Source organism: Candidatus Stoquefichus sp. SB1 (genome assembly GCF_001244545.1).
Taxonomy (GTDB): Bacteria; Bacillota_I; Bacilli_A; order Erysipelotrichales; family Coprobacillaceae; genus Stoquefichus.
The window spans coordinates 749,728-980,413 of the sequence record NZ_LN852696.1; the positions used below are offsets into that span (position 1 = coordinate 749,728).

Below are 230,686 nucleotides of genomic sequence, written 5' to 3' on the forward strand. Positions count from 1 at the left end.
GATAGAAGAAATCAGAGACATATGCAATGAATACAATGTTCCTCTTATTGAGGATGCAGCAGAATCATTAGGAACAACAGTCAATGGGAAGTATACAGGTACATTTGGAGATTATGGAATTATTTCCTTCAATGGAAATAAGATCATTACATCATCAGGTGGAGGTATGCTTCTTTTTAATACAGAGGATGGCAGTGAGAAAGCAGAAAAGGTATTGTTCTGGTCAACACAGGCAAGAGAGAAAGCCAGACATTATGAACATAAGGAGATAGGCTATAACTATCGCATGAGCAATATTGTCGCAGGAATAGGCAGAGGACAGCTGAAAGTACTGGATAAACGTATAGGCAAGAAAAGAGAAATCTATGAATACTATCAGAAGGAACTGTCAGAACTACAAGGTTTAACCCTGATGCCAAGAGATTTATATCAGTCCTATTGTAACTGCTGGCTGACAACAATCCAGCTGGATGAGAGAAGTCCAGTCAGGCCTTTAGATATCATGATAGCGTTAGAGGAGAATGATATAGAATCAAGACCGGTATGGAAGCCAATGCATATGCAGCCAGTTTTTAGTGAATGTGATTATATTGATGACAGTCAGACATCACAGTCACTGTTTGAAAAAGGAGTATGTCTGCCAAGTGATACAAAGATGAATGAAGAAGACCTGCAGAGAATCTGCAAGATTATAAAGGGAATGTGGAAGTGATGTATCGAAAGTATATCAAGAGGATCCTTGATTTCATATTATCATTAGCAGCAATCATCATACTGATTCCAGTACTACTGATAGTTGCCATTCTGGTCAGAACAAAACTGGGGACACCTGTTATCTTTAAGCAAGAAAGGCCAGGGCTGAATGAAAGGATATTTACATTATATAAGTTCAGGACAATGACAGATGAAAGAGATGAGGAAGGAAATCTACTTCCAGATGAAATACGTCTAACAAAGTTTGGGAAGCTGCTGAGATCAACAAGTCTAGATGAGCTGCCTGAACTTTTTAATATACTTAAAGGTGATATGTCAATAGTAGGACCTAGACCTTTACTGGTTAGATATCTACCCTTATACAACGAACATCAGAAACATCGCCATGATGTGAGACCAGGCTTTACAGGCTATGCACAGGTCAATGGCAGAAACAGTATTACATGGGAGGATAAGTTTGATCTGGATGTAGAGTATACACAAAGAGTATCACTGCTGATGGATATAGTAATCATCCTGAGAACGATAAAGGTCGTTCTATTGAGAGAAGGGATTTCCAGTGAGACATCATCAACCATGGAAGAATTCAGAGGGACATACTATGAAGGATAGAATCATGATTATAGGAGCAGGTGGCCATGGCAAGGTAGTTGCAGATATAGCCAAACAGAATGGATATAAAGAAATACTATTTCTGGATGATGATATTTCCAGAAAGACAAATGGGAGATATCAGGTAGTAGGAACAGGCAATGATATTGACAGATATAAAGAGAAATATGATTTTTTTGTTGCAGTAGGCGACAATGACACCAGAGAGAAAATAACAGTGAAGCTATCAGAAATGAACATTGAACAGCCAATCCTTATACATCCATCAGCAACGGTAGATGAAACAGTGAAGATAGGAGAAGGAGTGGTTATCATGGCAAATGCAGTCATCAATGCAGATTCAAAGATAGGCAGAGGATGCATTATTAATACTTCAGCTACTGTTGATCATGACTGCATTATTGATGATTATGTTCATATAAGTCCAGGAGCGCATATTGCAGGAGGCGTTCAAATTGGTAAAAAGGCATGGATAGGAGTAGGCAGTACAATTATCAATAATGTGAGTATCTGTGAAAAATGCATAGTAGGTGCAGGAAGTGTAGTGATAAAGGATATAGCAGAATATGGAACGTATGTAGGTTCACCAATAAGGAAGGTCATAAGATGAAGAAAATGTTAATGATAGCATCTGTTCCATCCATGATTGGCCAGTTCAACATGAATAACATTCAGATATTAATGAATTTAGGATTTGAAGTAGAAGTGGCATGTGACTGGGGTGACAGAAGTGTATGGACAGATGAAAAGGTAAATGATTTAAAGGAAAAACTGAATGCTTTAGATGTAATATATCATCAGATAGATTATTCAAGGTCACCATTCAGTATAGGCTGCCATATAAAATCCTATAAACAAACATTAAAACTGCTGAGAGAAAACAGTTATGAATTTGTTCATTGTCATACACCCATAGCAAGTGTAATAGCAAGACTAGCATGTAAAAAGACAAATACAAAAAGCATATATACAGCACATGGCTTTCATTTTTACAAAGGGGCACCAATAAAGAACTGGGTAATCTTTTATCCAATAGAGAAATGGCTATCAAAATATACAGATGTTTTAATAACAATTAACAAAGAGGATTACAATCGAGCAAAAGAAAAATTTAAGATGAAACAATTAGAATATGTACCAGGAGTGGGAATAGATATTTCAAAGTTTCAAATAAAAAATTTCAATAGAGATGAATATAGAAGTAGATTGGGGCTAAAATCTGATGATTTTGTAATATTATCTGTAGGAGAACTTAATAAAAATAAAAATCATGAAATAGTCATTAATGCAATAGCAAAACTAGGATATTCAAATATTAAATATTTAATAGCAGGACAAGGAGATTTAGATCGATATCTGATAGAATTGGCAAATCATTTGGGTATAGGAGATAAAGTAAATATATTAGGTTTTCGAAAAGATATACCAGAACTTTTAAACAGCAGTGATTTGTATATATTACCATCATTAAGAGAGGGATTAAATGTGTCATTATTGGAAGCAATGGCTTCTGGGTTACCTTGCATTGGGAGTAAGATAAGAGGAAATGTTGATTTAAAAAATCTATATTTATTTAAAGTGAATGATGAAGAGGATTTAGTGTCAAAAATCAATAGTGTCTATCAGAGAAGAAAAAGAATATCTAATAACAGTGAACTTGAAAAATTTTCTGATAAAACCATAAATAATCAATTATCTAGAATATATGAAAAGTTAATTATTAAATAACTATTAAGGATAATTGAAAATAATTAATAAAGAGAAAAGTGAACAATGACTGTAAGAGCCAAGATAACATAATGTATAAAATGGATTTTAGAAGTAAAGGGTTTAGTGATGTAGAGAATATGGTTTATAAAATATCTGTTTGAATTAGGATATCAGATATTTTTATTGATTAGTTAATGAAAAATTGAAGATGAATTATTTGATAGAACGTTATAGAGAAAGAATACAGAAGAGGTGATAAGATGAATATAGCATTAATTTTTGCGGGTGGAACTGGTAAGAGAATGCATACGAAAGGGAAACCAAAACAGTTTTTAGAATTAAATGGAAAACCTATTTTAATTCATACAGTTGAAATATTTGAAACACATGATCAAATTGATTGGATCTATATAGTATGCATTAGTGAGTGGATAGAATATTTAAGTGAATTGATAAAAAGATATCAATTAAAAAAGGTAAAACTTATTATTCCTGGTGGAACTACAGGACAAGAGTCAATAAGAAAAGGTATATATGCAATAAAAGATAATGAGAATATAGATTTAAAAGAAATAACAGTATTAATTCATGACGGTGTAAGACCTTTGATAGATCATGAAACAATCACAAAGAATATAGAGTCTGTTGAGAAATATGGGAGTGCAATTACTGTTGCTCCTGCAAATGAAACTATTATAGAAACAAATGAATTAAATTATATTGAAAATGTTTTAGATAGAGATATTTGTCGAGTTGCTAGAGCACCTCAGAGCTTTAAATTTAATGATATTTATGAGGTTCATAAAAAAGCTTTGCAAGAAGGTAAAGATACAATGATTGATTCAGCAATGTTAATGAAATACTATGGATTTAATTTACATTGTATTAATGGACCTATAGAGAATATAAAAATAACCACACCTTCTGATTTTTATATTTTCAGAGCAATACTTGAATCACGTGAAAATTCTCAAATATGGGGGTTATAATAATGAATTTAAATGAAAAAATTCTATATAATGATTTTGATACAATTACAATCAATTCTCATTTGAATCTAGAATGCTTAGATAATTCATCAATATTAATTACAGGTGCAACAGGATTGATAGGTTCATTGCTTGTCAAATATTTACTTTATTATAATTACAAAAATGATAAAAACATAAAAATAATTACTTTAGTAAGAGATATAAAAAAAGCAACAGAAATGTTTGAGAGATATCTCAATAATAAATGTTTAACCATCTTACAGAATGATATCCAAAATACTATAAGCTATAATAAGAAAATAGATTATATAATACATTGTGCAAGCATTACTGATTCAAAAACTATGTATAAATACCCAAAAAAAACGTGGTTGACATCGTTTATAGGCACAAAAAATGTACTTGATTTCGCTGTTTCAAAAAAAGTGAAGTCATTTATTTATATATCATCTATGGAGATGTATGGTCAAATTAGTTCTAGCAGTAAAGTGAAAGAAAATGAAATTGGATATATAGATATATTATCTCCTAGAAGTAGTTATTCTGAAGGTAAAAGAGCTTGCGAAAGTCTTAATATTGCATATATGATCGAAGATAATCTGCCGGTTAAAATTATAAGATTATCTCAAGTGTTTGGGGCAGGTGTAAGTTATAATGACACTAGAATTTATTCTCAATTTGCGAAAAGTATTATAAATCATAAAAATATTGTGCTAAATACTAGTGGCGAGACTGTTGGAAACTATTGTTATACTGTTGATGCAATATTAGGAGTTTTATTTGTGCTTCTTTATGGAGAAAATGGTGAAGCATATAATGTTTGTAATGAAGAAAATTCTATGTTAATTAAAGATATGGCAAGTTTAGTTGTAGAAAATTTTGGTTCTGGAAAGTTAGAAGTCGAAATTCATAATGATAACGAACAGAAAATATATGCACCAATAAATAAGATGTATTTAAGTAGTAAAAAATTGGAGTCTTTAGGATGGTTTCCATCTACAAATTTAAATACTATGTATTTAAGATTGTTTCAATATTGGGGGTATAAATAAAAAATGAATATAAGTATATTTATTTTATTACTAGGAAGGAATAGAGTTTAAATGAATAGTTTAAATTTAAGAGAAATTTATAGTAATCTTTCTGTAAAAGAACTATCTGATAAAGAGAAAAAAGAAATAAAAGAAATTTTGCTTCAAATGTTAGAAGATATAGTCAAATTATGTGAGGATAATAATATTAACTACACTTTAGGTGGAGGAACAGCATTAGGATGTATACGTCATCATGGCTTCATTCCATGGGATGATGATATAGATATAAATGTATATAGAATGGACTATTTGAAACTTCTAAAATTAATAGATGAAACGTTTAGTGATAAATATGAAATTAATGCTCCTAATTATAGTTTGCATCCCAAAAATAGATTTGCTAAAATTTATAGAAAACACACTACTTATATACAAATTAATGACATAAATAACTTAAATCCTAATGGTGTTTTTATAGATATTTTCCCAATAGAGCATGTTCCTAATAATAAGCTTTTATATTTATTACATGGTATTTTAAGTACTTTACTAATGTTTATTGCAAGTTCTGTTTATGGACGTAAATATGAAGTGCAAGACATACGTTTGGTGATCAAGAAAAATAATAAATATTTATATTATTTTCGAAATATTATAGGAGTAGTTTTTTCATTTTTACAACCTGAAAAGTGGTTTTGTATAGTTGATAAAGTAAATAGTTTAATAAAAAAAAGTGATTATTTGAGTTCACCAACAGGAAGAAAACACTATTTTGGTGAAAAAATACTTTATAGCAATTATTTTCCTGCAGTAGATGGGAAATTCGAAAATCTAAAAGTTAAATTACCTAATAATTATGATGTTTATTTAAAAAATTTGTTTGGAGATTATCTAACTATACCTAAAAAAGAAGATAGAGAAAGGCATTTTATCGTTAATTATCAAAATCAAATCAATTTTAAGGAGAACTCTAATGATGGAAAGTAAGATAGCATTTTTTACATTTGAGAGTAGTGTTGTTCCTGGTGTCTCGAAATCATTAATAAATATAATTGATCATCTATCTATTGACTATAAACCGATTGTTATTTTACATAAAAGTGGTGATATTGAAACTGAATTACTAAAACGGAATATTACATATTATATTGTGAAGTCATACACATACACAAAGAAAATAAATGAAAATAAATTTCTTTCTATTTGTAAATATATTTATAAACGAATTTATAATTTTTTTCAATTTAATAAAGTAAAAAAAATCATGAATATTGAAGAAATAAAAATAATTCATCTTAATAAAATTACATGTTCGTTTGGAGCAGAAGTGTCAATAAAATGTAAAATACCTTTCATCACACATATCAGAGAATTTCTAGAAGAGGATCAAAGTAGAGAATTTATAAATAAAAAATACTGTTATAATCTAGTTAAACATTCATATAAGATATTAGCTATTTCAAATTCAATCAAGAATAAATACGAAAGAATTTTAAATACGCCTATTGAAGTAATTTACAATGGAGTAGATGTAAATAATTATATTATTCATAATCATGAACTTTTTAAAAAAAATAAAATAAAAATGCTTATTGTAGGAAGAATCACATCTGAAAAGGGACAATTAGATGCTTTGAAAATCGTAAAGAAAATACTTGAATTAAACTTTCCTGTTAGTTTATGTATTGTTGGAGAAGTACAAGATATATCATATTATAATTCATTATTATATTTTATTGATAAACATGCCTTAAATGATAGTGTGAATATTTTACATCATACAAATAATATAAAAGAAATATATAATACAAATGATATATGTATTGTATGTTCAAAAAAAGAAGCATTTGGTCGAATTGTTATTGAAGCAATGTTAGCTGGTATGGTTATTGTTGCACATAATCAAGGAGCTATGAAAGAGTTAATTAATATTAATGAGAATGGATATCTATACAATAATATTGATGAAGCAACTGAAATTATTAAATATATATATCAAAATAATTCAATTCATAAGCATATGGGAAAAGTTAATGTAAATTATGCAGCACAAAATTTTTCCATCGAAAATACAGTTAATAAAATTGAAAATGTATATTCGCAATTATTGGGTGAAATATAATGGAAAAGTTATTTATTAATTTATTGGAAACAATAGTATTCGATTTTATACTAATTATTCTTTTTTATTATCTAAATAAATTTGTTTTAAAAATCAATCAAAAAAAATTTTTAATTGGATATTACATTTTTATAATAATCATTATATTTCTTACAAGTATCAGATTGAATGTTGGTTCTGATTTTCAAAATTATGTTAATATATCTAATTTTGTTAGATCTTATTTTAATGATAATAAAGAAATTATTTTGTATTATAATATTCAGTTTGGATTTCCTATTTTAAGCAAATTTATGTTTTTTATTTCTGAAAATATGTACTCTTTTTTATGGATAGTATCCATAATTATTTATTGTTTTGAATTTAAGTATATACAAAAGCATTTTAAATCAAGTAATGAAAGATTTATCGCTTATATATCATTTGTGGTATTTGGATTTTTTTCAATATCATTAAATATTTTAAAACAAGCTATGGCAATGTCAATTATGTTATTTGCATATGATGCATTAATTGAGAAAAAATATTCCAAGTTTTTAATTATTACTTGTATAGCTACAATTTTTCATATTTCTGCTTTAGTAGGAGCAGTTTTGTACTTAGTATCTTTAAAAATCAAATTTAATAAAAAGAATCTATATTGTTCTGTTTTAATAGGAATAATATTAAATTTTTCTTATAGATTTCTTATACCTATTATTGTTAACAATATTTCAATTTTAAGTAGATATACTAAATATATGAATGATTTAGAAAATCTTGAGAGAGTATGGAGGCCTTTATCAGTACTTTCTTATGTAGTATTGTTTTTTTTATTGCTTAGATTAATTATGAATGATAAAAAAACTTGCATAAGTAATTATCAAGTTTTATCTTTGTTAATGCTAGGGATACCTATAAGTATAATGTCTATAGATAATTGGGTAATTAATAGAATTGCTTTATATGCTTATCAATTTATTATTATAATATTTCCTATATATGTTAAAAACAACTTTAATAAAAAGAAATTGTTATTAGTAGGAACCGTCTTATTTATATGGTATTGTCAATTTAATATTATTGGAGGCAACAATAATACTCACTCATATGACACATATATAACAAATGAAAAAAATAATTAACTGGAGGAAGTATTAATGAAAATAGCAGTCGCAGGAACAGGTTATGTAGGATTAAGTATCGCTACATTATTGGCACAGCATCATGATGTTGTTGCTTTAGATATTATCAGGGAAAAGGTGGATATGATCAATAATCATATCTCACCTATTCAGGATAAAGAAATTGAAGATTATTTAAAAAATAAAGATTTAACACTAAAAGCAACTCTTGATAAAGATGTTGCTTTTAAAAATGCAAAGTTTATTGTCATCAGTACACCTACTAACTATGATGAATCAAAGAACTACTTTGATACTTCTAGTGTAGAGGAAACCATTGAATCTGTATTAGAGATTAATCCAGAGGCTATCATGATTATCAAGTCAACTATACCTGTTGGATTTACGAAACAGATGAAAGAGAAGTATGGAATAGAGAATCTGATCTTCTCACCTGAATTCCTAAGAGAAGGAAAGGCATTATATGATAATCTCTATCCTTCAAGAATTGTTGTGGGAGAAAAGTCAGAAAGAGCAAGAGAGTTTGCTAATCTACTGGCAGAAGGAGCCATCAAGAAGGATATACCAGTACTGTTTACAGACAGTACAGAAGCAGAAGCAATCAAGCTGTTTGCCAATACATATCTGGCATTAAGAGTCTCATACTTCAATGAACTTGATACCTATGCAGAGATGAAAGGCCTAAATACAAAAGATATCATAGAAGGAGTATGTCTTGATCCAAGAATAGGAAGTCATTACAACAATCCATCATTTGGATATGGAGGATACTGTCTGCCAAAGGATACAAAGCAATTAAAGGCAAACTATCAGGATGTACCAGAGAACCTCATCAGTGCAATAGTGGAAAGCAACAGAACAAGAAAAGATCACATAGCACAGGAAATCATTGATAGAGGGCCTAAGGTAGTAGGAATCTATAGACTGACAATGAAGAGTGGGTCGGATAACTTTAGGGCGAGTGCAATACAGGGCATCATGAAGAGAATCAAGGCAAAGGGAATAGAGGTTGTTGTATATGAGCCAACACTAAAGGAAGAAGAATTCTATAAGAGCAGAGTAATTAAAGATTTAGAGGAATTCAAGAAGATAAGCGATGTGATAGTTGTTAACCGAGTGACAGAAGAGATAAGAGATGTAGAAGATAAAATCTATACAAGGGATTTATTTAAGAGAGATTAAAAAAGTAATAAAATCAATCTATCAGTAAAGACTTGAGATATTTTCAGGGAAGAGAAGGAGGTGATGTGCTATCAGTAGTGTAAAGAAGAATTTTATTTATAATGCAATGTATAATGTCTTGGCTCTCATTATCCCACTGATTACAACTCCCTACATCTCAAGGGTCATGGGTGCAGAGAATATAGGAATATACTCATATGCCTATTCTATTGCTTCCTATTTTGGTCTGTTTATACTTCTGGGGCTGAAAAACTATGGGAATAGAACAATTGCAGGGGTTAGGGATGATAGACAGAAGCTATCTCAGACATTCTGCAGTATATATGCAATGCAGCTGATCATGGGAGTTATTGTGATTCTCATATATACTGCATATATCATTCTGTTTGCTCAGAATAGAATAATGGCACTTGTACTCATGATTTATCTTGTTTCTGTAATGCTGGATATCAACTGGTTCTACTTTGGGCTGGAAGAGTTTAAGCTGACAGTGACAAGAAATACAGTTATCAAGATTGCCAATACAATCTTATTATTTGTCTTTGTCAGATCGGCTGATGATATCTATATCTATGCACTGCTGCTGGTTATGGGTATGATAGTCAGTCAGGTCATCCTGTGGGGACTGCTGAAGAGATACATATTCTTCATAAGACCAAGTCTATCTGACATAGTGAAGCATATTAAACCCAATCTTGTCTTGTTTATACCAGTTATCGCCATCAGCATCTATAATACAATGGATAAGATCATGCTTGGAATGATGAGCAGCATGACAGAGGTAGGATATTATGAAAGCTCGTTTAAATTAACAACCATACCAGTGATGGCAGTAACCTCACTTGGAACGGTCATGCTTCCAAGGATGAGCAATCTGATAGCCAATGGGAATCATGCAGAGGCTAAAAGATATATACAGAAGTCACTGATTGTCTCTCTGTTTCTATCAGCCCCTATGGCGCTGGGATTAAGTGCAGTTGTCAATGAATTTGTACCTGTATTCTATGGACAGGGGTATGAAGCCTGCAAAGCAATTATTCCAGTGCTGGTTATGTCATCCATATTTGTTGCATGGGCTAATGTGATTAGAACACAGTACCTGATTCCAAATAAGCAGGATAGGATATATATTATATCAGTATTTTTGGGAGCTATTGTCAATGTAGTTATTAATTATCTGTTGATACCTAGATATCAGGCATTCGGGGCAGGAATAGGAACATTGGCTGCAGAAATGACAGTCTGTCTGTATCAGACATTCATGGTAAGAAAGAGTATAAAGGTAACAAAATATTTCATACAGTCTCTGTCGTTTGTTGTATTTGCAGCTGTCATGTATTTCATACTGATGTTGATACCAGATATGTATAGCCCTTTAATGATGCTATGTGCAAAAGTAGTCATTGGAGGAGTTGTGTATATGTCATTATCCTACATATACTACAAAGCAATTCTGATAAGAGTTTTTAAATGATAGAATCTATTCTAAAACTTTTATTATCCATTAATGGATAATAAATATAAGAATTATCAAAAATGATACTCAAGTACCTTTCGAGGTACTTTTTCTTCATGTTTGACAATTGCTTTATGCAATTATATAATAAAGTTGTAAAATGTTTCCATTATAAAAAGAAATTCCTCCTTTTTTTGCGTATATATATAATAGGAGGGTAAATAATGGAAGCAGATAAATTAGCACTTGATTATAAGGAAGACCTGTTTTTTAAGTACTACTGTGGCAGTGAGCATCTGGATGCCTTTAGATTCAGAAAGTTCCTGATAGAGAATATCACTCATCTGGATATGACGGATGCAAGAATCAGCAATACCGAACTGACAACTCTGTCCAAGACTGACAAGAGAATCATCATGGATACCTTAATCACAAAGGATGGCTATCAGGTAGATATGGAGATGCAGAATACAATATTGAATTCCTTTCTCAGCAAAAGGTTTCAGTACTATGCATGTAAGAGCATTGTGATACAGCTGGCAGATGGAGAAAAAGACTATGGTAAGCTTAAGGAGTTCTATCTGATTATCTTTATCAATGAAGATAATGTTCATCTCATCAATCATGGAACCCTGAGATATGAGGATGGAAAGCAGATGAGAGACTGTGTGATACATATCTACTATGTGAATCTCAAAGCGATAAACAAAATAGCAGGACAAAGGAAACTAAGCGAGTTTGAGGCAGTGATCTATCTTATGGCAAACAATACAGTAGAAAACATTGAATATGAAGAAAAGGAAGGGATGGTCCAATATATGGAAAGAAGCTATGAAATGTTTAAAGCAGATGGAGCGTTAATTAGAGAGTTGCTGGAGGAAAGAGAAAAAGAGTTCTTTCATGCGATGGAACTTAATGAAACAAGACAAGAAGGTGAAGAAAAAGGGAAAAGATATGGCATGGTTAATTTATTAAGTCGAATGATCATGAAGAAATATCATAAAGATGCAACAGATTATCTAAAGCAATGTAATGAAGATGAATTAGAAAGAATAAGTGATTTAATGAATGATAATGTACCTTATGAAAAATTGGTTGAACAGTATATAAAAGAATAAAGTGAAAGACTATAGACTTCAAAAAAGCATAATGAAGTGTATAGTCTTTTTTGATTTAAAGTACTAAATCTAACCTTTTTTGCATATGTTAAGTTGTATAGTTATAGGAGGAAGAGATAGTGAATAATAATGCTAAGATTGTTATGAAAGTGATTATAGTGATCGTGATATTGTTGAATCTTCCTTTTCAAAAGGTTTATAGCGAGAATATTGAAAATGTTGTCTCATCACTTACAACAACGGATGTTAAGAAACAGTCTAATGGAAAATCAATTTATATCTATAACACACATCAAGGAGAAAAATATGCAACAAATTCAGTTAAAGAAGGGAGTCGATATTTAATGCAATTATTACAAAATAGAGGATATCAAGTTGATTATGAAACAACTGATTTTGAACTATATAAAACAAAAAATCATATTAATTATGCTTATTCTTATACTGTTTCTAAAAAATATTTAAACAATGCCTTAAAGGAACATGGAAATTATGATCTTGTTATTGATTTTCATCGTGATTCAGTCAAAAAATCTTTAACAACCATTACCGTAGACAATAAAGATTATGCGAAATTAATGTTTGTTGTGGGAAAAGGAAGCGATAATTATCCATCTGTCAATAAATGCTGTGAAAAAATGTCAAGTATGCTTAATGAGAAAATACCTAAAATATCACGAGGTGTCATGTTAAAACAAAGTCATTATAATCAAGGTGTCACAAAAAATATGGTCTTGATTGAAGTTGGAGCCAATGAAAACACATATGAAGAGATTCAAAATTCTTTAAATATATTAGCTTTAGTTATAGATGAGTATTTAAGTGCATGAAACAATTTATGACAGATTTATGTTTGGTCTTATTAGTCATATGTGTTTTAGCTTTATTTTTTGATGATAACAAAGTATCACAAACAATGTTTCAAAGATCAATTGATAATTTTGAAGAAACATTATCATCAGGAGAAGTTGCCCAAAATCAATATGTCACAATTCAGGATTCATCAGATAATCAAGTATCTTCTTTATTAAAAACAATCAGCCAAGGATGTATTCATATTATTGAATTCATAGCAACTATTTTTTCTAATTTTGTAAGTTTGATTCTAACTGATATTTTTTATTTATAAAATGTTAATGAGAATTCACATACATTAACATTTTTTTGCTTATCAGTGAAAACATACTATAAAAATAAAAAAATTCATATATTGTTTTTCATTATAATGGTAATACTCATGAAATAGGCGGAATCAATGAAAAGACTTGTCATCAATCTTGTTTTAACGTAAAATGAGGAAGAAGATAAGAAGAAAGTGAGTGGTATAAATGAGTCAAGAAAGAATTGTTTTTATGGGAACAGCTTCTTTTTCATTAGCAGTTTTAAAAATGTTATTGAAAGAAAAATATAATGTTGTAGGTGTTGTTACACAACCTGATCGTTATGTTGGAAGAAAAAAAGTTTTAACGATGCCAGATGTCAAGATAGAAGCATTAAAATATGATATTCCCATTATTCAGCCTCATAAAATTAAAGAAGATTATCAAGCGGTTTTAGATTTAAAACCTGATTTGATTATTACAGCGGCCTATGGTCAAATCATTCCTCAAATCATTTTAGATGCACCAAAACTTGGCTGTATCAACGTTCATGCGTCATTATTACCATTATATCGAGGGGGAGCTCCTGTTCATCAATGTATTATTGATGGACAAGAAAAGACGGGTGTGACAATTATGTATATGGTCAAAAAAATGGATGCAGGGCATATTATTAGCCAAAAGGAAACAGCTATTTTAGATGATGATACAGTTGGTATTTTATATGATCGTTTAAGTGAGGTTGGAGCTTTACTGTTAAAAGAAACATTACCATCTATAATAGAAGGAACAAATAAAAGTTATCCTCAAGATGAAAGTCTGGTGACATATGCTCCTACCTTATCAAGAGAGGATGAACGGATTGATTGGAATTTAACTGCTAAACAAATTTATAATAAAGTCAGAGGCACAAATCCCTGGCCAGGTAGTTATACGACATATCTTGGAAAAGTTGTTAAAGTTTGGGCAGGAAAAATTCATCAATGTGACAATGCAATCAAACATCATGCTCATCAGGATAATGGAACAATTGTTAAAGTTTTTAAAGATGCTATTGGGGTCAAGGTTGATGATGGTGTTTATCTGATTACTGAATTCCAATTAGAAGGAAAAAAGAAAATGGCTGTCAAAGATTATTTAAATGGTCATAATATTTTTGAAGTGAATACAAAGTTTGAATAAGATAGTTATTTTCACATGACTATCTTTTCTTTTCATTGTATAATAAGAGTTACGAGGAGTGATAAAAATGCGAATGGTTGATTTGATTCAAAAAACAAGAGATGGCATAGAATTAACTGATGAAGAAATTCATTTTATCATTGATGGCTATGTGAAAGAAGACATTCCCGATTATCAAATGAGTGCATGGATGATGGCTATCTGTTTTCAGGGATTAAGTAAGAAAGAAACAGCAACTCTTACAAAAGAAATGATGCATAGTGGTGATGTCATTGATTTGAGTGCCATTCAAGGTATTAAAGTAGATAAACATAGTACTGGTGGTGTTGGCGATAAAACATCATTAGTGTTAGGACCAATTGTCGCAGCTTGTGGTGTTCCAGTTGCCAAAATGAGTGGGCGAGGATTAGGGCATACGGGAGGAACTTTAGATAAATTAGAGTCCATTCCTGGGCTGCATATCATGATAGATGAAGATGATTTTGTCAAACAAGTGAATGACTGTCATTTGGCGATTATTGGGCAAAGTGCTCATTTAGATCCAGCAGATAAAAAAATGTATGCATTACGTGATGTTACAGCAACGGTTTCTTGTATTCCTTTAATAGCATCTTCCATTATGTCTAAGAAGCTAGCAGCTGGCAGTGATGCAATATTATTAGATGTCAAATATGGTGATGGGGCCTTTATGAAAACGATTGAAGATGCAAAAATTTTAGCCCGTACCATGATTGAAATTGGCGATTCATTAGGTAAAGATACACGTGCAACGATATCTAATATGTCTCAACCTTTAGGAAATGCGATTGGTAATAGTTTAGAGGTAAGAGAAGCCATTGATACCTTAAATGGGCATGGGCCACATGATTTACTAGAACTCTGTTTACAAGCTGGTAGTCATATGCTGATTCAAGCGAAAAAAACTGATTCTTTAATCACGGCTAGAAAAATGTTAGAAGATACAATTCATAGTAAATCAGCTTTACGAGCATTATGTGCCATGGTGAAAGCTCAAGGTGGTGATGATGAATATATTCGTCATCCTGAAATGTTCGAAAAAGCCAAAGAAGTGATTGCTGTTCGTAGTATTAAAGAAGGCTATGTCAAAGAATTAGAAGCTATGGCTTTAGGACTTGTCAGCATGAAACTAGGTGGAGGACGCCAAACAACAGAAGATGAAATTGATCATAGTGTAGGTCTCATTCTTAATAAGAAAATTGGTGATTATGTTAAAAAAGATGAAGTATTGGTTTATGTTCATACCAACACAGGATTATCTTCTGCTTTAAAAGATGAGATATTAAATGCTTATCATTTGACTGATGAATTTGTCGCAAAACCAGAATTAATTGATGAAATCTTATCATAGGAGTCATTGTCTTTAAGACAGTGACTTTTATTTTCATTTTCTGTCGTTTTTCTTTTCATTATTGATAAGATTTTGTATAATAATTCAAGGTGGTGAATTATATGGGGAAGTTTTTATTTTATGATATTGATGGGACATTAATGGGAAAATCAAAACAAATCACTGAAAAAACAAAATGGGCCATTGAACAAGCGCAAAGAAATGGTCATAAAGCTTTTTTATGCACTGGAAGAGCACCAACATCTATTTCAGATGATTTAAAAGAAATTCCTTTTGATGGTATTGTTTGTAGTGCTGGTGGTTTTGTAATTGTGAATAATGAATTTATTTTCGAAAATTTTATGAATCAATATGTTTTATCAGAAGTCATGACATTATTTATTAATAATCATATTCTTTTTACTTTAGAATCAAAGGATGCATTATATCAAACACCAGGTGTTAATGAATTTTTTATGCAAAGACAACAATTAGATTTTAAAAACAATTTAGAGTTAGCTAGATTTTTTGAAATCAGACGTGCTAATGAAAACAGAAAACCAATTAAAGACTTTAATATTTTAAAAACAGGAATTACAAAAGTATGTTTTATTGCACCTGCAAAACAAGACTTTCAACGCTGTGTTCCTTTTTTAGAAGAATTCTTCAATATTGTCATATTTTCAAAAGCAGAAGATGATTTTATCAATGGTGAAATTATTTTAAAACATTGTACAAAAGCAGATGGCATTATTAAAGTTGTCAATCATTTCCATGGACAAATGAAAGATACGATTGGATTTGGTGATAGTATGAATGATTATCAAATGTTAGAAGAAGTCAATATTGGTGTGGTTTATGAAAATGCACCACAACATTTAAAAGATTTAGGTCAATATTATTTTACTGATCCTGATCAGGATGGAATTTATAAAGTCATGAAAGAAATGCAACTTATTAGCGATTGAAAATAATTTTTCAATCGTTTTTTATTTTCTATTCATATTTTGAAAAAGCTTTTTCAAATTCTTTAAACGCCCTTTCTTACTCATAAATACATGTTAAGATAGTCATGAAAGGAAGGTTTATATGAAAATATTACTTGTATGTAACGCTGGAATGTCAACCAGTATGCTTGTTTCACGTATGCAAAAAGCAGCTGAGAAAGAAAAATTGGAAGTTGAAATTAATGCAGTTCCTATTATGCAGGCTGAAAATATGTTGTCAGAATGGGATATTGTGATGCTTGGACCTCAAGTCCGACATCAGTTAAGCTATTTACAAAAGAAAGCCGATCATCAGACACCAATCTGTGTGATTGATATGCGTGATTATGGAATGATGAATGGTGAAAAAGTTTTAGCTGCTGCGTTAAAGGCCATTGGATAATCCAATGACCTTTTAATCAATATAGTTTTTTAATCGGTAAGATAGGAATTTATCATAATCACGATTAAAATAACACGCATATATACAATCTAATAAATATTGCAAAGAAGCTCTTGAAGAAAATGAAGCAATTTTCTCCTCTGAATCTTCATAAGAACAAAAATATAAATGATAATCAGCATATTGAGAGAGTTGATTTTCATGAGTTGAAGAAATGAGAATAACTTTTGCAGGAGTGGATTTTAAATCATACATGACATCCATTAGCCAAGGAGAACGATTGGCATAAGAAATAATCAATGCGACATCTCCTTGTTGACATGATGTAGCAGCCCAATGCTGATAGTATGACTGATTGTATAATTCAACACGTTGACCAATTTCCATCATATTTTGCTGAAAACTTTCAGCCATAAAGATGTTACCAACAGTGGGAAAAAGTAAAATATGTTGTGCCTGATAAAGCAGCTGAACAACTTTTAAAAATACATCTAAATCAATTAAATTAAAAGTCGATGTAAGTGTTTGTTCATAAAGTGATAACATCTGACTCATGATTTGATGATGTGTTGCATCTTTTTGAAAAGGATAATTATAATCTGTTTCTCTTTTTTCCTTTAAAAAAGCTTCATGTTGACTGGAAATAAACATTTTGAGTTGAGCTAATCCTGATAATTCAAGTTTTTCAATCACACGATATATGGTTGAAACAGAGACAAAACTTTTTTTAGCAAGTTGTTTAACATTACAGTCCATAACTTCTTGAGGATAATTGATGATGAAATTCACAAAAGTTTGTTCAGTTTCTGTAAAATCTGTAATTTGATTCATTTTTGTATATATATTCATAATGACACATCCTTACTTTTTCATTATAACAATCTTTTTCACTTTCTGATATAGAAAAAAATATCTTAATGAGAAAAATATCCATATGATGTTAAAAAGAAAGTTATAATAAATATAAATAAGGGAGGAAGATTATGAAGTATCGTTTAATTGCATGTGATTTAGATGAAACACTGTTAAATAGTGATCATCATGTTTGTCAAAGAAATGTTGAATTGATTCAAAAAGCTAAACAGCAAGGAGTAAAGTTTGTACCTGCAACAGGTAGATTATATCATTCTGTACAATCTACTTTAAAAGAGTTAGGTTTATATGACTTAGAAAATGAATATGTTTTATCAGCTAATGGTGCTGTTTTAACTGAAAATAAAAATAATCGTATTTTACAGTTTAAAGGTTTAACTTTTGATAAAACAAAAGAGATTTTTGAATTTGGTAAAAATAAAGATGTATGTATTGCTATTTATACATTACAGAATATTTATGTTTATCATTTAAATGAAAATGAAAAACAAAGAATGATGAATCAGGGAATTGATTATCAACTCATTGATGATCAGTCATTTGAAGATATTCAAAATGATGATATTGTAAAAGTTCTTTTTGAAACATTGGATATGGCTTATTTACAATCATTAGAACCAATGATGAAAGATATTATTGAAGGTGAAGTTGCTTTGAGTTATTCATCAGGAAGATATATGGAATTAAATCTATTAGGTGTTGATAAAGGACAGGGGTTAAGAGATTTGGCTCAATTATTAGATATTCCCCTTGTTCAAACGATAGCTGTAGGGGATAATTATAATGATCAGGATATGTTAGAAGCAGCAGGATTATCTGTAGCTGCTGGTAATGCTGTAGATGAAATAAAGAAAATTTGTGATTATACAACACAAGCTGATTGTAATAGTGGAGTTGTGGCTGAATTGATTGAAAAATTTATTTTATCTAAGGAATGAGTGTTGTAAAAAGAATTTTTGATTGATTTATGGTATGATAAGAATAGAAATGATGGAATGGGAGGAAATGAGTATGGATATTGTTTTATCAAGAATCTTAAAGTATTTAAATGGCTGTTTAGATAATGATCATATGTATAAGGTTGGATTATTTGTTGTTCATCATTATGTTGAAATGGAAGATTACTCATTAGATAAAATGTTACAGGTGGGTCATTTTACAAAAGCAGAAGTTTTAGATTTTTGTCAGCACTTAGGTTTTTCAACATATGAAGAATTTCAAGATGAATTGATAGCTGATTATATGTTACGTGTTTCTCAAATTCGTGCTCGTATGCTTGGGATTTCATCAGAACAACTCTTAGAACAGTTGGATTCGTCTTATTCAAAAGAAGAATTAGTGAAAGAACTGGAACAGATTTGTGAGTTGATTTTTAAGAATAAACGTGTCATTCTTATTGGTGCATTATATCCAATGAGTATAGCTGTTGAATTTCAGACAGATTTTATTACTTTTGGAAAAGAAGTTATTCAATATCATCATTTTATTGATGATTTCCAATTTCAAAAAGATGATGTTGTCATTTTTGTCAGTGCGACAGGAAGAACCTTACATGATTATTTAAAAGAAAGTGCTAATCAAAATATATCTGATGCACAAATTGTTTTAATGACACAAAATATTAAATATAAGAAAAAGAATGATTTAGGTGCAAATTATGTTATTCAGGTTCCTGGACGTTTTGATGGTATTCAATTTAATTATCAGATTATGATGATGTTTGATATTTTAAGAATTCGTTATTATCAGAAATATTATATTTAAAGACTTTAATGATTTCATTGAAGTCTTTTTTCTTGTATAATGAAGATAGGGGTGAAAGATATGAATATAGCGCTGATTGCTCATGATCAAAAAAAGGCTGAAATGATTGAATTTGTAAAAACATATGAAGATGTTTTGAAAAATCATCATTTGTATACGACTGGTACAACTGGTTTAAGAATTATGGAAAATACAAATTTAAAAGTTCAACGTTTTTTATCTGGTCCTTATGGTGGTGATCAACAAATAGGTGCTTATGTAGCAGAAGGCAAAATCGATTGGGTCATTTTCTTTAGAGATCCTTTAACAGCACAACCACATGAGCCAGATGTTAGTGCGCTTATGAGACTTTGTGATGTCCATCAAGTTCCACTCGCTTCTAATCAGGCTGCTGCTCAGTTAATGATGAAAGGTCTTATGAAATGATTTGTCCATATTGTCATCAAACGATGCAAATAGGATTTATACAAAGTGAAAAAGATTTGGTTTGGACACCACAAGGAGAAGTCGCAAATGTGTTTGTGAATAGGTTTAAAAAATATCAGATCCCACTGGTAAGAAGACATTTACTGAAAATGAGTCGTCTAAAAGTCTATCGATGTCAGAAATGTCAAATAGAAATAATTGATGAAAATGATTTAAAATGAGGAGGAAATCAATATGGAATATGAAATTATAGGAACACCACTTCCAGCTGTCGTGTGTTATTTAAAAAAAGGAGAGGTCATGTTAAGTGATAGTGGGGCAATGGCCTGGATGGATCCTTGTATGGAAATGGGAACAACAAGTAATGGAGGTATTGGAAAAGCATTTGGCAGAATGTTTTCTGGCGAAACGATGTTTTTAAATACTTACAGTGCCAAAGCAGATGGTAAAATTGCTTTTGCATCATCATTCCCAGGTGAAATTAGAAAATATGATATTGCACCAGGAAAAGAAATCGTTATCCAAAAATCATCTTTTTTGGCAAGTGAGCCAACTGTTGAAAGAAGTATTTTCTTTAATAAAAAAGCAATGACAGGTATTTTTGGTGGCGAAGGATTTATTATGAATAAATTATCTGGACAAGGTACAGTTTTTGTTGAAATTGATGGATCAACAGTGGAATATGACCTAGCACCAGGGCAACAGATTGTTGTTGATACAGGATATGTTGCAGTGATGGATGCAACATGTACAATGACAACACAATCAGTTCCAGGACTCAAGAATAAAATGTTTGGTGGCGAAGGTTTCTTTAATACAGTTGTGACTGGACCAGGACGTGTCGTTTTACAGACAATGCCAATTTCAGCCATTGCTGGAAGCTTAGCTCAGTTCTTCCCATCAGGTAAATAAGTCATACATATGTATGGCTTTTTCTGACTCATAAAGGAGGTTTGTTTGATGATTATTAATGCAAGTGCAAGAACAGATATTCCAGCCTATTATAGTGAGTGGTTTATGCATCGTTTAAAAGATGGGTATGTCTATGTCAGAAACCCTTATTATCCCACTCAAATCACTAAGTATTTATTAAATTCCGAAGTTGTTGATAGTATCATATTTTGTAGTAAAAATCCTCGTCCTATTTTATCCAAATTACAAGAATTAAAACCATATCACCCTTATTTTTTTGTGACTATAACACCTTATGGAAAAGAAATTGAACCACAGGTTCCACCTTATCAAGAAGTCATCAAAGATATTTGTCAAATATCTAAACAATTAGGAAGTCATTGTGTTTGTTTTCGATATGATCCCATTTTTCTCAATCAATATTATACAATTGAAAAACATATTGAAATCTTTGATGAAATGACAACCCAATTACAAGGATATGTGCATGATTGTGTAATCAGTTTTATTGATTTATATGCCAAAACAAAGAAAAATTTTCCAGGGATACAAGAAGTCACAATAGAAGATCAAAAAAGATTAGCAGCTGCCTTTGCAAAAATTGCCACTGATAAAGGAATTCATATCAAAACTTGTGCTGAAAGTTTTGATTTAAGTGAATATGGAATAACCCATGAAGGGTGTATCAATAGACAACTTTTAAAAGAAGTCACTGGATGTACGATGAAGGAATTGAAATCTCAGCCTTTAAGAAAAGAATGTCATTGTTATCCAAGTCGTGATATTGGTGAATATAATACTTGTATGCATGGTTGTTTATATTGTTATGCAAATGAAAATAAAAAGCAAGTGATTGAAAATTATCAGCGCCATGATCCCTTATCACCACTTTTAATTGGTCATGTTCATGATGATGACATCATCAAAGTCGCAAAACAAGAAAGTTATATAGAAAGGCAGTTATCATTAGATATATGAAAAAACAATGTGAAATACAGAGATTAAATGATGCTATTGAAGTTGATAAAGGAGATGGAACACATGTCTACTATCATATTTTTCCTGAGTATGAAATCCACCTTAATGAGATAATGCCTCATACGCTTCAGCAATGGCATTATCATTCTCAAATAGAAGAAGTGATTTTAGTTAATGAGGGACAATTAACATGTTATGAAGATAATCAGGGAGTCAAGAAACATATACTTTTCAAAGGAGATGTCATTTGTGTTCATCAATCTATCCATACTTTTGCAAATGAAACAGATCAGGTTGTTCAAATGACAGTTTTGAGATGTGTACCACAAGGCAAAGATCAAAGACAAATTATGAAAAATGATAAGACGCCTGTTACCAATAATAATCAAGATAAGAAAGGAATTAAAGAATGAAAGATTTAGAAAATATTTGTTTATCAGTTGAACATGATTTTGAAGGAAAATATCAGTCAGTTGCACCGGAAATTGTTCAAACATCATCATTTCAATTTCAAAACTTTGCACACTATGTGCAGGTGAATACTGCTCATGAGTTTGCTTATACTTATACAAGAGGAGACAATCCAACGCTTGAAATATTAGAAAAGAAAATAGCTCAATTAGAAGGGGCAGAGTGTGGAAGAAGTTTTGCCTCAGGAATGGGAGCCATTTCTGGAACGATTTTAAGTTTAGTTCAAAAAGGTGATCATATTATTATTGTCAACACGGTCTATGGCTCAAGTGTAAAACTCATTCAACAACTTCAAAAGTTTGGTGTGGAAAGCACCAAAATAGATGTGCAAGATACAAAAGAGATCTTTACATATATCAAACCTGAGACAAAGATGATTTACTTTGAAAGTCCTTCTTCACAAAGATTTGAAATGTTGGATTTAGAATTGATAGCTAATGTTGCTAAAGAAAAAAATATCTATACAGTGATAGATAACACATGGGCAACACCGTTATTACAAAATCCATTAAAACATGGCATTGATGTTGTTATTCATTCTTGTTCAAAATATATTGGTGGTCATAGTGATATTGTTGGAGGAATCGTTTTATGCCGCCAGGAGATTATGCAATATATAGATGATTTTGCACATATTTTATTAGGGGCAACGATGTCTCCTATGAATGCATGGCTAGCTATTCGAGGATTAAGAACTTTACCAGTTCGTTTGAAAGCACAAGAAAAGTCAGTATTAGAAGTCATTGATTTTTTAAAACAAGATATAAGAATAGAAAGAATTTTTCATCCTACTTGTAATGGTGAAAAGCAACAAGCTCTAGCAAACCGTTATTTAAAAGGATATGGCAGCTTGTTAGGGGTTGTTTTAAAAGATGCTTCTCCTGATGTCATTGAAAGATTTGTAGATGCTTTACATCATTTTACATTAGCTTATAGCTGGGGTGGTTTTGAAAGTTTGATTTTACCTGTCTTTAAAGGAAATAATCAGGCAGAATTGAAACAACGTGGTTTGGCTATGGGGCAATTAAGAATGTATATTGGTCTTGAAGAAACTGAGATTCTCATTGATGATTTAAAACAAGCATTGGATTATGCTTACAATAAAGATTAAATTATTCATAATTTTTTCATGATATTGTGACAATAATGAATAGAGTAACCATTCAATTGATATCCAATTGTATCTATTTCTAAATCCCTTAAAATGAAAGTATATTCAAAAAGGGAGGAAAGAATATGGATGTTTTTGCTGATAAGCTTGGACGTGTTGGAGCTTGGTGTGGCCAAAATAAATATTTGACTGCTATCAAAAATGCGTTCCAAAATTTTATGCCTGCAACAATTGCAGGTGCGATTGGTGTTCTTTGGACAAATGTTCTAGTGAACGATAATGTTGTCGAAGGAAATGCTCAAGGTTTAGGCGGAATATTTAGTCCTATTATGGCACTAGAACCAATCAATACTGTATTTTCTGCAATTCAATTTTGTACAATTTCTTGCATATCAATCGGGATTGTTATGTTAGTTGCTCAAGAAATTGGTGAAGCAAATGGGGAAAGTGGACCATTTCCATCAGTTTTAGGATTTATGGCATGGGCGGTGGTTACACCAACAACTTATGTAGCAACTGAGTTAGTTAGTGGTTTAAGTGATGCTGCTGGTCAATCTTTAACAATTGGAAATATTGTTGAGAATGCTGGAGGAAAACTAGCAGACGTGGGAACATTTTCAGGATTTAGCGCTGATTATATTGGAGCAACCGGTTTATTTACAGCCTTGATCATTGGAATTGGTGCACTTGAGATTTATGGACTTTTTAGAAAAATGGATGCTTTAAAAATCAAAATGCCTGATCAAGTTCCACCAGGAGTTGCCCGTGCTTTTGAAATTTTAATTCCAACATTTTTAACATTGCTGTGTGTTGGTATAATAGGATGGGCTGTTCAGCTAATTACAGGACAATATCTTAATGATATCATTAAAACTGCAATACAAGAGCCACTTATTAATATTGTTGGTGAAAATGTTATTGGTATATGTTTAATGTATACAATTGCTCAATTATTTTGGTTGGTTGGTATTCATGGTCAAAATATGATTTCAGCTGTTAAAGAATCTATTTTTAGACCAATGTTAATTGCTAATACTTTAGCATTCTCATCTGGTCAAAAAATCCCTCATATGTTTACATTAACTTCTTTACAGATGTTTGGTGAATTTGGGGGTTCAGGATGTACGATTGGTTTAATTGTGGCTATCTTCATTTTTAGTAAGCGAGAAGATAATCGTGCTATAGCAACATTATCCATCGTTCCAGGATTATTTAATATCAATGAAACAGTTGTTTTTGGTATTCCAATGGTCTTAAATCCAATATTAGGAATTCCATTCTTGTTAGTACCAGCAGTGGGATTAGCAGTAGGGTGGTTCTTAACATCAATTGGATTTTGTCCAAGGGTTGTTTTGGAAGTTCCATGGACAATGCCACCATTGTTATTAGGTTTCTTAGCTACTGGTGGAAATATTATGGGAGCAGTTTCTCAGCTTATTGTGATTGCTGTTGCAATCGTTATTTATATTCCATTTTTGTTGGCATATGAAAAATATCAAAATAAACAAATGAATATGGCAGAATAAACTTATATAAATAGAAAATCCATTATCAATTATTATGATAATGGATTTTTAAATAGACTATATTATATATAAATTAGTGTGGTTAGGATTGTCTTTTAGATATTATAAGTGAATATATGAAATTAACAAGATATTCAGCAGCGAATATAGAGCACATAACATCAATATTTTGATAATCTAAATTTCCAAAAAAGAGGTTTTCTTGACATAATTGAATAAGCTCTGTTTCAGTTTTAGCAGTAATAGAAATTGTATAAATTCCTTTTTCCTTTAATATTTTAGCAATGTTTAACATTGTTTCATTAGACCCAGTTAAAGAAAAAAGTACAGAAACATTTGATTGATAATTATTCATATTTTGAATATAGTAATAATTTAAACCATTTTGATAAGAACAATTTGAACAACAGCCTGTAGATTGTAATTTAAAAGCCATTTGTTCAGCTACATTTCCTGAGATACCAATACCATAAATATCGATTGAAGATGCACTCATTAAGCGATTACTTATTCTTATCATGGTATTTTGATCAATAAGTAAATTTGTTTCAATAAGTATTTTTTCATACAATTGAATAACTGTATTTTTTGTATCTTCATAAGAAGCAAATTTTTGAAAAGGCAATCCATTTAAAATATCTTCAGCTCTCCTATATTCTTTTTTCTCAATTGCAAGCTTGGTCATAAATTCACGATAGTTATTTAAACCTAGTTTTTTATACAAACGAATAACAGTTGATTGTGAAGAATAACTTTTATTTCCAAGTTCAGTACTTGTTAAATTCTCTATATTGTTTTTTTTATCAAGTATATATTCAACAATCTGTTTTTCAGAATCTGTTAAATATATGTTTCTAAGTTGTTCAATAATCATTTCTTATTTCCTCCTTAATTAAATAATATAATGATACATTAACAATGATTTCCATATTTTTATGAATAAACTATTCAATCATATCTATCCGACTTGTGATTGAAAGAATTTTTCATTAAAATATAATTGTCAATAGAGGACTTAAGCGAATCTCTTAAGATATTTTTGACCAAATAACTTTGTTGACAAAGAGAATGGGCATATATAATATGTCTATTTTCTTTTCGTTATTATAACATCATTTTTTATAAGCGTTATAACGACAAGGTGTATTGAGAAGATTTTTTCAATATTTTTAGTTAATTTATTCTTTTATTGAATGAATTATTTCATATGAAGATATTCAATTGATAAAACTATTAAGCTAGTAAAAGCATATGGTCATAAAGTAGGGTCTATAAATGTAATAAAAGAAGTAAAGCAGAAATCTATGATTATTTATGAAATATTGGGCAGAGGTAATGTTTGGTAAGAATGACAACTATGTTGAAGATCATGATTAAGATGTTATGCATCAGTTGATTATGAAAGAACAGTGCCGTCATGTTGCTGATTGGTTAAAAGAAGAACATTTAGAATTTTATCTAGAAAGTATTGATGGATTATTTGCAAGTGTAAACTTTGTAAGGGAAGCAGCACCTGTTTTAGAAATGATATTTGATGAGGCGTTGTATTGTGAAGATGTAAATGAGGTTAGTTTCATATAGAAGATATCAAAATCATCTTGAATCTATTAAAGCAATCTTGGATTTAAAGACAAGAACTTGGGGGGGAGTACGAGCAGTGGAGAATTATATTACTGATGATGTGAATAAAAATGGTTTACATACTATTTTGATTTGTTTTAAACTTATTTCATAATAAATTTGATTGTAAATATGTGACAATGATTTGTTGCTTTTTTACATTTTTTTTCATTTGTCACATATAATGACTTGAGGTGTTTCCATGATAAAAAAAATATTCATATGTTTAAGTGTTATGTTTCTTTGTTTAACAATTCCTCGTGTCCATGCTGAAGAATTAAAATTGGCACCCAATGCGGCTGCTTCCGTTTTGATGGAAGCATCAACAAAACAAGTCCTTAATTCATCACACGAAAATGATAAGCTGTTTCCTGCATCAACAACCAAAATTATGACAATGATTCTGTTATTTGAAGCAATTAATAAAGGGACTTTAAAATGGGATGATGTTTTAACATGTAGTGCTTATGCTGCTAGTATGGGTGGTAGTCAAGTTTATCTTGAAGAAGGCGAAAAGATGAGTGTTTCAGATCTTTTTAAGGCTATCAGCATTGCTTCAGGAAATGATGCCTGTGTTATGGTTGGAGAAAGAATTGCTGGATCAAATGATGGCTTTGTAAAGATGATGAATGAGAAAGCAAAAGAATTAAATTTAGTAAGTACACATTTTATGAATGCAACAGGATTGCATGATGATAATCATTATACTTGTGCCATTGACTTAGCTATTATGGCTGCCTATTTAATTCAAATTGGTGGTGAAAGATTATTTCAGACAACGTCATTATATGATAGCTATATTCGTGAAAATTCTGCCCAGAAATTTTGGTTAGTTAATACGAATAAATTATTAAAATCATATGAAGGAGCCGATGGATTAAAAACAGGTTACACAAAAGAAGCAGGTTATTGCATTGTTTCTACAGCCAAAAGAAATGGCTTAAGGCTTATTGCAGTTGTCCTTAAAGAAAGTGATCCAAAAGTACGTAATCAAGAAGTGTCTCAACTTTTAGATTATGGTTTCTCGCTCTATGAAAATGTCATTCTCTTTAAAAAAGATGATGTAATAGAAAAAGTCAAGATTGAAAATGCCAAAGTTAAAACAGTTGATGTGATTTGTAAGGAAGATGTTGTTTATGTCAAAGATAAGAGTTCGACAGATGAAGTGACTTATGAAATCAACTATACAGATTTACTACCACCAATTAAAAAAGGTGAAACGATTGGGCATATTTTATTAATGAAGAGCGATGTCAATATTGGTTCATTTGAAGTCACAATCAATCAAGATATTGAGGCATTAACATTGCCAGAGAAAATGTATAATTATTTGAAAGCCTTTATTTAAAACAGGAGAAAAAAATCTCCTGTTTTTTGCAGAATTTTTCTAGTTTTGTTGAATAAATTCTAGTTTTAGCGAATCGATTAACTTTTATTTTGAATTGGTATATGATAGGCACGAAGGAGGAAAGTACAATGGAAAACAGTATGGAAATTGAAGTTGTTAATCATTTAATTATTGTTCATTTTCAGGGTGAAATTGATTGTGTTATGGCCCCGATATATCGTCAGCAATTGAGTGATTTATTAGAAGAAACAAAAGAAGATGTTGTATTTGATTTTCAAAAAACATCTTTTATAGATAGTTCTGGTATTGGTTTGGTATTAGGACGTTATAATCAATTGAAATTTGACCATAGAACACTTATTTTAACTGGTTTAAATCAAGTCGCATATCGTTTATTTGAATTAACTGGGTTATTTCAGATTATGCCTTATTATGAATCGATAGATAATCTAAAGGAGGGTAGTCTATGAATCAGATGGAAATCAGTTTTAGTGCAACTTTGGATAATGAGAATTTTGCCAGAACAGCAGTTGGTGCTTTTTTAACACCACTGAATCCAACAATTGATGAAATTATAGAATTTAAGACCATTGTCTCTGAGGGTGTGAGTAATGCGATTATTCATGGTTATGATAATAGTCCTGAATGTCATGTTGTGATGAAAATGACAATTGAAGATCGGAATATTCAACTTATTATTCAAGATTATGGAAAAGGTATTGAAAATTTAGATCAGGTGAAAACACCTTTTTATACAACTGCAAAAGACTTAGAACATGCAGGGATGGGCATAACAATCATAGAAACACTAGCAGATTCATTAGAAATAGAAAGTGTTATCAATATAGGAACAAAACTAATCATCAAAAAAAGACTCAAAGATAATGGCAAGCTCTAAAACTTTAGATCTTCTTAAAAAAGTACGTTCAGGGGATGAACTTGCAAAAGAAGAAGTTGTTAAAGATAATCTTGGATTGGTATGGTCAATCGTTCATCGATTCAAGAATAGCTATTATGATAAAGAAGATTTATTTCAAATTGGATGTATTGGACTGATGAAAGCCATCAATCATTTTGATCCTTCATATAATGTTCAGTTTTCAACTTATGCAGTTCCGATTATTATGGGAGAAATCAAACGATATTTCCGTGATGATGGAACCATTAAAGTCTCACGTTCTTTAAAAGAACTCAATATTAAGGTGACAAAAGCCAAAGAAGTCTTACAGAATCAAAATAATGAAGAACCAACAGTAGAAGAAGTGGCAAAATATTTGGATGTTGATGTCCATGATGTTGTTGAAGCTATTGATTCCTCATATTATCCAACATCATTAAATGAACCTATTTATGAAAAAGATGGTTCCACCATCAGTGTTGAAGATCGTTTAATTGATAAAAGTGATGATATGTGGTTTGAAAAAATTGCTTTAGAAATGGAAATGGAAAAACTTGATGAAAAAGAAAAGATGATTATTTATATGCGTTATCAATTAGATTATAATCAGGAAGCTATAGCCAAACGCTTAGGAATATCACAGGTCCAAGTTTCACGTTTAGAAAAGAAAATTGTCACAAAATTGAGAACACGCTTAAAAGATGGAGAATAATGTGCTATAATAACGTAGGGTGTTGAAAATGGATAAAGAAGAAGTGAAGAAATCTTTACTTGAATATATAAAGGTGATTATTATTACGGTGGTTTTAACTTTGGGTGTTTTGTATTTTATACAAATATCTAGAGTTATTGGATCGTCAATGGAGCCAACTTATCATAATGGGAATATTATATTGGTTGATAAGTTCTTTTATAAACGTGGAGTACCAGAATATAATGATATTGTTGTGATTAAATATCATGTGAGTGCTGGTGAAGATCAGATTATTAAAAGAGTTATGGGATTGCCAGGCGATCATCTTGAAATGAAGAATAATCAGCTTTATCGTAATGGAGAGTTATTAGAAGAAGAATATATTAATGAAACAATGACTGGAAATGAAGATTTTTCTTATGATATACCAGAAGGAAAAATCTTTGTTATGGGAGATAACCGTAATAACAGTATTGATTCTAGGATGATTGGATATATTGATTTTGATGATCAGGTTGTTGGTCGTGTGTTTTTTAAGGTCTTTTGATAAGACCTTTTTATTTTGGAGGGTAAAATGAGAAAAAAAATAAGATATGATCGATTAATGATTGTAGGGCTTGTTTGTATTTTGGTGATATCTATTTTTATTTATATGTTAACGCAAAGAAAACAGGAACATGTTTATAGTGGAAATATTGAAACATATATAGGAACATATCGTCAAAATGATAAAGTTTATACATTTGATTTAAAAGCTTTTATAGAAAATGATCAATATTATATTTCTTTAAATGATATGTATAATATGATGATTATTTTAGATGAGAAATCAAAAGTCTTTATTAATCAAAATAAGCATGTTTTGACTTATCAATTGAGTCAAATTGATTATCATTTTGACTATGGTCATGATAAGATTGTATACAATAATGATTGTATTGACTTAAATAAGAAAAATGACCACATTTATATTTATCATAAAAATGTCTATATTTCTGTATATTATATAGAAAAATTACTATTGAATAATGAAAAAAAGATAAAATTTGAAAATAAAAACGCTATCATTGCATAAATTTTGTATTTTTAGTAGTCAAGGACAAATTTTTTTGATAGAATGTATGATAATCAAAAGAGATATACAGAGTATATCTAAAGAAAGGGTGGAATTATGGCGTATAAATTTAATATGACAAGAGGAAATGCAATCTTAAATTTCTCTGAAGAGTTTTGTCAAAGTCGTTGTCAATTGATTGAAAGTGAATCTTTTGCAAAGGTTTTAGAAAAATATATAAAAAACATTAAAAGAAAAGATACAACTATTTATGTTTATCTTCATAGTATTCAAGAAGATGATGTTGATTTATTAGATAACTTGAGAGGAATTTTCAAATTATTGTTAGTTATGTCTGTTGATGAAATTTGTGTGATTCGTCCAGAAGTTAAACCTTATTTTAAAGATAGAGATATGTTTATTGCTTTGGTTGAAGATATTTATTTATTCTGGAGACGTCTTCAAAGATATGCAGTTGTTTTCAATGAAACAAAGAGAGCTGGATATCAAAATGTTCAATTCGCAGATGCTCAAAATGAATTTGAAGAATTGGTTTTAGAAGTTTATCGTACAATTGAAGGAGCACTTGGTAAAAAAGATAAAGTTATGCGTCAAATTACAGCTGGGGTCAATGCTGGTTTAACTGTGACACATATGCGACCATTTTTACCATATGAGTATCGTAATTTAGATGAAATTCCTTTCATTGAATCAGTGGTTATTCATCCACCATTTATTGCTTATTCAAAACGTAATAAACGTGATGGTGTTTTCCCTGAAATGAAAACAAATCCAATTGAAGATAAGAAATTTGATGCAGACTCATGGTTCTGTTATCCTGCCAAAGTAGGAGATTTATTATGCTTTATTTATTTCAATGTTAAATTTATGGCACAAGGGGTTACACTTTGTAACTTGTTTGATTTAGCAGATGAATCAGAATATAGAAATAGAAAACCAGATTTAGTTTATGTCTATGGATATGAAGATGGTAAAGAAAATCAATCATTCTATCAAGATGAAGCTAACGATATGATTGTTGCTTTATTATCAGCAAATGATAATTTTGATTATTTTGGATATATGAAGAAAATGGTTTTAACTTTACACAATGTACAAAAGATTAATCATCGTGAATTACCAATTCATGGTGCAATGGTTAAAATGACACTTCATAATGGTGAAACAAAGAATATTGTTGTTATGGGGGATAGTGGCGCTGGTAAGAGTGAAACAATTGAACAGATTAAAGTCATCGGAGCTGCTTATGTTACTGATTTGAAGACAATTTATGATGATATGGGTGTCTTGTCATTAGGTGAAAAAGGAAAAGTGAAAACATCTGGAACTGAAATTGGTGCCTTTGTACGTTTGGATGACTTAGATGCTGGATATAGTTTTAAAGAATTAGATAGATCAGTCTTTATGAATCCAGATAAAGTGAATGCACGTATTGTTATTCCGATTACAGATTATAAAGATGTTGTTGCAAAACATGATATTGATATGTTCTTATATGCAAACAATTATGATGAAGGTGGAGAATCTTTAAGTTTCTTTGAAACACCTGAAGAAGCTTTAGAGGTCTTTAGAGCTGGAGCACGTATGGCAAAAGGAACAACAACTGAAATGGGAATTGTTGAAAGTTATTTTGCAAATCCATTTGGTCCTGTTCAAAGAAAAGAACAAACAGAACCAATCTTACAAGATTACTTTAAGAGAATGTTTAAACAAGGTGTGAAAGTTGGACAATTACGTACAAGACTTGGAATTAAAGGTAATGAACATAAAGGTCCAAAAGAAGCTGCTGAAGCAATCTTAAAATATGTGACAGGTGAAGAAGAATTAAAAGAATTACCTGCAGAAGAATAATCAAAAAGCTGTTGATATAGTGTCAACAGCTTTTTTAAAGGAATAAAATAATTATTTGAATAATAACAATGATTGTTATGATAATAAATTCTTGAAAATAATGATATTTCATAAATAAAAATAAACCATAACAAAACATTGGTAAACTGAGATAACAGGTTGGATAGATAATGCCAGTCCACCAGGGGAAACTTCCAAAGGTAGTCGCTATACTGATGCATTCAATGATCATGAAACTCATCATTAATAAAAATAAGGAATAGAAGATGATTCTATGTTTTTTCATTTATCATTACCTATAATTTCTGAGAAATATCCTTTCATCTTTATTATTGATGATTTTATGATATTTGTCCATAACATTATCAATATATAAGGAAAAAAGGTTCATTCGAACCTTTAATAAATTCCTTGAGAAATCATAGCTGCGACAACTTTTTCAAATCCAGCAATGTTTGCTCCTTTAATTAAATCATAACCTAAACCGTATTTTTGAGCAGCTGCTACAGAAGATTCATGAATATTAATCATAATTTGATGTAATTTTTCATCAACTTCTTCACTTGTCCAACTATAACGCATTGAGTTTTGAGCCATTTCTAAAGCTGAAACAGCAACCCCACCAGCATTAGCTGCTTTAGCAGGTCCTAATGTTCCACCATTTCCTAGGAAATAAGCAATAGCTTCAGGTGTTGTAGGCATATTGGCACCTTCAATAATATATTTCACACCATTTTCAACAAGTTGTTTTGCTTCTGCTAAACCAATTTCATTTTGTGTAGCACATGGGAAAGCCATATCTACTTTTAATCCCCAAGGCTTTTCACCTGGATGGAATTCACAGCCAAATTTTTCTGCATAATCTTTTAATTTTACATCATTGCTACTTCTGATTTGAACCAAGAAATCAATTTTTTCATCAGTTGTAATTCCTTCAGGATCATAAATATATCCATCTCTTCCAGAAATAGAAACAACCTTTGCTCCATATTCTCTTGCTTTTAAACAAACACCCCAAGCAACATTTCCATAACCTGAACATGCAATTGTTTTACCTTCATAAGTATCATTGAAATGTTTTAAAACTTCTTTACCATAATAAACTGCTCCAAATCCAGTTGCTTCTGGTCTAATTAAAGAACCACCATATGGTAAAGGTTTTCCTGTTAAGACACCATTTTCAAAAGCGCCTCTAATTCTTTTATACTGTCCATACATATATCCAATTTCTCTAGCACCAGTTCCAATATCCCCAGCTGGTACATCCACATCTGGTCCAATATGACGATATAATTCAGTCATAAATGATTGACAGAAACGCATAATTTCAGCATCTGATTTTCCTTGTGGATCAAAATCTGAACCACCTTTACCACCACCAATAGGTAAAGTTGTTAATGAATTTTTAAAAATCTGTTCAAATCCTAAGAACTTAATAATCCCTAAATTTACAGATGGATGTAATCTTAAACCACCCTTATAAGGTCCAATAGCACTTGAGAATTGCACACGATATCCTCTATTGACATGGACTTTCCCTTGATCATCTTGCCAAGGAACTTTAAACATTAAAGTTCTTTCTGGTTCAACCAATCTTTCTAAGATGGCCATATCTTCATACTCTGGATGAGCATTAATGACAGGTTCTAAACTTTCTAAGACTTCTTCTACAGCCTGAATAAACTCTGGTTGATCAGCATTTTTTGTTTTCACATCTTCCAATACTCTTTCAACATATTTCATAGTTTGAATCCTCCTTGCACATATTATATACAAAAATAAATAAAAAACAAACATTTTAATAAAATTTTCTTATTTTTTTCAAAAAAGCATAAAAATAAATCAAAAATTAATGAATATCCTGTATTATAATTGTTTTTTGATTGTCAAAAGTATGATAGAATGTGTATGGTGATAAAAAAATGAGTAAAAAATTTAAAGAATATAGAATGTTTATTGTCTGTTTGGTTATTTTTATAGCATTTGTAGGATTTGCGATTATGTGTGCTTTCCGAGGTCAAATGATGCAAATGATTGGTGCTTTGATGTTATCTTTGATTGCTTTGTTTTTATTATTAGCGAGATATAAAATGGCTTTGTTCGATGATGTGATGATGATTTATGAATGGAAAGTTGTGGCTATGTTGCCAACAATGATAGAATATCAAAATATCCAATCTATTGAAAAGAAATCTAAACATCATCTCATCATTCATCATACCCATACAAGTCATGTTTATGTTTTTGATAGTGATTTATTTATTGAAACATACAATCAATTAAAAGGAAAACAATAATATGAATTTAATTCTGATGATGTTGTTAGATTATATGAATAATCCACACATATCGATTGTTGACTATACTATAGCAAAGTATATTGTACATCATTATACGCTTATTTTTGATATATCAATTAATGAGTTGGCTGATTTGTTGGAAGTCTCTATTTCACAAATCAGTCGTTTTGTGCGTCATATTGGTTTTTCATCTTTTCAAGAATTTAAAGAAGCGACGAGATATCATGGTGAAAACCAGAGACATTCTATGATTCAAAAAGGCAAAAAACTTGATATGGATATTTATCAAAAATATATTCAAGAAGAAACGCAATATTTCTTCACTTATTTTGATAAATCATCATTGAATAATTTAGTTAAGGATTTTCATAAGTTTGATAAAATTGCATTGTTTGGAATTCTCAATAGTGGCAACGCAGCTAGAGAACTTCAATATAATCTAGCTTTTAGTGGTCAATTATGCATATCTATTACAGAGTTTCAAGCCCAACTTTCTTTTATCAAAAATGCTGATTCACAAACTTTGATTGTCATCTATTCATTATCTGGCGAATATGTCCTGGATAATGACTATTCACGATATTATCATACAATCCAAACTTTAAAGAGTAGTCAGTCTAAGATATATGTCATCACGAATCAATTAAAGGTCAAGTCTTTATCATATATTGATGACATCATTTATTTACCTGTTAAATATCATTTATATCAATATACATTACAATATTTTAATGATTGTTTGTTATTGGAATATCAAAAAAGCATAGTTTCCTAAAAATGGAAATATAATAAATGTTATTTATTTTATAATAAAATATGAATAAGGAGTTGATACATAATGAAAATGCATGATGAATGTTTGCCTTGTTTAGTGAATCAAGTGATTAAAGTGTCTAAAATGTGTCATGTTACACAAAAGGAAGAGTTGTATCATAAAGTATTTGATTATTTAAGTCATTTAGATTTTTCTTTAACGAATCCTGAAATTATAGGTATGACATTTCAATTAATAAAAGAACATATCAAAAATGATGATCCTTATTATGATTTAAGACATTATTATAATCAGCTTTTTTTAGGTCAATTGGATGATTTTCGTCAATTGATTCATCAGACAGATGATCCTTTTTTGCAAGCTGTCAAATATGCAATTGTTGGTAATATCATTGATTTTAATCCTATGCATACACATGATAAGGAAGATGTGATGAAATATTTTGAGAATATTGATCAATTAACTTTAGCGATTCATCATGTTCATGAATTATCTCAAGATATTCAAGAAGCAAAGACAATGCTTTATTTAGGAGACAATTGTGGAGAAATATGTTTGGATCATTTATTGATTGAAATGATTCATCAGATGAATCCTTACTTAAAAATATATTTTGCAACAAGAGGGGCTGCAGTTGTGAATGATTCTATTGAAGAGGATGCTTATTTCGTAGGAATGGATGCCTATGCTCAAATTATAAGCAATGGGGATGATTCGTTAGGAACTATTTTAGGGAGAACGAGCCAGGAATTTAATGAGATATATTCTCAAGCTGATCTTGTAATAGCAAAAGGACAGGCTAATTATGAAAGTTTAAGTGAAGAGATTTTTAAAAACATTTACTTTTTGTTGATGGTAAAGTGTGATGTGATTGCGCAAGACATTGGAGTTGCTATAAAATCAATGGTTTGTTTAAGTCAAAAGAAGAGGAATTATTGAGAAAAGAGAGTGATTTTGATAAACTTCTTTAATGAATTGATGGAAAAGAGTAAGATTGAAGGAACTTTTTACAAAAAGTTCTTTTTTTATTGTTTGATTTGTGCTAAAATGGTAAAAAATGAGGTGGTATTTATGAAAAAAACAATTTTAAACGTACAATTTCATCACCATCATTGGAACACGTAGGGTTATATCTCAGCATAGATACAACCCATTTTGCATATGTTGAATTTGGGTGTATCTAATGACTTAGGGATGAAACAGACGAGTCATTGAGACTCGTCATTTTTTTATAAGAAAGGGGAAGAGATATGGAAGAGTTTAAGTATTTAATACCAGAGGAAAGTATTGATGCGATTATGAGTAATGTGAGCTCATTGAGAGAAATTGAAGGACATTTAAGAGAGGTTTTTAATAAACATGATTATTTAGAAGTATTAATGCCTTCTTTTGAATATGTTGATTTATATAATGATATGGATATTGGCATTGAAGAGGATAAAATGTTTCAATTTATTAACTATGCTGGTAAACGTGTCGCTTTACGTGCTGATTTTACAGTTCCGCTTGCTAGACTTTATAGTAGTCAAAATGAGGCTGGTGAAAAGCGATATGCTTATTTTGGAAAGGTTTATCGAAAAGAAAAAAGACATAAAGGCAGAAGTAGTGAATTTTTTCAGGCTGGTATAGAATTATTAGGGAAACCAGGATTTGAAGGTGATTTAGAATGTTTAAGTATTATTCAGCAGACTTTACAATATTTAAAGTTAAAAGAGATTAAGATTGAAATGAGTTCGGCTAAATTCTATAAAAGAATATGCGAACTGGTAGATGATCATTCATTTGTTGATATTCTTAAAAAAAGAGATATTTCAGCAATGCAAGCATTAATCAAAAGAAAAAATATTCAAAGCCCTCTTAAAGAATTATTGATTCAGTTACCAGGATGTTTTGGGGATATTACTGTTTTAAAGCAAATGATTGATATGATTCAAGATCAACAACTAAAAGATGCTTTAATTGAATTAAAAGATTTATATGAAAAATTAGATTCACAAAGCCAGGCATGTTTTAGCTTTGATTTGGCTATGACACCAAGCATGAAATATTATACAGGTATTATGATAAAAGGCTATTCACCATATTCAGCTGAAACCATTATTAATGGTGGAAGATACGATCAATTAATGAATCACTTCCATAAAAATGTTCCTGCAATTGGTTTTAGTTATGATTTGAGTCATATATTAAAAGCCCTTGAAAAGGAGGAAGAAGCCAATGCTTAAGATTGCAATTACAAAAGGCCGTATTGAAAAACAAGTTTGTCAATTACTGCAAAAGAATGGTTTTGATATGGATCCAATTATTCATAAAGATCGAGAATTATTAATTGAAACAAGTGATGGTCTTTCAATGATTTTTGCAAAAGCAAATGATGTTTTAACATTTTTAGAACATGGTATTGTGGATGTTGGATTTGTTGGAAAAGATACTTTAGATGACAGTGATTTTCATGATTATTATGATATGCTAGATTTACAGATAGGGAAATGTTATTTTGCGGTTGCTGCTTATCCTGAATATAAAACCAAAGAATTTAAACGTAGAAAACGTATTGCTTCAAAATATACAAGCGTTGCCAAAGCCTATTTTAGTTCTAAACAAGAAGATGTTGAAATTATTAAATTAGAAGGTTCGGTAGAATTAGGACCAGTTGTAGGATTGAGCGATGCGATTGTTGATATTGTTGAAACAGGTTCAACACTTAAAGCGAATGGATTAGAAGTGATTGAAAAGATAAGTGATATTTCAACCAAAATGATTGTCAATAAAGTGAGTTTGAAATTTAAAAAAGATGAAATATTTAAATTAATGGATGGATTGAAAGGGGAAGAGTAAAATGTTAAAAAGATTAGATTTTAAGGGAAATTATGAAGAGATAGCAACGAAATTCTCAACACGTAAGGCTGATATTTCTAAACAGGTTAATGATGCTGTGAATGATATTATTGATGATGTTAAGAAAAATGGTGATAAGGCTTTAATGAAATATTGTCGTAAGTTTGATGGTTTTATGATTGAAGATCCTAAGGAATTGATTGTTTCAAAACAGGAAATATTAGAAGGTGTTTCTAGTGTTGGTAAAGATTTTATTCATATTCTAGAACGTACAAAACAACAAATTACTGAATTTCATAAAAATCAAATTGATAAATCATGGTCAATCTATAAAGAAAATGGGGTTATGATGGGACAAATTGTCAGAGGTTTAGAGAATGTTGCTTTATATGTTCCAGGGGGAACAGCAACTTATCCTTCAACTGTTATGATGAATGCCATCCCAGCTCAACTTGCTGGTGTTAAAAATCTGATAATTATTACACCTGTTAAAAAAGATGGAAAAGTAAACCCAACGATTTTAGCGGCTGCATATGTGTGTGGGATTGAAAAAATATATAAAGTTGGTGGTGCACAAGGAGTTGCAGCAGTAGCGATTGGAACCAATACGATTCCAAAAGTTGATAAGATTGTTGGACCAGGAAATATTTATGTTGCAACAGCAAAAAAGAATTGTTATGGAATGGTTGATATTGATATGGTTGCCGGACCTAGTGAAATCTTGATTATTGCAGATCAAAATGCAAATCCAAAATATATTGCTGCTGATTTGATGAGTCAGGCAGAACATGATAAATTAGCGAGTGCTATTTTGGTTACAACATCACAGTCATTAGTTAAAGCCGTTGATGAAGAGCTAAAAAGACAGATGAGTTATTTAAGTAGAACTGAAATTATTCAAGAATCACTGGAAAATTATGGTGGTGCTATTGTGGTTGAAAATCTTCAAGAAGCTTTTGATGTATCTAATTATCTGGCACCAGAACATTTAGAAATCTTAGTTGAAAATCCTTTAAATACTTTACCACTTATTCATAATGCTGGTTCAATATTTTTAGGAGAATATACACCAGAACCATTAGGTGATTACATGTCAGGAACAAACCATGTTTTACCAACTGGTGGAACTGCTAAATTTTATAGTGCTTTAGGTGTTTATGATTTTGTTAAATATTCATCTTATAGTTATTATCCAAAACAAGTGTTATCAACATTCCAGGAAGATGTTATTCAATTTGCTAAATTAGAAGGTTTAGATGCTCATGCAAATAGTGTTGCTGTAAGGTTTGAGGAGGATTAATATGCGTATTTCTACAATTGAAAGAAAGACTCATGAAACAAAAATAACAATGACTCTTAATCTTGATGGTTCAGGAATTGCTCATATTGATACAGGGGTTGGATTTCTTGATCATATGTTGGAATTGTTAGCATTTCATAGCCAATTTGATTTAGATGTTCAATGCATTGGAGATTTAAAAGTAGATAGTCATCATACTGTCGAAGATTTAGGAATTGTTTTAGGACAATGTCTTTTAGAAGCGTTAGGTGATAAAAAAGGAATTACACGTTATGGTCAAATGAGTATTCCAATGGATGAAACATTAGTCACCACTACATTAGATTTGAGTGGACGTCCTTATTTAGTTTATCAGGCTGAACTTAAAACTCAGCTTTTAGGAAATTATGAGACTGAAATGACCAAAGAATTTTTTAAAGCTGTCAGTGATCATGCTTTAATGACACTACATATTCAGGAATTATATGGTGAAAATACACACCATATTATTGAAGCTATGTTTAAAAGCTTTGCTAGAGCATTAAAACAAGCAGTAACAATTGATGAAAAGAATAAAAATCTTGTTGTTTCATCTAAAGGAGTTTTATAAATGAAAGGGGTGTATGATCTTGGTTGTCATTATTGATTATAATGTTGGGAATTTAAAAAGTGTTCAAAATGCTTTTTTAAGAATAGGGGTAGAGACAATTGTTAGTCGTGATCATGATGTGATTCGTCAGGCTCAAGGGATTGTTTTGCCAGGTGTTGGGACTTTTCCAGTGGCAATGGAAAATCTTGAAAAATATCAATTAATTGATATTCTTCAGGAAAGAAAAGATGCAGGGATTCCGATTTTAGGAATTTGTTTAGGAATGCAGATTCTTTTTGAAAAAGGATTGGAAATTAAAGAAACCAAAGGTCTGGGATTTTTACAGGGTGAAGTGAAGAAAATGGAAGTTGATGAAAAGATTCCACATATGGGATGGAATGAATTATGTTTTTGTCAGCAACATCCTTTATTAAAATATATTCATGAAAAAGATTATGTTTATTTTGTTCATTCTTTTATGGCTTTTCCTGCTGATGATGAACTTATTGCTTATTGTGATTATGGTGGTCAAAAAGTAACCGCAATTGTTGCTAAGAATAATGTCATGGGTTGTCAGTTTCATCCTGAAAAAAGTGGTGAAGTCGGAAAACACATTTTATTGGCATTTAAGGAGATGATATCATGATACTTATACCTGCAATTGATTTAAAAGATGGTGAAGCTGTTCGTTTATATAAAGGTGATTATCAACAAAAAAGTGTGTATTCTTCTCATCCTGAGGAGATTGCTCTTGCCTTTGAAAAGATGGGAGCAGATTATTTACATGTTGTTGATTTAGATGGGGCAAAAGATGGCATGACTTCTAATTTAAAAACAATTCAAAAGATTCGACAAGTTCTCTCTATTCCAATGGAATTAGGTGGCGGTATTAGAGATATGGCAACTGTTGATTTATATTTAAATGAGATAGGAATTGACCGTGTTATTTTAGGAACAGCTGCTATTGAAAATCCAACTTTTTTAAAAACAGCACTGCAAAAATATGGCCCACAAAGAATTGTTGTTGGCGTTGATGTTAAAGATGGTTTTGTTGCAACATCAGGCTGGCTTGTGAATACTCAGACACATTATCTTGATTTCTTAAAAGAATTAGAAAAAATTGGTGTAGAATATATTGTTTGTACAGATATTTCTAAAGACGGGACACTGTCAGGTCCATCATTTGATTTATATGAAGATATTCATCAGAAAAGTTCTATTCAATTTGTGGTATCTGGTGGAATTAAAGATGCACAGGATATTTACAAAGTGAATCAAAAGGGGTATTATGGGTGTATCGTTGGAAAAGCCTATTATGAAGGAAAAATTGATCTGAAAGAGGTGATAACATGCTTGCAAAAAGAATCATTCCCTGTTTAGATATTAAAGATGGAAAAGTTGTGAAAGGTGTCAATTTTGTTGGTTTAAAAGACGTTGGTGATCCGATTGAAATTGCTAAGCGATATGATGAGCAATGTGCTGATGAAGTGGTTTTTTTGGATATTACTGCGACTTATGAACAACGTGATATTATCAAAGATTTAATTCAAAGAGGTGCAAGTGAACTTTCCATTCCTTTAACTGTTGGTGGTGGGATTCGTACACTCGATGATTTTCGAATGATTTTATCAAGTGGTGCGGATAAAGTATCAGTGAATTCAGCTGCAATTAAAAATCCTCAATTAATTAAAGATGCTTCAGATGAATTTGGTGTTCAGTGTGTTGTGGTGGCTGTAGATGCGAAAAAACGTGATGATCAAAGCGGTTACGATGTTTATATTGCTGGTGGTCGTGAAAATACAGGGTTAGATTTAATTCAATGGGTCAAGCAATGTGAAGCACTAGGGGCTGGAGAAATTTTATTGACATCGATGGATCGTGATGGTACGCGTGATGGTTTTGATATTGAGATGTTAAAAGCTGTCATTGATGCTGTCTCTATTCCTGTTATTGCTAGTGGTGGTTGTGGTGGCATTGAAGATATTGTGGAAGTTTTTAAAGAAACTTCTTGTGATGGTGCTTTAGCTGCCTCATTATTCCACTATGGTGAAGCAACGATTGATCAAGTGAAAGAAGAATGTGCAAAACATTCAATACCTGTAAGGAGAAATTTATGAGACCAGATTTTGAAAAAGGAAATGGTTTAGTCCCTGCAATTGTTCAGGACTATCAAACCAAACAAGTTTTAATGCTTGCTTATGTTAATGAGGAAGCTTATGAAAAAATGTTAGCAACAAAAGAAACATATTATTATTCTCGCTCACGTGATGAACTATGGCATAAAGGCGAAACGTCAGGACATTTTCAATATATTAAAGGTATGTATTTAGATTGTGATGAGGATACTTTACTCATCTATGTTGAACAAGTTGGTGCGGCTTGTCATACTGGCACATACTCATGTTTTTTTAATGAAGTTTTACCTTATCGTTTTTCTCAAAATATTTTTCATGATTTATATGATGTGATTGCTGATCGAGCAGTTCATCCTATTGAAAAATCATATACAAATTATTTATTAGATCAGGGTGTTGATAAAATTTGTAAAAAAGTTGGAGAAGAAGCGAGTGAAACGATTATTGCTGCTAAAAATCATGATAAAGAAGAATTAATAGGAGAAATCGGTGATTTATTTTATCATACTTTTGTATTGATGTATCAACAGGGAATAACTGTTGAAGATGTTGAAAATAAATTAGCCCAAAGGCATCAAATTTCAGGAAATAAGAAAGATTTTCACACTCGAGGTGAATATTAATGAAAAATATTGTCAGTAAATATGTGTTAACATTATTTGGTTTATTGGTTGTCTGTACAATCATTCATTTTTTAGCAATCGCACCCACATTAGAAACATTTATATTAGATGATGTTTGTAGTGGGATTTTGCAGATGTTTTCACTATTTATTGCTGAACCAGTGATTTGTGTTATTATTATTGTAGGAATGATTAATCATCAGGAAAAACAATACTATGATTCAATTTCGTAGAGCTTCCTTAGATGATCTTGAACTTTTGGTTGGATTACGCTTGCATGATTTACAAATGTTTTCAAATCAGCCTATCCAACCTCAAATCATTCAAAATATTCGTCAATTTTATCAAGAAAAGCTATCACAGCATAGCTGTGAAACAATATTAGGATATGATCAAGAATATCTTATTGCATCTGCTTCGCTTTACCAATATCAGGTTTTACCATCTCATCAAAATCCAACTGGTTATGTTGGACAATTGACAAATGTCTGGGTGCATGATGACTATCGTCATCAAGGACTAGCTACACAGATGATCGACTATTTTATAAGTCATTATAAGGGTAAAGTAGGGATGATTTGTTTAAATGCTTCTCATGATGGTATGCAATTGTATCAAAAACTTGGCTTTATAAAGAAAGAGAATTATTTTGTGATGCATTTAGAATAATTATCTTTTTTCTCGTTTATACTAAGAATACCTAAGGAGGTAGAAAATAGGTATGAAATTAGAAGAAAGTCAAACAAAAGAGAATTTAATGCGTGCATTTGCGGGTGAATCACAAGCACGTAATCGTTACACATTTGCTTCTGGAGAGGCTATCAAACAAGGGTATCATATGATTGGCGATGTGTTCTTATTTACAGCCAATCAAGAAAAAGAACATGCTGAAATTTTTTATAAACATCTTGAACCTATGGCTGGAGAAACAATTTTTATTGATGGTGGATATCCAATTGATATTTCTAAAGATATCAAAACTTTATTAGATTATGCCAAACATAATGAATATGAAGAATATGGAGATGTTTATCAGCATTTTGCTGAAGTTGCAAAACAGGAAGGATTTTTAAAGATTGCACAGGATTTTAAGAATATTGCTGAAATTGAAAAAACACATGGTGATCGTTTTGGTCAATTAAGTCAATGGATTGAACAAAATGAACTTTATCATTCTTCTTCAAAGATTCAATGGATGTGTTTAAATTGTGGTTTTATCTTTGAAGGTACACAAGTTCCTGAAAAATGTCCTGTTTGTGATCATGATCAAGGATATTTTATTCGCTTAAATTATGCTCCATTTACAAAATAAAATGCCAAAAAGGCATTTTTTATTTTATCATATGATTTTCAACATAATAATGATAAAATAAATACATAGGAGTGATAAATGATGAATATATTTGCATTATTAAAAATAACAAAAGATTTCACTCATAGTGAAAAAGCCGTTGCTCAATTTATACTAGAACATCCCCAGGAATTTTTAAATATGAATACTAAACAAATAAGTGATGAATGTTTTGTTTCCACATCAAGTATTTATCGTTTATGTGATAAACTTAATCTTTCTGGATTGTCTGAACTCAAAGTTAAGATATCTGGATCTATCGATAATTATTTTAAAGATAACAATGACTTTGATTTTAATTTCCCGATTCGGCAAAATCAGACACATTTTGAAATCATTCATAAATTAAAAGAAGATTATGAGCAAACTGTTTTATCAACTTCTGAATTATTTCAATTAGATCAACTCAAACATACAGTTCATGCTATGAAAAAAGCCAAAGTCATTGATGTATATACATCAGCTGGTAATATTCCATTTGCTTTAAATTTTCAGTTTCAGATGTTAGAAATTGGTATTCGAGTTCATGTTCCTATTGATGAGTATCAACAACAGTTAACGGCTGCATCAAGTGATGAAACCCATTTTGCAATTATGATTTCCTTTGAAGGAAGAGGATTATTAGCACATACAATCCCTCTGCTTTTAAATCGAAATCAAACACCTATTTTATTAATCTCTTCACCAGATTATCCATTAGATGATTTATCATTTCAATATCATTTGTATATGTCTCATCATGAAGATCATTATCATAAGATTTCTTCTTATTCAACAAGACTCTCTTTATTATATATTTTAGATGTATTATATACCTGTTATTTTGAATTAGATTATGAAGAGAATCTGTCAAAAAAACTTCATTATTATCATCATATGACAAGTCATCAGTAAATTGGGAAAAAATTATTTTTTTTCATAAAAATAATAGAGAAATTTGAGAAAAAATAACATAATAAAATAGATATATTGAGATGTTATTGGGTTTTTATATAATTATTAAAAAGAGGAGGAAAAGTATGGATATTAAAGCAATTATGTGTGATGTGGATGGAACTTTGTTGACAAGTCAACAAGTTGTTTCACCAATGACAGTGGAAATGATTAAGGCGGCTAGAGAAAAAGGAATTTTATTTGGTTTATCAACTGGTAGAGATGTGAATAGTGTACGCACTTTATTAAAGACATGGGGTATTGATGGTTTGGTTGATTCAATTGTTGGAACTGGTGGTGCAGAAATTTATGATTATGTATTAAATGTTGAAAAATCAAGTTATCCACTAGATGGTGAATTAATCAAAGATATAATTAAGCATTATGAAGATATGGATGTGAATTTTGCAATTCCTTATGATGGTATCTTATTTTCACCTAAGGATGATCGTTATATTCAAACTCTTGCAAGAGATGATAAAGTTCCTTATGAAGTTGTAGACTTTAATGAATTTTTAAAAGAACCAAGACCAAAGTTAATTATTATTTGTGATCCTGAGTATATGGATAAAGTGGTTGAAAGAAGTCAAACATTTTCAAATGATCGTTTTAAATCATCTTCATTAAAAACAGCCAGTATTTTATATGAATATATGGATCCACGTGTGACAAAAACACATGGATTGGAAGAAGTTATGAAAATGCATGGATTGTCAATGGAACAGTTATGTACATTTGGTGATGCTGATAATGATTATGATATGACAATGAATGCTGGTGTTGGTGTTGTGATGGCCAATGGTAGTGATAAGACAAAGAGTGTCGCAGATTTTATTACTGATGATAATGATCATGATGGCATTGGAAAATTTATTCAAGAACATATTTTATAAAGTAAAAAAGTTTTGGCTTAGACCAAAACTTTCTTTTTCTATATAAACAAATCTGTTGATAAATAACGATCGCCACCATCAGGAAGAATGACAACAATGTTTTTATCTTTATTTTCATCTTTATAGGCTAACACTTTCCCAATATGCAGTGCGGCACCAGAAGAAATACCAACCAAAATTCCTTCCCTTTTTGCAAGTTCACGAGCCGCTTCAAAAGCATCATCAGTCGTAATTGTCATGATTTCATCATAGATATCCTGATCTAAAATTTCAGGAATGAAGTTGGCACCAATTCCCTGAATTTGATGTGGTCCCGCTTTTCCTTGTGTGATAACAGGTGAATCAGCAGGTTCAACAGCGACAACTTTCATATGAGGATGTTTGGACTTTAAGTATTGACCAATCCCACTAATCGTTCCACCCGTTCCAATTCCAGCAACCAAAATATCAATTTGACCATCCATCTGTTCATCTATTTCTGGACCGGTTGATAAATAGTGCGCTTTAGGATTACTTGGATTGACAAACTGGCCTGGAATAAAACTATTTGGGATATCTTTGGCTAATGCTTCTGCTTTGGCAATAGCTCCACTCATTCCTTCATTTCCTGGTGTTAAGATAAGTTGTGCACCAAAGGCAGTCATTAATTTTTTACGTTCTTCACTCATTGTTTCAGGCATAACAATAATGACTTGAAAACCTAAAGTCGCACCAACAGCACAAAGACCAATTCCAGTATTCCCGCTTGTAGGTTCAATAATTGTAGCTCCTGGTTTCAATTGTCCACAATTCATGGCGTCTAAGATCATTTGTTTAGCTACACGATCTTTAATACTGCCAGCTGGATTATAATATTCTAATTTTGCAAAAAGATGAGCTTTTAAATGATTTTGCTCTTCTATATGATGTAATTGCATGATTGGTGTATGACCAACTAAATCATTAAAACTATGATATATATTCATATTGATTCCTCCGTTTTGTTATGTTTATTATAGTTTTGAATCTTAGAAAAATCAAAGAATTTGATAATATCTTTTCACAACTGTTAAAAAATGATAAAATAGGGAAAAATGGAGGAGAAGTATGAGAAAAATTGATTATCATATGCATACATGTTTTTCAGCAGATAGCAATGCCAATCCACGCGAACACATTTTAATGGCAATAGAAAAAGGCTTGGATGAAATATGTTTTACAGATCATAAAGATTTTCAGTATCCAGGTTGTCCTTTTGATTTAGATGCTGATGCTTATTTTTATACATTAAGACAATTACAAAAAGAATTTGAAGATCAAATCAAAATAAAAATTGGTTTAGAAATGGGTTTAGATGTTGAATTTATTGAAGACATTAATAGTTTTGTCAATCGTCATGACTATGATTATGTGATTGGATCGATTCATGTCATTCATCAAAGTGAGTTTTATGATCCTGCTTTGTTTTTTAAAGGAAAAAGCAAAGCAGAAGCTCATCGTGAATTTTTTATGAATACTTTAAAATGTGTACAGACATTTGACTGTTTTAATTGTTTAGGACACTTGGATTATATTTGTCGCTATGGTCCTTATGATGATAAACATGTTGAGCATGCTCTTTATCAGGATATTATTGATGATATTTTAAAAACGCTTATTCAAAAAGATAAGGGTATTGAAGTGAATACTTCTGGTTATAGGGATTTAAAAACATGTGGTTTTCCTAATTTTGATATTGTACAAAGATATTATGATTTAGGTGGACGTGTAATAACTGTTGGGACAGATTCTCATACAAGTGATCGGGTAGGAGAACATGTTGAAGAGGTTTTAAAAGAGTACCAGCGAATTGGTTTTGAAGATGTTTCGACTTTCACAAAAAGGGTTAGAGATTAACAATGTTCTATGATATAATAGAAACATGTGATAAGGAGGGACAAAGATGATTTGTTATCAAAAAGAAGATATAACAGATTTAAAAAATTATGAAGGGCAGTATTGTATGCCTAATGCCTTGTTTGATACAATGCAATATAAATTAGTGCGATTAGAAGTGAAATGGGCATATGTGGCATGCTTAAATGTGATGTTAAAGAGTCCATCATTTGATAAAGAGGGGAAAGCCTTTATTAAAGATGATAATCCACAGATTATAACAATATTGAAAGATTTAGCACATAAGAAAGTTGACCAGGAAAAAATTGATGGTTATTTAGAAGAATTAGAAAATAATGGTTTAGTGGAAAAAAATGGTCGAGATGTTTATTTAAAAAAGATATGTAATGTTTTCTAGAATAGAGATTTCTCTATTCTTTTTGAAAGGAGTTTTTTATGTTTGGATTCATAGTGAAAAAGTTTATAAAAGATTATCAGGATACACATTTATCTCAAGTCAGAGAAAAATATGGTATTGTTTGTAGTATTTTATCCATTATTTGTAATGGATTTATGGTTGTTTTTAAATTAATGTTTGGTTTCTTAACAAAATCAGTTGCTATTCAAGCAGATGGATTTAATAACTTATCTGATATGGGAAGTAATCTTGCAACATTATTTGGTTTTAAAATGGCTGGAAAGCATCCTGATTCAGATCATCCCTATGGACATGGACGTTATGAATATATAACAGGATTGGTGATTGCATTTTTAATTTTATTAGTTGCAGTTTCAGCATTGAAAGAATCTGTTATGAAAGTTTTTCAACCTGAAAAACTTAATTTTCAGATAACTGCAGTTGTTGTTTTGATTGTCTCTATTCTTATGAAATTATGGATGTCAGCATTTAATAGAAAAGCTGGTGAATTAATTCAATCAACTTCACTTAAAGCAGCTGCTCAAGATAGCTTAAATGATGTTATCACAACATTAGCAACACTTATTTCACTATGTTTAAGTTTGATTACGGATTTACCAATTGATGGTATCATTGGAACGATTGTTTCTTTGTTTGTATTGAAGTCTGGTGTAGATATTTTTAGGGACACTGTTGATCCATTATTAGGACAGGCTCCTGATAAAGAATTGGTTAATCAGATTTATGAGTTCGTCAAAGGATTTGATAAAGTGATAGGAATTCATGATTTTATGATGCATGATTATGGTCCTGGTAGAAAATATATGACTTTTCATGCTGAAGTAGATAGTCGTGAAAATATTATGGAAATTCATGATCAGATTGATTTAATTGAAAGAGAACTGTTAGATAAGTTTAACATTTTAACAACAATCCATATGGATCCAATTGATATGAATGATGAATTAACACAAGCTTTAAGAAAACAAGTTAAAGAGATTGTTCATCATATGAATGAACAATATAGTATTCATGATTTTAGAATTGTGAGTGGTCCTACTCATACGAATTTGATTTTTGATGTCTTAATTCCGGCTTCAGATGATATCGCACATCGTGAATTAAAGTCTCGTATTGAAAAAGAAGTTCAGAAATTAAATTCATCTTATTTTTGTGTTATTCAAATTGATCACTCTTTTATTTAAAAAAAGTGAAAAAATGTTTGACAATTCTTTATATAAAGGATAATATATTATCAACAACAGTGAAGAGAAGAGTAATTTATGGATTCCTTTTTAGAGAGTTCTTGGTTGGTGAAAAAGAACAAGGTTAAATAAATGAAGATGGTCTTGGAGTTTCATTAGTGAAGTTATTTAGCTAATGGCGGTCGTACCCGTTATAGTACTAGAGTATGTTGGTACTTGAAGAGGTTGTTATAGTGATATAACAATGAATAAAGGTGGTAACACGGGTGATGACTCGTCCTTTTGATAGGACGAGTTTTTATATTATATGGAGGATATAGGTATGATTGAATTAAAAAATATAACAAAGATATTTCATACTCAAAAAGGTGATATTGAAGCTTGCCGTAATGTGAATTTAACAATTCATGATGGGGAAATCTTTGGTGTCATTGGTTATAGTGGTGCTGGGAAGTCAACATTGGTCAGAATCATTAATCAGTTGGAAAAACAAACAAGTGGAGATGTTTTGATTGATGGAGAGAGTATTTCTCAGTTAAGTGCTGATAAGCTTCGTCAAAAGCGTACAAAGATTGGGATGATTTTCCAGCATTTTAACCTTTTATGGTCAAGAACAGTCCAAAAGAATATTGAATTACCATTAGAGATTGCTGGTCTATCTAAAGAACAAAGACAAAGTAAAGCAGAAGAATTGATTAAACTTGTTGGATTGCAGGGGAGAGAGAATGCATATCCAAGTGAATTATCTGGTGGACAAAAACAACGTGTAGGGATTGCCAGAGCACTAGCTAATGATCCAACAATTCTTTTATGTGATGAAGCAACCAGTGCGCTTGATCCTGATACAACAGAACAAATTTTGGAATTGTTAATTCAAATTAATAAACAATTAGGAATTACGATTGTGATGATTACTCACCAGATGGAAGTTGTTCAAAAAATCTGTCATAGAATTGCTGTAATGAGTGATGGTGAAGTCGTTGAGGAAGCAAGTGTTAAAGATATATTTGAACATCCTCATCATGAAATCACAAAACGTTTTGTAAGAGATTTATCAAGTAAAATTGATGATGATAAATTAAATGATAATTTAAAACAAATATATCCTGATGGAATTTTATTAAGATTAACTTTTGATGAAGACATTTCAAGACTTCCAATTGTTTCAAAAGTCATTAAAGAAACAGATTTAGATTTAAGTATTGTTTCAGGAAACTTAACAAATACAATAGATAGTTCATTTGGTGTCTTAATTGTTAATGTTCTAGGTGGACATAAGCAGGATTATGAAAATATTATTCAGAAATTTAAAGATTATCAAGTGATTGTGGAGGTGATCTAGATGAGTGAATTTTTAGGACAAATTGATTGGGATGCTATGATTCTTTCCATTCAGGAAACATTGTTTATGACTTTCTTCTCATTATTGATTGCAGTTGTGTTAGGATTTGGCTTAGGCATTATTCTTTATGTTACTAAAGATGATGGATTGTATCCTAATAAGGTGATCAATCGTATCTTAGATTTTATTGTGAATTTACTAAGAGCTGTTCCATTCATCATCTTAATATTTATCTTATTACCAGTTACAACATTTTTAGTCGGAACGATGTTAGGAGCAAAAGCAGCATTACCTGCTCTCATCATATCCAGTGCTCCTTTCTACGCACGAATGTGTATGATTGCATTAAGTGAAGTAGATAAGGGTACAATTGAAGCAAGTAAAGCAATGGGAGCAAGCAATTTACAGATTATTACTAAAATTCTTATTCCTGAATCAAAACCTGCTTTAATATCAAGTATAACAGTGATGGGCATTTCGCTTGTTGGCTATACTGCAATGGCGGGATGTATTGGTGCTGGAGGACTTGGAAACTTGGCTTACATGTATGGATTTGTAAGACAAAATATGGCAGTTATGTATACTGCAACATTCTTTGTACTCATTATTGTATTTGTGATACAAGGAATTGGCGACTATGTTGTCAAGAAAATTGATAAGCGATGAAAGGGGAAAACAAAATGAAAAAATTATTAAAAATCGCATGTGCATTATTATTAACAGTGGGAATTGTAGGATGTGGAAGTCAAAGTGGAACAAGTAATGAGAAAATATTAACAGTCTCAGCAACTTTAGATCCACATGCAAAAATCTTAGAACAGGTCAAACCTATCCTAAAAGACAAGTATGATATTGATTTAGAAGTGAAAGTTTTGGATGATTATTATATCTTTAATAAAGCATTAAATAGTGGAGAAGTAGACGCTAACTATTTCCAGCATAGACCTTTCTTTAATGAAGATGTAGATAAGAATAACTATGACATTGTTGAAGCAGGAGCTATTCATATTGAACCATTTGGTTTCTATTCAAAAACAATTAAATCTAAAGATGATATTAAAGATGGAGCAGAAGTGATTATTTCTAACTCAGTAGCAGATCATGGTAGAATTTTAGCTATCTTAGCAGATGCTGGATTAATTACAATTAAAGATGGTGTCAAAGTATTGAATGCAACTGTTAAAGATATTGCAACAAATCCTAAAAATTTAAAATTTACTGAAATTAAACCTGAATTATTAGCCACTTCTTTTAAAAATGGTGAAGGTGATTTAGTCGCAATCAATGGAAATTATGCATTACAAGCTGAATTGAATCCTACAAAAGATGCTGTGATTCTTGAATCAGTTGATGCTGATAATCCATATGTTAATATTGTGGCTTGTCAAAAAGGACATGAAAATGATGAAAAGATCAAAGCCCTAGTTGAAGTTTTAAAATCAGATGAAATCAAATCATTTATTGAAAAAACTTATCAAGGTTCAGTTATTGTTGTTGATTAATATAATCATTTGATAAATATGATTCTCTTTAAGGGAATCATATTTTTATTATCTTCAAGTTAAGATTATTTTAAAAATGAGAGAGTTTTGGTTTGAGAATAAGCCTGAATAAGGTATAATAAGCAAAGAGGTGATTTTGTGTGAGATTATGTTTTAATAATTTTTTATTCGCTTTTTCATTTGCTTTAGATTGTGTCGAAAAAGATTATTTTCATACAGCGAGTTTTCATGGAAAAAGAGTAGCATATCTTTCCATGTTATTGGGTGAATATTTTCAATTAGATAAAAATCAAATGAATGATTTAATAGGTTGTGCTATTCTTCATGATAATGGATTAACAGAAAATTATAAATATACTGATAGTGTTACAGAAAATGAATTTTTAAAAATTCATTGTGTTGCTGGTGAAGAAAACATATCTTATATTCCTTTTTTCAAAAATGCACAAAATATAATTAAATATCACCATGAAATGGCAAATGGTGAAGGACCTTTTGGTTTAATGACTTCACAAATACCATTAGGATCACAAATCATTCATGTTACAGATTATGTAGATGTTAATTATCATCTACATAATATGAGTGAAGATGAATTCAATAATATGTGTGATGATCTTAAAAAGTTAAAAAACATTCATTTTGATGAAAAAATAATTGATGCATTTTTACAAACAATCACATATCCATATATTCAACAATGTCAAAATGATTTAAATCAATTACTAAATTATAATATTCACAATATTTATCATGATTTTACCCAATCAGAAATGTTAGCCATATGCCGTTTATTTGCTCGTATTATTGATAATAAATCACCCCATACAAAATCTCATTCAATAGGTGTAGCAACAAAAGCTGCACAAATGTCCCTTTATTATGGTTATGATGAAGATTTAATGCTGGAAATGTTTTTTGCTGGAGCAATGCATGATGTTGGAAAATTGGTTATTGATCGGGATGTGTTAGAAAAACCAGCGAAGTTAACAGATCAAGAATACACTTATATGCAAACCCATGCATATTATACGTATAAAATTTTAAATGATATGGATTTAGGTGATATTGTTCATTGGTCATCTTATCATCATGAGAAACTTGATGGAAGTGGTTATCCCTTTGGAAAGGTTGCTGATGAATTAGATTTCAATGATCGATTAATGGCATGTTGTGATATTTATCAGGCTCTAACAGAAAATCGACCATATAAAGAAGCTCTATCGCATGAAAAGACAATTGAAATTATGCGAAATATGGTGAAAATGAATAAGATTGATGGTCGTATAGTAGAAGATATGAATAAGGTTTTTAAAGATTTGAAATAATGATGTTAAGTGGATGAGGGTGAGTAGAAAATGAATTTTACGATACAGATGATAGGTGTTATTGAAATCATATTTATAAACATGTATATATTTCATAAAAATGTGAAGCGTCGCTATTCATTGTTCTTGACACTCTTTGTGATTTTAATATATACAGTCATATTGATAGGAATTGGTGTTAACTTGATTCAAGGATTAGGAATGTATGGAAACGGTAATGGTTTATTTACCCTTTTAGGATTCTTTTATTTATTACCTTTTCATTTTTTATACGAAGGGCAAACAATGAGACATTTTGTAGTGATATGTTCTGCCTGGATTTATACTTTAATTGTATTTTCTATTTCTATGCAGTGTTTACATTTTGATTTTTCTATCAATCCATACTTAACAGTTGTTATTTGTGAGACGCTTTTATTTCTATGTACATATCATTATGTGGATAAGTTTATTACTCATATTTATATTTATTTACTGGATAGTGTTGAAGAAAAGGTTCAAAAATATTTAGAACAAGCAAGCTTGTCATGGTTTTTGTTAGCATTTTTAATTAATTTACATTTTGTATTTGATGATAATATCTTTTTAAAAATAGCAACTATGATTGTTATTTCATTGACGGTGATTGCTCATTTTCAATTGATTTTTGATATCTTGCAAAAACGAAGTGAAATAGGTTCTTTACAAAAACAAGTTGCAAAAGATGCCTTAACTCAACTTGGAAGCCGAATAGAATTTCATAGAAGAATAGATCAGTTGATTGCACAAAAAAAGCCATTCTATCTGATTTATCTTGATTTAAATAATTTTAAAGGAATTAATGATCAATTTGGACATTTAGTTGGAGATGAATATCTTATTGTATTTGCTAGAAAATTGCAATCTATTGCAAATCAGAATCATGTTTTTCGTATTTCTGGTGATGAATTTATTATTTTGGATACAGACTATCATATTGAGCATATTCTAGAAAAACTTTGTCAAATTGATTTTGTTTTGTCATCACCTTCTGTTTCTTTTAGAGGAGTTAGCTATGGTTGGGTAGAATACCCTCAGGATGCTAAGAAGGCTGATGAACTTATACATATTGCTGATCAAAGAATGTATGTAATGAAAGCAAAAGGCGGGAAATAATTCCCGTTTTTTAATAACTTTGTATAAAATTTATTAATGATTTTGTATTCTATTTTAGAAAGGTTTATAATATGATAAAAGGTGGGAGATGATGAAATGAAAGTTTTATTAGTGAATGGAAGTACGCATCAATTTGGATGTACGTATACAGCTTTAAAAGAAGTAGCGAAAGCATTGGAAGCAAATGCAATAGAAACAGAGATTTATTGGATAGGAAATCAATCATATAGTGATTGTATAGCTTGTGGAAAATGCCGAGAAACAGGTGAGTGTGTTTTTCATGATGGTGTCAATATTTTAGTTGATAAAGCAAAACAAAGTGACGGTTTTATTTTTGGAACACCTGTTTATTATGCACATCCTAGTGGTAGAATTTTAGATGTTTTGAATCGTGCCTTTTATTCTGGCAGTAAGCATTTTGCTCATAAACCAGCGGCTGCAATTGCAAGTGCAAGACGTGCTGGTACAATTGCTTCAATTGATGTTCTTAATAAATATATGACAATTAATCAAATGCCAATTGTTTCATCAACTTATTGGAATGAAGTTCATGGAAATAATCCTGAAGAAGTCTTAAAAGATGAAGAAGGAATGCAAACAATGTATAATTTAGGAAATAATATGGCATGGTTACTTAAGTGTATAGAATTAGGAAAACAAAATGGAATAGCAGTTCCTGTTAATGAAAAAAAACATACAAATTTTATTCGTTAGAAAAGTTATCTTGAGGGATAACTTTTTTTCACTTGATTTTCATTTTCTTATGCTAAAATAAGATAAACAGATGCCAATTACAAATAATGAGGAAGGAAGAAAGCTATGAAAAGAATACTTGTGGTAGAAGATGATGAATTCATTCAAACATCTTTAAAAGATGCATTAGAAATGAAAAATTATGAAATTGTTCAAGCACACTGTGCTAAAGAAGCTTTGACATTATTGAATGAAAGTATTGATTTAATTATTTTAGATATTCAACTCCCTGATAATAATGGAATTGTGCTTTGTCAGCAAATTAGACAAACATATTCTTTGCCAATATTATTTTTAACTTGTCAAAATAATGAAGATACAATTGTTGAAGCTTTGAATGCTGGTGGAGATGATTATGTCTGTAAGCCTTTTGGAATCAAGGAACTGTATGCGAGAATTGAATCACTCTTTAGACGTGTTCCTATCCATTGTGATGTCATATATACAGCTGATTTAAAAATCAATACGCAGACATACAAAGTTTATAAAAATAATCAAGAAATGGATTTAAGTATTGTTACTTATCAAATCTTACTCTGTCTTGTTCAAAATCAAGGTATTGTTATAACTCGTCAACATTTACTTGAATTAATTGAACAACTCACTATGCATTTTGTTGAAGATAATACGCTTTCTGTACATATGAAAAGATTACGAACTAAATTGGGAACTTATCAGGGACAACCTTATATTGAAACACTAAGGGGAGTAGGCTATCGATGGATTCAATAAAAAAAACACATGTGATTCTTTTGAAAATATATATGATTCTTTATTTTCTTGCATTCATTGAAATTCTTCTTTATTTACTACAAAAGAATATGGTTTATTTGTATTGTGAATTCATCATTTTATTAGGGTTAGGAATAAGTGGTTATATCCTTAAATATGATAATCAAAAAAAACTCAAGTATTTGATTCATTGTAGTGATGCCATACTTGAACAAAAGCCAATTCAAATCATAGATGGTGAAGGTGATCTAAGTTTGCTTTCACATAAGCTTTATTTACTTCATAAACGCTATTATACATTCATTGATACAATGGAAAAAGAACAGTTAAAATTAAAAGATTATATTGAAGATATATCACATCAGTTAAAAACACCCATAACTTCAATGCGTATTAATGAGGAACTATTGTTAGAAACAATGGAAAATAATCAACAAAAAGCAAAAGTACAGTTGATTTATCAACAAACACTTAAAATGAATCAGCTTGTTAATGATTTATTAACATTAGCATTATTAGATTCCAATAGTATTCAATTCAAATTTCAGCCAGAAAAAATAATCTATTTAATTGAAGACGTTGAAGAAAATCTTGCGTATTTAATGGGGAAACAAGATGTTCAATTTCATCTTTTATGTCATGATGAAACACTCATGTGTGATCATCATTGGTTTGTAGAAGCTTTAGAAAATATATTGAAAAATTGTATTGAGAAAAAGTCACATAATTGTATTGATATCCTTGTGGAGGAATATGAAACAATAATTCACATTATTATTCAAGATCATGGTGAGGGTTTTGATGAAGAAGAAATTGAACATCTTTTTGAACGTTTTTATCGTGGACCAAAAACATCTACGACAGGGGTTGGAATTGGTTTATCACTCGCTAAGGAGATTATTGAGAAACATCATGGAATGATTAAAGCTTATAATCAAGATGGGGCAGTTTTTGAAATAAGCATTCCTAAACTTTTGGCAAAGAAAAAAATATAAGTCACTTATTTTTAAGATAATGAGAGTATGATCAAGATGAGGAGGGATATTTATGAATAAAGTATTATATCGGCTTGCTTATCAAAATATTAAAAAATATAAGAAGCATTTTATAATGATGTGTGTGCTCATCTTAGTAATGACATTATTCTATGATTCTTTTATGATAGTGCAAAAGTCAACATTTGATGTTAATCGAAAATATAATGTTCAGCAATATGGTCATTGGTATATTCAAGGTATTATTGAAAATCCTGTTGCTTTTGATAATATTGCCTATCAATATGTACAAGAGGAAGAACGTTTTCTTTATGGTTATCTCTATGACCAAGGAGAAACAAACGATGGATTAAGCGTAGGCTTTGTTGATGAAGATTTTTGCGATCTTTGTGCTAATCAGATCATTCAAGGACAGTTACCTAGACAAGCTGAGCAAATTGCTATATCACAAACTGTTTTTGAAGAAGCGGGATATACACTCCATCAAAAAATCACTTTAGAATTACCAATGAGTGATTTGAGTGAATTTGAAATTGTTGGGGTGGTTCATAATTCGCAAGAAGGCTATTTTCCTGATATTTATACAGGAATTGATAATCAGTATCAAAAAATCAAGATTTTTAGTGATCGACCATTGCTTGTTGAAAATGGGATAGAAGGATATAGTGGAACATCACTACAAATGGATGAAAATAATAAAGACTCATTGAATCGTTATGGATATAATCATCTGCCTATTACAGCACAATATCAACGACAACAATTCAATTTAGCTATTTTATTAGAAGCTGGTTTTATCATTATTTTTGTTTTAGTCGCTTTAACTTCTATCTCATTAAAGAAAAGAATCCATGAGTTAGCATTGTTAAGAGGAATTGGGATGACCTCCCGACAATTGATCATTATGAATTTTTATGAATATTTGTTTTGCACATTTTTAGCTGCTGGTTTAGGTGCAATATGTTCGATTGGTGTTTCTTATATGATCATGCGAATCATAGAAATACAAAAAAATATTTTTATATGGAAATTTGATATTTTTGATTTATTTATCAATACATCAATTGTTTTTATTTTTGTTTTAATGGCTTTATTATTACCAATTTATCATTCTTCAAAACAAGCTTTAAGTGGGACTTTTGAAGGACAACAATTTCAATATATTCAAGTTCGTTATCGTCAATTACGCTATCAAAATAAATGGCGACTCGCTTGGCGTGAGTTAAAAGTTAATAAGAAAATATTTATCTTTTTGGTTATTATTTTATCTTGGCACTGTTCACTTTTATTGATGAATGAAGTGATAGTTGCTCATAATGAATGTCCGGATTTAGGAAATAATGAAAAGCATATACAATTTGATAATGGATATTTATCCATTATAGTGAACAGTCAAAAGGAACTACAGATGATTGAAGATTTTGCCTTTGATAAAACAATAACTGTTCAAGAAACATCACAAATCAGTGCCCAATATCAATCAATGGAAGGATATTTATCAACCGTTGTTACGGCTTCATTAGACTCATTTAAGATGTTAGACGTTTTAGGAAATTTACCTGCCCATGAAGATGAAGTTTTGATAAGTGAAGGGATGTTTTTTAGTAAAATTATGGGTGAAGATTCAACAGAAATGCATGATCTTCACTTAGGTGATGAACTTATCATAGAAGGTAAAAAGGTTAAAATCGTTGGTGTTATTAAATCGTTAGATGTAAAGAATATTAATGAACATGATTGGCAATTAAATGCATTTTCTAACTATAGGTCTGTTTACGTTTTACCATCTTTATATCATCAATTGAATATTCTAGAAGAAATCAAAACAGTGAATATTTTTTATGATTCTTTAAAGCATAGGGATGAAATAAAAGAACAAGTTTATAAAAAGTCTGTTTTGTTATATGAACAGATGAGTGATGCAGGTGAAATTATTGTTTATAAGGTTTATGGTAATGGCAGTGAGGAAATCTATTTCAATACTTATATTTTGATATTGTCTTTTTCAGCTTGTACTTTATTATGTTATGTTTTTAATAAATATGAAATAGAAAATAGCAGAAATGATTATAGTCTATATCAGTTAATTGGGATGAGTCGAAAAGATATTTTAAAAAAGCAATTATGTAAAGGATGTTATGTCTTTTTAATGATTGAATTGATAAATGTATTTATGGTATGTGTGGAATGTCTTTATTTGAATTATTGGTATTTTCCAGTGAAGCCATTTATTATATTGAGTTGTATTGTTTTGATTATTTGTTTTATTGTCTATGGATTACCATTGCGTTTTGTCTTGACGAATCAGCCATTAGATGGTCTACATCAGACAGAATAGGAGGATATAATGTTATTAGAAGGAAAAAATTTAAGAAAAACTTATGGATTTGATGATAATCGTGTAGATGCAATTAAAAATTTATCTATTGAGATTGAAGAAGGTTCATTTGTTGCTGTAGTGGGTAGAAGTGGCAGTGGCAAGAGCACTTTGTTACATGTTTTAGCTGGTTTAGTCAAACCCAATGCGGGAGAAGTCTTTTTAGAAGGACAATCTCTTTATGAATTGAATGATGACACTTTAACAAGATTAAGAAGGCGTAGAATGGGTTTTGTTTTTCAGTTCTTTAATTTAATTTCGACTCAAAATGTTATTGAAAATATTGTTTTACCTATCCATTTAGATAATGGAGAGATAGATCAGGATTATCTTGATGAACTCATTCAATTATTAGGTTTAAGTGAAAAGAAATATGCCTTTATTCATGAACTTTCTGGGGGCCAGCAACAAAGAGTGGCAATTGCACGAGCCTTAGCAAGTAAACCGGCTATTATTTTTGCAGATGAGCCAACTGGTAATCTTGATGCGAAAAGTTCAAAAGAAGTGGTTGAACTTTTAAAGTTAGCTCAAAGGAAATATCATGAAACAGTGATTATGGTTACACATGACGAACTTGTTGCAAGTGTAGCTGATCGCATTATTACACTTGAAGATGGACAAATTATACATGATACAGCTCAAATGTAAAAACAGTTTCACTTATCCTAAGAGAACATAAAATAAGATGAATCAAAGGAATAAAAATGGTAAAATAGTGTCATCCTAAATTAAAGGAGACAGATAATGGAATGGAATGAGAAATTACAATTAATTATTGATTATGTAGAAAATCATTTACAAAGAGATGAAGAACCAATAGATATTCAAGAAATTGTTAAAATTGCAGAGTGTTCTTATACTTTCTTTCAAAAAGTGTTTTCATATATGAATGGGATCAGTTTTGCTGATTATATTCGTTATCGTAAATTGACTTTAGCAGGTTATGATATGAAGAGTACACGTCTAAAAGTTGTTGATATCAGTTATAAATATGGCTATGAATCACCAACATCATTTACGAAAGCATTTCAGAATTTTCATGGTATTTCACCTAAAAAAGCACGAATGACAGATACTCAATTAAGAGTTTATCCTAAAATGCAACTGATAAGCAAACAACAGTATACATGGAAAATTGAAAAAAAGTTAACGATGCGTCTCATTGGAAAAAGCATGAAAATGTCATGTCTCAATAATGCTCATCATCAAACTGTCCTGGCATTTTGGAATCAATGTCAAATGGATGGAACATATGCACAATTGATTGCTTTAGATTCAGGAATCCCACGTGGACTTTTTGGAATGTTTGGTGAATATGACAGTTCTAAAAATGAAATTGAATATTCTATTATGGTTATATCTGATGATCATCTTCCTGAGGGATTTAAAGAAATCATCATTCCAGAATCATTATGGGCTATTTTTGATTGCCATGGAACAATTCCTCAGGCAATTCGAAATGGTTGGCAATATCTTCAGGAGGAGTGGCTTGTCCAATACCCATTCCAGCATGCCAACCATCCAGAATTAGAATGGTATAGTGCAGGTAATGTTTATGATGAGAATTATTTAAGTCAAATATGGATACCAATTATGGAGGAGGAATAAAAAATGGTTCATTTGGTTTATTGTGATAATGCGGGTAAAAAAGGTGAAAAAGTTCTTGATAAGATTTTAAAAGGAGAAAAAACAATGATTGTAAGAGGGGCCGCTGGTCGAAAAATCCCACATAGTCGTGTGAATGTTGGAGAAACATTGTATTTTATGGAAAAGGGAACGGCTTTGATTCATGTTATGGCAACAGTGAAAAATGTATTTAACTATGTCAAATTATCAGATGAAGAGATTACAAAGGTTTTACAGGAAAATCAACCTAAATTAAATCTCACTGAAAAACAACAACAACGTTGGCATAAAAAATGCTTATGTTTAGTTGAATTTGAAAATGTTCAGGAAATAGAGGCACTTGCTTTTGATCATCAAGGAAATATGGATGATTGGCTGATTATTGATAAAATTGAGGATGTTGTTGTAGGGACAAGTATTCCTTATAATTATGAAAAATCGAGATTTTAATAATATAAAAAACGAAGGGCAACCTTCGTTTTAAAATAACTAATTTTCATAAAAAATAATTCCAAAACCAGCAGGACCACTATGTGTTGTAATAACACCACCTGCTTGAACAAGATAAATATTTTGAAATCCCATCTCCTCAATTATTGCTTTATTATTTTGTAAAATATCTTCATCTATTCCATATGAATATAAAAGAATAATATCATCTAAGTCATAGTCATAAGGTAACAAGAAATCATCAATCATACGTTGATAAATTCTCTTCATATTTCTCCCGCGATATTTTTGAGTTGCAACAAGTTTTCCATCAATAATTTCAATCAAAGGTTTTAAGCCTAAAACATTAGCTCCAAGATAAGCAGCATTAGAAACACGCCCACCTGCTTTTAAAAAATCTAACTGATGTGGTAAAAAACACATATGTGTTCTTTCAATTACTTTATATGTATATGCTTTTAAATCATCTAATTCCACTTGAGGATGCATTTGAATATATTGAGCAACCTTTAATATAATCATTGATTGCCCACCAGAAACAAATTTTGTATCAATATGACATACATAATCTAATCCTTCACTCGCAATATGTGCATTTTGAAAAGTGGCTGTTGTAACAGCAGAATAACATAAATGCAAAATAAGAGATTGTGGATACTTTTGATGGATTTTTTGATATGCTTCCATATATTCACCAACATTCGTTGCACTTGTGGTAGGAATTTTTTTGGTTTGATGATAATAGTCGATAATTTGTGAAACAGAAAAAGTTCCATCATCATAATTATGACCATCAAACATCACATGCATAGGTACAATCACAATATCATATTTCTGAACTAACTCTTGTGGTAAATCGGAACCTGATTCTGCTAAAATAACAATTTTTTTATATTTATTTTTCATTTATATTCCTCACTTTCATTGGCTATATTGTATCAAAAAGCATATAAGAAAAATGTCAATTGTTTAATAAAACAACCAGAAAAATATTTTGATTGTGGTATAATGAAAACTAAGGAGTTGATTATATGTTGTTGAAACAAATGCAATACTTTGTGACTGTAGTGAATTGTCATAGTTTTACAGAAGCGGCTGAAGAATGTTATATCTCTCAGTCAGCTATTTCACAGCAATTGAAATCATTAGAAAATGAATTAGGTGTGACGCTCATGAAAAGAGAAGGGAGACAGTTTGAATTAACACCAGCAGGAGAATACTTTTATCGACATAGTCGAGAATTGTTAGATGAGATTGAAAAACTAAAAAAAGAAACAATACGGCTTGGTGAAGATCAGGAGTTAACTTTGAAGATTGGCTATTTACGATGTTATGGAGCAGAAGAACTTCAACATGCTGTTGCTAATTTTACAGCACTTTATCCTGAAGTTTCATTATCTATTATCAACGGAACACATGAAGAGCTCTATTATTTATTAAAAGAAAAACAGGTGGATGTGATTATTAGTGATCAAAGAAGAGCTTTTAATCATGATTATTATAATTATGAGTTAATTTATAGTGACTGTTATATTGAAATATCTTCCCAAAATGAATTGAGTCAAAAAGAATATGTCACATTAGATGATTTAAAAAGAATCACTTGTATTCTTGTTGCTACAAAAGAACAGCAGTTATCTGAACAAGAATATTATCAGGGAACATTGGGGTTTGCAAATCAATTTTTATTTAGTGAGAACCTCGAACAGGCACGTTTAATGGTTATTGGGAAAAGAGGCTTTTTACCAATAGAAGCAGTGGGAACTTTATCATCACCTTCACAAGGTATTACACGTATTCCTTTATATCATAATGGGAAACCCCAACAACGTAAATATTGTGCTTTTTGGAAAAAAGATAGAACGAACTATTATATTGAAGAATTCGTTGAGTTATTTAGGCAATTATTACATAAAGAAGATAAATGAAATATTTTTAACAATTGTATATCTGACACATTATAATAGAAAAAGACAATATTGAATTGTCTTTTTCTATTGAATAGATTCATTTTTAACTTTTTCCATTAAAATAATTGGTTGACAATAAAATATTGAAAAACATTTAATACACCAGCTAGAACCATTACTAAAATAGGATTCATTTTCCACTTCATTAATAAAAGCATACAAATACCAAAAATAACAACCATTTGGATCTTCATCGTATCAATGCTAATTCCTAGTCCACCAAACACAGCAGAAATAATAATAGTCAAACCAGCAGTTGCAATAAGTGAAACAACAGCGGGACGAAGAGTACTCAAAACCACTTGTAACGATTTCATATTACGATATTTTAAGTAAAGCCAGGCAATGATGGTAACGATGATACAAGCTGGTAAAATACATCCTAATGTCGCAACGATCGCACCAGGTATACCAGCAATTTTAATCCCAACAAAGGTTGCTGAATTGACAGCAATTGGACCAGGAGTCATTTGAGAAATAGTAATCAAATCAGTAAATTCTGATAAACTTAACCATTGATGTAAATCAACGACCTGATTTTGAATTAATGGCATAGCGGCATAGCCACCACCAAAACTAAAAGCACCAATCTGTAAAAAACTTAAAAATAATTGTAAATAGATCATGCCTTTTCTCCTCCTTTTTGAATAAATGTTTTCATCAATCCAAGTCCTATACAAACCAATATGACATAGACAACATTGACATTAAAGAAATATGTGACAATAAAAGATACCGCCATAATAAGGAGTGAAAAAGGATTTTTATCTTTGACAATCCCTGAACCCATTTCAAAAACAACAGAGGCAATAACAGCACCGACACCTGCTTGCATACCTTCTAACATTAAAGCCACAAATAAATTGGTACGAAATGCATTATAACAAACAGAAATTATTGAAATAATAACAAATGGTGGAATAATGGTTGCAATCACAGAAACCAAGACACCTAACAAACCAGCTAATTTATATCCAACCACAATAGCACCATTAACAGCAATTGCTCCTGGGGCTGATTGAGCTATCGCAATTAAATCCAACATTTCATCTTCATCAATCCAATGATACTCACTGACAAACTTTTTACGCATCAATGTGACAATGACATATCCTCCACCAAAAGTAAAAGCACTTAAATACAAAGTTGAAAGAAAAAGTTTTCTTAATTTATGTTTTTCTATATTCATATCCCTACCTCCATAAACACATCATACATTGTCTTGAAAAATAAGTAAAATACTATTATTATATAATATATATAATAATTTTATTATGTATTGAAAGGAGTCCATTTATGACATTACGCCATCTTGAAATTTTTATCAAAGTTTATGAATTTCAAAGTATTACAAAAGCGGCCCAAGAGTTACATATTGCTCAGCCATCTATTAGTTTAGCGATTAAAGAACTAGAAAAATATTATTCTGTTTCTTTCTTTGATCGGATGAATAGAAAAATTTTTCCAACAGCTGCAGCTAAGCGTTTTTATGAATATGCAGTTCATATTATTTCTCTATATGCTGAAATGGAAAAAGGTATGAAACATTGGGAAGCAGAAGGAATGATAAGAATAGGGAGCAGTATGACCATTGGTCATTATGTATTACCACATATTGTTCAATTATTAAAAGAAAAATACCCGAATCTTAATATTAAAATGTTCGTATATAATTCTGAAACATTAGAAAAACTGATTATTGAAAATAAAATTGATTTTGCACTTGTTGAAACCCATTTACAAAATGATAACATTATTCAAATCCCTTTTATGTCTGATCATCTTTCTACGATTGTTGGACTTCATCATCCCTTATTATCACAAAAGGAAATCCAACTTAGTGATTTACATGATTATCCTTTTTTAATGAGAGAACAAGGCAGTTCGGTTTATAATCTGGTGAATAGTATTTTTATTGCACATCAGCAATCCATTGACTTTGCGATGGAAAGCAGCAGTACTCAGGCTATTGTGAAAAGTGTTGAAGCCCATTTAGGGATTTCTACTTTGCCATATCTATTAGTCAAAGATGCAATTGAAGAAAATAGAGTTCAGGAAATCTTTGTTCCTGAACTGAACATGAAAAGATCATATCATATTATTTACCATAAAAATAAATATCTTTCTTCTTTATCAAAAGATTTCTTTGAGATATGTCAAAATTATGGAAAAGAACATGAAATAATAAAATAGTAAGCCAATTGCAGATACAAAAAAGATAAGTTATAATAATAAAAAGTATTGAAAAGAAGGTGATGAAATGTTGATTCATGAAAGATTAAACCAGCGAGAACATTTTACAGATATAGAATGTTGTATTGCTGATTATGTTTTAAAGCAGGAAGAAAATTTAGAGAAACAGAGTGCTCGCTCTATTGCTAATGTGCTCTATGTATCACCATCTACAGTCGTTAGATTTTTTCAAAAATTAGGCTTTCAGGGATTCAATGATTTTAAAAATGAATATTTAAAAGAAGTAGATTATCTGTCATCTCATTTTCAAGAATTAAATCCTAATACACCTTTTCATTATCATGATAAAAATATTGTTGTTGCTCATAAGATGGGGCAATTATATCATGAAATTATAGATGATACACTATCATTAATCCATCATGATGATTTACAAAAAGCGATTGATTTGATTCATCAGGCAAAAACAGTTTATATCTGTTCTGCTGGTGTTCAAAATGAAATTGCCTATACTTTTAAAGATAAATTATTAAAGATTGGAAAAGATGTTGTCATTGAAGATAAGTTAGATGAAGCATTTTATCGCGCAACATATTGTCATCAAACAGATATATTCCTCATCATTTCTTATTCTGGAGAAACTCAAAATATTTTGAAGATTGCCCATAAATTAAAGAAAAGAAATATTCAATTCTTAGCGATAACGACATATGGTGGGAATACTTTGTCACAATTAACTGAGTATGTTTTATATGTTTCCACAAGAGAAAAGTTAGTCAATAATATAGGAAATTTTAGTATGAATCTCTCAACATTGCTGTTATTAGATATTTTGTATATGAATGTATTTAATACTAACTTTGAGAAACATTTTGAAAGCAAAGTCAGAGTATCTCATGAATATGAAAAGGACAGACACTCAAAAAATCCTATACTTCAGGATTAAGCAACACTGTTGCATCCTATTTTATAAAATGAATACGAAATTAACAACGTTGTATCATAATACTTCCAAAAACTTGGAAGTTTTTTTCTATCTTTTATAATGATGTTAGAAATAAAGGAGGAATGAAGAATGGGGTTTCCTAATGATTTTTTATGGGGTGGCGCGACTGCAGCCAATCAATGTGAAGGTGCCTACAATGTGGATGGAAAAGGATTAAGCACTGCAGATGTTATGACACTTGGCTCACATACTCAAAAACGAAAGCGAACTCAAGATATTGATAGTCAGTATTATTATCCAAGTCATCAGGCAATTGATCATTATCATCATTATAAAGAAGATATTGCATTATTTGCTCAAATGGGATTTAAAGTTTATCGGTTATCAATCAACTGGACAAGAATTTTTCCCAATGGGGATGAAGAAATGCCAAATGAGAAAGGGTTAGAATTTTATGATAGAATTTTTGATGAATTAGAAAAATATCATATTGAACCATTAGTTACAATTTCTCATTTTGAAACACCTTTAGGTTTACAGAAATATGGTTCATGGATGCATCGAAAAGTTGTTGATTTCTATGTGCGATATGCCAAAGTTTTATTAGAGAGATATCAGGGGCGTGTGAAATACTGGTTAACGTTTAATGAAATCAACTGCATGTCAACAATGCCATGGATAGCAGCTGGAATTGTATCAGAAGATGAACAAAGCAAAATGACAGCGGCTTATCATCAATTTCTTGCGAGTGCAAAAGTAGTTTTGTTAGCGCATCAGATTGATCTTCATAACCAGGTAGGAATGATGTATTGCGGGCATTTTGCTTATCCCAATAGTCCTAATCCTGATGATATGATATCAACAATGAACTTTATGCATGATATGTTATTTTATTGTGATGTCCAGTGTCGAGGATATTATCCCAATTATAAATTGAAACAATTAAAAAGAGAAGGAATTGTTTTGCCTATTCAAAAAGGTGATTTAGATATTCTTAAAAATGGAACAGTTGATTTCTTATCATATAGTTATTACTTTACACATGTCACTGGTGAAAAAACAAAAGGTATCTACAAAGGTTTAAATGGAATTGATACAGGCTATCAAAATCCTTATTTGCCAGTCAGTGAATGGGGGTGGACAATTGATCCACAAGGTTTAAGATATTCATTAAATTTATTATATGATCGTTATCAATTGCCATTAATGATTGTAGAGAATGGTTTAGGGGCAGTTGATGTATTGGAAGATGGAAAAATTCATGATCAATATCGTATTGATTATTTACAACAGCATTTGATTGAATTGGAAAAAGCTCTAACAATTGATGGTATTCCAGTAATGGGTTATACAATGTGGGGACCAATTGATATTGTTGCAGCTTCAACAGGTGAAATGAAGAAAAGATATGGTTTTATTTATGTTGATATTGATGATAATGGTCAGGGAAGTTTGAAAAGATATAAGAAAGATTCATTTTATTGGTACCAAAAAGTGATTCAAACCAATGGAAAGAGTTTAAAGGAGGAATAGAAAATGTATAAATATATTGCAATGGATAGTGAATATTGTAGTATGGGGAGATGGATTTCAGCTATTGTTGGTGATGCTATGAATATGAAATTATATGAGGGTAAAGACTTAATTGATTTATGCACTGAAGAATGGATGAGTGAAGATTATTTAAATGAATTTGATGAAAGACTATCAACGATGACATTAGCCCAGGTAAAGAAAAGTCCTAAGATGCAAAGAGTACATCAGGCATTAACAAAAGCTATATACAAAGCGATTGAAAAAGGTCCTTGTATTATTCATGAAAGAGCCGCTGGAGAAATTTTAAAAGAGCAAGATGATTGTTTAAAAGTTCTGTTATATAATACAAGTTTAGAACATAAAATTCCGCGTGCGATTGCTGATAAAACTTATGATCTTGAAGAGTTATCACATGATGAGATCATTGCATTTATCAAGTCAAGAGATCATATGCGAAAGGTTTATCGCGATGCTGTTGCAGTGACTTCATGGGGTGAAAAAACATCTTATGATTTATGTCTTGATAGCGATATGTTAGGGCGAGAAAAATGTGCAGAAATCTTGATTGAAGCTTGTCAGGATATTTCATTAGATATGAAACAATGTGCACAGATTATTAAGGATTCTTTCACTTGGACTGTTTAAAAAGGATTTATATCCTTTTTTTTGTAAAGAAAAATATATCTATTGATTCCATGGATATAAATAAATAGGATTATATAAAATTTATATCTTTTATGACAATACTTATGATATGATATATATATACTCAAAAAAATGTGGAGATATAAAGTTTTGAAAATATAAAAAGGTAACTATGAATTGAGAGGAATGTGCCAACAATATGGAAAATATCAGGATAATAGAAGAAAATGAACAGCTTTTTCAAAATATGGGTATTGGTGTAAGTAAGCATTATTTGGATGATTCATTAACATTGATTTGGGGAAATGAGGCATTTTATCATTTGCTAGGTTATTCTAAGGAAGAGGATGCTTTTCCTTTTACAGATTTATGCCAGTATTATCATAATTATTTCAAAGCATTTGAATTTATTAAAAAACAAATATTTGATGCTTATCAAAAAAATCAGCAATCACTTGAATGTGATGTACTCATTCCAACTTATGATGAAAAAACAATTTATGTGAGAATGACCATAACAATTCAGTATTACCAAGGAAATAAAACAGTTCTTTATATAATGTATACTGATATTAATCATCTGATGTTGAAAATAGAAGAACGTACAAATAATTTTGAATGGATGATGTCAGAATATACAGGAAATGTTTATATTAGTGATATTGATACTTATGAGTTATTATATGTGAATCAAAAAGCATGTGATACATTACAATGTGTACAATCTCAAATATTGGGAAGTAAATGTTATGAAACAATTCAAGGGAGAACATCACCTTGTCCATTTTGTACAAATGATTATTTAAAGGCGAATGAGACTTATGAATGGGAATTTTACAATCCAAATTTACAGCGTACTTTTTTAATTAAAGATAAAAAAGTAGAGTGGGAAGGACATAATGCAAGAATTGAACTATCTTATGATATGTACAGTGCTGAATATAAATTAGCTAAAAAAGATCAGGAAAGAGAAGCTATTTTAAAAACAATACCTGCTGGAATGGTGAGGGTTGATGCTAGTGATTGTATAACAGCAATTTGGTATAATGGCATTTTTCTAGATATGATTGGTTATACAAAAGAACAGTTTCATCAGGAACTTCATAATCAATGTTTGTATTTGCATCCAGATGATTCAAAACGTGCCCAAAAATTAATCAAAACTCTTAAAAAAACAGGTGAAAATGTTGTATTTGAAGCAAAAGCATATACACGTTTAAAGGAGGAAAGAATTTGGACAATAACGTTATGTTATATTAGTGGAGAGGATAGCTGGGATGGTATTGATTCGTTCTATAGTATTGGCTTAGATATAACAGATGAACGTAGACAAATAGAAAAACTAAAACATAAAGCAGAAAAAGATGCTTTAACAGGTGTTTATAATCGTCAGGCTATGGAAGAGTTTGTAGATGATTATTTTAGTCAAGAAGATAATGATATGTGTGCTTTGTTTATGATTGATGTTGATAATTTTAAACAGATTAATGATAGTTATGGACATATGGCAGGAGATGTTGTCTTGACTGAAATAGCGGTTGCTATGAAGAAATTAATGCGTGAATCTGATATGGTGGGGAGAATAGGTGGAGATGAGTTTGTTATCTTTATGAAAGACATTTCATCGCCTGTAGATGCCCAAAAGAAAGCACAAAGTTTTTTAGATGTTTTACATCAACTGGTAAATGATCAAAAAGGATTACATGATGTTACATGTAGTATAGGGATTTCTATTTCTCCACAAGATGGTGATAGCTTTGAAAAACTGTATGCGTGTGCTGATAAGGCTTTATATCAAGCAAAAATGCTGGGTAAAAATAAGTATATGGTTTATGATGCACAAGTGTTATCTGATAATCAAGAAAAATTTGCATATAGCTTAGAGTCAACTATTGATTCTGAACAGAAATATGCTGAAGGTATAGATAATTTACCACGTTATATTTTTAGAACTCTTTATCAAATGGAAAATACAAGTCAGGCTATTCAAATGATCTTAGAAATTGTTGGAAAACAATTTGATATCAGCCGTATTTATATTTTTGAAAATCATCATAATCGTAATTATGAATGGTGTAATGATCATATATCTTCTCAAATTTCTCAGTTACAGAAGGTATATGAAGAAAAGCAATCACAATATCAAGCATTATTTCAAAAGGATTATATATTTTATTGTGAAGATATTGATGCATTACCATTGGAATTTAAAGAGTTGTTTATAGAAAGAAATATTCATTCTACACTCCAGTGTGCTTTTAAAAATAATAATATTTTTGATGGTTTTATTGGATTTGATGAATGTAGTGGAAAAAGAATATGGACATCAGATGAAGTGAATACACTAACAATTGTTTCACAAATTTTAGCTATTTTCTTTGAAAATAAGAAATTAGTAGAGCTGTCTCAACAATAAAGAAATTTATTAAAAAGCGTCATGATATTCTTAGGTATTGGACGCTTTTTATTATGAAAACATTTCTTGGTAAGGATAAGAGTTTTCTTTTGTTTTCAAGAAATAATTGATATAATTATTAAAATAAGGTGATTTAATTTTGTAGTAGAAAGGATGGTTAACAATGATTGAAAGTAAAGAAGAAGTGATTTGTTTTGCAACTTATATTATGCATACTTTTTTTATGGATAATAATATTGAACCATTAATTAATGCAATGAGTGACGATATTATATGGCTGGGTTCTGGCAGATCTCAAATTGCAACTGGTAAGGCAAATGTAGCTCGCTTTTTTATTGAAGGGAAAGATGATTTGTCGCCATGTCTTTTTACTGATGAAAATTATGATGTTATTATATTAAATGATTATGATGCTATTTGTCAGGGATATGCTTATATGGATACATATCCAGATAATGAAGTTAGAATTCATGAGTTCCAGCGTGTAACTTTTGTTTTTCATAAAGGAGAGGATGGATTTAAAATTAAGCATCTTCATCATTCCATTGCTTATGAAGGAATGGAAGATGAAAAACTTTTTCCTATTCAATATGGAAAACAACGTTTTCAGGAATTACAAAATGAATTAAAAGAGAGAGATAATCAAATTGAATTAATGCTATCTCAACTTCCTGGAGGAACAACGATATGTTATATAGATGATCAATTGACAACCAAATGGATTTCTCAAACAGAATGTGAAATGTTAGGGTTCCAAAATCAAAAGGATTTTATGGATTATTGTCATGGAGATACCTCACAATTGATTTATCAGGAAGATATTCCTAAGATAAAAAAAGCAGTTGAAGATTGTATTCATCATAATAGAAATTTAATGGTTGAATATCGGTTAAGAAGAAAGGATCATCGATTGATATGGGTGTTGAATATTGGAAAAATATTTAAAAATCAATTTGGAAAAGATGAAATTTATTGTTTTATAAGTGATATTACAGAACGAAAAGAAAAAGAATTACTTTATGAAAAAGCAAATCGTGATATTGAACGACAAGCTGAGTTTATGTTAGAGTTGTTTAATACATTACCATGTGGAATTATTCAATTTTCTGTTGATTGTCAACATCGCCTTTTAATGTCTAATCGACAAGCATGGGAGATCTATGGATATAATGAAGAGGATTTTCACCTTCAAATTAAAAGTCCTCTACAGTTTGTTTTAGAAACAGATAAAACACATATTATTGATATTTTAGATAATCTTCAATTAAATGGAGATTTAGTGGCATATGAAAGAAAAACATTTAAAAAAAATGGAGAAGAATTATGGATATCTGTTTTGATGAAACGTCTGATAAATATGGATGGACAAGATGTTATTCAGGCCATTTATACAGATATTACTGAGAAAAAGAAATTACAGTTAGAGATTGAAAAAGATCAACGTGTTGAAACGGAATCTTTACGTGCTGCTATAGATATTGCTTATCCTTTAATTTATAATGTTGATTTAACGCTTAATTCTGCCACTTTATTACGTAATCAAATAGGAGAACAACGACTTGATAATGAAGAATATGATGAAATCTATAATCATTTTTTAATGAGAGTACATCAGGATTTTAAAGCAGAATTTATGCAAAATTTCCAAAGAGATAATTTACTCCAATTTTTTCAAAGTGGTGAAAGAGAAGTCTATATGGAGTTACTACAAATGAATGAACAGCATGAATATCATTGGCAATCTGCTCATATTATTCATGTTGATGATCCTTTTGAAGAATCTCAATTGGCTATTTTGTTAGTTAAAAATTTAGATGATCAAAAAAGTGAACAATTAAGACAGGAACAATTATTAAGAGATGCCTTAACAAGAGCCAATGCAGCAAATGAAGCAAAAAGTCATTTCCTATCATCTATGAGTCATGATATTCGAACACCAATGAATGCAATTATAGGCATGGCAACAATTGCAAGAATGAAGAGTGATGATAAAGAAAGTGTCCAACATTGTTTAGAAAAAATTGATACATCTAGTCGTTATTTATTAGCGTTAATTAATGATATTTTAGATATGTCTAAAATAGAACAAGGGAAAATGAGTCTTCATATGGAAAGATTTTATTTAATGGATATGATTCAAGAACTTAATTCTATTATTGTCCCACAAGCAACTAGTAAACAAATTCATTATGAATTTCATTTAATGGAACCCATTGCTGATGAATATATTGGTGATGTCTTACATCTTCGTCAGATACTTATGAATTTGATGAGTAATGCATTAAAATTCACATCAGCATATGGACATATTGTTGTTAATGTAACAGATGATTATCATAGTTGTGAATATGCTTATTTGAAATTCTCGATTAAAGATGATGGAATAGGAATTTCTTCAGAATTTATGAAGAAACTCTTTGATCCTTTTGAACAGGAAAAAAATGATACTGCTCGTAATAAAACTGGGAGTGGATTAGGATTATCAATTGTTTATAATTTAGTTCAGTTAATGAATGGTCATATTGAAGTAAAGAGTGAAAAGGGAAAAGGGGCAGAGTTTATTGTGACATTACCTTTTCAGATGGTATCTGTAGATTATCAGCAAGAAGAAAAAAGAAAACAACAGGAATTGCTTAAAGATTTAAATGTTTTAATTGTGGATGATGATGAGATTGTTGGTGAACAGACAAGTCTTATTTTACAAGAGATAGGTGCTACTTGTTTATGGGTTGATTCTGGCATGAAAGCGATTGAAGCTGTGATGGTACATTTACAAAAAAATGAGTTATTTGATGTTGCTATGATAGATTGGAAAATGCCAGAAATGGATGGTTTAGAAACAACAAGAAGAATACGTCAATTAGTTGGACCTGATACAATGATTATTATTATTTCAGCTTATGATTGGAGTAGTATAGAAAAAGAAGCAATTGAGGCAGGAGCGAATGCTTTTATAACCAAACCATTGTTTACTTCTAATATTTATGAAACATTAGGAAATGTTTATTCACATTTTGAGAAGAATGAACATATTGAAACTGAATATCATCTGAAAGGACAGAAGATTTTATTGGTTGAAGATAATGAATTAAATATGGAAATTGCAAAAGAATTGCTGGAAATGCAGGGAATGATTGTAGATGTGGCTAAAAATGGTCAAGAAGCAGTTGAAATGGTTCAACAACATGAACCTTATGAATATTATACTATTTTGATGGATATTCGTATGCCTATTATGGATGGATTAGAGGCAACATATCGAATTCGTTCATTGCCAGATGAGCGAAAAGATATTGCAATTATTGCAATGAGTGCTAATGCTTTTGAAGAAGATAAAAGATTAGCAAGAGAAGTTGGAATGAATGGTTATTTGGTAAAACCAGTACGGGTTGAAGAACTATATCAGATATTATCTCAATTACAAAAAGAAGATAACAAATAAGTCTTAGCAATTATGCTAAGACTTATTGATGAGATAAGCTCTTTTGTGAATAATCATATAGATGAAAGTAAGAGCTAATGCTGTTATTATCCAACTGATAGGATAAATCATTAATAAATGATTATAAGAAGCAATGGAAGGATAAATCGTATAGATATAAATAATTCTCGTTCCACATATTCCAAGAACACAAACAAGGGCAGGAATACTCGAATAACCAATACCTCTTAAGAATCCAGAAAGCAATTCTATAACCATATTAATAATTTGGAAAGAGAGAACAATATACATTCTTGTATAAGCCAGTTTAGCAATTTCAAGATCAGATGTAAAAAAGCCAATACAAACAACATGTAGAATAATAAAAATAAAACTTACAGCAAGTGTTGATAAACTACTTAATAATAATGTCCATTTTGTGATTTTTTGACATCGCTCATACTGATGAGCAGCATAGTTTTGTCCAATAAAAGTCACTGCGGCTTGACTAAAAGCACTAATCACAAAATAAGTAAAGTATTCATAATTAAGCGCTGCTGCACTTGCTGCTACAGCAGCTGAGCCTAAATCATTTAAAGCAATTTGAATAATGACATTGGAAATAGAAAATACTGTCGACTGTAATCCTGCAGGAACACCAATTTTTGCAATTTTAATAAGGATATCTTTATGTATATGCAATGATTTGAAATCAACTTTTAAAGCATCAGTTTCATGCATTAAAAAGTAAACTAACATCAATGAACTTATCACATTAGAGATAACAGTTGCTATAGCAACTCCTTCAACACTCATATGACAAACAATCACAAAAAAGAGATTTAAAATAATATTAATTGTTCCAGAAACAAGTAATGATAATAATGGTCTTTTGGTATCCCCTTTGCTACGTAATATAGCCGAAGTAAAATTATATAACATAATAAAAGGCATACCAGCAAAATAGATTTGCAGATAGAGTGTTGCTAAATCAATAATATCTTCAGGTGTTGACATAATCTCTAAAATGGGACGTGCAAATAATACACCAACAACCAGCAAGACTACCCCACTTATAAAAGATAATAATAGTGATGTATGAACAGCCTGACTTGTTCTTTTATCGTCTTTTTGTCCAATAAATGAAGCCACAACAACATTGGTTCCAATTGACAAACCAACAAATAAATTGACTAATAAATTAATGACTGAACCATTTGCACCAACAGCTGCCAAAGCCTCTCCACCAGCAAAATTCCCAACCACAGCCACATCAGCAGCATTAAATAACTGTTGCAAAATACTACTTGCAGCTAAAGGTAGTGCAAACAGCAATAATTTATTAACGATTGATCCATTCAACATATCAATGGATTTTTTATTTTCCATAATGATTTCCCCCCTCATCTCTTTTATTATAATTATTTTTACTATCAGTTGATTTCTTTTTCTTTTTTTGAAAAATAAAAACCACTAAATGTGGTTTTCTAGATAAGAAATGACATCTTCTAATGAAGTATAAATATGTTCCACTTTTTGGATGTATTTCTCATGTGGATATTTCATATCAGGAATGCAGATAACTGGAATTTGAGCATCATAAGCAGCTTGGATCCCTGCTTCACTATCTTCAAGTACAAGTGCATTACAGGTTTGAACATCAAGTTTTTCACAGGCTTTTAAAAAGATATCAGGAAAGGGTTTGCCATTTTTGACCTCATTTCCACAAACAATATCATCAAAATATTTCATAATATTGTGACTATTTAGAATTTGATCAGCTCGCTCACGAATACTTGAAGTCGCAACAATAGTTTGAATATGATGATCTTGAAGATATTGAAGTAATGGCAGTAATCCCTTTTTTAATTGAACACCATCCTTTTTCATATATTTTTCTTCTAATGATTTAAAAAGCTGAATTTTTTCTTCCACTTGAAAATCAAGTTGATAATGTTCTTTAATAAATTGAATAGAAGTATGCAAGGGTCTGCCCGGATAACTTTGAATATATTCATCAAGTGTAAAGGGAAAATGATAACTTTCTATGATATCTTTATAACATTGAAATGATATCACTTCTGTATCAACCATTAATCCATCCATATCAAATATAACTGCTTTTAACACGCTTTATCTCTCCTTTTTCATTCATCTATCTCTTATATTACACAATCCCTAAAGATTAATAAAGAAAATTCAAAGATTTCTATTAACTTTCATATGAGATAGAAGAAGGCTATCTTTAGTGCTGTTTTAAAATATTCATCGTGCTATAATAAAATATGAGGTGAATACCAATGGCAAATTACTATCACGAAAATGTAAAATTAGAAAACCAGATTCCAGCTATGATTGCAAGTTTAGATGGGTCTTTTATTGAAAACTATTTTCCCTATGATGTCTTTATTCCATCACATTGGCATCGTAGTTTAGAAATCTCTTTATTAGAAAATGCTGAAGTTGTTTTACAGATTGGTGAAAAAGAATATGTTATTGATAATGATTTTACATGTGTCAATAGTGGTGTTGTTCATTCTTTACGTGCACAAACAATTAGAGAAAATCCCCATTGTTTAATTGTTTTGATTTCCTATGATTTTATGAAACAATATTATCCAGATATTGATCATACCTCTTTTGATCTCTCGTTAAAAAAAGACCATAGTGATTTAAAAAATCTTTATCATCGTTTAGAAGAATTGTATTTAAACCAGGATAAGTATACTTATTTAGATATCACAGCATGCTTATTTGAAATATTTGCTTTATTGTTAAGAGAATATAAGGTAGAAAAGCAATATAGAAGAACCAAATCTTCAAAGAATCAAGAACAAATTAAAGAAATATTAACTTACTTACATGAGCATTATCAAGAACCTTTATCTTTAAGTGATATGGCGGATTCATTTTATATGAGCAAAGAATATTTTTCTAGACAGTTCCATCATTATGTTGGAAAGACATTTAGAGATTATTTATCTTCGTATCGACTGTATAAAGCATATGATGATATTATCAATAGTGATATGTCAATTCAAGATATTGCAAGACTTCATGGTTTTTTAAATGTCAAATCTTTTATTAAGTTATTTAGTGAGACTTATCATTTCACACCACTTCAATATCGTAAGAAAATGTCAAGAAATTGACATTTTTTTGTCAATTAAAAACAACTTTATGAAAGCGTTTTTATATATAATAGATGCAGGAGGAATGATTATGAGTAAAAAATATAGTGATGAATTGTTGAATCAAATTCAACAAAAACAAAAGGAAGTCTGTATCAATGGAGTTCATGTTTTAATGAAGCCTATTCCTGATTGTGATGAAGAAGGGATGATGGATCCACGTTTATATCATGATAATAAGAAAATGGCAACAATGATGAGGTTTATGCCAAAGAGTCTTATGAAGATGAATACTTCACCAAAATCAATTGAACGTTTAAGAGGCATGTTTAATGGGGTAAAAAGTGAACCAATAGCATCCGATCAAATAGAAGTCTTGCCACAAACAATCAAGGGATTAGATGATAATGACATTCCAATTCAAATTTATTTACCAATTGAACGTAGAGAAAATATGCCAGTTCTTTATTATATTCATGGTGGTGGTTTCTTTGCTGGACATATGGGTGTTGTTGATCAACTTGTTAAAATGATTGTAGAGAAATTTAATATTGTAGCTGTGTCTATTGATTATCGTTTGGCACCAGAAAATCCTTATCCCAAAGGACATGAGGATTGTTATGAAGGATTGAAATGGGTGTATCAGCATATTGAAGATTATGGTGGAGATATTCATCATATATTTGTTGCTGGAGATAGTGCAGGTGGAAATTTAACACAATATTGTACAACACGTGATAAAGAAGATGAAAGTCATATGGTTAAAGGTCAATTATTGTTATATCCAACTGTGAATATGGCAGGGATTGATGATGAGGATTCACATTGGAGTTTAGAGCGTTATCAAATTCATCCCAAACATCGTAAGGTGATTGAAGCCTCTTTATCAATGATGGGAGGAGATAATGGAATGAGCAGTATGTTAGGTGATATTTTGGGTACAGAAGATATCACAAATCATTATTTAACGCCTTATCTTATGGATTTAAGAAATTTACCACCAACTTTTTTAACTGTTGGAGAACATGATTTCCTTTATATAGAGTGTATGGCTTATGCTAAAAAATTAGTTGAAGCAGGTGTGGAAACAAAGACTGTTGTTTATAAAGGAATGGGACATGCTTATGGCGATAATATTGGTGTTTATCCACAAAGTGAAGATTGTGCCCTAGAAATGGGAAAATTCATTATTGAACATAGTAAATAGGAGAGAGATATGAAAAAATTAGTGTTTGATGTTGGTGCAAGTGCTATTAAATATGCTTTGATGGATAATGATGCCCATATTTATGAGAAAGGTAAAGAAGTGACTCCTCATGATCATTTTGAACATTTTCTAACTATTTTACAGACGATTTATGAGAAATATCAAAATGAAATAGATGGAATGGCTTTGAGTTTACCTGGCACAATTGATTCAGAGCTTGGGCAAATTTATGCACCTGGTGGATTGTTATATAATGAAAATATCAATCTAGTCAATGAAATGCATCGTTTTACTCAATTGCCAATTGCGATTGAAAATGATGGGAAAAGTGCAGCTTTAGCAGAAGTCTGGAAAGGACATTTGAAAGATTGTCAAAATGGTATTGTGATTGTTGTGGGAAGTGGATTAGGTGGTGGAATTATTAAGGATTGTCAGCTATGGAAAGGAGAGCATCTTTTTGCAGGTGAATTTTCCTATATTTATCAGGGTGAAGGTACTTCTTTTATGGAAAATGCCTGGGCTGTTAAAGGCAGTACAACAGCTTTGATTATGGATGTTGCACGGCGAAAAAACTTAGAGATGAGTCAATTAGATGGTTATCGTATTTTTGGGTTAATTGAACAATTAGATCAAGATGCTTGCGCTGCTTTACAAACTTTAGCGCAGAACTTGGCTACTGGAATTTATAATTTACAATGTATTTTAGATCCACAGAAGATATTGATTGGTGGTGGCATTAGTCAACAACCCATTTTAATTGAAAAGATTCAAGAAGAATTAAATAAGATTTATGAAAATATTCCTTTTGATATTCCTCATGCTTATATTGAAAATTGTTGTTATTATAATGACTCTAATTTAATTGGGGCTTTATATCGTTTTTTAATGATGTATCCATCAGAATGATTTTATTGAAATAAGGAGTTAAAGATGAAAATATTTGAAAAAAGAAATTGTCTTTTGATTGGTGGCTTGTTATGTATTTTGATGGTTATAGGTTCATTCTTTGATTTTCAAATTTCTACGCAGTTATTCAGTATAGATAGTTTATTTGGAATGTTATTGGCAAGTTATGGACAATTGCCTGCTATGTTATGTGTGAGTGTTGCTGGGATGTTACTTATCAAGATTTCTAAAGGTCAAAAGAAAATTGTTGTTATTTTGAGTTATCTATTTGGGATCTTGTTCAATATTTTTGCAATTATGGGGATTACAATGGATCCAATGTTATATATTCCTCATATGTCTATTGTTTTAAGTGTCATGATTGCAGTGATTATTGTTGGTGTTATTGATTTTATCATGTGGAAATTAACCCAAAATGCCAATCGAGAGCAAGTAAAAAAAGTTATTATTTTATTTCTTGGTGTTATGTTTTTAGAAATCATTATTATCAATGTTATTAAAATTCCATGGGGACGACCTAGAATGCGTATGATTACAGCACAAAATCAAGTCTTTCAACCATGGTGGGTGATTGGTAGTAGTATGAAAGATCATTTAATGAGTTTAGGAATTGCTGCTGAAGAATTTAAATCATTTCCTTCAGGACATAGTGCAAATGCTGCTTGTGCAATGATGTTAGGAGTCCTGCCTGTTATTTGTCAAAAACTAAAGGGAAAAGAAAACTTATTATCTTTTATTGGAATCATGTTGACTTTAACAGTTGCTTTTTCAAGAATTATTATGGGTGCACATTTTTTAACAGATGTTACTGTTGGGATGAGTGTTACATTTCTTATTGAAGTCATATTTGTCCACTTATTGTGGAAAAGAAAAGATATAAAATAATTTTGATGACCAAATGAAAACACATTTATGTTTATATTTGGTCATTTGTTTTTAATAATTTCACTTAAAAATTTTTCTATTATGATAAGTATATGCTTATCAGTACTTAAAATATAGATGATTAGGGAAAAAATAATTCTAATGATGAACAATTAATATTTAATGTGATTTAGCAAATAGAAGAAGATATTCTCCTTAATAATATATGTTAACTTTTTGAGTACATATATTATTTATGATGAGTAAAGATATAATCAATTTGCATCATGACTTTTGTTTGATGTTTCTATTTGGGAATGTTAAAATAAAACTGAAATAAACATCATATTATGAATGAATATCATCAGAAAAGGGGAATAGAAATGAGCGAAGATAATAGAGTATTTGATTTTAAAACATGGATACAACAACAGCAAACAAATGATTATCAAATTGTTTTGGAAGATGATCATCTGATTAAACTGATAACTGACTGTGCAGAGGCATCTATTTTATTTATAGAAATAGATAACAATACAATTGTAGAATTTCAGATTATTTCTCAAAAAGATCACGCTACCAAATTTTATCTTCATTTTGAACTCAATGATGAAGAACATGCAAAACAACTCTATAATGAAATGGTAGAAACATTAGTTGGTCTTAAAGATCAAAAGACATTACGTGTATTATTATCATGTTCTGCTGGTTTAACAACATCTATGTTTGCAGAAAACTTAAATTCAACAGCAGAAATGTTAGGTTTAGATTATCAATTTAATGCTGTTTCTTATTTAAGTATTTATGAAGAAGCAGAAAATTATGATATGATCTTAATTGCTCCACAAATTGGTTATATGTTAAAACGATTACAAGAAAGTTTACCAGATAAACCTATCTTACAAATTCCAACAGCAGTTTTTGCTGCCTATGATGCTTTATCAGCATTAAAATTTATACAAAATGAATTAGAAAAATTTCATCAAGATCAAGAACCAAAAGAAAAGAAATGTGTTCATTGTGTTCAATATGAAAAACGTATTTTATCAATTGTTATTTTAACAAATAAAGAACAAACCCGTATTTATTATCAATTACAAGATAAATGTGAGATTATCGATAGTCATGTTATTATTAAACCTTCAATGAATATTTATGATCTTTATGATGTTATTGATACAGTATTATTAAAACATTCTTTTATTGATATGATTGGTATTGCGACACCAGGTATTGTTGAAGACTATAAACAATTAAAGAGTCCAGTTCACGGTGAAACAATTGATATCAAAAAGGACTTTGAAGATAAATATCATATTGATGTTTTTGTTTATAATAATGCCAATGCTGCTGTTGTTGGTTTTTCATTAGAACATCCAGAATATCAAAATATTATTTTCCATTCTCAGCCTTTTGGTTTTGGTGTGGGTGGACAAGGAATTATGGTGAATGGAAAAGTAGTAAGAGGAAAGAATGGTATTGCAGGGGAATTGAAATATTTTATTAGACGCATGCAGTTATCTGATGATGTTTCTAAATTAATCTGGACACAACATGGGGCATTAGAAATTGTAACCAAATCATTATTGCCAACAATTTCTATTATTGGACCAGAAGCTGTGGCTATCAGTGCACCTATGACTCCTGATATGCAAGAAGTTAGAAACACTTTAGGTTCTTTTATACCCGAAGAATTTATGCCAGATTTTTATTATATTAAAGAAGCCAGTGATTATATGTTAAATGGTATTACTGAGTTATGTGTGAGATATATTAAAAAGGGAAATCAATAATTGTTGATGAAAATAAATAAAGGAGAAATTGTATTAAGCAATTTCTCCTTTACAATTTATGGGGTGGCAATCACCCTAAATAATTTTAGACCCTAAAAAATATATACCTCAACTTATTGTGGATTAACAAACTTATAAATTAAAATTAACAGTATATGACTTATTATTAGCAATACCTGTAGTTGTTATTACACGACCTTTGGCTAATACACTATATGTTTTATTAGAATTCATGAATTTACCTGAATAACTACTCATTTCGAAAAACATTATACTATTGATTTTAGATACAGTTGCTGTTGGTTTATAACTTGTATCAAAAGTAGAGCCACTGTATTTATAATTTAAAGTCATTTTATTATTCCCATTAAAAAATGCTACTGTCTTAGAACCGTATGAAGATCGAGTGAAATTATCTAATTTAATTTCATAGGTATCTTTTATAGTGTACTTTAATTCATTTATTAAGTTTTGGCCAAAAACATCAATATCTTGAGATGTAATAAAATGGATATATTTATCATAATCTGATTCAAAATTAACTTTAATTTCACTAGTATAAAATTCATTACTACTTAAAATATAATAATTTGACCCGTATGTATCATTTATTTCCTTGATTTTATTTAAATAAGGATCAAGTGAATTTTCAAAATTTTTTGAAAATGCTGATACTGAATTTGTATTCAATAAAATTGATATAAATAAACTTGCTATAATAAAAACTTTTTTCATTTTTCTTCCTTCTCCTGATTTACTAAACTGTTTAATAATTTTACATAATTTAAAAATTCTCTTTTTCCTTTTTCCGTTAAAATGTAGGTGGTCTGTGGTTTATTATTAACAAATTCTTTTTTAGTAATTATAAACTCCTCGGCTAGTAATTTTTTAGTGTGAGTCGCCATATTCCCATCACTACAATTACATATTTCTTTTAATTCGTTGTAGGTAAGTTCTGAAACATATAAACTAGATAACATCTGAACTCTGATAATTGATTCGAAAACTTTAGAAGAATCAATAATTTTATCTTTCATATAATTCTTGACGGTTTCTCCTTAAAAGAACGATAGTAATAAAAAGGGTCAGGAGTTCAACTATTTTATATGTCTGTAAAAAATTTAAAATAGTAAAAAGATTGGTATAAAAAATATTTATTTCAGTTAAATTAAAATAAATAGATAAAAAATAAAATGAACAACTACAATATATTGCATATATAAAGGCTAAAATGATGAGTTTTTTTTGTTTGAAATAATAATAAAAATATAATAGAGAAATAATATTAATGATACATGATATTGGTAAAGACTGATAAAAAGAAATCATGACTTCTGCATTTAAAAATGAAGTGATACTTGCTAAACAATTATCCAAACATAAAAAGACTGGAAAAATTAACCATATTTTCAAAAATTTTCGTTCTTTTAAAGATATATTGGATTTTAAAATACAAAGTAATAGTATTGTGGGAATGGCTATACAAAGAATAATACGATATAAATTATAAATTGTATAAAACGAAGAATAATTATATAACTCTAAATTCATATTTATTTTATCAATACAAAAGAAAGATAAAATACTAAATGTATATAGTAATAACCAATATTTTAATATCTTATAAATTCCTAAAAATGGCTGATATGAATCTTTAATGTATTTCGTATCATTGATTGTCTGTTCAATGATATTAAGCATATCTTTGTGTTTATCCATATATTAATATTTCTCCTTTTTTTTAAAAAGTACTTTTTATGATTATATTATAATATAAAAGATAAAATTTTTCTATAAAATATTTAATTTAATAAAAAAACCTTAAGCATATGATGTTTTGCTCTTTTTAAATATATCATGTGTTATTTGCATGGCAGTTTTTTAGACTAATCATTATGAAAAAGTCTTCAATGATAAGATATATTTAGCATGATGGCTAAATATCAAATCAAAGGAGGTAATCTAATGAAAGAGATAAATAGTTTGTAACACATTGTATAGATTTAAATATCATATTGAAATCGTTCCAAGTACAGAAGATTAATTATATCATATATAATAGATTAAAAAAGGATATCGTTTAAATCTTGGTGATGTTAATTGATAAAAAACCAGATGTCAAACAGATAAAAGGACATGTATGTTCGAACCATATTCATATGTTACTGGAAATACCACCCAAATATGTAGTTTCAGAATTTATGGGGCAGTTGAAATCAAAGTCAACATTGACGATATTTGATTGATATGTAAATTTGAAGCATAAGTTTGGAAATAGACATTTTAGGATGAAAAAGGTTTGTAGACATCATAGGTAAAAACGATAAGATTATAGAGGAATATATCCAGAATCAATTGCAGGAAGACTGGTTATATGATTAAATGAGTACGAAGGAGTTTATAGATCTGCTTATGGGTAAGCCGGTAAAAGAAGGCGAAAAGAAAAAGCCTTCTAAGGGCTATCTGGTAAAGGAGTTGCGGCTGTTAGGCTTTATAAGTGAAGATTTCTGTTAATAAATCGGTATGCGCTAATCTTATAGAGAGGGATATGAATGTGAATTGAACATTACATATATCTAACTAGTGTCTATTTAATCAAGAGTCACTACCAAGTGTCATGAAGTACAAACTGTTGACAGAAATGTTATATGCGGTGGAAAAGTGTAATAAATCTTACATGCCTATAAGTAGAAACTTGATGGGAGTAAATGATAGATAAGGGCATCAGCCCTTTTTCTTTAAATGATTTTTTTTAAAAAATTAATATAATTTTCTAATTGATTTTTACCATAATCAGTAATTTCATAAGTTGTTCTAGGATTATTGTTTATAAATTCTTTTGTTTGTGTAATATATTGTCCATGTATTAAAATTTTTATATGTCCGGCTAATTTACCATCTGAACAGTTACATAATTCTTTTAGTGAAGAATATGTCAAATTTGATACATATAACGATGATAATATTTGAATGCGAGTTTTTGATTCAAATATCTTGGGTATATCATTAAAGTTTTTGAACATATCTACGATCCAAATACATCAACAACAAAAGAAATAATATATAAATAGTATAATGATTAAAGAAGTAAATGATATTTGAGAATATAATGATAAAGTTTATTTCATTAAATCCTTGATTATACATATATATAGTTAATATTAAATTAGAAAGAATAAGAGCAGCAATAAAAATTCCTATTGTTATATATATTTTTTTATATGGTCTTTTTATTATGAAATATTTAAAATCATCTATATAAGGTTCTATTTTTTTTATTGTGTTTTTATAATACATTTACATCACTCCCTTTTCAATTCTAACATTATTTTAGGGATGGTCAACATAAATAAAGAAAAATTATATAAAAAGTACTTTACAAAATAAAGTTCTTTTTATATAATGAGCGTAGAGATAGAGTTGAAATTATAATAATTAAAACTAAATAATAGTTTTGTAAAATATGGAAAGTATTCACAATTGTTAGAATATGTTTTATTGATTTTAAAGTGATTAAATTTTTTAATAGTATTTATTAAATATTAGATAACAAAATGTTATAGCATTTGTTAAATAAAGATAGTAGAGAAAGGGGGACAGACAAAAAATATTGTTTTTAATATCAAAGAAAGGGTATCTATGGTACAGAAAGGGAAGAAAAAATGAGAAAAAAATTAGTAATTAAGATTGTATTATCATGTGCTATGTTAGTGATTATGTGTCCTATTACGTTAGTTCATGCAGCAGATGAAATTAATGGAGATTTGACATACGATGAAGGTGCAGAGATTTATAAGCCTACTGATGAAGAAATAAGAGAAGATGAGAGAAGACAAAATGAAGTAAAATTAAAAGAAATGCTTAGAGCTGCTCCTGATGGAGAAAAAAGAACAATGGATGTACCTGTGTTTCAACAAAAAAATAATTATTATTGTGGCCCAGCAACTGTTAAACAAGTCCTTCATTATCGAAACAAAAGTTCTAAAACTCAGGAGTATTATGCTGGAGAATTAGGAACTACTCAAAGTGGGACGGATATGACTAAAATTAAAGCACTTCTTAATAGATTACAAAACGCACCTTATATTTATGCCAATATTGGAACATCGTCTGAATGGCTTACTAAAATTAAATATAGTTGCTCAACAACGATTCCGGCAGTATTGGATATAAATACCAATAGTGTAAGTGCTTTTCCGTATAGAAGTTCAGGACATTTTGTAAATATAAGTGGGTTAAACACGTTAGATGGTCATTGTAAAGTACGAATTACTGATCCATATGGTCCAGGATTAGGAAACAGATGGTATTATTCTAGTGATTTGTATAAAGCAAATTATAATCATTCTAGAAAAGCAATAATTTACTAACAATATGAAAAAAGTACTAATTGTAATATTAATGTTTGTTATATTAGGGGTAGTTTATACTACTCCTAATACTATAAATAATCAAAATGATATATTCACATTTGAAAGTCAACCAACAAATTTGAATATATCTAAAATAGATATAGATAATAATTTAATACCATCTAATTCTTTTATAATTGGGTTTGATAATGCTTGTGTATATTTTGGTAATTTGGATAAAGAATTTAAAATTCTATCATATGATTTAGGTAATAAAAAAATAAAGTCAACCATATATACTAATTCCAAACAGTTAACAGTATCATATGCTTTGCATAAAGATGATATGTTTTATATATGTGAAACATATTTTAAAGATGATGTCATTTTTTTTGAATTAAAAAAAATTGATAAATATGGAAATGAATTAATTTTAATGAGTAAAAATGTAAATAAGATGCCATATATAAATGCTAATGATAAATATATTTTTGTAAATTATTCAACATCAGAGAATAATCAAATTAATACTTATTTGGAAACTATTGATTTTGATACATTTGATAATCAAATAATTGATAAACGTGAATGTAAATATAATATTAATAATAATTTATATGAGGGTGAGATGATTATGTATTGTGGTGGTGTTGAGGATATAATATATTATCAAATTATTTCACTACAGAATGAGAAATTAGAAACTGAGGGTAATGCAATAATTAATTGTTATTCAATTGAAAAAAATAAAGTAACTAATTCTATTCCTGTTTCAAAAAAGGTTCAATTTGTATCTGGAAATGAAACTCACATGATGGTTTCTGAATATGTTTATGATTCAGCAAATGAGCAAACTGGAAAAATATATTCAATGATTGAAAATAAATGTATTCAAGATATTCCGGATGTTTCCCCAGGATTTGATATTCGTGATTATAGAAAAATGGTTAATGGGAAGATTGTGGCATATAATGGAATTAACTATTATGTTTATAATGTGGAGAAAGCAAAATATTATTATGTGAATTATAATAAATTATCTGAATATAATTATAGTGCATTAAAGTTTTTTAAAAACAGTATAGGGTATATTGAGACATTTGAAAATAAGATAACATTTTATAAAATTGATGTTTAGATTAGTGAAATAATTCATGTATAAATACTCTGTTGAAATACAAGGAGGGAAACTATGAAAAAAATAATTATGTTATTGTGTGCGATGTTTGTTTTAGTTGGATGTAATAAGGAAAAAGAAAAAGATAACGATGTGATAGATACACAAACAAGTCCGACAGATGTTCAACCAAATCCAACAGATAAAGACTCTGACACAAATGAAGTTATTGAAATACCGAGTGTAGCATCTATAGCAAAGAAATTAAATATGTCTAAAAAAGATATGAATATTATTGAACAAAAGAAAGATCATTTGTTATTTTGTTTTTTTAGTGATGATTTTTCATCTTCATCTATTATTGGTAATCATGTAAAAGAGTTAGAAAAAGATGGATATCAAATGACATTATATGATGGAACAATATCGTCTACTTTTGTTTTAAAAAAGGGAAATCAAACAATTTCAATCACATACATCAGTGCATTAGATGAATGGAAAGAAGTACATAAAGATGAAATGAATGTAAATGCAATTAATGATAATGAGAATTGTGTTTATGAAATTGTTAATCAATAGAGATCTGATTAAAAAATAAAGTCATAAATTAAACTTTATTTAAATCAAAATATTATTTTCCATTCTCAGCCTTTTGGTTTTGGTGTGGGTGGACAAGGAATTATGGTTAATGGGAAAGTAGTAAGAGGAAAGAATGGTATTGCAGGGGAATTGAAATATTTTATTAGACGCATGCAGTTATCTGATGATGTTTCTAAATTAATCTGGACACAACATGGGGCATTAGAAATTGTAACCAAATCATTATTGCTAACAATTTCTATTATTGGACCAGAAGCTGTGGCTATCAGTGCACCTATGACTCCTGATATGCAAGAAGTTAGAAACACTTTAGGTTCTTTTATACCCGAAGAATTTATGCCAGAATTTTATTATATTAAAGAAGCTAGTGACTATATGTTAAATGGTATTACTGAGTTATGTGTGAGATATATTAAAAAGGGAGATCAATAATTGTTGATGAAGATGAAAAGATGATTAAATAAAGTATTATTTAAAGGCATCAACTGATATTAATTTTAGTGTAATATATAATAATTGGGAGAGTTTTCTAATCTTGTTGTATCATAATTAATCACAATATTAAGAGTGAAATCATATTATTCCAGTTATGTGTAGAGTGTTAATTACAACGATTTTGAATGCAACTCTGTTTATTGTTAGGTAAAATAGATAATTTTTCATTAGAATAACTAAAGAAAAGGATGAAATATTGAAAAATAATTTCATCCTTTTAAGTATTTATTTCATAACAATCTTTATATCGTTTGTTGTCCATAATTTTTTTGTCCTGATATAAATCGCTTCCATAGGTTGAAAAAGAAATTATGAATCTTAGATATCATTGATTTGCGAAATAGTTATTGTTATAATTGTAATATATTCATATCATAAAAATATGTATCATCATTAGTATTTTTTAGGATGGATTATCGTTTCACTGTGATAGAAAAAGGTGAATTTTATGATGTTGAAAGAGTGCTATATGCTGATGGAAGCAGATTATGATGATGTCATTGCTTAAGTAATGATAATAGAATCAAGATATTTTTAAAAATGACATTGTATGATAAAAACTTTCCTAAACTTTGTATCACTATGGAACACAGAGATTATGGAGAGGTTTTTATTACTGTGCATACCTTAAAAAGAATGGTTGTAAATATGTTATATAGTAGCAGTGCCTCTAGTCAAACATTGGCATTATTGGAATAAAAGCGCACTGAATATCAGTTTTTTGCAGTCATGTCGAAAGAAATTCAATTTGAGTATGTTTATCGTTTTGTTATATTAGCAATTTCAGAATCACGAATTTGAAGAATTATTCCACCATGCACAACATGCATTAGCTTATGCCAAATAGCATGGTAAAAAATATTATTTTTAAAAAGAATTTATGCATGATATGTTGAATTAAACATCGGTATAAGGGAGAATGGAAATGAAAAAGAAAAAACGAATTGGGTGTATTTGGTGTATGGTGCTACTGCTTGCGGTCTTTTCTATTTCCTTAGATGGATGTAGCAGGAAGAAGGAAAAAACCAAGGTTACATTATTATATTCTACGGAATTTAAACAATTTAAGCAATTGGTTGAAGAAACCTATGATGATATTGAACTTGTATATGAACGTACACCTTATTTAAGTGAGCAATTTAGAAAATTAGCAAAAGGTGTAGGACCAGATATTGTGATCTCTAGTCAACCAAATTTTGAAAATATGCAAACTTATTTGCTCGATCTCAGCGATACCTTGGCTAGTAGTCAATATGATAGTACTGTTACTTCAAAATTGATGGTAGATGGAAAAAATTATATGCTGCCACTACCAGGAACTTATTATAGTTATATTATTAATGAAACATTATTTAGGAAAGCAGGTCTTGCCTTTCCTACATCATTAAAAGAATTAGAAACTGCCTTAACTACACTAAAAGAAATGGGCTTAGGTGTAGGGGAGGATGGCATTAACTTTAGTATGGAAAGCGATTATAATACAAGTCTAGGGATGTTTTTTGTAGGTGCCATGGTCCCTGATTTCCTTGGGACGGTTGAGGGCGTGAAGTGGCTTGCAGCACTAGAAAGAAAAGAAAGTACCTTTACAGGAACGTTTGAAAAAGCATTTACCTTCTCTAATTCCTTGATGTCTGCCAAAGTATTGGAACCAGATGCGATTGCTTTAAAACGAAATAGTATCTTAATTCCAGAAAGAATGGGTTCAGGAAATTTAGCCGCAGCGTTTGGAAGTTCAAATTTAATGATGCAGATTGTCGAAGAAAATGAAGCAAATGTTGAAGCAGGGAAAGCAGAGGCATATGAATATCGAATGCTACCTTTGTTATCTGATGAAGGAAATCATCCTTGGGTCATGTATTCTCCTATTGGATATGTTGGTATCAATGCTGCAATCTCTGATGAGAAAAAAGAAGCAAGTAAAAAGGTGATTGAACTTTTATCAACCGAAAAGGGGCAAAAAGCAATCATGAGTGACTTAAAAAGTGAGTATTCTTATTTGAAAAATGATGAGAATAATAAAGATAATATGCCTAAAGGAATTGCTGAATATATCGAAGAGGGATATGTATATAATGTACAATTTCCTGATAGTCTCATTGAATATTTGGGAATGCAGGCAAGAAAGGTTTTTGAAAAAGCTAGCAGTGTAACGGAAATTTTGCAAGCAGTGGATAAGTACTATTTATATGGTTCTAAAGATGCAGAGTATGATTTATCAAACGTAGGTTTTCTTGATAATGACTTATTGTTAGAAAATTATAATGTTAGAAAAGGTGAAACCAAACTTGGAAATTTCATCACGAACAGTATCAAATTAGCGTCTCATGCAGATATTGCAGTTGCCAATGGGGGTGCTATTCGCTCAAGTTTGTACCAAGGGGATGTCTATGGAGAAGATTTACGTGCGGTGTGCCCTTTTGATGATCAAATTGTCGTGCTGAAAGTCACAGGTGAAGATATCTGGAAGATGCTAGAAAATAGTTTAACCACTTATACGGATGAATTCCCAGGAGGAAGATTTTTACAAGTATCTGGTATTCATTATACATTTGATAGTTCTAAACCAGTTGGAAGTCGTCTGCAGTCTGTGGTATTGCATGATGGAACAGCGATTCAACGCAATCAGTTCTATACAGTGGCCGTGACTGATTATATGGCAGGAAAACAGGGCTATGCTGAAAGCAATGGTGATGGATATGTGATGTTGAATTATTATGATGAAGCAACTAAAAAAGGAAATGTACAACTTGTGGAAGAAACGCACATGACGTTTCAAGATGCAATGAAAATATATTTTGAGTATAATAAGGATCAGACGATTCATGTGGAATTAGATAACAGGATTGTGGATAATGCTCATAAATAGTTGGTTGGTATGAGGAGGAATAAGGAATATGAAGGGTAGGAAATTTTTACAATCAAAAAGAAATAGAAGGATATTCCTTTTTCTTTTCTTTGCAATTTTGCTGTTGTTAGGAATATCTGCTTTTTACTCTTACCAAAAAGAAGCGAAGCGGACAGTATCTAAAATCAGTCAAGTTTATTTACAAGAAATGTCAGAACAAATGAATAATCATTTTAAAACGAATTTGGATAGTTTATATGCGCAGATTGAAACGATCGGAAATTCTGTTTCCGCTTCAGAATTAGAAAGTGAAGAACATTTGCTTGCTTTTTTAAATCGTGTCAAAGAAGATAATCAATTTTCACATGTAGCGCTGATAAGTGAACAAGGGATTGCTTATTCTTCCGATGGTATCTTTCCAGCAATTTCAAAGATTTCTGGACTTCATCAATTATTGGAAGGTAATGAGAAACTTTTATCAGTAAACGAAACTATCTGGGGAAATGATATGATGTTATTGGGTGCAACCATTGATGATAAAGTGTTTTTTAATGATCACTTTATTGCAGTTATAGCCGGTATTGATACATCAATTATTGGTGAAAAGCTTGCATTAAATAAAGCTGGGACTTCCTCATATTCTAATATTATCGCACTTGATGGCACTTTTATCATTCGCAATTCTAATACGGATGTGATGTTACAGGGAACTAATCTATATTCTATTTTAGAACATCAATCTGTTTTTGATGAAGGATATTCATTAGAAAATCTTAAACAGAACATTCAAGATGGAAAGGAAGATATGATATCTTTACGGTTGTATAATCATCATGAGTATTTATATTATGCTCCGATAGCTGGAACAAATTGGTATATGTGTACAAGTATGGCATATACAACTGTAAATTCACAAGTCTCAGCATTGAGCAACTTTCTATTGATTGTAGCAACTGGAATTTTTATTTTGATTTTATTGGTAATTGGAACTTTCTTTTTCTTACATCAGCAAAGTGAAAAACGCTATCGTGAACAAATTATCAAAGAGAAAGAAGAAGCAGAAAAAGCAAATCAGGCAAAAAGTAATTTCCTATCTTCTATGTCACATGAGATACGGACACCATTAAATGGCATTATTGGAATGACGGAAGTTGGAAAACATTACATTAACCAACCTAGCCGTATGAAAAATTGCATGGATAAAATATCCTTATCTTCTAAGCATCTTCTTACTTTAATCAATGATATTTTAGATATGTCTAAGATTGAAAGTGGAAAAATTGAATTACATAATGAAGCATTTGATTTCGGTACATTATTGAAATCGTTAACGACTGTATTCTACTCTCAGGCAAAAGAAAAAGGTATCCGCTTTGAAGTTCTACTTGATGGAATTATTGATAGTTTTCTTATCAGTGATGCACTTCGTTTAAATCAGATTCTTACGAATATGATTTCTAACGCACTCAAATTTACGCCAGAAAATGGAGTTGTAGAATTGCGTGTAGAAAGAATGCAGCATCATGCAGCGAAGGAAGATGAAGTTTGGTATCATTTTGTAGTGAAAGATACTGGATGTGGCATAGCAGAAGAGAATCTACAGCGTATCTTTGAACCTTTTACACAAGAAGATAGTGGAGTTGCCCGACGTTATGGAGGTACAGGGTTAGGATTACCAATCAGTAAACGATTTGTAGAATTGATGGGCGGAAGAATCTATGTAGAAAGCAAGGTCAATGTTGGAAGTAGTTTCCATGTAGAACTTCCTGTTATCTTGCCAAAGGAACAGCCAATAGAAAAACTATGCATGGAAAATAAGGAAAAAGTACTGATTCTAAATCAAGTTGATGAAATCAGAATGCAGTTAGCCTTGTTATTGGAGCATGAGGGATTCTTAGTTGAAATAGCACAATCTATGGATATTGCTCTAGACTTGCTGAAACAGGCAGCGGTCAATCAAGAAGACTTTACTATGTGTCTCATACGATGGGATTTTGGCACAGATATGCGCCATATTGTACAACAAATTAAAGAAGTAGCTAAACCATCCATTCGTATCGTTGTAACAGGTTTTGATAAGGATGAGTTGGAAGAGGTACGTCAACAAATGGCAGGAAATGATGTATTGTGTCATCCTGTCTTCCATAAAGATTTGCAAGATCTAATGTCACGTCTTTATCATGTAGCATTAGATGTGAAAGAAGTTCCTACAAAAAAAGCACTCGCTGGTAAACATGTTCTCATTGTCGAAGATAATAAGTTGAATCTTGAAATTGCTGTTGAACTCTTATCTATGGATGATGCTTGTGTAGATACTGCTAGTGATGGGGAAGAGGCTGTGAAAAAATTTGCAGAATCGAGTGAAGGCTACTATGATTTGATTCTTATGGATGTTCAAATGCCAGTTATGGATGGATATCGAGCTACCCAAATGATTCGTCATCTAGCACGACCCGATGCAGAAAGCATATTGATTATAGCAATGACAGCCAATGCATTCCAAGAAGATATTAATCGTTGCCTCGCATGTGGTATGAATGGGCATATTGGCAAACCATTTATTGTCGAAGATATTTATCAATGTTATGAAAAAACGCGGAAAGAAGCCGCTGCTTCTTATAATCTGCATCATGAGGAAAATGATGAGCCTCATGAACTATGAAATGAGTAATAGACATGAATCAAAATTTTATATTTAATTTACAAAGGATAGGTATCTAGGTCATTTAAAATAACTTAGAATTTAATGAATTTCATCTATTAAATAAAGTGTGATTTTATAAAACAAAAGTAGATAGATCAATCTTTGATACAGAAGATATTGATTGTCTACTTTTTTGTTGATAAAGAAATTGCAAATTTTAATTAATGATTTAGCCAACCAAGTTTGAATAAAAAGATTGTCTCTTATGAAGAAAATCTCAAGAATCTTGGATATGATGATTCTGATAAACCTAGTAGTATCAGTATCCATCCAAAAGATTTTGTGAGTAAACAAAATGTAAGTAATGCTTTAGATCAATATAACGAAAACATGAAAAAATGGATGAGGATAAAGTGATCTCATATACAGACTATATGGGGATTTAATGTCATCTGTTACAGATATTATTAATGTTATGAGTTATATCTTGATTGCTTTTGTTACAATATCATTAGTTGTTTCTTCTATTATGATTGGTGTCATTACTTATATTAGTGTATTGGAACGTAAAAAGGAAATTGCTCTCTTTCCTTATAGTCTTTTTTTCATATTTAATTATTTATATATTTTTATAAAGCATTAATTTTATATCTAAATAAATTTATCAAGTCAGTCAATGACTATAAGAGAATATTTGGCTATTATATGTCATATATTATGTCATTCAATAGCATACTCATGTAATCAATATAATGATAAAATATATTAAAACAGGATATGAAAATAATTATATTAGTTAAATGAGACGATTTTATCTTGGTTTGTTTAAAAAATGACTAGTTGAGATGATAATGCTTATTTATAACTAACATTATTCATTATTTAAAAGAAAGGAAATCTAGTTATGAAATCTAATGATTTTTTAGTGTTATCTAAAAGGAATATTTTCCATTCATATATGCAATGTCATGCAGAAAGTGATTCTAAATATATTCCTAATTATCCGCCAACTGTTATTGTCAATTTTTATGATGAAGGAATTATGATAAAGGATTATTGCACAAAGAAAATACTTGATAAAATTTTGTATGAAGATGTTTTAGCAATTGATTTATCATTATGCTCTAGATTGATGACTATAAAGTTTGTACCAACAAAGATGTATGATGTTGAATACATTATTAAAAAGAAAACAGGAGAAAATCTTCATTTTGAAGGTAAGAATGCTTTAATATGGAAAAATATATTTAAAATATTAAATAAAAATCATGTAATCATAAACGATGAACTTGGTTTACAAAGTATTATTAATAATTTACAAAATTCAGAAGAGTTTTATGAAATTTGTAAAGAAAGAATGGCATCTTGGAAAGAAAAATATAGTATTTCTGATCCGAAAGTTGGAGATTTGATTTAAAAGTAATTATATATTGTTTAAATGTTGATTGTTCATTCATATATAGAATATAAAATATAGTAGACGTAATATTTTTAAATGAAAGCCTGTATTAAGATAAAAATACTTCTAAGTGTATTCAATTATCAGAATTATCGAAAAGGGAATTAAAATCAAACAATAATAAGGTTCTATCTTTGTAAAAAAAATTAATTCTTGACAACTCAATAATACTTAGTTTATAATGTTTGTGTAAAGTGAGTTGTTACTTTAATTAGGCAAGGACACTAACACAGTTATACAATAGTTTATGGATTGTTACTCCTCAAGGCATGACCATTATATTTGATATGGTGTCCTTGAGGTTTTTTTATGGAAAAGGGGAGATGATATGAAAGCTATAAAAAAACTTAATAATAATGCTGTTGTTTGTGTTGATGGGAAAGGCAGAGAACTTATTGCAATTGGTAAAGGTATTGGGTTTGGTGAGATTCCTAGAGAAATTTCTATTGATAACATTGAAAGAACATTCTATGATATGAAGTATTCAGAACAAAATATTTTGAAAGATTTACCAGTAGATGTTGTTATCTTTACAGCTGATTTAATGGATATAGTTAAAAGTGAACTATCCTATGAATTAAATCCAAATGCTGCTTTGGTCATGGCTGATCATATAGCATTTGCTATTGATCGAGCTACTCAAAATATATCAGTGAAAATGCCATTATTATATGACGTTCAGCAAATGTATCCACTTGAATATAAGATAGGAAAATACATTTTAAGAAAAATTGAAAAACAATTTCACGTATCTTTACCTAAAGATGAAATTGCTGGTATTGCATTAAATTTAATCAATTCAGGATTAAACAATAAAGAGGTTATAGATAAGAGTAGACTCCAAGAATATGAAAATATGCTATATGAAGTTACAGAAATAGTTGAGCATACACAGAAAATGATTATTGATAAAGATAGTTTTGATTATTCTAGATATGCAACACATTTATTATATCTGTTTCAAAGAGTTCAATCTCACAAGACTATAAACAGTGCAAATTATGAAGTATATGAAGATATCGTTAAGAAATTCCCTTCCATTGAATCATGTGTGTCAAAAATTTGTCAGCACATAGAAGGAAAATGGAACGTAGAACTATCCAAAGATGAAAAATTGTATTTAATGTTACATATTAATCGAATATGTACGAAAAAGGATTGTAACCTGAAAGACAGGGCATAACCTCCAAAAAGACACAGTATAAACTGTATTTTGGGGGTTTTTGTTTAGTCAAGGTGATTATGCATTGAATATTGAGTAGACAAGGAGGAGAAGAAATGAAAGATATTCAAAAATCATTAGAAGAGATCATACAGTATGTTGGTGGTATAGGAAATATTGCTAATGTCACTCATTGTATGACAAGACTTCGTTTAGTGTTAAAGGATGAAAGTTTAGAAGAGAAAGAGAAATTAGAAGAGGTAGAGGGTGTTATTAAGGTTGTTCATGCTGGTGGTCAAGTTCAGATTGTTATTGGTCAACAAGTAGGTAAAGTCTATGATGAATTATGTAAGCTAGGTGGTTTTGAAAAAAGTCATTTGATTGATGAAGAAGAACAAGAGGAGAAGAAAAAAGAAAAATTAACAATTAAATCTGTTGCGAATAATATTATGGGTACTTTAAGTGGATGTATTATTCCAACATTACCAATTATGATTGTAGCTGGTATTTTTAAGATGTTAGTTATTTTATTTGGTCCGACACAATTAGGGTGGCTAGCAGAGGGCAGTGACTTAATTGTCTTATTTGAAATGGTCGGAAATGCTGGTTATTATTTCTTGCCTTTCTATGCAGCGTATAGTTCAGCTGTAAAGTTTAAAGTGAGTCCAATGATGGCATTGTTATTTTCAGGAATTATGTTAAGCCCTAATATGATAGGGATTGTAGAAGCGCAAAAAGCATTTACTGTTTTTGGTATTCCAATGCATTTAACAAGTTATATACAAGCAGTTATTCCTATTATTATTATTGTTTGGATTATGTCATATGTAGAAAGATTTTTAAAGAAACATATTCCTGATATGCTAAGAACTGTGGGTATTCCAGTTTTAACGATCACTATTATGCTTCCAATTGGTTTATGTATCTTAGGACCAGCATGTTATATTGTAATGAGTTGGATTGCTGATGGATTATTATGGGTAACTGCACATTTTGGATTATTAGCTGCGATTATTGTTGCACCATTATGGCCATTTGTTATTTTGTTTGGTATGCATGTTCCAATTTTAACAGCCTTACTTCCAGCACAAATGGAAATTGGATATGATATGATTGTGTATCCAGCGATGATAGTAGGAACGTTTACATATATGGGATTATTCTTAGCATATGCACTACGTGCAAAAGGTGTAAAGAAAAAGAGTTTAGGATGGAGTTGTTTTACAACAATGACATTAGCTAATATATCTGAACCTGGATTATATGGTATTGTTTTATCAGATCGCAAAGCATTGCTTTATTCTATGATTGGAAATATGTGTGGAGCATTAACTTGTTACTTATTGAGTGCTAAAGTCTATATCTTTGCTGGAGTAGGTTTCCCATTTTTAAATCCATTGCGTTTTGGAGAAGATATTGTCCAAGGAACAATTGGATGTATAGTTGGATTGGTAGTGACTTTTGCAATTGGAATTATTTTTGGATTCCAAGGTGAAGAAAAGTTGCAATTTGGTAAAAAGAAATTAAAAATCGGTAAAAAAGAAGTGAATATATAACTCATTTTTGATAGAAAGGAGAACTCAAAAATGACGTTTTCTAAAAGTTTTTTATGGGGTGGAGCACTTGCTGCTAATCAATGTGAAGGTGGATGGAATGAAGGTGGTCGAGGGCTAGCCAACTGTGATGTTCTACCTTATGGAAAAAATAGAACAGATATTATTAAAGGAAAAATGATACGAACTCAACCCATACAGGATGAATATTATCCAGCACAAAATGCAATAGACTTTTATCACCACTATAGAGAAGATATAGCTTTACTTGGGGAAATGGGATTTAAAACATTGAGAATATCTATTGCATGGAGTCGTATTTTTCCACACGGAGATGAGGATCAGCCTAATGAAGATGGCTTACAATTCTATGAAGATGTATTCAAAGAATGTCAAAAGTATGGAATAGAGCCGTTAGTCACTATTACGCATTATGATATACCTATGCATTTAGTAACTGAATATGGTGGATGGAAAAATCGACAGTTAATTGATTTTTATAAAAAGTTAGTGAGAGTTTTATTTGAACGTTATAAGGGTATGGTAAAGTATTGGTTAACGTTTAATGAAATTAATATTATGGTGAGTGCATGTTTTATGGCAGCTGGTTTAACTTTTGATGATGATGAAGATCAGTATACAAGTATTTATAATGCTGTACACCATGTCCTTGTTGCAAGTGCATGGGCAGTGAAGATAGGTCATGAAATTGATAATGAAAATCAAATCGGATGCATGTTGAATGCTGGATTATTTTATCCAGCAACATGTCATCCTTTAGATGTTCAGGCAGCCCAACAAGAAAATAGACAGCATTATATGTTCACTGATGTTCAAGTGAGGGGAGAATATCCTCAATATATTAAAAAGGATTTTGAAAGAAATAATTATACAATTCCATTCTGTGATGATGATGAAGAAATTTTAAAAGCAAATCTAGTTGACTATATATCATTTTCATATTATTCAACAAGAGTTGCAAAAGCCAATAGTGAAGGAGAATTTGATTCGAATTTATTAAAATCAGCACCAAATCCTTATTTAAAAGTTGAACCATGGGGTAGGTTTATAGATCCATTGGGTCTGAGAATAACAATGAATGAGATATATGATCGTTATCAAAAACCACTATTTGTAGCAGAAAATGGACTAGGTGCTCCTGATATCCCTGATCAATATGGTCATATCAATGATGATTATCGAATTGAATATTTAAGAGAACATATTAAGGCAATGAAAGATGCAATAGAGATAGATGGATTACCAGTTATGGGATATACTTGCTGGGCACCTATCGATCTCGTTTCTGTAGCTACTGGACAAATGTCGAAAAGATATGGATTCATATATGTTGATTTAGATGATAATGGAAATGGAACACTAAAGCGCAGTAAGAAGAAATCATTTGAATGGTATCAAAAAGTTATTGCTTCTAATGGGGAAAATTTTGGAGATTAATCTTATTACATATTCTATTGAGTTGTTTTATCAACTCACCTCCCTTTGAATAGAGATTAATTTCCATTAGCTCCTATTAAATTTAATTCTGAAAGGAATACTGTTATGAAACTATTAATACAGGCAGATGATTATGGAATAACAAGAGCAGTATCAAGCGGTATTATTTTTGGAATTCATCATGGTCTTATCCGTAATACTGGCATATTTACAAATATGGACTGGACAGAAGAATGTTTAGATATGATTAAACCATATCTTGAGCAAATAGATTTAGGGATTGATCTGAATATTTCTACAGGAAGACCTATTTTACCAACATATCAAATACCAACATTAGTGAATCAAGATGGAATATTTTTAACAAGTTGGGAAAGTCGAAAACAAGATGAATTTTGTCAGGATAGAAATCATGCTTCTATGGATGAAGTTTATCAGGAATTCGAAGCTCAAATTCAAAGATTTATTGAGCTTGTAGGGAAAAAACCAGACTATATTCATGGGCATGCTTACACAACTGAAAAGATTTGTCAAGTTCAGAGGTCATTAAGTCAAAAATATGGAATTCCATATACATCAGATATTTGGGATAAACTATTTGGTTTTGATATATCTGGATATAGAATACCTTGGTATATAAAACCAGCAACATTAGAAAATCAAATCAATTCTTCTTTATCCCATTATCTTCTTAGTCACAAAAATGAACTTTTACAAAAAGAATATTGTCTAGTTGTTGGTCATATGGGATATGTTGATGATGAATTGCTAAAATTATCCAGTTATCATTTATATAGAATAAAAGATTTAGAAGGTATTACTAATTTAGAAGTAATGAATTGGGTGGAAGAAAGTCATATTTCACTTATTCGTTATAGCGAGATTTGTAATCATGAGAAAGGAAGATAAAATTGATTAATTTTATAAAAAGAAATTCAGAACAAGTCGTTGCACCAGTGAGTGGTAAATGTATATCTATCACTCAAGTGAATGACGAAGTTTTTTCATCAAAGGCTATGGGCGATGGATTTGCAATTATACCTAATAATTGTACAGTTGTTTCACCTGTTAATGGAGAGGTTGTACTTATTGCAGAAACTAAACATGCGTTTGGATTGAAAACGAAAAAAGGTGTTGAAGTATTGGTGCATATTGGCTTGGATACGGTTCAGTTAGAAGGAAAAGGATTTACTGTTCATGTCAAACAAGGAGATAAAGTTAAAGCGGGTGAGACAGTTATTAGTTTTGATAGAACATATGTGGAGAATTCCTCAATTGATATGACAACTATGACTGTCTTTACTTCTGGACTAACTGAAGAAGTTTGTTTAGAGTGTTATGAAAAACAAGTCGATCAAGGTGATATTCTTATCCCTAAAATATAAATATATAAATAAATTTTAAAGATAATATATGGAGGTATGAAAATGACTGAACTAGGTGTATTGGCTTATCCTGATTTAAGTCCAATGAATAAAATTAAGGAATACTTACAACTCGCATCAAAGTATGGATTTACGAGAGTATCTTCTAGTATGCTTTCAGTAGAAGGAACAAATGAGGAGATCATTTCATATTTTAAAGAATTTAATCACATTGCACATGAATTTGGAATGAAGGTTTCTTTAGATGTGAATACAAATTTTTTAAAAAGAATGAATCAATCCTATGATGATATTTCTTTATTCCATGAAATTGATTGTGATATTATTCGTTTAGATGGCTCTTATGGAGCAGAAAATGACTATATAATGATTCAAAATCCTTATGGCATAAAAATTGAAATGAATGCGACTTCATCAAAGGTTGCTAAAGAAATTGCATATTTTTATGAGAAAGGAGTATCTCAAGAACAAATTTTATTAGGGCATAATGCTTATCCTCAGCGATATACAGGTTTGAAGTGGAAAGATTTTTTAGAAAAAAACCATCAGTTAAAATCTTATGGTTATAAGATTGCAGCTATTGTAAGTTCAAATGCCCCAAATACTCATGGAATTTGGAATGCTGAGGATGGACTCCCAACAGTTGAAAGACTACGTGACTTACCAATTGATTTACAAACAAGAATTATTTTGGCTACTGGTGAAGTTGATGATATTTTGATTGGAAATGCATATGCTACAGAAGCAGAATTAAAAGCTATTTCTGAAATTGTGAAACCTGCTAAGGCTTTTGAAGATTCTCCTATCTATGCTGAAATTAAAGCATATGGACCAATTTTACCAAAATTTGGTCCATGTAAGAGATTAAAAGTGATTCTTGAAAAAGATATCACAAAAATTGAAAAAGAAAATCTTATGGATTTTGTTCCTCAATTAGATAATGGCGATTCTTCTGAATGGATATGGCGTTCAAGAAGTGGGCGATTAATAAACAAGAATAGACCAATTCCTCCTAGAAAATATGGTAAAGAATATTTCCCAGTTGGAAGTGTTGTGGTTGTCAATGATGTTAATAAGCATTATTCTGGTGAAATTCAAATTGTAAAAATTCCAATTAAGAATGATGGAAAAAGAAATTTAATTGCAAGATTGGCACCAAATGAGGAACAGTTGCTTGAATTAATAAATAACGAGGATTTAGTAGAATTTATTGAATATTATGAATATTAGAAGAAGGTGAAATCGTTATGTTCATAAAAAGTAAAAGAGTTTATGTTGGTGATCGATTTATTCCATGTATCATTGAGATTGAAAAAGATAAAATTATGAATATTTCTGCATATAGCGATTGCAAAGTGGATAGGGATTATGGTGATCAACGTATAGTTCCAGGTTTTATTGATATTCACACACATGGTGCATATGGGTTCGATACTAACAATGCAGATGAGAACGGATTGAAGAACTGGCAAAAACGTTTAACTGAAGAAGGGGTAACATCTTTTTTACCAACAACTGTAACAGCATCAAAAGATAAATTATTAAAAGCATTAAAAAATGTAGCAAATGTTAAAAAAGAAAATTATTCAGGAGCTCATATTGTTGGAATTCATTTGGAAGGGCCATATATTGATAAAAAGTATCATGGAGCTCAACCCATCAATGCAGTGGTTAAACCAACAATAGAAGAATTTCAAGAATATCAGGATGCAGCCAATGGGTTGATTAAAATTATCACTTTAGCTGTAGAACATGATCCAAATTATATGTTGACAAAATATTGTTCAGATAACCATGTTGCTGTTTCAATAGGTCATAGTTCAGCAACACTTGAGCAGGTGACTTTTGCAGTTGCTAATGGAGCAAAGTCTATTACACATACTTTTAATGGTATGAGTCCATTTAATCATCGTGATAATGGTGTTGTTGGTGCTGCCTTACGTTGTGATTCATTATATAGCGAGATTATTTGTGATTGTAATCATGTCACTTCAGAGGCAATAAACTTGTTTTTTCGTTCTAAAGGCAAAGAAAAAGCTATTATGATCACGGACTCTTTGATGTGTAAAGGATATAAACCAGGTGAAGTATTTCATTTTTCTGATCTTGAAGTTAAAATTCATTCTGATGGTAGTGCTCATCTGGTTAAAGAGGGGAATTTTGCTGGAAGTACATTAAAAATGAATGTGGGATTAAAAAATCTGGTAGAAAAAGCACTTATTCCATTTGATGTTGCACTTCAATCATGTACATTGAATCCTGCAAAATTACTCAAAATAGATGATAGGGTTGGTAGTTTAGTGGTAGGCTATGATGCTGATATTGTTGTATTAGGAGATGATTATTCAATAATTGAAACATACTGTAAAGGGATTCCTCAATTAGGAACTCAGTGACTATATTATGAGAAAAATAGAAATTATAGAGCAAATCAAAAATCATCACTATCATGAGTGGTTGGGTAAAGAGATAAACGAGGAAACCACTCGTGATCAAATTCTGTTTGGAGATATAGATGAAGAATGTACAGGTATCATAACAGCCATATATGCAAGTGTAGATGTGATTAAACATGCTATTGAAAAAAATGTCAATCTCATTATTGTTCATGAGTCTTTATTTTGGAATCACGGAGACCATACAGATTGGTTATTGGGAAATAAAACATATCAGATTAAGAAAAAGATGATGGAATATAATCATATTACTGTTTGGCGTAATCATGATTATCTTCATGCAGGAATTGACTATAAAGGAAGACGTGTGGATGGAATATTTTATGGTTTACTAGAACTGCTGGGCTGGGAGAATTATGTTCATGGGAATATTGGATTTCCACTTATCATCAATATTCCCAAAATAAAAACAAAAGATCTTATCAACGAGATGATGTACAAACTTAACTTAAATGGAATAAAATGCTTTGGAAATATTAATGGTTATACTGAAAAAATTTATCTTCCTATGCATATAACTGGCAATGATAATGATAAAATTGCAGTTGTTGATCAAGAAAATATTGATACAATTATATCTATGGAGTGTATTGATTATACATTAGGTATCTATATTAAAGATACAGCTATGCTAAATATTAATAAATGCATTTTAGCAATTGGACATTTTAATTTAGAGGAACCTGGTATGAAATGGTATGCTGAAAAATATCTACCAACTATCTTGCCTGCAACATTACCAATTCATTTTAAACAAGTTGGTGATATGTATCAATTTGTTATTAAAGATTGAATTTGATAGTTCATTTATTTTCATGTAGTCATTAGTTTTTTAATATAAATGTTGAAAATATTCATATGTTTAAACATGATATGAATTCTTAACGCATGATAAGTATAGAGGAAGATTTGGAAAGTTATGATAATATTAAATATGAAACATATATCTCATGAAACAAGACATATATTTATTAGCCAAGTTAAAAAGCGCCAAATAAATGATTATATTTTAAAAATAATTATTGGATATGAAATTAGAGATGTGACAGAGCGAATATATACCCATAGAACTATAGAAGAATTAAGAAAAGAAATGATCAAAATCAAGTTTTAGATTTTGATTTTTTATATGAATTTTCTGATTTATGTAATTGCAAAAAAATTTTCAAACAATCTATGGGCTTTTCATAAAATAAAAGACACTTGTTAACGTTATCTAAGTGCCATAAACTTTCATGAGGATATTAAAATTTTTATTAATTATAATTTTTGTATAGTAAACAATATGTTTAGCCTAGCCCTTTTGATTACTATTCTAATAATTTCATTGAGTTTTAACTTAAATCATTAAGAAATATAAACAATAAAAAGGTAAATTCATTTTACCCTATTAGAAAAATATCTATAAAATCAATAACTTTCAAATAACTTATATATTAGTTTGAAATTTTTTGGTAAACAGTACTGTAAAGAATTCAATTTTGTTATAAAAGAAATACTTGAATAAATTGAAGGATAATATAAATAGGATATTTAATAAATTGCACATCTGATGTGCAATTTATTGTTTGTAACTCATAGATATTTTATATATGATATAGACGTAATAGATAGCGCTATTTATAACGAAAAGAGAGGAGAGAAGAAAATTGAATTCTTCATTTATTAATAAAATTCAGAATATTTTAGAAGGAAGTTTGGGTAAAGTTGCATCTAAGTTATCAACTGAAAAACATATTAATTCTTTAAAAAGTGGTATGATGTTTACACTCCCATTTACATTATTAGGTGGATTTGTAATGATATTGATGTTTTTACCAATTCCATCTGGGATTGAACCAACAAACTGGTTTTATAGTTTGTTATTGAATATTCAATCTTGGGGTTCTAGTTCACTTGTGTTAAAGACTTTATACAATTTATCCTTAGGACTTATATCAGTTTATACAGTCATTGGAATTTCATATTCGTTATCAGAAGAGTATAAACTCAAATCAAGTTATACTTGTTTAACTTCATTATTTGTATTTTTAGCAATTGCAGTAGAAGTAGGAAAAAATGAAAGTGGATTAAATTCTATTTCAATTAATTATTTAGATGCTAGTGGTATGTTTGAAGCAATTATTGTTGCGATGCTTACAGTAGAAGTGAGTCGATTATTAAAAAAATATAATGTAACGATTAGATTGCCAGAATCAGTACCACCTATGGTCAGTGCACCATTTGAATTATTAATTCCTTTAATTATCAATGTATTGCTTGTTGTTGGAGGAAATGAATTGTTAAAAATTGGTCTAGGGTATGGCTTTGTTGATTTGCTAACAAATATATTAGCTCCATTTCTATCAGCAAGCGAATCTTTACCAGCGGTTGTATTGATTAATGTACTCGTAATGACATTTTGGTTGTTTGGTATTCATGGAGCAGCTTTAATGGCAGCAATTATTGGACCGTTACAAACAGCAAATCTTACAGCGAATGCTGCTGCAGTAGCTTCAGGAGCAGCTATGACCCATGTTTTTGCTGGTTCTTTTAAGTCAATTTTTGCAACACAAATTATGTATAATGCTTTACTTATTGCTGTCTTATTATTTGCTAAAAGTCCAAGATTACGTTCACTATGTAAATTCTCTTTTATACCCAATCTATTTAATATTAATGAACCATTAATATTTGGATTACCAATTGTTATGAACGTTATTTTAGTTGTACCAATTTTATTAACAACAATATTAAATACAATTGTTTCATATTTAATGATGAGTTTTGATATTGTTGGAAAGATCTATATCTATTTCTTGCCAACTTTTCCTGCACCAATTAATGCATTTCTATCAACAATGGATTGGAAAGCTCCAGTTATGTGGTTTATATTATTTGCAGTAAATTTACTTATTTTCTATCCATTTATTAAATTATTTGATAAACAAGTCATTGAAGAAGACAAAATTGCTCTTGAAGGAGAAAATGATTAATGAATACAAAGTATGTGTTTCCTGAAGGATTTCTTTGGGGTGGAGCATTGGCTGCAAACCAATGTGAAGGTGCATATAGAGAAGATGGTAAGGGGTTATCTGTTGCTGATTTTCTCGAATTAGGAACAGTAAGCAGTAGGGTAAAAGACTTTAAATTAACACTTAAAGATGGTGTTTATTATCCTAGACATGAAGCAATTGATTTTTATCACCATTATAAGGAAGATATAAAATTATTTGGTGAAATGGGTTTTAAATGTTTGAGAATATCAATTGCCTGGACAAGAATATTTCCAAATGGGGATGATGAAGAACCTAATAAAAAAGGTATTGAATTTTATAAGAATGTTTTAACTGAAATGAAAAAATATAAAATAGAGCCTATATTAACGATTTCACATTTTGAGATGCCAAGTGCTTTAGTTGAAAACTATGGTGGATGGGAAAATTATGAACTAATTCATTTGTTTGAAAATTATACTAGAGTTTTATTTACTGAATTTTCAGATGTAAAGTACTGGATAGTATTTAATGAGATAAATTGTGCAGTTAATGATATTCATGGAGATTGGCCAATATGTATTCATACAGGACTAAAGATGGATATAGGTGATAATAGATTTGAAAAAATTTATCAGGCTATTCATCATCAATTTGTTGCCACTGCAAAAACTGTTCAATTATGTCATAAAATGTTAAAAGGAGCTCAAATAGGAGCAATGGTTGCGCATATTCCATCTTATCCAAGAACATGTGATCCGGAGGATATTTATAACAATTTTTGGCGAGAAAGATATAAAGAGTTATTCTTTTTAGATGTTCCTGCAACTGGCAAATATCCTTATTATTTTCATAAATATATGCAACAAAATAATGCAATCATTGATATGAAAGAAGACGATTTACGCTTAATAAGTGAGAATAAAATAGATTTTATTGCTTTTAGTTATTATATGTCAATAGCATTTTCGAGTTATCCTGAGAAGTATCAAGAGGGATCAGGAAATATTTTTAGTGGAGTTAAAAATCCTTATTTAAAAGCTAGTGATTGGGGCTGGGAAATTGATCCATTAGGGCTTAGATATTCATTAAATTATCTTTATGATAGATATCATTTGCCATTATTTATAGTCGAAAATGGATTTGGTGCTGATGACGATGCATTACAAGAAGAAATTGATGATCAATATAGGATTGACTATTTTAATTCTCATTTTAAGGAAGCATATAAAGCTATAGAAGAAGATGGGGTTGATTTAATAGGTTTTTGTACTTGGGGACCAATAGACATTATTTCAGCTGGAAGTGGTGAAATGAAAAAAAGGTATGGATTTATCTATGTTGATAAAGATAATAATGGTCAAGGAACTTTGCAAAGAAGAAAAAAGAAAAGTTTTTATTGGTATAAAGATGTTATTGCATCAAATGGAGGAACTTTGCAATGATAGGCCAATCAGATAATTTTAACTGTGGAGAAGATAAAGGACAGTATATACTATTTAAAAATAAAAATGGACAAAATATTGGTATTTCAAAATTGAATATAGATGGAATTATTTATAAAGATGGACTCTTTTTTAAAGATCATGATCATACTGGAATATTGAATCTTTATAAAGATTGGAGACTAGATCCAGATATAAGAGCCAATGATTTGGCAAATAAACTATCAATAGAAGAAATAGCTGGATTAATGTTATATTCTTCACATCAAACGGTAACAAAGAAGAGTAGTAAGTATGAAAAACTATTTGGTGAAAACACATATAATGGAAAAAAGTTCCAAGAATCAAATTGTGAAATATGGCATTTAACAGATCAGCAAAAAAAGTTTTTAGAAAAGGATCATGTCAGACATATTCTATTATCGTCAGTTGATAGCGCAAAAGAAGCAGCACTTTGGGCTAATGAAATTCAATCTTTTTGTGAGATGAATGGATTAGGAATACCTGTTAATATAAGTTCTGATCCAAGACATGGAATAAGTTCAGATGCGGAGTATAATTTGGGCGCAGGAAGTGATATATCAAAATGGCCTGAAAACTTAGGATTAGCTGCAACTTTTGATCCATCAGTAACAAGAGCGTTTGCTGAAATTTGTGCGAAAGAGTATAGATGCTTGGGAATCACCACAGCTTTATCACCACAGATTGATTTAGCGACTGATCCAAGATGGCGAAGATTTATTGGAACTTTTGGTGAAAACACAAAATTAAGTACTGATATGGCAGAAGCATACTGCGATGCACTTCAATCCACTTATAGTGAAACACATGAGGATCTTGGATGGGGGAGTGAAAGTGTCAATGCAATGGTGAAACACTGGCCAGGTGGAGGGAGTGGTGAAGGTGGAAGAGATGCACATTATTGTTATGGAAAATATGCTGTCTATCCAGGAAATAATTTTTCTGAACACTTAAAACCTTTCGTAAATGGTGCTTTTAAACTTAGTGGTAAAACAAGACAAGCATCTTCCGTCATGCCTTATTATACAATCTCATATAATCAGGATTTAAAAGAAAATGTTGGAAATGGATATTCTCAATATATTGTTTCAGATTTGTTAAGAGATAAATACCATTATAATGGAGTTGTTTGTACTGATTGGTTAATAACGGCCAATCATGGTCCAAATATAGAAACATTTTCTGGAAAATGCTGGGGGTTAGAGGAAAAATCAGTAGCATTTAGACATTTTAAAGCATTGGAAGCAGGTGTTGATCAATTTGGTGGAAATAATGATATTGTACCAGTATTAGAAGCCTATAAAATGTTAGTGACAAAATATGGTCAAGATAAGGCAGATGAGCGAATGCGAATATCTGCTAAACGATTATTAACGAATATGTTTCAAACTGGATTGTTTGATAATCCATATGTAGATATTGATAAGACAGTTTTAACTGTAGGATGTAGCGAATATACACAAAAAGGTTATATAACTCAAGTAAAATCAGTTGTTATGTTAAAGAATAATAATATTTTACCTATAGAAAAAAGAGTCAAGGTTTATATTCCTAGTAGAAAAGTAGAAGTGTCAACAGATTGGTTTGGAAATATCCTCCCAGAAATATCTAAACCATGTCTGAATCTAAATATAGCTCAAAAATATTATGAAGTTGTTGATAATGCTGAAGATGCTGATTTTGCAATCGTATCAATTATGAGTCCTGTAAGTGAAGGTTATGATAAGCAAAAAGGGTATATTCCAATTACATTACAATATCGTCCATATACTGCAAGTTATGCTAGAAAGACTAGTATTGCAAAAGGAGAGCCATTAGAGAAGAACTGTGATCGAAATTATTTTGGTAAATCAAATCATGCTTTTAATGAATCAGATTTAGATATGGTTTTAAAAACAAAAAAATTAATGAAAAATAAACCAGTTATTGTATCTATCATGATGAAAAAACCATGTGTTGTTAGTGAATTTGAAAAACACGCTGATGCTATACTTGTTCATTTTGGTGTACAGGATCAAGTCATACTTGAAATTATAAAAGGAATTTATGAACCAAGTGGATTATTACCATTTCAAATGCCAAAGGATATGAAAACAGTTGAAGAACAATATGAAGATGTTTCAGGTGATATGGACTGCTATACTGATGAAAATAATCATCAATACGATTTTGCATATGGTATGGATTTTAGTGGGATTATTGATGATCAACGTGTTCATAGATATAAAAAGTAGAATTGTTTATCATTCTACTTTTTCTTGCTTTACAAAATTATATTCAGGTATAATAAAAGTATAGTAAAGAAGGTGAGTTTATGATTAGAAGACAACGCGAAATACTATTTTATTTAATGAAAAGAAATGATTCAGTCATCGGAAGTCAAATAGCTAAAGAATTTCATGTGAGTTTAAGAACGGTTAGAAATGATATTAAGAAAATTAATGAAGAAATACTAAGCTTAGGTATTAAAGTCAATTCTTCAAAAACTTATGGCTATTATTTATCAGACAATGAGAAACAAATTTTATATGAAAATAAAAGGTATTTTGAAATTGCTTCACATAATACAACACTTAATTTACCAGAAACATCACAAGAAAGAGCAATGTATATATTATTAAAATTATGCACTCAAAAAACATTGAATTTAATGGATATAGAAGATGAATTATTTATTACAACAACAACAGTAAATCAAGACGTAAAAAAATTGTTATATATCATCAATAAAAAGTTTCCAAAACTTAAAATTATTTTTGTAAAATCCAATATTTTAATGTTAGACGGAACTGAAGAATCTAAAAGAGATTTAATTAGTGGTATTTTTTCACAGACAAAGGATGATATATTATTAATGAAATATATGAATTATATTTTTGATTCAGATTTCAATAAGATTTTTAATATGGTATATGTACTTATTTGTTCACTTGATGTAGGTAGAGAAGATAAATTTACTGGAAATGGATTAAAATCTTTTACATTTGATATTGTTATTAGTTATTTTCGTAATAAAAATGATAAGTTTAAGATTGAAAAAATAGACAATGACATATCTCAATATATTTTTAATATACATAATCAATTACAAAAATTGGATATAAACTTAAGTCAGAGTGATCTTCATTTCTTGCAAAAAAGATATCATACAAAAACTTTTCTTTTAAAAGATAGTTATTATATACAGAATCAAAAATGGATTGATAGTATATTATCTCAATTTAACACTCATTTAAAAAATCACTTCAATATGAGTTTAGATAAAAAATTTCAGAATGAAGAGATGAAATTATTATTAGAATGTATTATTTTGAGAATTGAAAATGGATATTATTATGATGAATATTTCAAAAATGAACTCTTTGAACATGATACATTAGCATTCATATTATCTTATATGTTAGGAAATGTAATACATTCAGTTTTAGGATATAAAATTGACAAAAATAATCTATATCTTATAGCCAGTTCTCTTTCGGGTTATTTAAGAAAAAACTTTCATATTATTGAAGCTTATCTGGTTTGTAATCAAGATAAAGGGTATTGTGTAAATCTGATTGATATGTTAAAACGAATTTCAGCTGATAAAATTTATATTAAAGGTGTAATAAATAGTATGGATTATTTTTTTAATAAAAATATGTATGAGAATGAAATGATGATTATTAATAGTAATGATTTTCAATTTTATGAGAAAAATAATATAAGAATAGAAAAAATACCTGTGACATATGCGGATGTAGTAAAGATTGAAGAAGTATATTTTAAAAGTATTCTCAAAAATGTAATAATAAATATTGATAAATATAGTGATATAAAAGCAAACACATTTGATGAGTTATTAACTTTGCTAGAAACTCAATATCACCTCAAAAATAATGAATTAAATAGAAGTATTGAATTAGGAATATACAAAGCAAGGGATGAAAAAATGATTATCCCATATATTGATTATGAATTGGTAAATATTGAAATAAAAGAAATTAAAGTTAATATGAAATTCAATAATTTTCATATTGAACATATCATCATTATAAGAATTGGGGAAATTGACTTTAAGGAATTTTATGCATTATTGTATTATTATATGAGTTGATTTTTTATAATGTAAGAATTGAATTTTAAAATCATATTTGTAATTATTTACAAGTTTCTTCAATCGAAACTGAAACCAAGAATTATCAAAATAATAATGAAAAAAACGAATTCAAAAAACAATGAATTTATCAATGTAAATTAGATTTTGAAGTGAAATTTTAAAAGTTATATTTTATTTAAATGTGTGCAATAAGTATGTAATTCATCACCTCTGAGGACTTCTTACAAGTTCTTAAATATTTATAGGACAATAATAGCCGTATCAAAACAGTTACAATGAATTGTTGTTATAAATCAATTCCATTTTTTTACTAAACATTGATCATACTTCTTCTTCGGAATGCATTCGACCTTGTTCATAATCTTTTTCTGCTTCTTCTAATTTTTCTTCAATATTCTGTGAATGAGTAAAACATTTTGTGTCTTTTCGTTTTAATTCATTGGACAATTTCATTAATGTCACACTCCTAATAAATAATTTATTATTATTTAAATAAATATGGAATAGTTGTTTACTATTCCATAAAATATTTTAAATTAATTTGTTTTCATAATCTTCTAATTGATGAAATACACGTAAGATATTGATTATATTTTTCGTTTGATCAATTTCATAACATAATAAATATCCCATAAATAGTGCACAACAGATTTCACGTTTATTCCTAATCAGTCTAACCCTTTGAATAAAAGGGGAGTCCGATAATATAGCAATCTCTGCTTCAATAGAATCAAGGAAATGATTATTAATTTGAGGATTGAAATAAGTTTGATTATAATAACTTAAGATATTATTGGTATCATTTATGGCTCTATCAGCAAAATTAACATGAAATTTAATTGTCACGATAAGCATACCTATTACGTAATTGTTCTAAAACAGTCGCAACATCAGTTACCTTACCGTTATCAACATCTTTTAATCTTTCATCTATTTTTTCTTCAATAGATTTTGGGCTTATTGATATGTTTTATAGGTTTCATAATATCAGCTACTTTATTATTTATAGTATATCAAATTTATAAATTAATACTATTAGTTTTCATAATAATTATTTAATGTTGATGAGGCTGAATTGAAAAAATATAGTATTTTCGATTTGGTTGAACTTGTAGAAAATAAATATATCAGGTATGATATATCTATATGATTGGAGTGTGAAAGTGTGAAATATGCAGTTTTACCTATTGAAAGGTTTGAATTAGATTATGCATTAAAAATTGGTGATTTTTATTTTATTCCATCAGAATTAAAAAGTGAGAGTGGGGAAGTTGAATATGATAAAAGTATGAGTGATGAGGATCGAATAAAAGAAAAAGAGGTATTATTACTAGCTTGGGAACTTTATAAATCATGGGATGATCAAGGAGTAACTTGTTGCTTTTTTCCATATGAAGATCCATTGATTGAATTAGATAATAGAAATGCTAACGATAATAGTTTTATTATCAAAAAAATGATTAGAGAAGCAAGAGATTTTTTAAATGTTTTTATTTTATCAATATGTCATTTTGAAAATAAAATGGAATTGCCTACTTATCCAGGAATATTTATGCAAACTCAATTAGCTGCTTATGTAGATACTGAAAAAAAAGAGGCTATTTTTTTGAGTGGAAATATTGAATATATTTCATATGAAGGTTTAGGAATGTATGCTGAAATAAATAATATTAATCTTGATTTTGTAGAAATTTATAATAGTAAAAGAAATGATGAGGTGATAAATACAATCAAAAAATGTTTATATTTATTACAACAAAGTTTATACGAGTTTGATTTGACAACTGCATTTAATACTTTAATTAGGGCTTGTGAAATTATTGCGAATCCTCAAGAGTATATTAAACTTAAAGATGTTAGAAAATTTATTCAGTTTTTTTTACTATTAGATAGATATGATGTGGAAAATGAAAAAGGAAAGTTTAAAACATCGTATATGCAAGATTGTGATAATTTAATAGAGATTTTTCAAAGTTTAAGAACTGCAACTATTCATACAAGCAAAAATTTAGATGAATTTTATAATGAATCTAGAGATGTGAATCATTTTTTAAATTCTTTATACTTTAAGATTATCACTGTGTGTAGGACAATATTTGAAACTAAAATTACTAATTATAGCGATTTGCATGAATATAAAAAAAATATTATGTTGAGTGTAGGATTATAAAATTTATAGATAGATATATTATACTTTTTAAATTATGTATTCATTAGTAAATACCATAGATAAGAGAATAAATTCTATATAAAATTAGTAGAGATAGATTGAAGGGGAGGATGTTTATGAAACAAGATGATTTGGTAAAAGCGATTAATAATTATATAGAATTAGACAATAATCGTTATTCTGCAATTCTTATAAATGCTCATTGGGTTGCTTGAAAAACATACTTTGTAAAAAACGTTTTATTTAATGAGATAAAGATAACATTACATCAGAATAATAAGCATCTATTTTATATATCATTAAATGGAATTAATGGTATTAACGAATTGCATTCAAGGTTTAATATTACAAAATTGCAATTTGGAATAAGTAAAGGAAATTCTAAAAATAAAAATTTCAAGCAAGATTCATTGGCAATAGTATCTACTTTTACATAAATACTTTCAGATGAGAAAAAAAGATTAGAATTTTTTGCGAAAATGATTAATTCTGTAATTAAAATTAGTAATAAAATGTTGTAGAATATACATGGGGATAATTTTATATTTATATTGGATGATTTAGAAAGATGTACTGTCGATATTCAGGAGTTATTAGGATGTATAAGTGATATTGCTGAACAAGATTCTTGTAAATTTATAATTGTAGGTAATGAAAATGAAATAAAAAATCAAGCGAATATAAAAGAATAAAGGAAAAGGTAATTGGACACACATATTTATTTACACAGAGCATTGAGGATATACTAAAGAATGAGCTTAATGATGATGACTTTTCAGATGTTAAGAAACAATTTATTAATTGGCTAGAAAATTTTGAAAATGTTAATTGTAGAATACTATTTCAATCAATCAATTAATGCTTATCAAATTCTAAAGAGTGAAATAAATAAATTGAATTTTTCGTATTTTGATAATGAAAATAAATGGCAAGAGTTTTGTGCTATCCTATTGAAATCTTGCTATTTTATAAAGGAACAGATTTCAGTACCTAAAGATTTACAAAAGAAGGGTGTAGAAAGGGCATTATATGATTTTATAATAGAATGTAATAATAGAAAAATGGAGTTTGAATTTGTAAAAATACAGTTGAAAATGGATATTTTAATAAAGAACAAATTCAAGAAGAACTAGATTTATATATAAAAAAAGAAAAAAATTATATAAAATAATGATTTTCAGTAAATATATTTTATATAATTATAGTTTGATAAATTGTCTACTAAATTGTGAAAGGATATTGAATTGATCAATATCTTTTTTATGTTAGAAGTCAAGATGTTTAAATAATTTTGTGTTATGGCTAATGAACTATGACCAAGTATTTTTTGTCAGGTTACAACATTTCCACCCATGAGAATCCACTTTTTTGCAAAGGTATATCTTTATCGGTGAATACCAGTTTTATAAATACCTCTATTGTGATGATACTCAAATAAACTTTGGATTGATAAATTGTTTCCCAAACACATTGCAAAACAAGTAATCATCATTATTATATTGTCTTACAATTAGATATTTATGTAGAATCGTATCAATTGTAGAGTTTAAAGGCAATATAAGAGACTTTATGTTTTTAGTCATTCTTATATAAACAACCTCATTATCAAAATCTATATCCTTTATCTTAATGTTTATGAGACAGTTCATTCTAATACCTGTTGATAATAAGAAATTAATGATAACCCATATTTTATATTCACTGAAACTACATTGTTTCATGTTAGGCTTTTTTAATAATATAGATAATTCATTGTCACTATAACATTCAATAGGTTCTTTATCTACTATAATAAGAGTAATATCAAAAGTTTTTAAATAATCATTTTTCACAGAGAAGCGCATAAGTGTTTTTAAGTCTCTAGCATATGCATATAGTGTTGTATCTTTCACATTAAGATTATCTTTTATATCTAGAATAAAATTATTCATAGTTTCTTGATTAAAAGATGAAATAGGAGTATTAGGATCAATAAACCTATAAATTGACTTCATACATTCTTTGTAATGCTTAATCGTTCCATCACGTAAACTCCTAGCCATGCAATATAACAAGTATTCTTCACATCCTTCCTCAAATGTTAAATTTGTTTCTTTTTTCATTGTTAATTTTTTCATAATTCTACCTTTCTTGTGTACAAAAAAAACTGTACACATCACCATAGAATTTATCTAAATAACGTGTACAGTTTCATTATGTTAAAATTAACAAGTTTTATATTTACTAGAGATACATTGTATTCTAGATAATTCAAAAAGCGTTGATTTTATCAAATTATTTACAAGCTTCTTCAATCGCTACAGCAACAGCTACAGTTGCACCAACCATTGGGTTGTTACCCATACCGATTAATCCCATCATTTCTACGTGAGCAGGAACTGATGAAGAACCAGCGAATTGTGCATCACTGTGCATACGTCCCATAGTATCAGTCATACCATAAGAAGCAGGTCCAGCTGCCATGTTATCAGGATGTAATGTACGTCCTGTTCCTCCACCTGAAGCAACAGAGAAATATTTCTTACCTTGTTCTACACATTCTTTTTTATAAGTACCAGCTACTGGATGTTGGAAACGAGTAGGGTTAGTAGAGTTACCAGTAATAGAAACATCTACACCTTCTTTGTGCATAATTGCAACACCTTCACGAACATCATCAGAACCATAGCAGTTTACTTTTGCTCTTGGTCCATCAGAGTAAGCTGTTCTAGATAATTCTTTCACTTCACCAGTGAAATAATCAAATTCAGTTTCAACATAAGTGAATCCATTAATTCTTGAAATGATCTTAGCAGCATCTTTACCTAAACCATTTAAAATAACTCTTAATGGTTTTGTTCTAACTTTGTTAGCTTTTTCAGCAATTTTAATTGCTCCTTCAGCAGCAGCAAATGATTCATGTCCTGCTAAGAAACAGAAACATTCAGTTTTTTCATCTAATAACATAGATCCTAAGTTACCATGTCCTAAACCAACTTTACGATCATCAGCAACAGATCCAGGAATACAGAATGATTGTAAACCTACACCAATAGTTTTTGCAGCATCAACTGCTTTTACATCTCCGTTTTTGATTGCCATTGCAGCACCTACAGTGTAAGCCCAGCAAGCATTTTCAAAACAGATAGGTTGAGTTGATTTTACGATTTCGTAAACATCAATACCTTTTTCATCACAAATTGCTTTAGCTTCTTCAATAGATTTAATATCATATTTAGCTAATGCAGCGTTGATTTGATCAATTCTACGTTCATAATTTTCAAATAATGCCATCTTTGTACCCTCCATTATTCCTTTCTTGGATCGATGTATTTAGCAGCATTATCAAATCTACCATAAGTACCAGTAGCTTCTTTTAATGCTTCATTTGCATCTTTTCCAGCTTTAATCATATCCATCATTCTACCAAGACTAATGAATTCGTAACCGATGATTTCATTATTATCATCTAAAGCAATTCTGTTAATATATCCTTCAGTTAATTCAAGATATCTAGGACCTTTTAATTTAGTAGAATAAGCAGTACCAACCATACTTCTTAATCCTTTACCTAAATCTTCAAGACCAGCTCCAACAGATAAACCACCTTCAGAGAAAGCAGACTGGCTACGTCCATAAACGATTTGTAAGAATAATTCTCTCATTGCAGTATTAATAGCATCACAAACTAAGTCAGTATTTAAACCTTCTAATAAAGTTTTACCAACTAAAGCTTCACTTGCCATAGCAGCTGAGTGAGTCATACCAGAGCATCCAATTGTTTCAATTAATGCTTCTTCGATAATTCCTTCTTTTACATTTAATGATAACTTACATGCACCTTGTTGAGGAGCACACCAACCAATACCATGTGTAAAACCAGAAATATCTTTGATTTCTTTTGAATATACCCATTTTCCTTCTTCAGGAATTGGAGCACATCCATGATTTCCACCGCGTGCAACAGTGCACATTTCTTCGACTTCTTTTGTATAAATCATTTTTTTACTCCTTTCATTTTCTTAAAATGATTACAGCATGGACAAGAGAAATAATTATTTCTCTCTTTTCCAGGTGAAGGAATTCACCTACTGTGATTATAAGGCAAAAGTGTCTTAAAGTCAATGAAGTCCACAGTTTCCCAAGATAAAAATATCGAATTATGTCAATCCTTTTCATCTGATGAAAAAAATTGATGTACAGTTTATTGACATTTGCATATTTTATATTATAATAGTTCAAAATAGAACTATTTGGAGGGCGTATGACAGAATTACTCAATATGATTCATAGCATGAAAAAACTTTATGATCATCTATGTTTAGATGTCATGGAAAAATATCATATCACACGTAGTGAATTAGATATTTTACTCTTTTTAAACAATAATCCTGAATTTGATAGTGCCAAGGATATTGTAGAAAAAAGAGGACTTGTGAAATCACATGCTTCAATGGGAATAGAGAAATTGTTGAAAAATGGATATATTGAATCCATTCAAGATAAAAATGATAAACGTAAATATCATTTGTATCTTTTACCATTATCTCAGCCTCTTATTCATGATGGTTTACAAGTGCAAAAACATTTTAATGAGATACTATTTAAAAATTTTACTTTAGAAGAAAAAAAGATATATCAAAAAATGGTTCAACAGATGTATGACAACATAAAACAAGAGGAGGTTCATTTATAATGTTTGCATGGTTTATTTATATTGTTGCTGGAATGGGAGCGGGAATTGGTACTGGGTTGGCAGGATTATCAGCAGCCGCTGTTATTTCACCAATGTTGATTACTTTTTTAGGTTTTGATCCTTATGAGGCAGTTGGTATTTCTTTAGCATCAGATGTTTTGGCTTCAGCTATCTCAGCTTATACTTATGGTAAAAATAAGAACTTAGATGTTAAAAATGGTTTGGTCATGTTAGCAAGTGTCCTTGTTTTTACACTTATTGGAAGTTATATTGCTTCTTTGGTACCAAGTGGAACAATGGGAAGTTTTTCAGTCTTTATGACATTATTATTAGGAATTAAGTTTATTGTTAAACCAGTTATGACAACGAAAGAAGCCTTAGCATCTAAAACGCAAAAACAAAAAGTGATTCAATCTTTATTATGTGGTTGTTTAATTGGATTTATTTGTGGATTTATTGGTGCAGGTGGCGGAATGATGTTATTATTAATTTTAACATCTGTACTTCAATATGAACTGAAAACAGCAGTTGGAACAAGTGTGTTTATTATGGCCTTTACTGCTTTTACAGGTGCTGCATCACATATGTATATTGGTGGTTTTCCAGATTTAGAAGCATTAATTGTATGTATCATTGCGACTCTTGTTGGGGCCAGAGTCGCTGCTTTGTTTGCAAATAAGGCAGAACCAAAAGTGTTAAATCAGGCAACTGGAGTTGTTTTAACAGTTTTAGGATTGGCTATGGTAGTCACAAAATATTTATTTTAGATGAAAGTATAAAAGTTATCCGTTGAATGGATAACTTTTATTTTTGCTTATCTTTACGCATATGTTTGAGTGCTTTATCTAAAAAATCAATTCCTTGCATATAAAAAATATTTTCATCTTTATTAAGTGATCTGATTGTTTGACAAACTCTTGCTTCATCTTTACCTTGAATTAATAAATCAAGATTACCATGATCATGAAGCCCTAACAGGTGATTAAGATCAATATCTAATAATTGACAAATATCTCTTAATACATCTAATGGCGGATAACAGGTGTCATTGACATATGTTGAAAATGTCTTTGGATTAATATTGAGTTGATCAGCTGCTGCTTTTTGTGTTAAATTTTTCTGTTCTAATCGAGCAGCAATAATTTTACCAATTTTCAACATAGCTTTTCACCTCTTTTATATGATTATAACGAAAACTCATTAAAATCTGTGAAATATCTATTTAAAATAGAATTATATTTGATAACTATTTAAACTGCTGATATAATAAAAATATCAAACATATACAAATGTAAGTATAGAAGGAGTGAAAAATATGTACATATATGATTTTCTAATGTCTTTAGATCTATTTCAAAAAGATAAACTACCAAATCTTGAACGTTTTATTAAAAATGCAATTTATTATGGTATCAATACAAAAGATGAACTTAATGAAAGAGAAATATCCTATAATGGAGATGATCAAAATTATCTTGTTTATTCATTAGGTAAAAATACACATAAACTTTATTCTATTGGTATCGATCAGGAATTAAATTATATTCAAGAATTAACTAAAGAGCCTTTGAAAATACCAAGAGCATCGATGATTTATGTTGATACAGCCATTTTTGAAGCTATCAGATTATATGATGAACTCACAAGATATCCTGATTCACAAGCTTTTTTTGATTTCACATTAAATTATGATATCCAGCTTATGACAAGTCTTTATCAGGATAATCATTTTGAATATAAACCAGCCCTTGTTTATTTTCATAATAATCCCATTGAAAGAGACATTGCTCAAGCTCAATTTGTTTATTTTATAAAAAAATATGCTCAGCATCGCTTAAAGAATGCCAAAGCTAAAGGAACATACATTTATCATAATTTTGATGCTGTTTTAAAAAATACATTATTAAGTTATGATGCCATTCAAGAAAGGGGATATAAAGTATCAGAATATACCCATATTCCTAATGAAGAATTTGATGATTTTTTACAACAAATCTTTTATTTACCACATTATATGAAAGAAGAATAAAAAAACAGCTAGGAAATTAATTATCCTAGCTGTTTTCACCATTTATTCAATAGAAATATATTTCTTTTCTTCAACTTGTTTAACTGTATCTTTAGGAATAGAAATCTTTAACTCACCATTATCAAATGATGCTTTAATATCTTCTTCTTTGATACCTTCACCAACATAGAAGTTACGACTGCAACTTCCACTATAACGCTCACGTCTAATCACATGACCTTCATCATCTTTTTCTTCATTATCAATATTTTTTGTTGCATTGATAATCAAGTAACCATCTTTTAATTCCATTTGGATATCTTCCTTTTTATAACCAGGAAGTTCCATATTCATTAAATACTGTCCATCTTTTTCAACAATATCAGTACGCATTGCATCAACTGATGAATAATTAAATGGATCATGGAATAAATCATCAAACATATCACTAAATGTAGGTAGGAATTTCATAAAATATCGCCTCTTTCTTTTTTACCACCATAATTCTCAATACACTATTGAGAAATGAAACAACTACCTCATTAGGGGATCTCCCTAACTACAATTATATTATACCACTCTTTTTAGCACTGTCAAGCATAGAGTGCTAAAAATTTCTATATTTGTAAATTTGATTTTTTATTCGAGGAGTTATGATATGATTTTATCAGGAGTGTGATTATATGATAAAACTTGTTGTAAGTGACATGGATGGAACATTAATTAATCATCAAAGTCAAATCTCGCCAGCTAATTTAAAGGCGATTCATCAATTACAGGCATCTGGTATAGAATTTGCAATTGCAAGTGGTAGGGATTATCAGGGGGTACGTTCAGTTTTAGATCGTTATGATATTCATTGTAGTGCGATTTTAGGAAATGGAGCACAATACTGTGATGAGAATCATCAAATTGTTATGGATTGTTATTTGAATAAAGATGTATGTTTCAATATTGTTTCTATTTTTGAAGCAGCACATATCCCTTATATGATTTTTACAACACAGGGATTTTATACTGGCTTAGAGCCTCAATTTGTTAAAGATATGTTTATAGAAAGAGCTGTTCGCCGTTTTCATAGTCGACCTGAAGATTATGCTGACCAGGGTGCTTTTGCGATGTCTCCTTGTAATCAATTACAAAAAATAAATCATTTTGAGGAATTTTTAAAACGTGATTTAGATATTATTAAGGTTGAAGCTTTTTCATTAGATGCTAAGGATATTCCACCGACAAAAGAACAACTAGCACAAATTCCTACAATTTCTTATCTATCTTCTTTTGATGATAATGTTGAAGTAACAGATGAGAATGCACAAAAAGGCTATATTCTTAAAAAAGTTGCACAGCTTAAACATATATCTATTGACGAAATTGCTGTTTTAGGTGATGGCATGAATGATTTAAGCATGTTTGAAGAATTTCCTTGTTCCTTTGCACCTATGAATGCTGAGGAAAGAATCAAAGAATTGGCTCATTATATTGTGAGTGATTGTGAAGAAGATGGTTTTGCTGAAGCTATTGATATGATACTGAAGGATTTTTAAAAGAAATCCTTTTTTTCTTAATAGATTCTTAATAAATTCATATCAATAATGTAATATAATGTAGAAAAGGGGTGGAATTATGAATATACTTGTTGTTGATGATGAAAAAGAAATTGCTGATTTAGTAGAACTTTATCTCAAAAATGAAGGATATACAGTTTATAAATTTTATAATGGAACCCATGCACTTGCCTGTGTTGATAAAGAAGAGATTGATTTAGCAATTTTAGACATTATGCTACCAGATATAGATGGTTTAACCATTTGTCAAAAAATAAGAGAACATTATAATTTTCCCATTATTATGTTAACTGCTAAAGAAACAGAAATTGATAAAATTACTGGACTGACAATAGGGGCAGATGATTATGTCACAAAACCATTTCGTCCATTGGAATTAATGGCACGTGTCAAAGCCCAATTAAGACGTTATACATCAATGCCATCACTTCAAAAGGAAACAGTGATTACTATTGGAGCATTAACGATTGATCAAACAAATCATCAATGTACTTTAAATAATCAGCCTCTATCATTAACACCTACAGAGTTTTCAATTCTTTATTTATTATGTTCGCATAAAGGGAAAGTTGTGAGCGTTGATCAGATATATCAAGATCTATGGGGTGAGAAATATTATACAAATTCAAGTAGTTCTGTTATGGTTCATATTCGTCATTTAAGAGAGAAAATGAATGATTCAGCAGAAAATCCTAAATATATTCAGACAATCTGGGGAGTAGGTTATAAAATTGGCTAAAGATTATACAAGTAAATTTCAAAAAGAGATTTTAAAGAAGCATTTAATCATTGCAATTATATCTATTGTATTAATGTTATTGTTTTATTTTTTTGTTGATCATTTTTATAATGGTGCTGCAATTAATTTTATTCAAGAGATATTTGGTTGGACATTTGCTAATTTTATTTTAAAAAATCAAAGTGCTTTTGTATTTATGACGTTATTAATTGTTCTTTTATTGAATTCATTGATTGTAGAAGTTTATGCCATTCAAAAAATTTCCCATGTCTTTTCTCAAATGAAAATATTATTTCAAAAAGATAATCAAAGAATTATATTGGATGAATCATTATTTGAGTTAGAAAATGATTTAAATGAATTAAAAATTGAATCTATTGAAAATGAAAAAAAAGCAATTAAAGAAGCTCAACATAAAGTTGATATGATTGCTTATTTAGCTCATGATATCAAAACACCTCTAGCATCAGTTATTGGGTATTTATGTTTATTAGATGAAACAGATGATTTACCCGATGATTTACGTCATAAATATACACATATGACATTAGAGAAGGCATATCGTTTAGAAAAACTGATTAATGAGTTTTTTGATATTGCAAAATTAAATCAAACATATAGTTCATTACATAAAGAAGATATTAATTTATATTATTTATTAGAGCAAATGAAAGAAGAATTCTATCCAATTATGAATCAAAAAGGACAAGTCATTGATATTCAGGTTGAACCTTCTATGATGATTTATGCAGATGCTAATAAAATAGCTCGTGTTTTTAATAATATTTTAAAAAATGCATTTTATTATGGTGATAAAAATACAACAATATCAATTGTTGGAAAACAGGATGATGTTTATTCACATATTTTATTTAGAAATATAGGAATAACTATCCCAGAAGATAAACTACAAACAATATTTGAACAATTTTATCGTTTAGATGAATCACGTTCTTCTGCAACTGGTGGTTCAGGATTAGGATTATCTATTGCGAAAATGATTGTTGAACAGCATCAGGGATTTATCAAAGCTGAAAGTCAAAATCATATTACAACATTTGAAGTTTTGATTCCACTTTTACCACTTTAATAAATTCTTAAGAATTTGTTAAACAAATTTATTGTTTTTTCTTCTATACTTGATTTGTATGGAGGAAAATTGTATGAAAAAAAAGATTGTTATTGGTATTGTGATTGTGATGATACCTTTCTTGATTTTAATTTTAGATCATTTTGTTTTAAATGAGGATCTTCATTTAGATAGTTTTTATGACAGTTCAAAAGAATGGTCATATATTACAGAACATCAAAATGAGTATCCTCTTTCCTTATTAAAATTAGCAATGCATAATAAAGAAACAATTCCTTTTGTTGCACATTATCCTCAAAATTCATCTAAAAATCTTTCTATGAATGTTCAAGATGACTTAAAAACAGGTGGAATTCCACTTTTGCTGCAATGGGATGAACGTTGGGGATATAAAAATTATGGTGATAATATTATGGCTATCAATGGATGTGGACCAACTTGTTTGTCAATGGTTGTGAGTTATCTCAAACAAAATGGACAATATCATCCCTATTGCATTGCTCAATTTGCAAGAGGGAAAGGTTATTATAGTGAAAGCGGAACGGCTTGGGGTTTAATGAATCAGGGAGCAAAGTCATTTGGTATAAAGGTTGAAGAATTAGGATTGGATGAGGAAGTGATTAAAGAAAAGTTAACTGCCAAGAATCCAATTATTTGTAGTGTTTCAAAAGGAACCTTTACAACTGAGGGACATTTTATTGTTTTACGTGAATATAAAAATGGGTTGATTTATGTTAATGATCCTAATAGTCGTGAAAAAAGTCAGAAGGGTTATACTTTCAAAGAATTAAAATATCAAATTAAAAATTTATGGGCTTATTCATTATAGCATGCTATAATCTGATAGAGGTGACAGATGTGGAAATTCGACAAGTTCCTTATACCGATTATGATTTGCAAACATTGGTACAAGAGTTAGATGATTTCTTTTTAAATGCCTGGGGACAACAAGTGGCTGGACGTTATCAAAGTTTGCATCAGCTTTCTTTGATGGCTTATGAGTGTGTTTGTTATGAAAAGGAACCTATAGGGTGTGGCTGCTTAAAACATATTGATGCTCAGAATGTAGAAATCAAGCGAATGTATGTCCGTGCCAAATATCGTCGACAAGGTGTAGCTACGCAAATATTGCAACATTTAGAAACTGTTGCAATAAACAATGGATATCGTTATTGTCTTTTAGAAACAGGAAAAGATATGCAGGATAATATATTGTTTTATGAAAAATGTGGGTATTATTTGGTTGATAATTTTGGTGATTTTATTGGTGATGATATTTGTATATGTATGAAGAAAGATTTGAATAGCAACTAGCTATTCTTTTTTTGACTCCATATATGTTACAATAAGGATAAAGGGGGAATGAAAATGATACTTATCGTAGAAGATGATCTGGGGATACAAGAAACATTAAAAGATTTATTAATGATGAAAGGCTATCAGGTCCAACAGGCTTATACAATCAAAGACGTTTTAAAGAAGGAATTAAAATCATTTGAACTGATTATTATTGATATTCAATTGCCAGATGGTAATGGTGTCACTTTATGTCAACAAATCAGACAAATTTCACAAGTTCCGATCTTATTTTTAACTGCTAGAAATGATGAAGAAACAATTGTTGAAGCTTTAAATGCAGGTGGTGATGATTATATTACAAAACCTTTTAGAGCCAATGAATTACTTGCAAGAATGCAAAGTATATCACGTCGTGTTATCAAAAATAAAGAAATCATTGAAACTGATGATTTAGTAATTGATATGAAAAAATATCAGATCTTTAAAAATAATGAAGAGATTGTTTTAAGTGCAATTGGTTATGAAATCTTATTTTTAATGGTCCAAAATCAAGGGATTGTTGTGACAAGAGAAAGATTAATAGAATTTATTGAAGAGCGAACAGGAAATTATATTGAAGATAATACAGTGACAGTTCATATGAAAAGATTAAGAGAAAAATTAGGAACATATCAAGGGCGAGACTACATTGAGACAGTAAGGGGGATTGGTTATCGATGGAAAAACGTATAAAGAAAAGTCAAACTCTTTATTCCTTAAGTTTTATATTGTTTTTTATTTGTATCATATGTTTATCTAGTTTGGGATTATGGTTCCCTGATTCCTATCTTTTTTCATGTATTCTCATATTATCTATCATTGCTTTAATAGCCCATTGTTTTTATGTTTCACATTTAAAATCATTATTATTGACGCTGATTAAAATGACTCAAATGATTATTGATCAAAAGGATGATTTATTTCCCATTATTGATGGAGAAAGTTATATTGCTGTTTTATCATCCCATTTACATTTATTAAATCAAAGAATGCAAGGAATGATAGCCTATTTAAACTTAGAAAAACAAAATTTAAAGATCTTTATAGAAGATATTTCTCATCAAATCAAAACACCATTAACCGCAATGTTTTTAAAAGAAGATATCTTATTAGAAATAACTAATGGACAACAGCATCAAATTGTTGAGCAAATTATCTTTCAAACAGAACAGATTCATCATTATATAGAATCATTATTACATCTCGCTCAATTAGAATCACAAACAATTGTTTATCATAAAAAAGAATATATGTTTGATGAATTACTAAATAGTATCCAAGAACATTTATTACCATTAATGGAAAAGCATGATGTTTCATTTTTTATACAAAATGAAAAACAAATGATTTATTGTGATTTTCAATGGATGAGTGAAGCATTAGAAAACATCTTAAAAAACTGTATTGAGCAAATTGATCATTCCCATATTCATATTTCTTATCAACAACAATCCTCTTATAATAAAATCATTATTCATGATCATGGAAAAGGTTTTTTGCCAGAAGATATTCCCCATATTTTTGAGCGATTTTATCGTAATCAATATCAAAATCATCAAGGTATCGGGATTGGTCTTTCCATAACGAAACAGATTATTGAAGATCATCATGGCACTATTCAAATTAATAATGATCAAGGCGCAGTGTTTGAAATCCTATTACCTCAAAAAGAAACAAAAAGTAAGTATCCAGTCACTATCTAGTCAGAATAAACGATTATAGTAGATAGTAGGAGGGAAGAATGATGGCACTATTAGAATTAAAGGATGTAAGAAAGAGTTATGGTTATGATGAAAATAAGGTAGATGCAATTTCTCAAATCAATATCACAATTGAGGAAGGAAGTTTTGTCGCTATTGTTGGTAAAAGCGGAAGTGGGAAATCGACTTTATTGCATGTGATGGGAGGATTAACAAAGCCTCAGCATGGAGTGGTAATGTTAGAAGGAAAGTCATTGTATGATATGAGTGATGATCAGCTGTCACGTTATCGTAGACGGAGAATGGGCTTTGTCTTTCAGTTTTATAATCTGATTTCCAGTTTAAATGTCATTGAGAATATTGTATTACCCATTCATCTGGATCATTTAAAAGAAGATCATCAATATGTAGATGAACTTTTAGACTTGCTGGATTTAAAAGAAAAGAAAACTGCCTTTGTCAGAGAACTATCAGGAGGGCAGCAACAAAGAGTAGCGATTGCCAGAGCCTTGGCAATGAAACCGGCGATTATTTTAGCTGATGAACCGACAGGAAATCTGGATGCCAAAAGTTCACAGGAAGTGGTAGAACTGTTAAAATTATCACAACGAAGATATCATCAAACCCTCATCCTGGTAACGCATGATGATATGATTGCATCACAGGCAGATCGCATCATAACAATTAGTGATGGTCGAATTGTGGGTGATTCAGATGAAAAATAATATTTTAAATCATTTTGCATTTAATGATTTAAAGAATCACAAGACAGATACAATTGTCTCCTTTATGACTTTAACATGTCTCTCTTTTATCATGCTGATGGTTACATTTTTATCACCTTTGCTACTAAATTTATATGATCTTGAATATAAGGAAACATTTGGTTATTATGACTATGAAAGTGAGCATGAATTAAGCAAGGATGAGATATTAAATGATCATTTAACAATTGGTGGTCAAGACTATCTTTTTAAAGATGCACCGATATTATATACACTGCTACATCATATAGGAACAACACTTACAGAAGATAGTATTGATTATATTGATGGAGATTTAACCAATCTTGCTGTTAATATCAGTGAAGGACGTTTACCTGAACATGAAAATGAATTGGCTGTCAAAAAAGAAGTTTTAAGAAATTTGGGTTATGAGAGTTCATTAAATCAAAATATTTCTATTCCTTATTATTTTACTGATGAAAATAATGAAGAAAATTATGGTGTGATTGAGGGGAAGATTGTTGGCTTTTTAGCTTTCTCTGGGAATTCATCAGTGATTACTGGTGATTATCAGGGAGCGAATTGTTATCGGGTTTACTTGAGAAATCAACAACATAGAAAAGTTCTCTCTAAAAAAATACAGCTACTAGCAATGAATGAGGTGTTTCAAACACGTAAAGGTTTAGATACCTTGGTTGTTATGATTGAATTTATTTTGTTTATCATTGGGAATGTTATTGCTTCAGGATTAACAATTGCTTCATTTCAAAACCGGCAAAAAGATTACACATTGCTAAGGGGATTAGGTGCAACCAAACGGCAGCTTTACTATGTTGTTTTCCTGCAGACTGTCTTCATTGGTCTGTGTGCCTTTGCATTGGCTTCCGTTTTATATGTCGTAGCCGGTCTTTGTTGCCAAACAATTTTTCAATCAAAAATAGTTTTAGAGTTCTATTTTGAATATTATATAGGTATAGGTATTATCATACTTTTGACAAGTTTTATAAGTTATTTTATACCTGCTAGAGCCTCTTGTCGTAGAGCTTTAACTGGTTCTTTTGAAAGCAATGAATTTCAATATTTCTATTATCGTTATAAGAAATTACATCAGATGAGACCACTTTATTTAGGCTGGCGACAACTTGTTGGACGTAAAAAACAAATGTTTGTCAAAATTTTTCTGATTTTTATTGTATGTTTATTCACTATGATCATGATTGGAAATAAATTTGATCAAGAAGATTCGATATCTAAAAAAATGAGTGATGCTCAAAATCGTTTACAGACAACTGAAATATCTATAAAGTATCAATTAGAAAATTTGAATCAACAAAACGATTTACATTTCTTTGATGTATATCAGCAGTATGCCAAAGAAATATTTTACATGCCTTATATAGAAATGGAAGAAAATAGAGTTCAAGTTTATAGTTATAATGATGATACAAAAAAAGCATTTCATCTAGATAAAGAATTAAAATCTGGAGAAATCATAGCGAGTCAGACTTATAGAAACGAAGGAGATACTTTATCGATTGATAAACAAGAATATACAATTGTTGAAAGTATTCCAGGGAATACAGATTTTGTGGTTATGAATCAGGAAGATTATCAACAATATGATGATCTTCAAAAAAAGACTTGTATTCAAATCAACTTTGCAAACATTCATGATAAAACAAATGGATATTTAGCTTTTGCAAAACAAAAAGATTTAAAGGGCTATTATCAGTGTAAAGATAGCTTATTAATGGCTATGAAGGATATAGATAGCTGGAAAGATTATAGCATACATAGTCTATCTTATATATCAACAGTTATTATCGTTGGAGCCTCAGTTATATATGTCTATCAATTGGCTTATGAAATTATGAAAGATAAGGAAAATATTGGGACTTATCAGCTCTTAGGTTTTCAAAAACGTGAGATATGGATGATTTATGCATCAAAATCACTTTTTATAGCAATGATAGGTTTTGTATGTGCTGTCTATTATCATTTTGTATCTTTGTATATGAATAATGTGGATGGAAATTGGCCTATCTATATAACTTCAAAAGCAATCCGAGAACAAATTGGCATACCAATTTTGATTATTATTGTTTTGATTTCCCTATCTTTATTAACAATCTACTCAATTTTAAGAAAAGATGGTTTAGAAAACAAACAATTAAGAGAATAGTTTTGACTATTCTCTTAATTTATAATAAAACATATTAGTGATGATTATGATAGTACTATTTGAATTAATAATGATCAAGGCGCAGTGTTTGAAATCCTATTACCTCAAAAAGAAACAAAAAGTAAGTATCCAGTCACTATCTAGTCAGAATAAACGATTATAGTAGATAGTAGGAGGGAAGAATGATGGCACTATTAGAATTAAAGGATGTAAGAAAGAGTTATGGTTATGATGAAAATAAGGTAGATGCAATTTCTCAAATCAATATCACGATTGAGGAAGGAAGTTTTGTCGCTATTGTTGGTAAAAGCGGAAGCGGGAAATCGACTTTATTACATGTAATGGGAGGATTAACGAAGCCTCAGCATGGAGTGGTAATGCTAGAAGGGAAGTCATTGTATGATATGAGTGATGATCAGCTGTCACGTTATCGTAGACGGAGAATGGGCTTTGTCTTTCAGTTTTATAATCTGATTTCCAGTTTAAATGTCATTGAGAATATTGTACTACCCATTCATCTGGATCATTTAAAAGAAGATCAACAATATGTAGATGAACTTTTAGACTTGCTGGATTTAAAAGAGAAGAAAACTGCCTTTGTCAGAGAACTATCAGGAGGGCAGCAACAAAGAGTAGCGATTGCCAGGGCCTTGGCAATGAAACCGGCGATTATTTTAGCTGATGAACCAACAGGAAATCTGGATGCCAAAAGTTCACAGGAAGTGGTAGAACTGTTAAAATTATCACAGCGAAGATATCATCAAACCCTCATCCTGGTGACACATGATGATATGATTGCATCACAAGCAGATCGCATCATAACAATTAGTGATGGTCGAATTGTGGGTGATTCAGATGAAAAATAATATTTTAAATCATTTTGCGTTTAATGATTTAAAGAATCATAAAAAGGATACTTTGATGACATTTATCATATTGGTATTCATTGCTGTTATATGTATCTTGTTGACTTCACTTACCCCAATCTTTGGGAATCATTATGTGCTTGAATTTCAAAAAGAATATGGAGCTTTTGATTATACTACTAAAAACACATATACAAAAGATCAACTAAATCAAATGATTATTTCTTTGGATGGAGTAAAGAAACCATTACAAGAAGCTGATGTGAAAACATGTTTCATACAAAATTTAGGATATACTTTTACTGATGATTCAATAAATTATATTATTGGTGATCCAACAATAATTGCTGTAAGGATACAACAGGGAAGATTACCAACACAAAAACATGAAATTGCTATTAAAAAAGAAGTTTTAGAAAAATATGGATATTCAGATGAATTAGGAAAAACAGTTGAGATTCCTTATGTTGGTTTGGATGGTCAAATGCAAGTCGGTAGATGGTATATTACAGGTATTTTAGAAGAGAGTGGAGAATCATCGATTGTTACAATGAATGAAGATAAGGAGGAAAGGTATCGTATTTATCTTCAAACAGATGATTCAAAAGTTATTGATAATGCATATGAATTAGGTTTGGATTCGATGTTTTATACTGAAGATTTTTTAACGGACCATCAATTAGATATACTGATTGTTATGGTACAATTTGTCCTTTTTATTGTTGGCTGTGTTATTTTATCAGGGATGACAATTGCTTCTTTTGATAATCGTAAAGATGATTATGCTCTTTTAAGGGGAATTGGAGCAACCAGACGTCAATTGTATTATGTTGTTTTTTTACAATCATTAATTTTCATAGTTGCTTCAGTGAGTGTTGCTTTTGGAATATCATTTCTTATTATCAGTCTTTTAAAAAATGTGATTGAAACAATCATTCCAATAACGTTTTTTTCTTCATATCTTATAGGGATTGTTTTTATCATCAGTCTGATGACTTTTATCAGTTACTTTATGCCTGCGAGAAGTGCAAGTTATCGTGCATTAACTGGTTCTTTTCAAAATAATGAATTTCAATATTTCTATTATCGTTATAAAAAATTACATCATATGCGTCCATTTTATTTAGGCTGGCGTCAGCTTGTAGCTCATAAAAAACAAATGATTGTTAAGATTTTTCTGATTTTTATAGCTTCTTTGATGTTGTTAGATATGATAGGAATGTCCATATATAACCAATCCTTACAACAACAAAAAGAGAATCTTGTTAAACCTCAAAATCATCAACAAATGACTATTGAGTTTACAGTCTATGAAGACAAGACAATAAATATCCATGATTTTGATGCCTTTAAATCCTATGCTTCTCAAATAGATTATCACCATACTTTTAAATTACATGATTATTCAGATGGCTATGGAAAAGTATATTGTTTTGATGAAAATCTTGCGCAAAACTTTTGGATTAAAAACATAAATCCAGGAGAAATTATTGTGAGTTCTCAATTTGCAGAAACTTATGGAAAAAATGAAGTCAATATCCAAGATGATGTTTATAAGATACAACATCAAATAGGTGAATATGAGGAAGAATTTATTGTGATGTCAGTAGATGATTTTCAAAAATATGGAGATATGAATCATTATCAGAATGTGATTGTTAAATTTGATTCTATTGATAAAAAAACACAAGGCTTAATAGCTTTTGCTAAACAAGGTGGTCATATTAAATATTTTTGGAAAGATAGTTTAGCAAATGAGCAGTTAAATTTAAGTCAAGAAGTGACACAAGATGCTAAAGAAATTCCGATTATTCAAATCAGTATTTTGTTAATAGCTGGTTTTATTTATATGTATCAACTCTCTTATGAAATACTTAAACAGCGATATACTATTGGTAGTTATCAATTAATAGGGTTAAGAAAAATTGAAATTTGGCTTATTTATGCTTATAAATCTATGCTTATAGCATTTATTGGTTTTATATGTGCAATTTATTATCATTTTGCTGATATGATGATTCAATATGGGGCTAATGGTGGCTGGCATATTTTTATGGATGGTATCCCGCTTATAAAACAAATTTTACCAGTGTTAGTGATGATATTCATATTTATATCTATCTCTTTATTTCCACTTTATTATATACTTAAAAATGATGGTTTAGAAAATATAAATGTTAAGGATTAAACAGTTGGCAAGAAGTCAACTGTTTTTATTCTTAAAAATAGTTTTGACTATTCTCTTTATTTGCTTTAAAATATAGCAAAATGGGGTGTAAATGTATGAAAATTTCGGAAATTTTGAAAAATAAAGCAACAATTTCTTTTGAGGTCTTTCCTCCAAAGAATAAAGAAGGAGATATTTCATCGATTTATTATACTATTGATGAATTGGCAAAGTTAAAACCAGATTTTATCAGTGTGACTTATGGTGCTGGTGGTTCAACAAAAGGAAAAACTGTGGAAATTGCTTCAAAGATAAAAAATGATTATCAAATTGAAGCAGTTGCACATTTAACGTGTATATCTTCAACACAAAAAGAAGTCTTAGAGATATGTCAGCAGTTAAAAGATAATCATATTGAAAATATTCTTTCTTTAAGAGGGGATTATCCACAAGATGAGTCTTTTGATAAAAATCATTTAGAATTTCAATATGCAAAAGATTTAAATCAATTAATTAGTCAAGAGTTTCCTGGTGACTTTTGCTTATCAGGAGCATGTTATCCAGAAGTTCATCAAGAAGCAGCGTGTTTTGAAGACGATTTAAAAGCACTTAAAGAAAAAGTGGATGCTGGGGCACAATATTTGATTACCCAAATTTTCTTTGACAACAACTATTATTATCGATTGGTAAAAGAAGCGAGAAAAAGAGGTATCAATGTTCCTATTCTGGCTGGTATTATGCCAATTACCAATTCTAAATCTTTACTGCATACTGCTAAAATGTGTGGATGTTCTATTCCTTATCAGTTGTCAACAATGATTGAGTCTTATTATCGTTATCCAAATGCTATGAAGGAAATTGGGATTAATTATGCGACTCATCAAATTATTGATTTAATTACCAATGGTGTAGATGGTATTCATATTTATACAATGAATAAGCCTGAAATTGCTAAGGCTATTTTTGCTAATATTCCAACTGTTTTAAAAGAGTTGAATCATGAATAAGAAAGCGATATTGCAGTATTTAAATTGGTCTGGTGAACTTGATGATAAACATCAGCAGTTGATTGATGAGTGTATTTTAGAAGTCTCAAAGATAGCTCATTTTAAAGTTGTTCATCAACAATTTTCGCTCAGTCATCGGCCACTCATGATTACAGAATTAAAGATGACTATTGATTCTAGAGATTTGGATTTTTATTTTCAAAATTGTCATCAGTGTTTAGTCATTGCTTGTACATTAGGAATTGGAATTGATCGCCAGATTAAGTATTATGAACATATTGATATGGCAAAAGCCATTGTCTTTGATGCGGTGAGTAATCGTTATTTAGAAGAATGTTGTGATGCTTATGAAAAAACATTGGACTTACCAGTTCATACTTTTCGTTTTGCACCAGGATATGGAGATTTACCACTTTCATATAATATTCCTTTATCAAGAGTTCTACAAATTGATAAGAAAATAGGTGTATCTATTAATAAAGGCGGTTTGTTTTTACCAATGAAATCAATGTTAGGAATCATTGGTATTGGTGATAATCAGGCAAAGTCATGTATGTCATGTATCAGAAAAGATGATTGTTTGTTAAGAAAAGGGGGACAAAGATGTTACGTGAAAGATTAGGAAAAGATTTACTGATTTTTGATGGTGCAATGGGGACGCAACTTCAAAATGCGGGATTAAAAGCAGGAGAAATACCTGAAGTTTATAATATAGAACATCCAGATATTATTATTGATATTCATACACGTTATTTACAAGCAGGTGCTGATTTTATTACAACCAATACTTTTGGCTGTAATCCTTTGAAAATGGCTGATAGTGGATATTGTTATTGTGATTTATTAAAAGCGGCTGTGAATAATGCGAAAATAGCACGTGAGCGTGTGAATCCAAATGCTTATATTGTTTTAGATATTGGTCCCATAGGACAATTGTTAGAACCTTTAGGAACATTATCATTTGATGAAGCTTATGAAATGATTTCTTCTCAAATATTAATGGTAAAAGATGATGTTGATGTTGTGCTACTAGAAACGATGACTGATTTGTATGAAGTCAAAGCAGGGATTTTAGCGGTTAAAGAAAATAGTGATTTGCCTGTTTTTGTCACAATGACATTTGAACAAAATAAACGAACTTTAACAGGTACTGATCCATTAACATTTGTGAATGTGGTAGAAGGCTTGGGGGTCGATGCACTAGGAGTCAATTGTTCGTTAGGACCTAATGAACTGAAACCTATTATTGAAGATATATTATCAGTTGCAAATACTCCAGTGATGATTCAACCCAATGCTGGACTTCCTTGTTTACATAATGGAGAAACATGTTATCATGTCACAAGTGATGAATATGCAAATAATATGCGAGAATACATGGATAATGGTGTCAGTATTGTGGGGGGATGTTGTGGAACAACACCAGATTTTATTGCTGAATTAAAAAAGATTGCTCCCCGTTTTGTCACTAAGCGTAGTGTTAAAAAATATACTCGTGTTTCTAGTTTGAATCAAACAGTGACATTTGAAGGTCAAATCGTTGTTTGTGGAGAAAGGTTAAATCCAACAGGCAAAAAGAAATTAAAAGCAGCACTTAAAGAAGGGCGTTATGATGAATGTGTTGTTGAAGGAATTAAGCAGCAACAAGCTGGGGCTGATATCTTAGATGTGAATGTGGGATTACCAGGTATTGATGAATCCCAAACAATGGTCAAAGTGATAAAATTATTACAGGAAGTGATTAATTTACCTTTACAGATTGATTCATCTTCACCGGAAGTAATTGAGAAGGCTTGTCGTTATTATAATGGAAAACCGTTGATTAATTCAGTTAATGGTAAAAATGAAGTCATGGATGCTATTTTCCCTATTGTAAAAAAATATGGTGGTGTTGTGATTGGTTTGACGTTAGAAGATGGAATTCCCTTATTGGCTACAGAACGTTTAAAGATTGCTCAAAAGATCATAGAGAAAGCTGATGAGTATGGTATTTCTAAAGAAAATATTATTATTGATTGTTTAACATTAACAGCTTCTGCCCAACAAAAAGAAGTTCAAGAAACATTAAAAGCATTGACTCTTGTCAAACAGGAACTTGGTGTTCATACAGTTCTTGGTGTTTCTAATGTATCATTTGGATTACCTAATCGTCCATTATTAAATCGAACATTCTTAACTTTAGCTATGCAGGCAGGTTTAGATTTACCTATTATCAATCCTTTAGATCAAGAATTAATGGGAACCATTGATGCCTATAATGTCCTTTATTATTTTGATCCAGAGAGTACACACTATATTTCTAAACAGAGTCAAGTTCAAACTATTCAACCAGCTGTGACATCGGCATTTTCTTTAGAAGATATGATTATTCATGGACTAAAAGATGAAGTTCAAGCAAAAACAAAAGAAGTTTTACAAGTCCATGATGCAATGGATGTCATCAATAATATGATTATTCCAGCTTTAAATAAAGTCGGAAAAGATTATGAAAAAAATCTAATCTTTTTACCACAACTGATCCAATCAGCAGAAACGACAAAAAAAGCTTTTGAAGTTGTCAAATCAACATTCCATGTTGACAGTCAAGTCAAAGGTCCAGTCATGATGTGTACTGTAGAAGGCGATATTCATGATATTGGTAAGAATATTGTCAAGGTGGTACTAGAGAGTTATGGTTATCAGGTGATTGATTTAGGAAAAGATGTGAAGGTTGAAAAAGTGGTTGAAGCTTATCATCAACATCAGCCTAAAATCATAGGATTAAGTGCACTGATGACAACCACTGTTGTCAATATGCAAAAAACAATTGAAGCATTACATCAAGCGGGCTGTGATTGTCCAATTTGGGTTGGCGGTGCAGTCTTAACCCAGGAAATTGCTGATGAAATTGGCGCGGATTATTATAGTGAAGATGCAATGGCATCAGTCACATTACTTAATCAATTATTATAGGAGGAAAAAAGATGGCATTAAAAGTCAAATTAGATACACAGGATGAAGATACTGCTAAAGTGGATATTCCTTTATTTGCAACAGTTGATGAAGCTGTTAAAGATATTCAGGTGGATGAAACTGTTGTTAAAATAAAAGTTCAAGAAAATAAAGAATAAAAAACAAGGTCATTTTTAAAATGATCTTGTTTTTAGATACATATTTCAAATAAATAACAGCGGATTTCTAATTGTTTATCATTTGTGAAAGAAAAATGATATAATATAAATAGATAGAAAGAAGGGAATATGATGAAACGTTTGATAGCACTTGTTATTTATACGGTTGTTGTTATTGGTGGGGCTTATTTATTTAGATTTGCACCTCAACTGCCAACAGTTCTTTATGTTTTGACAGCATTAGTTTGTTTTGGAATTATTGGACTTCTTGTGCCTGGTGGTGCATCTGGTAGCACAGGTAGGGGATTTGGACCAGGTGCTGATCTTTATTATATTAAAGCCAGTCAAGGGGAACAAAATACGATTATGACCAATATTGTGAGTGTTATATCAGTATTATACTTGATAGTTCCTTTCATTATTGCCATTTATCTATTTGCCAATTAGTTTATGATTGAGACTGTTCTTGTTTTTCTAAGAGTTCCATCCATCTTTCACTTTGCATTTCAATATCATTTTCTAATTGATCTCTTTGCTGTGTGAGATTTTGAATCTCTTGAAAATCAGTCACTCCATTCATTTGTTCATCAATATCTTTTAATTGTTTTTCTAATGTAGGAATCAAATTCTCTAAAGTTTCAAGTTCTTGTTTTTCATGATAAGAGAGTTTGATTCTTTTTTTCTTTTGTTCTTTATACTTTTGATTTGTATCACGATTTGTTTTTATCTGAGTATCAGCAATTGAAATCATTTCACTATACCCACCATTACAATAAGTGATCATTTGATCTTTAAAAACAAAGAGCCCATCACAAATTCTATCTAAGAAATAACGATCATGAGATACAGTAATAACAATTCCTTGAAAATCATCTAAATAATCTTCTAATATTTGTAATGTCATAATATCTAAATCATTGGTTGGTTCATCCAATAAAAGAACATTAGGTGCTTCCATTAATACTTTTAAAAGATATAATCTACGCTTTTCACCACCAGATAATCTTTCAATAGGTGTATACTGCATATCAGATTCAAACAAAAACTTTTCACACATCTGCTTAGCAGTCAGTTGTCCATTCATAGTATTTAAAACACGTGCAGTTTCCTGAATATAATCAATAACATTTAATGCTGGATTCATATCGCCATGTCCCTGTTTGAAATACCCAATTTTAATTGTCTCTCCTAAAATAACTTGACCTTGTGTAGGTTGAATATCACCAGCAATAATATTTAATAAGGTTGATTTTCCACATCCATTTTTTCCTAATATACCAACACGATCATTTCTTTTAAAATGATAAGAGAAAGGTTCAAAGAGTTTATTTTCATAACTCATTGAAACATCTTCTAATTCAATGGTTTTTTTACCTAATCGTGAAGAAACACTTAACATTTCTACATTTTGAATTTTCTCTCTATCTTTTTGATTATTTAATTCTTCAAATCTTTGTAAACGATCTTTACTTTTGGTAGAACGTGCCTGCACACCAGCTCTTACCCATTCTAGCTCCTTTTTTAAGAATAGTTTTCTCTTTCTTTCACTTGCTAGTTCAACTTCTTCTCTTTGTGCTTTTAATTCTAAAAAGTGTGAATAATTTGCATCATATCCATAAATTTTTGAACGATCTAATTCAAAGATTTTATTTGTAATACGTTCTAAAAAATAACGATCATGAGTGACCATTAATAATGCTTTATTAAACTTTATTAAATACTTTTCAAGATATTCAATCATTTCATTATCAAGATGATTGGTAGGTTCATCTAAAAGCAAAAGATCACATGGTTTTAAGAGTGTAATTGCTAAGGCAACACGTTTTTGTTGCCCACCAGAAAGTTCTTGTATTTTTTGAGTATAATTTTTTATTCCAAATCTATTTAAGATTGCTTGAACTTCATAATCAGGAACACTTTGATCAACATATTCATAAACCTGTTGTAAGAGCGTTAAATGATCTTGAAAATGGGGGTTTTGTGGTAAATAACTGATACGAATATCCTTTTTTCTTAAAATATCTCCCTGATAGTCATCGGTTCCAGCAATCATTTTCAATAATGTTGATTTACCAGTTCCATTAATACCAATCAATGCAACTTTATCTGTTTCATTGATGGTAAAAGAAACATCATCAACAATACATTTGAAAAGATTATATTTTGTAATGTGTGAAGCAGTAATTAACATAAGCATTCTCCTTTGTCTTATTTATTTTATCATGACTTTTGTTTTTGTAAATACTAGATTATGATATAATGGCTGTTATAGAATTGAGAGAAATGATATGAGGTTAAGAATGTTTATGAAAATAGTGAAATTTATTGTAATGATTCCTTTTTATATAATCAAATTTATTATGAAAGTGATTATGTTTATTTTTAAAATGATTTTTGGTTGGTTGTTTGGCTGGATTCCTGATTTAGATGAACGAATGAGTGGTGAAGCATTTGAAGAATATGTTTGTGAAGTATTAAGAAGGAATGGCTATAAACATGTTGAATTAACCAAACGTAGTGGTGATTATGGTATTGATATATTGGCTGATTATAAAGGGGAAAGTTATGCATTTCAATGTAAACTTTATCAAAAACCAGTCGGGGTTGCAGCTGTTCAACAAGTCTATTCAGGATGTCAATATTATGAATGTGATCAGGCTATTGTGGTTACAAATAATCGTTTTACAGCACAGGCTAAAGCCTTAGCTCAGTCAAATGGAGTGACTTTATGGGATGGGCAATATTTAGATAGCTTAAAACGTAAAGCCAATGCACACTCACTTTTTCATTTCAGAAAACCTCAGATAGAAAGACCAATTGATCCATATAAGAGTGTCATTGATGTCTTGTTAGAAGCGGGATATGCTTCAGTTGACTTGCTTGTTGAACAGCTATCTTTTAGCGAAGAAAAAGCCTTCTATGTGTTAGAAGACTTAGAATTTCATGATTTAATTTCACCCTCTGATCATTTAGGTATCCATGAATTGTATTTCTTATCATATGAAGAAGCATCAGAACAATTGATCAATTAACAAGGCTATTGTCAGCGGATATCAAAAAAGCTGCAATAATAAGCAATGCAAATCCAGAGGCAATGAGAATAGGATAAACCAATAATAAATCAGGTTGAATAATCATAGGTAAAATTGTAATGGCACCAACAGGTGGGAAAAAGATTTCAAAATAATAGATACAGCATAATAAAATGAATGTTGATAGCATGACGACCCAAATGATTGAAAAATGATTTTGAACTGTTAAATAATATCTTAAATACGCACCTATAAAAGCCATAAAAACAGTAAAAGTATAGAGTTTAAGAGAATGACTTCTTAATTTTTTATGATTTCCACTTAATTCAAAAAAAGCAACAATGAGTGGTGGAGCAATTAATAAACGATTATTTAAGCGAATAGCTAAAAATCCTAGAATACTAATAATGATAAATCTTTTGATAAATAAAGTGAATTCATGGCGATAATCAAATTGTACCGGTTCATAATGATATGGGTGACAATCGCCTTTCTTTTGTAAAAAATTTTGAATAACCACAATCATAAAAGCCATTATTGTTGCTGAAATAGGATAAATCCAAGATTCGGTATGCATTAAAATAGGTAAAATACAAGCTGAAATGAGTGGAGCAAATGTAGTGTGAGAGATGATAAGACCAAGATTACAAAGAAGAAAAGCCAACATGACTTTAAAGGTTAAAGACATATGAAGATAGCGTACCAGACAAACACCAATAATGGCATAAATCATAATCAGTATAACTAATTTCAATGATGATGTTTTCCAAACTTGTTTAGGAGCCAACCAGGCACCAATAGTAAGTGCAGTAATTTCTGGAAAAATAATTTCTGGTTCATTTAATAATAAAGAACAGCCAACCATAAGGCAGACCATTAAAAATGTGAGTATATAGGGAAATAAATTCTGCTTTTTCATCCAATCATCCTTTTCGTTGGCTTTATTCTACACATGATTTTAGCAAAAATCAATAATGTTTTTCTTAAGATAATAAAAAAATATAAAATTATGGTATAAAAACGGTCTTTTTGTTATAATATATAAGCTGTCGGAAAATATCGTTGTTTGTACAATGATACAATTTTGTGGTTTTTCTAGATAGTTTTTATAAGAAAGGGAGGTTATTCGAGTGTCAGATTCGAAAAAAATCGTTTGGTATAATCTTGCATTTATGGCATTTTCAACTGTCTGGGGTTTTGGAAATGTTGTGAACGGATTTATATACTTTAACGGTATTCAAGTTATTTTTAGCTGGATCATGATGTTTGCATTGTACTTTGTACCTTATGCATTAATGGTCGGAGAATTAGGTTCAGCATTTAAAACAGCAGGTGGAGGAGTGAGTTCTTGGATTCAAGAAACATTAGGACCTAAACTTGCTTATTATGCAGGATGGACTTATTGGGCTTGTCATATTACTTATATTGCAAGCAAAGGAAGCGGTGGCTTAAAGGCATTAAGTTGGATGGCTTTTCAAAATGGAACAACATTTGCGACATTTGATACAAGACTTATTCAATTTGCAACACTTGCGATCTTTTTGTTTTTCTGCTGGGTTGCGAGTCGTGGTTTAAATCCATTGAAGAAATTAGCAACACTTGCTGGAACAAGTATGTTTATTATGTCTATTTTATACATTATCATGATGTTTGCAGCACCTGCTATTAATCCTAATGGTGGTTATTTACATATGGACTTTAGCTGGAAAAATTTAATTCCACAATTTAACATGGGATATTTTACATCATTATCAATCTTGGTATTTGCTGTTGGAGGATGTGAAAAGATTTCACCTTATGTTAATAAAGTAGAAAATCCTTCAAAAGGATTCCCTAAAGGGATGATTGCTTTAGCTATCATGGTTATGGTTTGTGCTATTTTAGGAACAGTTGCTATGGGAATGATGTTTGATCCTGCAGATATTGCAGCTAACTTCGATGCATATAATGCCAATGGGGCTTATTGGGCATTCCAAAAATTAGGTAATTATTATGGTCTGGGAAATGCATTAATGATGATTTATGCAGCATGTAATGCTATTGGACAATTCTCAACATTGGTTATCTCTATTGATGCACCATTACGTATGTTATTAGATAACGAAAATGCACGTCAATTTATTCCGACAAAATTATTGAAGAAGAACCAATATGGTGCATATGTGAATGGAATTAAGATGGTTGCTGTTTTATCAGGAGCGATTATTTTAATTCAGGCTTTAGTACCTAGTGCTGATGCTGTCTTAACACAGTTAACAAAATTAAATTCAGTCACAATGCCAATGCGTTATTTATGGGTGTTTGTTGCTTATATTGCTTTGCGTAAAGCGAAAGATAAATTCCATCCTGAGTATAAATTTGTTAAAAATCAGGGTATTGCTCTTACAGCTGGAGTATGGTGTTTCGTAGTTACAGCTGCATGTTGTTTACTAGGAATGTATAAAGCAGGAGATATGTTTACAACTGCTCTAAATATTATTACACCAATTGTATTGGTTGCTTTAGGATTAATTATGCCAGCTATTAAAAAACGTGAAAACGAAAATACAATAACACAGTAACATCAAGACATATCCTTTTGGTTTACCAAAAGGATATGTTATAATATACACATATTAATGGAGGTATAAATAGATGTATAAAGAAGTATCTAGAGAATTGCTCTCTTTTATTCAAAAAAGTCCTACGGCATTTCATGCTGTAGAACAAATGAGAAATATTTTAAAAGAAAATGGATATGAGGAATTATTAGAAGGTCAAAAATGGTCTATTCAACCAGGACAACGTTATTTTGTTACACGTAATAATTCTAGTATCATTGCTTTGAATTTAGGAAATCAATTAGATGATTATAGTTTTAATGTAGCAGCATCACATAGTGATTCACCAACTTTTAAATTAAAAGAAAATGCTGAATTAGAAATCAGAGGAAAATATACACAATTAAATACAGAAGGTTATGGTGGAATGTTATGTGCAACATGGTTTGATCGACCATTATCAATAGCTGGACGTGTTTTAGTTAAAGATGGTGATACATATCAAACACGTTTATTAAAGATTGATCGTGATTTATTATTGATTCCTAATGTTGCGATTCATATGAATCGTAGTGTGAATGATGGTTTTGCGTATAATAAGCAAGTTGATTTGTTACCACTATTTGGTGGCACTGAAACCAAATCTGGTGATCTTAAAAAAATCATTGCAACAGAGTTAAATGTTAAAGAAACAGATATTTGTGGAGAAGATTTATATCTTTATAATCGTAGTGCACCAACAATCTGGGGTGCTCATGAAGAATTTATTTCATCACCACAATTAGATGATTTACAATGTGCTTTTACTTCATTGCAAGGTTTCTTAAAAGGATCAAATGCACAATCAATTAATGTTTTTGCATGTTTTGATAATGAAGAAGTTGGTTCAGGAACAAAACAAGGTGCTGGGTCAACATTCTTATATGATGTTTTATATCGTATCAATAAGGCTCTTGGAAAAGATGAAGAAGATTATTATCGTGCTTTGGCATCTAGTTTCATGTTAAGTGCAGATAATGCTCATGCTGTTCATCCTAATCATCCAGAAAAAACTGATGTTAATAATTGTGTATATATGAATGAAGGGATTGTTGTCAAATCTCATGCGGGACAAAAATATACAAGTGATGGTGTTAGCATTGCTGTTTTTAAAGGGTTATGTGAAAATGTAGGTGTACCTGTACAATTCTTTGCAAATCGTTCAGATGTTGTTGGTGGAAGTACCCTTGGAAATATTGCTATGGCACAAGTTTCAATGAATAGTGTTGATATTGGATTACCACAATTAGCAATGCATTCATCATATGAAACAGCAGGTATTAAAGATACTTATTATATGATTCAGGTTATGGAAGAATTCTTTAATAGTCATATTGAAGAAACAAGTGCTCATACATTAAAGGTTACAAAATAATGAAATCGATTGAATTGTTTCCAGAAAATGCTTTAAAAGTGAAAGAATTAAATGAAGATCAGTTGTCTATCTTTCAGGAAGTTCAAAAATATGTATTCTTACATCAAAAAGATAGTATCAAAGCCAATATTATTTTATCTGCGGTCTTAGATCAAATCAAACAATCACAAAAACCAATTGCTATGCCAAAAGGTATGAAAAATTATGTTATGGATATTGAAAAATCTATTTCTATGAAAGAACAAATGGCTCTCTATAAAAAACAAAGTATAGATAAGTTTGTGATTTCAGGTCTATGGCAAACAATGTGTGGATATATTGTTTTATTATTTATCAAAGAACTGATAACAGGACATTATCTGATTCATTTTTCAATTGATCTTTTAGTCGCAATTGTTGCTTTTTATATTGCTTTACATCATATTGTTAATCAATATCAATTGGTGAAAAGATTTCATTTGTCAAATAAGATTTTAATTGTTTTGTCAGTGACTTTCATTGTTGGTTTGTTTATTGCCATCATCGGTGCACAAAGTCCATTTGATATTTCCTTTCTAATTTTGGTTATTGGATATATCGCAAGTAAAAGAATTTTTGAAAAAGAGATTTAAAAAATCAACCTCATGGGGTTGATTTTTTAGTAATAACAAACGACTGGAATATTGACTTTCACCATATCATAAAGTGAAGCAGCAATATTTTTAGGAAGATTCACACAGCCATGCGAACCTTTTGTATAATAAACATTTCCCCCAAAACGTGATTGCCAGGAAGCATCATGGAGACCAATCCCACCATTAAAAGCCATCCAATAAGCCACAGGTGTTTCATATTCAGGTTTTCCATTCGCTTGAATTTCTCCTCTTAAAACACGGTTTCTTTGCATAAAATAAATGTAATATGTGCCTGCTGGTGTTTTTTTGTTAGGATCACTTGGAAGTCCTGTAACAACATCAGACTCTAAGACAACTTTCCCATTTTTAATCAGCCACATATGCTGTTTACTCATATCAATTTCTACAAATGTTTGACCTAAACCACCATTCTCATATGCAGCTTGAATCCCTGTTACAATTGGTTTTCTGGTTGTATGTTTCCCAGCCTTAATATCAGCTAATAGTCCACTGACTTCTTTGTCTTGGTTTAATCGATAGCCATAATTACCTCCACTTACTGTTTTTTGTCCTTGTGCTCCAGTAAATGTTTTTGATTTTCCAATAATATTAATTTTTTTAGCAAGTTCTTTGACAAAAGCATTTGCCTGTTTTTTAAATTCTTCTTCACTATAATAATAATTTCCTTTTTCATCAATAGATATCCACTCTATTAATGTATTGCCATCTAATACGACATCACCAGTTGTTGTCTGATAAGTGATAGATGCATTACAGTACTGTTTTGCCAGTTCACATAATTTTTGAAGTTTTTGATCTGTTGATAAGACTTTTGGTTCTTCATATCCATGAACATCTTGAACATTTATTTCTGTTTTTTGTTCACTAAAAGCTTGCAAAATAGCTTTTATTAATTGTTCTTGATTAATTTTTGAACCATATGATTCTTTTGTAATGGTAAAATTTTGATCTTTATATGTGACTTTTGCATCAATAGGTTCAATTTGTTGACTGCTTAAATGGGTTAATGAAGATATTTTCTTTTGCAATGTTTGTTGTTGAACAGTAAAGAGATTATCTATTGTGATATTGGTTTTTGTAAAATAATGTATAAACCATAAAAAAGTGTTCTGTTTCTTTAAACTTTGTGAAATATCATTTTGAGTATTAAAGACAATGCCACAATCTTGTTGAGTGATGGTTTCCTTTTCACCATCACTAAAAATTAAAGTTAAACTTTGATTTTGAATTGTATTTTCTATTTTTTGCGTAGCTTTTAAAGGTGATAAGCCAGAAACAGAAATACCATTAATAGTCGTTTGAGCCATGAATTTGTCATGATAATAAAAACAACCAAAAGCATATCCTGCTAAAATAATGAAAATACATCCAATTCCAACATTGCGATAATATTCTTTTTTTAATCGAATACGTCGTTTCATTCTTTTCTTTGGAGTATCTGTTTGAACTTGTGTCTGATTATCATTTTCAGTCATTTTTACCGTCTCCTTACTTGATATGATTTATTTTGAAGTATAGGTAGTTTTAAGAAAAAAGTCAAGGTTAGCCGATGAAACAAATAGAATCTATAAAAATCATGTGTAATCTATCATCATAATTTGTAGAGGGAATAGGAGTGAAGAAAAATACTGTCATATTATCATGCAAGCAGAGACATTTTACTAAAGTGATAAAAAGATTTGTATAGAAAGTTTTTTCGTGACATAATATATATAAGGAAAGCAGAGGAAAAGTTCTATGAAAAAGTTTGGAATAAGAATCATGATATGTATTTGTTTATTCACTCTCATTGGATGTCAATCATCTTCAAAGATAAGTGATGAGCCAGCTAGTATTATAGAAAATAGCCATTTTTCTGAAGGATTCAATGATATTGGCCTGTTTTGGACATGTAGTTTTGATAATATGTATATTTCTGTTATTTTTAAAGAGGATAATCCTCAAAAATATTTTGCCCAGCATACACTTCAAATTTCTCAAATAAAGACAATACAGGTGTATCCTGATCAAAAGAAAACAGATCAATTTATTTATATGATTTATAATGAAGGAAAGTTCCAAATTGATCAAGATGATATTGAACAGTTTCAGGATGAGGGAAGAAAGGAAGCTTTTGAATTATATCAAAAGAAAATAAATGATTTATCCCTAACAACAGAAGATATCGGAGAATGGATTTTAAGTTACTTTAATGAGCATGTGCGACCAACACTTATTGCTTTGGCTCAAAAAGAAACAGAAGAATTGATTCAAAGGATAAAAAAACAAGGCTATAAGTATCAAAAAGAAGAGAGTGGGAGAGTTCTTATTGAATCAGACAAATCACCTTATAAGATCGTTGTGAATGCTGATAGTTGTATGATTGTTGATAAGAAGATGGATTTAACAGGTGGTATGAAAACAGGATATATGTATAATGCAACTTTGGGATCAGTTGGTTATATAAAAGATGATGAAGTTATAATTAGTTATCAATATAAGGATAGTACGGTTTTACAAGGTCAACCTTCTAAAACTCAGTATCTGGAATTTTTAAATATTAAAAAATGGTATGATCAGTTCTTGGTTGAAATGGAAACTGATACATTGACTTTAGAGAGTTTATAAACTTGATAGTTTCTATCAAGTTTTGCTTTTTATAATATAAAGGTAGGTGGTTATATGGCATCAGGAAGATTATTTGAAATTCTTTATTATATGCTGGATGTCAAACAAACAACGGCACAAGAATTAGCAGAACGGTTTGAGGTTTCGGTTAGAACAATTTATCGTGACTTAGATCGTTTGCTTGTTGCAGGTATTCCAATCCAGACATTTCAGGGAGCAGGTGGCGGTGTTTGCATTGATGAAAACTTTGTTTTGGATAAAACTGTGTTAAACACTCAAGAACAAGAACAGATTCTTTCAGCCCTTCAAGGCTTATCCGCTTTACATCTAAGAGAATATCAGGATCTGTTAGGGCGTATGCAAAATATATTTCAGCAAAATAGTCATGATTGGATTGAAGTTGATTTTAGTTCATGGCATCAGGATAATGAAATGAATAAAAAGTTTCAGCAAATAAAAGATGTGATTTTAAAACATCAAGTCATTGCTTTTGATTATATCAATGCTCAAGGTGAACAAAGTCATCGCAAGGTCTATCCAGTGAAAGTATTCTTTAAAGGCAATGCATGGTATTTACAGGCTTATGAAATGAAAAAAAGTGTTTATCGAACATATAAATTGACACGTATGCATCATATTGAACAAAAGGATGAATATTTTGATATTCATCAATTCAATCAGCAACCTCCTTCATTGAATTATCATGAAGATGTTTCAATGATTGATGTTGAATTAAAATTTGAAAAATATTTAGGAAGTTTTGTTTATGATGAATTTGAATATCAGGATATTGAGCAAATGGAGGATAGCTATATTGTGAAAACAAAGATTCCTCATCATCCTTGGTTTTTATCGTTCTTATTATCTTTTGGTAGTGGAGTAGAAATATTACAGCCTATTGCATTAAGAGAACAATTAAAAAATGAACTTCAGAAATTAGTCAAAGTTTATGAATAAACCTGACAATCACTGTCAGGTTTATTTTGCTATAATATAATAGAAAGAAGGGAAATTAAATGGAAACAATAACATTAACACATGATAATTTAGAAAATGAACATATTTGTTGTGCTATTGCATCAGATAAAGATGTACAAGTTAAATCAAAAAAAGAATGGTTAAAGGAACAATTAGATCGAGGACTTATTTTTACCAAAATGAATGTTAGAGGAAAATGTTTTATTGAGTATATTCCTATTGAAAATGCTTGGGTACCAGTGAAAGGAAAAGATATGATGTATATTGATTGTTTATGGGTATCAGGGCAATATCAGGGAAAAGGCTATGCTAAGGAATTATTAGAAGATTGTAAAAAAAGAAGTCTAGAATTAGGAAAGAAAGGTTTAATTATTATATCTTCTCAAAAGAAAAAAGGCTTTTTGATGGATTATAAATTTTTAGTGAAACATGGATTTTATAGTGTAGATGTCTGGAATGAAATTTATGAATTGATGTTTTTGCCATTGACTCAAGATTATCAAGAACCGCATTTTAACGTTCAGCCTATAAAAGAAGAAGGGTTGGTTTTGTATTATACCTCACAATGCCCATTCAATGCTAAATATACACAAGTTTTAAAAGAATATTGTGATCAACAAAAGATACCTTTGAAACTTAAACATATTTTAACATGTGAACAAGCCCAAAATGCTCCTACCCCCTTAACAACATATAGCTTGTTTTATAATAAAGTCTTTATTACACGAGAGGTTTTAAATGCAAGAAAATTTGAAAAGATATGGGGTCAGATTTATGAAGAAGATTGATTATAAAAAAGAATATAAAGATATTTATATGCCTGCTATGAAACCATCACTAATTGAGATGCCGGTTATTCAATATGTATGTGTTGATGGAATGGGAAATCCAAATACATCACCAGAATATAAAGAGGCGCTTGCTATTTTATATGCAATCTCTTATACAATTAAGATGAGTCCAAAGAAAGGAACACAACCAAAGGATTATTTTGAATATGTTGTTCCACCATTAGAAGGACTGTGGTTTGGAGAAGAGGGATATTTTGATGGAACGCGGATTGTAGATAAGGATAAATTTCATTGGAAATCAATGATTCGATTACCAGAGTTTGTTACGCGTGAATATTTCGAGGAAGCAAAACGTCAGGCGGCTTTGCAAAAACCAGAACTAGATATACAAAAAGCTTATTTTTTTGAGTATGATGAAGGATTGTGTGTTCAAATTATGCATAAAGGAAGTTATGATGATGAACCAGCGAGTGTTCAGAAAATGAATCAGTTTATTGCTGATAACCACTTCCTAACAGATATTAATGATATACGTCTTCATCATGAAATTTATTTAAGTGATCCAAGAAAAACAAAACAAGATAATTTAAAAACAGTAATTAGACATCCAATAAGAAAAAAATGATGGATGTCTTTTTTTGATTATTTTGTTATGGATGCTGTATAATAAAGATAAGGAGGAGTATAAAAATGGATAATTGTATGGTAGGAGATTATAAACATGGGTGTTATATCAATAATGAAACTCAAGAACTGATTTATTTTGATTTATTAAGCTTAGCAGAAAAATTACAGGGAAAAACACAAAAAACAGTTATAAATTATCAAACAATTGAAAGTGTAAATGTTTGTTATTCATTGAATCAAGGTGTGCGCTTTGGTAGTACAACGATAACATTAGAAGTTCATTTGACAAATGGTGTTATAAAAGACATTGTTATTCTTTATCTTAATACAAAACGTGATGAACTTAATCGTTTTATTCGCGCTTTATTAGCATCCGGTTTGAATATTGTTGATGAAAAGCATCTTTTACAAACGATTTTGGATAGTGATGAAAGAGTAGGAACAATAATTGCAAACATGATTCAAAAATAAAAATGCATATGATTTGAAAGTTTGACATATCTTATTATACTGTTAAGAAAAGGAGGGCTTATTATGGTAAATATGCAAAAGGTAGCAGTTATTGGTTGTGGATTTGTTGGAGCCACATCTGCTTTTAGTTTAATACAAACAGGTTTGTTTTCAGAAATGGTTTTGATTGATGCTAATCATGAAAAGGCTATTGGAGAAGCAATGGATTTAAGTCATGGGAGTGCTTATTTAACTCCTATGAAAATATATGCAGGTGGTTATGATGATATTGTTGATGCAGGATTAATTGTCATTACTGCGGGGGCAAATCAAAAACCAAATGAAACAAGATTGGATTTAGTGAAGAAAAATGTGGCGATTTATAAGAGTATTATTCCTGAGATTAAAAATCGTCAATGCGAAGGTATTTTACTGATTGTTTCCAATCCAGTTGATATTCTCACTTATGTAACATTAAAATTATCAGGTTTTCCAGCACATCGTGTGATTGGTTCAGGAACTGTTTTGGATACAGCTAGACTTAAATATGTTTTAGGACGCCATCTACAAGTGGATCCTAGAGATGTACATGCTTATATTGTTGGTGAACATGGGGATAGTGAATTAGTTGTCTGGTCAGGGGCTCAGGTGGCTGGTATCCATATCAATCATTTTTGCGAACTTAGAGGTCATTTTCAACATCAGGAAGCTATGGAAAGGCTAGCTCAAGAAGTGCGTGATAGTGCTTATGAGATTATTGAACGTAAAGGAGCAACTTATTATGGTGTGGCTGTAGCTGTGAAAAGAATCGCAACGGCTATTGTTAAGGATGAACATGCTGTATTACCAATTTCAAGTTTGATGAAAGGTGAATTTGGATTGGAAGATATTTGTTTAAGTATTCCTACAGTTGTAGGGCAAAATGGAGTTGAAAAAGTTGTAGATATTTATTTGGATAATGAAGAAAATAAAAAGCTTCAGGCAAGTGCTCAAGCATTAAAAGAAGTTTTACAAGATTTAGAACTGTAAATAAAAATGCGCATGAATGATTCATGTGCATTTTTATTTGCCTAGAATTGCTCCGCTTTGACTGACAACTTGTGAAGCAATGAGATTCGCTTGAGTCAGGCAATCACGCCATGGCAGCGCAAGTGCGCGGTAAGCCAAAATTGTTCCGATATGGCTATCACCGGCTCCTATAGTATCTATAACTTCTGCTTCAAAGCCACTTATATAAAGTGATTCATTATAATCATAGAAATAACTGCCATTTTCTCCTAATGTGACGATTACAGGCTGTTGGGTCTGCTCAAATAGGCACTGAGCTGCTTTATGTAACTGTGATTGTTGTGTATATGCTAAAATTTCCTGTTGATTGAGGTGAAGAATGGGATGCAATGCAAAAATTCTTTGTAACTTTTCAGGCTGAATATGCATAATACGTGGACCAGGGGCAAAGAATATCTTTAAATGTGGATGTCTTTCTAAAAAATCAATAATATACTGACCTGTTGCTTCTTCGATTTCTAATCCACATATATAGACCTGATCATAAAGTGAAGTATCCAAATTTTCTAACCATTCAGGCTGATAAAAATACTCAGCACCATGTTCACATATAAAAGTTCTTTCACCACTATCATCAACCAAACAATAACAACAACCATTACGTTGATCTGTTTCAATCAGAATAGGAATTTCATTTGCCAAAAAATGCTGTTTCACAAAATCTCCATATATACCTTTTCCAATAGGTGATAATAAATCAAAAGGAATTTCAAAGTATTTTAAAATACTTGCGACATTAAATGCACATCCACCAATCGAGAACTTTTGACTGATAATATTTTCATCTCCCGTTTGAGTGGGAATCTGATGTAAACGAATAATAACATCACAGACACTTGAACCAATGACTAACGTTTTTTTCATCATAACACGTCCTTTGCCTCATTATATCATTTCTCATAAGACAAGAACATATTTTATGATTCATTTTCATAGAGATAATGATTAATTTTAAAATACATTGTCTGAAAATCTCTTTTTAGTATTTCAAGAGGTCCAATGATTTCAGCTTGTTCCATAGATGAACAAGCAATTGACAACATATCAATCATTTCAATAGCTTGTCCTAAGTGGGTTAATGTCTCATCTAATAATTCTTGACTTTTATCCATTTGGGTCACCTCACTTTCTTTTTTATTATAGAATATTGCCGAATATTCGGCAATATTAAATGTTGAAACATCTCTTTATAATAAAATAAAGAGAGGAGATTTCTATATGATTTCTTTTGAACCATTTTTTAAAACTTTAGAAAGAAAAGGAATGAGTCAATATCAATTAATTCACGATTATCATGTCAGTACTGGAACTTTAGATGCAATGAGAAAAAATAAAAGTGTTACACTTAATACCATTGTTGATTTATGTGTTATTTTAGATTGTGAAATTCAAGATATCGTAAAAATTGTAAAATCTTAAAAGCTGTCATCTTATAGATGACTTTTTTAGTATTTAAAATATGAAAGTATTTTCATTGCTATCTTTGACAAATCTTATAAGATTATTCACTTTTCAGTGAAATATTATCATAATCTTATAAAGATTGAAAAAATATAAGCATTTATTCATGTTTATAACTACGTTTTGCATTTAACTACTTATTAATACAAAGTAGGTGAAATCTATGGAAGAAACACAATTGTTGAAGGGAATATTAGAAGGATGTGTATTGACATTAATTTCTGAAAAGGAGACATATGGTTATGAAATAATTGCTTGTTTAAATGAGTATGGATTTACTGATATCCAAGAAGGAACATTATATCTGGTTTTAAATCGTTTGGAGAAAAGAGGCTATATAAGCTGTCGAGTAGGACGTTCACCTTTAGGACCTAAAAGAAAATATTTTTCAATGACTCAAAAAGGTGAGAGGTATTTAATCGAATTTCAAAAAGCATATGATAGGATTACTCATCAGGCTGATATGATTTTAAAAAAGGGAAAATAAATATGGAAAAATATGAAAAACAATTAACTGGAGAATACTTAGAAAAATATGAAGAAATAGAAGCACTTTGTCAGAATTTTTCATTCTTTATGAATGATGATGATTATTATAAAATAGTTATTCTTAATGAAACATTAGATTTATTATTAGAAGCACAGCAACATCATCAACCAGTTAGTTATGTTTTAGGTCATGATTTACAGAAGTTTATTTATTTACGTTATAAAGAATGTTCACAATATAGTTTTTCATATGGAAATATGGGAATTATATTTTTTGGGGTCTTTTGTTTATTTAAATACTTGTTTCCTAATGCATTTGCATATCATCTAATGGAGACAGAATATTATGTATTTTTATTACTTCCTTTGATAACGAAATTTTTTTATTTTCTCAATCAGAACATTTGTTTGAATATGTTTTTTCGACTCAAGAAAAATATAAGGGAATCTATTTCTTATGGAATCTTTGGATTAGAAATGATAGGAATTGTTATCATAATTATTCAAAGTTTATTCAAGATGGAGATTGATGTACTCATTTATAACGTTTTATTTTTTTCTTGTGTGATATTGATTATCTATAGTAAACGACAACATAAAGAAATTAATTTTTTTGAATGGTTCAATAAAACTGCAAAATCACATACAATATATACTCTTTTTGTCATTGAACTTATTATATTTTTGGTTTTATCAGCATGGTTTTCTCATTATCTTTGGCCACTTGTGACAACTGGAACATTCCAATGGTTTATTCCAACACTTGTATGTGTCTTATTAACAACAATTCCTCTTAAAGGTTTAAATAAAAAAGTATTCATTATCACTGTGATGTTGAGGAATTATTAGATCAATATTTGTCACATTGTTTTTTCTTGATTACTAAACGAAAAATGACTAATGATATACCATTGACTTATGAAGATTATTTTGTGAAATTACAAAAGAAACATCATTATTATAAAAAAATATTTTTCTTTCATATCCTTTTGTTACTTATATCATTTATGATGTTTATGACCTCTTTTCAATTCAGTTTATTCTATTTCATTATAATTGGATATTTTGTATTTGGAGTGTTTAATCTTTATAAGTATGATTGTGTTTTTAATAAAATTGATCAAGTTTGTGATATGGCTGAAACTCTTGATTAGATAAATGAAGTATAGAGAATTATTTTGATATGAGTAGTATTTTTTTTGAATATATGGATAAATGACTATATAAACAGATTCGTTTGACATCAATGATTTTAATATTATACAATAAAATAGAGTTATTGAAAGAAGTGAAAATATGTTAATTGAACAAAAATTGGAACAGATTAAATTATCATCATCTCAAAAGAGTATAGCTCAGTTTTTATTAAGAAAAAGATCTCTTATTAAAGATATGACAATTCTAGAATTGGCTCAGGAAACCTATACTTCTACAGCAACGGTGATTCGTCTAGCTAAAAAACTGGGATATCATGGATATGATGATTTAAAAAAAGATTTTTTAAAAGAAATTGAATATATAGATACACATTTTCATCATGTTGATCCTAATTTTCCTTTTCATCAAGGTGATAATATTCAACGTATTGCTCATCAAGTTACATGTGTTGCAACAGAAACACTTGCTGATACATGTTCATTGATTGAACATGATGCTCTACAAAAAGCAGTGTTCATGTTAAAAAATGCTAAGAATATTCATTTATGTGCTATTTCATATTGTCTAATGCTTGGTCAAATTTTTAAAATGGATATGCTAAGAATAGGAACAAATATTAATATATATGATATTAGTGGTGATGAGTTATTTTTGCCTGCAGTTGTTTTACCAGGAGATTGTGTTATTTTTATTTCATATTCTGGTCAAATTGATAAATTGTGCGTACTTGCTGAAACATTAAAAAAGATGGATGCAAAGATTATTGTTATTTCATCGCTTGGACAAAATGAATTAAAACAGTATGCAGATGTTACATTGCATATTTCAACAAGAGAAAAATTATACTCAAAAATCAAAGGTTATTCTAATGAAATGAGTATTTTACTTATTTTAGATATTCTTTACTCTTGTTATTATGCATTAAATTATGATGATAATAATGAAAAAAGAAAGGCTATATCAAAAGTTTCTGAATTAAATAGATTTTCAACATTAGCAGTTATGAAAGAAGAATAGCGTACACACTTGTCGCTTTTCTTTTCTTTTTGTTTGAAAAATCGTCATTTGATTTCTATTTTGTTTTCAGATATTTAAAAAAATATGATTAAGAATATAATAGTGTTTAACAAAAAGGAAGGATGAAAAAGATGAGAGAAGATTTTTTATGGGGTGGTGCTTCTGCTGCTAATCAATACGAAGGTGGTTATCAAGAGGGTGGAAGAGGACTCAGTATTAATGATGTAGAACAAGGTGCAAGTCATGGTCAATCAAGAATTATTCATGATTGTATTGATGAGAAGTGTTATTATCCTAGTCATCAGGCTACTGATTTTTATCATCATTATCAAGAAGATATTGCTTTATTGGCAGAAATGGGATTTCGATGTTATCGTATGTCTATCTGTTGGTCAAGAATATATCCGCATGGTGATGATGAAATTCCTAATGAAGAAGGTCTTCAATTTTATGATCGCGTGTTTGATGAATTATTGAAATATGAAATTGAACCTATTGTTACTTTACATCATTTTGAAATGCCTCTTGCATTAGTTAAAAAATATGGAGGATGGCGTAATAGAAAAATGATAGATTTATCAGTAAGATATGCAAAAACAGTTATGGAGCGTTATCAAAATAAAGTGAAATATTGGATTACTTTTAATGAGATAAATTCATTGTTTATTGCTGAAGTTCCTTGGCATCAGGCGGGGATTATTTATCAGGAAGGTGAAAATAAAACAGATGTCATGTTTCAAGCGGCACATTATCAGCTTGTTGCGAGTGCAAAAACAATTATTGAAGGGAGAAAGATAAATTCTCAATTTCAGTTTGGAAATATGATTTTATATAATTGCTGTTATGCGATGACATGCCATCCATTAGATCAAATGATGTTACATGATAAGTTGCTTCCTATTTACTATTTTTCAGATGTACAAATTAGAGGAAAATATACTAACACCTGTTTTTCTTATCAAAAGCGTATGAATGCTCATTTTGATATCGAAGAGGGAGATTTAGAGATATTAAGAAATGGGGTTATTGATTTTTATAGTTTTAGTTATTATTCGTCTTTAGTTGAAGGAAGAGAGATAGAGCAAAGCGCAGATGGCAATTTATTGGATGGAGGGAAAAATCCATATTTAGAAACAACACAATGGGGTTGGCAAATAGATCCTTTGGGATTAAGAATTTCATTAAACTTAATTTATGATCGATATCAAATACCGCTCTTTGTTTCAGAAAATGGCTTGGGAGCAGTTGATGAATTTAAAAATAATACAGTTTATGATAATTATCGGATTGATTATTTACGACAGCATATTCAGGCATTAATAGCAGCAATAGAGGAAGATTTTATCGATTGTTTTGGATATACAATGTGGAGTCCTATTGATATTATTTCTGCTGGTACAGGAGAAATGAAGAAAAGGTATGGTTTTGTCTATGTGGATTATGATGATTTAGGGCAAGGAAGTGGACAACGCTATAAGAAACAATCGTTTTCATGGTATCAAAAAGTTGTTCAAACAAATGGAAAGGAAATATGAGGTGAAAAAAAGATGTTACACTATTTACCAGGTTGTGATGTGTTTAAGAATCATTCTACTGCAAGTAAGAAAATTCAACAATATATGAAAGATAGTGGTGCAATCATTGATCAGTGTTGCCGAGTTAAAAAACATTTTTTAACAGAAACAGATATCATAGTAACAAATTGTACATTGTGTCAACTTATTTTACAAGAAACACATCCAGAAACAAAACATTTAAGTTTATATGAATTTGTGTTAAAAGATATACATTTTCCATGGATTAATCATCAAGGATCAACCATTATCGTTCAAGATTGTTGGCGAACAAGAAATGATCTCAATTTACAAATAGCAGTTCGTGAATGTTTAAAGAAAATGAATTTTGAAATTATTGAAATGAGTGAAAATTATAACAAGACAAAATATTGTGGAGTATGGCTAAATAATCAACCAGTAAGAGAATGTATAGAACTTGCTCCACATACATTTCACGATATTGTTGAAAATCATTTGCATTTATTATCAGAAGATGAGCAATTAGAACAAATGAAAAAATGGTGTAAACAATACGTTATAGAAGATATTGCGGTTTATTGCAATGGATGTGAAAAAGGAATAAAACTGGGTGGGAAAAAACCTATCCATATGATTGAATTATTAGCTGAAGGGTTAATTGAAAATGATAAATAAGTGTTATGTTTTTATGAATATGAAAGTATAATACAATTATATATTTGTTTTTTCTTTCTTGATATGATGAAAACATTTTTAAGAAAAAACTTGACTCTATACTTAGTATATAGTGTTAAATAAAGATAGAAAGAGAGGATATATATATGACAATTCATGAAGTAGAAGAATTACTTGGATTAACAAAATAAGCTTTAATTTATTATGAAAAAGAAGGCCTGATTCAACCAAGCAGGGATGTCAACAACTATCGGAATTTTACACAGAAAGATATTGATACTTTACAATTGATTCAATTGTTACGTTCTATGGAAATAACAATTGATGAAATCAAACTTATTTTAGCAGGGGATTTATCAATTAGAGATGCTTTAGAAACCAAACAAGAATTTATTAATCATACTCAAATAAAATTAGAACATATTGATGAAAAAATTAAGGAATATATTAAGCGTAAAAAAGTATATGTGACTAATGATGAAAAATCTATTTCGAGTGCATATCCAACTTTATATTTTCATAATGATGAAATGAAATTTTTAAATACTGTTATTCATAAAAATGATATTCAACAGGTTCGTATATCAATGTGCTGTTCAAAGGGTGAAAATGGTATGTATTACGGTATTCATAATCTTTATTTTGTTGATTTAGACATTTATACAGCTAAAGATACGTATTCATTTCAATTGATGAATAATGAAAAAGTTAATGAATTATTTGAATGGTTTATCATATGTGATATGAAACGAGATGATCCAATGAATATTATTCAAATTTATCATGATTATACTGATCCTATCCAACTGAATAATTATATAAATAGGCATTTTAGAGATTGGGCTAAACAATATGATTTAGATAATCCTAGAGAAAGCTATTATGATATTATAAAAAAGAATGACTGCGATGTATTCAATGAAAAGAAACAACACCCTATAACATTGAAAGAACAATGTCAAGAATTACAAACAGAATGGCAGAAATGTATTCGACGATTGTTAAAAAAGTAAAAATTTGAGTTATAAAAAAGAAGTTTACAAAATTATATTTGTGACTTCTTTTTTTTATAAATAATTATTGTATAAATTTTGTTCGTTATAGTGACTTATAAAAATCTTTTTAAGTAGACAATTACGAACTGTATTATTCTCTACATTTTCATATGATTTATATATAAAATCTTACACTTTTTTCCAAATTAAGACAAGTTTTTTATTGTCTACTTAATGGAATAATTCTGATTTTAAAATGATTGAAGAAAGAATATAAAATGATGAGAAGGAATAGGGATTAATACTATGAAAAGATTAAAAAAGATTGGGTGTTTTGTTATATGTCTTGGTTTATTTGGATGTGGAGAAAATTATACGAAAAGTCCAACGGATCAATATATTCAAAATCCAGATGAAGTAGAAAATAGTGAAACTTCTCAAAGAGATATTCCTGCATTAAATATGAAACAGATCACTTTAGATAGTATTCTTCAAAATCCTGAACTACCAACAGGATGTGAAATTACATCTTTAACAATGGTTTTCAATTATTATGGGTTTTCAGTAAATAAACTAGATTTAGCAGATCATTATTTAAATAAAGGTCCAATCGGTGAAACAGATTTTAAAAAAGCATTTGTTGGGAATCCAAGAGATAAACATTCTTATGGCTGTTATGCACCAGTTATAGTAGAATGTGCTAAAAAATATATAAAAGATCAGGAATCCTCTTTACAAGTTATTGATAAAACAGGTTCTTCTATAGAAGATTTATTCAATTTACTCAATCAGGATATTCCTATTATTGTATGGTGCAGTGTTAATATGGAAGAACCTTATAAGTCTGTTCAATGGAACGTTGATGGAAAAAAATTACAATGGTTATCAAAAGAACATTGTCTTGTTTTAACTGGATATGATAGAACAAAAAATATTGTATATGTCAATGATCCATTGAAAGGAAGTATAAGTTATAATGCAGATAGTTTTGAACAACGATATAAACAAATGTTCTCACAAGCTGTTGTGATTCGTTAAATAATACATAGATATTTTCAATTTATTTAATAAAAAGAACCTGGATTACGAAAGGTTCTAAGTTGTTATCCATATTATAGATTAAAACAAATCACAATTATATATAGACTATGTCAATTTTAAGTATAAAAAGTGAAGAGTGCACTGTTCTCTACACAACGTATATATGATATCTTCCAAGATTATTTATTTGATATTTTAACAGATAAAGAAATATCCGTATAGTGATTATTCAAATAGATTTATAAGTTAGAATCTATGATTTAAAATAGCGATTATAAGTTCTAAATAATAAATTATGTCTCTTGTTGCTTGGTTCTTTATACCAATCCCTACAGCATTTTTCAATAGTCATACTAAATAAATTTTTGTTAATCATTAGTTCGTATTTTTCTTGTGTAAATGGATATTCAACAACTGTCCATTTCGCATCACTATTATTGTTTATAACGACATCACCAAAATAAATAGACATCATATCTTCAAATTCATGTTGATCAACTCCTAAAATATCAAAAGAGTTATTTTCATATAAATCAAAATACCATTTTTCTAATACTTTTAAACTTTCAACAGTATAGTCAGGTAAAAAACATGAATAATTTTTACATATAGATTTTAGTTTGTTTGATAAACAAGTTCTATAAGCATAGAAGTATTCTTCTGCTTCTTGCCTGTTCTTAAAACTTTGTAATTTTTCTCCATATTGATATGCAACTTTTAAATTGCTTTTAACTTTTGTATTTGGACTATACTCAATTTTTATAATTGAATACAGTGGTTTTTCTTCAATTTCATTATTATCTGCAGTTGTCAATTTGTTTTTCTTGAATCTATCAATTAGTCCCATATTTATATTTTCACCTTTATTTTATCATTCCTTTTTTATGAACATTATATCATTCTTTTGTATAGATGATATATTTTTTTGAACTCAATGAATGTTATTAAATAATATATAAATTTAATTTGAATTTTAAAGATGCGTTTATGATTTATAAATGATATTTAAAGTCAAACTTGTAAATGTTATAATTAGAATAGATTTTATTGGAGGAGAGAATATGGCTAAAGATTTTGAAAGTATTAAAGAGGATGTTAAAAATGGAATTGGAGAAATTAAAACTCAGACAAGTAAAATTGGATCGAATTTAGTTGATGAAACTAAATTTGTAATTGAAAAATCTACAGATGTACTTTCTAAATCTGTTGAAGGAGATGGAAGTTCACTTTTAGGTAAAAGCCTGTTAGGAGCGGCAATAGGGGTTTGTGCAGTTGCTGCTGCGCCTTTTACAGGAGGAGGTTCAGTTTTGGCTGGTGCAACTTTTGTTGGCTCTTTAGCATCTGCTGGAGCAATTACTGGTGCGACAATTGCAGGCACAATAGGAGCGGTTGGTGGAATGGCTAAACAAGGTTATGATAATATAAAAAAAGAAAATCTAATCAAGGAAGCAAAAGTGCATTCTTTTAAAGATGGTATAAATAAAGGTAAGTCATTAACGGTCCAACAAATCAAGAAATATGCTGATTTTTGTTTGGCGACAACAGCATTGTCGTTTTATATAGCAAGATGTGATGGATCAATTGATGATGAAGAAATGATAGAACTAGAACGTGATTTAAATTTATTAAAGAAAAATAGAGATTTACCAGAGGCTATTAAGAATGAATTGTTAAAAATTTCTAGAGAAGATGATTTGTCTTTTGAAGATGTTAAAAAATATTTGGATGAAGTTAGTATTGAAACTTTAGTTGAACTAAAAAAAGATATTGATGAAATTATTGAGGCAAATGGCGTGATTTCTGTAGAAGAAAAATATGCTAAAAATCAATTTCTATCATATTTATATTATCGAGAAAAGAGTGAGAATATTAATGGTTAAAATATCAAAATTAAATCAACCAAGTCAAAAAGGAATGGAAGAAAGACTTGATAATAACACAGTTTCTTCTGATATGGATATATCTATTTGTTCATATTATCAAAGTATATTGTCTGATGAAGAGGTAGAAAAAGCAATATTAGAATATAGAGATAATATGGATGTGATATCTAAACGATTTGAAGAAAAAACGAAGCTACAAGGATATGATATAAAATTTTTAATGTTTGCAACCATGTTACAATGTACCCGTATTTATTTGATTAATGAATTAACAAGGATAGAAAAAGCCAATATTAAAAATGGAAGAGAAGATTGGCTTCATGATAAACAAAATCAAATTTTAAATAAATTTGGTAATGGGGAAAAGAAAGAAGTTAATAATTACTATGCTTCTCTTGATATGATAATTACTTCTAGAGGTGTGCCTTATGATGCAACGAGATATAAAAATACTAATTATCATATTTTCAAAGGTGCAAACCATAGATTTTCAACTTTGGGGCATGATCCAATAGCAGGATTAATATTTGGAACAGCAAATATTTTAACAAGTACACTAACGACAGAAAAGCTTAAAACATATCATGTTAAATATGATAATAGGTTTAAAAATCCAAGCATTTCATTACCGGCAAGTACAATTAAAATGTTAGAAGCAGCAGCTTCTCGTTTTAATGGTGACATAACATCTATTGTGGCAGCGGTTATAAAACAATTAATACATATAATGACAGATTTATATACTCCATGTGGTATACAGCTACCAGGAGCAAATTTGATTTTGTCAAAAAATAATGTAGAGAAGTTAACTCAATATGTCAGTACTGGTGATATTATAAAAGTAGGAACTTCAACGGGAATATCAATTTTGATAAATACAATTATTGCATCTGTTCATGGATCAAAATTACTTTTTGAAGATGATGATGAAAATTTTTCTGAAGAACTCTATTCTATTAGGACAAAGAAAATAATAATGTATTCTAATGTTATTGCATCATCTAGTAACATTATACATACTGCTTTATCAAAGAATATAAGCAAATTTGACTTAGGAGGATTTCTAGTAACCTGCTATCGAGTATTTAATGACAGTAATTTTATTGATAAGATTAAATATGAATTTTTAAATTCAGAAGTGAGTACTATTTATGAGGAAGAAGTCAAAGGAATAGAGTTATATTATTAAAATTTTTTATCAATTTTACTAGATAAAAAGTTTTGGAAATTACGTCTTTATTACTTTGTTCACGCTGAAAAAGTTCATTATTTCATGATATTCGATATCGAAATAAAAGAAAAAGTCTAGTCAAATATAAAAAGTAAAATTAAAAATGTGTATATCATCAAGTGAAAAAAGAGCGCTATGCTTAATGATTATATATTATTTTGAACACAAAAATTATAGAAACAGTGGTAAAGATTATGGGATTATTTGGATTTGGAAAGAAAAAAAAGGCTATTCAAAAAGAAAATATAAATAATGAAAGTTTTGAAGAAAATTTAATTCGTTATTTAAATGATAATGGTTATAATCATGGAGAAGTTAGATTATTATTGCCTGAAGTTGTTAATGTGTTGAATTTTGAAAGTAAATGGAAATCTATTTTGTCTTTAGAAAAGAGAAATGAAAGAGTTGAAAAAACAATATATTATTGGGAAAAGTATGCAAGTTCTTTTGAAATTATGATTAAAATATTGAAATCAATGTTATTTTCAATTGATACAGTTCTTTATAATGAACAACTTAAAGTTATTTATACATTTCGTGTTAAAGATGGTTTCTTATATTACATAGGAGGTTTACCTATCGAATATCCTCAAGATGCTATTGTGAATCAATTACCTATAGAAATACTAGATTTTTATAGAAACATACATAACGGTTTTGTTCTTTATGGTTTAGGAGATATGGGATTAGAGTCTTATGATAATTTCTATTGTATAGGTGAAGATTTACTTCAAGAAGAATTTATAGATGGTTATTCTGTAAAAGATACATATATGATATTCTCCAATGGAGCAGGAGATGGTATTGTTTATGATGTAAGTCAAACACCAGTAAAAGGTTTCTTATATTTTCATGATGATCATGATGGTTGTGAATTTGATATTAATCTAATTGATACTATGTGTGCATGGATTGAGATTGTTTTAAAAGATATTTAATAAAAAAATAAAGAAGGAGTTAAATTCTTTTATGTTCATGAAAAATATTAATATATGAACCATGTTATCAATTTTTTGATTTCAATTTCAATTTTATATCACATTCAAATGCACCTAGGTATTCTAATTGATGAACTTCTATGTAAGAATCAATCTATACACAATACTTTGTGCATTTTTTATGTTGTTTTCTTCGAGAATTTTTATAGTATCTTTTGTAATCTTGTTGTGGATTTCTAAATTTGTTTGGTATTCTTTGTTCTTAGTATAGTCAATTTCACTTGGTACAAAATTTCCATAATATAAATCTTTTATCATTTTATTCATGATGAATCAGCTCCTTTTTTCATGATACATGATAACGAAATAAAAGAGAAAGTCTAGTTAAAAATAGAGAATAAAAAAATGAGTCATCAAAAATGTGTATCATTATCGATGATTTCATGAAGAATAAAACTCATAGTTAATCATAGAATTGATAAAGATTATAAGAAAAAAGAGCAATAACTCGCTCAATAATTGTATATTATATATAATGAAAAGTGATGTTCACTTTGTATGAAAATAGGCAATAAAAAAAGTCGATGAGTTCGACTAATTTTTTAATGGCAGGGGCGGCAGGAAATTTTGTGTACACTAATAGTGTGATTATATTAAACTATAAGTGTATTTTTATGTATAATTATGTATGTATATGCATATACTTTTTGGAGTTTTTATGGAAAAATACGGACTTTCATACGGACTTATAAACATATTTCATCGTTCATTATATCTATTATAGATTGTTCAAAGTCAGGCATCAAATGGCTATATGTATTTAGCGTTTCTTTAACGTCTTTATGACCTAAGTGCTTGGCCACAATCATAATGTTTGCATTTTTGTTTATTAGATAGCTCGCATGACTATGTCGAAAATCATGAACTTTTATCTTAGGAAGGCTTGCGATTTTGGTATATTTGATTAGATATCTATGTATTGAAGTATCAGGAATAAATCTTACTGTACCAAAAACATAGCAATCATCTGTAAAGCCATCTATTTGACTTTCACGGTTATATAGTTTTTGTAATAGTTCTACTAATATATCAGGAATCATTATATTTCGAATAGACGTTTTTGTTTTGGGTGGAGTGACTTTGTATATAACCCCTCTTTCTCGTTCTTCTTTAGAAGTTTTTGTAGTCAAAGATTTGGATATAGATATTCTTTTATTTATCAAGTCAATATCTTTCCAATTTAACGCTTGGGACTCTCCTTTTCGCATTCCTGTTAAGTATAGCGTTGAAAAATAAGTTTTCCATAGTAATTCATCAACATTTGCGATAAACGCTTTAAATTGCTCATATGTCCAAAAATGAATAGTTTCATTTGATTGTATTTCATCTGGTCTAACAAAAGTGCCAACTAGTGCAGCAGTATTTCTTAATAATCCATAATTTGCCATAGCATATTTAAACATATTGGATAATAAATTATATATTGACCTGCTATATTCAAGAGAAAATTCTTTCTTGTCAATCCATTCTTTCCATTCTACAATATCGTGTGTAGTAATATCATATATTCTTTTTTGTCCGAAAAATGGTAGAATCTCATTTTTTATTCTTCTTTCATTTGTGACAGCGGTTGATCCTTTATAGGTTTGCCTCTTAAATCTAAAATAAGGTACAAACATTTCATTAAATGTAATATTGTTTTTATTATCCTCTTTTGCTTTTGCTTTTTCTTCTAGGTGTAATTTATCTGCTTCAAGTTGTTTTAAGAACTCGTCTTTTAATCTGTTTGTTTCTTTTTTTGATTCAGCTGTTATTTTTTTCTCTCTTCTTTTGTTGGTTTCTGGATCGTGATAATAAAAGCGCTGTTCCCATTTTGTTTTATTTATTTGTTTATATGACATAATAAAAACACATCCTTTCAATTGCATTTGCCTTAGACGTGCTTATGTGCTAAAATTAAGTACGTAAAAGGACTTTAGACAGTTTCTTTGCATTAAGTGTATTACCAGTACACTTTTAACTTCACTGTTACCAGCGGTGGAGTTTTTTTATTTTTAAGACCAAGCTTTTGCGTAAAATTCGTAAGAGTCGTATTTTGGCAAATCATATTCAGATAGTTCAAAGGCAGATTTATCGTTAGACTTTACACTATCAACAAATGTAGTATCGCCGTATACAATTTTATCATCTTTTTTAAGTACTAATGTAATTGCTACTTGGCTACAATCTTTATCGCTTTTATTTTCTACTTCACCAGTGAAACTTTCATTTTCCTTATCAATGTTTTTATTTGAAATAATAAAATCACTTGATTTTATATATTCACGCTCTATGAAATCTTCGTCAGTAGTTTTGATTTTGAATTCAACTTTATCAACTTTTTTCCCTTTGCTTTCAATAACAAATCCATGAGCTATAGTGTCATCAGCATTAATAAATGTTAATGTTTGTTCATCATTAGAAATAATTTTCCCATCTTTATCATATAACGTAACAGTATAAACTGGATAAGAAACGGAAAGTTTCTTATTTGGATTTTTAATAATTATTCCATAATTTAGATAAGATAAGTCATTATCCTGAGAATAACCAGATTCAACAATTTCCAAATCTTTTATTTTGTCATTTGCTTGGGTATTTGATGAATCATCAGTTCCACAACCCCATAATAAACCTAAACATAATATTGCGCTTAATAATTTTTTCATAAATGTTCCTCCTTAAAATTCGTCTCTAGGTATATATACCTTGTTTGTAATTCTTGAAAAACCAACGTATGAAAGAATTGCTTGAACAACGGTAAACATAAACCATGCAGGCATTAAGACACAAGCGATAGTATAAAGAATGGCACCAGTCAAAGCAAATCCTTTTTTGTTCAAGAAAAGACCTAATCCATTAAATAATGTTGCTAAAAGGGTACAAATTATATGAGGAATTGCTATAGTTATTGCTAATTCGATACCTAAACTTTGAAAATCATTTGAACTTGCTCCATAAGTAGATACACAATGATAAATAACATAAATTGAATATAAAACTCCTAAGATAAATGAAATAAGTAAAAATATATTCAATTTTTTCTTTGCTTTTGGCTTTGAGTCACTTTCTAAATCATCATAATAAAGTTCTTTGATTGCTTGAGTTCTTTTGGTATCATCAACTTTTACTTCATCAATGTTTTTATATGTAACTGCTTGTTCTGTAATTGTTTTAACTTTTTCCTCTTTTTGTACTTGATCATCAATGTGTGGATATTGTTTATTTGCCTCTTTTTTTAATTCATTTATTAGTTTTCTTTTTTTCTTTTTAACAGCATAATCTAATCCGTCCATAAATTCTTCAACGGTTAGCATTTCGATATCTTCACTTTTTGCCATAATAATTCCTCCATAATCTAACTTTCAATATCTTTACATAATTGTTCTAAATTCTTTATAATTTTCGTTATTGTATTATAGTGGAGTTCTTTGTTTTCATCTTCGTATATGAAGTTGTTTCTTAATATGTTAATTATATTTCCATATAACTCCATCTGATGTTGAATATATTTTTTATTAACAATAACTAAATATGTGTTGTTTTTATAGTATGCAAAACCTTTCATATTGCTATAAGGCATATTTATAGGTCTATATACTATTTTGTGTTTCTGTAAAAATTCCTCAATACTATCATTACTAAAATACATTAATATCCCTTCAATCTTTTTTATTGTGTCAGCAATTCTTTTGGTCAAAGTACACAACAACTTATTTAAAGGTTTAGTCCAAATTTCTTATTATTTTTAAAATTTGATACACCTCCTCAACAGATAAATCTTTATCCTCATCTAGCAATATCATTAGACTATTCTTTTCGATAATTTCTTTATAGAGTTCTATTAATTCATACTCATTTTTTTCTTCTAAAAATTTAATTACGAGTTCTTCTTTATTCAAGTTTTTTTTATCTCCTATAACATATTTTGCGTTTAGTTTTGCTTTTTCTAAAACATTTATCTTATCGACCTCTAATATATCACATATCTTTTCAAGAACAGTTGATTCTATTCTTTTACCATTTTCATAATCTAATAAAGTATCTTGATCAATGTCAAGTTCGCTAGAGAGATACTGTATAGACATACCTTTACTTATTCTAATCTCTTTTAATATCCTACCAATTTCTTTATTCAGGTTCATCTTTGTCACCGAACGTTTCTTTTTCAAATGCATCAGCAATTCTGATCAAGTTTGCAACATCAACAGGCTTAAGTTTTGTAGCCTTATCCATAAGCAATATTAAACTCTCGTTGTTAATAAGTTCTTTATATAAGTCAACAAGATGTCCGCCTTCATGTTCCATTAGATATTTTATGTTTTCATCATATCCTTCTTTTAATGCATCAGGATTGTTTTCTAAATCTTTGAAGTGTTTTTCTTGTTCCCATCCCATAAGATATGCAGGAGAGACATTTATAATAGGTGCCACTGTCACAATTACATCTAAAGGTATCTTTTTCGTTTTTCCTGTCGCATATCTTTGTAATGCTGATTTTGAAATACCGCTTCTTTTTTCTAATTCGGCATATGAATATCCACTCTTAATAATCGCATTGTATAGTCTTTTAACTACCGCTTCAACTTCGTCCATATTTTCACCTACTTTATAACTGTATTATAATATGTTCATCCCATTTTTGCAATGACAATTATACAAAAAACGTAGATTTATTTAAAAAATGTGTTGACATATCTCTAAAAAGGGATATAATTAAAGTGTCCCTAAAATGGGATTTGGAAAGGAGGACTTCATGGATAAATATGATATTGATTTGGCAGAATTAAGATCAAGAATTGTTAAACTTGGAAAAACACAAAAAGATTTAGCAAAGAAAAAAGGTTGTACATTAAATACAATTAATCGATTACTTCATGGAAAAATCAAAATGACTATTGAAGATGCTTTATTTTTTTGTAATGAACTTCATATTTATAACGAAAAGGAAAAATGTAAAATTTTTTTGCCAGATTCAACCCTAAAATGGGATAAAGAAAATGATAAGCAACATAAAAAAAGAAAGGAGTAGATATAGATTATACCTTCGTTGCATAACTAAATCTTCATTTTAATCAGTAAAAAGTTTGTTTTCTCTAAGTAATGTATCTTAAAAAAGAAAAGACATGCTTATTGCATGCCTAATGCTTTGAAAATCAAATATATCAATATCTCAAATACAAGAGTTTCTATAAAAGCTGGACACTTTTTATTAATCAATTTGATTAATTTATGATTCTTATATCTTTGAATATTGTAAGGTGCATTACTTGGAGAAAACAAACAAAGAAATTATGAATTATTCAAAACAAATTAGAAAGGAGTGGATTATGAAAAATGAGAAATATGAACTTATTGTACGTAAACATAATGGTAAAATCATTTTAAATGCTGAGTTTGATGATGTATGTATAGCAGTCATTCATTCTTGGGAAACAGATAGTGGCTGGAGAAAATCAGAATTGTGCTATAGCAGTCTAACAGAAGAAAAGAAAAAATAAGATGCTGGAACATCTTATTCATCAGAGTTTTTAAAACAATGTGGACAGCGAGTAGGTTTTGAAAGATGTTTGCTCCATAATCCTTGCTCATCAACATTATCTAAATGGTCAACAAGGACACAGTAGGATTTTGATTTATCTGTTATGCCACATTCAATTTGTAAATTTTCTTTAATATGAACAACATTATTTATTTTGTCATATAAATACATTTCTTACACCTCCTTTCACGCTAATTATAGCATAAATGAGGTAGAGAAATATTCAAAACAGATTAAAGAGAGAGAGAAGAATATGAGCTTGTTAAAAGAAATTTTGTTTTGGTGGTTACTAATTGATGCTATTTTAGTAATTATTTCTAAACAGTGGAGAAAAGAAAGGATTTCTTATTTAAAGAGATTAGATAAAAAAAGAGCATCCACATAGGATACTCATAGGAATTGCTGACCACATATATTATACCAAATTTTACCACATTATTATTTGTTAATATTTGGAAATATTGATGTAGTTAATAAATCAATTATAAAGTTTGTTTTCTCTAAGTAGTATATCTCAAAAAAGGTATGCATTAAAGCATACCTAGCAAATATAGAAATAAAGTTGAAAGAATACTTGCAAGTGTAGAAATTGTTAGGTCTCTAATAAACTTGCTTATTCCCTTTGAAAACTTTATTTGAAGTGATTAAAAAGGAGGTGATAAATATGCGTAAGCAATTTTCTAATCTTGAATTATTAGAAGTCATAAAGAAACAGTGGGCTGATACAAAAGATATTCAGATTTTGAGCGGGTGTACAAGATCAAATGCAAGTATTATTATGGATAAACTTCGAGAAGAAATTGAAGAAGCGGGCAAAAAGATACCAGGATATCGAGTAGTGTCTATGAAAAGACTTATTAAGCATCTGAACATTGATGAAAATCGCATTGTCAAATATGCAAAGATTGAATTTGAAATGCGAAAAGCCGACTTGGCAGAGTCGACTTTAAAATGATTAAAACATAAATTTAACCACTTCTATTATAAGTGGTAGGGGGATGAAAGTAAATGAAAGATTTATTAAAAGTAAATTATGATAATGATCGCATCACATTATCAGCAAGAGAATTACATGAATTTTTAGAAATAGGAACTCATTTTAAAGATTGGTTTCCTAGAATGTGTGAGTATGGTTTTGAGGAGGAAAAAGACTTTCGCTCAATTTTGAGCAAAAGTACAGGTGGCAGACCATCAACAGATTATGAAATCACATTAGATATGGCCAAAGAAATTGCTATGATCCAACGTAATGAAAAAGGTAAACAAGCTAGGCATTATTTCATTGAAATTGAAAAGCAATGGAACAGTCCTGAATATATTATGAATAGAGCATTGGAATATTCAAGAAAACAAGTTGAACGGTTAATGCTTGCCAACAAAGTTAAGGACCAACAGATTTCAGAATTAAAACCAAAGGCTGATTATTGTGATGTCATTTTGAAAAGTAAATCATTAGTTAATATTGGACAAATCGCTAAAGATTATGGCATGTCAGCTCAGGAACTAAATAGAAGATTATATTTCTTAGGAGTGCAGTATAAACAGGGCGGACAATGGCTTTTGTATAGTAAGTATCAAGATAAGGGATACACATCAAGTGAAACGATAGATATCCCTAAAAATAATGGTACTACAATTGTTAAGATGAATACAAAATGGACACAAAAAGGAAGATTGTTCTTGTATGAGTTGTTAAAAAGAGAAGATATATTGCCAATGATTGAGAGGAATTAATATGAAAGAAAAAATAAGTTTTGAATTAATGATTTTATTTGCAGTTATCTTATTTTCATCAAATTTTATAGAGCGTTCAAATGAAACTCAAATGATTATTGGATTATTGCTATTAGGTTCATTTATAAGTTTTGAGAGGTATTCATGTGAAAGAGATTAAATACCCTAGGTTGTTGTTTAATGAACAATATAAACCAAATGATGCAGAACTGAGAATACGCATTGTATGTTATTGGATAATAGCAATTACAACATTCTTATTAATTCTATATTTAAAAATGAAAGAGGTGTGTTAAATGGAAAAAACATTAGAAAGTATCTTTATTAAGCAATATGAAGATATGCAAAAGGGAGTTGTGTTGGAGAAATGAATGTAGAACTATTTATTCGTAATCTATTTAAGTTACTGGACATTCAAAACAACACAGAAACAAAAGTTACAATTAAAAAAGTCACTGTTGGAAGCAGTGACTCAAAAAATGATTAACACTATAAATTAATCAACTACATTATAGTTGATAGAAAGAGAGAAATCAACATGAAAAAATATACTATAAAAGATTTTATAAACAAAGATTTAGTCTTTGTTGGAAATTATATTGAAGCGAAGAATATGGCTAAAGCATTAAAAGAAGAGGGAATAGACACAACGGTAATTGATAGGATAGTACGTGCCAATGATACAAAATTTGTATTATTTGTACGTAAGAATATCTTAGTTCTAGCATTTGATATTAATCTGATAATAATAACTGAATGTGATTCAAATGCTGAGGTTATACATTACGATGATCTTGTAGTACAAGATCATGTATCAAAAAACGAAATACATGTAAGTGAATTTGTAAAAGGAAATGTAGCAATTAAATTTAATAGAGACAATGCAATTAAGACTTTAAAAACATTGTTTGCAAATGGATTTCATTTTTACAGCACAGCAGACAATGAAATTCTTGAAGATATGGCATCTCATATTGACTATGTAACTAATGAAGAAAGAACGTGCATTATGGATGTGTTCTTTCTCCCAGTAGCAAAAAATATAATCGATAACTCTTGTGTCGTTTATGATAAGTATAGTAAATCTTTAAAATACGATTTAGATAAGGAAGTTGAGAGCAAAGGACAGGAATTAATAAATATTGATTCTATTGATTTTGGACCATATTTGCCCAAGCAAAAATTTAACATTAAAGAAACTGTTTATGTTAAAGATGACAGATGCTCATACATAGGTTTGATAGTGTCCATTGATGATATAAACAACGAGTATGAGGTCGCTTATTATATAAATGGACATCACGAAACGAGCTGGGTAGAAGAAAAATACATATTTAAAATTGATGGTCATGGAAATTATGAATGAAATAATTGACACAATCATTGGATCATTGGTCACAATAATCGTCTTTCTTTGTATATGCTATTATGCGGAATATACAAATGTGAAAAGAAATGAGAAAAATAGACTAACAAAAAAATTATATAGAGTTGATTTGATTATTGATAGTTTAATCGAAAAGCAATCAGATAGAGCAAAGAAAGTAGTTGTCGCAGCATCATGGATCATTATAGCAATTATTATTGGAGTAATGATTATCTATGGATAGAAAAGATATATTTTATTATGCATTATCTATATTCTTTGGAATGTCATGGGCGATTGTTAACTCTATTACATATGTACATTAAAAAAGCATAAGAAAAAACCACTCATGGATGCTGGTAACATCGAGTGGTTTCATCTTCATCTAACATAGTTATTATAACAAAAAATACCGAATAAATCAATGTTTTTTGTGAATAAAATGAAGATGTTTTGAGCAGTGTAGCGTCCTTGTTATAGATATTAACAAGTGAACGAAAGCCAGATAGAGAATTAGAATGAAGAATGTCTTTAATTATGATTATGATGAAATAATATCTGATCCAATAAGTATAGGAATAGATAATGAAATAGAAAGATTGTTAAAGAATAGAGATATTGATTATGTCTATGCAACAAAGACAATTAAAAGTAGTGAACAGTTTGAGATTGAAATATATCCAGAATTTAGTAGGAGTACAGCGGATAGACTAAACATTAAGAAGAAAAGCAAGAAAGCTCAAAGAAATCTAAACGACAAGAATTCAAGAAAGCAGCTTGAAAGATTGATTAACTGTAATTTCAAGGAAGATGATTTATGGGTGACATTTACATATTCAAATAAGTATCTGCCTAAAAATGTAGATGAAGCAAACAAGAATATGAAGAACTACATAAGACGTATAAATTATCGGAGAAAGAAGATAGGGCTTGATAATGCTAAATATATTTTCATTACTGAATATGATGAGGATAAGAAAAAAAGAATTCACCATCATCTCATAATAGAAAATGGATTGAGTATGAATGAAATTGAAGAAAACTGGCATTTTGGTAAGAGGAACAATGTCAGAAAAATTGATCCAGATGATGAAGACGGATTGACCGGACTTGCTAAGTATCTTGCCAAGGACCCAAAGGGCAAGAAAAGATGGTATTCAAGCAAGAATCTAAAAAAGCCAAAGATAAGAAAAAGTTATACTGTTTTTCCTTATAGCAAGATTAGAAAAATGATCGCTAATGATTTAAGTGTTGCTGAACTCATGCAAAGACAATACAAAAATAGAAAGTACATTGAACACGAAATTATGTATAACAAGGTTAATCATATGTTCTATATTCACGTTCGAATGGTCGAAAGAAAGGATGAGTGATTGTGAAGAAATCAAGGATGATTGAATTAAGAGATGAGTTTCTTCTTAATGAAAAGTTTGACGAAAAGTCACTCAAGACACAGGAACATTATGAGCATGTCATAAATATGTTTATGAATTATATCAAGTCTGATGAAGTCTCAAAGATTGAAATCATGAAATTCAAGGAGTATCTGATTGATAATTTCAAGCCATCAACAATCAATAACTACATAATTATTGTTAATAAATTTATTAAGTATTGTGAAATTGTTGAAAAGCATGGAGAGTTCAAACTTGAAAAACTGAAAAAGTGGGAATCAAACAATACTTTAAAACTTGTAAGAGTACAGAATAAACAATCTTTAGCAGATGTTCTTGAACCAGAGGATTTAAAAAGGATGCTAAGAATGGCAAAATCTAAAAAAGTAAAAAGAATGGATATGTATCTGATTATGAAGATATTTGCATATACAGGAATACGTGCACATGAATTAAGTGCTTTTACTGTAGAGAATATTCAGAAGAATTTTATTAATGTTAGAAATAAAGGGAAGATACGAACGATCATTTTGCGTAATGACCTAAAGAAAGAACTTAATAAATATTGCAGTGAAAAGAAGATTGAAAGTGGATATATATTTTATGGCAAAAATAAGGATAAGATGATTGATCCATCAACTATCTATAAGAATCTAAAAAAGATTGCTGGTAAGTGTAGAGGAATCAAGATTGAAAAGGTCCATCCACACAGCTTTAGACATCTGTTTGCTATTAAGTTCTTGGAAGATGGCGGAGATATCACTGAACTTGCTGATATTCTTGGACATTCAAGCGTAGATACAACACGCATCTACACAAGAACAACCGATAAGATGAAAAAGAAACGTCTTGAAAAAATGAAATATTAGGAGGGATATCATGCCTAAATTAGCATTGTATGGTCTGTACGATACAAATGAAAAAGAGAGATGTATTGGTATCTTTACAATTTATGAACTCATGGATTATACAAACCTAGAAAGAGGATCGATTTATATAATGGCATCAAGACAAAACTTGTTTAAAAACAGATATAAAATTGTAGTTTTTGATGAAACGGAGATGATGAAAAATGATTAAGAATGTGCCAGTATTTGACTGTTTATTTAAGCAAATCCAAAAAGGAAGAAATAATATAAATATTTATGTATATTGTCATTCAGATAGAAAGTTTGAGAAGGGTGATATATTGAGACTTGAAGAACAGTATCCAACACCATCTGGAGAGGAAAAGAGTGGGTATTTTATGCATGTAGAAGTTAGTCGTGTAACAAAAGTTGAAGAGGATAGTAATGGTAACAAGATATACATGATGATCATAAAACCAAGACTAGATAAAAGTGTTAAATTACATACGTTGAAAGGTGCATGACAAAATGAATTATGAAGAATTTATAAGAAGAAAGAAAGTAGTTAATCAGTCAAGGGGAATTGAAATAAATGAAAATGACTTGAATTCAGTACTGTTTGATTATCAAAAAGCAATTGTAAAAAAAGCATTGGAATTGAAAAGGTTTTGCTTGTTTGAAGCGTGTGGAATGGGAAAGACTTTACAACAGATTGAATGGGCTTATCAGGTTTATCTATACACAAAAAAGCCAGTATTAATCATTGCACCTTTAGGAGTAACAATACAGACTGCAAAAGAGGAAGCACCAAAATTAGGATATAAAGTATATATGCTGGCTTATGAGGATCATATAAAAGATGGAATTAATATTATTAATTATGAACAATTGGATAATGTTGACTGTAGCGTCTTTGGTGGTGTTGTATTGGATGAATCAAGCATATTAAAAAACTTTACTGGAAAAGTAAGAACAAAGTTATCAAATTATTTTAAAGATACAGAATATAAGCTGTGCTGCACTGCAACACCAGCACCAAATGATTTAATGGAACTGTTGAATCATGCTGATTTTTTGGGAGTTACAACAACAGCAAAAGCACTTGCCACATATTTTATAAATGATATGAAAACAGGAACATGGAGACTAAAAGGACATGCAACAAAAGAATTTTATAGATGGTGCTGCACATGGTCGATTAATATTGAAAGTCCAAAGGATTTGGGATTCAAGGCAGAATATTATAAATTGCCAAATCTAATTGAAAAAAATGAAATAATTGAGATAGATGTTATTGATGATGAGTTTGAAAGTGGACTATTTAGAGAAATTGGAACATCTGCAACATCATTTCACAAAGAAAAATCACGTACTGCAGATAAGAGAGCAAAAAGATGTGCAGAGATAGCATCGAAAGATAATGAACAGTATTTGATATGGTGTGATACAAATCAGGAAGCTGACTTATTAAAGAAGTATATACCAGATGCGGTTGAAGTGCGTGGAAGTGATAAGCCATCATTTAAGGAAGACTGTTCAATGCTATTCAAAAATGGACAGATAAGAGTGCTTATCAGTAAGCCAAAAATATTTGGATATGGAATGAACTTCCAGAAATGTCATAACGTTATTTTCTGCGGTCTTACATATTCATACGAAAATTATTTTCAAGCCTTAAGAAGAATATACAGATTTGGTCAAAAAAATGATGTTTATTCATATATCGTGATTGGATCAACAGAACTTCATATCTTGGAAAATATAAAACAAAAACAACAGATGCAAGAACAACTTAAAAATAAAATGGATATTTCTGTAAAGGAAATACAGTTATTGAATTTTGAAGGAAAGGAAGTGCTAAGGGTAGAACAGTCAAAACAGATTGAAATACCTGAATTTCTATGAATTATAAAACATACAATGATGACTGTGTAAATGTATGCGGTCAACTGCCAAGTGATAGCATTGATTTAACAATAACAAGTGTACCATTCGCAAATTTATATACATATAGTGATGATGAAAGAGATTTCTCTAATGTTAAGGATTTAGATGAGTTCTTTAAGCAGATGGATTTCCTTATTACAGAACTTTATAGAATCACAAGACCAGGAAGATTAATTTGTTTGCATTGCAAACAAATACCAACATTCAAGGGACGAGATGGAGCAATGGGACTGGTTGACTTTAGAGGAATGCTTATAAGGGCATTTCAAAAGCATAAATGGATATACCATGGCGAAATAACTGTGTGGACTGATCCCCAGATTGAAGCAACAAGAACAAAGTCAGCAAGCATTCTCTGGAACTCTTATAAAAAGTTTGCTGAAAATACAAGAACAGGCATGGCAGATTATGTAGTTGTTATGCAGAAATGTGAGCGTGAAGACGAATGGATTCATGTCATACATGAAAATAATGATGATCAATTCCATGAATGGACGAGAATCGCAAGTCCGTGTTGGGCTATTGGTAGAGATATAACACCAAGAATACAAAGAACAAATGTTTTAAACAGCAAACTCGCAAAAGAGGATAAAGATGAGAAACACATGACACCGCTTCAATTGGATTTAATTGAGCATCTGATGAAATGGTATTCAAACGAGGGAGAGGTTGTTCTTGATCCGTTCGCTGGAATTATGAGTGTTCCATATGTTGCCATGAAAAACAATAGAAAAGCAATAGGAATAGAACTCAAGACATCATACTTTAATTTAGGAAATAAATATTTAAAGGAATTAGAACTGCAATTAAAGCAGCCGACATTATTTGAAGTAGAGGATAGTGTATGAATTCGGATCAATTAAATATATATGAGTTTATTAATGAAGATAAATTTTGTTTTGATGATGATATTAACCATATTGTTGAACTTATTGAAAAATTAATGCAACCGTATATGGATGATGGAACATTTATTGAACTATGGGAAAAGAAGTTCGATATCTGGGAAGATGGTGAGAAATATGGATATAGGCTTTCGATGAATTATATCTACAAAGCCGACATTGAAAGAGATTATTTTAAACATTATGATAGAAACCCATTATATATGAGAAAGATAAATGAGTTGAATCTTGGTGAATTATTTGAATATAGTGAAAAACATAACATTGAATTAAGTATTCATCCAACTCCGTTTATGGTTTGCATTTATACAAGGTTTTTAGACAAAAGAAAGAATATAAAGACGTTATGACAACACAAGAAAAACTAAAAGAAGTATAAGAAAAGGCTTTTAAAACAGTTAAAGAAAGAGAGTGGTTAAATGGATTTTACACAAGAAGATTTGCATAACATAAAACTAATTTTAAATGTAGCAAGTGTATATGGTCTTGCTGATGAAAAGAGAGTGAAAGAGATAGTTGAGAAAATAGAAGAAATGGAGGATTATGATGAAACATCCAAAGAGATTGAATGTAGCAATGAAAAAACTTCTGATGTGCAATAATCTTGAGCCTGATGATTACTGGTATACAAAGAATACAGATGAGTATCTGATGATTGTTCATAAGAAGTCCAGAAAACAATTAAAAGTGAATTGGGAGTGATGATCATGAAGAATTCTAGAGCTAAAAATATTTTAAAACTCAAGAAAGCAACTATTGAATGTAATCCTTTGAGGAAAAATGGAAAGCCATGTGCTGCATTATTCCAGGATGAAGTTGATGAATTGATTAGAGCATTTGATGAAATGGAATCGTTTATATTTAAGAGCAATAATCATGCCAAATAGAATTAATTATCTTCTGCTTGATAAAGATGATATCACAAAAATATGTGGTATCATCTCAAGACAGCAGGCTATGAAAGAACTAGGATATAATGATCATCAATTCAAGCATTTTGTAGATTATAGCAAGATATTTAAAAAGAAATATATTCTTGTAGAGGAAAAATTCAGCAAATGTGAAAAGAGGGAAGCGTGAAATGAAAAAAACAAAGGCTAGATTTTATACTGCAATATTGAATAGAGAAACAGGTAGAGTATTAAAAAAGGTTGTTGATGGATATCTGTTTTATTATGAGGATATGAGTTTTGGGATATATAAGCGATGCGATGATGCATACATTCAAAAATATGTTGTTATAGACATTGAAACAGGATTAAAGGTTCTAGGTGCAAGGGATTTCAAGATGATTGATATATGCATGTACTACATATACAACAATATAAAGAATTTCTATAAAACAAATAATTATAATAAGCATCTAAAAAGTTGGATGAGTTCAGAGATATGTAAGGATAGTACATTAAGTATGTATCATTGGAAAAATAATTTTTTAGATTTAACAGGAGGATGTAAAAAATGAAAGTAGAAATTGAATATACAAATGATGAAATAACTTGCTTTGAAGACATTTTAGATGTTGTGTTTTGTAGTTATGATATCGAGATATATCTTAGAAGAGATGATGTAAATGTAATACCAACAAGCAAGATAAAAAGTGTTAAGGTAACAGATTTATAGCATCAAAAAAGTATCAAAAGTTTTTATTGATGAAAATACCTTGAAACCGTTGGTGTATATAGGTTTTGAGGTATTGATTAAAGTCAATATAATATAGAGTTATAATGACGTTAAAATAGACATAAAAGAGGTGGAAATATGCTTTATTTAAAGAAAAATGTAACCGAAAAACAAATAAAAAAGTATGGATTTAAAAGATGCAGAAAGCCTTATAATGAATTATTCTATTTGTGTATTGCTAGAGGTGTACAGGTTATCTTTATAGGAGATGGAATATTCGTTCAGCATTGGATGAATGATGATCCTAGAATACATAGTAGGCCTAATTGTAAATACAAAGATGATAGAGAAGTTCTTGATGTTATTTACGATTTGATTACTGATGGATTGATTGAAAGGAGAAGAACATAATGACTGATGATCAGCTTAAAGAAATTAATGATTTAAAAAAGGAGATTGAAAATCTAAGGGAACAATTTAAATATGTTGAATCATCATGTCCTTATGACGTGAAATATGATGGTAGAAAATTTTATGGTAAATTAGCACTTTGTAAAGTATTCGTTGGTAATGACATAGATATGACAAGTGGTAGAGATAGAGTTCTTGTTGAATTTAATGAAGAAATGAAATTGGCAGTTTTGCAAGTTCTACACAGTAGATTAACTATTTTAGAAAATAAATTTAACAATTTAACTGTAAGGAATGAAAGTAGTAGATATGAAAATAACAAAGAATGAATTTATCGATTTTGAAAAAGCTCAAGGTGCAAAATTACCATATAATATTATAGATGATAGCAATATGTCACGTGCAAGATGGATGCTTACATCTTTAGATATAAATAAGTACATTTATATTGCAGACCACTACAATGAATTAAAAAGAAGATATGGGGATGAATAGCATGAAAAATAAATTAGTATATCTCATTTTAATAACAATCATTATGGCGTTGTTTACAGGCATAACGATTGGATTCTGTATAGGAATCAATTCACAAAAACAAATCATAAACACAGGAGATATATATAAGTACTATGACGAGCCAATCGATGATGAGCCAAATGTTTGGAATATATAGATTTGCTTGAATGAGAGGGTGGACTGATGAAAGAAAAGGATGTCGTGAAGTATTTAAGACAATATAAGCAGCTGCATTATAGACTAGAGTTTGTTGAAAATAAGATTATTGGATTAAAAGCAATAGGATATGAGGACAATCATTCATCAGCAGTTCAAAAGAAGTCTATAAATGAGTATATAAATGAAAAGGATATAATTATATCCAGGATGAAAAGAATTGAGGATTTAGTTAATTTGTATGCAGACACAAAGGAAGGACTTGTTATCAAATACAATTTTATTGAGTTTGAAACACTTGAAAACATTGCTGATCATATGCACTACTCAATTGCAACAGTTAAAAGATATTATAAAGCTGGATTAAATAATCTCAAAAACATGATACCAAATGATACCAAATGAACTGTAATGAGCCTTTCTTATGTGATAATATGTTATCGTAGAAGTTTTTCAGGAAGAGGAACTTCTTTTCTTTATTTGTGGAAAGGATGTTGATGTTGTGAATGAAGATGAATTAGAAGCATGGATAAATAAACTTATTGAATCTAATGAGTTATGGAAGTTCTATAAATCAAAGCAATTCAGAAGATTAAGAAAAGAAGTACTGAATGATGATCATCATGAGTGTCAGATATGCAGATGTGCTAATGCAACAATAGCACATCATGTTCAGCATGTGAGGAAGTATCCAAGATTAGCATTATCTAAATACTATTATTATAAAGGAAAGAAGTATCGCAATCTTATTTCTGTATGCAAGACATGCCATAACATATTGCATCCTGAAAAGCATAAGGGATATAAGAAACCAATTACAGAAGAAAGGTGTTAAGAATGGAAGAGAAAGAAACAGTCAAACAAAAACAAAAAAATAAATATCAAAATATTAACAGACAAAAAGTATATGAAATATATGGTCATGTCAGATACATTGTTCAGCGTAACCATTGTGAACCAATAACAGTTGATGATGTTATGAACTCAATCAATGATCATCACTATGAAAAAATATTTTCTTTATTTAATTATGAAAAAGAATTGGTTGATTATGTATTGAAATATGTAAAGAATAATATGAAAAAAGAATAAAAATATACCCCCCATCAAAATAAAATCAATTTCTCATGGGGAGACTTTCAACGGAGAGGGGACACGACATTTCCGATTTCTCACTCACGCATATGAAAAACAACGTGAATCGATTTGATTTTATTTGATATATTTATTCATGGAAACAGTACAGTTATGTACATATAGATACCAGATAGCAGCACTATTGAGAGGTGATAGCATATGAATTGATGATATATTAATTATCGTGGAGGTGATTATTAAAGTGGAAAAGATTAATGTTGATACAATCCACAGAACAAAGGAATATAAGGAACTGAAACAGGGGCTTATTGATCAGTTGAAATTTGATGGAAAGGAAAATAATCAGAACCTGGACCTTATAAGTGATTATATGGATATGTATGTTACAAAGAAACTCTTAAAAGAGGATATCTTTGAAAGAGGTGTAACGGTTGAAGTATATACTGCCAAAGGAGATGTGAATTATAAGAAGAATGACAGCATAACAGAACTGACAAAAGTCAATATGCAGATGCTTAGAATTCTACAGCATTTAAATATCAGCATTGGGGCAAATGGTGATGCTGATGACGAGATGTAAACTTCCAGCAGATGTAAAAAGATATATTAATTTTGTACATAATCATGAAGATGAGAATTGCGAGTGGACTTTAAAATTCTGTGATTTAGTAACCAGAATATTTGAAAATGAAAATCTGTTTTATGATGAAAGTCGAATAGAAAAGTATTTTACATATCAGAAATATTTTCCCTATGATTTATTTCTGTGGGAGAAATGCCTGTTTGTTCTTCATAACTGTGTATTTAGGGAAGATGGATATCCTCGGTGGCCTGATTTGCTTTGCATTGTAGGACGTGGTGCTGGAAAGAATGGTTATCTTTCATTTGAGGATTTTTGTCTGCTTTCGCCAACGCATGGAATTAAAAACTACAACATTGATATCTATGCAACAAGTGAGGATCAGGCAAAAACAACTTTCAAGGAAATTTACGAAGTTCTTGAAGCCAATGAAATGAAATTGAAAAAATTCTTTACATGGAATAAGGAAATCATCACAAATATAAAGACAAATTCATCATTAAGATTCAGGACTCGAAATGCAGATACAAAAGATGGCGGACGTCCTGGGAAAAATGACTTTGATGAAAAACATGCATATGAAAATTTTGAATTGATAGATGTTGCCAATACTGGGTTGGGAAAAATAAAGCACCCACGAACAACATCTATTTCTACACAGGGAGATGTGCGTGATGGTCCGCTTGATGATGATGTACAGGTTGCAAAGGATATACTTGATGGGAAGACAACCGATAATGGTTTGCTTCCTTTTTTGTGTATGCTTGACAGCAAGGATGAAGTCAATGATGAAAGAATGTGGAACAAGGCAAATCCTTCTTTGAGATATAGACCAGACTTGCTTGAACAGATGAGAAAGGAATATGTAGCATATCTTAGACATCCTGATAAATCGAGGGCTTTTATCGTCAAGAGAATGAATCTTATTGAAGAGCGAAAAGATATTGCTGTCACTTCATGGGATAACATTCTTGCAACAAATAGAAAGATACCTGATCTAGAGGGATACGAATGCATTGCTGCAATTGACTATGCAAGAACAAGCGACTTTGTGTCGGCAGGATTACTATTTAAAAAGAACAACATAAGATACTGGGTTACACATGCATGGTTTTGCAAGAACTCACGAGACAAGCATAGAATCAAGGTGGATTTAAAGATGATGGAAGATATGGGCGTGCTGACGATTATAGACGATATAGAAATCAAGCCAGAAATAGTTGTTGACTGGCTATATGAGCAGCAAAGAAAATATCGTATTAAAAAAATATGTATGGATAATTTTAGAATTACACTGTTTAGCACATATCTAAAAAAGATTGGATTTGATGCAAAAGACAAGAAAAGAGTAAAGCTTGTAAGACCATCAGACATTATGAAGATATATCCATCAATTGACTCGTGGTTTATGAATAAAATAATCGTGTGGGGAGATGATCCATTTATGAGATGGTGCACAAACAATGCAAAAGTCGTACCAATGGGAAAAGATAATTTTGTCTATGACAAGCAGGAACCAAAATCAAGGAAGACAGATGGATTCATGGCATTTGTAGCCGCAGCAACATGTGATGAAGAACTGATAGAATATGTTGAAATGCCACCATTAGATGTTATTGAATACTGATGAAAGGAGGTGGTTGAATGGGAATAATGAGAAGTGTTGAAGGGTGGCTTTTTTCAAAATTATTTGATAATGGAAAACTGGAATTAAGCAATGCATCACTGGAATCTTTACAGGCCGAACTGTACTTTAAGGAACTTGCACTTGCAAAAGTGAAATCGATATATTCAGTATGCTTGAGTTCATGTATATTGAATAAATATCATAAGAATGAAATCATCAGAGATAATGATTACTATCTTTGGAATATAAGACCAAATAAGAATCAGAACAGAATTCAATTCTTTGATCAGATTATTGGCAAACTCATAAATGATAATGAATGTCTTGTGATTTATTATAATGATCAGCTATTGATTGCTGATGACTTCCAGAAAGATGAATATGCATTATTAAAAAATGAATACAGTTCAGTTGTTGTTAAGGATTTTTCTTTTCAAAGAAAGTTCTATGAGAATGAAGTTTATTATTTTTCACTAAATGATGAAAATATTAAAAGATATATTGATGGTGTATATCAAAGCTATGCTCAAATTTTGGGAGCCAGCAAGGAAATTTATCTTGATCAGGCAGATAAGCATTATTTTTTGAATGTTTCAACAGAAGCAAGACATGATCCGAAGTTTGCTGAAAACTTTACAGACATGACAGGAGAAAAACTGAAAAAATTTCTAAAGCATGGGAAAAATGCATTGCCTGTCTATGATGGATTTGAGTGGGTTCGTGATTCGCCAAAAAGTGCATCTACAACAGTTGATTACAGAGAAATGAGAAAAGAAGTATTTTCATCATGTGCAGAGGCATTCAATATACCAACTGCATTGATGTTTTCTGATACTGCGAACCTGGATACAAAAGTAGTTGACAATCTGATTACATTCGGATTAAAGAAAATGACAAATATGATTCAAAATGAAATATCATCAAAAAATGTCGGTTTATCAAATTTCATGGATGATCATTATGAATTTGATATTACAAAAATCAAATATTTTAATCCTCTGGAAAACGCAGCAAGCATAGAAAAATTATTAGGGACAGGTGCCTACTGCATTGATGAAATTAGAGTCAAGGGTGGCGATAAGCCGTTGGACACTGAATGGTCTAAGAGGCATTTTATGACAAAGAACTTTGGAACAATCGAGGAATTGCTTAAGTATGCTGAGAATTTCGGTGACATAGAGACAATTCATGAAGACGATAATTCATTTAAAGGAGGTGATGAATAAATGAAATGGGAGTTAAAGCAAAGCACAGCAACCCAAAATACTTTGGAACTTTATATCTATGATGATATACAGAGTGGATATTATGACTGGTGGAATTGCCGAGAGGTAGTAAGTGAAACAAGTCAGGATTTCTTTAGGGAACAGCTAGAAAAATATCATGATGTCAATCAGATTAATGTCTATATTAATTCTAACGGTGGCGATGTCATGGAGGCTTATGGAATGACATCATTATTGCAGAGACATCAGGCGAAAGTGACATGCTATGTTGATGGGTTTGCATTTAGTGCAGCAGCATTATTCTTAGCGGTTGCTGATCATGTTGTTATGGCAAAGCAGGCGACTGTATTATTGCACAACATGCTTTCAAGCTGTTATGGAAATGCTAATGATTTTAGAAAGATGGCAGATGACTTGGATAAGCTGATGGAAGCGAATAGACAGCTGTTCTTATCTAAGATGAACATTACAGAAGATGAACTGATTGAAGCAATGAATAAGGAAACTATCTATACTGCACAGGAATGTATTGAAAATGGACTTGCTGATGAAATTAGTGGAGAAACAAACATTGATGACATTGCTAAGATTGCACAGATACGTGAAAACCAGATTCAAATGATGATCGTAAGACAAAAGAATTTATCTTCTGTGTTAAACCAGCTAAAGCAGCAGGAAATTATACATGAGCAAGATCCTGAACCAAAACCAAAACATGAAGAAAACAAATTAAAGGCTTTCTTTGAAAAAGCTTTTTAAATTAAAAATTACCAAGGAGGAAAATTATGAATTTACAATTAAAGCAATATCTAGAAACAATGAAAACTGCAATGAAAGAGGGAAATGTAGATCAATATTCACAGGCATTTTCACAATATCATGAAGAACTGATTCAATCAATTCAGAATGATTATGAACAGTTTAGACAAACAAATGATTCTCAAATCTTAGAAAAACGTGGGATCAGACAATTAACTTCGGAAGAAAAGAAGTATTATCAGGAATTTATTGATAAGGCAAAGTCAATCAATCCTAAGCAGGAAATTACCGATATGAATAAAGGTATGCCTGAAACTGTTATTACAGATGTATATAGAGAATTGACTCAATCGCATCCACTGCTTGCAAAAATCAATTTTCAGTTTACATCATTTTCAACAAAATGGATTATTAGTGATCACACAAAACAAACAGCAGCATGGGGAGAAATCACTGCTAAAATCACGGAGGAAATTACATCAGCATTCAAGGAATACGATATGAAACAGTTCAAGTTATCTGCATTCTTTGTATTATCAAAACCTATGCTTGAATTAGGACCTGAATGGGTAGATGCTTATGTAAGAACAGTGCTATATGATTCACTTGCAAACTCATTAGAAAATTCTATTGTTACTGGTACAGGTAAGAATATGCCTATTGGCTATGATAGAGATATTCACACAGGAGTTTCAGTAACAGATGGCGTTTATCCTAGAAAGAAAAAAGTGAAAATCAAATCATTTAGACCAAAGGAATATGGAAAGGTATTGGCTGTTATGGCAAAGACAGAAAAAGGAAATGCCAGAAAATTTGATAAGGTGCTGCTTGCAGTTAACATGACTGACTATTTAACTAAGATCATGCCTGCCACAACAGCAAGCAATATAGATGGTACATATACTCAAAATATTTTCCCATTTCCTACAGAAACAGTTATCTCAAATGAATTGGCAGATGGTGAAGCCTTATTAATGCTTCCCGAAGAATACTTTGCAGGACTTGGAACATCAAAAGAGGGAAAAATATTATATGATGATTCTGTGAAGTTCTTCGAGGACCAAAGAGCATTTATGATTAAGTTATATGGAAATGGTAGACCATACGATAATACTGTATCGGTACTATTGGATATTTCTGAATTAGAGGAATTATACACTGTTGTCAAAACATTATCCGAAACACCAACAGCTGATCCAGCTGTTTAAAAATGCAAGATTTAAAGATCAGCAGTACTTTCTTTGAAGAAATAAAAAATGACTGTGGTGTAACATGGGATAACGCAAAAACAAATACACGCATCAATGGCATTGTCAGTAATGCCATTGATGAATTTCAAGAATGGTTTGGTAAGGATGTAGATGTTGAACATTATGGAAATATTAGAAAAATGTTTATGGCGTATGTGAGATATCATTATTATGATCAGGGTGAAGATTTCAAGAAGAATTATGCTTCTGATATCCTGAATGAAAGAATGAAATATGAGGTTACTGAATATGAAAAATCAAAACAAGCCAATGTATCGTGATGGATATATTTATATTCTTAAGGAAATCATTAAAAAAAATGAATTTAACGCAAAAGAAAAAGGGAAGTTCTATGAAATTATTGTAGAGCTTCCCTTTAATGAATTATCAAAAAGAATCCAGGATAAGGAATTAATCAATAAGTTTGGTGCACAGCTGGATTTAAAGATAGAGGTTCCTAACTGTCAATTGAATTTTGATGATAAATACTATGTTATTGTCAATAATGACAGCACAAAAGTATTTGATATTACATATCATGATGATACTGATGAAAGGTATTATCTTTATTTAACAATAGTAGGAGTGAAAGAAAATGTCACTATTGGTTGATATTAGAAAAAGTCTTGAAAAAGTTGATAAAAAGGTTTGCTATGGCAAGAGCTTTGATGATTATGTAAAAGAGAACGGTTTTGATTTTATTGTATTTAGCAGAAAAGGCATGAAGAAATCAAAGCGAGATGTCATACGCACTTTTGAGGTAAACATTGTTAGAGAAAACTATATACCTGAAGGACTTGATATAAAAATCATAAAGGCTATTACAGAAAATACATGTCTAAAGTTTCCAAATGATCAGGAAATGCCATACAATTATATAAGAAAGGGAGATACAAGTGATTTAGTTGAGATACTGACACTGACATTTGTAAAAACAGAAACATGTCTTCTATAGAGTTTAAGCTAAAGGATGATGACCTCAAAAAAATAGAACAGTCAATCATGGAATATGGAGATGATGCAGAAAGCATTATCAACGATTTTTTAAGAGACTATGCTTCAAATATGGTCGTTGATGCAATTGTTGTAATGATTCCCCAAAGTGGAAGAATGTGGAAAGGGAAAAGAAAGCCAGCAAGAAGCGGCAATCCATTTAAGACAGATTTTATAAATCTAGGATTTACAATAAAATCAAAGAAAACTTACAATTATCTGTATTTCCCTGATCAGGCAGCAGGTACATCACAGGGAAAAAGTCCACTCTTATTCATGGAGAAAGGAATGGACAATGTATATGATTCAATTGTAAATGGAATTTTAAATAAATTAACAAAGGAGGAATAGCAAGTGAGAAAAGAGTTTACTGAATACGAAGTTGAGGAGATGAATGTTAAACTTGAAAATGGTGATACATACATTGAAACAGGATGCATTGGAACGTCAGAAGAGACATTCAATACAAAAACAATTTCAAAAAAATGCAAAGGAATAGTGACAAAGCAGCGAACACGTCATGCAGGCGGTGGAGAAGTAAAGATAACTGGACACATTCTTTATAGTGCATACTGTAAAATGCATGGAATGGAAAACAGCGACTTAAAGGATGGTGTAATGTCCTATGGTTCTGGAACGCATCCGACAATGTGCGTAACTTTAAAGGTAAGAGATGAAGATAACATCTTAAAATTGAAAGCATATCCTAATGCTGTCATATCAACTGGACCATCTAGAAAAATTGATGCAACAAGTGAAGAGGTTGCAGAGGTTGAAATGACATTGGCATTATCAAATGATGAGTTCGGTCAATGCGAATATGAGAAAATTATTGAAGATGAAAAAACAGAGGAAGCATTCATAACTTCATGGATGACAAGTTTTACTCATGATCTTGTAAAAAAAGCAGCATAATAAAGGAGAATATGATATATGGCAATGAAGTTTAAAATCAGTAATGAAACAGAGGTCAATATAGGATTGACATTTGCGAAATTATATAAATTAAAATTAGATAGCAAGACTCAAAAAGATTATGAGAAATTCAATGTGATTTTTAACAGAGGTGCAAAAGACGTATTTGATTATCTATATATCATATATGTTGCGTATCTATGTGAAAATGAAAATAAACAATATGAGTTTAATGACTTTATTGAAAATGTTGATTATTTTGATATGGATTATATAATCAGGACAGTTAATGCTTTATCAAGTTCTAAAAAAAAGTAGCATTTAGGGAGGCCTTTCAAAAAAAGAATAAGCCTCCCTTTAAAATGCCGAAATTTGAACTAGAGGATATCGAGGATTACTATACATATTATGTTCAGATTTTAGGCATTAGTGAGGAATGCTTTTGGAATATGGATATCTCTTTTGTGATGTCGGTAGCTGAAAATAAAAGTGCGTATGATAGCTATATTACATATCATACAAATAAATTAAGAAATGAGGGATAATATTGGCAAAGAAAACACAAGCACAAATTGAATTCATTGCGATAACAAAAGGTTATCAGGATGGAATCAAACAATTAAATATGTCAAACAAAACCCTACAGAATGAGCTGAAATTAAATTCGACAGAATTAAAGGGCAATGCAGATGACTCAACTCTATTGCAGAAAAGACAGTCATTATTGCAACAGGAAAGTCAAAACACTGCACAAAAGATAAAGCTGCTTGAAGATTCTTTATCCGAAGCAGAAAAAACATTAGGCAAAAACAGCAAGGAATATTACACGCTCAACAATTCATTAATATCCGCAAAGAATCAGCAGGCTGCAATACAGAATGAAATCAAGCAGACAACTGCTAAGATGGAGGATCAAAAAAAGAAAACATCAAATCTCGATGAATCAATTGATGATTTAGGAGATTCCTTGAATGATACTGAAAAGGATGTGTCAGTTTTTGGCGATGTTCTTAAAGCTAACCTAGCAAGCGATGCAATCAAGGAGGGATTTAGCCAGCTGACTGACCTTGTTATTACAAATGGAAATGACATGGAAAGAGCAACTAATCAATTATCGGCATCACTTGGTGCAACAGATGAACCTTTAGAATCATTTCGTGAAACTATGGATCAAATCTATAGGGATAACTATGGTGAAAACTTTGATGATATTGCAGAATCCATTCGAGAGGTTTCTTCCCAGCTTGGTGATATGGAAAATGATGAACTGATTAGTGTTACTGAAAGTGCTATTGGGCTGCGTGATACATTTGATTTTGATGTTAAGGAATCAATACGTGCAGTAAAAATGATGATGGATCAGTTTGGATTAACATCTGATCAGGCTTTTAATTTGATTGCTCAAGGTGCACAGAACGGATTGGATAAAAATGGAGATTTGCTTGATACAATCAATGAGTATTCAGTTCATTTCAATCAAATTGGTATGGATGCTGATGATATGTTTAATGTTCTGTTAAAGGGAACAAACGCAGGAACATTCAGTGTTGATAAACTTGGAGATGCAGTTAAGGAGTTTAGTATTCGTATTAAAGACGGAACAGCGGATGAGGCATTAAAGAAACTTGGGTTAAATGTTGATGATGTCAAAAAAAGATTTGCACAAGGTGGTGAAGTTGGAAAGAAAGCATATCAGGAAATTAATCAAGCATTATTCAGTGTAAAAGATACAAATGAGCAGTTTAGTTTGGGAGTAACAATGTATGGAACAATGTTTGAAGATTTAGGTGCTGATGGAGTGCAGTCTCTTAGCAATTTAAACGGTATTATGGATATGAACATTGATTCTATGAATCAAATCAAGGAAGTTAAATATGATGATGTTCTTGCGCAGCTTGAAGGACTCAAAAGAGGATTTGAACAGGATATAAGTGGTACGTTATCAACTTTTGTTTTCCCAGCGTTAAGTCAATTATTAACGTGGGTTGGAGATAACAAGGATCTTATAGGTGCATTGGTATTAGGTATAGGAGCAGGAGCGACAGCATTTGGAACAATAACTCTTGCAATTGGTATCTATAATGGAATTATGGATATTATGGCTTTGTCCACTGGTGCTGCCACTGTAGCAACCACAGGGCTTGGAACTGCATTTACATTTGTAACAGGTCCAATAGGTATGATCACATTAGCAATTGGAGCAGCAGTTGCAGCAGGAGTTGCTTTATATAAGAATTGGGATACTGTATGCTCCTGGGCTAACAAGGTAAAAACAACGGTTGCCAATGCATGGAATGGAATAAAGACTGCTATTGTAGACAAAATAACTGGTGCAAAGAATGTCGTATCAAATGTAATTAATGCAATAAAAGGATTTTTCTCATTTAAATTTTCATGGCCAAAATTGCCATTACCTCATTTTTCGGTAAAACCGAAAGGATGGGGAATAGGTGATCTTTTAAAAGGGAAGATACCATCTTTAGGAATAAGCTGGTATGCAAAAGGTGGTTTTTTTAAAGGCCCAACTGTCCTAAGTGGATTAGGAGAGGCTGGGAATGAATATGCATTGCCATTAAATGATAGAACAATGACACCATTAGCAAGCCTACTTGCCGAGAAGTTGAACGGTATAGGATCATCTGTAGCACAGGATTTATATGCGGATATATATATTAATGTGGGTGATGGGATGTTGGTTGAAAATGTAAGCAAAAAAGTAGCAATCAAAGTAAGGAGGGAGAAGCGATCATGAGCGAAGTGATAATTAAACTAAATGATGAAACATTAACATTAAGTGAATATAACGCTGAATTTAATGGGTATGACTGTGATTTGGGAAGTGTAGAAACAAAAACATACAAAACAATGCATGGAACAAATGAAAGATATATAAATTCAATATTCAATCCACATGAATTGACCGTAGAGTTTATCGTAAGAAAATATAGCAATGTGCTAGCACTTGCTCGTATCCTTACTAATCCAATATTTGAATTTGTAGATGATGAATTAGTTTATGAATCATCAATTAATGAATTTGAATATGAATATATTTCAGGAGATGATTATCTCCTGAAATTGATATACAATGCATACATTTTTGAAAATAGATATTCAAATACACCTATTAAAGCAAATACAACTGTCAATATAGACAGTCCATCACCAACAGCAATTAATATAGAGGTAAAAGCTAATGAAACATTAGTGAATAAGGTTATTACACTTTCATATTTTGATTTCTTTACCAACAAAAAATATCAAAATGATATAAAGATCATAAGTCTAATAAATGGTAAAACTGCTTTGATAAATTCTGATAAATTTCTATGTTTCATCGATGAAAACCAACTCTATCTCAATAACATAAATATAAATCTGTATCCATATACAAAAGGTAAAATTGATGTAAGAGGAATAGATGAAACTCTTGAATTAAACATTATGTATAGAAAGGCATATTAATGTTAAAGCATGTTAGAACAAATAGAGAAATAGATATTGATAGAGATAGTTTTTTTATTACGATAGAGGAAAACGGAACAAAGCAGATAGAATTTGATATTTCAACAAATTACGATTTATTCTCTTTAATAAAAAATGAAGATAGAATTGAATATGATAATCTTTATTTTTTGGTAAAGGAAATTAGTGAAGAGGATTTTAATGCAACAATCGTTTGCAATTTAGATACAGATGATCTAAAAGGTGAAGTTCTACAAAGCTACAGAAGTGAAAGTCAAACGGAAATAAATGTATTAAACAGTATATTAAGCAGCATTGGATGGAAAGCAAGCGGAGAAACATCTAATCAGAAAAGAACAATTGAAATTGAAGATGCAACTAAATATGATATTATCTTACAGATTCAAAATACCTTTGGATGCTATACAGATTTTGATAACAAGAACAAGATTCTCTATGTATCATATCAAAAGGAATTTAATGAAAATGGATTCTTTGTATCAGAACAGGTCAATCTTAAAAAAGTTGAATATACAAGTGATACATATGATATTGTGACTCGTATATATGGATTTGGAAAAACAGATGATGAAACTGGTCAAACAGTTACATTTTCTTCAATCAACAATGGCAAGAATTATGTAGAGGATTTATCATTTAAAGGGAAAGTTATTTCAAAAATAATTCGTGATGATAGATTTACTGATCCACAGGCACTTTATGATTACTGCCAAAAAGAGTTGAATAAATATGCAAAACAAGTTGAATCATTTGAACTTGACATTATCGACTTATCAAAATTAAAAAGTGAAGAATATAGATTATTTAACTATAAGATAAGGGATATGGTTGACTATATTGATATTAGAAATAATCGAAGAGTTCTACATAGAATAGTTAAAATAGTAGAGTATCCATTTGCTCATGAAAAAGATAAAATCACATTAAGCACAGCATCAGATTCGATTGAAAACTTGATGACAAAAACTCAATCAAGCATTTCTCAAATAGGAACATCATTTCAGCAAAATCTAGTAGCTATAAATGCAAAGATTTCAGGAAAACTGGAAACAACTGAATTTGAAGCATTAAAAGCAAAGATAGAAGAATTAAACGTTCTAGATTTAAGCGCTACAGTCGCAAAAATTGAACAGGCTTATATAAGCAGACAAGATGTTGAATTGTCGTATGTAAAGAAAGAAATAGTTGAAGATTTGAACGCCAAAGTAGCAACTATAGAAACAAATTATGTAGACAAGCAATACGTCAATGAAAATTATGTTACAAAGCAATATGTAAACGAAAACTATGTAACAACACAATTTGCCAATCAAACATATGCAATCAAAAGTGAAGTTAAAGATTTAACTGTTGATATTGCTAAAATTAATACATTGTTATCTGGAAGCGTTAATGCAGGTTCTACACAGACTATTGTGTTGAACGCAGAGAACACAACTATAGCAAATGCACTTATTAAATCAGCAATGATTGATAGTCTTGATTTTAACAAAATTACAGGTATTGATATAAACACTACAAAATTGAATATACATTCCAATGATGGTTATTCAACTTGGAAAGACAATACTATTCTTATTAAAGATAGTACACGTACAAGAGTTCAAATTGGTAAGGATGCACAAGGAGACTATAACATCTATATCTGGGATAAAGATGGAAAGGTAATGTTTGATCCGTTGGGCTTAACCGCTGATGGAGTTAACAGAGAAGTTATTGACAACTCCAACGTAAAAGAAAATGCTGGTATTAAAGGTTCTAAATTAGATATAGATAGTGTTATTACAGAAGTAAATGGTGCAACAACAACTATTAAGTCTAGTAAAATCTACTTTGATGAAAAGAAACAGACTCTTGACGTTGCTTTCAATACAATGTCTAATACTGTTACAGAGACAACAAAGGTCGTTGAGACTGCCAATACGAATGCAAATAATGCATTATCTAAAGCGAATACTGCAATAACAGATAGTGCAAGTGCAAAGACTACTGCTAACACTGCTAAATCAACAGCAGATAACGCTAAAACTGTAGCGGATGTGGCTAAAACGACAGCAGATGGAGCAAACACTAAAGCAACAACTGCTAGTACCAATGCTAGCAATGCTTTAGCAAAGGCAAACCAACTTGAAACAAAAGTGACAACTGTAGAGAATACAGTAAAGTCACAAAGCACTCAAATAAGTACAGCACAAGGACAGATTAGCACTCTTATTACAGATGTCACTCAAGCAAAAAAGGACATCACGACAGTTACAGGGGATGTCACAACAGCAAAAACTAATATTACTACATTAACAAATAACTATAGTAGTGTTAAGCAAACGATTGATGGGCTTTCTACAACTGTAGGAAGTCATACGAGTAGTATTGCAAATATTAGCACTACTGCTAACAATGCCTTGAATACTGCAAACAGTAAAGCGAAGGTATTTACTGCTACACCAACAACTCCATACAAAGTAGGTGATTTGTGGGTACAGGGTGCTACAGGTGTAATTATGAAATGTAAGGTTGCTCGTGCAAGTGGTTCTTATGTTGCTGGTGATTGGGAAAAGGCTGATAAGTACACAGATGATGCAACTGCTAACAAAGTTAGAACTGACTTAACAGCAAGCATTAAAACAGTCGCAGACAAACAAGCAACTTTTGAGACATCCTTGAGTGGTATTACAAGTAGAGTAAGTTCTACAGAGACAACTGTTGCGACTGTAACTAACACAGTCAATAACAATAAAGCAAATTGGGATAAGGCGCCTACAGCATTAACAAATGCTAACAATGCACAAGCTACTGCAAATAGTGCAGTGCTTGGTAATAAAGTAGATGCATTAAATAATTCAAAATTATTTAAAAATGTAGCAAGTTATAGCTATGATGGTGAAAGTATAAAGGGAGCATTTGTAATAGTTACACCTATAGTTCCTTTGCATATGTGTCGATTTAGAATAACAGGATATAACTATGTAACAACTACAAACAACAACATAGATATAACAATCACATGCTATAACTATACATCATCAATTATTAATTGTTCTTATACAAATGATGGTAACGTTCCATTTAGTTTAGTTAGACTAGCAAAGGTTAGTTCATCTGATTCCAGATTAGTGATTATTCTTGGAAGTGGAACAGATACATGGAATTATCCAAAACTACAAGTTGAGAGTGCACTTGTAAGTTATTCGACTGTTGCGCCAGATACTTGGAAAGATGGTTGGAGTATAAGCTTAGTTACAATATTTCCAACTACATATACACATTTAGTGTCTGTTGGTGGTATGAATATACAAACAGAAATAACATCTACTAAATCTACTGTAGCAACCCATACAACACAACTTACAAATATTACATCTCGTGTGAGTACAGCAGAGACAAACATAACAAAAGTAAACGGAAATGTAACAGCATTAACAACTCGTATGAGTACCGCAGAGCAAAAAGTTACAGATAGCGCAATTGTTAGCACCGTTACTAAATCTAGTAGTTGGACTACGTTAAACACTAAGGCTACAGATGCACAAACAAAAGCAAACAATCTTGTAGACTTAACTACAATCAAGGATACAAGAAGTGTTAACAATAACCCTTCATGGTATTTATCTAACTATCCAAGAAAGACTGTTAAAGAATTTAAACAGTGTAGTACAATGGGGATTAGTGGAGAAGGCACTTATGGAACTCTAGAGACTAGTGTATCATGGCCAGATACAGGAGGAGGTTATCCTGTACAATTATTTTATCCAAACACCAGTCAAAATATTTATCGTAGGGTTGGGACTTCAACGACTGCTTGGGGTGCTTGGACTAAGGTCGCAGGAACTCATAATGCTATTTCTGTTATCAATCAAACTGCCGAGCAAATTAAAATTCAAGCGAGCAAAATAGCACTAGAAGGTCTTGTTACTGCAAATAGTAGATTTAAAATATTAACAGATGGCTCTATGGAGGCTGTTAATGGGAAATTTAGTGGAAATATAAATGCTACAAGTGGGAATATCTCAGGATTTACATTAGCGTCAAATAGGATGTATGCGACATCAACGAAAACTTTTGATTATACGAGCAATGATATTGAAACAATAAAAAACATTATTTTAGGAAGAGTTCCATCAACAGGACAATTCAATAGATATGATTTAAACGGTGATGGAGTTATCGATTCTATGGATCATTACTATATTGTAAAAATAATAAATGCTGGGAATAAAATTGATACAAGTCTATCAATATATCCAAAATTTGATACAGGAACAAATTATAACCAAGCTATATTTGAGGCTAAGGCTGATGGCTTTTTTACAACTAAAATAACAAGTACAGGTCAATTGTATAGTGACGTTGCAACATTTGATACTTGTTATGCAAATAATGCAACTCTTAAAGAGCTACATATCGATATGTATAATGGTTCATTTGATACAGGTGATCAGGGATTAGAAATATGGGGGAATACCCCATTTATTGATTTCCATCATGGCAATGATGCAGTTGATTATACATCGAGACTTATTTGCTATAACAATGGCGAGTTAACTTGTGAAAATGATTTTCGTGTGACAGGTACTTCTTATTTTACAAAATCGGTGAGACTGAGTGGTGCTCTTGTTTTAGCAAATGCTCAATATCTATATGGAATTGACACAGGTGGTACTTGGAGATGGATGACTGTTATGGGTGATAACAATGTTGAATACTTTGGTGACAACAGTTGTCAAACGTGTTTAAGAGGATCTAAAGTATATCTTAGCATGTCTGGCGCAACTGTCACGTCTGATAGACGTTATAAAAACAACATAAGAGATTTTGATAAGAGATATGAAAATTTCTTCAATGAATTAAAGCCACAAACGTTTAGATTTAATAAGGATAAAGAGAATCTAACAAACCTCGGATTTATTGCTCAAGATGTTCAAACAGCGATTAGAAATAGTAGTTTGGATGAGAATCATAATTTTGTATCAAAAGTGATTGATGAAGATGGTAGTGAGTTATTGGGACTTGTCTATGAACAATTCATTGCATTGAACACTCATATGATCCAAAAAAATATAGCATCTATAGAAAATATCAAATATGTTCAGATTGAACATGATAGACAACTCTCTAATCTAAAATATGATAATGAAAGATTAAAGAAAAAAGTAGAATTATTAGAACAAGAAATCAATCAATTAAAAGGGCTTGCGTAAAGTCCTTTTAATTATAAAAAAAACAAGGAGGATATTTTATGAATATTACACAACAAGAAAACACAAAGGTAATTTTGAAAGCGGATTTAACAGTAAAAGATGAAATAATCGGAAATCTTGAAGGAACGGTTTCAAATTACGATTATGACAACATTGGAATTAACATTAACATCTACAATTCTATGAAAAAGCAATTATGTGATAATGATGCAACATTAAAAGCAGATATTAACACTTTTATTGAAAGTGTGATTGCAAAGCAAAAAGAATTATTGGGAGGTACTAAATAATGGAAATGACAAACAGAGAAATGATTGGTCATCTTAACCAATTAGCAATTATCAATGAAAAGTTAGGTGGAGAACTTAACTACAAGATTTCTCGTAACAAGGAAAAGTTAACAAAGGAATATGAACAATTTGACAAGGCACGTCAAGAGGCTAAGAAAGATTATTGTGAACTTGATGAAGATGGCAATATTAAACAGGAGAAAGTTGATACTGATGATGAAAATTCAATCATGAAAGTTATTTTCCTTTCTGACGAAAAAGAAAAAGAATGGAATAAAGTTGAATTGAAGATGCTTGATGAAGAAAAAGTTAATATCGACATTAGAACTGTCAGTGAAGATGTTATCTTCAATTCAGAAGCAAGTCAGTACGCTACAGATGCAATGTTATTCATGATCAAGGAGGATGAAGAAAAATGAAAGAATTAATTGCAAAGGTTACAAAATTAATTGATGTAAAGTCAATTATGACTCTTACGCTTACAGGAGCATTTGTTGCTTTGGTAAGTGGTGGAAGCATTGATGGCGATAAGTTCATGGCCATTTATACAATGATTGTGGGATTCTATTTTGGAACACAGTCAAATAAAAAAGACTAGAGGTGCTTTATGACACCTGAAACTACAATTAGTTTATCTTTTCTAATGTCTATATTGTTGTTTTGTTTTACTGCTATTAATTTCTTTTCTAATCGCAAAAAAGATACAAGAGAAGAAAGTAGAGAACTTATGAAAGCTAATATCAAATTAGAACAAATATGTTCAACAACAAATGAAACAAGAGCAGATATCAAAGCAATGAATAATCAAATAGAAAAGATAAATCAAGAACAAATCAAACAAAGATTAGAAATTAATACAATATGGAAACGTATTGATGAATTAAAAGAAAGGTGATGTTTATGAAAGTACAGGATTTTATAAATAAAGCTGTAGAGGTTGAGAAATTACCTACACTTTATCAATTAGGAAAATTTATGAATAGTCAAAATGGAAAATATTTATTGTGTGACTGTTCGGGATTAATTAAAGGTATTCTTTGGGGATTCCCAAAGAATGGTAAATATGCGAATAATGGAGTTCCTGATATTAATGCTGATACAATGATTTCAAGATGTTCAAATGTTACAACAGATATGTCAAAACTTCAAAGGGGGTGGCTTGTCTGGATGAAAGGGCATATCGGAATATATGTTGGTAATGGTGTAGTTATTGAATCGAGTCCTATATGGGAAAATGGAGTACAGAGAACATATCCTAAAGGATGTGGAAAACAAAATGCTTATGGTCTTAAATCAAGACAGTGGACAAAATGTGGTAAATTTGATAAGTATATTGATTATTCTAGCGAAAGTGAATCTGCTCCTTCTAAGCCTAAAGACACAAAAGTAAATGTATTTTATCGTGTAAGAACACAAAAGCATGGATGGCTTAGCGAAGTAAATAATCTTGAAGATTATGCTGGTTATCAAGATAGCCCTATTACAGATGTTGCTATTAGAGTAGACAAGGGTAAGATAAAATATCGTGTGCATGTTAAAGGTAGTGGGTGGCTTGGTTGGATAACAGACTGTAATATTAAAGATTCTTCTAAATATGCTGGTAATGGAAAAGTGATAGACGCTATTCAGGTCTACTATTACACACCTGATTCAATTAGACCTTATAAACGTGCGAAGTATAAAACAAATTATGGGTGGCAATATGATATAGAAACCACAAGTGGTCAAGATGGTTACGCTGGTGTGTTTGGAAAGAACGTAACGAAATTATATGTGGAGATCGTTTAATGCAGTACGTCATAATTAAATATCCATCTTTAGACATACATAACACAAGGATGCCAATGTTTCTTTACACAGAACCGCTTAAGGTAATTAAAGAAACAGAAAACACTGTTATTGTACAGCACAATAACAGTGAGTTTTACACATATGAATTTAATAAGAAACATATAGAAAGATATTTATAGCCTATTCCGTTTTGGATTAGGCTTTTTTATTTTACAAATTTCGACATAAGAATAATGCTATAATTTGCAAAAAGGAGTGATTTCGATGTACATATATAATAGTAAGACTAGAAAATTTAAAGAAGTTCATCGCAGAAAAAATGCAGTTACAAAAATTGCAGACTGGCTAGAATGGAAATATTTGTTCGTATGGTTAAAATGGCAAATGCGTAAAGATGATTTTTAAAATTATATTTGAAAATTACGGACTTTATACGGACTTTTGATTTATAAAATAAAAAAACCTTGATAAATCAAGGTTTAAAGACTACTGGCAGGGGCGGCAGGAATCGAACCCGCGTCCACGGTTTTGGAGACCGATGCTCTACCATTGAACCACGCCCCTATGGTGACCTGTACGGGATTCGAACCCGTGAATGCATGCGTGAAAGGCATGTGAGTTAACCGTTTCTCCAACAGGCCATTTTCTGTTGCTTTGATATAATAACATATAAAAAAAGGAAAAGCAATAGTAAAAGTGACGAATTAATGATATTATAGTAAGGTATTGGAGGAAATGATATGTTTGGATTTGGTAAAAAGATAGAAATAAAAAAATTAGATATTAATGAAGGATATCGACGTTATGAAAAAAATCCTGAAAAGATTGTTATTATTTGTGCTGATGAAGTGAAGGATTTTGATGAATTACATATTGCTGATGCAGAATGTTTGCCACTTAGATTAATGGATAAGTTTGAAGATTATTATCCTGAAAAAGAATTGACTTATTATGTATATGCAATTAATCCGGCAATTAGTGAAAGAGCTTATAAAAAAATATATAAAAAGGGTTATAATGTCTATGATTTGGGTTGTTTTATTGATTATCATGAATTAGAAGAAGGACGTAATGCTAAAAAAAGAAATCGTCGTAGAAAGAAATAGAAATTTTTTATTTTGAGTGCATATTTTTTAACTCTTAGAATATCTTTATGGTATAATGTATATAAGAAGTAAGGGAGGAATCATATATGGCTCAAAGTTTAAAGTTTATAGTGACAGATCCAGTTGGACTCTATGCCACTCCTACTACAGAACTTGTGAATGCTGTTAAGCAATTTCATAGTGATGTCACATTACGTTATGGTAACAAGGAAGTTAATTTGAAAAGTATGATGGGAGTTTTGTCTTTAGGGATTCCAACAAAGGCCAAATTAGAAATTACTGTTTCTGGTGGTGATGAGAATCAGGCAATAGAAACAATCAAAGAAAAAATTAATGAACTTGGCATTTCAACAATTGAATAATGATGAAAAAGATACTTTTTGGGTATCTTTTTTTCGTGAGTAATCATTCGTTTGATTTGAGAAACATTTATGAATATGAGATACTAAAAATAGTGCAAGGAGGATACATATGATTGAATATATTAGAAAAAGAGATGGTCGTATGGATCATTTTGATGTTAACAAGATAGCAGGTGCTATCTATAAAGCTTTTCAGGCAACTGATGCTAAATATGATTTAGATAAAGCAATAGAAGTCGCTAATGAAGTTGAAGAAAAATTAGAATCTAGGCATAGTGAATTGCCTACTGTAGAATTGGTACAAGATACAGTTGAAGAAACATTGATTTCTAAAGGATATGTAAGAATTGCAAAAGCTTATATTTTGTATCGTGCAGAGCGTACACGTTCACGTGATCGTAAATCACGTTTAATGAAAACTTTGGAAGAAATTACTTTTCAGGATGCTAAAGATAGTGATTTAAAACGTGAAAATGCAAATGTGAATGCGGATGCACCAATGGGAACAATGTTAAAATATGGTGCAGAGGCTGCTAAACAATTTAATGAGATGTTTGTTTTAAATCCTATGCATAGTGCTGCACATAAATCAGGTGATATACATATCCATGATATGGATTTTTTAACATTAACCACAACATGTACTCAAATAGATATTATTAAATTATTTAAAGATGGATTTTCAACAGGTCATGGTGTATTAAGGGAACCTAATAGTATTACGACATACTCTGCTTTAACATGTATTGCTATTCAATCCAATCAAAATGATCAACATGGAGGACAAGCTATTTATAATTTTGATTATGGAATGGCTCAAGGTGTTCGTCGTTCATATAAAAAATGGTACTATAAAAATTTAGAAAAAGCTCTAGAACTTTTAACAGCTTGTGATGTGACATCATTAATGCAACAAATCAAATCATTATCATGTATTCCAACATTGGAAGATGAAGGTTATCTTGCATTAGAAAAAGATATTTTATTACAAAATCATATTGATGAACAAACAATTGAGAAGATTCAAAAATTTACACAAGAAAAAGCCTATCAGGAAACGGATAAAGAAACTTATCAGGCAATGGAAGCACTTATTCATAATCTAAATACAATGAATTCAAGAGCTGGAGCACAAGTTCCATTTAGTTCTATTAATTATGGAATGGATACAACGGCTGAAGGAAGAATGGCTGTACGTAATGTCTTACTGGCAACTGAAGCTGGTTTGGGTGGTGGAGAAACACCGATTTTTCCAATTCAAATTTTTAGAGTTAAAGAAGGAATTAATTATAATCCCGGTGAACCTAATTATGATTTATTTAAGTTGGCTTGTCGTGTTTCGGCAAAACGCTTATTCCCTAATTTCTCATTTATTGATTCCCCTTTTAATCTTCAATATTATAAAGGGACTCCTGAAACTGAAATTTCTTATATGGGTTGTCGTACAAGAGTGATGGGAAATGTCTTTGATCCAAGTCAGGAGATTAGTCCAGGACGTGGGAATCTGAGTTTTACATCTATTAACTTGCCTCGATTGGCAATTAAATCAAAGGGTGATATTGATGAGTTTTTTGAAAAATTAGATACGATGATTGATATTTGTATTGCTCAGTTATTAGAAAGATTTGAAATTCAGTGTAAGCGTCGTGTCATGAATTATCCGTTTTTAATGGGCCAGGGTGTATGGATTCATTCTGAAAAATTAAAATCAACGGATGAAGTACGTGAGGTTTTAAAACATGGAACATTAACCGTTGGCTTTATTGGTCTAGCAGAAACATTGAAATCATTAATTGGCTATCATCATGGTGAAAGTGAGAAAGCTCAGGTATTAGGACTCCAAATTATTGCTCATATGAGAAAACGTATGGATGAAGCTTCTCAAAAATATCAATTGAATTTCTCTTTAATTGCAACACCTGCTGAAGGATTATCAGGTCGTTTCGTGAAATTGGATCGTGCTATTTATGGGAAAATTGAAGGTGTAACAGATCGTGAGTATTATACAAATAGTTTTCACGTACCTGTTTATTATCCAATCAGTGCTTTTGATAAAATTAGAATTGAAGGGCCTTATCATGCTTTAACAAATGGGGGACATATTAGTTATATTGAGATGGATGGAGATCCTACTAAGAATTTGCCAGCTTTTGAAAAAGTTGTTCGTGCTATGCATGATGCCCATATTGGATATGGAGCTATCAATCATCCAGTTGATCGCGATCCAGTCTGTGGATATAATGGGATTATTGATGATGTTTGTCCAAAGTGTGGACGTAGTGAATCAGAACATGTTGGATTTGAAAGAATCCGTAGGATTACGGGTTATCTTGTAGGAACATTGGATCGTTTCAATGATGCTAAAAAAGCTGAAGAACATGATCGTGTGAAACATAGTTTAAAACATGAAGATTAGATTATATGGGACTGTCAATGATTCCATTGTTGATGGTCCAGGGTTAAGATATACAATCTTTACCCAAGGATGTCCACATCATTGTCCTGGTTGCCATAATCCTCAAAGTCATGATCCAAATGGCGGATATCTTGGTGATACAGATGAATGCTTAAAAGAGATTGATCAAAATCCATTGTTAGATGGTGTGACTCTTTCTGGTGGAGAACCATTTCTTCAACCTCAGCCACTGATTGATTTGATTCAGAAATTAAAGCAACGTCATTTGCATATCATGATTTATAGTGGTTATACATTTGAAGAAATCTTAAAATTGGGGGATGAAGCTTATCAGCTTTTATCATTATGTGATACATTGGTTGATGGTCGTTTTGTATTAGCGTTAAGAAGTTTGGAACTATTATATAAGGGGTCATCTAATCAAAGAATAATAGATGTCCAAAAATCATTGAAAAATCATCAAGTGATTGAACAAAAGATAAATGAATATGGAGAATTTGTTGAATATTAACAAGTTCTCTTTTTGTTTGCATATGATGTTGAATAATGGTATAGTATGTCAAAAGTGAGGAAGGATTTATGAATATTAAGAAATTTGCAAAAGGTTATAACATTTATAAACTCATTTGGATATTTTTGAGTTGTTCTTTTATTGGGGCTATAGTAGAGATTGTATTTTGTTATTTTACAATGGGAAAACTAATGAGCCGTAGCAGTTTACTGTATGGACAATTTTCAATTGTTTGGGGATTCGGTTGTGTTCTATTAACAATTTTGCTTCATAATATGGAAGGTAAGCGTGACTTGTCAATTTTCTTTGTTGGAACATTTGCGGGTGGAATTTATGAATATATATGTAGTCTTATCGCAGAAGGACTCTTTGGAGTAAGATTTTGGGATTATAGTGATATTCCTTTTAATGTAGATGGTCGCATTAATCTTCTGTTTTGTTTCTTTTGGGGATTAATTGCAGTTGTTTGGGTACAAAACATTTATCCTTTTCTATCTGAAAAAATTGAGCAGATTCCTGTTAAATATGGTAAGCAATTAACTTGGGTGCTTTCAGTTTTAATGGTTTGTAATATGTGTATTTCAGCTTTGGCTTTAATAAGAGCTTATCAGCGTCAGCGACATATTCCTCCACAATCAGCTATCAGTGAATATTTAGATGAAGAATATCCTGATTCATATATTGCTAAAAGATATCAAAATATATTACCTAAAAAATAAATCTTGGGATGTTTATTCCCAAGATTTTAATGTTTTTAGTATAAATTGATAGACTTCTTCTTTTTTCTTTTCATTAAGAATCTCATGTCTCATGTGTGGAAACAAACGATATGAAACATGTTGATAACCACAATTCTCCATAAATGCTACAGCTTCTTTAAATTTCTTTTCATTTGTTAAACAAGGATCATTCTCGCCTGAAATAAATTGAATAGGTAATTGAGGATTTTTCATCTGCCAATGTTCAGATGAATAAGTTTGTTGCATCAAACGAAATAATGATGTAAATCCATTTGTTGTAAAAGTAAAACGACAGAGTGGATCTTGATTATAACTTTTAATCACTTCTTTATCACTACAAATCCAGCTATTTGGAGTGCTTTTATCAAAATTCTTATTAAAAGCATCAAACCCAATTTTTTGAATAAGGGCAGATCGATAATGATCACCTTTGATACAAGTTATGATTTTTGTTAAAAGAAGACCTAATCCCGCAGCCGGATTTTGACTTGGACTTCCACAAACAAATAAACCGTCAATATCTTGATCATATTTTTGACAATAGCATCGTACGACTAATGAGCCCATACTATGTCCAAATAAATAACATGGTAATAATGGATATTGTTTTTTAATCCATAAAGTTAATTGGTGAACATCCTCAACAATTCCAATCTCTCCCTGATGATAAAAGTAACCTAAATCATCTGGTTTCAAAACACTTTTTCCATGTCCACGATGATCATGAATAAGACAGACATAGCCTTGCTGACAAAGATATTGCATAAAATCATCATATCTTTCTTTATGTTCACACATACCATGTGATATTTGAATAATTCCTTTAGGATGACTAGGTTTCATTATTGTGACATCTATTGGCAATTGATCAAATTCAGATTTTATAATTAAATGTTCTTTCACACGCTTCACCTCTTTTTCATTATACATGAAAAGGGTGGGAAAATCATGGTCTTTCTAGTATAATATTATCAAAGAGGTGAAAAGTGTGAAAAAACCAATGTTGTGTTTTGATGTTGATGGGACATTACGTGATAATGTTCACCATCAAGTAAGAGAATCAACTTTGAAAATACTAAAACAATTAAAAGCAAAAGGATATAGATTGGTCATATCTTCAGGAAGAGGTGTTGATTCATTAATGAAAACAGGACTTATGTCGATGATAGAATGGGACGGTTTTGTTTGTAATAATGGTCAAAAGGTTTTAGATGCTTCTGGTCAGGTTTTGTTTCAAGCATCAATGAAAGAATCAGCGGTTTTAAAAGTTTTATCGATTGCTAAAGAATTAGATTATGCTGTTGTCTTAAAATCAGCAACAAGAGTCATTTCTAAAGAGGCGGATGAATATGTTTTAGAGTCACAAAGATTTTTTAATAATGTAATTCCACCAGTAGGCACATATGAAGGACAAAGTGTTGAAGCCATGATTGTTTATGGACCACGAGATTATGATTATGCTCCTTTTTTTACTGTTGAAGGTGTTAATGTTTTACCAGGTGAATCAACATATGCTGATATTACGATTGCTAATATCAGTAAAGCAACAGGAATTCATCATTTATTAAGGTTATATGATTTAGATGAATATATTGCTTTTGGAGATTCTTTAAATGATATGGAAATGTTTCAGCATGCTGCTATTTCAGTAGCAATGGGACAGGGAAATCAGCAATTAAAGGATATAGCAACATATGTAACTTCACCGATTGATGATGATGGGATTTTAAAAGCCTGCCAGCATTTGCGATTGTTAGAAAAATAGAGGTGGACATATGTGGATTATTAATGCATTTTTGTCAGCTTTTTTTGCAGGGATAACTGCCATTTTATCTAAAATGGGATTAGAAGATTTATCTTCGCATTATGTAACAGCGTTAAGGACAAGTGTTGTCCTTATATTTACTTGGCTGATGTATTTTGTAACAGGAAGTTCTATGCAAGGTATCAACACTTACAATCTTACATTTATTCTTTTATCTGGAGTGGCAACAGGAATTAGCTGGCTATGTTATTATCGAGCATTAGCTTTAGCAGACGTATCACAAGTTGTACCAATTGATAAATTGAGTACATTTTTAACAATGATTTTTGCTTTCCTTATTTTTCATGAACAAATTACATGGTTAAAAGTAGCTTGTATTTTATTAATGTTTGTGGGAACTTATATGATGTTAAAACGACCTCAAAATCAGCAATGTGGTAAAAAGTGGCTAGTTTATGCATTACTTTCGGCTATTTTTGCTTCTTTAACGGCTATTTTAGCTAAAATTGGTATTCAGGATGTTGATAGCCAGAGTGTTACTGCTCTAAGAACGATTGTCGTTGTGATTATGGCATGGATTGTTGTGAGTGTTACAAAGAGTTATCAACCAATGAGCTTGTTAAATAAAAAGCAGTTAGGAGCAATCTTTTTTTCAGCATTGGCTACAGGATTATCCTGGCTATGTTATTTTGCAGCATTGAAAGAAGGACCAGCAAGTGTTGTTGTTCCTATTGATAAATTAAGTATTGTTATTTCTATTGTTTTTGCAACTGTTGTTTTGCATGAAAAACAGTCATTGAAAACAGTGGTTGGATTAATATGTATTGTTGTTTCAACATTATTATTACTGATAAACTAAAGGAGGAAATAAGATGACAAAAGAAGAAGCTGTTTTAAAAGCACATCATATGTATGCTTATGAAACCAGTGAACAATCTGATCTAGAAAATCATGATTTTGATGCATTATGGCAAAGTATTTATGATGTTTGTCAATTGGCTACATATGGTATTTTAGATGATTTAAGTGAAGAAGAATTGAAAGAAGCTATGGATTGGTTGACACAGACACAATCTTTGACTGAAAATTATCAAAATACTCAAATTTATTTTTAAAAGGAGAAGCTTATGAAAGTGATAGATATGCATTGTGATACGATTTATGAAATTGATCGTTTACAAAGACTTGGAGAAGATGTTGGATTACGTGATAATCAACTGAATATCAGTTTAAAAAAGATGCAAAAAGGAGATTATTTATTACAGAATTTTGCGATGTTTACCCATCTTGGTAAGACACCTGATCCGATTGAACATGTCCAACATTTAATTGATACATTTTATTGTGAATTAGAGAAAAATAAGGATTTGATAAGAATGGTTTATTCATATGATGATATAGAAAAAAATCGTCAGGATCATCTCATGAGTGCGCTTTTAACATTAGAAGAAGGAGCCGTTGTCAATAATGATTTATCTTATTTAAGAAATTATTATCGCTTAGGGGTCCGTATGATTACGCTGAATTGGAATTTCCCTAATGGTATTGGATATCCTAATTTTGATATAGAAGGAGTTACACATGGATATCATGTATGTGATGAAGAACATGGCTTAACACCTTTTGGTATAAGTTATGTTCAAGAATGTGAAAGATTAGGTATTATCATTGATGTGTCACATTTATCAGATGCTGGATTCTATGATGTGCTTAAATATACGACTCAACCATTTGTCGCTTCTCACTCAAATGCTCGCCAAGTTTGTCATCATGCCCGTAATTTAACTGATCATATGATTCAATTGCTGGCACAACGTGGAGGGGTCATGGGAATTAATTTTGCAGCTGATTTTTTAGATGAAAATGAGACCGAGAATGCTTTATCAAAAATTGATTCAATGGTGAAACATATTTTGCATATTCGTGAAATTGGTGGAATTGACTGTATTGGATTGGGTAGTGATTTTGATGGTATTCCTCAAAATCTTGAACTAAAAGATGCCTCAGAAATGCCAAAACTTGTTATTGCATTGCAAAATGCAGGATTGAGTGAAGAGGATATTGAAAAGATTTTTTATAAAAATGTCTTAAGAGTTTATAAGCAAGTTCTTAAATAAATAGAGAAAAGGATTATCGACAAAAAAATGCCAATAATCCTTTTTGCGTATAAAGATGAAAAAATTGGAAAGCATATGTGTATAAACCAAGCAAGGAGCATACATAATGAAAAAATATGTTTTCTTATTATTAGGAGTTTGTTTATTATTAAAGCAAGTATCTCCTGTGTTAGCAAGTGAAACAACAACACTACAATTAGATTCTCATCAGCAGTTAACAACAACGATTGAATCAAATCAACAAGTTGTTAAAATTGTAAATCCCTTAGCCTATGATCTTCAAATTTGTGCTTTAACAATCAGTGAAGCAGATCAATTGATATTTACATTTGATGATCAACAAAATCTCACTTTTGAAGAATTAAAAGCAAAAATATTCACCCAAATCATATTATCAAATCAAAGTATAGAATTTTCATTTCAATTTAAAAATGATACTCATCAGCAAATAACAATCTTTTTAGAGTGGTTATCAATTATGGTGAGTGGTTATGTTTATATTGATAATCATGGACAGAGTGAACCGAAAAGCCAAGTTAAGATTGATTTATGGGAAGAGAATAATCTTATTGATACAACTTATACTGATGAAAAAGGATATTATCAATTCAAGCGATACAACACTCAGCAGTATTGGTTAAAAATACCTGATTTAGACCAATATACACTTCAACATACACCATCACAACAAAAATCAGCTTATGTTTTTACTTCTCAGGAATTTACTCAACATTATGATTTTCTGTTAACACCGCTCACTTATCACTTGTATTATGATACAAATGGTGGAGAAATCACTTCACCACTACCCCAAAAATCTTATTCATTTAATGATTCAATATCAGTTACATCTTTTCCGATATTAAAAAGAGATGGCTATTCTTTTAAAGAATGGAATGAAGCTAAGGATGGAAGTGGTATAAGTTATCAAAATAATGACATTTTGATAATGCCTGCTCATGATGTGACTTTATATGCAATTTGGGAAAAAACAGATCGTTCAAGTGCAAAAAGATCATCTCAGTCAACCAAGTCGTTGAATCCAAAAAAACAAAAGGAACATGTCAAGACTTCAGATGATACATCAATAACAATTATTGCTTTATTGTTTTTAGCAAGTTTATCTATTTTAATTGTTTTAAAAGTTTTAAAGAAAAAAGAAAACAAATAAGGTGGGAGTCCTCATTTGTTTTTTATTTGATATCAGTTTGGGAAAGGATATCATGAAGTAGTCATTATTTGAAGGGAAAACAAATATTTCTGACTACATGTATAGTATATAATGAATATATGGTCAAAATTCAAAAGAAATGTAAAAAAATATGTGATTTATTGTCGTATATGCGTTATAGTATTAATAGGGTGATAATATGAAGAAAATAATAATGGTCGTTATCTTTTGTTTAATGTGTGTAGGTTGTGGCAAAGAACCTATTTCCAAAGTGACTGAAGAACCTATAACAAATCAAGTTGTAAACTATTATAAGGGAGAAGTTATCTTGCGTCTGGTTTATACAGATGATTTTCCTGATGGATTTGAATTTCAGTTTGAATTAAATGGTTATGGTCTTGGTGAGTTTGCTCGTTTTGAAGATGATTCTCATAAAACGGCTATTGGACAAGAAAATGAAGATGGGCATTCATATTATTTCACAATCAAAGCAGATAAAGTTATCGTTGCAGAATCTGATGGTCAAAACAGTTTAGGAATTGATTTATCGGGAGAGTATATAAAGAAATAAAGGAGAACCATAGATGAAAAGTTTATTTTATCGATTAATTATATTTTTAGATACAGCTCAGGAAAATGATACAAACTATAACATTGCCTGGTTTATGGCCAATAATTTTTATCGAATAGCAGATATGCGTATTAGTGAGTTGGCAGCAGAATGTTTTGTTTCTCCAGCAACTATTTCACGTTTTTGTAGAGCACTGGGATATGAAAATTTTGCGCATTTGAAACAAGAATGTTATACATTTCATTCAAATGATAAGAAGTTTAATAATCTTATTAATATTCCATTAGAAACAATGAAAAATGATCCTTCACAGGCTACACAGGAATATGTTGAGCAGGTTATACACTATATTTCGGATTTACCACATATGCTTGATTGGAAGGAAATTGATGAAACACTACGATTAATTCATGATTGTGATTCGGTTGCTTTCTTTGGAACACAGTTTTCCCAAAGTGCTGCACTACATTTTCAAACTGATCTTTTAATGTTAGAAAAGTTTACAATGGCGTATATGGATTCGTCACGTCAATTGGATTGTGCAAAGGAACTGACAAAAGACAGTGTAGCAATTATCATGACTGTTAATGGTTTCTTTACAGGTAGCAGTTTTAAAATTTTACAATATATAAAAAAATCAGGTTGCAAGGTTGTTTTAATGACATGTAATCCTGAATTAGATATTAAGATTCCAGTAGATCATATGGTATTATTGGGAAATTCAAAAAATCGAAAAACGGGGAAACACAGTTTATTAACGGCAGTTGAATTGATGTCATTGCGTTATTATTGTTTGTATTATCCATCAATACAAGAATTAAAGGGGCATATCCTTTAATTCTTTTCTTGTTCTTGGATATAAAATTATATATAATAGACCTAACAAAGAAGGGGATAAAAATGAGAGAAATAAGTCGAGATAAAATCATTCAGGAAGTCAAAAGATTATGTATGGAGGCAAATTATTTTTTGCCATGTGATGTTACAGAGGCTTTAGAGAATGCTTATCAAACAGAAGATTCTGTATTATCACAACAAACACTTGAAATCCTCAATAAAAATGCTGCAATGGCAGCAAATTCAGCATCGCCAATTTGTCAAGATACAGGAATGGCTTGCGTGTTTGTAGAAATAGGGCAGGATGTACATGTAACAGGGTCATTGAGTGAAGCAATTCATGAAGGTGTTAGACAAGGTTATGAAGAGGGATATTTGCGTAAAAGTGTGGTTGATGATCCGATGTTTGATCGTATCAATACAAAAGATAATACACCTGCTATTATTAATTATGAAGTTGTCGAAGGAGATCACTTAAAGATAATTGTCGCACCAAAAGGTTTTGGTAGTGAAAATATGAGTCAGGTGAAGATGCTGAAACCAAGTGATGGGGTTAATGGCGTTAAGGACTTTGTCCTGAAAGTGGTTAATGATGCAGGTCCTAATGCCTGTCCACCAATGGTGATTGGTGTTGGAATTGGTGGGTCATTTGATCGTGTCACTCTTTTGGCTAAAAAAGCAATGTTACGAGAAATTGGAAGTCATCATCAAGATCCACGATATCACGCATTAGAAGATGAACTATTAGAAAAGATTAATCAAACAGGTATTGGACCAGCTGGATATGGTGGCAAGACAACTGCTTTATCTTTGAATATCGAGACATATCCAACACATATTGCTGGAATGCCTGTGGCAGTTAGCATCTGCTGCCATGTTGCAAGACATAAGGAGGTTATACTATGATTTATCATTTGGTTACACCTTTAAAAGAGGCAGATGTTTTAAAGTTAAGAGCAGGCGATCAGGTATTTTTGTCAGGGGTTGTGTATACTGGAAGAGATGCTGCGCATAAGCGTATGGTAGAATTGGTTGAGCAAGGAAAACCTTTACCTTTTGATGTTATGGATCAAGTTATTTATTATGTAGGACCAACTCCATCTAAACCAGGCGCGGTTTTTGGAAGCGGTGGACCAACCACGGCTGGAAGAATGGATGCTTATGCACCATTATTACTTTCATTAGGGTTGCGTGGTATGATTGGTAAAGGATATCGTCAACAAAGTGTGAAAGATGCAATTGTAGAAAATAAAGGTGTTTATTTTGGTGCGATTGGTGGGGCTGGAGCATATATTAGTCAATGTGTTGAGTCATGCGAAATTATTGCTTTTGATGATTTGGGGCCTGAAGCTATTCGTAAATTAGTTGTTAAAGATTTTCCATTGACAGTCATTATTGATAGTGAAGGTCATGATTTATATGAAATAGGAAGAGAAAATTACTTAAAGGAGCATAACAATGGCGATTCATAATTATAACGAAGTCGATATTTTATATACATTGATGTCATATGTGAATGTTTCTTCTTCACAGGATATGTATTATACTATTGCTCATACAATATTGACTTATTTAGAAAAAATACCAGATATTAGCATCAATGACTTAGCTGATTTATGTTATACATCACCAGCTACGATATCACGTTTTTGTAAAGATTTAAATTGTAAGAGTTTTGCTAATTTTAAACATGAAATTGCTATTGCTTTAGAGATTTCTAAAGATGAAATTCATTTAGAGTCACATGATGAAAGTGAAGCTAAAAGAAATCCACAATTTATTGTAGATAAAATATATAATGAAACAATTGATTCATTACAGAAAGTTCATCAAAGTATCAATATTCATGAAATTGATAAAATCTGTCATATGATTCATCAGGCAAAAAAAGTTCATATGATTGGATACCAATTTAATAAAATTATTTCCAATGATTTTCAGATGAAAATGCTTAAACTTAGAAAGTTTATTTATGCTTTTGTAGAACGTGGTGATGAAATTCAGCGTTTAGATATGATTGATGAAGATAGTCTTGTGATTATCATTACAGTTCGTGCAAGACAGCAATTGATTGATTCTTTAATTGAAAAGACTTGTGAACACCATCCACAGATTTTATTAATCACAATGAACAAAGAATATCAAAATGATAAAATTGATTATATTTTCACGATTGATGGAACAGAAAGTCGTTATAGTGAATCATCAATGCAGGGAACCATTAATTTTTTAAGTTTATTAGATTTAATTTATGTAAGATATGGATTGTTATATAGAAAGTAGGGAGTAGAAATGTATAGTTTTTTAAATGATTATAGTGAAGGTGCTCATCCATTGGTCTTGGATGCTCTCATTCATACAAATAGTGAACAAACAGTTGGTTATGGTCTTGATCCATATTGTCAAAAGGCTAAAGATGTGATTATGAATAGAATTCATAATCATGATGTTGATATTCATTTTCTTGTAGGTGGTACTCAGACAAATCTGACATTCATATCATTTGCATTAAGAGATTATCAGGCTGTGATTGCCTGTGATGAAGGACATATTAATATTCATGAAACAGGTGCTGTAGAAGCAACTGGTCATAAAGTTCTCACAAAACCACATGTGTCTGGCAAGGTCACTGTTGATATGATTCGTGAAATTTTGCAGGAACATCCAGATGAACATATGGTACAGCCAGCAATGGTTTACATTTCACAGTCAACGGAATTAGGAACATATTATACAAAAGATGAGTTGCAGGCATTATTTACATTTACAAGAGAAAATAACTTATATCTTTTCTTAGATGGAGCCCGTTTAGGAAGTGCATTGGTTTTAGATGATGCTCCTGATATGGCAGATATTGCAAAATATACAGATGCTTTTTATATTGGTGGAACGAAAATGGGAGCAATGTTTGGTGAAGCATTGGTGATTGTTAATGATCATTTGAAAAAAGATTTTCGTTATCATTTAAAAAACAAAGGTGCTATGCTTGCTAAAGGAAGATTATTAGGAGTACAATTTTATACTTTATTAAAAGATTCTCTTTATGAAGATATTGGGCGTCATGAAAATGAAATGGCAATGATTATAAGAGAAGCACTAGAAGAAAAAGGCTATCCACTATATATGCCTTCTACGACAAATCAAATTTTTGTCGATTTGCCAAATACAGACATTACCAAAATTGAAGAACAATATATGATTACACATATCAAAAAATTAGATCAGGATCATTCACGAATTCGTATAGTGACTTCATGGGCAACAGCTGAAGAAGAAGCACTTAGATTTGCTGATTTTATCAAACAATTATAAAATTGACTTTTCTATTGAATTCGTTGTTTTAACTGTACAATAGGGATGTTTTGTATTATAATACTCAATAGGGCAAGCCCCTAAATTTACATAGAAACGGAGATTATAATATGAACAAAACTGAATTAGTAGAAAAAGTTGCAGCAAGTGCTGGATTAACAAAAACTCAAGCTGAAGCTGCAGTGAATGCTTTTGTTGAAACTGTTACTGATGTATTAAAAGAAGGAGACAAAATTACTTTAAAAGGTTTTGGTACTTTTGAAGTTCGTTCAAGAGAAGCAAGAACAGGTCGTAATCCAAGAACTGGTGAAACAATGACTATTGCTGCTAGTAAAGTTCCAGCATTTAAAGCAAGCTCTGCTTTAAAGAATGTAGTTAACGGTAAATAATGAATTGAGTGCCATTTGGCACTTTTTTTCTTTCTAAAGATGAAATTACGTGATTAATGATGGGAATTCATGTAAACTATAGATAAGGAGATGATTATGATGAGAGTCATTATTTATAAGACAAAACATGGAGCAACGAGAAAAGTTGGTAAAATTCTGAGTCATTATTTGGGTGATTGTTTATTGATGAATATTGATGATATTGATTATCCAACTTTACAAAAGGCTGAAACAATTATTGTTGGCACTCCTGTTTATTATGGAAAATTAGACTCAGATATTGTCTCTTTTATAAAAAATAATCAGGACTTACTGATTGCTAGAGATTATTGTTTATATGTTATTGGTATTCTACAAAGTGAGTTCATGACATATGTGACGAATGCATTTTCGTTTGAAATACTTAAGCATATGAGAGTTATTGCGGGATTAGGAGGAGCATTGTATTATCCTGATTTGGCGATTAGTGAAAAAATGGTTTTACAAGTCATGAATAAGCGTTCACCAGTTATTAAAAAACAAAAAAATAAGGATTTATTTGAAAATTTTAATGATGAAGAAATTAAAATATTTGCTGATAAGATTAAATATTTTCATAAAATAAAAAAGCATAATAAGTCTTAATTTATAAAATAAAGAAGGATGAAAATCATTGTTTATCAATGATTTTTACCCTTCTTTTTAAATATCAATTATGAATGCTTATGATTTTGATGATGATTGTCTTGGTTATGGTTAGGCTGACAACGATCTGGCACGAGTTCCTGATTGAAATTATATAAGATCGTATATAATTCTTGAATAGATAACTGATTTAATTCTTCTAATGAATATTGAGAAGTATAAGATATAATTGCTTCTATAATTTGATATTTACCAGCTGATATATGATGTGTTGCAGCATTGTGATGTGTTTCTTGAGTGATTTGTGAACAATGATATTGATTTGTATCTAGATGTTTTTCAAATAAAAGATTAAGAGTTGATTCTATTTTTTGAGATAATTTTTGATTATCTGAAAAAACAGTTACTTCTAATATACCATCACTAAGATAATTTTCATATTGTGTATCATTCAACAACTGTTGTATTGCTGATTGGAGTTTTTTTCCCTGGATAGACACTTGGTCTAAGATTTTTTGAGCTTCCTGATTGTAAGCAATCGTTTCTACAACAATGTTTTCTTGATTTAAGTGTAACTCCATACTAGGATTAATATCTAAAGATACATAAGCTACAGGTGTTGTAGATGGCTCAACTGAAAATATGAAAAAAAGCAGTAGACAGGCAATCAGTGGAAGGCATAAAAGTGCTTTTGGATATCTTTTTTTATGGAAAATGGAATCAAGAGTTTTCTCTTTCGTCACTTGACTTGCGTGAATTGAATCGAGTTCTTGCAATGGGTTATTCAAGATAATCACCTCCTAAGATATCTTTTAACTGAACTTTGGCACGTTTTAACCAAGTATGAATCGTATTTTCTTTTTTATGTAAAATTGCTGCAATATCACTTACTTTATAACCTTCATAATAAAAAAGATAAATGACATTTCGATAATGTTCTGGTAAAGATAATACAGCTTGCATTAAATCAGATGTTTGATGATAAGTGAGATAGGAATTGTCCTGTGATAATTCTTCCATATTAATTTTTGAATCAGTATATTTATAAAACCAGCTTTTAAAAATATCTTTACAGGCATTCATTGTGACTCGAATAAGCCATGCTTTTTCATGTTCTTCATTTTCAAAAAGAGGAGCCTTTGCATACTTTAAAAAGACAGTCTGAAAAACATCATCCACATCACATTGTTGTTTCATGTGAATAAAGCAAATTTTTTGTATCATATCTGCATATTGATCGATTGCTTTTCTCATTTCTTCTTCTGTACGCATAAGCCCCTCATATGATTCTGTTTTGTATTAGTGATGTTGAGTATGAGAATGATGATTCTCATGATGTGTTGATTGACCATGGTGTTCATCTTTCTTATTCTCATTGAAATGCTGTTCATGACAGTTTGTATGTCCTAAAATACATTGTGTTTGAGATGCCTCATTGTTGGCATAGCCTTGCTGGCCAATGCAATTAGATTGAACTGTGCTCATAGATATTGCATTAGTTGTAGGTTCCTGATTAGCTGGATAGGCAGCAACATTTTGCAGCTGCATAATAGCTAGTAGCCCCATTATAACAAAACTACATATAAAAAGATATTTTATTTTTCTCATATGAAATCCTCCTTATCACTAATAATACGATTACCTAACAGAAAAACTTTCAAAAAAAATAAAAAACTTATAAGTTTTCGCTTATAAGTTTTGTACATTATTTAATGATTGTACCTTCACATGGAGCACCAGCAGCATTTGATTCATCTGTATCAATATGCATTGCTAAAGCATAACTATCACTGACACGGCAAACAACATCACCAAATGTTAATGATCTACCATCAGTTTTTACTTCAACACTGACAACATCTTTATCCGCTACACCAAATTCAGCAGCATCTGCAGGTGTCATATGAATATGACGTTTTGCAGCAATGACACCACAAGGAATTTCAACCTTACCAGCAGGTCCTATTAATTGGCATCCTTCAGTTCCTTCAATGTCACCAGATTCTCTAACTAATGCTTTAATTCCTAATGATCTTGCATCTGTTAAAGACACTTCAACTTGAGTAGCATTACGTGTAGGTCCTAAGATAGACATTTTTGTTTCACCTTTTGGTCCGACAACTGTAACTTTTTCTGCACAGGCAAATTGCCCTGGTTGAGAAAGGTCTTTCTTGTTTGTTAATGTATAACCTTCACCAAATAATGTTTCTAAATCTGCTTGAGACAAATGAACATGTCTTGCAGAAGTTTCGACTAAAATTGTTTTTCCCATATATATCCTCCTATTAACATACATATCTTACAACTTTTTTATGTTTTTGCAAAGGTATTTACATTATTTTTCCTATTTAATTCATTATATTTAATAAAATTTATTAAAATAATAAAAAAATATCTCTTTGAAATAAAATGTTTTTGTTGATAAAAAATGCAAAACCTATACGTATCAACGGTTTTAAAGAATATTGCTGGAAAATAATGAAAAAAAATTTATTATAAATTTAGGAAATGTATAAATATAAACTAAATACTTTACAATATAAACAAAATATAGTATGATAGGAACCATTAAAAGGGGGATAAATGCATGAAACAAGAAGAAAATAATCAAAAAAGCCTATATAATCCTGCATTTGAACATGATAATTGTGGAATTGGTGCCGTTGTTAATATTGATGGAGAAAGAACACATCTTACAGTTTCCAATGCACTTAAAATCGTTGAACAGCTTGAACATCGTGCTGGTAAGGATGCAAAAGGTGAAACTGGGGATGGCGTTGGTATTTTAACACAAATTCCACATGCTTTTTTTAAAAAAAATATCCATGATTTTTCTTTGCCTAAAGCAGGATGTTATGGTGTGGGAATGTTCTTTTTTCCACAGAATCAATTTGAATGTAATCAAGCAAAAAGAATGTTTGAATCAATTGTCAAAAAAGAAGGAATGGATTTTTTAGGGTGGCGTGAAGTTCCTATTATGGCAGATGTATTAGGAAGTCAGGCACTTGTTGCGATGCCCTATATTATGCAAGGCTTTATCGCAAAACCAGCACATATAGAAAGTGGTTTGGCATTTGATCGACAATTGTATATTGTGCGAAGAATCTTTGAACAAAGTTATGAAGATACATATATATGTTCTTTATCTTCTCGAACAATTGTTTATAAGGGGATGTTTTTGGTTGGCCAATTGCGTCAGTTCTTTTGTGATTTACAAGATCATGATTATAAAAGTGCAATTGCATTGGTCCATTCACGTTTTTCAACAAATACAATGCCTTCATGGCAACGTGCTCATCCAAATCGTATGATTGTGCATAATGGAGAAATCAACACCATTCGAGGGAATGCAAATAATATGCTTTGTCGTGAAGAAATTATGCAAACGGATGTTTTAGATACAAGTAAAGTTTATCCTGTCGTTAATGTCAATGGCTCTGATTCTGCCATGTTAGATAATACACTTGAATTTTTGGTGATGGCAGGGGTGGATTTGCCTCGTGCAGTCATGATGTGTATACCAGAACCGTGGGAAAAAGATGCAAGTATGTCTAAACTTAAAAAAGATTTTTATGCATATAATGCGACAATGATGGAGCCATGGGATGGTCCGGCGTCAATCCTTTTTAGCGATGGAGAATTAATGGGAGCAGTTTTAGATCGTAATGGATTGCGACCATCACGTTATTATATAACAAAAGACAATTATCTGATTTTATCTTCAGAAGTTGGTGTATTAGATATTCCTGAGGAGGATATTGTTGTTAAGGAGCGTTTAAAGCCAGGAAAGATGTTATTGGTGGATACAAATAAGGGTCAACTCATCAAAGATGAAGATTTAAAAGAAGCTTATGCTTCAAGTCAACCCTATGGAGAATGGCTGGATAGTCATCTCATGCATTTAAAAGATATAAAAATTCCTAATCAAAAAGTGCCTCAGTCCCAAGGGAAAGAATTGATAAGATTACAAAAAGCCTATGGTTATGGGTATGAAGACATTAAGGATTATATTATTCCAACTGCAATTCATGGGATAGAACCTGTTATAGCAATGGGCGATGATTCGCCTTTGGCGGTTTTATCAAAACACCATCAGCCATTATTTCATTATTTTAAACAATTATTTGCACAAGTAACCAATCCACCAATTGATGCCATTAGAGAAGATATTGTCACATCAACATCATTATATATTGGTACAGATGGAAATATTTTAAAAGATGTTCCTGAAAACTGTCATCTTTTACAGATTCAAAATCCAATTTTATCAAATACAGATATTTTAAAATTAAAATCACTTCATCATAATGGCTTTCATTCAGCGACACTTTCTATGCTTTACTATAAAAATACATCATTAGAACAGGCTATTGAACGTTTATTTATTGAAGCAGATAAAGCTTATTATCAGGGAGCTAATATTTTTATTTTAAGTGATCGAGGCGTTGATGACAATCATGTTGCAATTCCATCATTACTAGCAACCGGCGCACTTAACCATTATTTGGTCAAGACCAAGAAACGCATGAAAGTTGCATTGATCGTGGAAAGTGGTGAACCTCGTGAAGTACATCATTTTGCTACTTTACTTGGTTATGGAGCAAGTGCTATTAATGGCTATCTGGTTCAGGATATTCTTTATGATGCGATTCAAAGAGGATTATTAGAAAAAGATTATTATGCTGCTGTTCAAGATTATAATGATGCAATTCTACATGGGATTGTGAAAATTGCTTCAAAAATGGGGATTTCAACAATTCATTCTTACCGTGGTTCACAAAATTTTGAAGCCATTGGTATTCATCAGGATGTTATTAATAAGTATTTTCCACATACAGTCAGTCGAATTGGTGGGATTTCATTAAAAGATATTCAAGATGATGTTGATGAACGTCATCGTCAGGCATTTGATCCATTGGGATTAAATACTGATATGATTTTGGATAGTCAGGGACGTCATAAAGAAAGAAGTGGCAAGGAAGATCATCTTTATAATCCGCAAACAATTCATTTACTGCAACAAGCAACGCGCATTGGGGATTATCAGTTGTTTAAGGAGTATAGTCGATGTATTGATGAAGAATCAAAACATATTCATTTAAGAGGAATGTTGGATTTTGTTCCTCAAGAAAAGAAAGTTCCACTTGAAGAAGTAGAAAGTGTTGATAAAATTGTTCAACGCTTTAAAACAGGAGCAATGTCATATGGTTCTATTTCTCAAGAAGCTCATGAAACAATGGCTATTGCTATGAATATGCTCAAAGGGAAAAGCAACAGTGGTGAAGGTGGTGAAGATCCTGCGAGATTTACACCTGATTCATCAGGTGCTAATAGATGTTCGGCTATTAAACAGGTTGCTTCAGGACGTTTTGGTGTGACGAATGAATATTTATGTTCAGCAAAAGAAATTCAAATCAAAATGGCGCAAGGAGCGAAACCTGGGGAAGGAGGACAGTTACCAGCTGGTAAAGTCTATCCTTGGATTGCTAAAACAAGACATTCTACACCGGGTGTAGGTTTAATTTCACCACCACCTCATCATGATATTTATTCCATTGAAGATTTGGCACAATTGATTTATGATTTAAAAAATGTCAATCAACAAGCACGTATTTCTGTAAAATTAGTATCCGAAGCTGGCGTTGGAACAATTGCTGCTGGTGTTGCTAAAGCAGGGGCAGAAGTCATTTTGATATCTGGATATGATGGTGGAACTGGTGCAGCGCCTAAAAATTCGGTTTATAATGCCGGATTACCATGGGAACTTGGATTGGCTGAGGCTCATCAAACTCTTTTAAAAAATGGCTTAAGACATCAAGTTGTTTTGGAAACAGATGGAAAGTTAATGAGTGGTAGAGATTTGGCTATTGCAACTTTGCTTGGGGCTGAGGAATATGGCTTTGCGACAGCTCCATTAGTGACGATGGGATGTGTTATGATGCGCGTATGTCATTTAGATACATGTCCCGTTGGCATTGCAACGCAAAATCCAGTTTTAAGAAAAAGATTTTCTGGTAAGCCAGAGTATATTGTTCATTTTATGAGATTTATTGCCCAAGAACTAAGAGAATATATGGCTGAATTAGGATTCAGAACAATTGATGAAATGGTTGGACGTAGTGATTTATTAACGTTTAACAATCAAAATATGAAAAACATTGATTTATCAGCATTGTGTTATTATCCATATCAAGAATCTAAACAGACATCATCTTCTACTCATAGAACTTATACATTTGGATTAGAGAAAGTCAAAGATACAACACATTTATTAAAACATTTTCAAGTACCAATTGAACAAGGTATTCCTGCTTCAATGAAAATTCATATTAATAATTTAGATCGATCATTTGGAACAATCTTAGGATCATATATAACTCAAAAATTAGGTCATCATGTTCAAGCAGATACTTATACTGTTGATTGTTTTGGATCAGGAGGTCAAAGCTTTGGTGCCTTTATTCCTTCAGGATTGACACTTCATTTAACGGGTGATTCTAATGATTATTTTGGGAAAGGCTTATCAGGTGGAAAACTAATTGTTAAAACCCCATCGGATTCATCTTTTGACGCATCTGAAAATATTATTATCGGAAATGTTGCATTATATGGAGCAACTTCAGGTGAGGCTTATATTAATGGTGTGGCAGGTGAGAGATTTGCTGTTCGTAATTCAGGTGCAACAGCAGTTGTAGAGGGTGTTGGGGATCATGGATTGGAATATATGACAGGTGGTATTGTGGTGATTATTGGTGAAACAGGACGTAATCTAGCCGCAGGAATGAGCGGTGGAATTGCTTATGTATATGATCCACAAAATAGTTTATATCAAAGATTGAATACAGATTTAGTTAAGTATACTCAAGTGCATTCATCTCATGATCAACAAGAATTAAAAACTTTACTTGAAAATCATTATGCTTATACAGCTTCTCAAAAAGCTAAAGATATTCTTGAGCATTTTGAAATCACAATACAACAGTTTAAAAAGATTATTCCATCTGATTATGAAAAAATGATTCAGTTAATGACAACTTATGAAAAACAAGGATTAACTCAAGAAGAAGCACAAATCAAAGCATTTTATGCAAAGAAGGAAGGATAAAAGATTATGGGGAAAAGAAATGGATTTTTAGAATTAACAAGACAAAGTGCTCAAACAATTGACCCGCTTGAAAGAATTATGAACTTTCAGGAATTTCATATACCTTTATCCAAAAAAGAACAAGTTAAACAAGCAGCAAGATGTATGGATTGTGGTATTCCATTTTGCCAATATGGACAAGAAATAAAAGGGATGGTTTCTGGTTGTCCACTCAATAACTTAATCCCTGAATGGAATGATTGCATCTATCAGGGGCATTATGATGAAGCATTAAAAAGATTATTAAAAACAAATAATTTTCCTGAATTCACATCAAGAGTTTGTCCAGCCCCTTGTGAGAAAGCATGTACATGTTCATTACATGGTGAAGCTGTTACTATTAAAGATAATGAATTTGCGATTATTGAAGATGCTTTTGAACATGGTTTAATGGAAAGTTGTATACCTGAAGTTCGAATTGATAAAAAAATAGCAATTGTTGGAAGTGGACCAGCAGGATTGGCAGCTGCGGATCAATTGAATCAGCGTGGTTATGATGTTGATGTATATGAACGTGATGATCGTATTGGAGGACTTTTAATGTATGGTATTCCACAGATGAAGATTGCTAAAGATATTGTGGAAAGAAGAGTCAAGAAAATGGAGTTAGAAGGTGTGACTTTTTATCCCAACCATGGAATTGAAAACAAACAACAGGCACAAACACTTATTGAAACATATGATGCAGTCATTTTGGCTTGTGGAGCACGTTCACCACGTGATATAGAAGTGCCTGGAAGAATGGCATCAAATGTTATATTTGCAGTTGATTATTTAACGCAAGTTACAAAATCACTACTCAATAGTGATTTTAAAGATGGTTTATGTGTGAATGCTAAGGGAAAAAATGTTCTTGTGATTGGTGGTGGAGATACTGGTAATGATTGTGTTGGAACAGCTATTCGTCAAGGATGCCATCAAGTTATCCAATTAGAAATGATGAAAGAGCCACCATTACAAAGAGGAGATAATAATCCATGGCCAGAGTGGCCACGAGTTAAGAAAACGGATTATGGTCAAGAAGAAAGTCTTGCTGTGTTTAAGAAAGATCCTCGTCTTTATCAAACAACAGTCAAAGAATTTATTCAAGATGATCAGGGTCAAGTAATAAAGGCAGTCTTAATTTCACTTAAAGAAACAGTAAAACAGGGACATCTTGTTATGGAACCCATTGCTGGAAGTGAAGAAATCATAGACGTTGATTTGGTTTTTATTGCAGCTGGATTTATAGGCTGTGAATCATCTGTTGCTGAGGCATTTGATGTTTCTTTAACCAAACGCCAAAATGTTGCTACAGTTGATAACACATACCAAACGAATCAAAAGAAAGTCTATGTGGCTGGTGATATGCGAAGAGGACAATCGCTTGTTGTATGGGCTATTCGTGAAGGACGTGAAGTGGCCAAACAAATTGATCTGGCTTTGATGGGATTTACAAATTTATAGTCAAAAGGATGTCAACAGAAAAACTGTTGGCATTTTTTGTTGTTAAAAAGGACAGAATTGACTTTTTCAGGAAATGAAAAGACTAACGTTTTATTTTTATTGTAAAACTGTTATAATATAAAAGAAATGTGGGTGATAAAGCGTGAGTTTAAGTTGGAGTGTTGTGATTAATTTTCTAAGATCTTCAATTGATTTGATTATTGTATGGTTTATTTTATATTATGTTATTTCAATGTTTAAGACGAATATGAAAACAATGCAGCTTTTTAAAGGTGTTTTGTTTATTTTAATTGTAAAGTTAGTAACAACAGCATTAGGGTTAACAACATTACAATATCTTGTTGATAGTATCATTAATTGGGGTGTTTTAGCTATGATTATTATTTTTCAGCCAGAGATTAGAACACTATTAGAAAAAATGGGTCAAACCAAAATGACAATGAAAAAGGAAATCAGTAATGATGAAAAAGAACGTCTGATGGATGAACTGGTTAATGCAATTACAACCTTATCAAAAGAACAGACAGGAGCCTTAATTACATTTGAAAGAACACAGTCATTAATGGATTATATTAATACTGGAACAAAAATTGATGCTGATATTAAAAGTGAATTGTTTTTAACAATTTTTTGGGAAGGAACACCTTTACATGATGGAGCAACAATTATTCAAGGTGATCGTGTAGCATGTGCGGCAGCCTTTTATCCGCCTACAAATAAAGAATTAAGTCCAAAATATGGTGCACGTCATCGTGCAGCAATTGGGATTAGTGAAATAACTGATTCATTGACAGTTGTTGTAAGTGAAGAGACAGGAACTATCTCTTTTGCTATGAATGGTGAATTAAAGAAAGTACCAACAAAAGAGTTAAGAGCTTCACTCGTTAATGAATTAAGCTGGTTTAAATCTAGTGATGAAGGAGGTCAAATCCATGAGTCCTAGACATCAAAAAGACAAAAAAGATATCCATGATTCAACAACAGAATTCTTTTTAAAAGTTGTTCAAAAAGAAAAAGAGAAAACAACTAAAGAAACTGTTACAAAGGATAATTTAACAAGTACAAAAACAAAAACAATTGATACTGTTGGACGCTTCTATAATTATATTAATAAGACATTGGATCGTATTTTATCAAGTAAGGCTAGCATTATGGTTCTTTCTTTTATGATAGCAGGAATTCTTTTTTATAGTATTTCTGGTAAAGATATTATTACGAGTCCAACTTCTGGATCAAAACTAGAAAATGTTCCTGTCAATATTGAAGGGTTAGATGATTCTTTAGAAGTAAGTGGTGTGCCAGATAAAGTCAATATTGGCTTGATTGGACCTTCTTTGGATATTTATAAAACGAATTTTATAAAAGATTATGAAGTTTATTTGGATTTAAAAGATTTGACAGCAGGTGAATATACTTTGAACTTGAAGTCACGTAATTTTCCAGATACATTGGATGTTATGCTGGTACCTGGATCTGTTAAAGTCAAATTATTACCAAAGGTCAGTCAGGAATTTGATTTAGGTTATCGTTTTATCAATGAAGATCAACTTGATAATGAATATTCTGTCAGTGTTGAACAAATTGATTTACAAAGTGTGACTTTACGTGCAAGTGAGGAAACTTTATCACGTGTTGAAAAAGTCGTAGCTTGTATTGATGTTGCAGATAAAACTGAAGCTTTTGAGCAAAATGCAGATATTAAAGCATATGATAGTAATGATAAAGAATTGAACATTGAAATATCAGCAAAGAAAGTTCATGTTCAGTGTAATGTTTCATCGTATAGTAAAGTTGTTCCTGTCAAGGCACAATTTGTTGGAGATTTGCCAACTGGATATCAGATTGCTAATTATTCACTTTCACAAAGTGAAGTGACTATATATGGTGTTGAAGAAAAAATTAAGGATATTTCAGTAGTGAGTGTTAATGTTGATGTTAGTGATTTGAAAACCACATCAACAATCAATGCTTCTTTAAAAAGAGAAAATGGAATTAATAAATTTTCAACCAAAGATATTGATGTCACTGTTGAAGTTGATAAAGTGATTACGAAGAAGTTTGAAAAAATACCGATTAAGGTTTTAAACAATGAAAAGAATTACCGTGTGTCATTCGCTGGTGAAGGTGGTTATGCAACTGTTTCAGTAACAGGAACAGAAGCAAAAATAGCAACTTTGACAGCTGACAATATACAAGCAACAATTGATGTTGATACTTTGAAGGTGGGAACTAGAAAAGTAGATGTGAAAGTTGCTGTCGATGATGAGAAATTAAAGATTGAGTTATTATCATCATCAAGAGTTACAATAAATATTGAAAGGAATTAGAAAAATGGGTAAATATTTTGGAACAGATGGTTTTAGAGGAGAAGCGAATGTTGATTTGACTGTTGAACATGCTTTTGAAGTGGGGAGATATTTAGGATGGTATTATTCTCGTCATCATAAAGCTAGAATAGTAATTGGAAAGGATACAAGAAGAAGTTCATACATGTTTGAATATGCACTTGTGGCTGGATTAACAGCAAGTGGTGCAGATGTTTATTTATTGCATGTCACAACAACACCTTCAGTTTCTTATGTTGTTAGAAGTGAAGAATTTGATTGTGGGATTATGATTTCAGCTTCACATAATCCTTATTATGATAATGGGATTAAGATTATCAATGGAAAAGGACATAAATTAGAAGCAACAGTTGAAAATTTAATTGAACAATATATTGATGGTTTAACTGATGCTATTCCTTATGCGACTAAGGATAATATCGGAAGAACTATTGATTATTCAATGGGTAGAAATCGATATATTGGTTATTTAATGAGTATTCCAACACGTGCTTTTAAAGATTTAAAAGTTGGTTTGGATTGTGCAAATGGTTCATCAAGTGCTATTGCCAAGAGTGTTTTTGATGCTTTAGGGGCTCAAACATATGTAATTAATAATCAGCCTGATGGAACAAATATTAATACCAATTGTGGTTCAACACATATTGAAGTTTTACAAAAATATGTTGTTGATAATGGTTTAGATGTTGGATTTGCCTATGATGGTGATGCTGATAGATGTATTGCTGTAGATGAATTTGGACGTGTTGTTAATGGTGATTTAATTCTTTATGTTTGTGGTTTAGAAATGAAACAAAAAGGTGAACTTGTCAATGATACAATTGTGACAACAATTATGAGTAACTTTGGTTTATATAAGTCACTTGATAAAGTTGGAATTAAATATGAAAAAACAGCTGTTGGAGATAAATATGTTTATGAGAACATGGTTCAAAATGGTCATTGTATTGGTGGAGAACAATCAGGACATATTATCTTTTCTAAACATGCAACAACAGGTGATGGTATTTTAACTTCATTAAAAGTAATGGAAACAATGGTTGAAAATAAAAGAACATTGGCTCAATTAACAGAAGCTGTTGAAATTTATCCACAATTATTAATTAATGTGCGTGTGACTGATAAAAAGCAAGCTCAAGAAGATCCTGATGTTCAAAAAGCAGTTAAGGAAGTAGAAGAATTATTAGGTGACGAAGGTAGAATTTTGGTTCGTGAAAGTGGAACAGAACCAGTTGTCAGAGTGATGGTAGAAGCACAAAGTGATGAAATTTGTCATGAATATGTTTTAAAGGTTGTGAATGTTATTAAAGAAAAAGGTTATGCAGTAGAAAAATAATGTAATTTCACATATTATCACAAATTATTGCCATATTATATGGCAATCTTTTGTATATAGTGAATGAGAGGTGATAAAAGTGAAGTATCGTATTAATATTATTGATGATGAAAAAAATTTAAATGATTTAGTGAGGACTTATTTAGAAAAAGAAGGATATATTGTTTATTCTTTTTATACTTATGAAGAGGCTTTATTGCATAAAGATGATGATGTCCATTTATGGATTGTTGATATTATGTTGGATAAAAATAGTGGTTTTGATTTATTGAATGAGATTAAGACATGTAAACCAGAAATGCCCATTGTCTTTATGAGTGCAAGAGACCAAGAATTTGATCGCATTATTGGGTTAGAAAAAGGTAGTGATGAGTACATTACAAAACCATTTAATATAAAAGAAGTCATTTTAAGAATTCATAATGTTTTAAAACGTGTATATAAAGATGATCCGGCTTTAATTAATATTGATGGATATGCTATTGATGAAGAGAAACGTAAAGTATTGTTAGATCATGAAGAGATTGAATTAACAACAAAGGAATATGAATTGTTATTATATTTTATTAAAAATAAAGGGATTGCTATTTCTCGTGAACAGGTTTTATCAAAGGTTTGGGATGAGAATTATTTTGGTAGTGATCGGGTTGTTGATGATACTTTAAGACGTTTAAGAAAGAAAATGCCAGACTTGAATATTAAGACAATTTATGGGTTTGGTTATCGTTTAGATTAAAATGAAGAATAAATTATCACGTTTCTATTTTTTGAAAAAATTATCACTTGTTCAGCAGTTAATTGTTGTTTTAAGTTTTGTTGGATTATTATTAGTAGCAGTGATGATGCCTTTGGTTGATTATAATTTAAGTTCAATTATTGATCAGCAGATGTATGAGACATTAAGTATGTCACAATATGCTTATTTTGATGGCTATATGCCAAATAGTGGACAAGATAAACCAACTTTTCATATTGTTTATGATAGTAGTTCTAATGCTTTTATTACAACCAATATTAAGCCGAAACAAGCGGTTTATGAATTATATAATGATTTATTTAAGGACGATTTAGAAAAAGTTAAGAATACATCAATACATAAGATTAAAAATAAAGGTCTTTATATGAATGAGACATACTATTATATGATTACAAGTTATGCAGATAATTCTTCTTATTATTTAATATCAATTGTAAATAGTGATTATTCAACAGATTTAATTACTTCATTAAGAAATCAAATTATCTATATTCAATATGGATTCTTTATAATATTCGCTTTTGTGATGATTATGTGGGTTTTAACTTTAATTAATCCTTTAAAGAAAATAAAAAATTATATTGATGATATTAAAAATAGAAAAAAGAGTGAGTTAATGATTGATCGTGCTGATGAAATAGGAATCGTTTCTAAAGCTTTGGTTGAAATGAAAGAAGATTTAGAGCAACAAGAAAGCATTAAAGAAGAAATGATTCATAATATCTCACATGATCTAAAAACACCGATTGCTTTAATACAGACATATGGTCAAAGCGTGAAAGATGATATTTATCCTTATGGTGATAAAAATAGTTCGATGGATGTTATTTTAGAAAATGCTGATCGATTAGAACATAAAGTTAAATCTTTCTTATATTTAAATCGTTTAGATTATTTACAGGGTGAAAATATTGAGTTAACAACTTTTAATATGAAACAGCTGATAGAAAAAATTGTTAGTCAAATGGATGCTTTAA

Annotated in this window: 253 protein-coding genes, 2 tRNA genes, 2 pseudogenes and 1 other annotated feature (2 of these 258 running past the window's edge); of the genes and pseudogenes, 216 read left to right on the forward strand and 41 right to left on the reverse strand. The window is 30.4% G+C overall.

Annotated features, from left to right (window positions below):
• From BN1865_RS16165 to BN1865_RS16250, 18 genes are all read left to right on the forward strand, one after another.
• Window positions 1-712, forward strand: the 3' portion of a protein-coding gene (locus tag BN1865_RS16165) for an aminotransferase class I/II-fold pyridoxal phosphate-dependent enzyme (RefSeq protein WP_050638282.1). 422 nt of this gene lie to the left of the window's left edge; only the last 712 of its 1,134 coding nucleotides appear in the window; the start codon falls outside the window, past its left edge; the stop codon is at window positions 710-712.
• The gene (locus BN1865_RS16170) at window positions 712-1,326 is read left to right on the forward strand and encodes a sugar transferase (protein ID WP_050638283.1); all 615 of its coding nucleotides are present in this window, start codon (window positions 712-714) and stop codon (window positions 1,324-1,326) included. Before BN1865_RS16165 ends, BN1865_RS16170 begins: the two co-directional genes overlap by 1 nt.
• Complete coding sequence (locus BN1865_RS16175) at window positions 1,274-1,936, forward strand: acetyltransferase (protein ID WP_232780423.1); 663 nt, start codon at window positions 1,274-1,276, stop codon at window positions 1,934-1,936. The genes BN1865_RS16170 and BN1865_RS16175 overlap by 53 nt, the downstream gene beginning before the upstream one ends.
• Window positions 1,933-3,054 carry a glycosyltransferase family 4 protein gene (locus BN1865_RS16180; protein ID WP_050638285.1) on the forward strand — a complete coding sequence of 374 codons (1,122 nt, stop codon included), beginning with the start codon at window positions 1,933-1,935 and terminating at the stop codon, window positions 3,052-3,054. The genes BN1865_RS16175 and BN1865_RS16180 overlap by 4 nt, the downstream gene beginning before the upstream one ends.
• 242 nt (window positions 3,055-3,296) lie before the next feature.
• Window positions 3,297-4,025, forward strand: coding sequence for an IspD/TarI family cytidylyltransferase (locus tag BN1865_RS16185; RefSeq protein WP_050638286.1), 729 nt, complete (start codon window positions 3,297-3,299; stop codon window positions 4,023-4,025).
• A 2-nt stretch (window positions 4,026-4,027) separates the two neighbouring features.
• Complete coding sequence (locus BN1865_RS16190) at window positions 4,028-5,080, forward strand: NAD-dependent epimerase/dehydratase family protein (RefSeq protein WP_050638287.1); 1,053 nt, start codon at window positions 4,028-4,030, stop codon at window positions 5,078-5,080.
• A 51-nt stretch (window positions 5,081-5,131) separates the two neighbouring features.
• Window positions 5,132-6,049 carry a LicD family protein gene (locus BN1865_RS16195; RefSeq protein ID WP_050638288.1) on the forward strand — a complete coding sequence of 306 codons (918 nt, stop codon included), beginning with the start codon at window positions 5,132-5,134 and terminating at the stop codon, window positions 6,047-6,049.
• Window positions 6,039-7,184 (forward strand): glycosyltransferase family 4 protein, encoded by a 1,146-nt coding sequence (locus tag BN1865_RS16200; RefSeq protein ID WP_198527295.1) that lies wholly within the window; start codon window positions 6,039-6,041, stop codon window positions 7,182-7,184. Before BN1865_RS16195 ends, BN1865_RS16200 begins: the two co-directional genes overlap by 11 nt.
• Window positions 7,184-8,308 carry an EpsG family protein gene (locus tag BN1865_RS16205; protein WP_050638290.1) on the forward strand — a complete coding sequence of 375 codons (1,125 nt, stop codon included), beginning with the start codon at window positions 7,184-7,186 and terminating at the stop codon, window positions 8,306-8,308. The genes BN1865_RS16200 and BN1865_RS16205 overlap by 1 nt, the downstream gene beginning before the upstream one ends.
• Window positions 8,309-8,323: 15 nt before the next feature.
• Entirely contained in the window at window positions 8,324-9,490 is a 1,167-nt protein-coding gene (locus BN1865_RS16210; RefSeq protein ID WP_050638291.1) for a nucleotide sugar dehydrogenase, read from the forward strand.
• Between the two features lie 94 nt (window positions 9,491-9,584).
• Window positions 9,585-10,964, forward strand: a complete 1,380-nt coding sequence (locus tag BN1865_RS16215; protein ID WP_255351778.1) for a flippase — start codon at window positions 9,585-9,587, stop codon at window positions 10,962-10,964.
• Between the two features lie 206 nt (window positions 10,965-11,170).
• A complete protein-coding gene (locus BN1865_RS16220; protein ID WP_050638293.1) occupies window positions 11,171-12,064 on the forward strand; it encodes a hypothetical protein in 894 nt (297 codons plus the stop codon).
• 119 nt (window positions 12,065-12,183) lie between these two features.
• Complete coding sequence (gene spoIIP / locus BN1865_RS16225; protein WP_050638294.1) at window positions 12,184-12,894, forward strand: stage II sporulation protein P; 711 nt, start codon at window positions 12,184-12,186, stop codon at window positions 12,892-12,894.
• Window positions 12,891-13,193: a hypothetical protein gene (locus BN1865_RS16230; RefSeq protein WP_050638295.1), complete on the forward strand. Its 303-nt coding sequence runs from the start codon at window positions 12,891-12,893 to the stop codon at window positions 13,191-13,193. Before spoIIP ends, BN1865_RS16230 begins: the two co-directional genes overlap by 4 nt.
• 199 nt (window positions 13,194-13,392) lie before the next feature.
• Window positions 13,393-14,346, forward strand: a complete 954-nt coding sequence (gene fmt / locus BN1865_RS16235) for a methionyl-tRNA formyltransferase (RefSeq protein WP_050638296.1) — start codon at window positions 13,393-13,395, stop codon at window positions 14,344-14,346.
• Between the two features lie 67 nt (window positions 14,347-14,413).
• The gene (locus BN1865_RS16240; RefSeq protein WP_050638297.1) at window positions 14,414-15,715 is read left to right on the forward strand and encodes a pyrimidine-nucleoside phosphorylase; all 1,302 of its coding nucleotides are present in this window, start codon (window positions 14,414-14,416) and stop codon (window positions 15,713-15,715) included.
• A 101-nt stretch (window positions 15,716-15,816) separates the two neighbouring features.
• Window positions 15,817-16,662: a Cof-type HAD-IIB family hydrolase gene (locus tag BN1865_RS16245; RefSeq protein WP_050638298.1), complete on the forward strand. Its 846-nt coding sequence runs from the start codon at window positions 15,817-15,819 to the stop codon at window positions 16,660-16,662.
• Between the two features lie 121 nt (window positions 16,663-16,783).
• Window positions 16,784-17,083, forward strand: coding sequence for a PTS sugar transporter subunit IIB (locus BN1865_RS16250; protein WP_050638299.1), 300 nt, complete (start codon window positions 16,784-16,786; stop codon window positions 17,081-17,083).
• Window positions 17,084-17,095: 12 nt separating this feature from the next.
• Here the strand turns inward: BN1865_RS16250 and BN1865_RS16255 are convergent, their stop codons facing one another.
• Window positions 17,096-17,932, reverse strand: coding sequence for a MurR/RpiR family transcriptional regulator (locus tag BN1865_RS16255; protein ID WP_050638300.1), 837 nt, complete (start codon window positions 17,930-17,932; stop codon window positions 17,096-17,098).
• A 134-nt stretch (window positions 17,933-18,066) separates the two neighbouring features.
• Here BN1865_RS16255 and BN1865_RS16260 point away from each other — a divergent pair, with 134 nt between their 5' ends.
• From BN1865_RS16260 to BN1865_RS16300, 9 genes are all read left to right on the forward strand, one after another.
• Window positions 18,067-18,894 (forward strand): Cof-type HAD-IIB family hydrolase, encoded by an 828-nt coding sequence (locus tag BN1865_RS16260; RefSeq protein WP_050638301.1) that lies wholly within the window; start codon window positions 18,067-18,069, stop codon window positions 18,892-18,894.
• 34 nt (window positions 18,895-18,928) lie between these two features.
• The gene (locus BN1865_RS16265; protein ID WP_232780424.1) at window positions 18,929-19,720 is read left to right on the forward strand and encodes a MurR/RpiR family transcriptional regulator; all 792 of its coding nucleotides are present in this window, start codon (window positions 18,929-18,931) and stop codon (window positions 19,718-19,720) included.
• A gap of 60 nt (window positions 19,721-19,780) precedes the next feature.
• On the forward strand, window positions 19,781-20,146 hold the full coding sequence (locus BN1865_RS16270; protein WP_050638303.1) for a methylglyoxal synthase: 366 nt from the start codon (window positions 19,781-19,783) through the stop codon (window positions 20,144-20,146).
• Window positions 20,143-20,367, forward strand: coding sequence for a PF20097 family protein (locus BN1865_RS16275; RefSeq protein WP_050638304.1), 225 nt, complete (start codon window positions 20,143-20,145; stop codon window positions 20,365-20,367). Before BN1865_RS16270 ends, BN1865_RS16275 begins: the two co-directional genes overlap by 4 nt.
• Before the next feature lie 13 nt (window positions 20,368-20,380).
• On the forward strand, window positions 20,381-21,058 hold the full coding sequence (locus BN1865_RS16280; RefSeq protein ID WP_050638305.1) for a TIGR00266 family protein: 678 nt from the start codon (window positions 20,381-20,383) through the stop codon (window positions 21,056-21,058).
• Between the two features lie 48 nt (window positions 21,059-21,106).
• Complete coding sequence (locus tag BN1865_RS16285) at window positions 21,107-22,036, forward strand: DUF1848 domain-containing protein (RefSeq protein WP_050638306.1); 930 nt, start codon at window positions 21,107-21,109, stop codon at window positions 22,034-22,036.
• Entirely contained in the window at window positions 22,033-22,449 is a 417-nt protein-coding gene (locus tag BN1865_RS16290; protein WP_050638307.1) for a cupin domain-containing protein, read from the forward strand. Before BN1865_RS16285 ends, BN1865_RS16290 begins: the two co-directional genes overlap by 4 nt.
• Window positions 22,446-23,618 (forward strand): trans-sulfuration enzyme family protein, encoded by a 1,173-nt coding sequence (locus BN1865_RS16295; RefSeq protein ID WP_050638308.1) that lies wholly within the window; start codon window positions 22,446-22,448, stop codon window positions 23,616-23,618. Before BN1865_RS16290 ends, BN1865_RS16295 begins: the two co-directional genes overlap by 4 nt.
• A gap of 125 nt (window positions 23,619-23,743) precedes the next feature.
• Window positions 23,744-25,144, forward strand: a complete 1,401-nt coding sequence (locus BN1865_RS16300) for a PTS sugar transporter subunit IIC (protein WP_050638309.1) — start codon at window positions 23,744-23,746, stop codon at window positions 25,142-25,144.
• Window positions 25,145-25,226: 82 nt separating this feature from the next.
• Here the strand turns inward: BN1865_RS16300 and BN1865_RS16305 are convergent, their stop codons facing one another.
• Entirely contained in the window at window positions 25,227-26,018 is a 792-nt protein-coding gene (locus BN1865_RS16305; protein WP_050638310.1) for a MurR/RpiR family transcriptional regulator, read from the reverse strand.
• A gap of 524 nt (window positions 26,019-26,542) precedes the next feature.
• On the opposite strand from BN1865_RS16305, the gene BN1865_RS16310 reads away from it, so the two are divergent.
• From BN1865_RS16310 to BN1865_RS16345, 8 genes are all read left to right on the forward strand, one after another.
• Entirely contained in the window at window positions 26,543-26,725 is a 183-nt protein-coding gene (locus BN1865_RS16310; protein WP_198527296.1) for a hypothetical protein, read from the forward strand.
• A gap of 241 nt (window positions 26,726-26,966) precedes the next feature.
• A complete protein-coding gene (locus tag BN1865_RS16315; RefSeq protein WP_050638312.1) occupies window positions 26,967-28,112 on the forward strand; it encodes a D-alanyl-D-alanine carboxypeptidase family protein in 1,146 nt (381 codons plus the stop codon).
• Between the two features lie 128 nt (window positions 28,113-28,240).
• A complete protein-coding gene (locus BN1865_RS16320; protein ID WP_050638313.1) occupies window positions 28,241-28,582 on the forward strand; it encodes an STAS domain-containing protein in 342 nt (113 codons plus the stop codon).
• Window positions 28,579-29,010: an anti-sigma F factor gene (gene spoIIAB, locus BN1865_RS16325; protein WP_050638314.1), complete on the forward strand. Its 432-nt coding sequence runs from the start codon at window positions 28,579-28,581 to the stop codon at window positions 29,008-29,010. Before BN1865_RS16320 ends, spoIIAB begins: the two co-directional genes overlap by 4 nt.
• Entirely contained in the window at window positions 28,997-29,722 is a 726-nt protein-coding gene (locus BN1865_RS16330) for a SigB/SigF/SigG family RNA polymerase sigma factor (RefSeq protein ID WP_050638315.1), read from the forward strand. Before spoIIAB ends, BN1865_RS16330 begins: the two co-directional genes overlap by 14 nt.
• 28 nt (window positions 29,723-29,750) lie before the next feature.
• The gene (gene lepB, locus BN1865_RS16335) at window positions 29,751-30,251 is read left to right on the forward strand and encodes a signal peptidase I (protein ID WP_050638316.1); all 501 of its coding nucleotides are present in this window, start codon (window positions 29,751-29,753) and stop codon (window positions 30,249-30,251) included.
• Between the two features lie 27 nt (window positions 30,252-30,278).
• The gene (locus BN1865_RS16340; RefSeq protein WP_050638317.1) at window positions 30,279-30,779 is read left to right on the forward strand and encodes a hypothetical protein; all 501 of its coding nucleotides are present in this window, start codon (window positions 30,279-30,281) and stop codon (window positions 30,777-30,779) included.
• Window positions 30,780-30,875: 96 nt separating this feature from the next.
• The gene (locus BN1865_RS16345; protein ID WP_050638318.1) at window positions 30,876-32,630 is read left to right on the forward strand and encodes a hypothetical protein; all 1,755 of its coding nucleotides are present in this window, start codon (window positions 30,876-30,878) and stop codon (window positions 32,628-32,630) included.
• 399 nt (window positions 32,631-33,029) lie between these two features.
• Here BN1865_RS16345 and gdhA read toward each other — a convergent pair whose 3' ends face one another.
• Window positions 33,030-34,373 (reverse strand): NADP-specific glutamate dehydrogenase, encoded by a 1,344-nt coding sequence (gene gdhA, locus BN1865_RS16350; RefSeq protein ID WP_050638319.1) that lies wholly within the window; start codon window positions 34,371-34,373, stop codon window positions 33,030-33,032.
• Window positions 34,374-34,552: 179 nt separating this feature from the next.
• On the opposite strand from gdhA, the gene BN1865_RS16355 reads away from it, so the two are divergent.
• From BN1865_RS16355 to BN1865_RS16430, 16 genes are all read left to right on the forward strand, one after another.
• Window positions 34,553-34,927 carry a hypothetical protein gene (locus tag BN1865_RS16355; protein WP_050638320.1) on the forward strand — a complete coding sequence of 125 codons (375 nt, stop codon included), beginning with the start codon at window positions 34,553-34,555 and terminating at the stop codon, window positions 34,925-34,927.
• Between the two features lies 1 nt (window position 34,928).
• The gene (locus tag BN1865_RS16360) at window positions 34,929-35,705 is read left to right on the forward strand and encodes a MurR/RpiR family transcriptional regulator (RefSeq protein ID WP_050638321.1); all 777 of its coding nucleotides are present in this window, start codon (window positions 34,929-34,931) and stop codon (window positions 35,703-35,705) included.
• A 63-nt stretch (window positions 35,706-35,768) separates the two neighbouring features.
• Entirely contained in the window at window positions 35,769-36,644 is an 876-nt protein-coding gene (locus BN1865_RS16365; protein ID WP_050638322.1) for a damage-control phosphatase ARMT1 family protein, read from the forward strand.
• A 311-nt stretch (window positions 36,645-36,955) separates the two neighbouring features.
• Window positions 36,956-37,930, forward strand: coding sequence for an ATP phosphoribosyltransferase regulatory subunit (locus BN1865_RS16370; RefSeq protein WP_050638323.1), 975 nt, complete (start codon window positions 36,956-36,958; stop codon window positions 37,928-37,930).
• On the forward strand, window positions 37,923-38,543 hold the full coding sequence (gene hisG / locus BN1865_RS16375; RefSeq protein ID WP_050638324.1) for an ATP phosphoribosyltransferase: 621 nt from the start codon (window positions 37,923-37,925) through the stop codon (window positions 38,541-38,543). Before BN1865_RS16370 ends, hisG begins: the two co-directional genes overlap by 8 nt.
• A gap of 1 nt (window position 38,544) precedes the next feature.
• Window positions 38,545-39,843, forward strand: coding sequence for a histidinol dehydrogenase (gene hisD, locus BN1865_RS16380; protein WP_050638325.1), 1,299 nt, complete (start codon window positions 38,545-38,547; stop codon window positions 39,841-39,843).
• 1 nt (window position 39,844) lies between these two features.
• Entirely contained in the window at window positions 39,845-40,432 is a 588-nt protein-coding gene (gene hisB / locus BN1865_RS16385; RefSeq protein ID WP_050638326.1) for an imidazoleglycerol-phosphate dehydratase HisB, read from the forward strand.
• 19 nt (window positions 40,433-40,451) lie between these two features.
• The gene (gene hisH / locus BN1865_RS16390; RefSeq protein ID WP_050638617.1) at window positions 40,452-41,057 is read left to right on the forward strand and encodes an imidazole glycerol phosphate synthase subunit HisH; all 606 of its coding nucleotides are present in this window, start codon (window positions 40,452-40,454) and stop codon (window positions 41,055-41,057) included.
• Window positions 41,054-41,791: a 1-(5-phosphoribosyl)-5-[(5-phosphoribosylamino)methylideneamino]imidazole-4-carboxamide isomerase gene (hisA, locus tag BN1865_RS16395; protein WP_050638327.1), complete on the forward strand. Its 738-nt coding sequence runs from the start codon at window positions 41,054-41,056 to the stop codon at window positions 41,789-41,791. Before hisH ends, hisA begins: the two co-directional genes overlap by 4 nt.
• Complete coding sequence (hisF, locus tag BN1865_RS16400) at window positions 41,761-42,528, forward strand: imidazole glycerol phosphate synthase subunit HisF (protein WP_050638328.1); 768 nt, start codon at window positions 41,761-41,763, stop codon at window positions 42,526-42,528. The genes hisA and hisF overlap by 31 nt, the downstream gene beginning before the upstream one ends.
• Complete coding sequence (gene hisIE / locus BN1865_RS16405) at window positions 42,525-43,169, forward strand: bifunctional phosphoribosyl-AMP cyclohydrolase/phosphoribosyl-ATP diphosphatase HisIE (RefSeq protein WP_050638329.1); 645 nt, start codon at window positions 42,525-42,527, stop codon at window positions 43,167-43,169. Before hisF ends, hisIE begins: the two co-directional genes overlap by 4 nt.
• Entirely contained in the window at window positions 43,169-43,402 is a 234-nt protein-coding gene (locus BN1865_RS16410; protein WP_050638330.1) for a hypothetical protein, read from the forward strand. The genes hisIE and BN1865_RS16410 overlap by 1 nt, the downstream gene beginning before the upstream one ends.
• Window positions 43,386-43,838, forward strand: coding sequence for a GNAT family N-acetyltransferase (locus BN1865_RS16415; RefSeq protein WP_050638331.1), 453 nt, complete (start codon window positions 43,386-43,388; stop codon window positions 43,836-43,838). The genes BN1865_RS16410 and BN1865_RS16415 overlap by 17 nt, the downstream gene beginning before the upstream one ends.
• A 52-nt stretch (window positions 43,839-43,890) precedes the next feature.
• On the forward strand, window positions 43,891-44,481 hold the full coding sequence (gene rbr / locus BN1865_RS16420; protein ID WP_232780425.1) for a rubrerythrin: 591 nt from the start codon (window positions 43,891-43,893) through the stop codon (window positions 44,479-44,481).
• Window positions 44,482-44,559: 78 nt separating this feature from the next.
• The gene (locus tag BN1865_RS16425) at window positions 44,560-45,414 is read left to right on the forward strand and encodes a MurR/RpiR family transcriptional regulator (protein WP_232780426.1); all 855 of its coding nucleotides are present in this window, start codon (window positions 44,560-44,562) and stop codon (window positions 45,412-45,414) included.
• A gap of 125 nt (window positions 45,415-45,539) precedes the next feature.
• Window positions 45,540-46,346: a Cof-type HAD-IIB family hydrolase gene (locus BN1865_RS16430; RefSeq protein WP_082190021.1), complete on the forward strand. Its 807-nt coding sequence runs from the start codon at window positions 45,540-45,542 to the stop codon at window positions 46,344-46,346.
• 38 nt (window positions 46,347-46,384) lie between these two features.
• On the opposite strand, the gene cysK is transcribed toward BN1865_RS16430, so the two are convergent.
• Window positions 46,385-47,311 carry a cysteine synthase A gene (gene cysK / locus BN1865_RS16435; protein ID WP_050638334.1) on the reverse strand — a complete coding sequence of 309 codons (927 nt, stop codon included), beginning with the start codon at window positions 47,309-47,311 and terminating at the stop codon, window positions 46,385-46,387.
• A gap of 121 nt (window positions 47,312-47,432) precedes the next feature.
• Here cysK and BN1865_RS16440 point away from each other — a divergent pair, with 121 nt between their 5' ends.
• The 15 genes from BN1865_RS16440 (at window position 47,433) to BN1865_RS16510 (ending at window position 62,062) form a co-directional block, all read left to right on the forward strand.
• Window positions 47,433-48,221, forward strand: a complete 789-nt coding sequence (locus BN1865_RS16440; protein WP_050638335.1) for a histidinol-phosphatase HisJ family protein — start codon at window positions 47,433-47,435, stop codon at window positions 48,219-48,221.
• A gap of 46 nt (window positions 48,222-48,267) precedes the next feature.
• Window positions 48,268-48,618 carry a hypothetical protein gene (locus BN1865_RS16445; RefSeq protein ID WP_050638336.1) on the forward strand — a complete coding sequence of 117 codons (351 nt, stop codon included), beginning with the start codon at window positions 48,268-48,270 and terminating at the stop codon, window positions 48,616-48,618.
• A gap of 38 nt (window positions 48,619-48,656) precedes the next feature.
• Entirely contained in the window at window positions 48,657-49,823 is a 1,167-nt protein-coding gene (locus BN1865_RS16450) for a cation diffusion facilitator family transporter (protein ID WP_050638337.1), read from the forward strand.
• 50 nt (window positions 49,824-49,873) lie between these two features.
• Window positions 49,874-50,108 (forward strand) — a binding site (T-box leader).
• Window positions 50,109-50,145: 37 nt separating this feature from the next.
• Window positions 50,146-51,165 carry a methionine ABC transporter ATP-binding protein gene (locus BN1865_RS16455; protein ID WP_050638338.1) on the forward strand — a complete coding sequence of 340 codons (1,020 nt, stop codon included), beginning with the start codon at window positions 50,146-50,148 and terminating at the stop codon, window positions 51,163-51,165.
• Entirely contained in the window at window positions 51,166-51,831 is a 666-nt protein-coding gene (locus BN1865_RS16460; protein ID WP_050638339.1) for a methionine ABC transporter permease, read from the forward strand.
• Between the two features lie 14 nt (window positions 51,832-51,845).
• A complete protein-coding gene (locus BN1865_RS16465) occupies window positions 51,846-52,667 on the forward strand; it encodes a MetQ/NlpA family ABC transporter substrate-binding protein (protein WP_082190022.1) in 822 nt (273 codons plus the stop codon).
• 140 nt (window positions 52,668-52,807) lie between these two features.
• Window positions 52,808-53,995: an HD-GYP domain-containing protein gene (locus tag BN1865_RS16470; protein ID WP_050638341.1), complete on the forward strand. Its 1,188-nt coding sequence runs from the start codon at window positions 52,808-52,810 to the stop codon at window positions 53,993-53,995.
• 30 nt (window positions 53,996-54,025) lie between these two features.
• Window positions 54,026-55,129 carry a GGDEF domain-containing protein gene (locus tag BN1865_RS16475; protein ID WP_050638342.1) on the forward strand — a complete coding sequence of 368 codons (1,104 nt, stop codon included), beginning with the start codon at window positions 54,026-54,028 and terminating at the stop codon, window positions 55,127-55,129.
• A gap of 96 nt (window positions 55,130-55,225) precedes the next feature.
• The gene (locus tag BN1865_RS16480; protein ID WP_050638343.1) at window positions 55,226-55,843 is read left to right on the forward strand and encodes a flavodoxin family protein; all 618 of its coding nucleotides are present in this window, start codon (window positions 55,226-55,228) and stop codon (window positions 55,841-55,843) included.
• 105 nt (window positions 55,844-55,948) lie between these two features.
• Entirely contained in the window at window positions 55,949-56,614 is a 666-nt protein-coding gene (locus BN1865_RS16485) for a response regulator transcription factor (RefSeq protein WP_050638344.1), read from the forward strand.
• Window positions 56,602-57,609: a sensor histidine kinase gene (locus BN1865_RS16490; RefSeq protein WP_050638345.1), complete on the forward strand. Its 1,008-nt coding sequence runs from the start codon at window positions 56,602-56,604 to the stop codon at window positions 57,607-57,609. Before BN1865_RS16485 ends, BN1865_RS16490 begins: the two co-directional genes overlap by 13 nt.
• A gap of 52 nt (window positions 57,610-57,661) precedes the next feature.
• Complete coding sequence (locus BN1865_RS16495) at window positions 57,662-59,947, forward strand: ABC transporter permease (protein ID WP_050638346.1); 2,286 nt, start codon at window positions 57,662-57,664, stop codon at window positions 59,945-59,947.
• Between the two features lie 9 nt (window positions 59,948-59,956).
• The gene (locus BN1865_RS16500; RefSeq protein WP_082190023.1) at window positions 59,957-60,634 is read left to right on the forward strand and encodes an ABC transporter ATP-binding protein; all 678 of its coding nucleotides are present in this window, start codon (window positions 59,957-59,959) and stop codon (window positions 60,632-60,634) included.
• A 96-nt stretch (window positions 60,635-60,730) separates the two neighbouring features.
• On the forward strand, window positions 60,731-61,594 hold the full coding sequence (locus BN1865_RS16505) for an AraC family transcriptional regulator (RefSeq protein ID WP_050638348.1): 864 nt from the start codon (window positions 60,731-60,733) through the stop codon (window positions 61,592-61,594).
• 3 nt (window positions 61,595-61,597) lie between these two features.
• Window positions 61,598-62,062 carry a hypothetical protein gene (locus tag BN1865_RS16510; protein ID WP_050638349.1) on the forward strand — a complete coding sequence of 155 codons (465 nt, stop codon included), beginning with the start codon at window positions 61,598-61,600 and terminating at the stop codon, window positions 62,060-62,062.
• Between the two features lie 39 nt (window positions 62,063-62,101).
• On the opposite strand, the gene BN1865_RS16515 is transcribed toward BN1865_RS16510, so the two are convergent.
• On the reverse strand, window positions 62,102-62,968 hold the full coding sequence (locus BN1865_RS16515; protein WP_050638350.1) for a DegV family protein: 867 nt from the start codon (window positions 62,966-62,968) through the stop codon (window positions 62,102-62,104).
• A gap of 125 nt (window positions 62,969-63,093) precedes the next feature.
• Here BN1865_RS16515 and BN1865_RS16520 point away from each other — a divergent pair, with 125 nt between their 5' ends.
• Complete coding sequence (locus tag BN1865_RS16520; protein ID WP_050638351.1) at window positions 63,094-63,990, forward strand: LysR family transcriptional regulator; 897 nt, start codon at window positions 63,094-63,096, stop codon at window positions 63,988-63,990.
• A gap of 98 nt (window positions 63,991-64,088) precedes the next feature.
• Here the strand turns inward: BN1865_RS16520 and BN1865_RS16525 are convergent, their stop codons facing one another.
• The gene (locus BN1865_RS16525; protein ID WP_050638352.1) at window positions 64,089-64,658 is read right to left on the reverse strand and encodes a chromate transporter; all 570 of its coding nucleotides are present in this window, start codon (window positions 64,656-64,658) and stop codon (window positions 64,089-64,091) included.
• Complete coding sequence (locus BN1865_RS16530; RefSeq protein ID WP_050638353.1) at window positions 64,655-65,221, reverse strand: chromate transporter; 567 nt, start codon at window positions 65,219-65,221, stop codon at window positions 64,655-64,657. The genes BN1865_RS16525 and BN1865_RS16530 overlap by 4 nt, the downstream gene beginning before the upstream one ends.
• A gap of 107 nt (window positions 65,222-65,328) precedes the next feature.
• On the opposite strand from BN1865_RS16530, the gene BN1865_RS16535 reads away from it, so the two are divergent.
• From BN1865_RS16535 to BN1865_RS16560, 6 genes are all read left to right on the forward strand, one after another.
• Window positions 65,329-66,225: a LysR family transcriptional regulator gene (locus tag BN1865_RS16535; RefSeq protein WP_050638354.1), complete on the forward strand. Its 897-nt coding sequence runs from the start codon at window positions 65,329-65,331 to the stop codon at window positions 66,223-66,225.
• A gap of 67 nt (window positions 66,226-66,292) precedes the next feature.
• Entirely contained in the window at window positions 66,293-67,171 is an 879-nt protein-coding gene (locus tag BN1865_RS16540) for a MurR/RpiR family transcriptional regulator (RefSeq protein WP_050638355.1), read from the forward strand.
• A 129-nt stretch (window positions 67,172-67,300) separates the two neighbouring features.
• Complete coding sequence (locus BN1865_RS16545; RefSeq protein ID WP_050638356.1) at window positions 67,301-68,704, forward strand: glycoside hydrolase family 1 protein; 1,404 nt, start codon at window positions 67,301-67,303, stop codon at window positions 68,702-68,704.
• Between the two features lie 3 nt (window positions 68,705-68,707).
• Complete coding sequence (locus BN1865_RS16550) at window positions 68,708-69,352, forward strand: cytidylate kinase-like family protein (protein ID WP_050638357.1); 645 nt, start codon at window positions 68,708-68,710, stop codon at window positions 69,350-69,352.
• Between the two features lie 199 nt (window positions 69,353-69,551).
• Window positions 69,552-71,768, forward strand: coding sequence for a diguanylate cyclase (locus tag BN1865_RS16555; RefSeq protein ID WP_050638358.1), 2,217 nt, complete (start codon window positions 69,552-69,554; stop codon window positions 71,766-71,768).
• Window positions 71,769-71,931: 163 nt separating this feature from the next.
• The gene (locus tag BN1865_RS16560) at window positions 71,932-75,210 is read left to right on the forward strand and encodes a response regulator (protein ID WP_050638359.1); all 3,279 of its coding nucleotides are present in this window, start codon (window positions 71,932-71,934) and stop codon (window positions 75,208-75,210) included.
• Between the two features lie 15 nt (window positions 75,211-75,225).
• On the opposite strand, the gene BN1865_RS16565 is transcribed toward BN1865_RS16560, so the two are convergent.
• Both BN1865_RS16565 and BN1865_RS16570 read right to left on the reverse strand, forming a co-directional pair.
• Window positions 75,226-76,578 carry an MATE family efflux transporter gene (locus BN1865_RS16565; protein WP_102134075.1) on the reverse strand — a complete coding sequence of 451 codons (1,353 nt, stop codon included), beginning with the start codon at window positions 76,576-76,578 and terminating at the stop codon, window positions 75,226-75,228.
• Between the two features lie 84 nt (window positions 76,579-76,662).
• Window positions 76,663-77,319, reverse strand: coding sequence for an HAD family hydrolase (locus tag BN1865_RS16570; RefSeq protein ID WP_050638361.1), 657 nt, complete (start codon window positions 77,317-77,319; stop codon window positions 76,663-76,665).
• A gap of 170 nt (window positions 77,320-77,489) precedes the next feature.
• Between BN1865_RS16570 and BN1865_RS16575 the strand changes: the two genes are divergently transcribed.
• The 5 genes from BN1865_RS16575 to BN1865_RS16595 all read left to right on the forward strand — a co-directional run bounded on the left by BN1865_RS16575 (window position 77,490) and on the right by BN1865_RS16595 (window position 83,090).
• Window positions 77,490-78,341 (forward strand): helix-turn-helix transcriptional regulator, encoded by an 852-nt coding sequence (locus BN1865_RS16575; protein WP_050638362.1) that lies wholly within the window; start codon window positions 77,490-77,492, stop codon window positions 78,339-78,341.
• 70 nt (window positions 78,342-78,411) lie between these two features.
• The gene (locus BN1865_RS16580; protein WP_050638363.1) at window positions 78,412-79,527 is read left to right on the forward strand and encodes an alpha/beta hydrolase; all 1,116 of its coding nucleotides are present in this window, start codon (window positions 78,412-78,414) and stop codon (window positions 79,525-79,527) included.
• A gap of 9 nt (window positions 79,528-79,536) precedes the next feature.
• On the forward strand, window positions 79,537-80,433 hold the full coding sequence (locus BN1865_RS16585; protein WP_050638364.1) for an ROK family protein: 897 nt from the start codon (window positions 79,537-79,539) through the stop codon (window positions 80,431-80,433).
• Window positions 80,434-80,457: 24 nt separating this feature from the next.
• A complete protein-coding gene (locus BN1865_RS16590; protein ID WP_050638365.1) occupies window positions 80,458-81,318 on the forward strand; it encodes a phosphatase PAP2 family protein in 861 nt (286 codons plus the stop codon).
• A 362-nt stretch (window positions 81,319-81,680) separates the two neighbouring features.
• Window positions 81,681-83,090 (forward strand): ROK family protein, encoded by a 1,410-nt coding sequence (locus BN1865_RS16595; protein ID WP_050638366.1) that lies wholly within the window; start codon window positions 81,681-81,683, stop codon window positions 83,088-83,090.
• 132 nt (window positions 83,091-83,222) lie between these two features.
• On the opposite strand, the gene BN1865_RS16600 is transcribed toward BN1865_RS16595, so the two are convergent.
• From BN1865_RS16600 to BN1865_RS16610, 3 genes are read right to left on the reverse strand one after another with little or no spacing between them, the layout of a single operon-like run.
• A complete protein-coding gene (locus BN1865_RS16600) occupies window positions 83,223-83,825 on the reverse strand; it encodes a hypothetical protein (RefSeq protein WP_050638367.1) in 603 nt (200 codons plus the stop codon).
• Window positions 83,822-84,127, reverse strand: a complete 306-nt coding sequence (locus BN1865_RS16605) for a transcriptional regulator (protein WP_050638368.1) — start codon at window positions 84,125-84,127, stop codon at window positions 83,822-83,824. Before BN1865_RS16605 ends, BN1865_RS16600 begins: the two co-directional genes overlap by 4 nt.
• Window positions 84,117-84,809 (reverse strand): hypothetical protein, encoded by a 693-nt coding sequence (locus BN1865_RS16610; protein ID WP_050638369.1) that lies wholly within the window; start codon window positions 84,807-84,809, stop codon window positions 84,117-84,119. The genes BN1865_RS16605 and BN1865_RS16610 overlap by 11 nt, the downstream gene beginning before the upstream one ends.
• A gap of 246 nt (window positions 84,810-85,055) precedes the next feature.
• Between BN1865_RS16610 and tnpA the strand changes: the two are divergent.
• Window positions 85,056-85,604 (forward strand): annotated as a pseudogene (gene tnpA / locus BN1865_RS19120) (IS200/IS605 family transposase).
• Window positions 85,605-85,828: 224 nt separating this feature from the next.
• Here tnpA and BN1865_RS16615 read toward each other — a convergent pair.
• Window positions 85,829-86,113, reverse strand: coding sequence for a transcriptional regulator (locus BN1865_RS16615; RefSeq protein ID WP_050638370.1), 285 nt, complete (start codon window positions 86,111-86,113; stop codon window positions 85,829-85,831).
• Between the two features lie 639 nt (window positions 86,114-86,752).
• Between BN1865_RS16615 and BN1865_RS16625 the strand changes: the two genes are divergently transcribed.
• The 21 genes and pseudogenes from BN1865_RS16625 (at window position 86,753) to BN1865_RS16725 (ending at window position 113,153) form a co-directional block, all read left to right on the forward strand.
• Complete coding sequence (locus BN1865_RS16625; RefSeq protein ID WP_050638372.1) at window positions 86,753-87,460, forward strand: C39 family peptidase; 708 nt, start codon at window positions 86,753-86,755, stop codon at window positions 87,458-87,460.
• A 4-nt stretch (window positions 87,461-87,464) separates the two neighbouring features.
• Complete coding sequence (locus BN1865_RS16630) at window positions 87,465-88,580, forward strand: hypothetical protein (protein ID WP_157844146.1); 1,116 nt, start codon at window positions 87,465-87,467, stop codon at window positions 88,578-88,580.
• A 54-nt stretch (window positions 88,581-88,634) separates the two neighbouring features.
• Window positions 88,635-89,138: a membrane lipoprotein lipid attachment site-containing protein gene (locus BN1865_RS16635; RefSeq protein WP_050638374.1), complete on the forward strand. Its 504-nt coding sequence runs from the start codon at window positions 88,635-88,637 to the stop codon at window positions 89,136-89,138.
• A 102-nt stretch (window positions 89,139-89,240) separates the two neighbouring features.
• Entirely contained in the window at window positions 89,241-89,591 is a 351-nt protein-coding gene (locus BN1865_RS16640) for a hypothetical protein (RefSeq protein WP_050638375.1), read from the forward strand.
• Between the two features lie 1,024 nt (window positions 89,592-90,615).
• Complete coding sequence (locus BN1865_RS16645) at window positions 90,616-92,520, forward strand: extracellular solute-binding protein (RefSeq protein ID WP_198527297.1); 1,905 nt, start codon at window positions 90,616-90,618, stop codon at window positions 92,518-92,520.
• Between the two features lie 97 nt (window positions 92,521-92,617).
• Window positions 92,618-95,161, forward strand: coding sequence for an ATP-binding protein (locus tag BN1865_RS16650; protein WP_198527298.1), 2,544 nt, complete (start codon window positions 92,618-92,620; stop codon window positions 95,159-95,161).
• A 243-nt stretch (window positions 95,162-95,404) separates the two neighbouring features.
• A pseudogene (locus tag BN1865_RS19035) lies at window positions 95,405-95,729 on the forward strand (ABC transporter permease); the annotation flags it as partial.
• A gap of 318 nt (window positions 95,730-96,047) precedes the next feature.
• Entirely contained in the window at window positions 96,048-96,560 is a 513-nt protein-coding gene (locus BN1865_RS16660; protein ID WP_050638379.1) for a hypothetical protein, read from the forward strand.
• A gap of 370 nt (window positions 96,561-96,930) precedes the next feature.
• On the forward strand, window positions 96,931-97,785 hold the full coding sequence (locus BN1865_RS16665) for a PRD domain-containing protein (RefSeq protein WP_050638380.1): 855 nt from the start codon (window positions 96,931-96,933) through the stop codon (window positions 97,783-97,785).
• A 95-nt stretch (window positions 97,786-97,880) separates the two neighbouring features.
• Window positions 97,881-99,320 (forward strand): PTS transporter subunit EIIC, encoded by a 1,440-nt coding sequence (locus BN1865_RS16670; RefSeq protein ID WP_050638381.1) that lies wholly within the window; start codon window positions 97,881-97,883, stop codon window positions 99,318-99,320.
• Between the two features lie 30 nt (window positions 99,321-99,350).
• A complete protein-coding gene (locus BN1865_RS16675) occupies window positions 99,351-100,775 on the forward strand; it encodes a 6-phospho-beta-glucosidase (protein ID WP_050638382.1) in 1,425 nt (474 codons plus the stop codon).
• A 105-nt stretch (window positions 100,776-100,880) separates the two neighbouring features.
• Window positions 100,881-101,684 carry a ChbG/HpnK family deacetylase gene (locus tag BN1865_RS16680; protein ID WP_050638383.1) on the forward strand — a complete coding sequence of 268 codons (804 nt, stop codon included), beginning with the start codon at window positions 100,881-100,883 and terminating at the stop codon, window positions 101,682-101,684.
• A 2-nt stretch (window positions 101,685-101,686) separates the two neighbouring features.
• The gene (locus tag BN1865_RS16685; RefSeq protein WP_050638384.1) at window positions 101,687-102,160 is read left to right on the forward strand and encodes a PTS sugar transporter subunit IIA; all 474 of its coding nucleotides are present in this window, start codon (window positions 101,687-101,689) and stop codon (window positions 102,158-102,160) included.
• Window positions 102,161-102,202: 42 nt separating this feature from the next.
• Window positions 102,203-103,390 (forward strand): MupG family TIM beta-alpha barrel fold protein, encoded by a 1,188-nt coding sequence (locus tag BN1865_RS16690; protein ID WP_232780428.1) that lies wholly within the window; start codon window positions 102,203-102,205, stop codon window positions 103,388-103,390.
• Between the two features lie 17 nt (window positions 103,391-103,407).
• Window positions 103,408-104,556: an N-acetylglucosamine-6-phosphate deacetylase gene (nagA, locus tag BN1865_RS16695; RefSeq protein ID WP_050638386.1), complete on the forward strand. Its 1,149-nt coding sequence runs from the start codon at window positions 103,408-103,410 to the stop codon at window positions 104,554-104,556.
• A gap of 7 nt (window positions 104,557-104,563) precedes the next feature.
• Entirely contained in the window at window positions 104,564-105,409 is an 846-nt protein-coding gene (locus BN1865_RS16700; protein WP_050638387.1) for a Nif3-like dinuclear metal center hexameric protein, read from the forward strand.
• Between the two features lie 141 nt (window positions 105,410-105,550).
• The gene (locus BN1865_RS16705; RefSeq protein ID WP_157844147.1) at window positions 105,551-105,730 is read left to right on the forward strand and encodes a hypothetical protein; all 180 of its coding nucleotides are present in this window, start codon (window positions 105,551-105,553) and stop codon (window positions 105,728-105,730) included.
• A 535-nt stretch (window positions 105,731-106,265) separates the two neighbouring features.
• A complete protein-coding gene (locus BN1865_RS16710) occupies window positions 106,266-107,591 on the forward strand; it encodes a PTS sugar transporter subunit IIC (protein ID WP_050638389.1) in 1,326 nt (441 codons plus the stop codon).
• The gene (locus tag BN1865_RS16715) at window positions 107,591-109,036 is read left to right on the forward strand and encodes a glycoside hydrolase family 1 protein (RefSeq protein WP_050638390.1); all 1,446 of its coding nucleotides are present in this window, start codon (window positions 107,591-107,593) and stop codon (window positions 109,034-109,036) included. The genes BN1865_RS16710 and BN1865_RS16715 overlap by 1 nt, the downstream gene beginning before the upstream one ends.
• Window positions 109,033-111,291, forward strand: a complete 2,259-nt coding sequence (locus BN1865_RS16720; RefSeq protein ID WP_050638391.1) for a glycoside hydrolase family 3 protein — start codon at window positions 109,033-109,035, stop codon at window positions 111,289-111,291. Before BN1865_RS16715 ends, BN1865_RS16720 begins: the two co-directional genes overlap by 4 nt.
• A gap of 80 nt (window positions 111,292-111,371) precedes the next feature.
• Window positions 111,372-113,153 carry an HTH domain-containing protein gene (locus tag BN1865_RS16725; RefSeq protein WP_050638392.1) on the forward strand — a complete coding sequence of 594 codons (1,782 nt, stop codon included), beginning with the start codon at window positions 111,372-111,374 and terminating at the stop codon, window positions 113,151-113,153.
• Between the two features lie 324 nt (window positions 113,154-113,477).
• On the opposite strand, the gene BN1865_RS19000 is transcribed toward BN1865_RS16725, so the two are convergent.
• Together BN1865_RS19000 and BN1865_RS16730 are read right to left on the reverse strand one after the other, a co-directional pair.
• The gene (locus BN1865_RS19000) at window positions 113,478-113,609 is read right to left on the reverse strand and encodes a hypothetical protein (protein ID WP_255351775.1); all 132 of its coding nucleotides are present in this window, start codon (window positions 113,607-113,609) and stop codon (window positions 113,478-113,480) included.
• 78 nt (window positions 113,610-113,687) lie between these two features.
• A complete protein-coding gene (locus tag BN1865_RS16730) occupies window positions 113,688-114,002 on the reverse strand; it encodes a type II toxin-antitoxin system RelE/ParE family toxin (RefSeq protein ID WP_050638393.1) in 315 nt (104 codons plus the stop codon).
• A 319-nt stretch (window positions 114,003-114,321) separates the two neighbouring features.
• On the opposite strand from BN1865_RS16730, the gene BN1865_RS16735 reads away from it, so the two are divergent.
• The 3 genes from BN1865_RS16735 (at window position 114,322) to BN1865_RS16740 (ending at window position 116,459) form a co-directional block, all read left to right on the forward strand.
• On the forward strand, window positions 114,322-115,326 hold the full coding sequence (locus tag BN1865_RS16735) for a hypothetical protein (RefSeq protein ID WP_050638394.1): 1,005 nt from the start codon (window positions 114,322-114,324) through the stop codon (window positions 115,324-115,326).
• 551 nt (window positions 115,327-115,877) lie between these two features.
• Window positions 115,878-116,018 carry a hypothetical protein gene (locus tag BN1865_RS18495; protein WP_157844148.1) on the forward strand — a complete coding sequence of 47 codons (141 nt, stop codon included), beginning with the start codon at window positions 115,878-115,880 and terminating at the stop codon, window positions 116,016-116,018.
• 129 nt (window positions 116,019-116,147) lie between these two features.
• Window positions 116,148-116,459, forward strand: coding sequence for a hypothetical protein (locus BN1865_RS16740; protein WP_050638395.1), 312 nt, complete (start codon window positions 116,148-116,150; stop codon window positions 116,457-116,459).
• A 297-nt stretch (window positions 116,460-116,756) separates the two neighbouring features.
• On the opposite strand, the gene BN1865_RS16745 is transcribed toward BN1865_RS16740, so the two are convergent.
• The 3 genes from BN1865_RS16745 to BN1865_RS16755 form a co-directional block, all read right to left on the reverse strand.
• Window positions 116,757-117,443: a tyrosine-type recombinase/integrase gene (locus tag BN1865_RS16745; protein ID WP_198527299.1), complete on the reverse strand. Its 687-nt coding sequence runs from the start codon at window positions 117,441-117,443 to the stop codon at window positions 116,757-116,759.
• Window positions 117,444-117,600: 157 nt separating this feature from the next.
• Window positions 117,601-118,599, reverse strand: a complete 999-nt coding sequence (locus BN1865_RS16750; RefSeq protein WP_050638396.1) for a GGGtGRT protein — start codon at window positions 118,597-118,599, stop codon at window positions 117,601-117,603.
• 14 nt (window positions 118,600-118,613) lie between these two features.
• Entirely contained in the window at window positions 118,614-119,306 is a 693-nt protein-coding gene (locus tag BN1865_RS16755; RefSeq protein WP_050638397.1) for an iron-sulfur cluster assembly scaffold protein, read from the reverse strand.
• A gap of 263 nt (window positions 119,307-119,569) precedes the next feature.
• Between BN1865_RS16755 and BN1865_RS16760 the strand changes: the two genes are divergently transcribed.
• Window positions 119,570-120,001, forward strand: coding sequence for a MarR family transcriptional regulator (locus tag BN1865_RS16760; RefSeq protein ID WP_050638398.1), 432 nt, complete (start codon window positions 119,570-119,572; stop codon window positions 119,999-120,001).
• Window positions 120,001-120,768, forward strand: coding sequence for a sulfite exporter TauE/SafE family protein (locus tag BN1865_RS16765; RefSeq protein WP_050638399.1), 768 nt, complete (start codon window positions 120,001-120,003; stop codon window positions 120,766-120,768). Before BN1865_RS16760 ends, BN1865_RS16765 begins: the two co-directional genes overlap by 1 nt.
• Window positions 120,769-120,805: 37 nt before the next feature.
• Here BN1865_RS16765 and BN1865_RS16770 read toward each other — a convergent pair whose 3' ends face one another.
• Window positions 120,806-121,162 (reverse strand): helix-turn-helix domain-containing protein, encoded by a 357-nt coding sequence (locus BN1865_RS16770; RefSeq protein WP_050638400.1) that lies wholly within the window; start codon window positions 121,160-121,162, stop codon window positions 120,806-120,808.
• 175 nt (window positions 121,163-121,337) lie between these two features.
• Between BN1865_RS16770 and BN1865_RS16775 the strand changes: the two genes are divergently transcribed.
• Window positions 121,338-122,030 carry a hypothetical protein gene (locus BN1865_RS16775; RefSeq protein ID WP_198527300.1) on the forward strand — a complete coding sequence of 231 codons (693 nt, stop codon included), beginning with the start codon at window positions 121,338-121,340 and terminating at the stop codon, window positions 122,028-122,030.
• Window positions 122,031-122,072: 42 nt separating this feature from the next.
• Here the strand turns inward: BN1865_RS16775 and BN1865_RS16780 are convergent, their stop codons facing one another.
• Window positions 122,073-122,480: an Hsp20/alpha crystallin family protein gene (locus BN1865_RS16780; RefSeq protein ID WP_050638402.1), complete on the reverse strand. Its 408-nt coding sequence runs from the start codon at window positions 122,478-122,480 to the stop codon at window positions 122,073-122,075.
• 212 nt (window positions 122,481-122,692) lie between these two features.
• Between BN1865_RS16780 and BN1865_RS16785 the strand changes: the two genes are divergently transcribed.
• The 16 genes from BN1865_RS16785 (at window position 122,693) to BN1865_RS16855 (ending at window position 138,948) form a co-directional block, all read left to right on the forward strand.
• Complete coding sequence (locus tag BN1865_RS16785) at window positions 122,693-123,556, forward strand: Cof-type HAD-IIB family hydrolase (RefSeq protein WP_050638403.1); 864 nt, start codon at window positions 122,693-122,695, stop codon at window positions 123,554-123,556.
• Window positions 123,557-123,635: 79 nt separating this feature from the next.
• Entirely contained in the window at window positions 123,636-124,316 is a 681-nt protein-coding gene (gene vanR, locus BN1865_RS16790) for a VanR-ABDEGLN family response regulator transcription factor (RefSeq protein WP_050638404.1), read from the forward strand.
• Complete coding sequence (locus tag BN1865_RS16795; RefSeq protein WP_050638405.1) at window positions 124,309-125,406, forward strand: sensor histidine kinase; 1,098 nt, start codon at window positions 124,309-124,311, stop codon at window positions 125,404-125,406. Before vanR ends, BN1865_RS16795 begins: the two co-directional genes overlap by 8 nt.
• Before the next feature lie 73 nt (window positions 125,407-125,479).
• Complete coding sequence (locus BN1865_RS16800) at window positions 125,480-126,235, forward strand: C39 family peptidase (RefSeq protein ID WP_050638406.1); 756 nt, start codon at window positions 125,480-125,482, stop codon at window positions 126,233-126,235.
• Window positions 126,236-126,264: 29 nt separating this feature from the next.
• Window positions 126,265-126,720 carry a GNAT family N-acetyltransferase gene (locus BN1865_RS16805; RefSeq protein WP_050638407.1) on the forward strand — a complete coding sequence of 152 codons (456 nt, stop codon included), beginning with the start codon at window positions 126,265-126,267 and terminating at the stop codon, window positions 126,718-126,720.
• A gap of 54 nt (window positions 126,721-126,774) precedes the next feature.
• Entirely contained in the window at window positions 126,775-127,437 is a 663-nt protein-coding gene (locus BN1865_RS16810) for a response regulator transcription factor (protein WP_082190027.1), read from the forward strand.
• A complete protein-coding gene (locus BN1865_RS16815) occupies window positions 127,422-128,447 on the forward strand; it encodes a sensor histidine kinase (RefSeq protein WP_050638409.1) in 1,026 nt (341 codons plus the stop codon). Before BN1865_RS16810 ends, BN1865_RS16815 begins: the two co-directional genes overlap by 16 nt.
• Window positions 128,448-128,488: 41 nt before the next feature.
• Window positions 128,489-129,169 carry an ABC transporter ATP-binding protein gene (locus BN1865_RS16820; protein ID WP_050638619.1) on the forward strand — a complete coding sequence of 227 codons (681 nt, stop codon included), beginning with the start codon at window positions 128,489-128,491 and terminating at the stop codon, window positions 129,167-129,169.
• Window positions 129,159-131,351 carry an ABC transporter permease gene (locus tag BN1865_RS16825; protein ID WP_050638410.1) on the forward strand — a complete coding sequence of 731 codons (2,193 nt, stop codon included), beginning with the start codon at window positions 129,159-129,161 and terminating at the stop codon, window positions 131,349-131,351. Before BN1865_RS16820 ends, BN1865_RS16825 begins: the two co-directional genes overlap by 11 nt.
• A 185-nt stretch (window positions 131,352-131,536) precedes the next feature.
• Window positions 131,537-132,217 (forward strand): ABC transporter ATP-binding protein, encoded by a 681-nt coding sequence (locus BN1865_RS16830; protein ID WP_050638620.1) that lies wholly within the window; start codon window positions 131,537-131,539, stop codon window positions 132,215-132,217.
• Window positions 132,207-134,405: an ABC transporter permease gene (locus BN1865_RS16835; protein WP_050638411.1), complete on the forward strand. Its 2,199-nt coding sequence runs from the start codon at window positions 132,207-132,209 to the stop codon at window positions 134,403-134,405. The genes BN1865_RS16830 and BN1865_RS16835 overlap by 11 nt, the downstream gene beginning before the upstream one ends.
• Before the next feature lie 95 nt (window positions 134,406-134,500).
• Window positions 134,501-135,391, forward strand: a complete 891-nt coding sequence (metF, locus tag BN1865_RS16840; protein WP_050638412.1) for a methylenetetrahydrofolate reductase [NAD(P)H] — start codon at window positions 134,501-134,503, stop codon at window positions 135,389-135,391.
• The gene (locus BN1865_RS16845) at window positions 135,384-136,013 is read left to right on the forward strand and encodes an ABC transporter substrate-binding protein (protein ID WP_050638413.1); all 630 of its coding nucleotides are present in this window, start codon (window positions 135,384-135,386) and stop codon (window positions 136,011-136,013) included. The genes metF and BN1865_RS16845 overlap by 8 nt, the downstream gene beginning before the upstream one ends.
• Window positions 135,995-138,343 carry a homocysteine S-methyltransferase family protein gene (locus BN1865_RS16850; RefSeq protein WP_050638414.1) on the forward strand — a complete coding sequence of 783 codons (2,349 nt, stop codon included), beginning with the start codon at window positions 135,995-135,997 and terminating at the stop codon, window positions 138,341-138,343. Before BN1865_RS16845 ends, BN1865_RS16850 begins: the two co-directional genes overlap by 19 nt.
• An 11-nt stretch (window positions 138,344-138,354) precedes the next feature.
• Window positions 138,355-138,501, forward strand: coding sequence for a hypothetical protein (locus BN1865_RS18640; RefSeq protein ID WP_198527301.1), 147 nt, complete (start codon window positions 138,355-138,357; stop codon window positions 138,499-138,501).
• A gap of 132 nt (window positions 138,502-138,633) precedes the next feature.
• Window positions 138,634-138,948, forward strand: coding sequence for a hypothetical protein (locus tag BN1865_RS16855; RefSeq protein WP_050638415.1), 315 nt, complete (start codon window positions 138,634-138,636; stop codon window positions 138,946-138,948).
• Between the two features lies 1 nt (window position 138,949).
• On the opposite strand, the gene BN1865_RS16860 is transcribed toward BN1865_RS16855, so the two are convergent.
• Window positions 138,950-140,692, reverse strand: a complete 1,743-nt coding sequence (locus BN1865_RS16860) for an ABC-F family ATP-binding cassette domain-containing protein (protein WP_050638416.1) — start codon at window positions 140,690-140,692, stop codon at window positions 138,950-138,952.
• A 115-nt stretch (window positions 140,693-140,807) separates the two neighbouring features.
• Between BN1865_RS16860 and BN1865_RS16865 the strand changes: the two genes are divergently transcribed.
• Window positions 140,808-141,533 (forward strand): restriction endonuclease, encoded by a 726-nt coding sequence (locus BN1865_RS16865; RefSeq protein WP_050638621.1) that lies wholly within the window; start codon window positions 140,808-140,810, stop codon window positions 141,531-141,533.
• On the opposite strand, the gene BN1865_RS16870 is transcribed toward BN1865_RS16865, so the two are convergent.
• Window positions 141,526-142,452, reverse strand: a complete 927-nt coding sequence (locus BN1865_RS16870) for a hypothetical protein (RefSeq protein ID WP_050638417.1) — start codon at window positions 142,450-142,452, stop codon at window positions 141,526-141,528. The genes BN1865_RS16865 and BN1865_RS16870 overlap by 8 nt on opposite strands.
• A 211-nt stretch (window positions 142,453-142,663) precedes the next feature.
• On the opposite strand from BN1865_RS16870, the gene BN1865_RS16875 reads away from it, so the two are divergent.
• From BN1865_RS16875 to BN1865_RS18855, 3 genes are all read left to right on the forward strand, one after another.
• Window positions 142,664-144,094, forward strand: coding sequence for an amino acid permease (locus tag BN1865_RS16875; RefSeq protein ID WP_082190029.1), 1,431 nt, complete (start codon window positions 142,664-142,666; stop codon window positions 144,092-144,094).
• A 73-nt stretch (window positions 144,095-144,167) separates the two neighbouring features.
• Window positions 144,168-145,487 (forward strand): M18 family aminopeptidase, encoded by a 1,320-nt coding sequence (locus BN1865_RS16880; RefSeq protein WP_050638418.1) that lies wholly within the window; start codon window positions 144,168-144,170, stop codon window positions 145,485-145,487.
• The gene (locus tag BN1865_RS18855; protein WP_232780431.1) at window positions 145,487-146,098 is read left to right on the forward strand and encodes a hypothetical protein; all 612 of its coding nucleotides are present in this window, start codon (window positions 145,487-145,489) and stop codon (window positions 146,096-146,098) included. Before BN1865_RS16880 ends, BN1865_RS18855 begins: the two co-directional genes overlap by 1 nt.
• A 26-nt stretch (window positions 146,099-146,124) precedes the next feature.
• Here BN1865_RS18855 and BN1865_RS16890 read toward each other — a convergent pair whose 3' ends face one another.
• Window positions 146,125-147,597 (reverse strand): L,D-transpeptidase family protein, encoded by a 1,473-nt coding sequence (locus tag BN1865_RS16890; protein ID WP_050638419.1) that lies wholly within the window; start codon window positions 147,595-147,597, stop codon window positions 146,125-146,127.
• A gap of 262 nt (window positions 147,598-147,859) precedes the next feature.
• Here BN1865_RS16890 and BN1865_RS16895 point away from each other — a divergent pair, with 262 nt between their 5' ends.
• The 6 genes from BN1865_RS16895 (at window position 147,860) to BN1865_RS16920 (ending at window position 152,604) form a co-directional block, all read left to right on the forward strand.
• The gene (locus BN1865_RS16895; RefSeq protein ID WP_050638420.1) at window positions 147,860-148,729 is read left to right on the forward strand and encodes a hypothetical protein; all 870 of its coding nucleotides are present in this window, start codon (window positions 147,860-147,862) and stop codon (window positions 148,727-148,729) included.
• 54 nt (window positions 148,730-148,783) lie between these two features.
• Window positions 148,784-149,686 carry a helix-turn-helix transcriptional regulator gene (locus BN1865_RS16900; RefSeq protein ID WP_050638421.1) on the forward strand — a complete coding sequence of 301 codons (903 nt, stop codon included), beginning with the start codon at window positions 148,784-148,786 and terminating at the stop codon, window positions 149,684-149,686.
• 59 nt (window positions 149,687-149,745) lie between these two features.
• Window positions 149,746-150,495: an N-acetyltransferase gene (locus tag BN1865_RS16905; RefSeq protein WP_050638422.1), complete on the forward strand. Its 750-nt coding sequence runs from the start codon at window positions 149,746-149,748 to the stop codon at window positions 150,493-150,495.
• Window positions 150,482-151,123 (forward strand): GyrI-like domain-containing protein, encoded by a 642-nt coding sequence (locus BN1865_RS16910; RefSeq protein ID WP_050638624.1) that lies wholly within the window; start codon window positions 150,482-150,484, stop codon window positions 151,121-151,123. Before BN1865_RS16905 ends, BN1865_RS16910 begins: the two co-directional genes overlap by 14 nt.
• Before the next feature lie 65 nt (window positions 151,124-151,188).
• Window positions 151,189-151,596, forward strand: coding sequence for a hypothetical protein (locus tag BN1865_RS16915; protein WP_050638423.1), 408 nt, complete (start codon window positions 151,189-151,191; stop codon window positions 151,594-151,596).
• A gap of 63 nt (window positions 151,597-151,659) precedes the next feature.
• Window positions 151,660-152,604 carry an L-lactate dehydrogenase gene (locus BN1865_RS16920; RefSeq protein ID WP_050638424.1) on the forward strand — a complete coding sequence of 315 codons (945 nt, stop codon included), beginning with the start codon at window positions 151,660-151,662 and terminating at the stop codon, window positions 152,602-152,604.
• 33 nt (window positions 152,605-152,637) lie between these two features.
• Here the strand turns inward: BN1865_RS16920 and BN1865_RS16925 are convergent, their stop codons facing one another.
• Both BN1865_RS16925 and BN1865_RS16930 read right to left on the reverse strand, forming a co-directional pair.
• Window positions 152,638-153,507, reverse strand: coding sequence for a PfkB family carbohydrate kinase (locus BN1865_RS16925; protein WP_050638425.1), 870 nt, complete (start codon window positions 153,505-153,507; stop codon window positions 152,638-152,640).
• 53 nt (window positions 153,508-153,560) lie between these two features.
• Window positions 153,561-153,755: a hypothetical protein gene (locus tag BN1865_RS16930; RefSeq protein WP_050638426.1), complete on the reverse strand. Its 195-nt coding sequence runs from the start codon at window positions 153,753-153,755 to the stop codon at window positions 153,561-153,563.
• Between the two features lie 106 nt (window positions 153,756-153,861).
• Between BN1865_RS16930 and BN1865_RS16935 the strand changes: the two genes are divergently transcribed.
• The 8 genes from BN1865_RS16935 to BN1865_RS16975 all read left to right on the forward strand — a co-directional run bounded on the left by BN1865_RS16935 (window position 153,862) and on the right by BN1865_RS16975 (window position 161,011).
• Window positions 153,862-154,062, forward strand: coding sequence for a helix-turn-helix domain-containing protein (locus tag BN1865_RS16935; RefSeq protein ID WP_050638427.1), 201 nt, complete (start codon window positions 153,862-153,864; stop codon window positions 154,060-154,062).
• A 205-nt stretch (window positions 154,063-154,267) separates the two neighbouring features.
• Window positions 154,268-154,591 carry a PadR family transcriptional regulator gene (locus tag BN1865_RS16940; RefSeq protein WP_050638428.1) on the forward strand — a complete coding sequence of 108 codons (324 nt, stop codon included), beginning with the start codon at window positions 154,268-154,270 and terminating at the stop codon, window positions 154,589-154,591.
• 2 nt (window positions 154,592-154,593) lie between these two features.
• The gene (locus tag BN1865_RS16945) at window positions 154,594-155,442 is read left to right on the forward strand and encodes a hypothetical protein (RefSeq protein WP_050638429.1); all 849 of its coding nucleotides are present in this window, start codon (window positions 154,594-154,596) and stop codon (window positions 155,440-155,442) included.
• Between the two features lie 447 nt (window positions 155,443-155,889).
• Window positions 155,890-156,768 (forward strand): MurR/RpiR family transcriptional regulator, encoded by an 879-nt coding sequence (locus BN1865_RS16955; protein ID WP_050638431.1) that lies wholly within the window; start codon window positions 155,890-155,892, stop codon window positions 156,766-156,768.
• A gap of 131 nt (window positions 156,769-156,899) precedes the next feature.
• Window positions 156,900-158,303, forward strand: a complete 1,404-nt coding sequence (locus tag BN1865_RS16960; protein WP_050638432.1) for a family 1 glycosylhydrolase — start codon at window positions 156,900-156,902, stop codon at window positions 158,301-158,303.
• A gap of 12 nt (window positions 158,304-158,315) precedes the next feature.
• Entirely contained in the window at window positions 158,316-158,978 is a 663-nt protein-coding gene (locus BN1865_RS16965) for a hypothetical protein (protein WP_050638433.1), read from the forward strand.
• Window positions 158,979-159,175: 197 nt separating this feature from the next.
• A complete protein-coding gene (locus BN1865_RS16970) occupies window positions 159,176-159,991 on the forward strand; it encodes a MerR family transcriptional regulator (RefSeq protein WP_082190030.1) in 816 nt (271 codons plus the stop codon).
• A gap of 288 nt (window positions 159,992-160,279) precedes the next feature.
• Window positions 160,280-161,011, forward strand: coding sequence for a C39 family peptidase (locus tag BN1865_RS16975; protein ID WP_050638435.1), 732 nt, complete (start codon window positions 160,280-160,282; stop codon window positions 161,009-161,011).
• Window positions 161,012-161,267: 256 nt separating this feature from the next.
• Here the strand turns inward: BN1865_RS16975 and BN1865_RS18860 are convergent, their stop codons facing one another.
• A complete protein-coding gene (locus BN1865_RS18860; protein ID WP_232780433.1) occupies window positions 161,268-161,861 on the reverse strand; it encodes a hypothetical protein in 594 nt (197 codons plus the stop codon).
• A 214-nt stretch (window positions 161,862-162,075) separates the two neighbouring features.
• Between BN1865_RS18860 and BN1865_RS16985 the strand changes: the two genes are divergently transcribed.
• The 3 genes from BN1865_RS16985 (at window position 162,076) to BN1865_RS16995 (ending at window position 165,066) form a co-directional block, all read left to right on the forward strand.
• Complete coding sequence (locus BN1865_RS16985) at window positions 162,076-162,894, forward strand: tellurite resistance TerB family protein (RefSeq protein ID WP_050638436.1); 819 nt, start codon at window positions 162,076-162,078, stop codon at window positions 162,892-162,894.
• A complete protein-coding gene (locus BN1865_RS16990) occupies window positions 162,887-164,086 on the forward strand; it encodes a hypothetical protein (protein WP_157844149.1) in 1,200 nt (399 codons plus the stop codon). Before BN1865_RS16985 ends, BN1865_RS16990 begins: the two co-directional genes overlap by 8 nt.
• Before the next feature lie 200 nt (window positions 164,087-164,286).
• Window positions 164,287-165,066: a hypothetical protein gene (locus BN1865_RS16995; protein ID WP_198527303.1), complete on the forward strand. Its 780-nt coding sequence runs from the start codon at window positions 164,287-164,289 to the stop codon at window positions 165,064-165,066.
• Window positions 165,067-165,204: 138 nt separating this feature from the next.
• Here the strand turns inward: BN1865_RS16995 and BN1865_RS17000 are convergent, their stop codons facing one another.
• The 7 genes from BN1865_RS17000 to BN1865_RS17030 form a co-directional block, all read right to left on the reverse strand.
• Window positions 165,205-165,393, reverse strand: coding sequence for a DUF6809 family protein (locus tag BN1865_RS17000; RefSeq protein ID WP_050638439.1), 189 nt, complete (start codon window positions 165,391-165,393; stop codon window positions 165,205-165,207).
• Between the two features lie 419 nt (window positions 165,394-165,812).
• Window positions 165,813-166,967 carry a tyrosine-type recombinase/integrase gene (locus BN1865_RS17005; protein ID WP_050638440.1) on the reverse strand — a complete coding sequence of 385 codons (1,155 nt, stop codon included), beginning with the start codon at window positions 166,965-166,967 and terminating at the stop codon, window positions 165,813-165,815.
• A gap of 153 nt (window positions 166,968-167,120) precedes the next feature.
• Window positions 167,121-167,774, reverse strand: a complete 654-nt coding sequence (locus tag BN1865_RS17010) for a putative periplasmic lipoprotein (protein WP_050638441.1) — start codon at window positions 167,772-167,774, stop codon at window positions 167,121-167,123.
• A gap of 12 nt (window positions 167,775-167,786) precedes the next feature.
• The gene (locus BN1865_RS17015; protein ID WP_050638442.1) at window positions 167,787-168,446 is read right to left on the reverse strand and encodes a hypothetical protein; all 660 of its coding nucleotides are present in this window, start codon (window positions 168,444-168,446) and stop codon (window positions 167,787-167,789) included.
• A gap of 17 nt (window positions 168,447-168,463) precedes the next feature.
• Window positions 168,464-168,757 carry a hypothetical protein gene (locus BN1865_RS17020; protein ID WP_050638443.1) on the reverse strand — a complete coding sequence of 98 codons (294 nt, stop codon included), beginning with the start codon at window positions 168,755-168,757 and terminating at the stop codon, window positions 168,464-168,466.
• Window positions 168,758-168,830: 73 nt separating this feature from the next.
• Window positions 168,831-169,250 carry a helix-turn-helix domain-containing protein gene (locus BN1865_RS17025; protein WP_050638444.1) on the reverse strand — a complete coding sequence of 140 codons (420 nt, stop codon included), beginning with the start codon at window positions 169,248-169,250 and terminating at the stop codon, window positions 168,831-168,833.
• Window positions 169,237-169,701, reverse strand: coding sequence for a helix-turn-helix domain-containing protein (locus BN1865_RS17030; RefSeq protein ID WP_050638445.1), 465 nt, complete (start codon window positions 169,699-169,701; stop codon window positions 169,237-169,239). Before BN1865_RS17030 ends, BN1865_RS17025 begins: the two co-directional genes overlap by 14 nt.
• 160 nt (window positions 169,702-169,861) lie before the next feature.
• Between BN1865_RS17030 and BN1865_RS17035 the strand changes: the two genes are divergently transcribed.
• Window positions 169,862-170,137: a helix-turn-helix domain-containing protein gene (locus BN1865_RS17035; protein ID WP_050638446.1), complete on the forward strand. Its 276-nt coding sequence runs from the start codon at window positions 169,862-169,864 to the stop codon at window positions 170,135-170,137.
• 298 nt (window positions 170,138-170,435) lie between these two features.
• Window positions 170,436-170,606, forward strand: a complete 171-nt coding sequence (locus tag BN1865_RS18500; protein ID WP_157844151.1) for a hypothetical protein — start codon at window positions 170,436-170,438, stop codon at window positions 170,604-170,606.
• 14 nt (window positions 170,607-170,620) lie between these two features.
• On the opposite strand, the gene BN1865_RS17040 is transcribed toward BN1865_RS18500, so the two are convergent.
• Complete coding sequence (locus tag BN1865_RS17040; protein ID WP_050638447.1) at window positions 170,621-170,818, reverse strand: hypothetical protein; 198 nt, start codon at window positions 170,816-170,818, stop codon at window positions 170,621-170,623.
• 82 nt (window positions 170,819-170,900) lie between these two features.
• On the opposite strand from BN1865_RS17040, the gene BN1865_RS19005 reads away from it, so the two are divergent.
• The 46 genes from BN1865_RS19005 to BN1865_RS18230 all read left to right on the forward strand — a co-directional run bounded on the left by BN1865_RS19005 (window position 170,901) and on the right by BN1865_RS18230 (window position 200,757).
• A complete protein-coding gene (locus BN1865_RS19005) occupies window positions 170,901-171,032 on the forward strand; it encodes a hypothetical protein (protein ID WP_255351776.1) in 132 nt (43 codons plus the stop codon).
• Window positions 171,033-171,311: 279 nt separating this feature from the next.
• Complete coding sequence (locus BN1865_RS17045) at window positions 171,312-171,602, forward strand: hypothetical protein (protein WP_050638448.1); 291 nt, start codon at window positions 171,312-171,314, stop codon at window positions 171,600-171,602.
• Window positions 171,603-171,655: 53 nt separating this feature from the next.
• Window positions 171,656-172,381 carry a phage antirepressor KilAC domain-containing protein gene (locus BN1865_RS17050; protein ID WP_050638449.1) on the forward strand — a complete coding sequence of 242 codons (726 nt, stop codon included), beginning with the start codon at window positions 171,656-171,658 and terminating at the stop codon, window positions 172,379-172,381.
• Between the two features lies 1 nt (window position 172,382).
• Window positions 172,383-172,541: a hypothetical protein gene (locus BN1865_RS18505; RefSeq protein WP_157844152.1), complete on the forward strand. Its 159-nt coding sequence runs from the start codon at window positions 172,383-172,385 to the stop codon at window positions 172,539-172,541.
• Between the two features lie 378 nt (window positions 172,542-172,919).
• Entirely contained in the window at window positions 172,920-173,747 is an 828-nt protein-coding gene (locus BN1865_RS17055) for a hypothetical protein (protein WP_050638450.1), read from the forward strand.
• Window positions 173,740-173,991: a hypothetical protein gene (locus BN1865_RS17060; protein WP_198527304.1), complete on the forward strand. Its 252-nt coding sequence runs from the start codon at window positions 173,740-173,742 to the stop codon at window positions 173,989-173,991. Before BN1865_RS17055 ends, BN1865_RS17060 begins: the two co-directional genes overlap by 8 nt.
• Window positions 173,992-174,265: 274 nt before the next feature.
• Window positions 174,266-175,120: a rolling circle replication-associated protein gene (locus BN1865_RS17065; protein ID WP_050638452.1), complete on the forward strand. Its 855-nt coding sequence runs from the start codon at window positions 174,266-174,268 to the stop codon at window positions 175,118-175,120.
• Window positions 175,121-175,137: 17 nt separating this feature from the next.
• A complete protein-coding gene (locus BN1865_RS17070; protein WP_050638626.1) occupies window positions 175,138-176,010 on the forward strand; it encodes a tyrosine-type recombinase/integrase in 873 nt (290 codons plus the stop codon).
• Between the two features lie 10 nt (window positions 176,011-176,020).
• Window positions 176,021-176,221: a hypothetical protein gene (locus BN1865_RS17075; RefSeq protein WP_050638453.1), complete on the forward strand. Its 201-nt coding sequence runs from the start codon at window positions 176,021-176,023 to the stop codon at window positions 176,219-176,221.
• Window positions 176,214-176,513, forward strand: a complete 300-nt coding sequence (locus BN1865_RS17080) for a DUF3850 domain-containing protein (RefSeq protein WP_050638454.1) — start codon at window positions 176,214-176,216, stop codon at window positions 176,511-176,513. The genes BN1865_RS17075 and BN1865_RS17080 overlap by 8 nt, the downstream gene beginning before the upstream one ends.
• A gap of 4 nt (window positions 176,514-176,517) precedes the next feature.
• Window positions 176,518-177,894: a helicase-related protein gene (locus BN1865_RS17085; protein WP_050638455.1), complete on the forward strand. Its 1,377-nt coding sequence runs from the start codon at window positions 176,518-176,520 to the stop codon at window positions 177,892-177,894.
• Window positions 177,891-178,784, forward strand: a complete 894-nt coding sequence (locus BN1865_RS17090; RefSeq protein WP_050638456.1) for a DNA-methyltransferase — start codon at window positions 177,891-177,893, stop codon at window positions 178,782-178,784. Before BN1865_RS17085 ends, BN1865_RS17090 begins: the two co-directional genes overlap by 4 nt.
• Complete coding sequence (locus tag BN1865_RS17095) at window positions 178,781-179,191, forward strand: hypothetical protein (RefSeq protein WP_050638457.1); 411 nt, start codon at window positions 178,781-178,783, stop codon at window positions 179,189-179,191. The genes BN1865_RS17090 and BN1865_RS17095 overlap by 4 nt, the downstream gene beginning before the upstream one ends.
• Before the next feature lie 69 nt (window positions 179,192-179,260).
• Window positions 179,261-179,443 carry a hypothetical protein gene (locus BN1865_RS17100; RefSeq protein WP_050638458.1) on the forward strand — a complete coding sequence of 61 codons (183 nt, stop codon included), beginning with the start codon at window positions 179,261-179,263 and terminating at the stop codon, window positions 179,441-179,443.
• Window positions 179,433-179,543: a DUF6906 family protein gene (locus BN1865_RS19125; protein WP_445082212.1), complete on the forward strand. Its 111-nt coding sequence runs from the start codon at window positions 179,433-179,435 to the stop codon at window positions 179,541-179,543. The genes BN1865_RS17100 and BN1865_RS19125 overlap by 11 nt, the downstream gene beginning before the upstream one ends.
• Before the next feature lie 5 nt (window positions 179,544-179,548).
• Window positions 179,549-179,728 carry a hypothetical protein gene (locus BN1865_RS17105; protein ID WP_050638459.1) on the forward strand — a complete coding sequence of 60 codons (180 nt, stop codon included), beginning with the start codon at window positions 179,549-179,551 and terminating at the stop codon, window positions 179,726-179,728.
• Window positions 179,718-179,921 carry a hypothetical protein gene (locus tag BN1865_RS17110; protein WP_050638460.1) on the forward strand — a complete coding sequence of 68 codons (204 nt, stop codon included), beginning with the start codon at window positions 179,718-179,720 and terminating at the stop codon, window positions 179,919-179,921. The genes BN1865_RS17105 and BN1865_RS17110 overlap by 11 nt, the downstream gene beginning before the upstream one ends.
• A gap of 1 nt (window position 179,922) precedes the next feature.
• Entirely contained in the window at window positions 179,923-180,306 is a 384-nt protein-coding gene (locus tag BN1865_RS17115) for a hypothetical protein (protein ID WP_050638461.1), read from the forward strand.
• Window positions 180,303-180,464: a hypothetical protein gene (locus tag BN1865_RS18510; RefSeq protein ID WP_157844153.1), complete on the forward strand. Its 162-nt coding sequence runs from the start codon at window positions 180,303-180,305 to the stop codon at window positions 180,462-180,464. The genes BN1865_RS17115 and BN1865_RS18510 overlap by 4 nt, the downstream gene beginning before the upstream one ends.
• Before the next feature lie 138 nt (window positions 180,465-180,602).
• Window positions 180,603-180,875 carry a hypothetical protein gene (locus tag BN1865_RS17120; protein WP_050638462.1) on the forward strand — a complete coding sequence of 91 codons (273 nt, stop codon included), beginning with the start codon at window positions 180,603-180,605 and terminating at the stop codon, window positions 180,873-180,875.
• Window positions 180,875-181,204 carry a hypothetical protein gene (locus tag BN1865_RS17125; protein ID WP_050638463.1) on the forward strand — a complete coding sequence of 110 codons (330 nt, stop codon included), beginning with the start codon at window positions 180,875-180,877 and terminating at the stop codon, window positions 181,202-181,204. Before BN1865_RS17120 ends, BN1865_RS17125 begins: the two co-directional genes overlap by 1 nt.
• Complete coding sequence (locus BN1865_RS17130; protein ID WP_050638464.1) at window positions 181,185-181,370, forward strand: hypothetical protein; 186 nt, start codon at window positions 181,185-181,187, stop codon at window positions 181,368-181,370. Before BN1865_RS17125 ends, BN1865_RS17130 begins: the two co-directional genes overlap by 20 nt.
• 1 nt (window position 181,371) lies before the next feature.
• Window positions 181,372-181,548 (forward strand): hypothetical protein, encoded by a 177-nt coding sequence (locus tag BN1865_RS18515; protein WP_157844154.1) that lies wholly within the window; start codon window positions 181,372-181,374, stop codon window positions 181,546-181,548.
• A gap of 26 nt (window positions 181,549-181,574) precedes the next feature.
• On the forward strand, window positions 181,575-181,952 hold the full coding sequence (locus BN1865_RS17135) for a hypothetical protein (protein WP_050638465.1): 378 nt from the start codon (window positions 181,575-181,577) through the stop codon (window positions 181,950-181,952).
• A gap of 97 nt (window positions 181,953-182,049) precedes the next feature.
• The gene (locus BN1865_RS17140; RefSeq protein ID WP_050638466.1) at window positions 182,050-182,382 is read left to right on the forward strand and encodes an HNH endonuclease; all 333 of its coding nucleotides are present in this window, start codon (window positions 182,050-182,052) and stop codon (window positions 182,380-182,382) included.
• Between the two features lie 2 nt (window positions 182,383-182,384).
• Window positions 182,385-182,639 (forward strand): hypothetical protein, encoded by a 255-nt coding sequence (locus BN1865_RS17145; RefSeq protein ID WP_050638467.1) that lies wholly within the window; start codon window positions 182,385-182,387, stop codon window positions 182,637-182,639.
• A 247-nt stretch (window positions 182,640-182,886) separates the two neighbouring features.
• Window positions 182,887-183,225 carry a P27 family phage terminase small subunit gene (locus BN1865_RS17150; protein WP_050638468.1) on the forward strand — a complete coding sequence of 113 codons (339 nt, stop codon included), beginning with the start codon at window positions 182,887-182,889 and terminating at the stop codon, window positions 183,223-183,225.
• The gene (locus BN1865_RS17155; RefSeq protein WP_157844155.1) at window positions 183,212-184,852 is read left to right on the forward strand and encodes a terminase TerL endonuclease subunit; all 1,641 of its coding nucleotides are present in this window, start codon (window positions 183,212-183,214) and stop codon (window positions 184,850-184,852) included. Before BN1865_RS17150 ends, BN1865_RS17155 begins: the two co-directional genes overlap by 14 nt.
• Before the next feature lie 17 nt (window positions 184,853-184,869).
• A complete protein-coding gene (locus tag BN1865_RS17160) occupies window positions 184,870-186,078 on the forward strand; it encodes a phage portal protein (protein ID WP_050638469.1) in 1,209 nt (402 codons plus the stop codon).
• The gene (locus BN1865_RS17165; protein WP_050638470.1) at window positions 186,079-186,837 is read left to right on the forward strand and encodes a head maturation protease, ClpP-related; all 759 of its coding nucleotides are present in this window, start codon (window positions 186,079-186,081) and stop codon (window positions 186,835-186,837) included.
• 26 nt (window positions 186,838-186,863) lie between these two features.
• The gene (locus tag BN1865_RS17170) at window positions 186,864-188,045 is read left to right on the forward strand and encodes a phage major capsid protein (protein ID WP_050638471.1); all 1,182 of its coding nucleotides are present in this window, start codon (window positions 186,864-186,866) and stop codon (window positions 188,043-188,045) included.
• Window positions 188,046-188,047: 2 nt separating this feature from the next.
• On the forward strand, window positions 188,048-188,368 hold the full coding sequence (locus BN1865_RS17175) for a hypothetical protein (protein ID WP_050638472.1): 321 nt from the start codon (window positions 188,048-188,050) through the stop codon (window positions 188,366-188,368).
• Window positions 188,337-188,699 (forward strand): hypothetical protein, encoded by a 363-nt coding sequence (locus BN1865_RS17180; RefSeq protein WP_050638473.1) that lies wholly within the window; start codon window positions 188,337-188,339, stop codon window positions 188,697-188,699. Before BN1865_RS17175 ends, BN1865_RS17180 begins: the two co-directional genes overlap by 32 nt.
• Window positions 188,683-189,042 carry a hypothetical protein gene (locus tag BN1865_RS17185; protein ID WP_050638474.1) on the forward strand — a complete coding sequence of 120 codons (360 nt, stop codon included), beginning with the start codon at window positions 188,683-188,685 and terminating at the stop codon, window positions 189,040-189,042. The genes BN1865_RS17180 and BN1865_RS17185 overlap by 17 nt, the downstream gene beginning before the upstream one ends.
• Window positions 189,043-189,089: 47 nt before the next feature.
• Window positions 189,090-189,431 (forward strand): hypothetical protein, encoded by a 342-nt coding sequence (locus tag BN1865_RS17190; RefSeq protein WP_050638475.1) that lies wholly within the window; start codon window positions 189,090-189,092, stop codon window positions 189,429-189,431.
• Between the two features lie 3 nt (window positions 189,432-189,434).
• Window positions 189,435-189,995 carry a hypothetical protein gene (locus tag BN1865_RS17195; RefSeq protein ID WP_050638476.1) on the forward strand — a complete coding sequence of 187 codons (561 nt, stop codon included), beginning with the start codon at window positions 189,435-189,437 and terminating at the stop codon, window positions 189,993-189,995.
• A gap of 18 nt (window positions 189,996-190,013) precedes the next feature.
• Window positions 190,014-190,313, forward strand: a complete 300-nt coding sequence (locus tag BN1865_RS17200; protein ID WP_050638477.1) for a hypothetical protein — start codon at window positions 190,014-190,016, stop codon at window positions 190,311-190,313.
• A gap of 44 nt (window positions 190,314-190,357) precedes the next feature.
• A complete protein-coding gene (locus tag BN1865_RS17205) occupies window positions 190,358-190,540 on the forward strand; it encodes a hypothetical protein (RefSeq protein ID WP_050638478.1) in 183 nt (60 codons plus the stop codon).
• Window positions 190,541-190,542: 2 nt separating this feature from the next.
• A complete protein-coding gene (locus tag BN1865_RS17210; protein ID WP_050638479.1) occupies window positions 190,543-192,747 on the forward strand; it encodes a phage tail tape measure protein in 2,205 nt (734 codons plus the stop codon).
• Window positions 192,744-193,460: a hypothetical protein gene (locus tag BN1865_RS17215; RefSeq protein WP_050638480.1), complete on the forward strand. Its 717-nt coding sequence runs from the start codon at window positions 192,744-192,746 to the stop codon at window positions 193,458-193,460. The genes BN1865_RS17210 and BN1865_RS17215 overlap by 4 nt, the downstream gene beginning before the upstream one ends.
• The gene (locus tag BN1865_RS17220) at window positions 193,460-198,679 is read left to right on the forward strand and encodes a phage tail spike protein (protein WP_050638481.1); all 5,220 of its coding nucleotides are present in this window, start codon (window positions 193,460-193,462) and stop codon (window positions 198,677-198,679) included. The genes BN1865_RS17215 and BN1865_RS17220 overlap by 1 nt, the downstream gene beginning before the upstream one ends.
• A gap of 38 nt (window positions 198,680-198,717) precedes the next feature.
• Window positions 198,718-198,969: a hypothetical protein gene (locus BN1865_RS17225; protein WP_050638482.1), complete on the forward strand. Its 252-nt coding sequence runs from the start codon at window positions 198,718-198,720 to the stop codon at window positions 198,967-198,969.
• On the forward strand, window positions 198,969-199,388 hold the full coding sequence (locus BN1865_RS17230) for a hypothetical protein (protein WP_050638483.1): 420 nt from the start codon (window positions 198,969-198,971) through the stop codon (window positions 199,386-199,388). Before BN1865_RS17225 ends, BN1865_RS17230 begins: the two co-directional genes overlap by 1 nt.
• The gene (locus tag BN1865_RS17235) at window positions 199,385-199,567 is read left to right on the forward strand and encodes a hypothetical protein (RefSeq protein ID WP_050638484.1); all 183 of its coding nucleotides are present in this window, start codon (window positions 199,385-199,387) and stop codon (window positions 199,565-199,567) included. Before BN1865_RS17230 ends, BN1865_RS17235 begins: the two co-directional genes overlap by 4 nt.
• Window positions 199,568-199,576: 9 nt before the next feature.
• On the forward strand, window positions 199,577-199,864 hold the full coding sequence (locus BN1865_RS17240; RefSeq protein WP_050638485.1) for a hypothetical protein: 288 nt from the start codon (window positions 199,577-199,579) through the stop codon (window positions 199,862-199,864).
• Between the two features lie 5 nt (window positions 199,865-199,869).
• Window positions 199,870-200,757, forward strand: coding sequence for an NlpC/P60 family protein (locus tag BN1865_RS18230; RefSeq protein WP_102134077.1), 888 nt, complete (start codon window positions 199,870-199,872; stop codon window positions 200,755-200,757).
• 493 nt (window positions 200,758-201,250) lie between these two features.
• On the opposite strand, the gene BN1865_RS17255 is transcribed toward BN1865_RS18230, so the two are convergent.
• Window positions 201,251-201,324: transfer RNA gene (locus BN1865_RS17255), tRNA-Trp, on the reverse strand.
• A 1-nt stretch (window position 201,325) separates the two neighbouring features.
• A tRNA-Glu gene (locus tag BN1865_RS17260) sits at window positions 201,326-201,401 on the reverse strand.
• 99 nt (window positions 201,402-201,500) lie between these two features.
• Here BN1865_RS17260 and BN1865_RS17265 point away from each other — a divergent pair.
• The 5 genes from BN1865_RS17265 (at window position 201,501) to BN1865_RS17285 (ending at window position 205,874) form a co-directional block, all read left to right on the forward strand.
• Complete coding sequence (locus BN1865_RS17265; protein ID WP_050638487.1) at window positions 201,501-201,866, forward strand: hypothetical protein; 366 nt, start codon at window positions 201,501-201,503, stop codon at window positions 201,864-201,866.
• A gap of 86 nt (window positions 201,867-201,952) precedes the next feature.
• Window positions 201,953-202,228: an HPr family phosphocarrier protein gene (locus tag BN1865_RS17270; protein ID WP_050638488.1), complete on the forward strand. Its 276-nt coding sequence runs from the start codon at window positions 201,953-201,955 to the stop codon at window positions 202,226-202,228.
• Window positions 202,229-202,337: 109 nt separating this feature from the next.
• Window positions 202,338-204,644 carry an anaerobic ribonucleoside triphosphate reductase gene (locus BN1865_RS17275; protein WP_050638489.1) on the forward strand — a complete coding sequence of 769 codons (2,307 nt, stop codon included), beginning with the start codon at window positions 202,338-202,340 and terminating at the stop codon, window positions 204,642-204,644.
• Window positions 204,634-205,155, forward strand: coding sequence for an anaerobic ribonucleoside-triphosphate reductase activating protein (gene nrdG, locus BN1865_RS17280; protein WP_050638490.1), 522 nt, complete (start codon window positions 204,634-204,636; stop codon window positions 205,153-205,155). Before BN1865_RS17275 ends, nrdG begins: the two co-directional genes overlap by 11 nt.
• A gap of 68 nt (window positions 205,156-205,223) precedes the next feature.
• A complete protein-coding gene (locus BN1865_RS17285; protein ID WP_050638491.1) occupies window positions 205,224-205,874 on the forward strand; it encodes a putative ABC transporter permease in 651 nt (216 codons plus the stop codon).
• Window positions 205,875-205,886: 12 nt separating this feature from the next.
• On the opposite strand, the gene BN1865_RS17290 is transcribed toward BN1865_RS17285, so the two are convergent.
• Window positions 205,887-206,798, reverse strand: a complete 912-nt coding sequence (locus tag BN1865_RS17290) for an alpha/beta fold hydrolase (RefSeq protein ID WP_050638492.1) — start codon at window positions 206,796-206,798, stop codon at window positions 205,887-205,889.
• 85 nt (window positions 206,799-206,883) lie between these two features.
• On the opposite strand from BN1865_RS17290, the gene BN1865_RS17295 reads away from it, so the two are divergent.
• The 13 genes from BN1865_RS17295 to BN1865_RS17355 all read left to right on the forward strand — a co-directional run bounded on the left by BN1865_RS17295 (window position 206,884) and on the right by BN1865_RS17355 (window position 216,681).
• A complete protein-coding gene (locus BN1865_RS17295; protein ID WP_050638493.1) occupies window positions 206,884-207,660 on the forward strand; it encodes a Cof-type HAD-IIB family hydrolase in 777 nt (258 codons plus the stop codon).
• 10 nt (window positions 207,661-207,670) lie between these two features.
• Window positions 207,671-208,519 carry an EamA family transporter gene (locus BN1865_RS17300; protein WP_050638494.1) on the forward strand — a complete coding sequence of 283 codons (849 nt, stop codon included), beginning with the start codon at window positions 207,671-207,673 and terminating at the stop codon, window positions 208,517-208,519.
• A gap of 13 nt (window positions 208,520-208,532) precedes the next feature.
• Window positions 208,533-208,775 (forward strand): hypothetical protein, encoded by a 243-nt coding sequence (locus tag BN1865_RS17305; protein ID WP_050638495.1) that lies wholly within the window; start codon window positions 208,533-208,535, stop codon window positions 208,773-208,775.
• Between the two features lie 12 nt (window positions 208,776-208,787).
• A complete protein-coding gene (locus tag BN1865_RS17310; RefSeq protein ID WP_050638496.1) occupies window positions 208,788-209,777 on the forward strand; it encodes a dipeptidase in 990 nt (329 codons plus the stop codon).
• 106 nt (window positions 209,778-209,883) lie between these two features.
• Window positions 209,884-210,948, forward strand: a complete 1,065-nt coding sequence (locus BN1865_RS17315) for an InlB B-repeat-containing protein (RefSeq protein ID WP_050638497.1) — start codon at window positions 209,884-209,886, stop codon at window positions 210,946-210,948.
• A gap of 199 nt (window positions 210,949-211,147) precedes the next feature.
• Complete coding sequence (locus tag BN1865_RS17320; protein WP_050638498.1) at window positions 211,148-211,519, forward strand: hypothetical protein; 372 nt, start codon at window positions 211,148-211,150, stop codon at window positions 211,517-211,519.
• Between the two features lie 13 nt (window positions 211,520-211,532).
• Window positions 211,533-212,357, forward strand: a complete 825-nt coding sequence (locus BN1865_RS17325) for a MurR/RpiR family transcriptional regulator (RefSeq protein WP_050638499.1) — start codon at window positions 211,533-211,535, stop codon at window positions 212,355-212,357.
• A gap of 62 nt (window positions 212,358-212,419) precedes the next feature.
• Window positions 212,420-213,262 (forward strand): fumarate hydratase, encoded by an 843-nt coding sequence (locus BN1865_RS17330; RefSeq protein WP_050638500.1) that lies wholly within the window; start codon window positions 212,420-212,422, stop codon window positions 213,260-213,262.
• Window positions 213,259-213,828 (forward strand): Fe-S-containing hydro-lyase, encoded by a 570-nt coding sequence (locus BN1865_RS17335; protein ID WP_050638501.1) that lies wholly within the window; start codon window positions 213,259-213,261, stop codon window positions 213,826-213,828. Before BN1865_RS17330 ends, BN1865_RS17335 begins: the two co-directional genes overlap by 4 nt.
• Window positions 213,815-214,639, forward strand: coding sequence for a MurR/RpiR family transcriptional regulator (locus BN1865_RS17340; RefSeq protein ID WP_050638502.1), 825 nt, complete (start codon window positions 213,815-213,817; stop codon window positions 214,637-214,639). Before BN1865_RS17335 ends, BN1865_RS17340 begins: the two co-directional genes overlap by 14 nt.
• Before the next feature lie 9 nt (window positions 214,640-214,648).
• Window positions 214,649-215,668 (forward strand): threonine aldolase family protein, encoded by a 1,020-nt coding sequence (locus tag BN1865_RS17345; RefSeq protein ID WP_050638503.1) that lies wholly within the window; start codon window positions 214,649-214,651, stop codon window positions 215,666-215,668.
• A gap of 110 nt (window positions 215,669-215,778) precedes the next feature.
• A complete protein-coding gene (locus tag BN1865_RS17350; RefSeq protein ID WP_050638504.1) occupies window positions 215,779-216,057 on the forward strand; it encodes an HU family DNA-binding protein in 279 nt (92 codons plus the stop codon).
• A 96-nt stretch (window positions 216,058-216,153) separates the two neighbouring features.
• A complete protein-coding gene (locus tag BN1865_RS17355; RefSeq protein ID WP_232780434.1) occupies window positions 216,154-216,681 on the forward strand; it encodes a flavodoxin domain-containing protein in 528 nt (175 codons plus the stop codon).
• Window positions 216,682-216,749: 68 nt separating this feature from the next.
• On the opposite strand, the gene BN1865_RS18865 is transcribed toward BN1865_RS17355, so the two are convergent.
• The 4 genes from BN1865_RS18865 to BN1865_RS17375 form a co-directional block, all read right to left on the reverse strand.
• Window positions 216,750-217,469, reverse strand: coding sequence for an anti-sigma-I factor RsgI family protein (locus tag BN1865_RS18865; protein ID WP_232780435.1), 720 nt, complete (start codon window positions 217,467-217,469; stop codon window positions 216,750-216,752).
• Entirely contained in the window at window positions 217,462-217,953 is a 492-nt protein-coding gene (locus BN1865_RS17365) for an RNA polymerase sigma factor (RefSeq protein ID WP_050638505.1), read from the reverse strand. Before BN1865_RS17365 ends, BN1865_RS18865 begins: the two co-directional genes overlap by 8 nt.
• A 27-nt stretch (window positions 217,954-217,980) precedes the next feature.
• Window positions 217,981-218,289 (reverse strand): hypothetical protein, encoded by a 309-nt coding sequence (locus BN1865_RS17370; RefSeq protein WP_050638506.1) that lies wholly within the window; start codon window positions 218,287-218,289, stop codon window positions 217,981-217,983.
• A gap of 97 nt (window positions 218,290-218,386) precedes the next feature.
• Window positions 218,387-218,953, reverse strand: coding sequence for a PduL/EutD family phosphate acyltransferase (locus tag BN1865_RS17375; RefSeq protein ID WP_050638507.1), 567 nt, complete (start codon window positions 218,951-218,953; stop codon window positions 218,387-218,389).
• A gap of 315 nt (window positions 218,954-219,268) precedes the next feature.
• Between BN1865_RS17375 and gltB the strand changes: the two genes are divergently transcribed.
• From gltB to BN1865_RS17410, 7 genes are all read left to right on the forward strand, one after another.
• Window positions 219,269-223,786 (forward strand): glutamate synthase large subunit, encoded by a 4,518-nt coding sequence (gltB, locus tag BN1865_RS17380; protein WP_050638508.1) that lies wholly within the window; start codon window positions 219,269-219,271, stop codon window positions 223,784-223,786.
• A gap of 6 nt (window positions 223,787-223,792) precedes the next feature.
• Window positions 223,793-225,271 carry a glutamate synthase subunit beta gene (locus BN1865_RS17385; RefSeq protein ID WP_050638509.1) on the forward strand — a complete coding sequence of 493 codons (1,479 nt, stop codon included), beginning with the start codon at window positions 223,793-223,795 and terminating at the stop codon, window positions 225,269-225,271.
• 142 nt (window positions 225,272-225,413) lie between these two features.
• Window positions 225,414-226,214, forward strand: coding sequence for a diadenylate cyclase CdaA (cdaA, locus tag BN1865_RS17390; protein ID WP_050638510.1), 801 nt, complete (start codon window positions 225,414-225,416; stop codon window positions 226,212-226,214).
• Window positions 226,204-227,598 carry a CdaR family protein gene (locus BN1865_RS17395; RefSeq protein ID WP_050638511.1) on the forward strand — a complete coding sequence of 465 codons (1,395 nt, stop codon included), beginning with the start codon at window positions 226,204-226,206 and terminating at the stop codon, window positions 227,596-227,598. Before cdaA ends, BN1865_RS17395 begins: the two co-directional genes overlap by 11 nt.
• 4 nt (window positions 227,599-227,602) lie before the next feature.
• Complete coding sequence (gene glmM, locus BN1865_RS17400; RefSeq protein ID WP_050638512.1) at window positions 227,603-228,952, forward strand: phosphoglucosamine mutase; 1,350 nt, start codon at window positions 227,603-227,605, stop codon at window positions 228,950-228,952.
• Window positions 228,953-229,031: 79 nt separating this feature from the next.
• Window positions 229,032-229,688 (forward strand): response regulator transcription factor, encoded by a 657-nt coding sequence (locus tag BN1865_RS17405; RefSeq protein ID WP_050638513.1) that lies wholly within the window; start codon window positions 229,032-229,034, stop codon window positions 229,686-229,688.
• Window position 229,689: 1 nt separating this feature from the next.
• A protein-coding gene (locus BN1865_RS17410; RefSeq protein ID WP_050638514.1) for a sensor histidine kinase crosses the window boundary here: on the forward strand, window positions 229,690-230,686 show its 5' portion. 350 nt of this gene lie beyond the right edge of the window; 997 of the gene's 1,347 nt are visible here — the first part of the coding sequence; its start codon is at window positions 229,690-229,692; its stop codon lies beyond the right edge, outside the window.

Bases quoted from the DNA above. Each gene is read 5' to 3' on its own strand.
- BN1865_RS17275 (WP_050638489.1), top strand. From the start codon at position 202,338: ATGATTGAATATATTAGAAAAAGAGATGGTCGTATGGATCATTTTGAT.
- BN1865_RS16260 (WP_050638301.1), top strand. From the start codon at position 18,067: ATGAAGTATCGTTTAATTGCATGTGATTTAGATGAAACACTGTTAAAT.
- BN1865_RS17170 (WP_050638471.1), top strand. From the start codon at position 186,864: ATGAATTTACAATTAAAGCAATATCTAGAAACAATGAAAACTGCAATG.
- BN1865_RS17110 (WP_050638460.1), top strand. From the start codon at position 179,718: ATGCCAAATAGAATTAATTATCTTCTGCTTGATAAAGATGATATCACA.
- fmt (WP_050638296.1), top strand. From the start codon at position 13,393: ATGAGTCAAGAAAGAATTGTTTTTATGGGAACAGCTTCTTTTTCATTA.
- BN1865_RS16690 (WP_232780428.1), top strand. From the start codon at position 102,203: ATGACTGAACTAGGTGTATTGGCTTATCCTGATTTAAGTCCAATGAAT.
- BN1865_RS16510 (WP_050638349.1), top strand. From the start codon at position 61,598: ATGGTTCATTTGGTTTATTGTGATAATGCGGGTAAAAAAGGTGAAAAA.
- BN1865_RS16800 (WP_050638406.1), top strand. From the start codon at position 125,480: ATGAAAAAAAAGATTGTTATTGGTATTGTGATTGTGATGATACCTTTC.
- BN1865_RS16660 (WP_050638379.1), top strand. From the start codon at position 96,048: ATGAAATCTAATGATTTTTTAGTGTTATCTAAAAGGAATATTTTCCAT.
- BN1865_RS17285 (WP_050638491.1), top strand. From the start codon at position 205,224: ATGAATATTAAGAAATTTGCAAAAGGTTATAACATTTATAAACTCATT.
- BN1865_RS17155 (WP_157844155.1), top strand. From the start codon at position 183,212: ATGACGAGATGTAAACTTCCAGCAGATGTAAAAAGATATATTAATTTT.
- BN1865_RS16770 (WP_050638400.1), bottom strand. From the start codon at position 121,162: ATGTTGAAAATTGGTAAAATTATTGCTGCTCGATTAGAACAGAAAAAT.
- BN1865_RS16275 (WP_050638304.1), top strand. From the start codon at position 20,143: ATGATTTGTCCATATTGTCATCAAACGATGCAAATAGGATTTATACAA.
- BN1865_RS16820 (WP_050638619.1), top strand. From the start codon at position 128,489: ATGGCACTATTAGAATTAAAGGATGTAAGAAAGAGTTATGGTTATGAT.
- BN1865_RS16485 (WP_050638344.1), top strand. From the start codon at position 55,949: ATGAAAAGAATACTTGTGGTAGAAGATGATGAATTCATTCAAACATCT.
- cysK (WP_050638334.1), bottom strand. From the start codon at position 47,311: ATGAATATATATCATAGTTTTAATGATTTAGTTGGTCATACACCAATC.
- BN1865_RS19125 (WP_445082212.1), top strand. From the start codon at position 179,433: ATGTGCAATAATCTTGAGCCTGATGATTACTGGTATACAAAGAATACA.
- BN1865_RS18505 (WP_157844152.1), top strand. From the start codon at position 172,383: ATGAAAGAAAAAATAAGTTTTGAATTAATGATTTTATTTGCAGTTATC.
- BN1865_RS16300 (WP_050638309.1), top strand. From the start codon at position 23,744: ATGGATGTTTTTGCTGATAAGCTTGGACGTGTTGGAGCTTGGTGTGGC.
- BN1865_RS17240 (WP_050638485.1), top strand. From the start codon at position 199,577: ATGACACCTGAAACTACAATTAGTTTATCTTTTCTAATGTCTATATTG.
- BN1865_RS16310 (WP_198527296.1), top strand. From the start codon at position 26,543: ATGAAAGAACAGTGCCGTCATGTTGCTGATTGGTTAAAAGAAGAACAT.
- BN1865_RS17355 (WP_232780434.1), top strand. From the start codon at position 216,154: ATGATGAGAGTCATTATTTATAAGACAAAACATGGAGCAACGAGAAAA.
- BN1865_RS17325 (WP_050638499.1), top strand. From the start codon at position 211,533: ATGAAAAGTTTATTTTATCGATTAATTATATTTTTAGATACAGCTCAG.
- BN1865_RS16170 (WP_050638283.1), top strand. From the start codon at position 712: ATGTATCGAAAGTATATCAAGAGGATCCTTGATTTCATATTATCATTA.
- BN1865_RS17175 (WP_050638472.1), top strand. From the start codon at position 188,048: ATGCAAGATTTAAAGATCAGCAGTACTTTCTTTGAAGAAATAAAAAAT.
- BN1865_RS16505 (WP_050638348.1), top strand. From the start codon at position 60,731: ATGGAATGGAATGAGAAATTACAATTAATTATTGATTATGTAGAAAAT.
- BN1865_RS17300 (WP_050638494.1), top strand. From the start codon at position 207,671: ATGTGGATTATTAATGCATTTTTGTCAGCTTTTTTTGCAGGGATAACT.
- BN1865_RS16640 (WP_050638375.1), top strand. From the start codon at position 89,241: ATGGTTAATGGGAAAGTAGTAAGAGGAAAGAATGGTATTGCAGGGGAA.
- BN1865_RS16580 (WP_050638363.1), top strand. From the start codon at position 78,412: ATGAGTAAAAAATATAGTGATGAATTGTTGAATCAAATTCAACAAAAA.
- BN1865_RS17105 (WP_050638459.1), top strand. From the start codon at position 179,549: ATGAAGAATTCTAGAGCTAAAAATATTTTAAAACTCAAGAAAGCAACT.
- BN1865_RS16360 (WP_050638321.1), top strand. From the start codon at position 34,929: ATGAATTTAATTCTGATGATGTTGTTAGATTATATGAATAATCCACAC.
- BN1865_RS16245 (WP_050638298.1), top strand. From the start codon at position 15,817: ATGGGGAAGTTTTTATTTTATGATATTGATGGGACATTAATGGGAAAA.
- BN1865_RS17235 (WP_050638484.1), top strand. From the start codon at position 199,385: ATGAAAGAATTAATTGCAAAGGTTACAAAATTAATTGATGTAAAGTCA.
- BN1865_RS17070 (WP_050638626.1), top strand. From the start codon at position 175,138: ATGATTGAATTAAGAGATGAGTTTCTTCTTAATGAAAAGTTTGACGAA.
- BN1865_RS16200 (WP_198527295.1), top strand. From the start codon at position 6,039: ATGGAAAGTAAGATAGCATTTTTTACATTTGAGAGTAGTGTTGTTCCT.
- BN1865_RS16330 (WP_050638315.1), top strand. From the start codon at position 28,997: ATGGCAAGCTCTAAAACTTTAGATCTTCTTAAAAAAGTACGTTCAGGG.
- BN1865_RS16455 (WP_050638338.1), top strand. From the start codon at position 50,146: ATGATTGAATTAAAAAATATAACAAAGATATTTCATACTCAAAAAGGT.
- BN1865_RS16210 (WP_050638291.1), top strand. From the start codon at position 8,324: ATGAAAATAGCAGTCGCAGGAACAGGTTATGTAGGATTAAGTATCGCT.
- BN1865_RS17045 (WP_050638448.1), top strand. From the start codon at position 171,312: ATGCGTAAGCAATTTTCTAATCTTGAATTATTAGAAGTCATAAAGAAA.
- BN1865_RS16765 (WP_050638399.1), top strand. From the start codon at position 120,001: ATGTTTGCATGGTTTATTTATATTGTTGCTGGAATGGGAGCGGGAATT.
- BN1865_RS16825 (WP_050638410.1), top strand. From the start codon at position 129,159: ATGAAAAATAATATTTTAAATCATTTTGCATTTAATGATTTAAAGAAT.
- BN1865_RS16630 (WP_157844146.1), top strand. From the start codon at position 87,465: ATGAAAAAAGTACTAATTGTAATATTAATGTTTGTTATATTAGGGGTA.
- BN1865_RS17220 (WP_050638481.1), top strand. From the start codon at position 193,460: ATGTTAAAGCATGTTAGAACAAATAGAGAAATAGATATTGATAGAGAT.
- BN1865_RS18230 (WP_102134077.1), top strand. From the start codon at position 199,870: ATGAAAGTACAGGATTTTATAAATAAAGCTGTAGAGGTTGAGAAATTA.
- BN1865_RS16545 (WP_050638356.1), top strand. From the start codon at position 67,301: ATGGGGTTTCCTAATGATTTTTTATGGGGTGGCGCGACTGCAGCCAAT.
- BN1865_RS17095 (WP_050638457.1), top strand. From the start codon at position 178,781: ATGAATTCGGATCAATTAAATATATATGAGTTTATTAATGAAGATAAA.
- BN1865_RS16605 (WP_050638368.1), bottom strand. From the start codon at position 84,127: ATGAAAGATAAAATTATTGATTCTTCTAAAGTTTTCGAATCAATTATC.
- hisD (WP_050638325.1), top strand. From the start codon at position 38,545: ATGTTAAAAAGATTAGATTTTAAGGGAAATTATGAAGAGATAGCAACG.
- BN1865_RS16475 (WP_050638342.1), top strand. From the start codon at position 54,026: ATGAATTTTACGATACAGATGATAGGTGTTATTGAAATCATATTTATA.
- BN1865_RS16590 (WP_050638365.1), top strand. From the start codon at position 80,458: ATGAAAATATTTGAAAAAAGAAATTGTCTTTTGATTGGTGGCTTGTTA.
- BN1865_RS18500 (WP_157844151.1), top strand. From the start codon at position 170,436: ATGAAAAATGAGAAATATGAACTTATTGTACGTAAACATAATGGTAAA.
- BN1865_RS16830 (WP_050638620.1), top strand. From the start codon at position 131,537: ATGGCACTATTAGAATTAAAGGATGTAAGAAAGAGTTATGGTTATGAT.
- BN1865_RS17080 (WP_050638454.1), top strand. From the start codon at position 176,214: ATGATTAAGAATGTGCCAGTATTTGACTGTTTATTTAAGCAAATCCAA.
- BN1865_RS16370 (WP_050638323.1), top strand. From the start codon at position 36,956: ATGGAAGAGTTTAAGTATTTAATACCAGAGGAAAGTATTGATGCGATT.
- BN1865_RS16725 (WP_050638392.1), top strand. From the start codon at position 111,372: ATGATTAGAAGACAACGCGAAATACTATTTTATTTAATGAAAAGAAAT.
- hisIE (WP_050638329.1), top strand. From the start codon at position 42,525: ATGAGACCAGATTTTGAAAAAGGAAATGGTTTAGTCCCTGCAATTGTT.
- vanR (WP_050638404.1), top strand. From the start codon at position 123,636: ATGAATATACTTGTTGTTGATGATGAAAAAGAAATTGCTGATTTAGTA.
- BN1865_RS17225 (WP_050638482.1), top strand. From the start codon at position 198,718: ATGAATATTACACAACAAGAAAACACAAAGGTAATTTTGAAAGCGGAT.
- BN1865_RS17320 (WP_050638498.1), top strand. From the start codon at position 211,148: ATGAAGAAAATAATAATGGTCGTTATCTTTTGTTTAATGTGTGTAGGT.
- BN1865_RS16515 (WP_050638350.1), bottom strand. From the start codon at position 62,968: ATGAAAAATAAATATAAAAAAATTGTTATTTTAGCAGAATCAGGTTCC.
- BN1865_RS16965 (WP_050638433.1), top strand. From the start codon at position 158,316: ATGTTACACTATTTACCAGGTTGTGATGTGTTTAAGAATCATTCTACT.
- BN1865_RS16180 (WP_050638285.1), top strand. From the start codon at position 1,933: ATGAAGAAAATGTTAATGATAGCATCTGTTCCATCCATGATTGGCCAG.
- nrdG (WP_050638490.1), top strand. From the start codon at position 204,634: ATGAAGATTAGATTATATGGGACTGTCAATGATTCCATTGTTGATGGT.
- BN1865_RS16285 (WP_050638306.1), top strand. From the start codon at position 21,107: ATGATTATTAATGCAAGTGCAAGAACAGATATTCCAGCCTATTATAGT.
- BN1865_RS17000 (WP_050638439.1), bottom strand. From the start codon at position 165,393: ATGAATAAAATGATAAAAGATTTATATTATGGAAATTTTGTACCAAGT.
- BN1865_RS16775 (WP_198527300.1), top strand. From the start codon at position 121,338: ATGTCTTTAGATCTATTTCAAAAAGATAAACTACCAAATCTTGAACGT.
- BN1865_RS16460 (WP_050638339.1), top strand. From the start codon at position 51,166: ATGAGTGAATTTTTAGGACAAATTGATTGGGATGCTATGATTCTTTCC.
- BN1865_RS16490 (WP_050638345.1), top strand. From the start codon at position 56,602: ATGGATTCAATAAAAAAAACACATGTGATTCTTTTGAAAATATATATG.
- BN1865_RS16535 (WP_050638354.1), top strand. From the start codon at position 65,329: ATGACATTACGCCATCTTGAAATTTTTATCAAAGTTTATGAATTTCAA.
- BN1865_RS16750 (WP_050638396.1), bottom strand. From the start codon at position 118,599: ATGGCATTATTTGAAAATTATGAACGTAGAATTGATCAAATCAACGCT.
- BN1865_RS16230 (WP_050638295.1), top strand. From the start codon at position 12,891: ATGAAACAATTTATGACAGATTTATGTTTGGTCTTATTAGTCATATGT.
- BN1865_RS17180 (WP_050638473.1), top strand. From the start codon at position 188,337: ATGAAAAATCAAAACAAGCCAATGTATCGTGATGGATATATTTATATT.
- BN1865_RS16955 (WP_050638431.1), top strand. From the start codon at position 155,890: ATGTTAATTGAACAAAAATTGGAACAGATTAAATTATCATCATCTCAA.
- BN1865_RS16365 (WP_050638322.1), top strand. From the start codon at position 35,769: ATGAAAATGCATGATGAATGTTTGCCTTGTTTAGTGAATCAAGTGATT.
- BN1865_RS17125 (WP_050638463.1), top strand. From the start codon at position 180,875: ATGACTGATGATCAGCTTAAAGAAATTAATGATTTAAAAAAGGAGATT.
- BN1865_RS16600 (WP_050638367.1), bottom strand. From the start codon at position 83,825: ATGAAAAAAGTTTTTATTATAGCAAGTTTATTTATATCAATTTTATTG.
- BN1865_RS16615 (WP_050638370.1), bottom strand. From the start codon at position 86,113: ATGTTCAAAAACTTTAATGATATACCCAAGATATTTGAATCAAAAACT.
- BN1865_RS16975 (WP_050638435.1), top strand. From the start codon at position 160,280: ATGAAAAGATTAAAAAAGATTGGGTGTTTTGTTATATGTCTTGGTTTA.
- BN1865_RS16525 (WP_050638352.1), bottom strand. From the start codon at position 64,658: ATGATCTATTTACAATTATTTTTAAGTTTTTTACAGATTGGTGCTTTT.
- BN1865_RS16675 (WP_050638382.1), top strand. From the start codon at position 99,351: ATGACGTTTTCTAAAAGTTTTTTATGGGGTGGAGCACTTGCTGCTAAT.
- gdhA (WP_050638319.1), bottom strand. From the start codon at position 34,373: ATGAAATATGTTGAAAGAGTATTGGAAGATGTGAAAACAAAAAATGCT.
- BN1865_RS16705 (WP_157844147.1), top strand. From the start codon at position 105,551: ATGAAACATATATCTCATGAAACAAGACATATATTTATTAGCCAAGTT.
- BN1865_RS17385 (WP_050638509.1), top strand. From the start codon at position 223,793: ATGGGGAAAAGAAATGGATTTTTAGAATTAACAAGACAAAGTGCTCAA.
- BN1865_RS16720 (WP_050638391.1), top strand. From the start codon at position 109,033: ATGATAGGCCAATCAGATAATTTTAACTGTGGAGAAGATAAAGGACAG.
- BN1865_RS17130 (WP_050638464.1), top strand. From the start codon at position 181,185: ATGAAAATAACAAAGAATGAATTTATCGATTTTGAAAAAGCTCAAGGT.
- BN1865_RS16855 (WP_050638415.1), top strand. From the start codon at position 138,634: ATGAAACGTTTGATAGCACTTGTTATTTATACGGTTGTTGTTATTGGT.
- BN1865_RS16410 (WP_050638330.1), top strand. From the start codon at position 43,169: ATGAAAAATATTGTCAGTAAATATGTGTTAACATTATTTGGTTTATTG.
- BN1865_RS16700 (WP_050638387.1), top strand. From the start codon at position 104,564: ATGAGAAAAATAGAAATTATAGAGCAAATCAAAAATCATCACTATCAT.
- BN1865_RS16915 (WP_050638423.1), top strand. From the start codon at position 151,189: ATGGATAATTGTATGGTAGGAGATTATAAACATGGGTGTTATATCAAT.
- BN1865_RS16205 (WP_050638290.1), top strand. From the start codon at position 7,184: ATGGAAAAGTTATTTATTAATTTATTGGAAACAATAGTATTCGATTTT.
- BN1865_RS16520 (WP_050638351.1), top strand. From the start codon at position 63,094: ATGTTGTTGAAACAAATGCAATACTTTGTGACTGTAGTGAATTGTCAT.
- BN1865_RS18515 (WP_157844154.1), top strand. From the start codon at position 181,372: ATGAAAAATAAATTAGTATATCTCATTTTAATAACAATCATTATGGCG.
- BN1865_RS16780 (WP_050638402.1), bottom strand. From the start codon at position 122,480: ATGAAATTCCTACCTACATTTAGTGATATGTTTGATGATTTATTCCAT.
- BN1865_RS16925 (WP_050638425.1), bottom strand. From the start codon at position 153,507: ATGAAAAAAACGTTAGTCATTGGTTCAAGTGTCTGTGATGTTATTATT.
- BN1865_RS16960 (WP_050638432.1), top strand. From the start codon at position 156,900: ATGAGAGAAGATTTTTTATGGGGTGGTGCTTCTGCTGCTAATCAATAC.
- BN1865_RS16265 (WP_232780424.1), top strand. From the start codon at position 18,929: ATGATAAGAATAGAAATGATGGAATGGGAGGAAATGAGTATGGATATT.
- BN1865_RS16865 (WP_050638621.1), top strand. From the start codon at position 140,808: ATGAAAATAGTGAAATTTATTGTAATGATTCCTTTTTATATAATCAAA.
- BN1865_RS16910 (WP_050638624.1), top strand. From the start codon at position 150,482: ATGAAGAAGATTGATTATAAAAAAGAATATAAAGATATTTATATGCCT.
- BN1865_RS16240 (WP_050638297.1), top strand. From the start codon at position 14,414: ATGCGAATGGTTGATTTGATTCAAAAAACAAGAGATGGCATAGAATTA.
- BN1865_RS17340 (WP_050638502.1), top strand. From the start codon at position 213,815: ATGGCGATTCATAATTATAACGAAGTCGATATTTTATATACATTGATG.
- BN1865_RS16195 (WP_050638288.1), top strand. From the start codon at position 5,132: ATGAATAGTTTAAATTTAAGAGAAATTTATAGTAATCTTTCTGTAAAA.
- BN1865_RS16635 (WP_050638374.1), top strand. From the start codon at position 88,635: ATGAAAAAAATAATTATGTTATTGTGTGCGATGTTTGTTTTAGTTGGA.
- BN1865_RS16295 (WP_050638308.1), top strand. From the start codon at position 22,446: ATGAAAGATTTAGAAAATATTTGTTTATCAGTTGAACATGATTTTGAA.
- BN1865_RS17085 (WP_050638455.1), top strand. From the start codon at position 176,518: ATGAATTATGAAGAATTTATAAGAAGAAAGAAAGTAGTTAATCAGTCA.
- BN1865_RS18510 (WP_157844153.1), top strand. From the start codon at position 180,303: ATGAAAGTAGAAATTGAATATACAAATGATGAAATAACTTGCTTTGAA.
- BN1865_RS17050 (WP_050638449.1), top strand. From the start codon at position 171,656: ATGAAAGATTTATTAAAAGTAAATTATGATAATGATCGCATCACATTA.
- BN1865_RS16575 (WP_050638362.1), top strand. From the start codon at position 77,490: ATGGCAAATTACTATCACGAAAATGTAAAATTAGAAAACCAGATTCCA.
- BN1865_RS16565 (WP_102134075.1), bottom strand. From the start codon at position 76,578: ATGGAAAATAAAAAATCCATTGATATGTTGAATGGATCAATCGTTAAT.
- BN1865_RS16785 (WP_050638403.1), top strand. From the start codon at position 122,693: ATGATAAAACTTGTTGTAAGTGACATGGATGGAACATTAATTAATCAT.
- hisB (WP_050638326.1), top strand. From the start codon at position 39,845: ATGCGTATTTCTACAATTGAAAGAAAGACTCATGAAACAAAAATAACA.
- BN1865_RS16550 (WP_050638357.1), top strand. From the start codon at position 68,708: ATGTATAAATATATTGCAATGGATAGTGAATATTGTAGTATGGGGAGA.
- BN1865_RS16415 (WP_050638331.1), top strand. From the start codon at position 43,386: ATGATTCAATTTCGTAGAGCTTCCTTAGATGATCTTGAACTTTTGGTT.
- BN1865_RS16665 (WP_050638380.1), top strand. From the start codon at position 96,931: ATGAAAGCTATAAAAAAACTTAATAATAATGCTGTTGTTTGTGTTGAT.
- BN1865_RS16340 (WP_050638317.1), top strand. From the start codon at position 30,279: ATGAGAAAAAAAATAAGATATGATCGATTAATGATTGTAGGGCTTGTT.
- BN1865_RS17120 (WP_050638462.1), top strand. From the start codon at position 180,603: ATGCTTTATTTAAAGAAAAATGTAACCGAAAAACAAATAAAAAAGTAT.
- BN1865_RS17090 (WP_050638456.1), top strand. From the start codon at position 177,891: ATGAATTATAAAACATACAATGATGACTGTGTAAATGTATGCGGTCAA.
- BN1865_RS16430 (WP_082190021.1), top strand. From the start codon at position 45,540: ATGGATATTAAAGCAATTATGTGTGATGTGGATGGAACTTTGTTGACA.
- BN1865_RS18855 (WP_232780431.1), top strand. From the start codon at position 145,487: ATGAAATCGATTGAATTGTTTCCAGAAAATGCTTTAAAAGTGAAAGAA.
- BN1865_RS16250 (WP_050638299.1), top strand. From the start codon at position 16,784: ATGAAAATATTACTTGTATGTAACGCTGGAATGTCAACCAGTATGCTT.
- BN1865_RS16305 (WP_050638310.1), bottom strand. From the start codon at position 26,018: ATGATTATTGAACAACTTAGAAACATATATTTAACAGATTCTGAAAAA.
- hisG (WP_050638324.1), top strand. From the start codon at position 37,923: ATGCTTAAGATTGCAATTACAAAAGGCCGTATTGAAAAACAAGTTTGT.
- BN1865_RS17230 (WP_050638483.1), top strand. From the start codon at position 198,969: ATGGAAATGACAAACAGAGAAATGATTGGTCATCTTAACCAATTAGCA.
- BN1865_RS19000 (WP_255351775.1), bottom strand. From the start codon at position 113,609: ATGAAATTGTCCAATGAATTAAAACGAAAAGACACAAAATGTTTTACT.
- BN1865_RS17330 (WP_050638500.1), top strand. From the start codon at position 212,420: ATGAGAGAAATAAGTCGAGATAAAATCATTCAGGAAGTCAAAAGATTA.
- BN1865_RS16990 (WP_157844149.1), top strand. From the start codon at position 162,887: ATGGTTAAAATATCAAAATTAAATCAACCAAGTCAAAAAGGAATGGAA.
- BN1865_RS17375 (WP_050638507.1), bottom strand. From the start codon at position 218,953: ATGGGAAAAACAATTTTAGTCGAAACTTCTGCAAGACATGTTCATTTG.
- spoIIAB (WP_050638314.1), top strand. From the start codon at position 28,579: ATGAATCAGATGGAAATCAGTTTTAGTGCAACTTTGGATAATGAGAAT.
- BN1865_RS16985 (WP_050638436.1), top strand. From the start codon at position 162,076: ATGGCTAAAGATTTTGAAAGTATTAAAGAGGATGTTAAAAATGGAATT.
- rbr (WP_232780425.1), top strand. From the start codon at position 43,891: ATGAAATTAGAAGAAAGTCAAACAAAAGAGAATTTAATGCGTGCATTT.
- BN1865_RS16560 (WP_050638359.1), top strand. From the start codon at position 71,932: ATGATTGAAAGTAAAGAAGAAGTGATTTGTTTTGCAACTTATATTATG.
- BN1865_RS16425 (WP_232780426.1), top strand. From the start codon at position 44,560: ATGATGAATATATTTGCATTATTAAAAATAACAAAAGATTTCACTCAT.
- BN1865_RS16860 (WP_050638416.1), bottom strand. From the start codon at position 140,692: ATGTTAATTACTGCTTCACACATTACAAAATATAATCTTTTCAAATGT.
- BN1865_RS16930 (WP_050638426.1), bottom strand. From the start codon at position 153,755: ATGGATAAAAGTCAAGAATTATTAGATGAGACATTAACCCACTTAGGA.
- BN1865_RS16320 (WP_050638313.1), top strand. From the start codon at position 28,241: ATGGAAAACAGTATGGAAATTGAAGTTGTTAATCATTTAATTATTGTT.
- BN1865_RS16220 (WP_050638293.1), top strand. From the start codon at position 11,171: ATGGAAGCAGATAAATTAGCACTTGATTATAAGGAAGACCTGTTTTTT.
- BN1865_RS17055 (WP_050638450.1), top strand. From the start codon at position 172,920: ATGAAAAAATATACTATAAAAGATTTTATAAACAAAGATTTAGTCTTT.
- BN1865_RS16810 (WP_082190027.1), top strand. From the start codon at position 126,775: ATGATACTTATCGTAGAAGATGATCTGGGGATACAAGAAACATTAAAA.
- BN1865_RS16345 (WP_050638318.1), top strand. From the start codon at position 30,876: ATGGCGTATAAATTTAATATGACAAGAGGAAATGCAATCTTAAATTTC.
- BN1865_RS17185 (WP_050638474.1), top strand. From the start codon at position 188,683: ATGTCACTATTGGTTGATATTAGAAAAAGTCTTGAAAAAGTTGATAAA.
- BN1865_RS16355 (WP_050638320.1), top strand. From the start codon at position 34,553: ATGAGTAAAAAATTTAAAGAATATAGAATGTTTATTGTCTGTTTGGTT.
- BN1865_RS16645 (WP_198527297.1), top strand. From the start codon at position 90,616: ATGGTGCTACTGCTTGCGGTCTTTTCTATTTCCTTAGATGGATGTAGC.
- hisF (WP_050638328.1), top strand. From the start codon at position 41,761: ATGCTTGCAAAAAGAATCATTCCCTGTTTAGATATTAAAGATGGAAAA.
- BN1865_RS17075 (WP_050638453.1), top strand. From the start codon at position 176,021: ATGCCTAAATTAGCATTGTATGGTCTGTACGATACAAATGAAAAAGAG.
- BN1865_RS16445 (WP_050638336.1), top strand. From the start codon at position 48,268: ATGATTTGTTATCAAAAAGAAGATATAACAGATTTAAAAAATTATGAA.
- BN1865_RS16255 (WP_050638300.1), bottom strand. From the start codon at position 17,932: ATGAATATATATACAAAAATGAATCAAATTACAGATTTTACAGAAACT.
- BN1865_RS16890 (WP_050638419.1), bottom strand. From the start codon at position 147,597: ATGACTGAAAATGATAATCAGACACAAGTTCAAACAGATACTCCAAAG.
- lepB (WP_050638316.1), top strand. From the start codon at position 29,751: ATGGATAAAGAAGAAGTGAAGAAATCTTTACTTGAATATATAAAGGTG.
- BN1865_RS16900 (WP_050638421.1), top strand. From the start codon at position 148,784: ATGGCATCAGGAAGATTATTTGAAATTCTTTATTATATGCTGGATGTC.
- BN1865_RS17370 (WP_050638506.1), bottom strand. From the start codon at position 218,289: ATGAGAAAAATAAAATATCTTTTTATATGTAGTTTTGTTATAATGGGG.
- BN1865_RS17310 (WP_050638496.1), top strand. From the start codon at position 208,788: ATGAAAGTGATAGATATGCATTGTGATACGATTTATGAAATTGATCGT.
- BN1865_RS17365 (WP_050638505.1), bottom strand. From the start codon at position 217,953: ATGCGTACAGAAGAAGAAATGAGAAAAGCAATCGATCAATATGCAGAT.
- BN1865_RS17035 (WP_050638446.1), top strand. From the start codon at position 169,862: ATGGATAAATATGATATTGATTTGGCAGAATTAAGATCAAGAATTGTT.
- BN1865_RS17115 (WP_050638461.1), top strand. From the start codon at position 179,923: ATGAAAAAAACAAAGGCTAGATTTTATACTGCAATATTGAATAGAGAA.
- BN1865_RS16940 (WP_050638428.1), top strand. From the start codon at position 154,268: ATGGAAGAAACACAATTGTTGAAGGGAATATTAGAAGGATGTGTATTG.
- BN1865_RS17100 (WP_050638458.1), top strand. From the start codon at position 179,261: ATGGATTTTACACAAGAAGATTTGCATAACATAAAACTAATTTTAAAT.
- BN1865_RS16440 (WP_050638335.1), top strand. From the start codon at position 47,433: ATGAGAAAAATTGATTATCATATGCATACATGTTTTTCAGCAGATAGC.
- BN1865_RS16450 (WP_050638337.1), top strand. From the start codon at position 48,657: ATGTTTGGATTCATAGTGAAAAAGTTTATAAAAGATTATCAGGATACA.
- BN1865_RS17395 (WP_050638511.1), top strand. From the start codon at position 226,204: ATGAGTCCTAGACATCAAAAAGACAAAAAAGATATCCATGATTCAACA.
- BN1865_RS16500 (WP_082190023.1), top strand. From the start codon at position 59,957: ATGTTATTAGAAGGAAAAAATTTAAGAAAAACTTATGGATTTGATGAT.
- gltB (WP_050638508.1), top strand. From the start codon at position 219,269: ATGAAACAAGAAGAAAATAATCAAAAAAGCCTATATAATCCTGCATTT.
- BN1865_RS16920 (WP_050638424.1), top strand. From the start codon at position 151,660: ATGGTAAATATGCAAAAGGTAGCAGTTATTGGTTGTGGATTTGTTGGA.
- BN1865_RS19005 (WP_255351776.1), top strand. From the start codon at position 170,901: ATGAGCTTGTTAAAAGAAATTTTGTTTTGGTGGTTACTAATTGATGCT.
- BN1865_RS16480 (WP_050638343.1), top strand. From the start codon at position 55,226: ATGAAAGTTTTATTAGTGAATGGAAGTACGCATCAATTTGGATGTACG.
- BN1865_RS16740 (WP_050638395.1), top strand. From the start codon at position 116,148: ATGTTAATTGTAGAATACTATTTCAATCAATCAATTAATGCTTATCAA.
- BN1865_RS17160 (WP_050638469.1), top strand. From the start codon at position 184,870: ATGGGAATAATGAGAAGTGTTGAAGGGTGGCTTTTTTCAAAATTATTT.
- BN1865_RS18640 (WP_198527301.1), top strand. From the start codon at position 138,355: ATGGCATTAAAAGTCAAATTAGATACACAGGATGAAGATACTGCTAAA.
- BN1865_RS16465 (WP_082190022.1), top strand. From the start codon at position 51,846: ATGAAAAAATTATTAAAAATCGCATGTGCATTATTATTAACAGTGGGA.
- BN1865_RS17265 (WP_050638487.1), top strand. From the start codon at position 201,501: ATGTTTGGATTTGGTAAAAAGATAGAAATAAAAAAATTAGATATTAAT.
- BN1865_RS18860 (WP_232780433.1), bottom strand. From the start codon at position 161,861: ATGGGACTAATTGATAGATTCAAGAAAAACAAATTGACAACTGCAGAT.
- BN1865_RS16945 (WP_050638429.1), top strand. From the start codon at position 154,594: ATGGAAAAATATGAAAAACAATTAACTGGAGAATACTTAGAAAAATAT.
- BN1865_RS16540 (WP_050638355.1), top strand. From the start codon at position 66,293: ATGTTGATTCATGAAAGATTAAACCAGCGAGAACATTTTACAGATATA.
- BN1865_RS16280 (WP_050638305.1), top strand. From the start codon at position 20,381: ATGGAATATGAAATTATAGGAACACCACTTCCAGCTGTCGTGTGTTAT.
- BN1865_RS16595 (WP_050638366.1), top strand. From the start codon at position 81,681: ATGAGCGAAGATAATAGAGTATTTGATTTTAAAACATGGATACAACAA.
- BN1865_RS16190 (WP_050638287.1), top strand. From the start codon at position 4,028: ATGAATTTAAATGAAAAAATTCTATATAATGATTTTGATACAATTACA.
- BN1865_RS16845 (WP_050638413.1), top strand. From the start codon at position 135,384: ATGAATAAGAAAGCGATATTGCAGTATTTAAATTGGTCTGGTGAACTT.
- BN1865_RS16715 (WP_050638390.1), top strand. From the start codon at position 107,591: ATGAATACAAAGTATGTGTTTCCTGAAGGATTTCTTTGGGGTGGAGCA.
- BN1865_RS17165 (WP_050638470.1), top strand. From the start codon at position 186,079: ATGAAATGGGAGTTAAAGCAAAGCACAGCAACCCAAAATACTTTGGAA.
- BN1865_RS17200 (WP_050638477.1), top strand. From the start codon at position 190,014: ATGGCAATGAAGTTTAAAATCAGTAATGAAACAGAGGTCAATATAGGA.
- BN1865_RS17025 (WP_050638444.1), bottom strand. From the start codon at position 169,250: ATGAACCTGAATAAAGAAATTGGTAGGATATTAAAAGAGATTAGAATA.
- BN1865_RS17205 (WP_050638478.1), top strand. From the start codon at position 190,358: ATGCCGAAATTTGAACTAGAGGATATCGAGGATTACTATACATATTAT.
- BN1865_RS17345 (WP_050638503.1), top strand. From the start codon at position 214,649: ATGTATAGTTTTTTAAATGATTATAGTGAAGGTGCTCATCCATTGGTC.
- BN1865_RS16935 (WP_050638427.1), top strand. From the start codon at position 153,862: ATGATTTCTTTTGAACCATTTTTTAAAACTTTAGAAAGAAAAGGAATG.
- BN1865_RS16760 (WP_050638398.1), top strand. From the start codon at position 119,570: ATGACAGAATTACTCAATATGATTCATAGCATGAAAAAACTTTATGAT.
- BN1865_RS17020 (WP_050638443.1), bottom strand. From the start codon at position 168,757: ATGTATTTTAGTAATGATAGTATTGAGGAATTTTTACAGAAACACAAA.
- BN1865_RS17190 (WP_050638475.1), top strand. From the start codon at position 189,090: ATGGAATATGGAGATGATGCAGAAAGCATTATCAACGATTTTTTAAGA.
- BN1865_RS17305 (WP_050638495.1), top strand. From the start codon at position 208,533: ATGACAAAAGAAGAAGCTGTTTTAAAAGCACATCATATGTATGCTTAT.
- BN1865_RS17065 (WP_050638452.1), top strand. From the start codon at position 174,266: ATGAAGAATGTCTTTAATTATGATTATGATGAAATAATATCTGATCCA.
- BN1865_RS16270 (WP_050638303.1), top strand. From the start codon at position 19,781: ATGAATATAGCGCTGATTGCTCATGATCAAAAAAAGGCTGAAATGATT.
- BN1865_RS16555 (WP_050638358.1), top strand. From the start codon at position 69,552: ATGGAAAATATCAGGATAATAGAAGAAAATGAACAGCTTTTTCAAAAT.
- metF (WP_050638412.1), top strand. From the start codon at position 134,501: ATGAAAATTTCGGAAATTTTGAAAAATAAAGCAACAATTTCTTTTGAG.
- BN1865_RS16755 (WP_050638397.1), bottom strand. From the start codon at position 119,306: ATGATTTATACAAAAGAAGTCGAAGAAATGTGCACTGTTGCACGCGGT.
- BN1865_RS16880 (WP_050638418.1), top strand. From the start codon at position 144,168: ATGTATAAAGAAGTATCTAGAGAATTGCTCTCTTTTATTCAAAAAAGT.
- BN1865_RS16610 (WP_050638369.1), bottom strand. From the start codon at position 84,809: ATGGATAAACACAAAGATATGCTTAATATCATTGAACAGACAATCAAT.
- BN1865_RS16850 (WP_050638414.1), top strand. From the start codon at position 135,995: ATGTTACGTGAAAGATTAGGAAAAGATTTACTGATTTTTGATGGTGCA.
- BN1865_RS16585 (WP_050638364.1), top strand. From the start codon at position 79,537: ATGAAAAAATTAGTGTTTGATGTTGGTGCAAGTGCTATTAAATATGCT.
- BN1865_RS17315 (WP_050638497.1), top strand. From the start codon at position 209,884: ATGAAAAAATATGTTTTCTTATTATTAGGAGTTTGTTTATTATTAAAG.
- BN1865_RS16835 (WP_050638411.1), top strand. From the start codon at position 132,207: ATGAAAAATAATATTTTAAATCATTTTGCGTTTAATGATTTAAAGAAT.
- BN1865_RS16670 (WP_050638381.1), top strand. From the start codon at position 97,881: ATGAAAGATATTCAAAAATCATTAGAAGAGATCATACAGTATGTTGGT.
- hisA (WP_050638327.1), top strand. From the start codon at position 41,054: ATGATACTTATACCTGCAATTGATTTAAAAGATGGTGAAGCTGTTCGT.
- BN1865_RS17145 (WP_050638467.1), top strand. From the start codon at position 182,385: ATGGAAGAGAAAGAAACAGTCAAACAAAAACAAAAAAATAAATATCAA.
- glmM (WP_050638512.1), top strand. From the start codon at position 227,603: ATGGGTAAATATTTTGGAACAGATGGTTTTAGAGGAGAAGCGAATGTT.
- BN1865_RS17335 (WP_050638501.1), top strand. From the start codon at position 213,259: ATGATTTATCATTTGGTTACACCTTTAAAAGAGGCAGATGTTTTAAAG.
- BN1865_RS17135 (WP_050638465.1), top strand. From the start codon at position 181,575: ATGAAAGAAAAGGATGTCGTGAAGTATTTAAGACAATATAAGCAGCTG.
- BN1865_RS17010 (WP_050638441.1), bottom strand. From the start codon at position 167,774: ATGAAAAAATTATTAAGCGCAATATTATGTTTAGGTTTATTATGGGGT.
- BN1865_RS17040 (WP_050638447.1), bottom strand. From the start codon at position 170,818: ATGTATTTATATGACAAAATAAATAATGTTGTTCATATTAAAGAAAAT.
- BN1865_RS17270 (WP_050638488.1), top strand. From the start codon at position 201,953: ATGGCTCAAAGTTTAAAGTTTATAGTGACAGATCCAGTTGGACTCTAT.
- nagA (WP_050638386.1), top strand. From the start codon at position 103,408: ATGTTCATAAAAAGTAAAAGAGTTTATGTTGGTGATCGATTTATTCCA.
- BN1865_RS16290 (WP_050638307.1), top strand. From the start codon at position 22,033: ATGAAAAAACAATGTGAAATACAGAGATTAAATGATGCTATTGAAGTT.
- BN1865_RS16815 (WP_050638409.1), top strand. From the start codon at position 127,422: ATGGAAAAACGTATAAAGAAAAGTCAAACTCTTTATTCCTTAAGTTTT.
- BN1865_RS16625 (WP_050638372.1), top strand. From the start codon at position 86,753: ATGAGAAAAAAATTAGTAATTAAGATTGTATTATCATGTGCTATGTTA.
- BN1865_RS16745 (WP_198527299.1), bottom strand. From the start codon at position 117,443: ATGAAAAAATTAACAATGAAAAAAGAAACAAATTTAACATTTGAGGAA.
- BN1865_RS16530 (WP_050638353.1), bottom strand. From the start codon at position 65,221: ATGAATATAGAAAAACATAAATTAAGAAAACTTTTTCTTTCAACTTTG.
- BN1865_RS16680 (WP_050638383.1), top strand. From the start codon at position 100,881: ATGAAACTATTAATACAGGCAGATGATTATGGAATAACAAGAGCAGTA.
- BN1865_RS17005 (WP_050638440.1), bottom strand. From the start codon at position 166,967: ATGTCATATAAACAAATAAATAAAACAAAATGGGAACAGCGCTTTTAT.
- BN1865_RS17030 (WP_050638445.1), bottom strand. From the start codon at position 169,701: ATGGACGAAGTTGAAGCGGTAGTTAAAAGACTATACAATGCGATTATT.
- BN1865_RS17060 (WP_198527304.1), top strand. From the start codon at position 173,740: ATGAATGAAATAATTGACACAATCATTGGATCATTGGTCACAATAATC.
- BN1865_RS16870 (WP_050638417.1), bottom strand. From the start codon at position 142,452: ATGAAAAAGCAGAATTTATTTCCCTATATACTCACATTTTTAATGGTC.
- BN1865_RS17215 (WP_050638480.1), top strand. From the start codon at position 192,744: ATGAGCGAAGTGATAATTAAACTAAATGATGAAACATTAACATTAAGT.
- BN1865_RS16895 (WP_050638420.1), top strand. From the start codon at position 147,860: ATGAAAAAGTTTGGAATAAGAATCATGATATGTATTTGTTTATTCACT.
- BN1865_RS17015 (WP_050638442.1), bottom strand. From the start codon at position 168,446: ATGGCAAAAAGTGAAGATATCGAAATGCTAACCGTTGAAGAATTTATG.
- BN1865_RS16185 (WP_050638286.1), top strand. From the start codon at position 3,297: ATGAATATAGCATTAATTTTTGCGGGTGGAACTGGTAAGAGAATGCAT.
- BN1865_RS16315 (WP_050638312.1), top strand. From the start codon at position 26,967: ATGATAAAAAAAATATTCATATGTTTAAGTGTTATGTTTCTTTGTTTA.
- BN1865_RS16495 (WP_050638346.1), top strand. From the start codon at position 57,662: ATGAATAAAGTATTATATCGGCTTGCTTATCAAAATATTAAAAAATAT.
- BN1865_RS17350 (WP_050638504.1), top strand. From the start codon at position 215,779: ATGAACAAAACTGAATTAGTAGAAAAAGTTGCAGCAAGTGCTGGATTA.
- BN1865_RS16905 (WP_050638422.1), top strand. From the start codon at position 149,746: ATGGAAACAATAACATTAACACATGATAATTTAGAAAATGAACATATT.